200 protein-coding genes, 3 tRNA genes, 3 rRNA genes, 1 other RNA gene and 4 pseudogenes (2 of these 211 only partly in view) are annotated in these 230686 nt (G+C 41.3%); 94 read left to right on the top strand and 117 right to left on the bottom strand.

Annotated features, from left to right (window positions below):
• The 3 genes from AC4CU0_RS11230 to AC4CU0_RS11240 all read right to left on the bottom strand — a co-directional run.
• Nucleotides 1-770 carry the start of a phosphoethanolamine transferase gene (locus tag AC4CU0_RS11230; RefSeq protein WP_490743154.1) on the bottom strand. 901 nt of this gene lie to the left of the window's left edge, so only the first 770 of its 1671 coding nucleotides appear in the window; its start codon is at nucleotides 768-770; its stop codon lies beyond the left edge, outside the window.
• A 140-nt stretch (nucleotides 771-910) separates the two neighbouring features.
• Complete coding sequence (locus tag AC4CU0_RS11235) at nucleotides 911-2017, bottom strand: porin (RefSeq protein ID WP_490743155.1); 1107 nt, start codon at nucleotides 2015-2017, stop codon at nucleotides 911-913.
• A gap of 127 nt (nucleotides 2018-2144) precedes the next feature.
• Nucleotides 2145-3431, bottom strand: a complete 1287-nt coding sequence (locus AC4CU0_RS11240) for an MFS transporter (RefSeq protein WP_490743156.1) — start codon at nucleotides 3429-3431, stop codon at nucleotides 2145-2147.
• A gap of 169 nt (nucleotides 3432-3600) precedes the next feature.
• Here AC4CU0_RS11240 and AC4CU0_RS11245 point away from each other — a divergent pair, with 169 nt between their 5' ends.
• From AC4CU0_RS11245 to putP, 5 genes are all read left to right on the top strand, one after another.
• Complete coding sequence (locus AC4CU0_RS11245; protein WP_490743157.1) at nucleotides 3601-4236, top strand: 1-acyl-sn-glycerol-3-phosphate acyltransferase; 636 nt, start codon at nucleotides 3601-3603, stop codon at nucleotides 4234-4236.
• 61 nt (nucleotides 4237-4297) lie between these two features.
• Entirely contained in the window at nucleotides 4298-5221 is a 924-nt protein-coding gene (locus AC4CU0_RS11250) for a patatin-like phospholipase family protein (RefSeq protein WP_180024072.1), read from the top strand.
• 99 nt (nucleotides 5222-5320) lie between these two features.
• Nucleotides 5321-5800, top strand: a complete 480-nt coding sequence (locus AC4CU0_RS11255) for an NfeD family protein (RefSeq protein ID WP_078189968.1) — start codon at nucleotides 5321-5323, stop codon at nucleotides 5798-5800.
• A 16-nt stretch (nucleotides 5801-5816) separates the two neighbouring features.
• Complete coding sequence (locus AC4CU0_RS11260; protein ID WP_078189969.1) at nucleotides 5817-6671, top strand: SPFH domain-containing protein; 855 nt, start codon at nucleotides 5817-5819, stop codon at nucleotides 6669-6671.
• A gap of 211 nt (nucleotides 6672-6882) precedes the next feature.
• A complete protein-coding gene (gene putP, locus AC4CU0_RS11265; protein WP_490743158.1) occupies nucleotides 6883-8373 on the top strand; it encodes a sodium/proline symporter PutP in 1491 nt (496 codons plus the stop codon).
• Between the two features lie 191 nt (nucleotides 8374-8564).
• Here putP and AC4CU0_RS11270 read toward each other — a convergent pair whose 3' ends face one another.
• Together AC4CU0_RS11270 and AC4CU0_RS11275 are read right to left on the bottom strand one after the other, a co-directional pair.
• Entirely contained in the window at nucleotides 8565-9473 is a 909-nt protein-coding gene (locus AC4CU0_RS11270; protein WP_490743159.1) for a polyprenyl synthetase family protein, read from the bottom strand.
• A 130-nt stretch (nucleotides 9474-9603) separates the two neighbouring features.
• Nucleotides 9604-10566, bottom strand: coding sequence for a GGDEF domain-containing protein (locus tag AC4CU0_RS11275; protein ID WP_490743160.1), 963 nt, complete (start codon nucleotides 10564-10566; stop codon nucleotides 9604-9606).
• Between the two features lie 113 nt (nucleotides 10567-10679).
• Here AC4CU0_RS11275 and AC4CU0_RS11280 point away from each other — a divergent pair, with 113 nt between their 5' ends.
• A complete protein-coding gene (locus tag AC4CU0_RS11280; RefSeq protein WP_490743161.1) occupies nucleotides 10680-11741 on the top strand; it encodes an RNA-guided endonuclease InsQ/TnpB family protein in 1062 nt (353 codons plus the stop codon).
• A gap of 242 nt (nucleotides 11742-11983) precedes the next feature.
• Here AC4CU0_RS11280 and prpF read toward each other — a convergent pair whose 3' ends face one another.
• Nucleotides 11984-13174, bottom strand: a complete 1191-nt coding sequence (prpF, locus tag AC4CU0_RS11285; protein ID WP_490743162.1) for a 2-methylaconitate cis-trans isomerase PrpF — start codon at nucleotides 13172-13174, stop codon at nucleotides 11984-11986.
• A gap of 330 nt (nucleotides 13175-13504) precedes the next feature.
• On the opposite strand from prpF, the gene AC4CU0_RS11290 reads away from it, so the two are divergent.
• The 4 genes from AC4CU0_RS11290 to AC4CU0_RS11305 all read left to right on the top strand — a co-directional run bounded on the left by AC4CU0_RS11290 (nucleotide 13505) and on the right by AC4CU0_RS11305 (nucleotide 18090).
• A complete protein-coding gene (locus AC4CU0_RS11290; RefSeq protein ID WP_490743163.1) occupies nucleotides 13505-14893 on the top strand; it encodes an amino acid permease in 1389 nt (462 codons plus the stop codon).
• A 73-nt stretch (nucleotides 14894-14966) separates the two neighbouring features.
• Nucleotides 14967-15042 (top strand) — tRNA-Arg (locus tag AC4CU0_RS11295).
• Nucleotides 15043-15386: 344 nt separating this feature from the next.
• Nucleotides 15387-16652: an OmpP1/FadL family transporter gene (locus AC4CU0_RS11300; protein WP_490743164.1), complete on the top strand. Its 1266-nt coding sequence runs from the start codon at nucleotides 15387-15389 to the stop codon at nucleotides 16650-16652.
• A 310-nt stretch (nucleotides 16653-16962) separates the two neighbouring features.
• A complete protein-coding gene (locus tag AC4CU0_RS11305; RefSeq protein ID WP_180168397.1) occupies nucleotides 16963-18090 on the top strand; it encodes an OmpP1/FadL family transporter in 1128 nt (375 codons plus the stop codon).
• A 65-nt stretch (nucleotides 18091-18155) separates the two neighbouring features.
• Here the strand turns inward: AC4CU0_RS11305 and thrH are convergent, their stop codons facing one another.
• The gene (gene thrH, locus AC4CU0_RS11310; RefSeq protein WP_180113435.1) at nucleotides 18156-18773 is read right to left on the bottom strand and encodes a bifunctional phosphoserine phosphatase/homoserine phosphotransferase ThrH; all 618 of its coding nucleotides are present in this window, start codon (nucleotides 18771-18773) and stop codon (nucleotides 18156-18158) included.
• 200 nt (nucleotides 18774-18973) lie between these two features.
• Between thrH and AC4CU0_RS11315 the strand changes: the two genes are divergently transcribed.
• Nucleotides 18974-19708, top strand: a complete 735-nt coding sequence (locus AC4CU0_RS11315) for a phosphoadenylyl-sulfate reductase (protein WP_490743165.1) — start codon at nucleotides 18974-18976, stop codon at nucleotides 19706-19708.
• Between the two features lie 167 nt (nucleotides 19709-19875).
• Entirely contained in the window at nucleotides 19876-21255 is a 1380-nt protein-coding gene (locus AC4CU0_RS11320; protein WP_180026498.1) for a WS/DGAT/MGAT family O-acyltransferase, read from the top strand.
• Between the two features lie 311 nt (nucleotides 21256-21566).
• On the opposite strand, the gene AC4CU0_RS11325 is transcribed toward AC4CU0_RS11320, so the two are convergent.
• From AC4CU0_RS11325 to AC4CU0_RS11350, 6 genes are all read right to left on the bottom strand, one after another.
• Nucleotides 21567-21740 carry a PA1571 family protein gene (locus AC4CU0_RS11325; protein WP_168379036.1) on the bottom strand — a complete coding sequence of 58 codons (174 nt, stop codon included), beginning with the start codon at nucleotides 21738-21740 and terminating at the stop codon, nucleotides 21567-21569.
• A 142-nt stretch (nucleotides 21741-21882) separates the two neighbouring features.
• Nucleotides 21883-23337 carry a ribonuclease G gene (gene rng, locus AC4CU0_RS11330; protein ID WP_078189981.1) on the bottom strand — a complete coding sequence of 485 codons (1455 nt, stop codon included), beginning with the start codon at nucleotides 23335-23337 and terminating at the stop codon, nucleotides 21883-21885.
• A gap of 42 nt (nucleotides 23338-23379) precedes the next feature.
• Nucleotides 23380-23946, bottom strand: a complete 567-nt coding sequence (locus tag AC4CU0_RS11335; protein WP_168379037.1) for a Maf-like protein — start codon at nucleotides 23944-23946, stop codon at nucleotides 23380-23382.
• A complete protein-coding gene (gene mreD, locus AC4CU0_RS11340; RefSeq protein WP_168379038.1) occupies nucleotides 23934-24425 on the bottom strand; it encodes a rod shape-determining protein MreD in 492 nt (163 codons plus the stop codon). The genes AC4CU0_RS11335 and mreD overlap by 13 nt, the downstream gene beginning before the upstream one ends.
• On the bottom strand, nucleotides 24412-25269 hold the full coding sequence (mreC, locus tag AC4CU0_RS11345; protein ID WP_078189984.1) for a rod shape-determining protein MreC: 858 nt from the start codon (nucleotides 25267-25269) through the stop codon (nucleotides 24412-24414). Before mreC ends, mreD begins: the two co-directional genes overlap by 14 nt.
• Nucleotides 25270-25285: 16 nt before the next feature.
• Nucleotides 25286-26332: a rod shape-determining protein gene (locus tag AC4CU0_RS11350; protein WP_490743497.1), complete on the bottom strand. Its 1047-nt coding sequence runs from the start codon at nucleotides 26330-26332 to the stop codon at nucleotides 25286-25288.
• A gap of 133 nt (nucleotides 26333-26465) precedes the next feature.
• On the opposite strand from AC4CU0_RS11350, the gene gatC reads away from it, so the two are divergent.
• The 6 genes from gatC to AC4CU0_RS11380 all read left to right on the top strand — a co-directional run bounded on the left by gatC (nucleotide 26466) and on the right by AC4CU0_RS11380 (nucleotide 33228).
• Nucleotides 26466-26780 carry an Asp-tRNA(Asn)/Glu-tRNA(Gln) amidotransferase subunit GatC gene (gene gatC / locus AC4CU0_RS11355; RefSeq protein ID WP_490743166.1) on the top strand — a complete coding sequence of 105 codons (315 nt, stop codon included), beginning with the start codon at nucleotides 26466-26468 and terminating at the stop codon, nucleotides 26778-26780.
• A 51-nt stretch (nucleotides 26781-26831) separates the two neighbouring features.
• Nucleotides 26832-28310 (top strand): Asp-tRNA(Asn)/Glu-tRNA(Gln) amidotransferase subunit GatA, encoded by a 1479-nt coding sequence (gene gatA / locus AC4CU0_RS11360; RefSeq protein ID WP_490743167.1) that lies wholly within the window; start codon nucleotides 26832-26834, stop codon nucleotides 28308-28310.
• Nucleotides 28310-29785, top strand: coding sequence for an Asp-tRNA(Asn)/Glu-tRNA(Gln) amidotransferase subunit GatB (gene gatB, locus AC4CU0_RS11365; RefSeq protein ID WP_490743168.1), 1476 nt, complete (start codon nucleotides 28310-28312; stop codon nucleotides 29783-29785). Before gatA ends, gatB begins: the two co-directional genes overlap by 1 nt.
• Nucleotides 29786-29844: 59 nt before the next feature.
• Nucleotides 29845-31416 (top strand): FRG domain-containing protein, encoded by a 1572-nt coding sequence (locus AC4CU0_RS11370; protein ID WP_490743169.1) that lies wholly within the window; start codon nucleotides 29845-29847, stop codon nucleotides 31414-31416.
• Between the two features lie 263 nt (nucleotides 31417-31679).
• Nucleotides 31680-32285 carry a hypothetical protein gene (locus AC4CU0_RS11375; protein ID WP_490743170.1) on the top strand — a complete coding sequence of 202 codons (606 nt, stop codon included), beginning with the start codon at nucleotides 31680-31682 and terminating at the stop codon, nucleotides 32283-32285.
• Nucleotides 32286-32649: 364 nt separating this feature from the next.
• Nucleotides 32650-33228 (top strand): DJ-1/PfpI family protein, encoded by a 579-nt coding sequence (locus tag AC4CU0_RS11380; protein WP_490743171.1) that lies wholly within the window; start codon nucleotides 32650-32652, stop codon nucleotides 33226-33228.
• Nucleotides 33229-33336: 108 nt separating this feature from the next.
• Here the strand turns inward: AC4CU0_RS11380 and AC4CU0_RS11385 are convergent, their stop codons facing one another.
• The 5 genes from AC4CU0_RS11385 to sbmA all read right to left on the bottom strand — a co-directional run bounded on the left by AC4CU0_RS11385 (nucleotide 33337) and on the right by sbmA (nucleotide 47984).
• Entirely contained in the window at nucleotides 33337-33780 is a 444-nt protein-coding gene (locus AC4CU0_RS11385; RefSeq protein WP_490743498.1) for a hypothetical protein, read from the bottom strand.
• 150 nt (nucleotides 33781-33930) lie between these two features.
• A complete protein-coding gene (locus AC4CU0_RS11390; RefSeq protein ID WP_490743172.1) occupies nucleotides 33931-34776 on the bottom strand; it encodes a hypothetical protein in 846 nt (281 codons plus the stop codon).
• 95 nt (nucleotides 34777-34871) lie between these two features.
• Complete coding sequence (locus AC4CU0_RS11395; protein WP_490743173.1) at nucleotides 34872-35780, bottom strand: hypothetical protein; 909 nt, start codon at nucleotides 35778-35780, stop codon at nucleotides 34872-34874.
• Between the two features lie 314 nt (nucleotides 35781-36094).
• Nucleotides 36095-46288 carry an Ig-like domain-containing protein gene (locus AC4CU0_RS11400; RefSeq protein ID WP_490747083.1) on the bottom strand — a complete coding sequence of 3398 codons (10194 nt, stop codon included), beginning with the start codon at nucleotides 46286-46288 and terminating at the stop codon, nucleotides 36095-36097.
• Between the two features lie 499 nt (nucleotides 46289-46787).
• Entirely contained in the window at nucleotides 46788-47984 is a 1197-nt protein-coding gene (gene sbmA, locus AC4CU0_RS11405; RefSeq protein WP_490743175.1) for a peptide antibiotic transporter SbmA, read from the bottom strand.
• Between the two features lie 459 nt (nucleotides 47985-48443).
• Here sbmA and AC4CU0_RS11410 point away from each other — a divergent pair, with 459 nt between their 5' ends.
• Nucleotides 48444-48638, top strand: coding sequence for a hypothetical protein (locus AC4CU0_RS11410; protein ID WP_180004283.1), 195 nt, complete (start codon nucleotides 48444-48446; stop codon nucleotides 48636-48638).
• 151 nt (nucleotides 48639-48789) lie between these two features.
• On the opposite strand, the gene AC4CU0_RS11415 is transcribed toward AC4CU0_RS11410, so the two are convergent.
• The 5 genes and pseudogenes from AC4CU0_RS11415 to ssrA form a co-directional block, all read right to left on the bottom strand.
• The gene (locus tag AC4CU0_RS11415; protein ID WP_472584966.1) at nucleotides 48790-51753 is read right to left on the bottom strand and encodes a type I restriction endonuclease subunit R; all 2964 of its coding nucleotides are present in this window, start codon (nucleotides 51751-51753) and stop codon (nucleotides 48790-48792) included.
• Nucleotides 51754-51966: 213 nt separating this feature from the next.
• Nucleotides 51967-52731, bottom strand: a pseudogene (locus AC4CU0_RS11420) (restriction endonuclease subunit S); the annotation flags it as partial.
• A pseudogene (locus AC4CU0_RS11425) lies at nucleotides 52708-53217 on the bottom strand (restriction endonuclease subunit S); the annotation flags it as partial. The pseudogenes AC4CU0_RS11425 and AC4CU0_RS11420, both read right to left, overlap by 24 nt.
• Nucleotides 53217-54785, bottom strand: coding sequence for a type I restriction-modification system subunit M (locus AC4CU0_RS11430; protein WP_472584967.1), 1569 nt, complete (start codon nucleotides 54783-54785; stop codon nucleotides 53217-53219). The gene AC4CU0_RS11430 and the pseudogene AC4CU0_RS11425, both read right to left, overlap by 1 nt.
• Before the next feature lie 71 nt (nucleotides 54786-54856).
• Nucleotides 54857-55216: a transfer-messenger RNA gene (ssrA, locus tag AC4CU0_RS11435) on the bottom strand.
• A 128-nt stretch (nucleotides 55217-55344) separates the two neighbouring features.
• On the opposite strand from ssrA, the gene glpK reads away from it, so the two are divergent.
• On the top strand, nucleotides 55345-56829 hold the full coding sequence (gene glpK, locus AC4CU0_RS11440; protein ID WP_472584968.1) for a glycerol kinase GlpK: 1485 nt from the start codon (nucleotides 55345-55347) through the stop codon (nucleotides 56827-56829).
• A gap of 70 nt (nucleotides 56830-56899) precedes the next feature.
• Here the strand turns inward: glpK and AC4CU0_RS11445 are convergent, their stop codons facing one another.
• The 3 genes from AC4CU0_RS11445 to AC4CU0_RS11455 all read right to left on the bottom strand — a co-directional run bounded on the left by AC4CU0_RS11445 (nucleotide 56900) and on the right by AC4CU0_RS11455 (nucleotide 60344).
• Entirely contained in the window at nucleotides 56900-58426 is a 1527-nt protein-coding gene (locus AC4CU0_RS11445; RefSeq protein ID WP_472584969.1) for a DHA2 family efflux MFS transporter permease subunit, read from the bottom strand.
• Between the two features lie 6 nt (nucleotides 58427-58432).
• The gene (locus tag AC4CU0_RS11450) at nucleotides 58433-59584 is read right to left on the bottom strand and encodes an efflux RND transporter periplasmic adaptor subunit (RefSeq protein WP_180134778.1); all 1152 of its coding nucleotides are present in this window, start codon (nucleotides 59582-59584) and stop codon (nucleotides 58433-58435) included.
• A 262-nt stretch (nucleotides 59585-59846) separates the two neighbouring features.
• Nucleotides 59847-60344 carry a thioesterase family protein gene (locus AC4CU0_RS11455; protein WP_180102395.1) on the bottom strand — a complete coding sequence of 166 codons (498 nt, stop codon included), beginning with the start codon at nucleotides 60342-60344 and terminating at the stop codon, nucleotides 59847-59849.
• 107 nt (nucleotides 60345-60451) lie between these two features.
• On the opposite strand from AC4CU0_RS11455, the gene hemB reads away from it, so the two are divergent.
• Nucleotides 60452-61465 carry a porphobilinogen synthase gene (gene hemB / locus AC4CU0_RS11460; RefSeq protein ID WP_472584970.1) on the top strand — a complete coding sequence of 338 codons (1014 nt, stop codon included), beginning with the start codon at nucleotides 60452-60454 and terminating at the stop codon, nucleotides 61463-61465.
• Between the two features lie 137 nt (nucleotides 61466-61602).
• Nucleotides 61603-62727: a glycine oxidase ThiO gene (thiO, locus tag AC4CU0_RS11465; protein WP_180134776.1), complete on the top strand. Its 1125-nt coding sequence runs from the start codon at nucleotides 61603-61605 to the stop codon at nucleotides 62725-62727.
• Nucleotides 62728-62748: 21 nt separating this feature from the next.
• Here the strand turns inward: thiO and AC4CU0_RS11470 are convergent, their stop codons facing one another.
• From AC4CU0_RS11470 to AC4CU0_RS11480, 3 genes are all read right to left on the bottom strand, one after another.
• Nucleotides 62749-63684 carry a TIGR01777 family oxidoreductase gene (locus AC4CU0_RS11470; protein WP_472584971.1) on the bottom strand — a complete coding sequence of 312 codons (936 nt, stop codon included), beginning with the start codon at nucleotides 63682-63684 and terminating at the stop codon, nucleotides 62749-62751.
• 66 nt (nucleotides 63685-63750) lie between these two features.
• Nucleotides 63751-64200 (bottom strand): ABZJ_00895 family protein, encoded by a 450-nt coding sequence (locus AC4CU0_RS11475; protein ID WP_168379056.1) that lies wholly within the window; start codon nucleotides 64198-64200, stop codon nucleotides 63751-63753.
• 394 nt (nucleotides 64201-64594) lie between these two features.
• On the bottom strand, nucleotides 64595-65539 hold the full coding sequence (locus AC4CU0_RS11480; RefSeq protein WP_180010028.1) for a GGDEF domain-containing protein: 945 nt from the start codon (nucleotides 65537-65539) through the stop codon (nucleotides 64595-64597).
• Between the two features lie 169 nt (nucleotides 65540-65708).
• Here AC4CU0_RS11480 and AC4CU0_RS11485 point away from each other — a divergent pair, with 169 nt between their 5' ends.
• The 3 genes from AC4CU0_RS11485 (at nucleotide 65709) to AC4CU0_RS11495 (ending at nucleotide 71076) form a co-directional block, all read left to right on the top strand.
• Nucleotides 65709-66086 carry a VOC family protein gene (locus AC4CU0_RS11485; protein ID WP_180004259.1) on the top strand — a complete coding sequence of 126 codons (378 nt, stop codon included), beginning with the start codon at nucleotides 65709-65711 and terminating at the stop codon, nucleotides 66084-66086.
• 133 nt (nucleotides 66087-66219) lie between these two features.
• Entirely contained in the window at nucleotides 66220-67473 is a 1254-nt protein-coding gene (locus tag AC4CU0_RS11490) for an exonuclease SbcCD subunit D C-terminal domain-containing protein (RefSeq protein ID WP_490743177.1), read from the top strand.
• 9 nt (nucleotides 67474-67482) lie between these two features.
• Nucleotides 67483-71076: an AAA family ATPase gene (locus AC4CU0_RS11495; protein ID WP_490743178.1), complete on the top strand. Its 3594-nt coding sequence runs from the start codon at nucleotides 67483-67485 to the stop codon at nucleotides 71074-71076.
• Nucleotides 71077-71124: 48 nt separating this feature from the next.
• Here AC4CU0_RS11495 and AC4CU0_RS11500 read toward each other — a convergent pair whose 3' ends face one another.
• Nucleotides 71125-71925 (bottom strand): thioesterase family protein, encoded by an 801-nt coding sequence (locus AC4CU0_RS11500; protein WP_078193098.1) that lies wholly within the window; start codon nucleotides 71923-71925, stop codon nucleotides 71125-71127.
• Between the two features lie 193 nt (nucleotides 71926-72118).
• A complete protein-coding gene (locus tag AC4CU0_RS11505) occupies nucleotides 72119-72805 on the bottom strand; it encodes a YggS family pyridoxal phosphate-dependent enzyme (RefSeq protein ID WP_490743179.1) in 687 nt (228 codons plus the stop codon).
• 125 nt (nucleotides 72806-72930) lie between these two features.
• On the opposite strand from AC4CU0_RS11505, the gene AC4CU0_RS11510 reads away from it, so the two are divergent.
• Entirely contained in the window at nucleotides 72931-73968 is a 1038-nt protein-coding gene (locus tag AC4CU0_RS11510) for a type IV pilus twitching motility protein PilT (protein ID WP_078190026.1), read from the top strand.
• Nucleotides 73969-73995: 27 nt separating this feature from the next.
• Nucleotides 73996-75117 (top strand): PilT/PilU family type 4a pilus ATPase, encoded by a 1122-nt coding sequence (locus AC4CU0_RS11515; RefSeq protein WP_168379063.1) that lies wholly within the window; start codon nucleotides 73996-73998, stop codon nucleotides 75115-75117.
• Between the two features lie 78 nt (nucleotides 75118-75195).
• Here AC4CU0_RS11515 and fur read toward each other — a convergent pair whose 3' ends face one another.
• A complete protein-coding gene (fur, locus tag AC4CU0_RS11520) occupies nucleotides 75196-75633 on the bottom strand; it encodes a ferric iron uptake transcriptional regulator (protein ID WP_078193101.1) in 438 nt (145 codons plus the stop codon).
• A gap of 112 nt (nucleotides 75634-75745) precedes the next feature.
• Here fur and AC4CU0_RS11525 point away from each other — a divergent pair, with 112 nt between their 5' ends.
• Nucleotides 75746-76144 (top strand): outer membrane protein assembly factor BamE, encoded by a 399-nt coding sequence (locus AC4CU0_RS11525; protein WP_078193102.1) that lies wholly within the window; start codon nucleotides 75746-75748, stop codon nucleotides 76142-76144.
• A 43-nt stretch (nucleotides 76145-76187) separates the two neighbouring features.
• Here the strand turns inward: AC4CU0_RS11525 and AC4CU0_RS11530 are convergent, their stop codons facing one another.
• The 9 genes from AC4CU0_RS11530 to AC4CU0_RS11570 all read right to left on the bottom strand — a co-directional run bounded on the left by AC4CU0_RS11530 (nucleotide 76188) and on the right by AC4CU0_RS11570 (nucleotide 85746).
• Complete coding sequence (locus AC4CU0_RS11530) at nucleotides 76188-76514, bottom strand: RnfH family protein (RefSeq protein ID WP_490743180.1); 327 nt, start codon at nucleotides 76512-76514, stop codon at nucleotides 76188-76190.
• A complete protein-coding gene (locus tag AC4CU0_RS11535) occupies nucleotides 76514-77596 on the bottom strand; it encodes a hypothetical protein (protein ID WP_180022273.1) in 1083 nt (360 codons plus the stop codon). The genes AC4CU0_RS11530 and AC4CU0_RS11535 overlap by 1 nt, the downstream gene beginning before the upstream one ends.
• Before the next feature lie 142 nt (nucleotides 77597-77738).
• Nucleotides 77739-78194: a bacteriohemerythrin gene (locus AC4CU0_RS11540; RefSeq protein ID WP_078190032.1), complete on the bottom strand. Its 456-nt coding sequence runs from the start codon at nucleotides 78192-78194 to the stop codon at nucleotides 77739-77741.
• A gap of 263 nt (nucleotides 78195-78457) precedes the next feature.
• Nucleotides 78458-79306 carry a class II glutamine amidotransferase gene (locus AC4CU0_RS11545; protein WP_490743499.1) on the bottom strand — a complete coding sequence of 283 codons (849 nt, stop codon included), beginning with the start codon at nucleotides 79304-79306 and terminating at the stop codon, nucleotides 78458-78460.
• Nucleotides 79307-79515: 209 nt separating this feature from the next.
• The gene (gene argB, locus AC4CU0_RS11550) at nucleotides 79516-80424 is read right to left on the bottom strand and encodes an acetylglutamate kinase (protein WP_078190033.1); all 909 of its coding nucleotides are present in this window, start codon (nucleotides 80422-80424) and stop codon (nucleotides 79516-79518) included.
• A 10-nt stretch (nucleotides 80425-80434) separates the two neighbouring features.
• The gene (locus AC4CU0_RS11555; RefSeq protein WP_490743181.1) at nucleotides 80435-81859 is read right to left on the bottom strand and encodes a phosphomannomutase/phosphoglucomutase; all 1425 of its coding nucleotides are present in this window, start codon (nucleotides 81857-81859) and stop codon (nucleotides 80435-80437) included.
• Nucleotides 81860-82419: 560 nt separating this feature from the next.
• On the bottom strand, nucleotides 82420-82872 hold the full coding sequence (gene dut, locus AC4CU0_RS11560) for a dUTP diphosphatase (protein WP_490743182.1): 453 nt from the start codon (nucleotides 82870-82872) through the stop codon (nucleotides 82420-82422).
• A gap of 64 nt (nucleotides 82873-82936) precedes the next feature.
• Nucleotides 82937-84976: a UvrD-helicase domain-containing protein gene (locus tag AC4CU0_RS11565; protein WP_078193107.1), complete on the bottom strand. Its 2040-nt coding sequence runs from the start codon at nucleotides 84974-84976 to the stop codon at nucleotides 82937-82939.
• Nucleotides 84977-85113: 137 nt separating this feature from the next.
• Nucleotides 85114-85746, bottom strand: a complete 633-nt coding sequence (locus tag AC4CU0_RS11570) for a YiaD family glycine zipper/OmpA-like lipoprotein (protein WP_078193108.1) — start codon at nucleotides 85744-85746, stop codon at nucleotides 85114-85116.
• A 247-nt stretch (nucleotides 85747-85993) separates the two neighbouring features.
• Between AC4CU0_RS11570 and yihG the strand changes: the two genes are divergently transcribed.
• The 6 genes from yihG (at nucleotide 85994) to AC4CU0_RS11600 (ending at nucleotide 90570) form a co-directional block, all read left to right on the top strand.
• Nucleotides 85994-86917, top strand: a complete 924-nt coding sequence (gene yihG, locus AC4CU0_RS11575; protein WP_180063877.1) for a 1-acylglycerol-3-phosphate O-acyltransferase, YihG family — start codon at nucleotides 85994-85996, stop codon at nucleotides 86915-86917.
• 15 nt (nucleotides 86918-86932) lie between these two features.
• Nucleotides 86933-87997 (top strand): preprotein translocase subunit SecA, encoded by a 1065-nt coding sequence (locus tag AC4CU0_RS11580; RefSeq protein WP_373683471.1) that lies wholly within the window; start codon nucleotides 86933-86935, stop codon nucleotides 87995-87997.
• Between the two features lie 125 nt (nucleotides 87998-88122).
• Complete coding sequence (minC, locus tag AC4CU0_RS11585) at nucleotides 88123-88842, top strand: septum site-determining protein MinC (RefSeq protein WP_078193110.1); 720 nt, start codon at nucleotides 88123-88125, stop codon at nucleotides 88840-88842.
• Nucleotides 88843-88907: 65 nt separating this feature from the next.
• Entirely contained in the window at nucleotides 88908-89720 is an 813-nt protein-coding gene (minD, locus tag AC4CU0_RS11590; RefSeq protein WP_067670152.1) for a septum site-determining protein MinD, read from the top strand.
• A 2-nt stretch (nucleotides 89721-89722) separates the two neighbouring features.
• Complete coding sequence (gene minE, locus AC4CU0_RS11595) at nucleotides 89723-89995, top strand: cell division topological specificity factor MinE (RefSeq protein ID WP_078190039.1); 273 nt, start codon at nucleotides 89723-89725, stop codon at nucleotides 89993-89995.
• A 287-nt stretch (nucleotides 89996-90282) separates the two neighbouring features.
• Entirely contained in the window at nucleotides 90283-90570 is a 288-nt protein-coding gene (locus AC4CU0_RS11600; protein WP_067766167.1) for a PA4642 family protein, read from the top strand.
• Nucleotides 90571-90650: 80 nt separating this feature from the next.
• Here the strand turns inward: AC4CU0_RS11600 and AC4CU0_RS11605 are convergent, their stop codons facing one another.
• Complete coding sequence (locus AC4CU0_RS11605; protein ID WP_490747084.1) at nucleotides 90651-91382, bottom strand: AEC family transporter; 732 nt, start codon at nucleotides 91380-91382, stop codon at nucleotides 90651-90653.
• Nucleotides 91383-91657: 275 nt separating this feature from the next.
• Here AC4CU0_RS11605 and AC4CU0_RS11610 point away from each other — a divergent pair, with 275 nt between their 5' ends.
• The gene (locus tag AC4CU0_RS11610) at nucleotides 91658-92554 is read left to right on the top strand and encodes a LysR family transcriptional regulator (protein WP_490743500.1); all 897 of its coding nucleotides are present in this window, start codon (nucleotides 91658-91660) and stop codon (nucleotides 92552-92554) included.
• Between the two features lie 41 nt (nucleotides 92555-92595).
• Here the strand turns inward: AC4CU0_RS11610 and AC4CU0_RS11615 are convergent, their stop codons facing one another.
• Nucleotides 92596-95709: a DNA translocase FtsK gene (locus AC4CU0_RS11615; protein WP_490743184.1), complete on the bottom strand. Its 3114-nt coding sequence runs from the start codon at nucleotides 95707-95709 to the stop codon at nucleotides 92596-92598.
• Nucleotides 95710-95962: 253 nt separating this feature from the next.
• Between AC4CU0_RS11615 and trxB the strand changes: the two genes are divergently transcribed.
• From trxB to AC4CU0_RS11630, 3 genes are all read left to right on the top strand, one after another.
• Nucleotides 95963-96916: a thioredoxin-disulfide reductase gene (gene trxB / locus AC4CU0_RS11620; protein ID WP_180026552.1), complete on the top strand. Its 954-nt coding sequence runs from the start codon at nucleotides 95963-95965 to the stop codon at nucleotides 96914-96916.
• Between the two features lie 110 nt (nucleotides 96917-97026).
• Nucleotides 97027-97758: a leucyl/phenylalanyl-tRNA--protein transferase gene (gene aat / locus AC4CU0_RS11625; protein ID WP_490743185.1), complete on the top strand. Its 732-nt coding sequence runs from the start codon at nucleotides 97027-97029 to the stop codon at nucleotides 97756-97758.
• Between the two features lie 21 nt (nucleotides 97759-97779).
• Nucleotides 97780-98595 (top strand): arginyltransferase, encoded by an 816-nt coding sequence (locus AC4CU0_RS11630; RefSeq protein WP_168379088.1) that lies wholly within the window; start codon nucleotides 97780-97782, stop codon nucleotides 98593-98595.
• Between the two features lie 84 nt (nucleotides 98596-98679).
• Here the strand turns inward: AC4CU0_RS11630 and rimI are convergent, their stop codons facing one another.
• From rimI to AC4CU0_RS11665, 7 genes are all read right to left on the bottom strand, one after another.
• Nucleotides 98680-99138, bottom strand: a complete 459-nt coding sequence (gene rimI / locus AC4CU0_RS11635) for a ribosomal protein S18-alanine N-acetyltransferase (RefSeq protein WP_168379089.1) — start codon at nucleotides 99136-99138, stop codon at nucleotides 98680-98682.
• A 117-nt stretch (nucleotides 99139-99255) separates the two neighbouring features.
• Nucleotides 99256-100137, bottom strand: a complete 882-nt coding sequence (locus AC4CU0_RS11640; RefSeq protein ID WP_078193116.1) for a metal-dependent hydrolase — start codon at nucleotides 100135-100137, stop codon at nucleotides 99256-99258.
• A gap of 216 nt (nucleotides 100138-100353) precedes the next feature.
• The gene (gene tuf, locus AC4CU0_RS11645) at nucleotides 100354-101544 is read right to left on the bottom strand and encodes an elongation factor Tu (protein WP_180084375.1); all 1191 of its coding nucleotides are present in this window, start codon (nucleotides 101542-101544) and stop codon (nucleotides 100354-100356) included.
• A 93-nt stretch (nucleotides 101545-101637) separates the two neighbouring features.
• Nucleotides 101638-103773: an elongation factor G gene (gene fusA / locus AC4CU0_RS11650; protein ID WP_111885035.1), complete on the bottom strand. Its 2136-nt coding sequence runs from the start codon at nucleotides 103771-103773 to the stop codon at nucleotides 101638-101640.
• Nucleotides 103774-103904: 131 nt separating this feature from the next.
• Nucleotides 103905-104375, bottom strand: a complete 471-nt coding sequence (rpsG, locus tag AC4CU0_RS11655) for a 30S ribosomal protein S7 (protein WP_005011815.1) — start codon at nucleotides 104373-104375, stop codon at nucleotides 103905-103907.
• A gap of 178 nt (nucleotides 104376-104553) precedes the next feature.
• The gene (gene rpsL, locus AC4CU0_RS11660; RefSeq protein ID WP_000246374.1) at nucleotides 104554-104928 is read right to left on the bottom strand and encodes a 30S ribosomal protein S12; all 375 of its coding nucleotides are present in this window, start codon (nucleotides 104926-104928) and stop codon (nucleotides 104554-104556) included.
• 155 nt (nucleotides 104929-105083) lie between these two features.
• Entirely contained in the window at nucleotides 105084-106544 is a 1461-nt protein-coding gene (locus tag AC4CU0_RS11665) for an EcsC family protein (protein ID WP_490743186.1), read from the bottom strand.
• Between the two features lie 273 nt (nucleotides 106545-106817).
• On the opposite strand from AC4CU0_RS11665, the gene AC4CU0_RS11670 reads away from it, so the two are divergent.
• Both AC4CU0_RS11670 and hemJ read left to right on the top strand, forming a co-directional pair.
• Nucleotides 106818-108047 carry a beta-ketoacyl synthase N-terminal-like domain-containing protein gene (locus AC4CU0_RS11670; protein ID WP_180105703.1) on the top strand — a complete coding sequence of 410 codons (1230 nt, stop codon included), beginning with the start codon at nucleotides 106818-106820 and terminating at the stop codon, nucleotides 108045-108047.
• 68 nt (nucleotides 108048-108115) lie between these two features.
• Nucleotides 108116-108568 (top strand): protoporphyrinogen oxidase HemJ, encoded by a 453-nt coding sequence (hemJ, locus tag AC4CU0_RS11675; RefSeq protein WP_490743187.1) that lies wholly within the window; start codon nucleotides 108116-108118, stop codon nucleotides 108566-108568.
• Between the two features lie 69 nt (nucleotides 108569-108637).
• Here hemJ and AC4CU0_RS11680 read toward each other — a convergent pair whose 3' ends face one another.
• The 7 genes from AC4CU0_RS11680 to AC4CU0_RS11710 form a co-directional block, all read right to left on the bottom strand.
• Nucleotides 108638-109900 carry a hypothetical protein gene (locus tag AC4CU0_RS11680; protein ID WP_490743188.1) on the bottom strand — a complete coding sequence of 421 codons (1263 nt, stop codon included), beginning with the start codon at nucleotides 109898-109900 and terminating at the stop codon, nucleotides 108638-108640.
• Nucleotides 109901-110008: 108 nt separating this feature from the next.
• The gene (gene lysM / locus AC4CU0_RS11685) at nucleotides 110009-110482 is read right to left on the bottom strand and encodes a peptidoglycan-binding protein LysM (protein ID WP_490743189.1); all 474 of its coding nucleotides are present in this window, start codon (nucleotides 110480-110482) and stop codon (nucleotides 110009-110011) included.
• 191 nt (nucleotides 110483-110673) lie between these two features.
• On the bottom strand, nucleotides 110674-110910 hold the full coding sequence (gene acpP, locus AC4CU0_RS11690; RefSeq protein ID WP_078190054.1) for an acyl carrier protein: 237 nt from the start codon (nucleotides 110908-110910) through the stop codon (nucleotides 110674-110676).
• Between the two features lie 85 nt (nucleotides 110911-110995).
• Nucleotides 110996-111730: a 3-oxoacyl-ACP reductase FabG gene (fabG, locus tag AC4CU0_RS11695; protein ID WP_078190055.1), complete on the bottom strand. Its 735-nt coding sequence runs from the start codon at nucleotides 111728-111730 to the stop codon at nucleotides 110996-110998.
• Complete coding sequence (gene fabD, locus AC4CU0_RS11700; RefSeq protein ID WP_180073191.1) at nucleotides 111727-112707, bottom strand: ACP S-malonyltransferase; 981 nt, start codon at nucleotides 112705-112707, stop codon at nucleotides 111727-111729. The genes fabG and fabD overlap by 4 nt, the downstream gene beginning before the upstream one ends.
• Before the next feature lie 205 nt (nucleotides 112708-112912).
• Nucleotides 112913-113095 (bottom strand): 50S ribosomal protein L32, encoded by a 183-nt coding sequence (gene rpmF, locus AC4CU0_RS11705; protein WP_004279227.1) that lies wholly within the window; start codon nucleotides 113093-113095, stop codon nucleotides 112913-112915.
• Between the two features lie 77 nt (nucleotides 113096-113172).
• Nucleotides 113173-113730: a YceD family protein gene (locus AC4CU0_RS11710; protein ID WP_078194223.1), complete on the bottom strand. Its 558-nt coding sequence runs from the start codon at nucleotides 113728-113730 to the stop codon at nucleotides 113173-113175.
• Between the two features lie 97 nt (nucleotides 113731-113827).
• Between AC4CU0_RS11710 and AC4CU0_RS11715 the strand changes: the two genes are divergently transcribed.
• From AC4CU0_RS11715 to AC4CU0_RS11725, 3 genes are all read left to right on the top strand, one after another.
• Nucleotides 113828-114490, top strand: a complete 663-nt coding sequence (locus AC4CU0_RS11715) for an elongation factor P hydroxylase (RefSeq protein ID WP_180026727.1) — start codon at nucleotides 113828-113830, stop codon at nucleotides 114488-114490.
• Nucleotides 114491-114579: 89 nt separating this feature from the next.
• On the top strand, nucleotides 114580-115197 hold the full coding sequence (locus AC4CU0_RS11720) for an L-threonylcarbamoyladenylate synthase (protein WP_078190059.1): 618 nt from the start codon (nucleotides 114580-114582) through the stop codon (nucleotides 115195-115197).
• A 103-nt stretch (nucleotides 115198-115300) separates the two neighbouring features.
• The gene (locus tag AC4CU0_RS11725; protein WP_490743190.1) at nucleotides 115301-115627 is read left to right on the top strand and encodes a hypothetical protein; all 327 of its coding nucleotides are present in this window, start codon (nucleotides 115301-115303) and stop codon (nucleotides 115625-115627) included.
• Nucleotides 115628-115641: 14 nt separating this feature from the next.
• Here AC4CU0_RS11725 and AC4CU0_RS11730 read toward each other — a convergent pair whose 3' ends face one another.
• Nucleotides 115642-116361: a GNAT family N-acetyltransferase gene (locus AC4CU0_RS11730; protein WP_472584980.1), complete on the bottom strand. Its 720-nt coding sequence runs from the start codon at nucleotides 116359-116361 to the stop codon at nucleotides 115642-115644.
• 339 nt (nucleotides 116362-116700) lie between these two features.
• On the opposite strand from AC4CU0_RS11730, the gene AC4CU0_RS11735 reads away from it, so the two are divergent.
• From AC4CU0_RS11735 to rluB, 3 genes are read left to right on the top strand one after another with little or no spacing between them, the layout of a single operon-like run.
• Nucleotides 116701-117495, top strand: coding sequence for a segregation and condensation protein A (locus tag AC4CU0_RS11735; RefSeq protein WP_078190062.1), 795 nt, complete (start codon nucleotides 116701-116703; stop codon nucleotides 117493-117495).
• A complete protein-coding gene (scpB, locus tag AC4CU0_RS11740) occupies nucleotides 117492-118088 on the top strand; it encodes an SMC-Scp complex subunit ScpB (RefSeq protein WP_168379583.1) in 597 nt (198 codons plus the stop codon). Before AC4CU0_RS11735 ends, scpB begins: the two co-directional genes overlap by 4 nt.
• Nucleotides 118089-118129: 41 nt before the next feature.
• The gene (gene rluB, locus AC4CU0_RS11745) at nucleotides 118130-119248 is read left to right on the top strand and encodes a 23S rRNA pseudouridine(2605) synthase RluB (protein WP_180011977.1); all 1119 of its coding nucleotides are present in this window, start codon (nucleotides 118130-118132) and stop codon (nucleotides 119246-119248) included.
• A gap of 50 nt (nucleotides 119249-119298) precedes the next feature.
• Here rluB and AC4CU0_RS11750 read toward each other — a convergent pair whose 3' ends face one another.
• The 6 genes from AC4CU0_RS11750 to AC4CU0_RS11775 form a co-directional block, all read right to left on the bottom strand.
• Nucleotides 119299-121038 (bottom strand): ABC transporter ATP-binding protein, encoded by a 1740-nt coding sequence (locus tag AC4CU0_RS11750; protein ID WP_180085372.1) that lies wholly within the window; start codon nucleotides 121036-121038, stop codon nucleotides 119299-119301.
• Between the two features lie 13 nt (nucleotides 121039-121051).
• Nucleotides 121052-122191, bottom strand: coding sequence for an ABC transporter permease (locus AC4CU0_RS11755; protein ID WP_078194230.1), 1140 nt, complete (start codon nucleotides 122189-122191; stop codon nucleotides 121052-121054).
• Between the two features lie 7 nt (nucleotides 122192-122198).
• The gene (locus AC4CU0_RS11760) at nucleotides 122199-123137 is read right to left on the bottom strand and encodes an ABC transporter permease (protein WP_078190067.1); all 939 of its coding nucleotides are present in this window, start codon (nucleotides 123135-123137) and stop codon (nucleotides 122199-122201) included.
• A gap of 10 nt (nucleotides 123138-123147) precedes the next feature.
• On the bottom strand, nucleotides 123148-125163 hold the full coding sequence (locus AC4CU0_RS11765; RefSeq protein WP_078190068.1) for a M3 family metallopeptidase: 2016 nt from the start codon (nucleotides 125161-125163) through the stop codon (nucleotides 123148-123150).
• 23 nt (nucleotides 125164-125186) lie between these two features.
• On the bottom strand, nucleotides 125187-126950 hold the full coding sequence (locus tag AC4CU0_RS11770; protein ID WP_373684707.1) for an ABC transporter substrate-binding protein: 1764 nt from the start codon (nucleotides 126948-126950) through the stop codon (nucleotides 125187-125189).
• Between the two features lie 67 nt (nucleotides 126951-127017).
• Nucleotides 127018-128745 (bottom strand): ABC transporter substrate-binding protein, encoded by a 1728-nt coding sequence (locus tag AC4CU0_RS11775; RefSeq protein WP_490743501.1) that lies wholly within the window; start codon nucleotides 128743-128745, stop codon nucleotides 127018-127020.
• 774 nt (nucleotides 128746-129519) lie between these two features.
• Here AC4CU0_RS11775 and AC4CU0_RS11780 point away from each other — a divergent pair.
• The 5 genes from AC4CU0_RS11780 to AC4CU0_RS11800 all read left to right on the top strand — a co-directional run bounded on the left by AC4CU0_RS11780 (nucleotide 129520) and on the right by AC4CU0_RS11800 (nucleotide 134797).
• Entirely contained in the window at nucleotides 129520-132186 is a 2667-nt protein-coding gene (locus AC4CU0_RS11780) for a TonB-dependent receptor (protein ID WP_180008182.1), read from the top strand.
• Nucleotides 132187-132334: 148 nt separating this feature from the next.
• Entirely contained in the window at nucleotides 132335-133033 is a 699-nt protein-coding gene (locus AC4CU0_RS11785; protein ID WP_180022671.1) for an energy transducer TonB, read from the top strand.
• A gap of 28 nt (nucleotides 133034-133061) precedes the next feature.
• Nucleotides 133062-133925 carry a MotA/TolQ/ExbB proton channel family protein gene (locus AC4CU0_RS11790; RefSeq protein WP_078194237.1) on the top strand — a complete coding sequence of 288 codons (864 nt, stop codon included), beginning with the start codon at nucleotides 133062-133064 and terminating at the stop codon, nucleotides 133923-133925.
• A gap of 14 nt (nucleotides 133926-133939) precedes the next feature.
• Nucleotides 133940-134365: an ExbD/TolR family protein gene (locus tag AC4CU0_RS11795; RefSeq protein WP_078190074.1), complete on the top strand. Its 426-nt coding sequence runs from the start codon at nucleotides 133940-133942 to the stop codon at nucleotides 134363-134365.
• An 18-nt stretch (nucleotides 134366-134383) separates the two neighbouring features.
• Nucleotides 134384-134797 carry an ExbD/TolR family protein gene (locus AC4CU0_RS11800; RefSeq protein ID WP_078190075.1) on the top strand — a complete coding sequence of 138 codons (414 nt, stop codon included), beginning with the start codon at nucleotides 134384-134386 and terminating at the stop codon, nucleotides 134795-134797.
• Between the two features lie 103 nt (nucleotides 134798-134900).
• Here AC4CU0_RS11800 and AC4CU0_RS11805 read toward each other — a convergent pair whose 3' ends face one another.
• From AC4CU0_RS11805 to AC4CU0_RS11830, 6 genes are all read right to left on the bottom strand, one after another.
• Nucleotides 134901-135359, bottom strand: coding sequence for a nucleoside deaminase (locus AC4CU0_RS11805; RefSeq protein ID WP_490743191.1), 459 nt, complete (start codon nucleotides 135357-135359; stop codon nucleotides 134901-134903).
• Nucleotides 135360-135398: 39 nt separating this feature from the next.
• Nucleotides 135399-136043, bottom strand: a complete 645-nt coding sequence (bioD, locus tag AC4CU0_RS11810) for a dethiobiotin synthase (protein WP_490743192.1) — start codon at nucleotides 136041-136043, stop codon at nucleotides 135399-135401.
• On the bottom strand, nucleotides 136040-136828 hold the full coding sequence (bioC, locus tag AC4CU0_RS11815; RefSeq protein WP_490743193.1) for a malonyl-ACP O-methyltransferase BioC: 789 nt from the start codon (nucleotides 136826-136828) through the stop codon (nucleotides 136040-136042). Before bioC ends, bioD begins: the two co-directional genes overlap by 4 nt.
• Nucleotides 136829-136835: 7 nt before the next feature.
• A complete protein-coding gene (locus tag AC4CU0_RS11820; RefSeq protein WP_490743194.1) occupies nucleotides 136836-137993 on the bottom strand; it encodes an 8-amino-7-oxononanoate synthase in 1158 nt (385 codons plus the stop codon).
• Complete coding sequence (gene bioA, locus AC4CU0_RS11825) at nucleotides 137990-139282, bottom strand: adenosylmethionine--8-amino-7-oxononanoate transaminase (protein ID WP_490743195.1); 1293 nt, start codon at nucleotides 139280-139282, stop codon at nucleotides 137990-137992. Before bioA ends, AC4CU0_RS11820 begins: the two co-directional genes overlap by 4 nt.
• Before the next feature lie 86 nt (nucleotides 139283-139368).
• Nucleotides 139369-140130: an alpha/beta hydrolase family protein gene (locus AC4CU0_RS11830; RefSeq protein ID WP_490743196.1), complete on the bottom strand. Its 762-nt coding sequence runs from the start codon at nucleotides 140128-140130 to the stop codon at nucleotides 139369-139371.
• Between the two features lie 160 nt (nucleotides 140131-140290).
• Between AC4CU0_RS11830 and AC4CU0_RS11835 the strand changes: the two genes are divergently transcribed.
• Nucleotides 140291-140857 (top strand): peroxiredoxin, encoded by a 567-nt coding sequence (locus tag AC4CU0_RS11835; RefSeq protein WP_490743197.1) that lies wholly within the window; start codon nucleotides 140291-140293, stop codon nucleotides 140855-140857.
• Between the two features lie 57 nt (nucleotides 140858-140914).
• Here AC4CU0_RS11835 and ftn read toward each other — a convergent pair whose 3' ends face one another.
• From ftn to AC4CU0_RS11850, 3 genes are all read right to left on the bottom strand, one after another.
• Nucleotides 140915-141379 carry a heteropolymeric bacterioferritin subunit Ftn gene (gene ftn, locus AC4CU0_RS11840; RefSeq protein ID WP_067762676.1) on the bottom strand — a complete coding sequence of 155 codons (465 nt, stop codon included), beginning with the start codon at nucleotides 141377-141379 and terminating at the stop codon, nucleotides 140915-140917.
• A 347-nt stretch (nucleotides 141380-141726) separates the two neighbouring features.
• Entirely contained in the window at nucleotides 141727-142701 is a 975-nt protein-coding gene (gene rlmF / locus AC4CU0_RS11845) for a 23S rRNA (adenine(1618)-N(6))-methyltransferase RlmF (RefSeq protein WP_490743198.1), read from the bottom strand.
• A gap of 353 nt (nucleotides 142702-143054) precedes the next feature.
• The gene (locus tag AC4CU0_RS11850) at nucleotides 143055-143843 is read right to left on the bottom strand and encodes a hypothetical protein (protein WP_180011991.1); all 789 of its coding nucleotides are present in this window, start codon (nucleotides 143841-143843) and stop codon (nucleotides 143055-143057) included.
• 961 nt (nucleotides 143844-144804) lie between these two features.
• Here AC4CU0_RS11850 and AC4CU0_RS11855 point away from each other — a divergent pair.
• Nucleotides 144805-145890 (top strand): SDR family oxidoreductase, encoded by a 1086-nt coding sequence (locus tag AC4CU0_RS11855; RefSeq protein WP_373683928.1) that lies wholly within the window; start codon nucleotides 144805-144807, stop codon nucleotides 145888-145890.
• A gap of 93 nt (nucleotides 145891-145983) precedes the next feature.
• Here the strand turns inward: AC4CU0_RS11855 and AC4CU0_RS11860 are convergent, their stop codons facing one another.
• Nucleotides 145984-148161, bottom strand: a complete 2178-nt coding sequence (locus AC4CU0_RS11860) for a TonB-dependent receptor (protein ID WP_490743199.1) — start codon at nucleotides 148159-148161, stop codon at nucleotides 145984-145986.
• Between the two features lie 430 nt (nucleotides 148162-148591).
• Complete coding sequence (omp38, locus tag AC4CU0_RS11865; RefSeq protein ID WP_490743201.1) at nucleotides 148592-149641, bottom strand: outer membrane protein Omp38; 1050 nt, start codon at nucleotides 149639-149641, stop codon at nucleotides 148592-148594.
• Between the two features lie 378 nt (nucleotides 149642-150019).
• Here omp38 and AC4CU0_RS11870 point away from each other — a divergent pair, with 378 nt between their 5' ends.
• The 3 genes from AC4CU0_RS11870 (at nucleotide 150020) to AC4CU0_RS11880 (ending at nucleotide 152486) form a co-directional block, all read left to right on the top strand.
• Nucleotides 150020-150541, top strand: a complete 522-nt coding sequence (locus AC4CU0_RS11870) for a GspH/FimT family pseudopilin (protein ID WP_490743202.1) — start codon at nucleotides 150020-150022, stop codon at nucleotides 150539-150541.
• A 113-nt stretch (nucleotides 150542-150654) separates the two neighbouring features.
• Nucleotides 150655-151830, top strand: coding sequence for a thiolase family protein (locus AC4CU0_RS11875; protein WP_490743203.1), 1176 nt, complete (start codon nucleotides 150655-150657; stop codon nucleotides 151828-151830).
• A gap of 206 nt (nucleotides 151831-152036) precedes the next feature.
• A complete protein-coding gene (locus AC4CU0_RS11880; protein ID WP_490743204.1) occupies nucleotides 152037-152486 on the top strand; it encodes a VOC family protein in 450 nt (149 codons plus the stop codon).
• Between the two features lie 69 nt (nucleotides 152487-152555).
• Here AC4CU0_RS11880 and AC4CU0_RS11885 read toward each other — a convergent pair whose 3' ends face one another.
• From AC4CU0_RS11885 to AC4CU0_RS11905, 5 genes are all read right to left on the bottom strand, one after another.
• Complete coding sequence (locus AC4CU0_RS11885; protein WP_490743205.1) at nucleotides 152556-153041, bottom strand: DUF934 domain-containing protein; 486 nt, start codon at nucleotides 153039-153041, stop codon at nucleotides 152556-152558.
• A complete protein-coding gene (locus tag AC4CU0_RS11890; protein WP_078190090.1) occupies nucleotides 153034-154677 on the bottom strand; it encodes a nitrite/sulfite reductase in 1644 nt (547 codons plus the stop codon). The genes AC4CU0_RS11885 and AC4CU0_RS11890 overlap by 8 nt, the downstream gene beginning before the upstream one ends.
• Before the next feature lie 265 nt (nucleotides 154678-154942).
• On the bottom strand, nucleotides 154943-157348 hold the full coding sequence (locus AC4CU0_RS11895; RefSeq protein ID WP_180085419.1) for a glucose/quinate/shikimate family membrane-bound PQQ-dependent dehydrogenase: 2406 nt from the start codon (nucleotides 157346-157348) through the stop codon (nucleotides 154943-154945).
• Nucleotides 157349-157519: 171 nt separating this feature from the next.
• Nucleotides 157520-158749 carry a carbohydrate porin gene (locus AC4CU0_RS11900; RefSeq protein ID WP_490743502.1) on the bottom strand — a complete coding sequence of 410 codons (1230 nt, stop codon included), beginning with the start codon at nucleotides 158747-158749 and terminating at the stop codon, nucleotides 157520-157522.
• Nucleotides 158750-158965: 216 nt separating this feature from the next.
• Entirely contained in the window at nucleotides 158966-160087 is a 1122-nt protein-coding gene (locus tag AC4CU0_RS11905; RefSeq protein WP_111885009.1) for a CaiB/BaiF CoA transferase family protein, read from the bottom strand.
• Between the two features lie 210 nt (nucleotides 160088-160297).
• Here AC4CU0_RS11905 and AC4CU0_RS11910 point away from each other — a divergent pair, with 210 nt between their 5' ends.
• Complete coding sequence (locus AC4CU0_RS11910; protein WP_078190094.1) at nucleotides 160298-161308, top strand: AraC family transcriptional regulator; 1011 nt, start codon at nucleotides 160298-160300, stop codon at nucleotides 161306-161308.
• 50 nt (nucleotides 161309-161358) lie between these two features.
• Here AC4CU0_RS11910 and AC4CU0_RS11915 read toward each other — a convergent pair whose 3' ends face one another.
• Nucleotides 161359-161766: a hypothetical protein gene (locus AC4CU0_RS11915; protein ID WP_490747085.1), complete on the bottom strand. Its 408-nt coding sequence runs from the start codon at nucleotides 161764-161766 to the stop codon at nucleotides 161359-161361.
• Nucleotides 161767-161834: 68 nt separating this feature from the next.
• Between AC4CU0_RS11915 and AC4CU0_RS11920 the strand changes: the two genes are divergently transcribed.
• The 3 genes from AC4CU0_RS11920 (at nucleotide 161835) to AC4CU0_RS11930 (ending at nucleotide 165707) form a co-directional block, all read left to right on the top strand.
• Complete coding sequence (locus AC4CU0_RS11920; RefSeq protein ID WP_490743207.1) at nucleotides 161835-163040, top strand: acetyl-CoA C-acetyltransferase; 1206 nt, start codon at nucleotides 161835-161837, stop codon at nucleotides 163038-163040.
• Nucleotides 163041-163051: 11 nt separating this feature from the next.
• A complete protein-coding gene (locus AC4CU0_RS11925; protein ID WP_490743208.1) occupies nucleotides 163052-165184 on the top strand; it encodes a 3-hydroxyacyl-CoA dehydrogenase NAD-binding domain-containing protein in 2133 nt (710 codons plus the stop codon).
• A 184-nt stretch (nucleotides 165185-165368) separates the two neighbouring features.
• Nucleotides 165369-165707 carry a hypothetical protein gene (locus AC4CU0_RS11930; RefSeq protein WP_078190097.1) on the top strand — a complete coding sequence of 113 codons (339 nt, stop codon included), beginning with the start codon at nucleotides 165369-165371 and terminating at the stop codon, nucleotides 165705-165707.
• Nucleotides 165708-165784: 77 nt separating this feature from the next.
• Here the strand turns inward: AC4CU0_RS11930 and AC4CU0_RS11935 are convergent, their stop codons facing one another.
• Together AC4CU0_RS11935 and AC4CU0_RS11940 are read right to left on the bottom strand one after the other, a co-directional pair.
• The gene (locus AC4CU0_RS11935) at nucleotides 165785-166210 is read right to left on the bottom strand and encodes a GNAT family N-acetyltransferase (protein WP_490743209.1); all 426 of its coding nucleotides are present in this window, start codon (nucleotides 166208-166210) and stop codon (nucleotides 165785-165787) included.
• Between the two features lie 11 nt (nucleotides 166211-166221).
• Entirely contained in the window at nucleotides 166222-167445 is a 1224-nt protein-coding gene (locus AC4CU0_RS11940) for a class I SAM-dependent methyltransferase (protein WP_490743210.1), read from the bottom strand.
• 107 nt (nucleotides 167446-167552) lie between these two features.
• Between AC4CU0_RS11940 and trhA the strand changes: the two genes are divergently transcribed.
• Nucleotides 167553-168194 carry a PAQR family membrane homeostasis protein TrhA gene (gene trhA, locus AC4CU0_RS11945; RefSeq protein WP_490743211.1) on the top strand — a complete coding sequence of 214 codons (642 nt, stop codon included), beginning with the start codon at nucleotides 167553-167555 and terminating at the stop codon, nucleotides 168192-168194.
• A 145-nt stretch (nucleotides 168195-168339) separates the two neighbouring features.
• Nucleotides 168340-169653, top strand: coding sequence for an MFS transporter (locus AC4CU0_RS11950; protein ID WP_078194265.1), 1314 nt, complete (start codon nucleotides 168340-168342; stop codon nucleotides 169651-169653).
• A gap of 294 nt (nucleotides 169654-169947) precedes the next feature.
• On the opposite strand, the gene AC4CU0_RS11955 is transcribed toward AC4CU0_RS11950, so the two are convergent.
• Nucleotides 169948-170958 (bottom strand): metallophosphoesterase, encoded by a 1011-nt coding sequence (locus AC4CU0_RS11955; protein ID WP_180050311.1) that lies wholly within the window; start codon nucleotides 170956-170958, stop codon nucleotides 169948-169950.
• 104 nt (nucleotides 170959-171062) lie between these two features.
• Between AC4CU0_RS11955 and AC4CU0_RS11960 the strand changes: the two genes are divergently transcribed.
• Entirely contained in the window at nucleotides 171063-172682 is a 1620-nt protein-coding gene (locus AC4CU0_RS11960) for a phospholipase D family protein (RefSeq protein ID WP_257222637.1), read from the top strand.
• Nucleotides 172683-172727: 45 nt separating this feature from the next.
• Here AC4CU0_RS11960 and AC4CU0_RS11965 read toward each other — a convergent pair whose 3' ends face one another.
• Entirely contained in the window at nucleotides 172728-173552 is an 825-nt protein-coding gene (locus AC4CU0_RS11965) for a lysophospholipid acyltransferase family protein (protein WP_078190142.1), read from the bottom strand.
• Nucleotides 173553-173963: 411 nt separating this feature from the next.
• Here AC4CU0_RS11965 and hflX point away from each other — a divergent pair, with 411 nt between their 5' ends.
• The 6 genes from hflX (at nucleotide 173964) to AC4CU0_RS11995 (ending at nucleotide 178200) form a co-directional block, all read left to right on the top strand.
• A complete protein-coding gene (gene hflX / locus AC4CU0_RS11970) occupies nucleotides 173964-175298 on the top strand; it encodes a ribosome rescue GTPase HflX (protein WP_490743212.1) in 1335 nt (444 codons plus the stop codon).
• A 43-nt stretch (nucleotides 175299-175341) separates the two neighbouring features.
• Nucleotides 175342-175713 carry a hypothetical protein gene (locus tag AC4CU0_RS11975; RefSeq protein WP_180009205.1) on the top strand — a complete coding sequence of 124 codons (372 nt, stop codon included), beginning with the start codon at nucleotides 175342-175344 and terminating at the stop codon, nucleotides 175711-175713.
• A gap of 11 nt (nucleotides 175714-175724) precedes the next feature.
• Nucleotides 175725-176399, top strand: coding sequence for an LrgB family protein (locus AC4CU0_RS11980; protein WP_078190106.1), 675 nt, complete (start codon nucleotides 175725-175727; stop codon nucleotides 176397-176399).
• 248 nt (nucleotides 176400-176647) lie between these two features.
• Nucleotides 176648-177100 carry a DUF2147 domain-containing protein gene (locus AC4CU0_RS11985; RefSeq protein WP_168379557.1) on the top strand — a complete coding sequence of 151 codons (453 nt, stop codon included), beginning with the start codon at nucleotides 176648-176650 and terminating at the stop codon, nucleotides 177098-177100.
• A gap of 60 nt (nucleotides 177101-177160) precedes the next feature.
• Nucleotides 177161-177610: a DUF2147 domain-containing protein gene (locus AC4CU0_RS11990; protein ID WP_490743213.1), complete on the top strand. Its 450-nt coding sequence runs from the start codon at nucleotides 177161-177163 to the stop codon at nucleotides 177608-177610.
• A 143-nt stretch (nucleotides 177611-177753) separates the two neighbouring features.
• Nucleotides 177754-178200, top strand: coding sequence for a DUF2147 domain-containing protein (locus AC4CU0_RS11995; RefSeq protein WP_168379559.1), 447 nt, complete (start codon nucleotides 177754-177756; stop codon nucleotides 178198-178200).
• A 68-nt stretch (nucleotides 178201-178268) separates the two neighbouring features.
• Here AC4CU0_RS11995 and AC4CU0_RS12000 read toward each other — a convergent pair whose 3' ends face one another.
• The 5 genes from AC4CU0_RS12000 to AC4CU0_RS12020 form a co-directional block, all read right to left on the bottom strand.
• Nucleotides 178269-179114 carry a symmetrical bis(5'-nucleosyl)-tetraphosphatase gene (locus AC4CU0_RS12000; RefSeq protein WP_490743214.1) on the bottom strand — a complete coding sequence of 282 codons (846 nt, stop codon included), beginning with the start codon at nucleotides 179112-179114 and terminating at the stop codon, nucleotides 178269-178271.
• A 6-nt stretch (nucleotides 179115-179120) separates the two neighbouring features.
• A complete protein-coding gene (rsmA, locus tag AC4CU0_RS12005; protein WP_168379561.1) occupies nucleotides 179121-179933 on the bottom strand; it encodes a 16S rRNA (adenine(1518)-N(6)/adenine(1519)-N(6))-dimethyltransferase RsmA in 813 nt (270 codons plus the stop codon).
• Between the two features lie 30 nt (nucleotides 179934-179963).
• Nucleotides 179964-180821 carry a pilus assembly protein PilJ gene (locus tag AC4CU0_RS12010; RefSeq protein ID WP_490743215.1) on the bottom strand — a complete coding sequence of 286 codons (858 nt, stop codon included), beginning with the start codon at nucleotides 180819-180821 and terminating at the stop codon, nucleotides 179964-179966.
• Nucleotides 180822-180842: 21 nt separating this feature from the next.
• Nucleotides 180843-181826, bottom strand: coding sequence for a 4-hydroxythreonine-4-phosphate dehydrogenase PdxA (gene pdxA / locus AC4CU0_RS12015; protein WP_180163497.1), 984 nt, complete (start codon nucleotides 181824-181826; stop codon nucleotides 180843-180845).
• A 227-nt stretch (nucleotides 181827-182053) separates the two neighbouring features.
• Entirely contained in the window at nucleotides 182054-182296 is a 243-nt protein-coding gene (locus tag AC4CU0_RS12020; protein WP_180060224.1) for a hypothetical protein, read from the bottom strand.
• A 191-nt stretch (nucleotides 182297-182487) separates the two neighbouring features.
• Between AC4CU0_RS12020 and rplM the strand changes: the two genes are divergently transcribed.
• Both rplM and rpsI read left to right on the top strand, forming a co-directional pair.
• Nucleotides 182488-182916 carry a 50S ribosomal protein L13 gene (gene rplM / locus AC4CU0_RS12025; protein ID WP_004722943.1) on the top strand — a complete coding sequence of 143 codons (429 nt, stop codon included), beginning with the start codon at nucleotides 182488-182490 and terminating at the stop codon, nucleotides 182914-182916.
• Between the two features lie 12 nt (nucleotides 182917-182928).
• On the top strand, nucleotides 182929-183315 hold the full coding sequence (rpsI, locus tag AC4CU0_RS12030; protein WP_078190115.1) for a 30S ribosomal protein S9: 387 nt from the start codon (nucleotides 182929-182931) through the stop codon (nucleotides 183313-183315).
• Nucleotides 183316-183457: 142 nt separating this feature from the next.
• Here rpsI and AC4CU0_RS12035 read toward each other — a convergent pair whose 3' ends face one another.
• On the bottom strand, nucleotides 183458-183622 hold the full coding sequence (locus AC4CU0_RS12035) for a hypothetical protein (protein ID WP_490743216.1): 165 nt from the start codon (nucleotides 183620-183622) through the stop codon (nucleotides 183458-183460).
• A gap of 164 nt (nucleotides 183623-183786) precedes the next feature.
• Between AC4CU0_RS12035 and AC4CU0_RS12040 the strand changes: the two genes are divergently transcribed.
• Genes AC4CU0_RS12040 through AC4CU0_RS12050 form a run of 3 tightly spaced genes read left to right on the top strand, consistent with a single transcriptional unit; the run spans nucleotide 183787 to nucleotide 185556 of the window.
• Nucleotides 183787-184440, top strand: a complete 654-nt coding sequence (locus AC4CU0_RS12040) for a glutathione S-transferase N-terminal domain-containing protein (RefSeq protein WP_180163499.1) — start codon at nucleotides 183787-183789, stop codon at nucleotides 184438-184440.
• Between the two features lie 27 nt (nucleotides 184441-184467).
• Nucleotides 184468-184896 (top strand): ClpXP protease specificity-enhancing factor, encoded by a 429-nt coding sequence (locus AC4CU0_RS12045; RefSeq protein WP_180041717.1) that lies wholly within the window; start codon nucleotides 184468-184470, stop codon nucleotides 184894-184896.
• A gap of 18 nt (nucleotides 184897-184914) precedes the next feature.
• A complete protein-coding gene (locus tag AC4CU0_RS12050; RefSeq protein WP_180041715.1) occupies nucleotides 184915-185556 on the top strand; it encodes a hypothetical protein in 642 nt (213 codons plus the stop codon).
• Nucleotides 185557-185697: 141 nt separating this feature from the next.
• Here AC4CU0_RS12050 and AC4CU0_RS12055 read toward each other — a convergent pair.
• Nucleotides 185698-186038: pseudogene (locus tag AC4CU0_RS12055) on the bottom strand (IS3 family transposase); the annotation flags it as partial.
• 32 nt (nucleotides 186039-186070) lie between these two features.
• On the opposite strand from AC4CU0_RS12055, the pseudogene AC4CU0_RS12060 reads away from it, so the two are divergent.
• A pseudogene (locus AC4CU0_RS12060) lies at nucleotides 186071-186196 on the top strand (hypothetical protein); the annotation flags it as partial.
• Nucleotides 186197-186319: 123 nt separating this feature from the next.
• Here AC4CU0_RS12060 and rrf read toward each other — a convergent pair.
• The 5 genes from rrf to AC4CU0_RS12085 all read right to left on the bottom strand — a co-directional run bounded on the left by rrf (nucleotide 186320) and on the right by AC4CU0_RS12085 (nucleotide 191799).
• Nucleotides 186320-186434 (bottom strand): 5S ribosomal RNA (gene rrf / locus AC4CU0_RS12065).
• 190 nt (nucleotides 186435-186624) lie between these two features.
• A 23S ribosomal RNA gene (locus tag AC4CU0_RS12070) occupies nucleotides 186625-189518 on the bottom strand.
• A gap of 457 nt (nucleotides 189519-189975) precedes the next feature.
• A tRNA-Ala gene (locus tag AC4CU0_RS12075) sits at nucleotides 189976-190051 on the bottom strand.
• 71 nt (nucleotides 190052-190122) lie between these two features.
• A tRNA-Ile gene (locus AC4CU0_RS12080) sits at nucleotides 190123-190199 on the bottom strand.
• Nucleotides 190200-190260: 61 nt separating this feature from the next.
• Nucleotides 190261-191799 (bottom strand): 16S ribosomal RNA (locus AC4CU0_RS12085).
• Together the 16S, 23S and 5S rRNA genes with 2 tRNA genes alongside form the textbook arrangement of a ribosomal RNA operon.
• A 536-nt stretch (nucleotides 191800-192335) precedes the next feature.
• Between AC4CU0_RS12085 and AC4CU0_RS12090 the strand changes: the two genes are divergently transcribed.
• The 7 genes from AC4CU0_RS12090 (at nucleotide 192336) to AC4CU0_RS12120 (ending at nucleotide 197487) form a co-directional block, all read left to right on the top strand.
• Complete coding sequence (locus AC4CU0_RS12090) at nucleotides 192336-193292, top strand: MlaA family lipoprotein (protein ID WP_180011797.1); 957 nt, start codon at nucleotides 192336-192338, stop codon at nucleotides 193290-193292.
• Nucleotides 193293-193390: 98 nt separating this feature from the next.
• Nucleotides 193391-194359 carry an RsbU family protein phosphatase GigA gene (gene gigA / locus AC4CU0_RS12095; protein WP_180005046.1) on the top strand — a complete coding sequence of 323 codons (969 nt, stop codon included), beginning with the start codon at nucleotides 193391-193393 and terminating at the stop codon, nucleotides 194357-194359.
• A 112-nt stretch (nucleotides 194360-194471) separates the two neighbouring features.
• Entirely contained in the window at nucleotides 194472-194990 is a 519-nt protein-coding gene (gigB, locus tag AC4CU0_RS12100; RefSeq protein WP_078189558.1) for an anti-anti-sigma factor GigB, read from the top strand.
• Nucleotides 194991-195022: 32 nt separating this feature from the next.
• Nucleotides 195023-195847 (top strand): carbon-nitrogen hydrolase family protein, encoded by an 825-nt coding sequence (locus tag AC4CU0_RS12105; protein ID WP_490743218.1) that lies wholly within the window; start codon nucleotides 195023-195025, stop codon nucleotides 195845-195847.
• A gap of 95 nt (nucleotides 195848-195942) precedes the next feature.
• The gene (locus tag AC4CU0_RS12110) at nucleotides 195943-196368 is read left to right on the top strand and encodes an organic hydroperoxide resistance protein (protein WP_078189560.1); all 426 of its coding nucleotides are present in this window, start codon (nucleotides 195943-195945) and stop codon (nucleotides 196366-196368) included.
• Nucleotides 196369-196570: 202 nt separating this feature from the next.
• Entirely contained in the window at nucleotides 196571-196963 is a 393-nt protein-coding gene (locus AC4CU0_RS12115; RefSeq protein ID WP_180163147.1) for a DUF4951 domain-containing protein, read from the top strand.
• Nucleotides 196964-197136: 173 nt separating this feature from the next.
• Nucleotides 197137-197487, top strand: a complete 351-nt coding sequence (locus AC4CU0_RS12120; RefSeq protein ID WP_180163142.1) for a putative periplasmic lipoprotein — start codon at nucleotides 197137-197139, stop codon at nucleotides 197485-197487.
• A 56-nt stretch (nucleotides 197488-197543) separates the two neighbouring features.
• On the opposite strand, the gene gspE is transcribed toward AC4CU0_RS12120, so the two are convergent.
• Entirely contained in the window at nucleotides 197544-199031 is a 1488-nt protein-coding gene (gene gspE, locus AC4CU0_RS12125) for a type II secretion system ATPase GspE (RefSeq protein ID WP_180163141.1), read from the bottom strand.
• 100 nt (nucleotides 199032-199131) lie between these two features.
• Here gspE and AC4CU0_RS12130 point away from each other — a divergent pair, with 100 nt between their 5' ends.
• Together AC4CU0_RS12130 and AC4CU0_RS12135 are read left to right on the top strand one after the other, a co-directional pair.
• Entirely contained in the window at nucleotides 199132-199953 is an 822-nt protein-coding gene (locus AC4CU0_RS12130) for a DUF432 domain-containing protein (RefSeq protein WP_111884712.1), read from the top strand.
• Nucleotides 199954-199962: 9 nt separating this feature from the next.
• Complete coding sequence (locus AC4CU0_RS12135) at nucleotides 199963-200886, top strand: mechanosensitive ion channel family protein (protein WP_180024385.1); 924 nt, start codon at nucleotides 199963-199965, stop codon at nucleotides 200884-200886.
• A 121-nt stretch (nucleotides 200887-201007) separates the two neighbouring features.
• On the opposite strand, the gene AC4CU0_RS12140 is transcribed toward AC4CU0_RS12135, so the two are convergent.
• The gene (locus AC4CU0_RS12140; protein ID WP_490747089.1) at nucleotides 201008-203794 is read right to left on the bottom strand and encodes a DUF2339 domain-containing protein; all 2787 of its coding nucleotides are present in this window, start codon (nucleotides 203792-203794) and stop codon (nucleotides 201008-201010) included.
• A 163-nt stretch (nucleotides 203795-203957) separates the two neighbouring features.
• Here AC4CU0_RS12140 and polA point away from each other — a divergent pair, with 163 nt between their 5' ends.
• Nucleotides 203958-206723, top strand: coding sequence for a DNA polymerase I (polA, locus tag AC4CU0_RS12145; protein WP_180163140.1), 2766 nt, complete (start codon nucleotides 203958-203960; stop codon nucleotides 206721-206723).
• A gap of 160 nt (nucleotides 206724-206883) precedes the next feature.
• On the opposite strand, the gene AC4CU0_RS12150 is transcribed toward polA, so the two are convergent.
• The 5 genes from AC4CU0_RS12150 to ppx are packed head-to-tail and all read right to left on the bottom strand — an operon-like array spanning nucleotide 206884 to nucleotide 211992.
• Nucleotides 206884-207447 (bottom strand): YggT family protein, encoded by a 564-nt coding sequence (locus tag AC4CU0_RS12150; RefSeq protein ID WP_078189567.1) that lies wholly within the window; start codon nucleotides 207445-207447, stop codon nucleotides 206884-206886.
• A 27-nt stretch (nucleotides 207448-207474) separates the two neighbouring features.
• A complete protein-coding gene (gene proC, locus AC4CU0_RS12155) occupies nucleotides 207475-208305 on the bottom strand; it encodes a pyrroline-5-carboxylate reductase (RefSeq protein ID WP_490743219.1) in 831 nt (276 codons plus the stop codon).
• Entirely contained in the window at nucleotides 208302-209678 is a 1377-nt protein-coding gene (tilS, locus tag AC4CU0_RS12160; protein ID WP_490743220.1) for a tRNA lysidine(34) synthetase TilS, read from the bottom strand. The genes proC and tilS overlap by 4 nt, the downstream gene beginning before the upstream one ends.
• Nucleotides 209615-210439, bottom strand: coding sequence for an acetyl-CoA carboxylase carboxyltransferase subunit alpha (locus tag AC4CU0_RS12165; protein WP_067763448.1), 825 nt, complete (start codon nucleotides 210437-210439; stop codon nucleotides 209615-209617). The genes tilS and AC4CU0_RS12165 overlap by 64 nt, the downstream gene beginning before the upstream one ends.
• Nucleotides 210440-210471: 32 nt before the next feature.
• A complete protein-coding gene (gene ppx / locus AC4CU0_RS12170) occupies nucleotides 210472-211992 on the bottom strand; it encodes an exopolyphosphatase (protein WP_490743221.1) in 1521 nt (506 codons plus the stop codon).
• Nucleotides 211993-212257: 265 nt separating this feature from the next.
• On the opposite strand from ppx, the gene trxA reads away from it, so the two are divergent.
• From trxA to AC4CU0_RS12185, 3 genes are all read left to right on the top strand, one after another.
• Nucleotides 212258-212584, top strand: a complete 327-nt coding sequence (gene trxA, locus AC4CU0_RS12175) for a thioredoxin (protein ID WP_067763452.1) — start codon at nucleotides 212258-212260, stop codon at nucleotides 212582-212584.
• 324 nt (nucleotides 212585-212908) lie between these two features.
• The gene (rho, locus tag AC4CU0_RS12180) at nucleotides 212909-214177 is read left to right on the top strand and encodes a transcription termination factor Rho (RefSeq protein WP_067731074.1); all 1269 of its coding nucleotides are present in this window, start codon (nucleotides 212909-212911) and stop codon (nucleotides 214175-214177) included.
• Nucleotides 214178-214587: 410 nt separating this feature from the next.
• Nucleotides 214588-214839 (top strand): hypothetical protein, encoded by a 252-nt coding sequence (locus AC4CU0_RS12185; protein ID WP_067763454.1) that lies wholly within the window; start codon nucleotides 214588-214590, stop codon nucleotides 214837-214839.
• 334 nt (nucleotides 214840-215173) lie between these two features.
• Here the strand turns inward: AC4CU0_RS12185 and AC4CU0_RS12190 are convergent, their stop codons facing one another.
• The 3 genes from AC4CU0_RS12190 to pheS all read right to left on the bottom strand — a co-directional run bounded on the left by AC4CU0_RS12190 (nucleotide 215174) and on the right by pheS (nucleotide 218968).
• Nucleotides 215174-215470, bottom strand: a complete 297-nt coding sequence (locus AC4CU0_RS12190) for an integration host factor subunit alpha (RefSeq protein WP_067763456.1) — start codon at nucleotides 215468-215470, stop codon at nucleotides 215174-215176.
• Nucleotides 215467-217848, bottom strand: coding sequence for a phenylalanine--tRNA ligase subunit beta (gene pheT / locus AC4CU0_RS12195; RefSeq protein WP_490743222.1), 2382 nt, complete (start codon nucleotides 217846-217848; stop codon nucleotides 215467-215469). Before pheT ends, AC4CU0_RS12190 begins: the two co-directional genes overlap by 4 nt.
• Before the next feature lie 139 nt (nucleotides 217849-217987).
• Complete coding sequence (pheS, locus tag AC4CU0_RS12200; protein ID WP_067763460.1) at nucleotides 217988-218968, bottom strand: phenylalanine--tRNA ligase subunit alpha; 981 nt, start codon at nucleotides 218966-218968, stop codon at nucleotides 217988-217990.
• 158 nt (nucleotides 218969-219126) lie between these two features.
• Between pheS and AC4CU0_RS12205 the strand changes: the two genes are divergently transcribed.
• On the top strand, nucleotides 219127-220155 hold the full coding sequence (locus tag AC4CU0_RS12205) for a hypothetical protein (protein ID WP_490743504.1): 1029 nt from the start codon (nucleotides 219127-219129) through the stop codon (nucleotides 220153-220155).
• 84 nt (nucleotides 220156-220239) lie between these two features.
• On the opposite strand, the gene AC4CU0_RS12210 is transcribed toward AC4CU0_RS12205, so the two are convergent.
• From AC4CU0_RS12210 to AC4CU0_RS12220, 3 genes are all read right to left on the bottom strand, one after another.
• Nucleotides 220240-220452 carry a KOW domain-containing RNA-binding protein gene (locus AC4CU0_RS12210; protein ID WP_111884721.1) on the bottom strand — a complete coding sequence of 71 codons (213 nt, stop codon included), beginning with the start codon at nucleotides 220450-220452 and terminating at the stop codon, nucleotides 220240-220242.
• 110 nt (nucleotides 220453-220562) lie between these two features.
• The gene (locus AC4CU0_RS12215) at nucleotides 220563-221114 is read right to left on the bottom strand and encodes a P-loop NTPase family protein (RefSeq protein ID WP_168378479.1); all 552 of its coding nucleotides are present in this window, start codon (nucleotides 221112-221114) and stop codon (nucleotides 220563-220565) included.
• Between the two features lie 70 nt (nucleotides 221115-221184).
• Complete coding sequence (locus tag AC4CU0_RS12220) at nucleotides 221185-221565, bottom strand: hypothetical protein (RefSeq protein ID WP_180124069.1); 381 nt, start codon at nucleotides 221563-221565, stop codon at nucleotides 221185-221187.
• A gap of 257 nt (nucleotides 221566-221822) precedes the next feature.
• Here AC4CU0_RS12220 and AC4CU0_RS12225 point away from each other — a divergent pair, with 257 nt between their 5' ends.
• Nucleotides 221823-222788: a hypothetical protein gene (locus tag AC4CU0_RS12225; protein ID WP_490743223.1), complete on the top strand. Its 966-nt coding sequence runs from the start codon at nucleotides 221823-221825 to the stop codon at nucleotides 222786-222788.
• Nucleotides 222789-222855: 67 nt separating this feature from the next.
• On the opposite strand, the gene rplT is transcribed toward AC4CU0_RS12225, so the two are convergent.
• Nucleotides 222856-223215: a 50S ribosomal protein L20 gene (gene rplT / locus AC4CU0_RS12230; protein WP_004647525.1), complete on the bottom strand. Its 360-nt coding sequence runs from the start codon at nucleotides 223213-223215 to the stop codon at nucleotides 222856-222858.
• Between the two features lie 11 nt (nucleotides 223216-223226).
• A complete protein-coding gene (gene rpmI / locus AC4CU0_RS12235) occupies nucleotides 223227-223421 on the bottom strand; it encodes a 50S ribosomal protein L35 (protein WP_065994397.1) in 195 nt (64 codons plus the stop codon).
• 223 nt (nucleotides 223422-223644) lie between these two features.
• On the opposite strand from rpmI, the gene AC4CU0_RS12240 reads away from it, so the two are divergent.
• Complete coding sequence (locus tag AC4CU0_RS12240; protein WP_490743505.1) at nucleotides 223645-224898, top strand: MFS transporter; 1254 nt, start codon at nucleotides 223645-223647, stop codon at nucleotides 224896-224898.
• Between the two features lie 104 nt (nucleotides 224899-225002).
• A complete protein-coding gene (locus AC4CU0_RS12245; RefSeq protein ID WP_180024394.1) occupies nucleotides 225003-225737 on the top strand; it encodes an energy transducer TonB family protein in 735 nt (244 codons plus the stop codon).
• Between the two features lie 55 nt (nucleotides 225738-225792).
• Here the strand turns inward: AC4CU0_RS12245 and AC4CU0_RS12250 are convergent, their stop codons facing one another.
• Nucleotides 225793-226221, bottom strand: coding sequence for a YqaA family protein (locus AC4CU0_RS12250; protein ID WP_078192638.1), 429 nt, complete (start codon nucleotides 226219-226221; stop codon nucleotides 225793-225795).
• Between the two features lie 12 nt (nucleotides 226222-226233).
• Nucleotides 226234-226518, bottom strand: a complete 285-nt coding sequence (locus tag AC4CU0_RS12255; RefSeq protein WP_078192639.1) for a hypothetical protein — start codon at nucleotides 226516-226518, stop codon at nucleotides 226234-226236.
• Between the two features lie 211 nt (nucleotides 226519-226729).
• Between AC4CU0_RS12255 and AC4CU0_RS12260 the strand changes: the two genes are divergently transcribed.
• Nucleotides 226730-227113 (top strand): energy transducer TonB, encoded by a 384-nt coding sequence (locus AC4CU0_RS12260; RefSeq protein ID WP_490743224.1) that lies wholly within the window; start codon nucleotides 226730-226732, stop codon nucleotides 227111-227113.
• 29 nt (nucleotides 227114-227142) lie between these two features.
• Here the strand turns inward: AC4CU0_RS12260 and AC4CU0_RS12265 are convergent, their stop codons facing one another.
• Nucleotides 227143-227760, bottom strand: a complete 618-nt coding sequence (locus AC4CU0_RS12265) for a glutathione S-transferase N-terminal domain-containing protein (RefSeq protein ID WP_490743225.1) — start codon at nucleotides 227758-227760, stop codon at nucleotides 227143-227145.
• 271 nt (nucleotides 227761-228031) lie between these two features.
• Here AC4CU0_RS12265 and AC4CU0_RS12270 point away from each other — a divergent pair, with 271 nt between their 5' ends.
• On the top strand, nucleotides 228032-228427 hold the full coding sequence (locus AC4CU0_RS12270) for a hypothetical protein (RefSeq protein ID WP_180108992.1): 396 nt from the start codon (nucleotides 228032-228034) through the stop codon (nucleotides 228425-228427).
• A gap of 59 nt (nucleotides 228428-228486) precedes the next feature.
• Here the strand turns inward: AC4CU0_RS12270 and infC are convergent, their stop codons facing one another.
• Nucleotides 228487-229035: a translation initiation factor IF-3 gene (infC, locus tag AC4CU0_RS12275; RefSeq protein ID WP_078192643.1), complete on the bottom strand. Its 549-nt coding sequence runs from the start codon at nucleotides 229033-229035 to the stop codon at nucleotides 228487-228489.
• 5 nt (nucleotides 229036-229040) lie between these two features.
• Nucleotides 229041-230686, bottom strand: partial view of a threonine--tRNA ligase gene (gene thrS, locus AC4CU0_RS12280; RefSeq protein WP_490743226.1) — the 3' portion only. The gene runs 277 nt beyond the window's last position; 1646 of the gene's 1923 nt are visible here — the last part of the coding sequence; its start codon lies beyond the right edge, outside the window; the stop codon is at nucleotides 229041-229043.

A 230686-nucleotide genomic window follows, 5' to 3' on the forward strand; every position in this document is an offset into this window, starting at 1 on the left:
AGTGAAAAACTTTCCGCGCGCGCAGTTTCACCAACCACTAAGACCATCAATTTTGGTAAGCTTTTGGCGCTTACGTTTTCAACTATATGTGCATCTTCACCATAGTTCAGCAATGGCAAATTCTGTTTCGGTGCTTTTTTGTGATAATAGGAAAATGTCGAAGCGATACTGTTTTGTGGTGAGAGCATGCCTTTTAAGTCACGATGCTCACGAAAGATCGCAGCATAATCGACAAAATAAACAAACAGCAAAGCACCCATGAGGATGAGCGAAAGCACTATATGTAAACCCTTTTTGGCTACCACCGTGCTTAGGGCTTCTTTATGCAGTGGCAAAAGCCAGATCAATAGCACTGGCAAAATAACCAGTCCAAAGACCCAGATAAAAAATTGTGGCGAGATTAAATCCTGCACTTCCTTTACATCTGTTTGCATCATGTTCTGCACTTGGTCAGATGTAATGGTCACGCCTAAACTATTGACGAAATAAGCACTCAAGCCACCAATGATCAGCAAAACACTCGCCAAAAGTTTTGAATTCCATCGCCATTGCAGGAGTTGCATCAGCACATTATAAAGTGCCACCACCACCAGTACGGTTGCCGCTAAAAATAGTCCGGCCTTCAGCCCCGTATAAGGCGTGAGCTGCTGGATTTGCTGATAAAACGTAAGGTTCAAAACCACCCCAAGCCATAAGGCAAGCACGAGGTTAAATTGACTTAAACTAAGTCTTGGAATTTTTTGCTGTATTTTAGCTATGACCTGAAGCATATTGGCATCAATTATTGATCTTTGATGCCCTAATCTAAAAATTCAAACTTAAAAATCACTTAAAACTGATCAAAACCATGCAAGAAAAATAAAAAAAGGCGATGTAAAACATCGCCTTTTGAACAACTTAAATCAAGGTCTTAGAATTTAAATTCTAGGCCTGTACCCAATACAGGTTGTTCGCTTTCATCTGGACCTTGTTCAAGTGCCAAGTAACCCGCATAACCATAAGCTTTCACTTGTTTGCTAAATGCATAATCCGCACCTGCAATGAATTGCTGAGCTTCGTAATCATCACCCACTTTATAGGTCGTAGTATTTTGACTATATTGTGCTTTTACTGTCCAAGCTTTTGCAGAAGGTAGATTGTATTCTGCACCGACTAACCAACCTTGAGCATCATCAATATTTGCTGCTGCAACATCATTACCTTTAGCAGCCTCAACCTCTGATGTTTGATACAGTGCTTTGAGTGCCAAACCACCCTCAAGATTTACACGACCAATCGCACGAACGGTATTTGCAGCAGCAAATGCTTTTGTACCTGCAACTTCAGGACTTTCAGCATTTAAGATCCCTACACCACCAAAGTTCGATGGAATGGCTTTGTCATAGGCTAAACCTGCAACAACAACGGGGCTGTCATAGACAACAGACGCCGACCAAGCATCGCCAAGACCACGACCTGCAGTTTTTACTACACCTTTATCACTCTTGATTCCTGAAGACTCACCTGTTGCAAGCAATGCATTAACTTTAATTGCACCTTCAGCAATTTTAAATGCTGGTGATTCATAGACAACAACGTTATCTACACGGTTTTCACCCGTCATGATGCCTGTAACATCAGCACGGTTACCCACGTAGTTATTGAATGTATCAACTGGACTAGACAATTGTTTTAATGGTGTATCGTGTGCACCGACTTTCAATGTCCCAAGTTTCGCATCTTTCAAACCAACGAAGCGGTTACGCTTAGACCAGTCATCGCCTTCGCCGTCTGAGTTAAATGCCCATTCAATTGCATAAACTGCGCTTAAACGGTCAGTCAGTTTTTCATCGCCCTTTAAACCCAAGAAAGAACTGTTTGAACTGATTTCAACGACATCTTTATCTGAAACACCCGTTTTATTATCTTCAGGTAAATAATCAACTGACGCATCAATTTCACCGTAGAAGGTTGGTGCTGCAAAGGTTGACCCAGCCAAAAGGCTCAATGCGATAGCCGCTGCTAACTTAGTTTTCATCAAAAATTTTCCTTAAATTATTTTGTAACAGATATTACACACGCGAAACATATTACAAAATTATTAAAATAATATTTGCATTGCTCTTTTAGTGCTTTAGCTGATAAAAAACAACCAAAATCATGATTTAGAAGTGATTTTGGTCATTTTTTGATGCTTTTCCCCAAAATAGAATCGGGACTAAGCTCAATGCAGCCAAACCTGTGATCCAAAATAAATAAGTGCTATAACCCAACTGATCGGCCACTATGCCACTGATGCTATACAGCCCCCCACTCACCGTAGCCATAATGGCAACCTGAAATGTAAAGTCCGTTGCTGCAAATGCTTTACGACTATATTGCATCACCAAAGTCAGCATGATCACGAGCAGCATGGCTGAAATCATGTCTTCGGCAGCATTGATCCCATAGATCAGCCATTCATGGACGGGCCGTTTTGCCTCGAACTGCAAAGCCAGCCATGCATAGGCCGATAAACTGAATATTTTCAATACCGAATAGACAACCAAGGCTTGCGCCCGAGAAATATACTTCAAGCTTAGACCAGCAACCCCCGCCCCAATTAAAGCAGCCACCGCACCTAGCATAGTGACATACAGACCGATTTGACTAAAACTCAATCCTAAATCGACCATCAGCGGCTTAAGTAAAGGACCTGCAAGTCCATCTGCAAGCTTAAAACTCAATAAGATTATGAGCCACAGTGTGAGGGTTTTGGTTTGGGTAAAATAAGTCAAATACTTGCGTATAGCGTAGAACAAGCCTGAATTATGTTTATGGTTGTTATCATTCTCTGGACTAGATTTTATGTTGAGTGGTGGCTTTGAAGGTTCTCGATAGATAAAAATAGGAATCGTATTGATGAACACCAATGCCGCTAAAAACAGAAAGGTGGCTTGCCAATCCAACCAATCCAAGGCCCAAAGGACAGCGCCACCACCCACGATAAAGCCGAGTCTTGAACCAATCACCTGAAAGGTATTGCCCCAGTGCTGTTGGTCAGTTTTTAAAATATTGACAGCCAAGCCATCGGTTGCGACATCTTGAGTTGCACCGACCAAATTCATACTGAGTAAAGCCACAAAAAACAGCAGCAGATACATCGGTTCATTCAAACTTTGGATCGGCAAAAATGACAGGAAGACCAAGACCACCACGGACAACAACTGCATTGGAATAATCCAACTCCGATAATGCCCTTTGGACCTTGAACCATGTCGATCAATCCACGGTGCCCAAAAAACTTTGATCGACCATGGCAGCATGAGTAATCCAAAGCCACCTATATGTGCCAAAGACACACCTTGCGCTCTTAAAATCACTGGTAAAGCATGCGTCATAAAACCGACAGGTAACCCTTGCGCCCAATATAAAGAAAACAGTAAAAGATTGAGCTGACGAAGCTGGATCATAAGTTCCTAAATGTTGAGTGCGCTGAAGTTACATTTAGAGTAGTCAAAATACGGCTATTTTGCCAATGATCTAAAAAAATCATAAACCTAAGATAAAGGTCAATGCTGATGCCGTACTTTTAAATGTGCATCACATCAAAAATGGATTTCACCTATATAAGAATATGCAATGAATAAAAAGACTCAATTATTTCCAGTTTTGCCCGATCAAGTTCCATCACGTGGTTCCACTCTGAGCCGCGCAATTTTTAAAAAACTTTTTTTGGCACAAGGTTGGAAATTTGACGGCGAATTTCCCAACCTTGCCAAAGCTGTGGCGATCATTTCTCCGCATACTTCTAATATAGATGCATGGCATGGTTTTCTCGCCTTGCTTGGAATCGGGATAAAAATAACCATTTTTGGTAAAAACACCCTTTTTGATACCCCCTTAAAACCACTTTTGGATTGGGCCGGCGTGATCCCTGTGCAACGTGAAAATCCACATGGACTGACACGTGAAATTGCTGAGATTGTCCAAGTGACAGATCAAATTTGGATTGGAATGGCACCTGAGGGAACACGAAAAAAAGCCGATAAAATCCGTAGTGGTTTTTACTATATTGCCTATGAAGCACAGATACCTATCGTGATGTTTAGCTTTGATTATGCAAAGAAAACCATTCATTGCTTGGGTGTTTTTGAACCCAGTGGAGATTTTGAAACTGATCTCGAAAAAATTTTGAAGATATATGACGGGAAATTTTCCCCGAAAAATCCCGAATGGTTGGCCTTGCCGTTACAAAAGCACTGGAAAAAGCCCTAGTCAAATGGCTATTTTTTTGATGTGATATGCACTTTGTATATTTAACCATCAGATTTCACCCATGAAACTTTTGCAATACCTGATTCCTAGCCTCTTTGTATTGGCACTCACTGGCTGTGATTCTGCAACCAAAACGCCTGCGACCACGACACCTACACCTGCCAAAGCACGTGAACCGGTGATCGCGATTGCGCTCGGTGGCGGCGGTGCCAAAGGTTTTGCTCATATTGGTGTGCTTAAAGTGCTCGAATCGCACGGTATTAAACCTAAAATTGTGACTGGGACCAGTGCGGGTAGTTTTGTCGGTAGCTTGTACGCCAGCGGTAAAACACCATATCAAATGCAGCAATTGGCCCTGAACTTTAAAGAGTCCGATATTCGTGATTTAACCTTAAATAGCCAAGGCATTATTCAAGGGCAAAAACTGCAAGACTTTGTTAATAAAAACGTCGGCAATAAATCAATTGAACAATTTCCAAAGCGCTTTGCTGCTGTAGCCACCCGTTTAGATAATGGCAGTAAAACTGAATTTAACCGTGGTAATGCCGGCCAAGCGGTACGTGCATCGTGCAGCATTCCGAATGTATTTGTACCTGCAACCATTGCAGGGGTGAAATATGTCGATGGTGGCTTAGTCAGCCCAATTCCAGTCAAAACGGCACGTGATATGGGTGCAGATATCGTGATTGCTGTTGATATTTCTGCGCGTCCTGACGGTAGCAAAGCTGTGAGCATGTTTGGTTTACTCGATCAAACCATTAACATCATGGGACAACAAAGTATTAATGAAGAACTAAAAAATGCCAATTTCGTGATTCAACCGAAAGTGGGACATATTGGCACACTCGATTTGAAGTCGAGCAATGCGACGATTTTAGAAGGTGAAAAAGCCGCACAGCTCAAAGTGAATAGCATTATTAAGGCGATCGATAACTTTAAACAGTCCCCTGCGGCCTTTAAACCAGCACCAAAAGCGAAAATATAATTCAACGATTTTTTTTATATTCATTGAGTTATACATCTGCTACATTGATATAGATACTGGTTCATCTATATCAATTCACCCTTATATAAGAGTAGATGTATGGAATTTATTTTAGAACCTTGGCACTGGTTTGTATTGGGCGTCGCTTTGATGCTTTTTGAACTGATTTTGCCGTCTTTTGCTGCGCTATGGTTTGGCGTTTCTGCAATTTTGGTTGGGATCTTATATTGGATCTTTCCATCCATGGACTTTAATGTCCAAATTGTGGTTTGGATTATTTTTGCCGTGCTTTGCACATTTTTGTGGTTCAAATTTATTAAGCCTTTATCCATTGATAAAACCAAAGCAGGTCTGTCGCGTGAAGCGACAATTGGCCAAGTGGGTATGGTGATTCAAACCCAGCTCAATCATGGCAGCGTTAAAGTTCGCTTCCCAATGCCTGTTTTAGGTTCAGATGAATGGCATTGCCGTACCCAAGATGCACTTCAAGTCGGCGACCGTGTTCGCGTAACCGATATTTTAGGTAATGATTTAGTCGTCCAACTGCACAGCAGCAACCACCCCACTGACAATCCATAAATAAGTGAGAAATGACATGTCTGGTGTTTCTATTGTTTTTTTAGCGCTCTTAGTTTTTGTAGCCGTCACCATTTTTAAAGGTGTCCGTATTGTTCCCCAAGGTTATAAATGGATTGTTCAGCGTTTAGGTAAATACCATACCACGCTCAATCCGGGGCTGAACTTTGTGATTCCGTATGTCGATGAAGTGGCTTATAAAGTCACAACCAAAGATATCGTGTTAGATATTCCCTCTCAGGAAGTGATCACACGTGACAACGCGGTACTGCTGATGAATGCTGTGGCTTATATCAATTTAACCACACCTGAAAAAGCAGTTTACGGTATTGAAAACTACACATGGGCGATTCAAAACTTAGTTCAAACCTCTTTACGTTCAATTGTCGGTGAAATGGACCTCGATGATGCACTTTCATCGCGTGATCATATTAAGGCTAAACTTAAAGCTGCTATTTCTGATGATATCTCTGACTGGGGTATTACGCTTAAAACTGTAGAAATTCAAGACATTAAACCTTCTCATACCATGCAAGCGGCAATGGAAGAGCAAGCAGCAGCGGAACGTCAACGTCGTGCAACCGTGACCAAGGCAGACGGTGAAAAACAAGCGGCTATTTTAGAAGCGGATGGTCGTTTGGAAGCCTCTCGTCGGGATGCAGAAGCTCAAGTGGTACTGGCAGAATCTTCTCAACGTGCAATTGAAATGGTAAGTTCAGCCGTCGGCGATAAAGAAATTCCAGTTGCGTACTTATTGGGTGAACAATACGTCAAAGCCATGCAAGATATGGCTAAATCTAATAATGCCAAAACTGTGGTATTACCTGCGGATGTACTCAACACCATTCGTGGTGTGATGGGACGTAATAACTAAATCTTCACATTAATAAAAATGGGTCGTGACATACGGCCCATTTTTATGCCCAAAACAAAAAAGAAGGCAAAGTTTGTGAATTTATGTTTAAATTTCACGTTATTTTTTTGACGTTTTAGGACTTATCGTTCGATTTCACCTACTTGGCTTAGGCAAATCCCATTGAGTCCCCTGATTAAACGCAATTGTCCAACGCCAAAGCGGATACCGTATGAGCTCCCTGAATCCCACCCTAATTACCTTTCTCTTTTATATTGTCGCCATGGTCGTGATCGGTTTACTTGCATACCGTGCGACCAGTAACTTTTCTGACTACATTTTAGGTGGCCGCCGATTAGGGAGCTTTGTCACTGCCCTTTCTGCAGGTGCATCGGATATGAGCGGTTGGTTGCTCATGGGTCTTCCGGGTGCGATTTACCTTTCAGGTTTATCTGAAATGTGGATTGCAATTGGTCTAATCATCGGTGCTTGGCTCAACTGGCTACTTGTGGCAGGTCGTCTCCGTGTACATACCGAAGTTCAAAATAATGCCCTGACCCTACCTGACTATTTCTCAAATCGTTTTAACGATCAAAAGAAAATCTTACGTATCGTGTCTGCTGTGATTATTTTGATTTTCTTCGCAATTTACTGTGCTTCAGGCATGGTTGCAGGCGCTCGATTATTTGAAAGTATGTTTGGTATGTCGTATAGCACTGCGCTTTGGATCAGTGCCATCGCAACAGTGAGCTATGTGTTTATTGGTGGCTTCCTTGCTGTCAGTTGGACCGATACCATTCAAGCGGGCTTTATGATTTTTGCCTTGCTACTTACCCCTATCGTGGTCATGTTGTCGTTCTCGGATTTAACCCAGTTCACTCTGGCACTGGAAGCGGCACGCCCTCAAGCCATGGATGTATTTGCTGACTTAAGTTTTGTCGCAATCATGTCATTATTGGCATGGGGCTTAGGCTATTTCGGTCAACCACATATATTAGTTCGTTTCATGGCAGCAGATTCTGTTAAATCGATTCCCAATGCACGCCGTATTGGTATGACATGGATGACACTCTGCCTCGGTGGCGCAGTTGCAGCAGGCTTCTTCGGTATTGCTTATTTCCAACAGCATCCAGAACTGGCAGGTGTCGTTACAGCTAACCCTGAAACGGTCTTTATGGAATTGACTAAAATTCTATTTAACCCATGGGTTGCAGGTATCGTATTGGCTGCGATTTTAGCTGCGATCATGAGTACCTTAAGCTGTCAGCTTTTAGTCTGTTCAAGTACCTTAACTGAAGACTTTTATAAATCATTCTTACGTAAAAATGCTTCACAAAAAGAATTGGTTTGGGTCGGCCGTATCATGGTGTTAATGATTGCGTTGCTAGCGATCTATATGGCGGGTAATCCTGACTCTAAAGTCCTTGGTCTCGTAGCATATGCATGGGCAGGCTTTGGTGCTGCATTTGGCCCACTGATTATCATATCATTGTTTTGGAAACGCATGACATTGAACGGTGCTTTAGCAGGTATGGTGGTTGGTGCAGTCATGGTCATTCTATGGAAAAATCTCTGGGGCGATACAGGCGTTTATGAAATTATTCCGGGCTTCATCTGCTCACTACTTGCAATCATCATTGTAAGCTTAATGGGCAAAGCACCATCTGCTGAAGTCACTGAAAAATTTGAAGAAGCAGATCGTATCTATAAAGAAAGTATTTAAGACCAATAGCACTTAAATTTAATTTCTAAGTTTTAATATCTGCAAAAAAGGACGCCTAGCGTCCTTTTTTTATCATGTCATCCATTTAGATATTCCGTAGATGGTTTATTGACTTCTGTTCCAAATGTACAAAATATAAAAAAGCCCACAACATGTTAAATGTTGTGGGCTAATGTCATTACTACGTCATATTAACTTTGACGTTTTAATAAAAACTGCGTGATCTTGTGTAATTCTGCCGCATCTTCTGCAAAATAATCCAAAGCTTGAAGCGCTTGTGCATGTAATTCTTCTGCATAAGCTTGGGCTTGATCGAGACCCATTAACGCAGGGTATGTGGATTTATCCACTTGTTGATCTTTACCCGCTGTTTTACCCAATACTTCAGTGTCAGCAATAATATCTAAAATATCATCTTGAACTTGGAACGCTAAACCAATCGCGAGACCAAATTCACGGAGTTTAGGAATGGCTTGATCTGTGCCATTAAATATCGTCACTGCAGCCATCATGATTGCAGCAGAAATTAAAGCGCCGGTTTTATTTCGATGAATATTTTCTAGTTCATCCTGACTGACATGCTTGCCTTCCGCTTGTAAGTCTAGAACTTGTCCATTGACCATTTTTGAAGTTGCAGTCGCTAAAATTTGCATTTGCTTCAAGATGATCGGCGCTTCAACGGCTGGGCCTTGATCAAAGAGACGGCTGCCTAAAACTTCAAAAGCCATCGATTGTAAAATATCGCCAGCAAGTAAAGCCGTATCTTCACCAAAAGCCACATGACAGGTTGGTTGACCACGACGGAGTAAATCGTTGTCCATACACGGCAAATCATCGTGTGCCAATGAATAGCAATGAATAAATTCAATCGCCACAGCAGCACGGCGTACGGCTGCAAAATTGGTATTGGGTTTTAACGCTGCTGTTGCATAACAAAGTGCCGGTCGAACGCGTTTTCCACCCAACATCACAGCATGATACACCGCCCCTTTTAAGGGTTCTGGAATTGAAAATGCATCAAGCGCTGTCAGTAAATCCTGCTGAATACGCTGCTGCGCTTCTGTCAGGGCATGTGTGGAAACGTCTGTTAAAGAAGACACATTCACCTCAAATACTTTAAATATTTAACTGCTTCGTTCATTAGCAAATCGACTGCCAATGTTTTCTGTCAATTTTGACCTGTTGCATCATACTGCTTTCTCAGATCTTTCTCTATGTTACGGCCTAAATCTATGTGTTTTTCCCACAGTCTGATGGTTTTTTAAATGTCGTTTCCTCAAATAGCGCCACATTTTGTCCATCATTAAAACAAGTACAATTTTTCGAGCCTTTCTTGGCTTGATACAAAGCCTGATCGGCACGTGCCAATGTTTCAAAAAATGACTCCGTACCATCCCACAAGGCCACTCCGCATGAGATACTCAGTTGCAAAGCCTTATCCGCATAATTCATCGAAGAAGCATAGATTTGCTCACAACATTGTTGTGCAATCGAACATGCAGTCGATATAGCCGTGCGTGGCAAAATCATTGCAAACTCTTCCCCACCCATGCGATATATTTGTGCATCTGCGTGTTGACTAATTTGCATCCTTAAAAGCTGCGCACTTTTTCTTAAAACTTCATCGCCAAACGCATGACCGTAGATATCATTGATTTGCTTAAAATTATCTAAGTCGAGCATCATCAAACAAATTTCATCGGCTTGTTCAACCGCGAAGCTTTTTTGCCACTGAGAAAGGTCTAAATCAAAACCTCGTCGATTTTTTATCCCTGTCAGATAATTAAAATAAACTTGTTGTTCGAGTTGTTGGTTATGTTTCAACAGCGATAATTCGAATTGCTTTAAATTTGTAATGTCCGCACAGCACAACAACACATGTTCCAAATCGCCACTTTGTTGAAACTTTGGTTTGAGCGTGAACCAATAATGCCGTTCGTTTTCACTATACATAAAGGGTTCAATGCTATCGTTCTCAAAACAGCGTAAATCAAACTCAGAACTTGTGGCTTTGGTTTTTTGCTGCATCACAGACACGTGATTTAATACGATCTCTTGTAAGTCTGACTGAAATCGATGTTTAAATATTTGATTGGCGCATATCAGCTCAGCTGTCGCAGAAAATAACGCAGCAGGCATAGGCAACGCTTCTAATACAGCCAATTGTTCAGTAGGTAGATCCGATTTTATCAAATGGAGCGTAAAACTCTGTCCTTCAGGTCAGAGATATAAGCGACACGACATGAAGTGTCGTTTGATTTAACTAAGGACTATTTTCCTTGAGTTTTGATTGTTAATATAAGTACATGAAAACCCTTAAATTACGTATAAAAGACAAACATTGCAAGGTGTTAGACCAACTAGCATCAGAAGTGAACTTCGTCTGGAATTATGTCAATGATTTAGGGTTTAGGCATTTGAAGCGGAAAGGTGAATTTCTCTCTGCTTTTGATATTGCCAAATATACGAAAGGCACATCCAAAGAATGTAATTTACATAGTCAAACCATTCAGGCTGTAACTGAAGAATTAGTCACCCGAAGAAAGCAATTTAAAAAGGCAAAGCTGAAATGGCGTGTCAGCAATAAAAAATCAGCGAGGCGCTCTTTGGGATGGGTTCCCTTTAAAAAGGTGGCTATCAAATATGCCAATGGATATGTCCAGTATGGAAAACACCAATTTAAGCTTTGGGATAGCTACGGTTTAAGCAAATACACGTTAAAAACAGGTTCATTTGTAGAGGATAGCCGTGGGCGTTGGTATGTATGTCTTGTTGTTGAATCGCCTAAGCAAGATAAATCGACAGCAACCAAAGCGATTGGTATTGATCTAGGCTTAAAAGATATTGCCACCTGTTCTGATGGCACTGTAATTTCAAATCCAAAATTCTATCGAAAATATGAGCAGAAATTAGGTATTGCTCAGAGAGCCAGGAATAAGAAGCGTGTTCGTGCATTACACGCCAAGATTGCAAATAGTCGAAAAGATCATTTGCATAAAGCAAGCACCAAGCTTGTGAATGAAAATGCATTGATTATTGTAGGTGACTTGAGTGCTAAAAAATTAGTAAAAACCAAAATGGCAAAATCTGTTTTGGATACAGGATTCTCTGCACTAAAAACAATGCTCAAGTATAAATGCGAGAACGCAGGCGTATTGTTTAAAGAAGTCCAAGAAGCCTATACCACCCAAATCTGTTCGTGCTGCGGTGAGATCACCTCAAGTAGTCCAAAAGGTAGGACAGATCTTGGAATAAGAGAATGGGAGTGCATGAGCTGTGGTACAGCTCATGATCGAGATATAAACTCAGCTCTAAACATTCTTGCGCTTGGGCATAAGCGTCTAGCTGTAGGAATCACCCTCTTTTAAGGGGGGGAGGATGTCAATAAGTCTTTTTTAAGCATGGTTTCGCTACTTTTTTTCAGGGTAAAGCTACGCAAAATGCTAACAAAATTAATCTGACATAAATCACAGAAACTTTCTAATATTAAATGCAGTTCATATTATATAAAAATATATACCAATTCATGATTTGCTTATTCATATAAAAGATAAAGGCAAAAAAAAGCCCCTGCAAAGCAGAGGCTGATTTCAAATGAGATGTTAAATACTTAATCTAAACTATCCGCAGGAATACGCACCCAGCCTTCCATTAAGACACGCGCACTTCGGCTCATCACGGCTTTTTTAACGACCCACTGACCATTTTCATAAATTGCTTGCGCACCTACACGTAGCGTCCCAGATGGATGTCCAAAACGCACAGCTTCTCGCTCCCCACCACCCGCGGCTAAGTTCACAAGCGTCCCCGGTATCGCCGCAGCTGTACCAATGGCAACTGCCGCTGTGCCCATCATGGCATGATGCAGTTTCCCCATTGATAAGGCACGAACCAATAAGTCCGTATCGTGTTCTGAAATATGTTTAGAACTCGAAGATGTATAGGCTTTCGGCTTTGAAACAAATGCAATCTTTGGGGTATGTTGACGCTGTTCTGCTTCAGCAATATCTGAAATCAAACCCATTTGCTGCGCACCATAAGCACGGATTTTTTCAAAACGGGCCAATGCCTTAGCATCACCGTTAATCGCATCTTGTAGTTCAGTGCCGACATAACCAATATCTTCTGCATTTAAGAAAATGGTTGGAATGCCTGCATTAATAAATGTTGCAGGGAAACTGCCTTCATCGGGTACGGTTAAGGTATCGACCAAATTCCCTGTAGGGAACATAGCGCCGCCATCTTCACCATCATCTGCTGGGTCTAAAAATTCAATTTGAACTTCGGCTGCTGGGAAGGTCACACCATCTAGTTCAAAATCACCAGTTTCTTGTACTGCACCATCAGTAATAGGTACATGCGCAATAATGGTTTTTTGAATATTGGCTTGCCAAATACGAACCGTACATAAACCATTTTCAGGAATACGTGATGCCTCAACCAAACCATTTGAAATGGCAAATGCACCAACCGCTGCCGTTAAGTTTCCGCAGTTACCACTCCAGTCGACAAATGCTTTATCAATCGACACTTGTCCAAATAGGTAGTCGACATCATGCTCAGGCTGTGAACTTTTTGCCAAAATAACGGTTTTACTGGTACTTGATGTTGCTCCACCCATCCCATCAATTTGTTTGCCATAAGGATCTGGACTGCCAATCACACGTAATAAAAGTTGGTCGCGAACTTTTCCAGCTTGTTGTGCTGCAAGCGGCAAATCATCTAGCTTGAAAAATACACCTTTACTAGTACCACCACGCATATAAGTCGCTGGAATCTTAATTTGGGGAGCAAAACTCATTTTTATTGAATCCTTAATCTTTATCATTGTGTTTTGGCAGAGCGTTCTTTTCTGCGCTTTTGCATCATACAATGTTTAATTGAAGTTTTAACAATCACATGACTTAAGTATAAAAAAACAACATTCGATACCTTTTCCATATAAAGCCAAGTATAAGAATTTCAATTAAAATAAAATTAATCTATTGATTCATAAATTTTTAATTCAGCATTTAAAACGAAAAATAGGTTATTAAACATATAAATATTTTTCATAAATTTTGAGCTACTAGGCTATTCATTCTCTATACATTACAATTACCAAAATTAAACCATTCTCGGGAAGAGTAACTTGACTACCAATTCCTCCGAACTCAAGCGTGGCTTAAAGAATCGTCATATTCAATTGATTGCCATGGGTGGTGCAATTGGTACAGGCTTATTCTTGGGCTCAGCGCATGTGATTCAATCTGCTGGACCATCCATTATTCTCGGCTACGCCATTGGCGGTCTGATCGCCTTTCTAATTATGCGTCAGTTGGGTGAAATGATCGTCCATGAACCTGTAGCGGGTTCATTTAGCCATTTTGCATATAAATATTGGGGGAAATTTCCAGGTTTCTTAACAGGTTGGAACTACTGGATTCTCTATATTTTAGTGGCAATGACAGAACTCACCGCTGTTGCGAAATACATCAACTACTGGTGGCCTCATATTCCAGCGTGGGCATCTGTACTGTTCTTCTTCGTGATCATTACTTTAGTAAACTTAGGTAATGTGAAGTTTTATGGTGAATCTGAGTTTTGGCTGTCGATTATTAAAGTCACTGCGGTTATTTCGATGATCGTATTTGGTTTGTATTTGCTACTGACTGCAGATGCCAATTCAACAGCATCATTTACCAACTTATGGAGTCAGGGCGGCTTCTTCCCAAATGGTTTTGAAGGTTTATTCTTCATGCTGGCTTTCTTGATGTTCGCCTTCGGCGGTATTGAACTGATTGGTATGGCGGCAGCAGAAGCTGAAAATCCAAAAGAAACTATTCCTAAAGCAATTAACCAAGTTGTATTTCGTATTTTGATTTTCTACGTGGGTTCTTTGACTATTCTATTGTCACTTGTGCCATGGAATCAGCTTGAACTTGGTGGTCTAGACAAAAGTCCATTTGTGATGATCTTTAGCCAACTGGGTATTGATTGGGCTGCACATTTACTGAACTTCATTATTTTAACTGCAGCACTGTCTGTTTATAACAGCGGTATGTATGCCAATAGCCGTATGCTTTACAGCTTGGCGAGGCAAGGTAATGCTCCAAAAGTTTTCGCTAAAACCAATAAAAGTGGCGTGCCAATTCCAGCAGTATTACTTTCTGCAGTCCTGATTTTCGGTTGCGTACTTTTAAACTACTTCGTACCTGAAGATGCACTTGGTCACTTAATGTATGTAGTTGTTGGTGCACTTGTCCTGAACTGGGCGATGATTACCATGACTCACTTACAGTTCCGTCGTGCAAAACGTATTTTGAATTTTACAACGTCTTATCCTGCACTTTGGGCACCAGTCAGCAACTACATCGTTCTGATCTTTATTGCTTTAGTTCTCTTTATTATGTGGACTCAGGGCTTTATGGAATCTGTTCTAATGATCCCTGTTTGGATTACAGTCATGTTATTAATGTTTAACTATCTTAATCCCAAAGATTTGAGCGACATTGACCCCAATGAAGTTCATAAAGACTAAGTAATTTAAAAAGTTATTGTTTCGGCAATAACTTTTTTTTTAGCTAAAATAGGAGTACATTAGCCTCCGTCTTGCGCTCTTAGCTTAACTGGATAGAGCAGTTGCCTCCTAAGCGACCGACGTGGGTTCGAGTCCCGCAGGGCGCACCACTCTTTCAAAATGTGATCTATACTTCAAAAAATTAGCGTTAATCTTCATATTTTTAGAATATTTTTTATACAAAAAATCATTTTTTCTCCATTATTTTATTTCTTTTACTTTCAAATACTTATTTCAAAATAAGGCTATTTTTTGGTGCAAAAACTCTATTTTGGTGCTTTTTTAGACTAATTAGTTTTTTCTAGAGCATTTACTCTTATTTTAATTGTGATATTTTTGTCACATGGAGTAACAAATGGTCTCGGTTTGCACAAGTCGAAATCATCCTAAATGAAAGCTTAAAGCATCAACAAAAACTGTCATAAAAGACTTTATAGCCCAAGGGAAATGTATAATGAAATTAAAAGCACTTAGCACAGCAATGATTTTAGCAACTGTACCAATGACAGGTGCTTTTGCTGCAGCAATGGATCGTTCAGGCCAATCTATCGCTGCGTTCTTACAACCGGGTAACTATTTTGAAGCTGGTATCTCTGTATTGGATCCTTCTGTATCAGGTACTACAGCTAATACCCCACTAACGTTAGGCCCTGGTGCAAATCAGGCTACAGGTGACATGGCGAGTGATTATTACTTCCCTCACGCTGCCTTAAAACTACAAGTAACCGATCAGTTTTCTTTCGGTGTAATTTACGATCAACCATTTGGTGCTGAAGCTGAATATTCTGCTCCAAATGCTGGTCTCAATGCTTTTTCATTTGGTGGGGAAGGTACAGCAGCAGAAGTTACTACTGAAAATTTAACTTTCTTATTCGGTTTTCAACCAAATGAAAACTGGAATATCTATGCAGGACCTGTTTACCAAGAAGCTAAAGGTAAGGTTAGCTTACGAGGTACTGCTTATTCTGCATTAGGTGGAGCCCCTGTTGCTTTACTAGGGGGAGCATCACTTCCATATGATGCTGATATGAAAAAAGATAGTGAAATCGGGTGGATTGCAGGTTTAGCATATCAAATTCCAGAAATTGCATTAAAAGCCTCATTGACTTATCGTTCTGAAATTGAACATAAACTAACGGCCACTGAAACTCTAAATAATTTGCCAGCTTCAGTAGTAGTAGGTGGTATTGGATTAACTCTTGACCCTGGTAAAACAGATGTCACAACTCCTCAATCTGTAAATTTAGACCTACAATCAGGTGTGATGGCAGATACGGTCGCATTCTTAAATGTACGCTGGGTAAATTGGGATGGTTTTGCAATCCGTCCAAATGACTTCGGCCAAATTATTGATACGTTGGGTGCAGCGACTGGAAATACTGCTTTAGTAGGCGGAAACCTGGTTGAATACAATAAAGATCAATGGTCAGCTACAACTGGTGTGGGTCGTAAATTCAATGAGCAATGGGCTGGTAATGTTTCAGTAGGATGGGATTCTGGTGCAGGTAATCCTGTTACCACACTTGGTCCAACTGAAGGTTATTGGAACGTTGGTTTAGGTCTACAGTTTAGCCCAACTCCAGCAACCTTTATTGCTGGTGGCGTGAAATACTTCTGGTTGGGTGATGCAAAGACTTTAACAATTGCTAACCCAAATGTTGGTGAGTTCACAGATAACCATGCAATCGGCTATGGTCTAAAAATGGGTTACCGCTTCTAATTCCAATATTTTTCAAAAGAGCCACCCTTCGGAGTGGCTCTTTTTGCACTTAAAACTCCTCTTTTTTATACAAGTGTTAACTAAATGTTCAAATTTAAAGCAATTAAACTCATATTTACCAAAACATCACCCTAAAAAATTATTTAATAAAATTCATTCACTTAAGACCTGAAAATAGTACTTTTACTCTAATCAACTGCTATTTATAACTTATTCAGTTCATTTATTCTGCCAAGTTGAGCATTTACTCTTTTTTCAAATATGTTACTTTTCCTGCACTTTTTGTTACATAAAGCATCAGGGAACGACCATGAAGCTCAATAAAATTTATTCGGCTATTTTACTTAGCACTCTTCCACTTACACCTGCGCTTGCTGCTGGTCTAGACCGTTCTGGTCAATCTATTGCTGCATTTTTACAACCGGGTAATTATGCAGAAGCAGGTATTTCGGTTCTTGATCCGACTGTTAAAGGTAAAGATATCAGCGGTAATAAAGTTGAAGATATGGGAGATGACTACTATTTCCCTTCTGCAGCCATTAAAGTTCAAGCAACGGATAAAATTTCCCTAGGTCTGTTATATGACCAACCTTATGGTGCTGATGCAACCTATCAAGTTGATGGTTCAGATTTCTCTGACGGTACTGAAGGAACAAAAGTTGAAGTCCGTACGCATAATTTAACTGCATTAATTGGTTATCAACCTACTGAAAACTGGAATATTTATGCAGGCCCAGTATGGCAAACTGTAGAAGCTGAAATTAAACTATATGGTGCAGCTTATAAAGCATTAAGTGGATATAATATTAAAATTGAACAGGAAGAAGCTTTTGGCTGGCTGGCAGGATTTGCTTATCAAATTCCTGAAATTGCTTTAAAAGCTTCGATTACATATCGATCAGAAATCAAACATAATGCATCTTCTACTGAAACCTCTAAACTTCCATTTGGTAAAATTGTTAATAGTCCAGTAGAAGCAATTACCCCTCAATCAGTTAACCTTGATTTACAAACTGGTATTGCAAAAAATACATTAGCATTCGCGAACTTACGTTGGGTGCATTGGGATAATTTTGTAGTTAGCCCAGAATTATTATCACATCCATTAATTAGTCAAAACCTAATTGACTATTCTGATGATCAATATTCAGCAACTGTGGGTTTAGGTCACAAATTCAGTAGCAAATGGTCAGGTTCTGCATCTGTAGGTTGGGATTCTGGTGCAGGTAACCCTGTAACTACTTTAGGCCCTGTTGAAGGCTTCTGGAGCGTAGGTTTAGGTGGTCAATACAGCCCTGCTGAAAACTATTTTATTCAAGCTGGCGTAAAATATTTCTGGTTAGGTGATGCCAAAGCAAAACGTGGTACAGATATCGTGGGCGATTTTGAAGATAACCATGCACTCGGTTATGGCATGAAAATAGGTTACCGTTTCTAATTTTTTGATAGATTCCATAAAAGAAAGGGCACTTATTAAAGTGCCCTTTCTTTTAGCTTAAAAACTTAAGCGGGAATATCACGCACTGAAGCATTACGAATCGCTTCTTTTAATGCAGCATAGCCGTGAATTGGTGGGAATTGTGGAAATTCTGCAATCACATTGTCAGGCGCATCAAATAAGAAACCCGCATCTGCTTCACTAAGCATCGTCGTATCGTTATAAGAATCACCTGCTGCAATCACCCGGAAGTTCAAGCCATGTAATGCTTGAACGGCTTTACGCTTTTGATCAGGTTGACGAAGCTTATAAGCTGAGATCATACCATTTTCATCAGTTTCTAATTTGTGGCAGAAAATCGTTGGCCAACCAAGTTGCTGCATTAATGGATGTGCAAACTCATAGAAAGTATCTGAAAGAATAATCAATTGAAAATGAGTACGCACCCACTCTACAAACTCTTTTGCACCTTCAAATGGCCCCATATCTGCGATTACGTCTTGAATATCGTTTAAACCCAAACCGTGTTGTTTTAGGATATTTAAACGCTGAGTCATCAACACATCGTAATCTGGAATGTCACGAGTCGTTGCTTCAAGTTCTTTAATGCCTGTTTTTTTCGCAAAATTAATCCAAATTTCAGGTACTAAAACCCCTTCTAGATCTAAACAAACGACTTCCATGCACTCTACCCTCTGTTATGTGAAAAAAATTTTTCATTATCATAGCGGAAGAATAAAAAAATGCATTGTTCTTTTTTAAATCTATTTTTTTCATAAGTATCTATTTTTTAGTGATAAGTGTGTTTTAGCATTTCCATTAAAATAGTTCTGAAATAAATTAATATAGGTTTTAACGTTCCAAGCCTATAGCCAGGACATTCATGACTACCATCCCTACTATTGACCTTGTCGATGCACTTGCATCTGAATATGCAGATAAATCACCTTCTGAGATTATGAAACTTGCGCTTAGCCAGCAAGGTGAAGTTGCGATTTCCTTTTCTGGTGCAGAAGATGTTGTACTGATTGATCTTGCATCGAACTTAGGGATTCCTTTTCGTGTATTTAGTTTAGATACCGGTCGCTTACACCCTGAAACTTACCAATTTTTAGATACTGTCCGTAAACATTATAAAATTGATATTGAAATCTGTTTCCCAGAAAGTGATGTCGTACAAAAACTGGTAACAGAAAAGGGCTTTTTTAGCTTCTATCAAGATGAACATAAAGAATGCTGTGGTATCCGTAAAGTACAACCTTTGCGTAAAAAACTAGCCACTTTAGATGGCTGGATCACAGGTCAACGTAAAGACCAAAGCCCAGGCACACGTAATGAAATTCCTGTGGTACAAGCAGACCCCGGTTTTTCAGGTCCGGGCAAGCAATTGATTAAATATAATCCTTTGGCAAACTGGTCTAGCGCTGATGTCTGGAACTATATCCGTCTCATGGAAATTCCATATAATCCACTACACGAACGTGGCTTTATCTCGATTGGCTGTGAACCATGTACTCGACCTGTTTTACCGAATCAACACGAACGAGAAGGTCGCTGGTGGTGGGAAGATGCAACCCATAAAGAATGCGGCTTACACGCAGGCAACATGAAAAAATAAAGATCACAAAACCACTGCATAGCAGTGGTTTTTTTCAACGCATAGATACACATAATTCCGTATCATTTCAACGTAAAAACGCTATACTGCAAATGACAATTTAATAATTCTAACAATGCTACTCATACATGAGCAGCTGTAGAAATTGCAGTGAGGCAATCAACGCTATGCGTCCATTACATCCTATTGATTTCATATTCTTAAATTTAGAGAAACGGCAACAACCGATGCACGTAGGTGGTCTATTTTTATTTCAGATCCCTGACAATGCACCAGATACTTTTATTCAAGATTTAGTCGCAGATATTCGTAATTCAAAATCCATTCCTATTCCTCCTTTTAACAATAAACTCAACGGCTTCTTTTGGGATGAAGACGAAGAGTTTGATTTAGATCATCACTTCCGCCATATCGCACTGCCGCATCCCGGTCGTATCCGTGAACTTTTGACTTATATTTCACAGGAACACAGTGCGCTGATTGACCGTGCAAAACCGCTTTGGACCTGCCATATTATTGAAGGCATTGAAGGCAATCGTTTTGCCATGTACTTCAAAATCCACCACGCGATGGTCGATGGCATTGCAGGTATGCGTTTAGTTGAAAAATCGCTTTCGCATGACCCAGATGCTAAAAGTATTGTGCCACCATGGTGTGTAGAAGGCCCTCGTGCAAAACGCCTGAAGCAGCCTAAAGCCAGTCGTATGAAAGGTCTGTTATCGACCATTAAGGGACAACTTGACTCTACTCCACGAGTTTTGTACGAACTGTCACAAACCGTGATGAAAGATATGGGGCGTAACCCAGATTATGTGTCTAGCTTCCAAGCGCCGAGTTCAATATTAAACCAACGGGTCAGTTCTTCACGTCGTTTCGCTGCTCAGTCTTTTGAATTTTCACGTTTGTCACATATTGCCAAGTCACTTGGTGTAACAATTAACGATATTGTGCTCGCAATTTGTTCAGGTGCATTACGTGAGTATTTAATTACACAAAATGCATTACCTAAAAAGCCATTGATTGCCATGGTGCCTGCATCTGTGCGTACCGATGATTCAGATATGTCAAACCGTATTACCATGATTTTGGCCAATCTTGGAACCCATAAAGAAGATCCGCTAGAACGGTTGAAGATTGTGCGTCGTAGTGTGCTCAATGCCAAAGAGCGCTTTAAGCGGATGAACTCGAATCAAATTTTAAACTACAGTGCTTTTGTCTACAGTGCAGCAGGTTTAAATATTGCATCAGGCTTCATGCCAAAACGTCAGGCCTTTAACTTGGTCATTTCGAATGTTCCCGGCCCACAAGAGCCGTTATATTGGAATGGTGCACGTTTAGAAGCGCTCTACCCAGCGTCTATTGTTTTGGATGGTCAAGCGCTTAATATCACCATGACCAGCTATTTAGATAAGCTTGAAGTTGGTTTAACCGCATGTCGTAATGCGCTGCCAAAAATGCAAAATTTACTCACGCATTTGGAAGAAGAAATTCAACGATTTGAAACTATTGTGAACCAAGATTCCCCAAAGTTACAGGCGGTTAGCTAACCGCCTGTTTCTAGATTTTGTATCAATTCATCAGCAGATTGAACCATCCAAAAAATTAAAAACCCGTCTAAATTAAACAATCTAGACGGGTTTTTATCATTTGAACTTTGAGTGATTTTTTGGAGCAATTTATGTGTATAAGCTAAAATTTAGGTGAACAAATCCGTTGTTATTGTTTAATTATGACTTGTAGATACGAACTGATAATTAAGTTTATTTTCCATTATTTATAAAATTTTAGCGCATTAAATATTTTAGAATTGCGCGTTAGCACTTTAACCCTCTGGATTACATTATTTATATTTCAATATTTAAGCTTTGATAGCTCGGCACTGTTTAAGTAACTGATGACAAGCAGAACGAATCATAGACGCTGTAATTTGAACTTCATTACCACGTTCATCCACGATATAACCTGAATGGATCGCTTTTGCTTCAACAACAGTTTTAAGACCACTTTTCATTACTGTTTTACTAACACCCATAGTACACCTCTTTTTGCTAAGCCATTTTCAAGTCCAATGCAGGAAAATGGCTTTGGCTATTTGATGTGTCTAGTATTCAAAATAACAGTTCAAAAGTAAAATCTCAGTTGTAACAAGTGTTTAACGATATTCTGTTACAATTTCAGCTCAGAATGATATCGTATTGCTCTTGCGTATATAAATTTTCCACTTGGAACTTGATCACACGGCTAATAAAGTGCTCTAAATCAGCTACCGCAGGTGCTTCAGCAGTTAACAATCGGTCAATCACCGACGGATGTGCCACCACGGTAAAACCACTTTGTGACTCATAAGCACGTGCATATCTCAAGATTTCACGGAAAATTTCATAGCAAACTGTTTCAGCCGTTTTCACATAACCACGCCCCTGACAGGTCGGGCAAGAATCACAAAGGAGATGCTCTAAAGATTCACGGGTGCGTTTCCGAGTCATTTCCACCAAACCCAGCTCAGACACTTGAGTGATCTTGGTTTTAGCATGATCGCGCTCAAGCATTTTCTCAAACTGGCTCATCACTTCTTCTCGATGATGTGCTTCTTGCATATCAATGAAGTCAATAATGATAATCCCGCCCAAGTTACGTAGTCGAAGCTGACGTGCAATGACCTGTGTGGCTTCCATATTGGTTTTAAACACAGTGTCTTCAAGCGAACGACCACCTACGTAGGAGCCAGTATTGACATCAATCGTGGTCATGGCTTCAGTTTGATCGATCATCAGATAGCCGCCAGACTTAAGTGCGACACGTGTCTGTAAGGCTTTCTGAATATCTTCTTCGACATTGTACAAGTCAAAAATTGGACGCTCACCTGGATAATGCAGTAAGCGATTTTGCATACTCGGTACAAATTCTTGGACAAACTCTTGCAATTTGCCATGCACTTCGCGTGAGTCGACCTGAATTTTAGAAGTATCTTCATTGGCCAAATCACGGATGACGCGTTGAGGTAAAGGTAGCTCTTCAAAAATCAAAGAAGGTACGACAATACTGCGTTGTTTACGTTGAATGTATTCCCACAGTTTTGCTAAATAGGCCATGTCCTGCGCAATTTCACATTCAGGAATACCTTCGGCAGCAGTACGAACGATGACTGAACCCGGTAAGTTGTGTTCCTTTTGAATGCGTTCAATCATGCTACGCAAGCGATCACGTTCTTCTTCAGACTCAATGCGCTGTGAAACACCGGTATGACTGCCATATGGCATTAAAACGAGGTAACGGGAAGGAATAGAAAGATCAGTAGAAAGTCGTGCACCTTTGGTACCCAACATATCTTTCATGACTTGTACAGTGAGTACTTGCCCCGGTTGTAACAGCTCAAAAACGTTCGGGGTCGGTTGATTGCGCTGCCAGACCATATCATTGATATGTAAAAAAGCCGTTCTCGACAATCCAATATCAATAAAAGCAGCCTGCATACCCGGAAGCACGCGAACAACCTTCCCTTTATAAATATTGCCCACTAACCCACGCTTCACAGTGCGTTCAACAAATAATTCATTGACCGTACCGTTTTGAATCAACGCCACACGACATTCCATCGGTGTGACGTTAATCAACAACTCGTCAGACATATCAAAACTCAAAACATTATAAAAATTCTTGTGTTGCAGCAGTTAATTTAATGCCTTAACTGTCTGTAATAACTGTACGGTTTCATGCAAAGGCAGCCCAACGACATTGCTGTAGCTCCCTTCAATACAAGGAATATAGCGCGCAGCAATTCCTTGAATAGCATAGGCTCCCGCCTTGCCGATTGGTTCACCTGTTGCCCAATAGCTTTCCATGTCAGCTAAACTCAGCGTTTGAAATTCAACCTGTGTACGCACTACTATACTGTATATTTGATCTTTTGTACTGACACAAACACCTGAAAACACATCATGTTTTCGTCCAGAGATCATTTCCCACATAGAAAAAGCATGTGCTTTCGACGCTGGTTTTCCTAAAATGTGCTCATCTACGCCTAAACTAGTATCCGCGGCAATAACGATAGCATCAGGGAATTGTTGTTGTACTGCGCAAGCTTTAGCACGTGCTAAACGCTCTACATAATCCGCTACAGGTTCTCCTTCCAACACGGACTCATCAATATCTGGACTGAAAATTTCAAATTCCAGACCTAATTGTTGCAAAAGTTCGCGTCGTCGAGGAGAACTCGAAGCTAAAATTATATGCGCCATTTTCTCAGGAAGTAATACATGATTGGCCAAATGAGTAAGCTAGTAACAATTGGCTGCCAATGGCGAGCAAATGAAAACTGTGCCCCACCCATCACTTGAACAATCCACACAAACAGTAAATGCGCGAAAATTGCCATTGCAGCAATAATCCATAAATTACCAAATGTGAGAATACGACGTTCACGGGTCAAAAAGCGTGTCACAAATGCAATGACCACAAAACTCAGTGCGTTCATGCCAAATGGCGCATCAGTCAATAAGTCGGTAAATAGACCTGTGGCAAATGCAAACCAAACACCGCACCATGTCGGCTGACAGAGTACCCAAAATAGCATGATCATCATCATGAATAATGGGCGCCAACCCGATAGGTCATAAGAAAGCGGGTACACCATCAGCACGGATGCCAAAATGATGGAAAAGATAATCGGAAATAATGGGTCGCGCTCTGTATGACGACTAAGCTTAGCGAGTGACATGCGGTTGCTCCATCGCTAAAGAATCGGAAAATAGCACAACCACATGATGACCACCTGCCAATTGGGCAGCAGGATTGATATCAATTTGGGCAAATTCACCACTATTGTGACGACTGACTTTCGAGACTGTCCCCACCAAATATCCTGCTGGGAAATGTGCCCCTAGCCCTGAGCTATAGACTTTTTCACCGACTTTGATATTCGCACTGGTTGGTACGTATTCCATTTTAAGTCGACCTAAGTCACCTGTACCCGTAACGATTGCACGCATACCGGTATGCTCCATACGCACGGATAAAGAGTGCTCTTTGTCTGAGAGCAACATGACACGGCTACTATGCGGGTAAACATTGATAATTTGCCCCATAATACCCTTGTCATCGAGTACAGTTTGTCCCACTTTAAGCTGACTGCTGGCTCCACGGTTAATCACAATAATATGACGTAAGGGATCAGCATCAGTACCAATGACTTCGGCAATCTCCATACGACCATCAATGATGAGTGGTGTATCGAGTAGTCCACGTAGTCGAGTATTTTCAGCAGAAAGTTCAGAAAGTTTCTGTAAACGGACTTGAGCCTGAATTAACTCTGCTTGCATCGCGGTATTTTCACGACGTAATTGAGCTTCAGACTTGGTTTGTTGATTCAGCCATTCTCGCGATAACACTGGATAGCTTGCAAGTGCATAAATTGGATTATATGCCGCATACAAGACGTCTCTGGCCGGTTGAATTACATGTGGCATGCGCCAATCAAAGAAAAGCACCACCAAGCATGTAATCACCGCAATGATAAATGAGCGAAAAGATGGCGGTTGTCTTGAAAACAGTTGCGTTTGCACCCGCCGAGTCCTTTTCTTAGCCTACAAATAACATGTCATGATTTGGGTTATCGAAGAATTCGAGAACCTTACCGCCACCACGTGTAACACATGATAGTGGATCTTCTGCAACTACGACAGGAAGACCTGTTTCTTTTGCAAGAAGCTTATCAAGATTGCGAAGTAATGCACCGCCACCAGTCAACACAATACCGCGTTCTGCGATGTCTGAAGACAACTCAGGTGGCGTTTGCTCTAGTGCAGATTTAACCGCAGCCACAATGTTTTGCAGTGGATCAGAAATCGCTTGAGTCACTTCATCAGAAGTTACGGTAATCGCACGAGGTACACCTTCAGCCAAGTTCCGACCACGGACTTCGATTTCCAAAGATTTTGCACCTTCTTCTGGAAGCGCCATACCAACTTCTTTTTTGATGTTTTCTGCAGTGGTTTCACCAATCACACAACCATGTGCTTTACGCACGTAGTTTATGATTTGCTCATCAAATACATCACCACCGATACGTAGTGAGTCTGCATAGACACAACCTTGAAGTGAAATGATCGCGATTTCAGTTGTACCACCACCAACATCGACAACCATCGAACCACAGGCTTGCTCAACAGGCATACCTGCACCAATTGCAGCAGCCATTGGCTCTTCAATTAAGCGAACTTCACGTGCACCTGCATTGTATACAGCTTCACGGATTGCACGGCGTTCCACCAACGTCGATTTACATGGCACACACACCACGACACGCGGTGCAGGTGGGAACAAACGTTTTTCGTGCACTTTGCCAATGAATTGATTCAACATCGTTTCAGTGACTTCAAAGTCAGCAATCACCCCATCTTTCATTGGGCGAATCGCAGAAATATTTGCAGGTGTACGACCTAGCATTTGCTTCGCGTCAAGACCTACTGCGGCAACGATTTTTTGTGAACCACTGTGGCGAATTGCCACCACCGTCGGTTCATTTAATATAATGCCTCGTCCTGGCGCATAGATAAGTGTATTTGCAGTGCCTAAATCAATGGCAAGATCCGGCGAAAACAAGCCAATTAGTCGTTTTAGAATCACGGGGACGTTCTCAGTTAAACTTTTATATGGACGCAAGGTGGCAACTTTAACTAAATGTGATGATTTGAACAAGTCAATCGCTTATTATAAGCCACGATATTTTGAATTTTTTTAATACTGATTAGGTAATGTTATGTCTACATCGGATGCACAGCATTCTGCAGATCTAAATGCACAAACAGTTTCAGCGATTGCCCATCTGGCTCGATTGTCGCTAGATGAAGCGCAATCTGCTGACTATGCTCAAAGTTTAAATAAAATTTTACGCATGATGGAAACCCTGAAAGGCATCGATACTGACGGTGTTGAACCACTAAAAAGTCCATTCGACAATCCACAGCCCTTACGTGAAGACGTGGTATCTGAGACCAATCATCGCGAAGCATATCAAGCAGTTGCTCCTGCCGTACAGGATGGCTTGTACCTTGTTCCGCGTGTGATTGAATAATTTTTATTCAGATCAACATTTTTTCAAATTAAACGTAAAGAAATATTTCTCATGACAGATTTACATCACTTATCAATTCGTGAATTGTCTGAAGGTTTGGCTGGCGCTAAATTTTCTTCACGCGAATTGACTGAACACTATTTAAAACGCATTGAAAAAATCGATGCTCAAGTCAAGTCATACGTGACCGTGACAGCTGAACAAGCACTTGCGCAAGCAGATGCGGCTGATGCTGCAATTAAAGCAGGCAATGCAACTGCGTTGACTGGTATACCAATTGCACACAAAGACATTTTTTGTACCCAAGGCATTAAAACCACGGCTGGTTCTAAAATGCTGGACAATTTTATCTCTCCTTACGACGCAACCGTTGTAGCGAAAGGTAAAGCTGCGGGCCTTGTCACTTTAGGTAAAGTGAACATGGATGAATTCGCCATGGGTTCGACTTCTGAAAATTCATTTTATGGCGCAACGGCTAACCCTTGGAACTTAAACCATGTTCCAGGTGGTTCTTCAGGCGGTTCTGCTGCGGCGGTAGCGGCTGATCTTGCGCCTTTCGCAACAGGTACAGATACAGGCGGTTCAATCCGTCAACCAGCGTCTTTCTGTGGTTTGACTGGTCTTAAACCTACGTATGGTCGTGTTTCACGTTTCGGTATGATTGCGTATGCATCATCTTTAGACCAAGGCGGCCCAATGGCGCGTTCGGCTGAAGACTGTGCTTACCTCATGAACGTGATGGCAGGTCATGATGCGAAAGATTCAACTTCGGTTGAAAAAGACGTCGATAACTATGTAGCGAACCTCAACAGCACTTCAGTAAAAGGCTTACGCATTGGTATTCCTAAACAGTACTTTAACGTTGCTGGTTTAGATACAGACGTAAAAGCACGCGTTGAAGAGTCACTGAAAAAGTTAGAAGAAATGGGCGCAATCTTGGTTGAGATTGATTTGACCATGACTGATGCCTATGTTCCAACGTATTACCTGATTGCTCCTGCTGAAGCATCTTCAAACTTACAGCGTTTTGATGGTGTACGTTATGGTTACCGCTGTGAAAATCCTGTGGATTTGATGGACTTGTACAAACGTTCACGTTCTGAAGGTTTTGGTAAAGAAGTGCAGCAACGTATCTTGATTGGTACTTACGCGCTGTCTGCGGGTTACTACGATGCTTATTATGTGAAAGCACAAAAAGTACGTCGTTTAATTCAACAAGACTTCTTAAAAGCATTTGAGTCTGTAGACGTGATTGCTGCTCCTGCTGCACCAACGACTGCATATAAAATTGGTGCAAACCTGTCTCCTGTAGAAATGTACTTAGGCGACATCTACACCATCGCAGTGAACTTGGCAGGTCTGCCTGCGATTAACGCGCCTGTTGGTTTTGACAAAGACAACTTGCCTGTTGGCTTACAGCTGATTGGTAACTACTGGTCAGAATCTCAATTGTTGTCTGTGGTTCATCAGTACCAACAAGCAACGGATTGGCATACACAACGCGCTGCGATTGCTGAGGAGAATGCATAATGGCTAAGAACGCTGCTAAACCAAAATCTAACCTGATTGATGGTTGGGAAGTGGTGATTGGTATTGAGATTCACACTCAGCTTGCGACCAATACCAAAATTTTCTCAGGTTCATCTACTACATTTGGTCAAGACCCAAATACGCAAGCGAGCCTTGTTGACTTGGCAATGCCGGGCGTATTGCCAGTATTGAACAAAGAAGTGGTTGATCTTGCGATCCGCTTTGGTTTGGGTATCGATGCTTACATCGACCAAGCGTCTGTGTTTGCACGTAAAAACTATTTCTACCCTGACTCTCCAAAAGGCTATCAAATTAGCCAAATGGACAACCCGATTGTGGGCTTGGGTCATATCGACATTCAACTTGAAGATGGCACTGTAAAGCGTATTGGCGTGACACGTGCGCACCTTGAAGAAGATGCAGGTAAATCAATCCATGACCAATTTGAAGGTCAATCTGGTATCGATTTAAACCGTGCAGGTACGCCACTGCTTGAAATCGTATCTGAACCTGATATGCGTTCGGTTGAAGAAGCGGTTGCTTATATTAAAGCGATTCACACCCTTGTACGTTGGTTAGGTATTTCTGACGGCAACATGGCAGAAGGTTCGTTCCGTGCAGACTGTAACGTGTCTTTACGTCGTCCGGGTCAACCGTTTGGTACACGCTGCGAGTTGAAAAACCTCAACTCATTCCGCTTCATTGAACAAGCGATTAACGTAGAAATTGAACGTCAAATGGAAATCCTAGAATGGGATGGCACCATTGACCAAGAAACACGTTTATTCGACCCTGTGAAGATGGAAACACGTTCAATGCGTTCTAAAGAAGAAGCGAACGATTACCGCTACTTCCCAGACCCTGACTTGTTGCCTGTGATCATTGCAGACGAGCAAATTGAAGCGGCACGTGCTGCGCTTCCTGAGTTGCCTGCTGCACGTCGTGCACGCTTTGTCGCGGACTTTGGTGTGACTGAGTACGATGCACACGTGCTTACACTAACTCGTGAAATGTCAGAGTTTTATGAAGACGTGGTAAAAGCTGCTGGTGGCGCTGCGCAAGGTAAAGTGGCTGCAAACTGGGTGATGGGCGAATTCTCAGGCGCTTTAAACAAAGCGGGCTTAGAGCTTCATGACTCTCCTGTATCGGCTGAAAAACTTGGCGGCATGATTGCACGTATTGTGGATAACACCATTAATGGCAAAATTGCGAAACAAGTGTTCGGCTTTATGTGGGAAGAAGGCAAAACTGCGGACGAGATTATTGCGGAAAAAGGCTTGAAACAGGAAACTGATACAGGCGCAATTGAAGCGATTATTAAGGAAGTGCTTGCTGCTAACGAGAAGATGGTTGAAGAGTATAAATCTGGTAAAGAGAAAGCTTTCAACGGTCTTGTGGGTCAAGTGATGAAAGCAGCGAAAGGTAAAGCTAACCCTGTTCAAGTCAATGAATTGATGAAGAAATTGATTGGTTAATTTATTCCCTAATCAATTGATTTCATGTTATAAAAACCTCGCTTAATGCGGGGTTTTTTATGTCTTATTTCAATGTTATACAAAATTATAGTGAAGATAGTCTAGAACAAAATCCAGACAATCTAATTCGTGTCAGATTTCATTCTAGTAGATTTACGGAATATTCTGATGAAGATATTCGTACAGCTTTTAAAATACTAGATAATGATAAATTACAATTAGTCAAAAAATTACCATGTGTAATTTGCTTTGAAGATTTCAAAGACTACGTTGCGTTAGGTCGAATAGAAGAAATAAGCTACGACACTTTTGGTCAATTTATCAGTGCAGGAATTAAGTTAATAACGGAAAAAATTTATTTCAAAAATTGCGACCCCGAAATTAAATATGATGACCTCTTTGAAGCATTGAATTTTAATGGTTGGGAAGCTAGTAGAACTCATTGGGCAATAAAAAAAGGAAATATTTTTTATAATTTATATCAAATACATTTCAACAAAGACATTTTAGAAAAAAAGAAATTTTTCCCTGATGTGGAATCACTGATATTCGCATTAAAACCACTACCGCAACAAATAAAACCTCAAAGTATTACTCCCCCCAGTTTTAGCCATAGTATTATTAAGAAAAATAATGAATTAAACTGGCTAAATAAAATCTCAGATGATAAAAACAATAATATCCACTATATTAGTAATGTGCCTGAATTTATCAAAAAGGTTTTTTCTATTAATGAAACAAAACTACCTAAATGTTTTCAAGGTGAAACATTTTACCGTGGACATGGAAATGCAAAAAAATTCAAATTACAACCCTCATTATTTCGAGAGCTTAATACAAAAGGGAAAATTTATCTTGAGGCCGAAAACCTTCTCTATAGAGAATTAATTGCAGCTGAACCACTTTCATTTGACAGAGACATTTCAAGTATAGATGTACTCACACGAATGCAACACTACGGTATGCCAACAAGATTATTGGATGTAACTAGCAATCCTCTCACAGCTTTATATTTTGCTTGTGAAAATATAAATGAGCATGACCTAATACCATCCGTGAAGCCTCCAATTGAAGGTGAATATATAACAAAAATCAAGGATGGGAAAAATCAATATCTTGCAAAAAAATTGGTTGATTCTGAAATTATTATGCTAAGTATTACCAGTAAAATGGTTAAATTCTTCGATTCAGATACAGTTTCTTGTCTCTCTAACTTAGTAAAATTAGATAGTACACAAAAGAATAACTTGCAATTACAAATTCTAGCAGGCTCAACATTGAATCCATCTGATCCTGTTACGACACAATACTTACATTACATTCAACATGAAAAACCTTATTTTTTACAGAACTTCAAAACTTCAGATTTAAAAAAAGTAATTTGTGTTAAAGCCAAAAAAACTCATGAACGCATTATTGCTCAATCAGGTTCATTTTTATTATTTGGTTTAGAAGCAGCAATAGATGAAAAAGGTGATGATAATTTCATAATTAATAGAATCAGAATTAAACCCGAACATAAAAAAGACATATTAAAAGAGCTTGATTTACTTAATATTAATAAACGCACGATTTACCCTAATATTGATAACACGTCTCAATATATAAAAAACAAGCTTGAGAATCGATAATATAATTTCCCAAATTTTCTGTTATCGCCACACTCGAAGACTTAGGACGTATTCAACTGTCTAAGTCTTTCTTTATGCGTGACTTTTAATCACCCTCTTCCCCCCGCCTTCTCCCAAAAGGAGAAGGAGCTTTCATTGCTAATTAAATACCGTTATGGATTCTGTAATAGAAATTCCCTCTCTTTTTTAAAGGAGAGGATTATTATTTAATTTTCAAAATTTTAAACATACAATCAATCCAAACACGTCACACCAAAAACAAAATGACCATCAAAAAAGTATCCTCAATTGCCAAACTCGAAGATTTAGGTCGCGTTCAATTATCAACGTCATTTTTTATGCGTGACTTTCTCTATAGCGAAATCGCCAATTGGTACAGCATAACCAACTTCCCCGACCATCCTGACATTGCGATTCGTATGGGCTCAAAACTCTGCGAAGAACTACTTGAACCACTGCAAGAAAAGTTTGGACGTATTGCCACTCGTTCAGCTTACCGTTCACCAAGCGTGAACCAACTCGGCAATGAAAAAGGACATAATTGCGCAAGTAATGAGAATAACTTTGCCAGTCATATTTGGGACTATCCCGATGCAAAAGGTTATGGGGCAACGGCGTGTATTGTCATTCCATCATTTCTAGAACTTTATGAAAAAGACCAAAGCAATTGGCAACAACTCGCCTATTGGATTCATAACCATCTGAACTATAGTCATTTACAATTTTTCCCAAAACTCTGTGCTTTTAACATTGGCTGGCATGAACAACCCGCACGGGAAATTTATAGTTATATCCAACCGAAAGGCTATTTGCTGCGAGGTGAAGCGGTGAATGAGGGATTTGAGAAATTTTATCCTGATCTGATTTAATTTTTTAAGTTTCCCTCTACCCCCCGCCTTCTCCCAGTGGGAGAAGGTGCTTCCATTGCTAATTTAATACCGTTATGGATTGTTACTTACCTCTCCATTTAGTAGATGAACAGCACTGCTGCACAAGGGAGAGGTAAATATTTAACTTTTTAAAGCTATGTGAAAAACACTAAAGTCATTAATAATTGATAACAGCTAGCCTACTAGACTCATCATAATTTGAACTATAACCATCCATAACTTTTTATAAATCTAAATAAAAATATACAACTAAAGAATTTACAGCCTGCTTAAAACTGTCATTTCAATATGCTAAGGTAAATGAAAAATTGATATAAATCATATTTCAACAGAGGGTTACATCATGTCAAAACAAATTCTTATGCTTGTAGGTGACTATGCTGAAGACTACGAAACCATGGTACCTTTTCAGTTTTTAGTTGGTCTTGGTTATACCGTTCATGCCGTTTGCCCTGACAAAAAAGCCGGTGACAACATTGCCACAGCGATTCATGATTTTGAAGGTGAACAAACCTATAGCGAAAAACGCGGTCATAACTTTACCATTAACTATGACTTTGATGCAGTTAACTCAGATAACTATGTCGGCTTAGTGATTCCGGGTGGTCGTGCACCTGAATATTTACGTATGAATGCACGTGTGATTGAAATCGTACGCGAATTTGACGCAGCGAAAAAACCGATTGCAGCGGTTTGTCATGGTGCGCAAATTTTGGCAGCAGCCAATGTACTGAAAGGCCGTACATGTTCCTCTTATCCTGCATGTGCCGCCGAAGTTAAACTGGCTGGCGGTCAGTATGCAGATATTGCAGTCACGGATGCAGTGACCGACGGTCATTTAGTTACTGCTCCTGCTTGGCCTGCTCACCCTGCGTGGATGGCGCAATTTGTTAAAGCATTAGGCGCGACGATTACCATTTAATGCTTGAGTCAGCAAACTAAAACGCATTGGATCATCATCCATTTAGGGTGAATCCATAAAAAATGCTCCTTGTATAAAAGGAGCATTTTTTATTTACTCAAAATAAAATTAACGAACCACACCTAACTTATTCCAAATTTCTGGGGTTAAAAATTTGGTCACCAATTTATTCAAATCGACATAACGCAGTACGCCTTGTAATTGTTGTTTAATTTCAGGCGTCTTTAATATTTCATCCCCCGTGATACTACCAAGCTCTTGAAAACTTTCGCCTACAGCCTGTAGACCGTCGGCTTTAATCACGGCCTGCGTTTGTGTAGAACATTGCTCCACCAAAATTCGCTGCATCACTTGAGCTAAATTTTTATCGAGTTGCGTTTTTTGCGCATCACTAACATTACTGTATTGTTTTAAATCTGGATGCGCTGCCAAGGCAGAAAAGGTCCATTGCAAAACCGTGGTTTTATCTGCGGCAGTGGTCGATTTCACTAAACATTGACTAAGCTGATCGACCGTCGGACTCGCCAAACTCACCTGAGTCGTCCCAAGCATCGTGAGCGTCAACAAAGCCAAACCTGCTGGTCGTGAAAAACGTAGATGTAATTTTTTAGATAAACCGTAAGCCATAGACCAAACTCCCAAAACTTGAGTCACCTTTGTATCATGAAGTGCTGTGTTTGCTGTTTGGTCTATGTAACTCAACTATTCATTTTTGATAGTCGGTGCATAGATGAGAGGATGAATCGTCGGTCTTCTATTCCAATACCAGTAAAAATGTCCATGGGTATCGAGCAAACTATGGGTAGTCAATGTCGATTTATTGCTGTCACCTCGCCAACAGGCAAGTGCTGTATTACGGTTGTTATGTAGGTCAATAAACTCGGGATTCGAATATTTGGGTTTCGCAGGAATATATAAAGCATCTCCGGGATTGACCCATAAATCTGCCAAGTAAATCTTGCCAAGATTTGGGAAATAACGCCCAACGGAGATGACCAGTGGCAGTTGATCTTGATCGGTCGAGCAAAAAGTATGCGGAAAGTCGTGATGTTCTAAATCAGTAGCCACAAAAGGAAATAAGGTTTTTCCACTACAGTCAGGCTTACCGCCATCTAGATAGGCAAAACAATGACCTGCCATCATGCCGTATTCATAATGAATCTCTGACAGTCGTTTTTGATTTGAATGAATCTGAATCGCTTCATCTGCCTGAACTAAGGTGATACCAAAAGCTGCCGCGGTTTCTTTGCTTGCCACCAATGGCATAAACTCGAAGTGTTGCCCTTCAAATTCAAGCTCCATTTGCTCCCCCCAATTGGTAATTTTAGTCGAAATTTCGGAAGGTACATCGTAGGGATTTCCCATCGTCATTTTCGCATTGGTGGCTGACTCGGTAATTAAATGAATTCCTGCCCCAAGTGATGCTAAATATGTTGGATGCCCACGATCATTCAAAAAGAAGGGTGTTTGCTCGATATTGACTGTAATCTCTGTTAATTCTCGGTCAAATAATGGTGCATTAAAATAAGTTTCATTTACTGAACTCATGGTTTTTCCTTATTATTTTTTAAAATTTTATCTGAGTACATCATTGGATCAGGATAAAAGCTTATTTCCCCAAATGGCTTTTATCCTGTTGAAGTTTATTTCATACGATTCAACATATTTTTTGCCCCTGCGTGATTATAGTTGGTCGCTAAGTTTTGTAGGATGCCTTTGGCTCTTGCATTGGCGTTTGGATAACTTTTGCTATATGCAGGCACTGAGGTTAAGCATTTTGCAACGAGCATACCTGATTCAGCATAGGCTCTATTGGCATTTGCACCATTTAATTTGCCATAGCTATAAGCGCGCTGTGCATTATTACAAGCGGTGACTTGATTTTTTCCGGCATTCAGGTCACGTCGTGCATTCACATATAAGCGCATTTGTATCTGCTGCGATGTTTCTGCTACTGGTTTCACTACAGGTTTTTTTTCAGGCTCTTTGGCTTTGGTTTCTTTTTTAGTCTCTACTTCTTTTTTTGCTTCCTCTTTCGCATTGCTTTTTGTTGTCGTTGCTTTTGCTTTGCTTGATGTTACTTTTTTAGCTACGTTTTCTTCTTGTTTATTGTAATTTTTGCGACGTTCATCGGGTCCAATGATTGCTGTATACAAACTGACTAAGCGGGTTTCAGAACGGTCATTTGATTTACGCTCTGAAACGGGTTCAATAGCAACCATCCAGCGCTGTCCATCTGCCTGACTACACTGAAATACACCTGTGCCCTGTTTTATACTGCTATAGGTCGCTAATAATTTACGACTCCATGCATTTTTGACTTGGTTCAAATTGCTTTTATTCAGTTGAATAAATTTGCCATTTTTGGCTTGGCAGTAACTGCTCATATTTTGCTTGGGTATGAGTGATTCTGCTTCCATATTTTTCTTTTGTGGCCCCCAATCATAGACGTATTCTTTCGCCTTTCCATTTGCGCTATTTAGCCCTTTTTGATTGATCACTTCTTGTGGTGATGCATAATGATTAAATGAATTTGGGTTTAAACTCTGCATGGTTGTACAACCATGTAATGCAAATCCAATACTCCCCACCCATAATATTGCCTTTAAATTCACAGCAAAAATCTCAAAAAATTCACCTCTAAAAAATAGCGTAATTTAGTATCTTTCACAATTTTATAATCTTGATTTTATTTATTATTTTTATAGCTTTAATCACTAAAATCGCATACGTATGAGATGTATACACATGTTGTTCATTTTAATTTGATGAGTTTCACATTTTATTTGGATCTAGTGGTGTTTATGTAGAAAATAAAAAAAAGAGCCTCCGAGGAGGCTCTTTTTACATTATTCTCACTATTTAGTTAGAATAATAATTGCTGATTTTGGATTAAATCTTCTAAAGTAATTTCATTTTGCTGATTTGTTAAAACTAACAATGGCGCTGTTTCAAAATTACTACCATCACCATCTCTATCAACACTTATTATTGCCACTTTATTAGTAGCATCATAAAGCACAGATACATATTGATCTATATTCGCAGACGTCACATCTTGGTCGGCTAACAAACCAGATATATCTATTTTATCAGCCTCTTGATCAGTAGCTACATTTCCAGCATGGAAATCTTCCCACGTATCAGTACCATTTCCGCCAGTCTTATCTGCTGTATTCAACAAATCATAGATTGCGGTATCTGAACCAGCACCGCCATAAAGTTTGTCATTTCCGCCATTGCCTTGGAGTATATCATTACCATCACCTCCTCGAATAATGTCGTTAGCAGAACCGCCGATTAACGTATCATCACCATCAAAACCATACAGACGCTGATTCGTTGTCTCTGCAGACTTATCAATAATATCACTAGAAGCTGAGCCATAAGTGATAAATGTATTTCCTCCATCCAATAATCCAGGCAATACACCTAAATTCAGCAACTGGGATTGATTCGCCGTTCCAGTTAAACCATTTGAATCCGTTGCAGTGATTTGCAATGATCCTAGCAACGATAAATCAACAAGTGATGCCAATCCTCCGCTTTGAATCTGCACTGCTGACAAGAACTCATTCAGTACATCATTACTGATCGTACCGCCAGGAACTGCTGACTCTATCACAAGGTTTGCAGTTGCATTAAGCAGTACGAAAGTATTTGTACTGTCAGTACTAATCTTAAGACCTAACTCCTCTAGCAAAGCTGAACCGATAGAACCATTAGCAGCAGCTTCATAAGGACTTCCCAACAAGCCTGTTGTAGCTGCATAACTGTCTCCACCCCATACAAATTTCAGAGTGCTGGCCAGTGACACCCCATTACTCGCACTAAGTGTTAACTTCGTAATATTATTATTAGCATCAGCTGCTAATAACGGTTGCTGTTCAAATACAATTAATCCCGCAACATCCGCACCAATCAAACCTAATAAGTTTGTATCTTTAATTGCAACTACAGGTGCTACATTAGTTGTTTGTTCCGCATTTACTGTAATTGCAAAGCTATTTGAAAGCCCACTCTCATTATTAGCTTGATCTGCTGCTGTTGCTTGAATTGTATGTGAGCCTATTGACAACGGCGTTGTCAAATTATACACCCACGATCCATCTGCATTTGCAGTCACTGTACCAATAGCAGTTGTACTTCCATCAACATAGATAGACACCACACTGCCTGCTTCAGCTGTTCCATACAATGTCGGAGTCGAATCATCTATCGTACTACCAGAATTTATCAGACCCGTTACAGCCCCTGCGTCATCATAGCCCATTGTAATAACAGGCGCATCTGGCGCTGTAGTGTCTGGCGCTGTGTCCGTCGCTGCAATGGATTCGTTTTCATCCGCATCTGTTGCAGTCACGCTGATTTCTTCACCATTTGCCAATGGCGTAGCCAAGGTCACTGTGTAGTTGCCTATGCTGTCTGCTGTACCGCTACCAATCTCAGTGCCATTTTCGTCATACACCGTGATCGTTGATCCTGCTTCTGCTGTACCACTTACTGTCGTCCCATCGAAGCTATCAATCACTGGTGCATCTGGCGCTGTAGTGTCTGGCGCTGTGTCCGTCGCTGCAATGGATTCGTTTTCATCCGCATCTGTTGCAGTCACGCTGATTTCTTCACCATTTGCCAATGGCGTAGCCAAGGTCACTGTGTAGTTACCTGTGCTGTCTGCTGTACCGCTACCAATCTCAGTGCCATTTTCGTCATACACCGTGATCGTTGATCCTGCTTCTGCTGTACCTTCAACCGTTGTACCGTCAAAGCCATCAATCACTGGTGCATCTGGCGCTGTTAAATCAAGACTGGTATCCGCTACACCTGCAGTTGGATCAGATTCATTGCCTGCAACATCGGTTGCAGTCACGTTGATATTGCCACCATCGGCAACACTTGGCGCTACTGCAACGCTGTAGTTCCCCGCACTGTCTGCTGTACCACTACCAATCTCAGTGCCATTTTCGTCATACACCGTGATCGTTGATCCTGCTTCTGCTGTACCTTCAACCGTTGTACCGTCAAAGCCATCAATCACTGGTGCATCTGGCGCTGTTAAATCAAGACTGGTATCCGCTACACCTGCAGTTGGATCAGATTCATTGCCTGCAACATCGGTTGCAGTCACGTTGATATTGCCACCATCGGCAACACTTGGCGCTACTGCAACGCTGTAGTTCCCCGCACTGTCTGCTGTACCACTACCAATCTCAGTGCCATTTTCGTCATACACCGTGATCGTTGATCCTGCTTCTGCTGTACCTTCAACCGTTGTACCGTCAAAGCCATCAATCACTGGTGCATCTGGCGCTGTTAAATCAAGACTGGTATCCGCTACACCTGCAGTTGGATCAGATTCATTGCCTGCAACATCGGTTGCAGTCACGTTGATATTGCCACCATCGGCAACACTTGGCGCTACTGCAACGCTGTAGTTCCCCGCACTGTCTGCTGTACCACTACCAATCTCAGTGCCATTTTCGTCATACACCGTGATCGTTGATCCTGCTTCTGCTGTACCTTCAACCGTTGTACCGTCAAAGCCATCAATCACTGGTGCATCTGGCGCTGTAGTGTCTGGCGCTGTGTCCGTCGCTGCAATGGATTCGTTTTCATCCGCATCTGTTGCAGTCACGCTGATTTCTTCACCATTTGCCAATGGCGTAGCCAAGGTCACTGTGTAGTTGCCTGTGCTGTCTGCTGTACCGCTACCAATCTCAGTGCCATTTTCGTCATACACCGTGATCGTTGATCCTGCTTCTGCTGTACCTTCAACCGTTGTACCGTCAAAGCCATCAATCACTGGTGCATCTGGCGCTGTAGTGTCTGGCGCTGTGTCCGTCGCTGCAATGGATTCGTTTTCATCCGCATCTGTTGCAGTCACGCTGATTTCTTCACCATTTGCCAATGGCGTAGCCAAGGTCACTGTGTAGTTACCTATGCTGTCTGCTGTACCGCTACCAATCTCAGTGCCATTTTCGTCATACACCGTGATCGTTGATCCTGCTTCTGCTGTACCTTCAACCGTTGTACCGTCAAAGCCATCAATCACTGGTGCATCTGGCGCTGTAGTATCTGGCGCTGTGTCCGTCGCGGCAACGGATTCGTTTTCATCCGCATCTGTTGCAGTCACGCTGATTTCTTCACCATTTGCCAATGGCGTAGCCAAGGTCACTGTGTAGTTGCCTGTGCTGTCTGCTGTACCGCTACCAATCTCAGTGCCATTTTCGTCATACACCGTGATCGTTGATCCTGCTTCTGCTGTACCTTCAACCGTTGTACCGTCAAAGCCATCAATCACTGGTGCATCTGGCGCTGTAGTGTCTGGCGCTGTGTCCGTCGCTGCAATGGATTCGTTTTCATCCGCATCTGTTGCAGTCACGCTGATTTCTTCACCATTTGCCAATGGCGTAGCCAAGATCACTGTGTAGTTGCCTATGCTGTCTGCTGTACCGCTACCAATCTCAGTGCCATTTTCGTCATACACCGTGATCGTTGATCCTGCTTCTGCTGTACCTTCAACCGTTGTACCGTCAAAGCCATCAATCACTGGTGCATCTGGCGCTGTAGTGTCTGGCGCTGTGTCCGTCGCGGCAACGGATTCGTTTTCATCCGCATCTGTTGCAGTCACGCTGATTTCTTCACCATTTGCCAATGGCGTAGCCAAGGTCACTGTGTAGTTGCCTGTGCTGTCTGCTGTACCGCTACCAATCTCAGTGCCATTTTCGTCATACACCGTGATCGTTGATCCTGCTTCTGCTGTACCACTTACTGTCGTCCCATCGAAGCTATCAATCACTGGTGCATCTGGCGCTGTAGTGTCTGGCGCTGTGTCCGTCGCTGCAATGGATTCGTTTTCATCCGCATCTGTTGCAGTCACGCTGATTTCTTCACCATTTGCCAATGGCGTAGCCAAGGTCACTGTGTAGTTGCCTATGCTGTCTGCTGTACCGCTACCAATCTCAGTGCCATTTTCGTCATACACCGTGATCGTTGATCCTGCTTCTGCTGTACCTTCAACCGTTGTACCGTCAAAGCCATCAATCACTGGTGCATCTGGCGCTGTAGTGTCTGGCGCTGTGTCCGTCGCGGCAACGGATTCGTTTTCATCCGCATCTGTTGCAGTCACGCTGATTTCTTCACCATTTGCCAATGGCGTAGCCAAGGTCACTGTGTAGTTGCCTGTGCTGTCTGCTGTACCGCTACCAATCTCAGTGCCATTTTCGTCATACACCGTGATCGTTGATCCTGCTTCTGCTGTACCTTCAACCGTTGTACCGTCAAAGCCATCAATCACTGGTGCATCTGGCGCTGTAGTGTCTGGCGCTGTGTCCGTCGCTGCAATGGATTCGTTTTCATCCGCATCTGTTGCAGTCACGCTGATTTCTTCACCATTTGCCAATGGCGTAGCCAAGGTCACTGTGTAGTTGCCTATGCTGTCTGCTGTACCGCTACCAATCTCAGTGCCATTTTCGTCATACACCGTGATCGTTGATCCTGCTTCTGCTGTACCTTCAACCGTTGTACCGTCAAAGCCATCAATCACTGGTGCATCTGGCGCTGTAGTGTCTGGCGCTGTGTCCGTCGCTGCAATGGATTCGTTTTCATCCGCATCTGTTGCAGTCACGCTGATTTCTTCACCATTTGCCAATGGCGTAGCCAAGGTCACTGTGTAGTTACCTATGCTGTCTGCTGTACCGCTACCAATCTCAGTGCCATTTTCGTCATACACCGTGATCGTTGATCCTGCTTCTGCTGTACCTTCAACCGTTGTACCGTCAAAGCCATCAATCACTGGTGCATCTGGCGCTGTAGTGTCTGGCGCTGTGTCCGTCGCGGCAACGGATTCGTTTTCATCCGCATCTGTTGCAGTCACGCTGATTTCTTCACCATTTGCCAATGGCGTAGCCAAGGTCACTGTGTAGTTGCCTGTGCTGTCTGCTGTACCGCTACCAATCTCAGTGCCATTTTCGTCATACACCGTGATCGTTGATCCTGCTTCTGCTGTACCTTCAACCGTTGTACCGTCAAAGCCATCAATCACTGGTGCATCTGGCGCTGTAGTGTCTGGCGCTGTGTCCGTCGCTGCAATGGATTCGTTTTCATCCGCATCTGTTGCAGTCACGCTGATTTCTTCACCATTTGCCAATGGCGTAGCCAAGGTCACTGTGTAGTTGCCTATGCTGTCTGCTGTACCGCTACCAATCTCAGTGCCATTTTCGTCATACACCGTGATCGTTGATCCTGCTTCTGCTGTACCTTCAACCGTTGTACCGTCAAAGCCATCAATCACTGGTGCATCTGGCGCTGTAGTGTCTGGCGCTGTGTCCGTCGCTGCAATGGATTCGTTTTCATCCGCATCTGTTGCAGTCACGCTGATTTCTTCACCATTTGCCAATGGCGTAGCCAAGGTCACTGTGTAGTTGCCTGTGCTGTCTGCTGTACCGCTACCAATCTCAGTGCCATTTTCGTCATACACCGTGATCGTTGATCCTGCTTCTGCTGTACCTTCAACCGTTGTACCGTCAAAGCCATCAATCACTGGTGCATCTGGCGCTGTAGTGTCTGGCGCTGTGTCCGTCGCTGCAATGGATTCGTTTTCATCCGCATCTGTTGCAGTCACGCTGATTTCTTCACCATTTGCCAATGGCGTAGCCAAGATCACTGTGTAGTTGCCTATGCTGTCTGCTGTACCGCTACCAATCTCAGTGCCATTTTCGTCATACACCGTGATCGTTGATCCTGCTTCTGCTGTACCACTTACTGTCGTCCCATCGAAGCTATCAATCACTGGTGCATCTGGCGCTGTAGTGTCTGGCGCTGTGTCCGTCGCTGCAATGGATTCGTTTTCATCCGCATCTGTTGCAGTCACGCTGATTTCTTCACCATTTGCCAATGGCGTAGCCAAGGTCACTGTGTAGTTGCCTATGCTGTCTGCTGTACCGCTACCAATCTCAGTGCCATTTTCGTCATACACCGTGATCGTTGATCCTGCTTCTGCTGTACCTTCAACCGTTGTACCGTCAAAGCCATCAATCACTGGTGCATCTGGCGCTGTAGTGTCTGGCGCTGTGTCCGTCGCTGCAATGGATTCGTTTTCATCCGCATCTGTTGCAGTCACGCTGATTTCTTCACCATTTGCCAATGGCGTAGCCAAGGTCACTGTGTAGTTGCCTGTGCTGTCTGCTGTACCGCTACCAATCTCAGTGCCATTTTCGTCATACACCGTGATCGTTGATCCTGCTTCTGCTGTACCACTTACTGTCGTCCCATCGAAGCTATCAATCACTGGTGCATCTGGGGCGAGAGTATCGGTCACAGGTGGAATGATGATATCCGTTAAGTTATCGAGACGATCTTGTAAGTCATCTTTGGCTGTACTTTCAGGCAATGCATCAACTGCGTCTTGCGCAAGGTCTTTGGCATCTTGCGCATCTTTCAATGCATCTTCTAAGGTCGCTTGTTCTTCTGGCGTAATCACGCCATCTGCATTCGCGTCTGTAAGTGCATCTTTCGCTGCTTGATCTGCTGCTTCCGCTGCATCAACCAGTTCTGTGGCTAAATCCACTGGATCTTCTGTGCTGTCATCAACGCCGTTTTCATTCGCATCGTTGACTGCTGGAATGGTGATATCCGTTAAGTTATCAATACGCTCTTGGAAACCATCTTTAGCATCTTGAACAGCTGCAGGTGCAGATGGCAAGGCATTTACCGCGTCTTGGGCTGCATCTTTGGCATCTTGTGCCGCTTTGAGTGCATCTTCAAGTTCGGCTTTTTCGGTTGGGGTGATTAAGCCATTTGATTCCGCATCCGCTAATGCATCTTCTGCGGCTTGGTACGCATCTTCTGCCGCTTTCACTGCCGCTTCTGCATCCGCAATTTGCGCATCCACCGCATCATCAATACCATTGCCATCTGCATCGGTGACTGCTGGTGCTGTTAATGGCGTTAAGGCATCTAGGCGACCATTTAAGCCATCTTGGACTGGACCGGCTGCTAAAGCATCAACCAAATCCTCAGCTGTAGCTTTTAAGCCTGCCGCAGTATCAATTACATCTTGTACCGCTTGTTGTTCTGCAGCTGTGATCACGCCATTGCCATCTGTATCTGCATTGCTGATCGCGGTCTGCGCATCTGCATATGCTTCTTCCGCAGCTTTTACTGCCGCTTCGGCTGCATCCACCGCATCATCAATACCATTGCCATCTGCATCGGTCACAGGTGGAATCACGATATCCGTTAAGTTATCAATACGCTCTTGGAAACCATCTTTGGCATCTTGAACAGCTGCAGGTGCAGATGGCAAGGCATTTACCGCGTCTTGTGCTGCAGCTTTGGCATCTTGTGCCGCTTTGAGTGCATCTTCAAGTGCAGCTTTTTCCGTTGGGGTAATTAAGCCATTTGATTCAGCATCCGCTAATGCATCTTCTGCGGCTTGGTACGCATCTTCCGCCGCTTTCACTGCTGCTTCTGCATCCGCAATTTGCGCATCCACCGCATCATCAATGCCATTACCATCTGTATCGGTGACCGCTGGAATCTCGATATCCGTTAAGGCATCAATGCGATCTTGCAGTGCATCTTTGTCCGCGCTGCCTGGCAAGGCATCCACTGCATTTTGTGCTGTCTCTTTGGCATCTTGCGCATTTTTTAAGGCATCTTCTAAAGCAGCTTTTTCTTCAGGTGTGATTAAGCCATCTGTATTCGCATCAGTGAGTGCATCTTCTGCTGCTTGATACGCATCTTCTGCTGCTTCTACCAGATCTGTGGCTAAATCAACTGGATTTTCTGTGCTGTCATCGACTCCGTTTTCATTCGCATCGTTGACCGCTGGAATGGTGATATCCGTCAACGCATCCAAACGATCTTGGAAGCCATCTTTGGCATCTTGCACAGCTACAGGTGCCGACGGTAAAGCATCTACCGCATCTTGCGCTGCTTCTTTGGCGTCTTGTGCCGCTTTGAGTGCATCTTCAAGTTCGGCTTTTTCGGTTGGCGTAATTAAGCCATTTGATTCAGCCTCTGAAAGTGCATCTTCTGCGGCTTGGTACGCATCTTCCGCCGCTTTCACTGCCGCTTCTGCATCGGCAATTTGCGCATCCACCGCATCATCAATGCCATTACCATCTGCATCGGTCACAGGTGGAATCACGATATCCGTTAAGTTATCGAGGCGATCTTGTAAGTCGTCTTTGGCTGTACCCGGATCAAGCGCATCGACCGCATTTTGTGCAAGTTCTTTGGCATCTTGCGCATCTTTCAAGGCATCTTCTAAGGCCGCTTGTTCTTCTGGCGTAATCACGCCATCCGCATTGGCGTCTGTAAGTGCATCTTTCGCTGCTTGATCTGCTGCTTCCGCTGCATCAACCAGTTCTGTGGCTAAATCCACTGGATTTTCTGTGCTGTCATCTACGCCATTTTCATTCGCATCGGTCACAGGTGGAATCACGATATCCGTTAAGTTATCAATACGCTCTTGGAAGCCATCTTTGGCATCTTGAACAGCTGCAGGTGCAGATGGCAAGGCATTTACCGCGTCTTGTGCTGCATCTTTGGCATCTTGTGCCGCTTTGAGTACATCTTCAAGTGCAGCTTTTTCGGTTGGGGTGATTAAGCCATTTGATTCAGCATCCGCTAAGGCATCTTCTGCGGCTTGGTACGCATCTTCTGCCGCTTTCACTGCCGCTTCTGCATCGGCAATTTGCGCATCAACGGTATCATCAATGCCATTACCATCTGCATCAGTAACAGGTGGAATGACGATATCCGTTAAGTTATCGAGACGATCTTGTAAGTCGTCTTTGGCTGTACCCGGATCAAGCGCATCTACCGCATTTTGTGCAAGATCTTTGGCATCTTGTGCATCTTTCAAGGCATCTTCTAAGGCCGCTTGTTCTTCTGGCGTAATCACGCCATCTGCATTGGCATCAGCCAGTGCATCTTTAGCTGCTTGATCTGCTGCTTCCGCTGCATCAACCAGTTCTGTGGCTAAATCCACTGGATTTTCTGTGCTGTCATCGACACCGTTTTCATTCGCATCGTTGACTGCTGGAATGGTGATATCCGTTAAGTTATCAATACGCTCTTGGAAACCATCTTTGGCATCTTGAACAGCTGCTGGTGCAGATGGCAAGGCATTCACCGCATCTTGTGCTGCAGCTTTGGCATCTTGTGCCGCTTTGAGTGCATCTTCAAGTGCAGCTTTTTCGGTTGGGGTGATTAAGCCATTTGATTCAGCATGCGCTAAGGCATCTTCTGCGGCTTGGTACGCATCTTCCGCCGCTTTCACTGCCGCTTCTGCATCGGCAATTTGCGCATCCACCGCATCATCAATACCATTACCATCTGTATCGGTCACAGGTGGAATCACGATATCCGTTAAGTTATCGAGACGATCTTGTAAGTCGTCTTTTTCAGTACTGTCTTTTAATGCGTCAACAGCTTTCTGAGCAGCATCCTCAGCGGCTTTGGCATCGGCAAGTGCTTGCTCAAGCTTGGTCTTTTCTTCAGGGGTAATTAATCCATCCGCTTGTGCATCGGTCAAAGCATCCTTTGCGGCTTTATTTGCATCTTCTGCTGCTTTTACCGCTTTTTCTGCCGCATCGAGTGCTTGATTTGAGTTGCCCGAACCCGATGAACTATCTGAATCATTATTTGCCCAAGCTAAAATGCCTCCAGCAGTAACTAAAGGAACTAACCACGTCCATAAACCAACTGTTGAATCTGAATAGAGTAAAGGATTAATTTCATCGATCGGATTATAGTTAATTTCAAATAATCCAGCTTCATTTGGATTTGTTTCTAATAGGTATAATTTATCATCTTCTTCTAGTACAACATTGTTTTCATTCGCATTATCTGTAAAGTAATTCTCAATTATCAGTTGCTGTCCGTCTTTCATTTTTATAATTAAAGTATTTCCACTTCTCTCCATACTTAAAACATTTTCTTTTGAAGTATGTATAACAACAACAGAAGCCTCCTTTAATGAAATATTACTCGTTTGTATGTTTTCTAAAACAGAATGATGTTCTTTTGATACAACTTGGACTTGTAACATGATAATTACCCTCTGGCTTATTTATAAATATATGTTTTATATAATTTTTTAAATCACAAGCTTTATCTTATTAATCAAAAGGCATGTGAATGGACATATAACAGTTCAGCAAAGTTAAAAAAAATATTAAAGTTTTTTTCTTTATCACATTGTTAAGATGCTTCACGCCAAACAGAAAGAATGAATTTGCAAACAAATACACACCAACACCAAAATATGTGATTTTGTTTGCACTTCAAATGTAAAAAAAAGCAAATAAAATGTGATAAAATTCAACAAAAATGTAATTTTTATAAATTAATCATCAATATAGATACAATATATATACGTAAAATTACCAAAATTACATAATAAGTATTTTTATTTACATTCTTTTTATAAAATCATGAAATAAGATCTAACCTCTTTAATTTATTGATTTTATTTATTTGTAATTCTCATTAATTAAAACCATAAAAAAAACCTGTAATTAATTACAGGTCATTTTTAAGATTAAAAATTAATTATTAATTGTTTTTTCAAATGCTTTTAAACGTTTGTAAATAGAAATCAGTTCAATAATGGTTGTCCATGAGGAAATCAGGTATTGGAAGGAATCACGTACACGCCCAAAGACATTTAAAATTTGCATTAATATACCGAGCGTAATTGTTCCCGCAGCAATACTTGGAAACAAAATAAAATATCCATAAATATTATCCAGTTGCATGTACCAAATACGAACCAGGTTGAAATAAGCATAGTGAAAATATAGTCTAAAATAATTAAATCGGACTTTACCAAATAATTCTTTTAATGTGAAAGGGTCTGCTCGATCTGCATGATCTTCACCATAAACTAACTCTTTACGATATGCCGCTTCGACTTTTTGATTATTAAACTCCAAACCCGGTAGTTTATAACCCACCAGCATTAAAATAACCGTCCCTAAAACCGCCCAAAGGACTGCCGCCCAAACCAATGCATAGGCGATTTCCCCCACGACAGGTAATTTCTTTACATGTGTTGATAAAGTTAGCAGCACAGGTAGAAATGCAATTAAGGTCATCACCGATTCAACTAAGCTAACCCCAAGTCCTTCTGTGGTTTTTGCAAAGCGCATCGTGTCTTCTTGAATACGCTGTGAGGCACCTTCGATGGTTCTCAGTTTTTCCCAATGCGCAGTATAAAAGTCATTCATTGCAGTACGCCAACGAAAAACATAATGACTGACGAAAAACAGGTTCAATACAGCCAGTGTGACATACACCATGGCCACATAGAGAAAAGTCAGTATCTCAGAATATAGCATCGTCACTTCGCCCCCACCACCTGAAAGCATTTTCTGGATCAGGTCATAGAATGGGTTATACCAAGCATTGATCACGACATTACATTCCACACTAAACCAAACATTAAATAGAATAAGTGCGGTTCCCCACACTGACCATCGCTGCCAAGGATTATCTGATTTGATCTTCCAAAAGGCTGCAAAAAGCGCCGTTGCTACAAAAAACCAAACATAGAACCATAAAAATTTGGGACTCCAAAATCGGCTGACAGCAATTGGCAACTCTGCAAGATGATAATTTGCAGGTAAACCGAACATCGTCCCCCAACTATGACCACCGCTATACCATAAGGCGATATTAATTATGAACCATATAAGGAATGATCCAAAAAACCATTTTGGATTTGGAAAAAAAGATTTAAACATTAGTCCTACATTTCCCTGAATCTTTGTTTTTAGTTTGAGTTGCTGATGATAAGTTTTATTTCATTAATTTTCTTGTTCAGATTGAATATTTAACGCTGTTTAATCTGAAATTTAACAATCAAATACAAGACGACACATCATTCTGTTAGCTTAAGCATGAAAACTGAAGTTCACCTTAAATTCATTATTAATCATGCCCTTTTGATGATCTGGTCATTGTTTGTGGAACAAAAGACGCATCTTAGGACATATAATTACAGTTAAAAAGATTGTCATATTTTAAAATTATTTTTGATATCAATAGATTAAAAAACCATAATTTATTTAACCATTATTTAAACTTAAGTTATGGAATTCTCTAAAATATTTTCTGCGATGTAGCTCACGTCATTTACAAAACATGTTTCTTCACCAATAATATGCTAAGTTCAATTAACAACCTATGCTTGGGGAAGTAAAATGGAAAGTGCAATTGTTGAATTACTCAAACCAATTACATTAAATAAAGAAAATTGCAGTCCTTTGGTTTTTGAAACTGGTACCGTTCTAAAAGTGATTATGCAAACGCCAGAAGGCCTTTTGGTAAGTAATGATGACAAATTTAACTTTGTGATTTCATTGAAAGATAAGAATGAAGTTTGGCGCGAAATTTAATTTTCGCCTCACTTTGTGATTTGTTTTTAAATCATATTTATTCTAAGAAATTTAATCATACAATTATTGAATAAACAGGATAAGGTTCTTAAATTCCATAAAAAAAGAATCCTCCTTTTAAGCAAATATTTTTCATAACTTAGCTTAACGTTTAAATCCGTAAATCATATTTTTCTAAAATCGCATTGGTTTTCTGATGCAATCCCTCAAAATAGACTTTACTCACCAGTGCTGAAGGCTTGTTTTTTGGCAATGGACGAATTTCATGTGCGTGCGGAAAACGTTCAGTAAAATCAAAGCGTTGAACAACTTTTTTAAACTCATCCATCACAAGATTTTCATCTTTACAAAAAACATCGTAGGCTTGCTGTTTTTCTGCATCCCAAAACTGCTTAAATGCATCTTGAACACTTTGACCATTCAGCATTCGTGGCATTTGTTCATCAATAAACTTCTGAATCAAATCCATTTTTTTATACATTTTTCGGTCATTACTGAGTAAAGATTGGAGTTGTTGCTGCTGTTTAGCCCTTTGAATCGAGGATGGTGGCGCAGCAGCAATCATATTTAATAATGTATAAATATAATCCTGATTTACATAATCACTAATAATAAAATCTAAAGCAAAATTCACGTCACGTAGCACTGAATCTTTTTCAACTGCTGTACCTTTATTTATTCTGTCATATAAATCTTTATATTTAGATTTATAGTCTTCAAGTTCTTGCGGCACTATAACTGCGTTATCAACATCAAAGTCTGTATACATTTTCAGTTGTGAATGTAGACGAATCACATCACGAAAAGCTTGAATAAACTGCAACTGCTGACTTTCGAGTTTTAGATCATCTACTGACTGACACTCAGGTGTTATTTTTCTTAATTCACTAACACACTTATTAAATTCTGCTAATTGTTGATCCAACGGTGGCACAATCACTTGCTCAAAATTTTGGTCGTCTGCAAAAGTAGAAAGAGCTTTATCTGTTGCCTGCTTTAAATTTCTAAAACACACGACATTGCCAAAAGCTTTTGTTGGCTTATAAATACGGTTTGTACGCGAAAAAGCCTGAATTAAACCGTGATATTTTAAGTTCTTGTCGACATAAATCGTATTAAGTGGCAATGAGTCAAAACCTGTCAGGAACATATTCACCACCAACAGCAAATCAATTGGTGGCCCTTTAAGCTCCCCAACTTCTTTAGGTGGTTTAGGTACTTTGAAGTACTTAACTCGATCACCTAGATTTTTATAATATTCATAAAATCCTTCGTCGCAGTTATAGCTAGTCAGATGGCGTGTATTGAATTCTGCAATGATCCGTTCAAGTTGTGCTTTACGCCCCATATCAACTTGACTCGGCTGTTCTAGTTCTTCTTCAGAAATCGTACCTGTTGTGGAGTCATTGGCGTCGTTTGTCGTGTCCTGCGCTCCAAAAGAAAAAATCGTACCAATCACTAAAGGGGTATAAATTTCTTCCTTCTTGTCCGCTTCTGCAACCAACTCTGCTTGGACTTTGGCAAATATTGCATAATATTGAAGCAGGACATCTACTGAGCTGACACAAAACATTGAACAAAATTCGCGTTTTGCCGTTTTTTTGTCATGATTTTTTAAAATATAACGTACAATTTTTTCTAAGCGCTCAGGGTTGTCATACAGCTCTTTAGTATCGATGCCTTGTATTTTTTCATCACCAGCATTCACCTGATTAGCGGTAAATTGCCCCACATAATCAATTTGAAAAGGTAAAACATTTTTATCTGCTATCGCATCGACAATCACATATTTATGCAGTCGTTTAGGGAATAGATATTCTGTGGTGTATTTCACGCCACCAATGCTTTGACAGTTCACAGGAAAAATAGGCGTACCTGTAAAGCCGAACATTTGTGCCTGCTTAAAGAAGCGCTTGATATTTTGGTGAGTATCACCAAATTGACTGCGGTGGCATTCATCAAAAATAAATACGACTTTTTTATCTGCCAAATCAGCGATCAATTCTCTGAATTTAGGGAGTGTAATTGCGTTATTCAGCTTTTGAATGGTCGTCACGACCAATTTATCTGTGAGTATATTGCTTTCATTTTTTCGTGAGTTCAGCCGTTTACCGATGAGCTGTTCGACCAATGTTTTGGTGTTGGTCGTTTGGTCTACGCAGTCGGGAACAAAGGCATTAAACTCTTTAGTGGTTTGATTATCGAGGTCTTTGCGGTCTACAACAAAAATTACTTTTTCTATTTCTGGCAACTGACGCATGATTTCACTGGCTTTAAATGCCGTGAGGGTTTTACCCGAACCCGTTGTATGCCAAATATAAGCATGATCGGTTGAGGTTTTCACATGCTGAATCATGTTTTCAACTGCATAGACTTGATAAGGTCGTAGCACCATTAAGCATTCATTGGTTTGATGCTGAACGATGTATTTACTGATCATTTTCGTAATATGTGGTGCGTTTAAAAATGCTTCGGTAAATTTACTCAAATCATTAATTGCTTTGTTGTTTTCATCGGCCCATGGAAATGTAAAATCAAACAGTGGCGTACCGTGTGAATAATATAAGCAATTTACGCTGTTGCTAATGACAAAGAGCTGTATATAGCCAAACAAACCTTGTCCAGAGGTATAGGCATTTTTGCTGTAGTTATGCACTTGGTGAAACGCTTGTGCGATTTCTACGCCACTGCGTTTAAGTTCAACTTGTACTAATGGAAAACCGTTGATCAATAACGTTACATCAAAACGGCTGGTTTCTGTGCCACTCTCCCCGTATTGGACCGTCACTTGGTTGGTCACTTGAAAAATATTTTTTTCTGCATCATCACTTAAAAAGCGCAGTGTTTGGGTCGTACCATCATCATATTTAAGCTGGTATGAACCACGCAATAGTTTGGCTTTGCCAAAAATCGTATGTTCACTGCTCAGGTAATTCCACACCTGTCCCCATTGCTCATGTGTGAGTGGTGCAGTCAGTGCATTAAATTTTTCTATTTGATTTTTTAAGTTTGTGAGTAAGGCTGTTTCGTTTCTGTACTGAACACGTTCGTACCCTAACGTTGTTAAGTGCGCTATAAATTGGTTTTCGAGTTCAAGTTCTTTTTGGGTCGACATTTATAATACTGCTCAGTTTTTAACTATTGGTATGTATATCTTTTGATTCTAATAGATTTATTATATTTTTCAATCTTTTAAATTCATCAAATAAACATCTAAACTGATGATACAGATCACTGTTTTTTCTTTTAGGAATCTTTCAGTACTTTCTTAAATAAAAAAATCCCGCATTTGAATAAATGCAGGAATTTTATGAAACTCTATAAACAATCAGACAAACATTTGCTGTAACAAGCCTTTTTTCCACTGTTTGGCTTGTTCTATTTGCAGTGCAACGACTTCAATTTTTTGATCAATGGCTGATAGGAAATTAGCGATTTGGGTTTGTTCTTCTATGCAAGGGACAGGTATTACAACACCAAAGAAGTCCTGATTCCTAATGTGAACTTGTGTACTTCCAACCATGATAGATTGCATAACTAGCCGATACGCTTTTGTATTTGAAAAATGAATTAAGTAATTTTTATTTAATTCTTCCTTAAGCTTAAAACCATACACGCCTTGTGCCAAAATATACTGTTTATTCTCTGAATACCTAACAATGTACCCAATACTAGGACCACTAGGAACTAAGTCACGTAAAACCGTAATTAGATAGGTATGATCTACTGTATTTTTTAAGTTAGCTTTAAAAAAAGATTCTCTACAAAATGTTGGCTTATTTTTATCTAAGTTCAAGTAACCATTTGGAACAATAGCTTTTTTAGGTATGACCTCATATTTACTTTGTTCTACAAAGTCGCCTGGTGTTAAAGATGCGCCTCCTATATGTTTTATAATAAAATTACTTAAAGCTTTATTTTCCCACTCCCCAAACTCACTCCCATCATCCGCTTTAAAACGAATCTGTTGGCTAAACAGTTTTTGCATCATGCCCTGTTTATATTGGCTCAGTAGTTCATATTTCTGAGTTAGTAGGTTAATCTTTTCATCCACAGCGGAAAGAAAAGAAGCGATTTTTGTTTGTTCTTTAATTTTAGGAAGATCAAATGAGAAATCACCAATTTGTTTTAAATTCAAATTTGGTTGTGCGCCTGTAGAAATATTTGAATCAATATATTTTTCCATCAAAGGTGAGTTCAATACCTTTGATACAAATACATTGCTATATTCTTCTTTTAATCGAACTATTGCTAAAGCCTGATTTGTATTCGCAGGTAAAAATTTCTTTTGAACAATGGCATTTTTACCAATCGTAGCTCCGGCAATGGCAAATAATATATCACCTTCTTTAAGGACCGATCTTTTCAATTCTTTATTATGAATTTCACTATTAATCGTCTGACATTTGGATAGATCAAACCCATTTTCAGTAATAGCTTCAATTTTTAAGAAGTTTATATCACCATTTACAAATTGTTTTGGAGTAGTTCCTTTTGTCACCAAACTACTAATTTCTAGTAAACAAACAGAACTCCAATCACCATCAAACTCTTTAAACCGCAATTTAGGCGAAGCCATTACTTCACCTCCGCAAAAGGTGAATCAATGCCGAGTTCTGCACAAAACTTAGAAATTTCTGCATCAGTTTTTAGGCTTTCAACCTCTAAGGCTTGAAGCTGTTTCGCTATTGCATCTAAATCAATTTCAGCTTCCGCTTCAAAAGTATCGACATAACGAGGAATATTCAAATTGAAATCATTGTCAGCAACTTCTTGCAAACTTGCCACATATGCATATTTTTCAATATTCTGACGATTTTCAAATGCACCAACAATATTATCTAAATGCTCAGGCAAGAGCTTGTTTTGATTCTTTTGCTTATCGAACTCGTTGCTCGCATCAATAAATAAAATATTGTCGCTATGCTCACGGTTTTTCTTCAACACCAACACACAAGTCGGAATAGTCGTGCCATAGAAAATATTGGCAGGCAAACCAATAATCGTATCAATCACATTTAACTTTTCAATTAGATGCTTACGAATATGCCCTTCACTCGAACCACGGAACAAAACTCCATGCGGCAGTACAATCGCCAAAGTCCCATTTTCATCTAACTGATAAAGCATGTGCTGTAAAAACGCCATATCTGCCTTAGAACTTGGAGCTAGCTTGCCAAAATCACGAAAACGCGGATCGCTTAAGTATGACTCACTCGCAGACCACTTTGCCGAAAATGGTGGATTCGCTACAATCGCATCAAATTTCAGTTCCATATGCTGTGGACGTTTTAAAGTATCCTCCTGCTTAATTTCAAACTTTGAATAATGCACATCATGCAAAATCATGTTCATACGCGCCAAGTTATAGGTCGTACGATTCATTTCTTGACCGTAAATCGCATCCACATCGCCGACTTCACGCTTTACACGTAGCAATAAAGAGCCTGAACCGCAAGTCGGGTCATATACACTGCGTAGACGCTCTTTACCTAACGTGACAAGTTTTGCAAGCAAAGTCGAAACCATTTGCGGCGTATAAAACTCACCTGCTTTTTTACCAGCACCTGAAGCAAATTCACCAATGAGAAACTCATAAGCATCGCCTAAAATATCAGACTCAGTATTCGACAGATCAAAATTAATATCGTCTAAATGTATGATCACACGGCTAATCAGCTCATTGCGGTCATCAGGCGTATTTCCTAACTTGGTCGAACTTAAATCCATGTCTTCAAACAAATGCGAAAAATCATCTGCCGCATCTGTACGCAGCGTACTTTGCTCAATTGCCTTAAGGGTTTTAATTACATCATCCAAAATGTATTTTTTTGCTCGAGCCAATGTTGCCATACTATGGAACAATTCTTGTGGCGCTAAGAAATAGCCCATACTGGCAAGACATTCTTCACGAACAGCACTCAAATATGCTTGATTAATTTCAGTATCTTCAACCAATTCTGCAAACTTAATTTGATCAGGTGATAAAATTTCGTTGGCATTATTTTGAATTTTTTCAGACAAATATTTGTAGAAGATCAAGCCCAAAATGTAATCACGGAATTCATCTGCCCCCATTTTACCGCGCAAAGTATTGGCAATATTCCAGAGTTGTTTTTGCAGTTCTTGAAGCTGGACTTGAGTCATTGTTGTACCAAAAAATGTTTTTAATTAATCATAAAAAAAGCCGAACCCGAAGGTTCGACTTTTTTGAATTTTGGTGGAGATGGCGGGAGTTGAACCCGCGTCCGCCAGCACTACGCTCGAGAATACTACATGCTTAGATATCGTCTATTGATTTAGCTCTTTGTGACCCGACGAACAGGGTACAAATCGCGATCCTTTAAGATTTAGTATAAGACCCCAAGGCTTGATCTTATACGGACTTGTGTGCGTTCGCTTCAGTCGGGACCCCTAACCACAAGTATTCAGGGATGCGGACAAGCTGCCCTTAGGCAGCTAGAGCGTAAGTTTCGTCGTTTGCGACTAAAATATGCAAATTTGATTTACGAGAGAAAATGCGCTCTCGACATGCATCTATGAGTTTCATCACCAGCGTCGAAGCCAGAAACATCCCCAAAGTAGCGTCATCATAGCATAACTGCAAAAAATTGCGATGCAATTTCGAAACAATTACACATTGATCTGCGCTTAATTACATAATTGCGTTAATATTTTATTTTTCAAGACCGCAAAAGAAAAATATATGAGCTATTTATTGGCACTCGATCAAGGAACGACTTCAAGTCGTGCGATCATTTTTAACGAACATGGACAAGTTCAAGCTACAGCTCAACGGGAAACCCATATTCAAACCCCACATTCGGGTTGGGTGGAGCAAGATGCTCAGGAAATTTGGAGTACCCAAATTGCCGTCGTACAGCAAGCGCTCGCTTCTGCCCGTATCCTCGCCAAAGACATTAAAGCCATTGGCCTGACCAATCAGCGTGAAACCACTGTGGTTTGGGATAAACGCACAGGTCAACCGCTCGCTCCTGCAATTGTCTGGCAAGACCGCCGTGCAACCGAGTGGTGTGGGCAACTAACTCAACAAAACCTCAATGACCTCATTCACAAAAAGACCGGTTTACGTATCGACCCCTATTTTAGTGCTGGGAAATTGGTCTGGTTATTAGAACACACCCAAGGTCTACGTGAACTCGCAGAGCAAGGTCATGTGGCTTTCGGCACGATTGACAGTTGGTTGGTGTGGAACCTGACACAAGGTGCAGAGCATGTGATTGAAGCCAGCAATGCCTCACGAACCATGCTAATGAACTTGCAGCAACAAGCTTGGGATGAAGAACTCTTAGAATTATTTGATATTCCCCTGTCGGTCCTTCCTAAAATCATCAGTTCAGATGAATATATTGCAGATACCGCTACAGGTTTACTTGGCGCAAACATTCCCATTACCGGCATTTTAGGTGATCAACAATCCGCGCTATTTGGACAGTCATGCTTTGAAGCAGGAACAGCAAAAAATACCTATGGTACTGGCTGTTTCATGCTTTTTAACACCGGCACCGAAGTTCAATATAGCCATAATAAATTACTCTCGACCCTTGCATGGCAAGCTCAAGGTCAAACCCTTTATGCACTTGAAGGCAGTGTATTTATGGCTGGCGCTATCGTGCAATGGCTAAGAGATGGTTTAGGGATTATTCAAAAAAGCAGTGATGTTGAAAAACTTGCGTGCCAAGTGGAGCATACCGATGGCGTGGTTCTGGTTCCTGCCTTTACTGGGCTAGGCGCTCCACATTGGGATAGTGATGCCCGCGCCCTCCTCTGTGGAATGTCACGAGGTACCAATAAATCCCACATAGCTCGTGCCGCCTTAGAGGCCATTGCCTTTCAAGTGTCGGATGTATTGACCGCCATGCAGTCAGACCTGTCTAGTCCACTTAAAGAACTCCGTGTCGATGGTGGTGCCAGTAGCAATGATATGCTGATGCAATTTCAGGCCGATATTTTAAATGTGCCTGTACTGCGTCCTAAACTTTTAGAATCAACTGCATGGGGCGCTGCCGCAATGGCCGGACTCAAAGCGGGTGTGTTTTCAAATCTTGATGAAATTGCCGCATCATGGCAATTAGAACGTGCTTTTGAACCAAAAATGAATGCAGATCAACGTGAATTTCATTTGGCTCAGTGGCAATCTGCACTTAAACGGGCGCGCTCGGACCTTTAATTTTTTTCAATCTACACCGTATGCAATAAAAAACCACTCATTCGAGCGGTTTTTTTATACTTGATAATATTTAATGTGCATGAGCACCACCCACACCTGCTTTAGGTCGTGGACAGAGCCAAATGATGAGTGCAGCGAATATAAAGACACCCGCCAGTACTAAAAACACATGATTGGCTGAAAGCGTTAAGGCTTCTTTATCCACCAAACTGGAGATATATCCCAAAGCAGCTTCTGAACTCATTCCATGATTCACCAAGGTATTTTGTACCTCAGTAGCATGTAAATTACTGACCATTTCACTGCGTGCGACTTTGGTTTGATCATCCCAAATGGTAACAGCAATCGATGCGCCAATAGCCCCAGCCATGGTTCTTAAGAAGTTCATCAAACCTGCCGCAGATGCCATGTCTTGTGGCAGTACCGATGCCAAGGCCATATTGGACAAAGGAATAAAGAAAAATGGAACGGCAAAACCTTGTAATATTTGCGGCAAAGCCAAAGCCATAAAGTCTGCATCCGTAGTCCAAAAGGCGCGCATAAGGGTTACACCGCCCAAGATACTTAAACCAAAACTCGCCAAAGCACGTTGGTCGTATTTGGTTGCAAGCTTCGCAACAATTGGCGACATGGTCAGACTACCGACGCCCATCGTTGCAGTGAGATAGCCTGCCCACGTTGCGGTATAGCCCAAGTTGATCTGTAACCACTGCGGAATCAGGACAATACTGCCAAAAAAGGCACCAAAACCAAAGGCCAAAGCCAAGACCGAAATGGTAAAGCTTCGGTACTTAAACAGCAGTATATTCACCACAGGATGCCGCTCAGTCAGCTCCCAAATCGTAAAAACGATCAACCCGACAAATGCCGTCAGTGCCAGTACCACGATAAATGGATGATTAAACCAATCTCGTTCATGACCCAAGTCCAACATCAATTGCAAGGCACCGATCCACAACACCAACAGCAGTAAACCACCGCGGTCAATTTTCAATTTCTGTGTTGGAGTTTCAGCCGTTTTCAGTAAGCGCATCGCTGCGATTGCACAACCGATCCCGACAGGAATATTGATAAAGAAAATCCAATGCCAAGATAAATTATCACTGATCGTACCACCCAAAATTGGACCTAAAATGGGGCCAACTACAGTGGTCATTGCCCACATGCCCATGGCTTGGGATTGCTTTTCAGGAGGGAAAATACGCATTAACAACGTTTGGCTCAGTGGCATAATCGGGCCACCAAACAAACCTTGCCCAATTCGGCAAAACACCAACATTTCCAAACTGGTCGATAAACCACACAGTATCGAAAATACAGTAAAGCCAAACAGGCTGATCACAAAAACCCGTACAGAACCAAAGCGCCCAGCGAGCCAACCGGTTAATGGCACACAAATCGCTTCTGCCACAGCATAAGAGGTAATGACCCATGTCCCTTGGGATGCCGATACTGCAAGGCTACCAGTAATATGCGGCACAGATACATTGGCAATGGTCATGTCGAGCACAACCATAAAGTTCGCCAATGCCAAGACCAAGGCAGCGAGAATCAGACGACCACCTTTCAGGTCAGTCATTTGCATTTGCTGATTCATAGGCAATTACTTCGATTTCAAGTCAATCGTCGCTTCCATAGACAGCCCCACACGTAGTGGGTGTTCTGCCAACTCTTTTGGATCTAAACGAATCCTCACAGGTAAACGCTGAACCACTTTAATCCAGTTTCCTGTGGCATTTTGTGCCGGAATCAAGGCAAATGCTGAACCTGTGCCACCAGAAAAACCAGTGACTATGCCATTAAATTTAACTTTGTCACCATACAGATCAGACGTCAGTTCAACTTTTTGACCCGCTTGCACCCCTGCCAATTGACTTTCTTTAAAGTTAGCATCGACATATAACTGAGAGACTGGCACTACCATCATTAATGACGTTCCCGGTGCAATGCGTTGTCCAACTTGAATATTACGACGTGTCACCACACCATCAAAGGGTGCTTTGATTTGTGTACGTTCTAAGTCCAACTGAGCTTGTTGTAGACGTGCTTGTGCAACTAAAACATCTGGGGTTGAGTTTTCATTGCTGTCTTGAATTAATGCATCATTCGCAGCTTTATTACTTTGTGCCGCTTTTTGACTAGATTTGGCTTGAGCAAGTCCTGCTTGAGCCACATCAAAACTAGCTTTAGCTGTATTCACAGCACTTTGCGCTGTGCTTAATTCTTCTTTAGAAATCGCACCTGAAGCAGCCAATTGTTGACGACGTTGTAATTCATCTTGAGCTTTATTCAGATCGGCTTGTGCCTTGGCGACTTGTGCGCTTGCACTATGAATTGCATCATCACTGACAAAAATTTGTGAGTTTAAAGAGCTGCTATTCGCCGCAGTTTGTTTGTATTGGCGTTTTGCTTTAAGTAATTCAGCCTGTGCCTGAGCTAAGGCAATTTCAGCATCGCGCGCATCAATGCGAACAAGCACATCGCCTTTTTTCACTTGCTGCGTATCACTCACCAAAACATCTGCCACTTGCCCCGTGACCATCGAGGTAATCGACGCTGTTTCTGCACCGACATAGGCATTATCGGTACTGACGGAATGATTTAGAAATATTGACCAAATCAAATACATCACCAAAGCAATCACGATCAATACAGCCACTATACCAAGGCCTTTTTTTCTGCGTGCTTTTAATTCCTGATCGGTGGGCTGCTTTGTAGATGGGGTTTCTGGCAGGTTACTAACGGTATCTGTCATAGATTTGTCCTAAATCTAGCAGACTTGGTCATGGCATCATGAGCTTTGCAAAGCATGTCAACTTTGCTGTCAGATAATGGTGTCGTGAGAAAGTCTATCTTCTTCAATTTTCCGGCATTTTAAAGCTAAAAAATCATATCCTGAGAATAGAAAATGTAACTCGTCAGTCTTTTTTTCGTCGGCAACAGGATAAAATCATGCCCTGCTGCCAATACTGGACTTTATTTTTTCATCATTTTGAATGTGTTAACTTAAAAATGGCTTAATAAGCATACGATGCAATCGCCGTTGCAATCGCTTTACCTTCATCATTAACCATGGTCATACGCATAGTGCAACCCTTACGGCCTAAACGTAAGGTTTCAGCTCGTGCAACGAAATACTGTCCACGTCCTGGCGCCAAATAATCCACACGCATATCGACGGTCGCTAAGCGAGATACCTTTTTACTCGTTTCTGCTAGATCTTCAGCTGTGGCCTTTTTATACAATTCTGCCATTGCAGAGATACCACCGATACTGTCGAGTAAAGTTGCCGCAACACCACCATGTAAAATTTGGAATGCGACATTTCCTATTAGATTACTGGCCATGTCCACACGTGCTTCGATCTGACCATCGATCACCGTCATTTTCATTGCATTGTGTACAAAAAATGGGGAGCTGTTAAATGCTTGAGCAATGTTATTTAATAAAGTATCGATTTCATTCTTCGAGTTTAGGTCAATATTACCGGTCCAACTCTTATTTACATCTGTCATAGCCTACTCGAATCGCTGTCATTGAATAAAAAAATAATACGGGGTGCGCCAAACCCTCATTATGCGTCTACAATAGTCAAAGTTTAATACTGATCAATGAGATTGTTATGACCTATACGTTCAATCGTCCAGCTTTTCCTGCTACCCGCATGCGTCGCATTCGTAAAAATGACCAGCTTCGCGCTATGGTGCGTGAAACTCAACTGACGACTAATCATCTCATTTATCCAGTATTTGTGTTGCCAGGCCAGCAACAAACTCAAGATATTCCAAGCATGCCAAACGTACAGCGTCTATCTGCTGACTTGTTACTAAAAAAGGCAGAACGTTTACTCGAATTGGGTGTTTCAAAATTAGCTTTGTTCCCAGTTACACCACAGGAAGATAAAAGTTTAACGGCTGAAGCAGCTTGGCATGAAGATGGCTTAGTCCAAAGCACCATCCGCTTATTAAAAAAAGAACTACCAGAAATGGTTCTCATCACTGATGGTGCGCTCGACCCATATACCACACATGGTCAAGACGGTATCATTGATGATACCGGCTATGTACTGAATGATGAAACCGTTGAATGCTTAATTAAACAAGCGCTCAGCCATGCCGAAGCGGGTGCAGATGTGGTTGCACCAAGTGACATGATGGATGGTCGTATCGGTGCGATTCGCCAAGCGCTTGAAGCCAATGGCCATATCTATACCAACATCATGGCCTATTCTGCAAAATATGCGTCTAGCTTTTACGGGCCATTCCGTGATGCGGTAGGTTCTTCAAGCAACCTCAAAGGTGGCAATAAATATAACTATCAAATGGACATCGGTAACCGTGCTGAAGCTTTACATGAAATCGCACTCGATATTCAAGAAGGCGCCGACATGGTGATTGTAAAACCGGGTATGCCGTATTTAGATATCGTCCGTGAAGTCAAAGATAACTTCGGTGTTCCAACATTTGTCTATCAAGTGAGTGGCGAATATGCCATGTTGGCAGGTGCCATTCAAAATGGTTGGCTGTCTGAAAACGTGATTATCGAATCGCTTATGAGCTGCCGCCGTGCAGGTGCAGATGGGATCTGGACTTACTTTGCTGAAGATGCAGCACTCATGTTGAAAGACATGAAATAACCTGCAAAGCCTTCCTGAAATGGTAACGTTCAGGAAGGCTTTTTTATATCTGTAAAATTTAAAAAACAGTCTTGGAAGAAAAACTTCGGCGTTGCTGAAGTTAAGATCAAACTCATACATTCATCGGTTAAAAGAACATGAATATTGCCATTATTGGGGCGGGTATTAGTGGTTTACTCAGCGCATTAGAACTGGTTGAACGCGGTTGTACGGTGACGATTTTCGACCAACAACGCACAGGTTCTGCCGCATCATGGGCTGGTGGTGGCATCCTCTCCCCGATGTATCCTTGGCGATATCCCAATGAAGTCAATGCGCTCGCACGTTATGGCAAGCAGAGCTACCAAAAATGGAATGAAAAATTAAAACCTATGACTGGGATTGATTTTGAAATTCATGAAACTGGCATGTTGATTTTTGATGAAGATGATTTTGAAATTGGCTTAGATTATTCCCGTTTGCACCAAGACCCAATGCAACACGCTGATTATTTACAATCCGATCAAATTGAGCAGATTAATCCTCACATTTCAGCACGCTTTGCACATGGAATTTATTTTTCGCAATTAGCCAACATCCGTAATCCACGACTTTTGCAGTCATTAACGGCTTATTTACAGCAGCATCCCAAAGTTCAGATTTATGAACATTGTCTGATCCACCAATTAAACCGTACGGACAATCGTATCCAGTCCATCACCACCGCAGATGGTACACAACATACAGCAGATCAATTCGTTATTGCCACGGGCGCTTGGTCAGCCGCGTGGAGTGAACAACTGGACATTGAGATACCCGTACAACCCGTACAGGGACAAATGCTTCTCTTTAAAACCCCGCAGAACTGGTTGCCGACCATGTGCATGAATAAAGTCATGTACTTGATTCCACGCCAAGACGGTCATGTGGTTTGCGGCTCAAGTATGCGCCAATGTGGCTTTGATACTCAGACAACAAATACAACCTTGCAGCATATTCAAGAATCATGCTTTGACATGGTGCCAGAGCTTGCCAACTTTCCGATTGTGAAATCTTGGGCTGGCCTGCGTCCATCTTCCCCTGAAGGGATTCCGTATATTGGGCAGATGCCAAATTTCGACAATCTATGGGCAAATTTTGGGCATTTTAGAAATGGTTTATGTATGGGACCTGCTTCAGCTCAGTTATTGGCTGAACTGATGACTGGGGAAACGCCTTCATTCAATGCAGACAACTATAGTCCAACTCGCCTGTTTCAAGATGCATTGTTAAGCGTCGAATAATGGTCAATAGGTCAAATTCAACTAAGCCAATAAATCCTGCAAGGCTTCTTTTAACGTCGGAAATTTAAACTCAAAGCCTTGCTGTAATAAAGCAGCTGGCTGAACCAGTTGACCATTTAAAATTAATTGCGATTGCTCACCCAATAAAATTTTAAAAACAATTGCAGGCACATTGAGCCACGGCTTTTTCGCTAATTGACGTGCTGCAATCTGCGCAAATTGAGCCTGTGTCGATTTTTCAGGCGCAACTAAATTAAAAATATGCGGATCGATTGGCGTGGGTTCAAGCAATGCATGTTTTTTCTCTGCTTGTTTCATTAAAAACAGCATACTTCGGATCACATCTTGTATATGTATCCACACAAAAGGCTGCCGACCGGAACCTATTTTGTTGACCAAATTGAGCTGAATCGGTCGCAGCATTTGCGGTAAGATTCCGCCACCTTCAGCCAAGACCACACCTAGTCGTGTGATAATGGTATTTTGTTCAGGAAATTGGCGTGTGACTTGCTCCCAACTTTGGCATAGCTCTGACATAAAAATGGCTTGTGGTGCAGCATTTTCATCGCACACTTTTGTCCATTGTTCTTCAATATCAATACCATAATAGCCAACAGCCGAACCTGAAATAATGCATTTCGGAAAAATTTTACGTTTACGTAAATATTGATACAGCGCTTCTGTGGTTTTGACCCGACTTTCTAATAATTGCTGTTTACGCGTCTCTGTCCAGCGACCTTTGCCGATACTTTCACCTGCAAGATTAATCACATAATCAATTCTGTCATGAGGAATTTGATCGAACTGCTGTACCCAAGTTAAATGTGGTGATTTAGAAATACGCCCAGCCTTACGACTGAGCCCAATCACTTTATAATCCGCAGCTAAAAGTGCCTTGATGAGATGTGTGCCAATAAAACCGCTGCCACCCGTCAGCAGTACTGTGGGCTGATGCATAATTTGTTCTTATCTATATGAAATAATACTGTTATCTATAGAACAAGATCACCAGATGATCAAGCTTTATGCGCCAAACTTTTGAGAAGCCATCCGCTGTGCTTGCGGACCATAAAACCAATAGGTGATTAAATACAAAGGGATAGCCATCAGTAATAACATGATCACCATTAAACTCATAAACTGAGGATGTTGAACATAGAGCATTAAATTTTGCCAAATTTCAGGATCTTTTCTTGAAAAAATTGCGATACCCAAAAGTACAAAACCAAAATTATATAACCAAAAAATCAGGCTAAAACCTAGGGTAAATTTTTTACGTTCTGCCTGTGTCGGTGCTCTCTGATTTTTATTTAAAAACCGAAATAACACCACGATCATGGCAATCAGATAGGGTACGACCGTTAAAATACCACCCACACCCTGTGGCAATAATGCTGCGATCACACCGCAAATACAGGTCATGATTAAACAAATGAAAAAAAACAAGAAAAAATAACGTGTTAAAGACACCATGACCCTAACCCAAGAAGAAGTTGACACCTAGTATAAAAAAAAATGCATTTTTTTTCATTTTCATGTCAACCAATCTGTAATCAGCTACGTTATATAGGGTACAAGGTCTGTAGCAACCGATGATTTGGACGGCATCCACAATGTTTCGGTGACCTTTTTAAAAGCAATAAGTTTCATTTTGAATTTAAGTATGAACAGCAGCCATCACTTAAATTTGAAATCGATTTTTTGACCGACGATTTCATCATCACTCGAATCGTCGGTCTTTTATTTTGTGCCTTATGTATTCAGCATTTAATTTTTATATTCTACACCCAAAAAAATCAGCCGATAAAATATCGACTGACTAAAAACTTGCTGCAACTTTAAAATAAGTCACAACAGCAAAGCCATGTTATGCAGCACAATAGCGATTACGCCCCTGTCTTTTCGCTACATAGAGGTTTTTATCGACCTGATCCAAAAATTGCATTCGATTATCTAGATCTGATGGAATAATGGTTTTTACCCCCATGCTGAGTGTGACGAGTTCAGACACCGCTGAAGCTTTATGCGGTAATCGTGCAGCACGCACGGCCTCCATAATTCTATCGGCCATCACTGCTGCTGCTGCCTCATTGGTTTCTGGTAAAATCCAAGCAAATTCCTCACCACCAAAACGCGCGACTAAATCACGAGGTCGTGTACAACAAGATTCCAAACTTTTCGCAATTTGACGCAGACATGTATCCCCAATCACATGACCATTCAAGTCATTGTATTGTTTAAAATAATCCAAATCGATCAGAATTAAACTCAGCGGCTTTTGCGTGCGGATTGCGTTTAACCATTCACGCTGGTAAAAGTCATCAAACAAACGTCGATTTGCAATACCAGTTAAGCCATCTTTATATGAATATTCTTCGAGCTGACGTTGCAATTTTTGTAGTTGTTCCTCTTGTTTTTTCCGCTCGGAAATATCAAACATAAAGCCGACAAGACAATCTACATCACCATTTGGTTTACGCACGACATGAACAACATCACGTATCCAAAGATATGAACCATCTTCTTTAAGTGCACGATAATCTGCTTCATGATCTATACCAGCCATCGACTGTGAAACACAATAATTCAGTACATAATTACGGTCTTCCTCGTGCATACGTGATGCCCAATCATCTACCGTTTTCCAACTACTTTGTTTCCAACCGAGTAACTTTTCAATTTGCGGTCCAATATAACTAAATGTTTTACTGTCCCAATCAATACACCAAGGAATGGCTAATGTAGACTCTAATAAAGTCTTATACACCATATTATTTGCAAGTTTTTCTTCATCAAAAGGATTATTTGGCATGTTGCATCTCCTGCTACCCCAAATGCAGGTAATACACCTGCTGTACAACAATTGATCTATATACAGGATTAGAACAACATTTTATATTCCTAGTTCTTGGTATTTTTTAGCCTAATTTCAACTCTCTGCTATTTGAAATGTGCAATCCATCAAACAAAGAGTAATAACAATGAACCAGCTCTGCTATTTTGAAATTCAAAGCTCCGATCCAAAGCGTGAAGTTGCCTTTTATTCTGCGGTTTTCGGTTGGTCATTTATCCCAGTTGAAGGGCTACCGATTCAATACTTCCGTATTGAAACTCAAGGCATTCATGGTGGCCTCTTAGAGCGCCCTGCTCAGACTCCACCAACGCACTGCGGCACCAATGCATTTACCTGTAGTTTTGAAGTTGAAGATTTCGACCATATCGCTGAGAAAATTTTGGCGCAGGGTGGTCAAATTGCCATGGAAAAATTTGCGATTCCTGGTCAATGTTGGCAAGGCTATTTCTTAGACCCAGACCACAATACCTTTGGCCTCGTACAAGTCGATTCAAATGCACAGTAACAGCTTAGATTGATGACCTTGTAACTGTCGAGAACGACTTAGTTTGACGTATGAATGATTAATCACCCTCGAAAATGTGAACATCTGTGATACTTTAGACCCCAATCAATTTTTTTGATTTTTGGGGGCTTGCATGACTGTTCGTTTTTTTCATACTTCTGATTGGCATTTAGGACAATTCTTCTATAACCACTCACGTGACTACGAACACGAACAGTTTCTTCATTGGTTACTCGAACAAATAGAACAAAAGCAGCCGCATGCCCTGCTGATAGCTGGCGATATTTTTGATGTCATCAACCCAGCTTCCAAAGCGCAAAAACAGCTCTATCAATTTTTAGCCGATGCGCATGTGCGTGCCCCGCACATGCAAACCCTGATGATCGCAGGCAATCATGACTCAGGTTACCGTATTGAACAAGTTGAGCCATTATTAGAAAAATACCATGCCAAAGCTGTGGGCGTGGTCCATAAAAATACTGAAGGTCAGCTCGATTTAGACCGACTGCTGGTACCTATTTATGATGAACACAAAAATGTAGTGGCATGGTGCCTGACTTTACCTTTTCTACGTGCTGCCGAGATTACCGGTTTTAATGATCAAACCACCAATAGCCAAAACGCCATTGCCTATGTGCATCAGCAATTAATTGCAGAAGCCAAAGCACGTAAAACTTCAGATCAAGCCTTAATTTTAATGTCACATGCCCACATGCAAGGCGGTGAAACGTCGGACTCAGAGCGCCCGATTATTATTGGCAATGAAGAAGCGCTTTCGACTGCCCTATTTGATGATGTAATTGACTATGTCGCACTTGGACATTTGCATAAACCGCAAAAAGTCGGACAGGCTCATATCCGTTATAGCGGCTCACCAATTCCCCTGTCCTTTAGTGAAATCAATTATAAGCATCAAGTGCTTGAGATCAGTATTGACCCGAATCAAAAGGATGAATCACGCTTTCAAATAGAGTCCTTAGCGATTCCGCGCAGCGTGCATTTGCATCGCATCAAAGGCAGCATTACGGAGGTTTTAACGCAGTTATCCGCTTTGGCGAGCGGTGAAATTGAAGATATTGATCAGCGTGAATATGTCGAAATTGAATATCATACCGACACCCCGCCAGCACCTAATTTAAGACAGCAGTTTGAAGAAGCTTTAGCGCCAAACCGTTATCGTTTGGTGCGTATCAGCCGCCGTTATTTAAATTCAGATCAAAATTATCAGCAACAAGCTGCAATCAACCTGGATCCGCCTACGCCTGAAAAATTATTCCAAAACCTTTGGGAAAAACAGGGCTACGGTGCTGATGACACCGTAATGAAAGATTTTTTAAGTTTGGTCGATGAAGCACAAAAATCACTTGAAGATGATGCGAACGCTTAAGGAATTGCCATGAAAATTTTATCTATACGCATTAAAAACTTGGCATCTTTAGCGGGTGAGCATTTTATTGATTTTGAATCTGAGCCATTGGCTAGTGCAGGCTTAGTGGCAATTATTGGTAAAACAGGTGCAGGTAAATCGACTATTTTAGATGCCATGTGTTTGGCGCTGTTTAACCGTGTGCCGCGCTTAAAAGACAGCGATGGCAAACTCATCGATGTAGATGGTTCAGAGCTGCCGACCAACTCACCGCAAACAGTCTTGCGCCGTGGTACAGGCCAAGGCTTTGCCGAGCTCAGTTTTATTGCTCAAGACCAAAAAGTCTATTCTGCACGTTGGGAAATTAAACGTGCCCGTGAAAACCCAAACGGTAAATTGCAAAGCGTACAGCGCTCACTGAAATGTTTAACAGATGGCACTGTTGTTGCGGATAAAACCAAAGCGGTTGAGAGCCAAATTTTACGCATAACTCAACTCAGTTTTGAACAGTTCACCCGTGCCGTTTTACTGGCTCAGTCAGAAGTGACCGCTTTTTTAAAAGCGCGTGATAATGAACGTGGCGAGCTATTGGAGTATCTAACCAATTCCAGTATTTTCGGAAAAATTGGTCAATTGGCCTTTGAAAAAACTAAACAAATTGCCAATCAGCGTAAAGAGCTGGAAAATGTTTTAGGACATATTGAAATATTGTCTGATGAAGATCTAATAACAACCACGAATCAATTCAATACGGTTTCTACAGAATATAAAAAGCTGGAAATAGAAAAATCAGCGTTCGAAAAAAATCAACAGTGGTATGAACAAAAGCAAAAATACGAAACTGATGTGCAAGCACGTCAGCAACAACTACAAAATCAGCAACAACAACTTGATGCACTTGCGCCTGAAAAGCTACAACTGCAACAACTTGAACGCTTTTCATCTATACGCCCAAGTGTAATTCAACAAAAAAATATCAAGCTTGAAATTGCACAATTACAGCCGCAATTGACACATGCACAACAGCATTTTTCAGAGATTGAACAACAATTCAATGCTGAAAAAACCATCTTTGAAAAAATAGATACAGAACAAAAACAACAGCATCAATTTGAGATTCAACATCAAGACAAAATTAAACTGGTGCGTGACCGGATTGCTGAACGTCTTGTATTGGTAGATCAATTACGCAAAGCGCAAGGTGATTTTAAAGAGATTGAAAACCAACTTGTTCCGCATATCAACAATGAAAAACAGATGAAGGAACAGCTTGAGCAACTGCAAACCAATATTGCTCAACACACGGCACAGCTAGAAAGTTCAAATCACTTTGCCTCACTCGATGATGCACTTTCAGCGCATATCACACAGACTCAACGATTTATTCAAAGTTATGCACAATTTGAAAAAAATTATGGCAATGTGCAACAAGCCAATACACAATTACAGACACAACAAAAACAACTTGAAAAATTAACGCAAACATTTGGGCAAGAAGATGCGCTCAATCAGAAAATTTCATCACTACGTTACGAACGTGACCAGCTTTTACAAAAATTAAATCAGCTCAATGTTGTTCAGCAACAATGGCAAAGCTTCCAAAATATTGATGCTGAAAACAACAATCTCATGACGGTGAAACGTACACTAGCTCAGCAAATTAAACAAAGTCATACGCAGCTAAAAACGGCCGAACTTACCTATCAAACGCAGAAAAATGAGCGTGAAAAACTGCAACACATGTTGCAACAACAGCGCTTACTGAATACGGAAAATATTGAAAAATTGCGTGCAGATTTGGTCGATGGCGAAGCGTGTTTAGTCTGTGGAAGTACCCATCATCCTTATTCAGAAAAAGAAGCTTTTTCTGATGAATTACTGAAACTACAAACGCAACAAGAACAACAAGCACTTGCATTGGAAAAAGTGGCTTTCGAAGCTTGGCAAAAATTACAAACCACCTCCACTCAGCAAACCGCGTTAATGGATGCCAATGCGCAACAGCTAGCGACCTTAAAAATACAACTTGATCAGGCAAAAAATGCGCTTCAACAACAATTAAATATTCTAAATATTTCTTTTGATTTTTCACATCAGCATGAAGCCTTGGCGCAACTGATTCAGACAAGAATCAATGAATCACAACAAGCGCAAAAACAAACTGAAGATGCCTTAATTTCACATGAAAATGCTCAAAAACAAAGTCATGCACTCATAACTTCAATTCAACAAACCACACAGCACTTATCCAGTGTGCAACAAGCTGAAATCAATATTCAGCATATTCTCATTGTGTTGAATGACGTAGAAAAAAAATTATGGGAACAGTCGACTTTAAGCGCGGCTGAACAGATTTATCACACACTACAACAACGTCAAAATTACTTAAAGCAACGCCACGAGTTAAATACTCAATATAATCAAACTTCACAACAGCTTGAGCACTATCAGCAACAAATTAAATTTAGTCAGGAAAAAATTCAAACGGCTCAAAATCTAATTGAAAATTTAACAATTGAGGGCAAAAAAAATAGTGATATTGCGATTCAAACTATTTTTGAGATGACCCAAACACAAGTTGAAAAACCACATGATTGGTTAAATGATTTTGACCAAAACAGACAACTGTTACAGACGAGATTCAATCAGGCTCGTCAAACATTCGATCAAGTACGTCAAGCCTTTGAAACCAGTCAAAGTCGCTTAAAAGAATACCTCACCCAGCAAACACAATTAGTCACTCAAATGAGGCATGTTGAAAATACGCTTCAACAATGGATGAGCCAAAATTCAGAATTTAGTGAAACGCTGTTAGCGCAACTTAGTGCAATTTCATATGAACAAGAACAGCAGCTTAAACAGCGTGTTTTAAATGCAGAACGTGCCTATTCAGATGCTCAAGCAGGTATTCAGGCTATTCAAGAAACGTTGAAACAGCATTTAAAAACACAGCCTGAAATACAAATTTTACAAATCGAGCGTGTCATTGCACTAAATCTTAAAGCCCTTGCAGAACAGCAAGAACTTAGAGATCAACTTAAAAGTAAGTTAGATGTTCATTTTTCTAACCTCAGCAAACAAAAACAATTTACCGATCAGATTCAACAGATCCAATCTGAGGAACATCGTTGGAATAAGATTTCGAGCTTAATGGGCGATGCAACGGGCAAGAAATTCCGTGATTTGGCACAGCAATATAACCTCGATATTTTAATTGAATATGCCAATCAGCAATTGGCGATGCTTTCACAGCGCTATACCTTAAAGCGCCTTGAAAACTCATTAAGCCTAGCCATTGTCGATCATGATATGGATGGTGAAACCCGCTCGGTCTCTTCGCTTTCAGGCGGTGAGTCTTTCTTAACCGCGCTCGCTTTATCCTTAGCCATTGCGAGCATGGCATCAGGTACAACAAAAATTGAAAGCCTATTTATTGACGAAGGATTTGGTACGCTAGACGCTTCAAGTCTGCACATGGTGATGAATGCTCTGGATCAGCTACAAAACCAAGGGCGTAAAGTCGTGCTAATTTCTCACATTCAAGAAATGCACGAACGAATCCCTGTGCAAATTCAAGTCAATCCTGTCGGAGCAGGTGCAAGCACCATCCAAATCGTATCTTAAAAAAAGCCTGCTTAAAGCAGGCTTTATAATTTTTGATTCTCTAGATCATTACGTCCCGAGTGGACGTAGCGTTAAAATCTGTTCACTACGCCCAAATGGGCCATGGACATCATGCAATACAGAACTACTCAAACCAACACCATCCGCTCCATACTGCTGCACGGTTTCCAGACCTAACCACTGTCCCTGTGGTAAACGGTGCAAATGGATTTGTAGATCCAGATTTGGAAAGCCCCAGCCAAATGGCCAATCCTGACGCGGAACAATACCATTGGCGGTATCAACCATGCCCATTAAACGGACAAAATCAGCAGTCGGCTCACCTTCAACCATGTCATGCTGTGTTCTCAGCCACACAATGCCTTGACCTGCACGGCGCCCATGGCTTCTTGCTTCAATCGACTGAATATATCCCCCCGGCCACTGACGGATACCGTCCCAAATCGGCGCAGTTTCTGGCCCAGTCACATCAGCATCCTCCAAACCTTTCACGGACTGGCTATTTTGCGTCATCATGCGCCAAGTGCGTGCCACAATGCAGGTTTTTCCCTGAGCCCGCATTTCAGATTCAATCAGTTCAATGGTTTTTCCCGGACGAATCACTTGCGTGATTATTTCAAACTCGCCAGCAGGAATTAAGCCCAAAATATCGAGGCTAATGCGCCCGATACGCATATCATGACGTGGTGAAAAACGGTCTAATTCAGCACAAATAATGCCTGTAGCTGGTGCCATGTGTTGCTCATGTGCATTCCATGCACCTTGTGCTAAATTGGTCGAATGGTAATGTGCCGTGACACAGCCTTGCGCATCTACGTCGCGTTGAATCAACTGATAATATGCCGTCATGAACTTCCCTATTTGTCCAAGTGTGAATTACTTCAATATCAAAAACATCCTGATTATTTTGTACTCAACTTTAATGGAATGTTCAAATTAAAAGGCTCACTTTGAACCCATAGGTTTCATCTATTGTGAAAATTTATCTGCTGTGCTTACACTTTATAAGCCTAGTTTTTGAAAGCAGGCTGAATCTTCTGTCCTATTTTGAATAATCACGTGCGCCAAACAATGCTGTCCCCACGCGAACCATGGTGGATCCGGCAGCAATCGCATCTGTCATATCACCTGACATCCCCATGCTTAAGGTATCCCAATCCTCAGGTTTCGTATGCTGTGCTTTGACATGCTCAAAGAGCACTTTAGCATCAACAAAAGCTTGTGGATTGTTTGGAGCAGGAATTACCATCAGTCCACGTAAGCGTAAATTCGGTAGCGTAGAAATCTGTGCGACCAAATCTGCTACTTCATTCGGCTGACAGCCATCCTTCGTATCTTGCGCGTCAATATTGACTTGTAGGCAAATATTCAAAGGCGCTTGAGTCGCTTCTCGCTGGCCTGATAAACGCTCCGCAATAATCAAACGGTCTACCCCATGCACCCAAGCAAAGTTTGAAGCCAAATGTTTGGTTTTATTACGCTGTACATGACCTATAAAATGCCATTCAATCTCTAAATCTGCCAAAGCCTCTATTTTTTGAAGCGCTTCTTGCAGATAATTTTCACCAAATGAGCGTTGCCCCGTTGTATACATTTCTCTTAGCATTTCAGCAGGATGCGTCTTTGATACAGCCAATAATTCAACCGACTGCTGTGAGCGACCCGCAAGTTGGCAAGCCTGCTCAATTTGCTGCAAAACTTGATTTCGTGCTTCTTGAAGTATATTCATTGACGGGGTTCTCATTTCATTCATCTTTTTTTGCATTGCCCTGCAACTAAGTGTTGGTTAAGCTGTGGGAAAGCCTTATTATTCTATCAAAATAATTAAGATTTAATTTTTATCTCGGGGATTTTATGGACATTACAGAACTATTGGCCTTTGCTGCCAAAAATAACGCTTCGGATTTACATTTATCTTCTGGTATGCCACCAATGATTCGTGTGGATGGTGAAGTTCGTCGTATCAACCTTCCTGCTCTTGAACACAAAGAAGTGCACAAATTGGTTTACGACATCATGAACGATAAACAGCGTCGTGATTACGAAGAAAAATTAGAAACTGACTTTTCATTTGAAGTACCTGGTGTGGCTCGTTTCCGTGTGAACGCATTTAACCAAAACCGTGGTGCTGGTGCCGTATTCCGTACCATTCCTTCAAAAGTATTGACCATTGAAGATCTTGGCATGGGCCAAATCTTTAAAGATATTTGTGAATATCCACGTGGCATCGTACTGGTGACCGGTCCAACAGGTTCGGGTAAATCAACCACGCTTGCTGCGATGGTCGATTACATTAACGACAACCGTTATGACCATATTCTAACGGTCGAAGACCCGATCGAATTTGTACACGAATCTAAAAAATGCTTGGTCAACCAACGTGAAGTACACCGTGATACCCACGGCTTTAACGAAGCACTTCGTTCCGCACTGCGTGAAGACCCGGATATTATCTTAGTCGGTGAGATGCGTGACCTTGAAACCATTCGTTTGGCACTGACAGCCGCTGAAACAGGTCACTTGGTCTTCGGTACTCTACATACCACCTCTGCGGCAAAAACCATTGACCGTGTGATTGACGTATTCCCTGCTGAAGAAAAAGACATGGTTCGTGCCATGTTATCTGAATCACTTCAAGCCGTAATTTCACAAACCCTACTCAAGAAAAATGGCGGTGGTCGTGTAGCTGCGCATGAAATCATGATCGGTATTCCTGCGATCCGTAACTTGATTCGTGAAAACAAAGTTGCGCAAATGTATTCAGCGATTCAAACGGGTGCCAACTACGGTATGACCACACTCGATCAAAGCTTAAAAAACCTTGTCGCAAAAGGCATTATTAGTACGCAAACTGCACGGACTGCAGCAAAACAACCCGAATCTTTCTTGTAATTTTTTTATTTTTCTGGGGCGATCGTTATGGATTTTAACGGCTTACTTGATTATATGGTGGAGAAAAAAGCATCGGATTTGTTTATTACAGCCGATGTTGAACCCTCGATTAAAATCAATGGGCAAATTTTGCCAATTGGCTCGACTAAGTTACCGGGCCCGACTGTCGGTCAAATCTTACATTCGATTATGTCTGACAAACAGCGTAAGGAATTTGCCGATACGCGCGAATGTAACTTTGCCATTAGTAATACCAGTAAATCTGCTCGTTTTCGTGTCAGCGCCTTTCAACAACGTGACCAGCCAGGTATGGTTCTGCGTCGTATCGAAACCGTTATTCCAACGATGGATGAGTTGAAATTACCGCCGATTTTAAAAGAATTAGCGATGACCAAGCGTGGCATTATCATTTTCGTAGGTGCAACGGGTACAGGTAAATCAACCTCTTTGGCATCTTTGATTGGCTATCGTAATGAAAATAGCAAAGGTCATATCATTACAATTGAAGACCCGATTGAATTTGTACACCAACACCGAGGCTGTATCATTACCCAACGTGAAGTGGGTATTGATACCGACTCTTTCGAAGTTGCCTTAAAGAATACGCTACGTCAAGCACCTGACGTGATTCTGATTGGTGAGATTCGTTCACGTGAAACCATGGACTATGCGATTGCCTTTGCTGAAACCGGTCACTTGGTTTTTGCAACACTGCATGCCAACAACGCCAACCAGGCCATCGATCGTATCATTCACTTCTTTGAAGCGGATCGTCATAGTCAACTGTTCATGGACTTGTCTTTGAACTTAAAAGCAATGGTTGCGCAGCAGTTGATTCCAACCATTGATGGTAATTCACGTCGTGCTGCCATTGAGATTTTGATCAACTCACCTTTAATTTCAGACTTAATCCGTAAGGGTGAAGTGCATGAAATTAAAGACCTGATGAAGCGTTCTCGTGAACTAGGTATGCAAACCTTTGACCAAGCCTTATATGACCTTTATAAAGCCAAGCAAATTAGCTACAAAGATGCGCTCAAACATGCCGATTCACCGAACGACCTACGTCTACAAATTAAATTGTCTGAAGAAGGCGGTGAGCATTTACTGCGTGCAAATTCAAATATTACCTTTGATGGTCAACATTAATTTTGCTTAAACGCTTTCGGAAATAAAAAACAGACTTCACATGAAGTCTGTTTTTTATTCATTCTCATCCGTATCGGATTATTTTTTGCGATATGCTTCTTGGCATTCAGGCGCATCACAATAGCCATAAAGATTTAATGAGTGACCTGTAAGTTGGAAACCAAATTTTTCTGCCACTTGATGTTGCTCATGCTCAATCACATCATTAGTAAATTCCACCACTTTATTGCAGTTTTGACACACAATATGGTCATGGTGATCTTCTTGCATAATCTCAAAAACAGAATGATTGTTTTCAAAATGATGGCGTTGAATAATACCTGCAGCTTCAAACTGTGTTAACACGCGATACACAGTTGCTAAACCCACATCTTCACCCTGTTCAAGTAAAGTCTTATAAATATCTTCTGCACTTAAGTGATGTTGTCTTGAATTTTCAAGCAATTCCAATATTTTAATTCGTGGAAGTGTAACTTTAAGTCCAGCTTTACGTAAATCTTGATTTGAAATAGGCATGAAAAAAGGTCTCTCAACAAAATTAAAGTTGGAATATGCAACAAAGTGTAGATGCAGTATGATCTATCCTTGGATCAAATGCATCATAATTAATTTGGGATAGTTTAGCAAAATGCAAAAAATCATGCTGACGTTATTCGTCACTTCATTGCTCGTAGGCTGTTCAACCTTGGGCGTTTATAAAGTTGATATTCCACAAGGTACACCTTTAACTCAAGCACAAGCGGCTAAAATTCAAGTGGGAATGAGCCACCAACAAGTTCGCTTTTTGCTAGGTAGTCCAACTGTTGCCGATCCAATGAATCCGTTACGTTGGGACTACATTTATAAGTATACCCCAGGAACATATGCTAAAAAAGCCAAGATTCCTGCTGCACATGGTCAACACTTAAAAATCTTCTTTGACCAAAACGGTATCGTTCAAAAAATTGAAGGCTTAGAAACCATTCCAGAGTCTCAACCGGGCTTACCAGGTTCTAAAGAAGCGATTTTAACTGCGCCACCACTATAGTCGCTTTAAGATAAAAATAACCCCCTAAATTTAGGGGTTTTTTTTATAAGTACAATTGCTTGAAACGATTGCCTCGACAATAACGGCCGACGGGATTTTTCTTGGCACGATTACGACGAATATCTTTCGGATTAATGGTTAACGCACGATAGATTTCGACGCGATCACCTGCTTCAAGTAACTGAGATGAATCGCTTACACGCGCCCCGAAGATTCCTAGTGTTAATACTTCTGGTAAATCCATTTGTTTTCGAATGCCACTTTGCACAATAGCATCTTCAACCGTCATACCGGGATTAAAGCTCAGCGGAATTAATATCTGCTGTTCAACGCCTGCATAAGCCACCCACACTTGTAACTGAGCAGTCATTAGAATAACTGCCCAATCACAGCCACCAATGCCAATATTATTGACAAGGGCACTACGATACGTACGGCAATACGCCAAATATTATAAAAGGTTTCATGACTGAAGTTCATTGACTTACGTAGATGACTAATCTTCATAATCCACCCTGCGAAAATCGCATAAATCAGACAAATAATTAAGCCCCAAATCAATAAGGCAATATTAAATACTGGAACAACAGTGCTCAGTGCCCATACAAAAACCGCAACCAATAAAATCGCCCATTGCACCACTACGGCCAATTGGCGTTGTTGTAATTGTTCACGTGCCATTTGAATCAGCAATGCTGAAGCTGCGACTAAACCCACAACCAGTGCTAAAGCAGGTACTTGTGCTTTTGCTGCGAAAAAGGCAAAAGCAACCACTGCCAAAAGTTGAGCGATCCAAATTGGAAATACCGTTTTGCTTGCAATCTCTTGTTGCTTCACGGCTGGTAAACTTGACTGCCAGTACAAGCCCATCCCCAAACCACTTGCTACGAGCGCCAAGACAGTTGCATTGCCCCATTCACTAAATTCGAGCGCAGTCATTTTCCACTCTGGTAAGGCAGTTCCCATAACATTCGCTAAGACTACTGCAGCAATCACACCAATAGCGGTCAAAATCACTAAAAATTGGCGTGGTACAAACGACAATGCAAATGCAATGACCGCAAGGACAGCCAAAATCATGCTATAGGCAAAGCCATTAGCTGTAAAAATTGCCACATATTGCGATGCGGCTGAAAGCATGGCACCTGCTAAAAATGGAATAAATACTACGGCAAGCCAACCGACTACACGCCATTTGGGTGAAGCATCCGCATCACGTGTTAGCGAAGACAGTGCTTGAACTGCTGTGGTTTTTGAACGTTTTGCTAAAGCAATTTCCAAATAACATAGCGGTAAAGCTAAAATAAGCATTGTACCTAGCCACAACAGCCAGAAATCTAGCTGACGTTCAATTTGAATACCTGTTACCGGTGCTAAAGTTGCAATAATGATAAAAGATAAACAGAACGCCATCAGTGGCGATAACCATTTCGACATCGCATTGTCCTGCATGACAAATTCCTTTGAAAATTCTAGCGCTATTTTGCCTTGCTGTGCCTTGAAAATCAAAAACAAAAAGCAAATCACCTTAAAGGTGATTTGCTGCGCAAATAATATTATTAGATTTTAATTGTTTTTATTTCATTTTTTGAGGTTATGAAAAGAAACGTGCAAACCAATTTTTGCCTTTTTTCTTTTCTTTTTCTTTGATGATACCCATCATATTTTCTTTAACCGCACCGACATAATCAGCATCATCGTGCTGAATATGGTTAATCAGCCATTTTGAAAGCACTTCATGTAATTCATTTTCAATCGCATGCCCCATTTCAAAACGGTCACGGTAAGATTCAATTTTTTTAATAAATAAATCATGTACGCGTTTATGTGGCACACGATATTTATAACCCGCTTCTTCTTGTAAAGATTCTTCGAAGGTAAAATGTGATTGCGTGTAATCAATAATGTTTTCCAGAATTTGTTTCACACGATCACGATCTGTATTTGCGTCAATGCCATCAATTTCATTGATGTAGTCAAGAATCCGTTTGTGTTGATCGTCAATCACATCGATACCAGTATTGTATTCTGGAACCCATTTCATTTTCATTACGACCACCTATAAATATGAAGGACTTATCACGTAAATTTCATCATATAATTAAAGGACTTAAATAAAAATGAAGTAAAAAGGTTGGTTTTAATTGAAATACTGCCATTTATATTGTAATCAATTGTTTTTATTATGTTAATTTATTTAATCCCGAGCATAAAGCTAAGATATTTTTTAATCAATTCAATATCTTAGAAAATACCCTTAATTCAATAAAGTGTAAGATATTCATTTTTATAATGAATATCTTTCATTCAAAATTAATACTGATCTGCACGCGTGACGCGTTTTAAAGATGGGTCCAGCCGCTCACGTTCTAAACGTTCAACAACCGTCTTTGCAGCACGTATCGGACGGCCATGTTGAAATAAAATCATTTCACCCGGCTCAAATGCTGTCCAAACTTCGTTTTGCGTTAGGGGTTCAGTGGTAATCACGGCAACACGGTCTTCAGACGTGGTGACTTCACTAAAATCGACTTCAACATCAATATCAATCAACTGTGCAGGTTGAAATGGGAACTCTCGAACCAACCAATGCAGCTTGGTAATCGCATAACTAAATAGCGCCTGCCCATTCGACAAACAAAAATTAAAGGTGCCATGTTCTGCAATTTTCGGAGAAATTTCTAATAACAGATCAAACACCTGATCGAGTGTAGGTTCGGTATAACCAAAACGTTTTACCATTTGCTCGAGCAAATAGCAAAAGGCCAATTCACTGTCGGTATTGCCGACGGGGTTGAAGCGCCCCGTGAGCTCAGGCTGAAAGCCATGTAGGTCGCCATTATGTGCAAAAATCCACTGTCTGCCCCACAATTCACGACTAAATGGATGTGAGTTTTCAAGATTAATTTTGCCTTGTGTCGCTTTACGAATGTGTGCAATCACATTGCGAGATTTAATCGGGTAGTTTCGGATCAGCTCAGCAATCGGAGACTCTACAGCAGATTGATTGTCGACAAATAAACGACATGCTTTATCTTCAAAAAAAGCGATACCAAAGCCATCACAATGATCTGAGGTAATTCCTGCTCGCTGCGAAAATCCCCGAAACGAAAAAGTAATATCGGTAGGAGTCGCACAATTCATTCCGAGCAGCTGGCACATATCGATCATTTCAGCAGTAAATCTATGATTTCTCTATTGTGCATGACAGTTTTAGTTGTTGTAAATCTAAAATCGGCGCCATTGTAAGAGTTTTTATAATCCAACAGGGCAAATACATTATTTGATCTTTTCAAATCTCACTTAGCCAACTGATAAATAATAAAAAAGCCTCAAAAGAGGCTTTTTTATATCAAAAAATGCTAAGTATCTTAAGCTTTTTTCACATTGGTTCGATTGGTGATTAAAGTCCCCACACCATGATCTGTAAAGATTTCAAGTAATGTTGCATGAGGTACACGACCATCAACAATATGCGCGCTGATTACGCCACCTTTGACTGCATCTAATGCACAGCCAACTTTCGGAATCATGCCGCCATAGATCACGCCAGTTTCAATCAAACGATCGACTTCTTGGGTGGTTAACCCAGTCAGCAGATTTTTATTTTCGTCTAAAACACCCGTGATATTGGTCAATAAAATTAGCTTTTCCGCACCCAATGCTTCCGCCACTTTACCTGCAACCAAGTCAGCATTGATGTTATAGGTATTGCCGTCTTCGTCTACACCTAATGGTGCAATCACAGGAATAAAATCGCTTTGGGTAAACATTTCAAGTACGTCAGTTTTCACACCAACCACTTCGCCAACTAGACCTAAATCAATCTGTTTTACTGAACCATCTTCGGCAGTTTTTTCCATCAATAATTTTTGCGCACGGATCAAATTACCATCTTTACCGGTTAAACCAATTGCACGGCCACCGTGTTTATTGATTAAGTTCACAATCGATTTGTTCACGCTGCCGCCCAAGACCATCTCGACAACTTCCATCGTTGCAGGATCAGTCACGCGCATACCGTCGATACGATCAGACTCACGGCCTAATTGTTTGAGGAATGAATCCACTTGTGGACCACCGCCATGTACCACAATCGGATTTAGACCAACCGTTTTCAGCAATACGATATCACGTGCAAATGAACTCTCAAGCTCAGGATCGGTCATGGCATTACCACCATACTTCACTACCAGCGTCTTACCCGCAAAACGTTGAATATACGGCAAAGCTTCCGTCAGGATTTGTGCTTTGTCGATGCCAGTATGTTGATGTGGCATTTGCCTCTCCTTATTGAGCATCTGGAATGTCATGAGCAATGTCTGGATAGTGCTCAACTAACATGAAAACAAACAGATCTCGTATTTCTTTTAAGCGTGCTGATGAGTTGGCATCAAAGCGTAAAGTGAAATACTCACCTGTATTCGATGCTCGAATGATGCCAAATCCATCATCAAAATCAAGGCGTATTCCATCAATTTTACTGATTTGTGCCGGAATTCGCGTAGAATTGGCTTCAACCTGCTTTAAAACTTCCGCTGGATCATGCTGATGCGTACTGACATATAAATCTTCGGTACTAAAGCGCTCCGGATATTTCGCCAAAGCTTCTGATAATGTCAGCCCCTGAGTTTGAATATATTCTAAGACCCTTAAGGCAGCATATAGACCATCGTCATAACCGCCGCCGCGGCCGTCATTAAAAACATAATGCCCTGCGTATTCACCACCAAAAACCGCTTTGCCTTTAGATTGGGAAATATATTTTCGCAAGAAACTACTGCCCGTTCGAATCATGACAGGCTGTGCTTCTAGATCACACACAGTATCGCGAATCATCGTTGAACATTTCACATCAAATACCACTTCTGCATGTGGTTTTTGAGTCAAACAAATTTCAGCAAATAAACATAATAATCGATCTGCAGAAACCACTTTGCCAGTTTCATCAATCAGTACTAAACGATCACCATCACCATCTAAAGCAATACCAATATCAGCCTTTTGCAACTGTATGGCTTGGCGAAGGTGAGTTAAATGTTTGAGCTGTGATGGATCTGGAGCATGATCAGGGAAATGTCCATCAGCTTGGCAACGTAATGCCAAAACTTCACAGCCTAATTTATTTAATAATAAGGCTGCACAATGCCCAGCTGAACCATGCATGCCATCGATCACAACTTTAAGTGGTTGCTGTAAATGAATGTCATTTAAAATAAATTTCTGATAGGCCAAACAATATTCAGGCTTGATTTCGTGTGGCTCATGTTCAGTCATCAAATGCACACGTTCCGATGAAAAACAATTTCGTGCTTCGACTGCAACGTGTTGAATCATCTCCGGACAAGGTGGCTCACCTTTGATAATCCACTTGATACCATTATCTGATTTAGGATTATGGCTCGCCGTCACCATAATGCCATTGCCTTGAAATTGTCCCGCAATAAAATACAACATCGGGCTTGAGCAGCAGCCAATAATTTCCGCTTCAAGGCCAGCCTCATGGCAGACTTTTTGAATTATTTTTGCATAGGTTGGACTGGTTAAACGCGCATCATAGCCAATAGCAAGTCTCTTTTGCCCTACATCTAAATATTGTTTGACTAAGCCACAAGCAATTGACTGAACTAAATCAGCATTTAAGAGCGATATTTTCCCGCGAATGTCATATGCACGAAAAATATGTTGCGGAAAGTGACTAAACAGTGAACCCATACTATGTTCTTCTAATTACATCTTTATTAATTAAAAAATCTAAAATTCTATTGAGAATTTAAGTTTTAATTAAAGGATAAAATCCTGAAAAAAAGTGTAGCTTTTTTATAACAAATTTAGTAAACAATCAATTAATAATATTTAAATACTGATCTAAAAATTACACTCGCATTTATCCACTAATTTATTTTTAAAATTAAATCAATATCTTACATTAATAAAAATATCAAATTATCATTTAGTCTTAAATATTTTACTTTTCAAATATTTTTGATTATTTATTCAAATGTGTATAAATATAGTAAATCGATCAAATTTAAACCAATACACAAAATTCTGATTATTCTTTACCCTCACCCCTAAAATATAAACCAAGTAAACTCATCAGAATTAAAAATCCTAATAAGATCCAAAATATTCTAAATATAGATTTGAATTTGAATAAATTAAAATTTAAATAAAATGATATAAATAAAAACCATCACGAGGATGGTTTTTTATTAGCTACTTGATTTTAGGCATTTACTTGTCAACACACTAGAGCAAAAGTCTTGCGCTAATTAGTTTTTACCTGTATGACCAAAACCGCCTGCTCCTCGTTCAGTGGCTTCAAACTCATCTACAATATCAAACTGAGCTTGTATAACTGGCACTAAAACATATTGTGCTAAACGCTCACCCGGCTCTAGGCTAAATGCCGTTTGGCTACGGTTCCAAACAGATACCATCAATTCACCTTGGTAGTCTGAGTCAATCAAACCGACCAAGTTACCCAACACGATTCCGTGTTTATGACCTAAGCCTGAACGTGGCAGAATTAAACCTGCAAAGTTAGTATCTTCGATATAAATCGATAGGCCTGTTTTTACCAGAACAGTTTGACCCGGTTCAATTACGGTGGTTTCTTCTACACATGCACGGAGATCAAGACCTGCCGAACCTGCTGTGGCATAAGTTGGCATTGGCCATTCCGTACCTAAACGTGTGTCGAGAACTTTAACTTGAACTTTCATGGTTCATTCCTGTTTCAATAAAACGAATTTCAAAAAATAAATAAAATATTCTACGCTTTAAGCTTTAACGCTTAATCAGCGCGCGTAAATTTTCTAAATAATGCTGTGCTTGCTGTTTAGGATCGATATCCCCTGCCAGCTTTTTCTTGCGGCCTAACCACTCCAATTCATCTTGTGGCAGTTCGTCCAAGAAACGGCTTGGTGTCATTTGTCGCATTTGACCACCGGCTTTACGTTGCTCTGCTAGAGTCATAGTTAAGCCTTGACGTGCACGAGTAATCCCTACGTACATCAGTCGACGTTCTTCCTCAACCGTGTCGGCAGCAATGGAGTTTTTATGCGGTAGAATTTCTTCTTCCAGACCAATCAAATAAACGAATGGAAATTCCAGACCTTTCGACGCATGAAGTGTTAACAAATTGACTTTATCGGTGTCTTCTTCTTCTTGTTGCTGTTCTAACATATCGAGCAGCACCATTTTACGAATCACACTTTCAATGTTCTTTTCATCTACATCTTCAGCGCGGTTTATCAAACTTTGAATACTGCTATATAGCACTTCAATATTATCCAGTTTGGTTTTTTCCTGCGCAGGTGTAGCTGCAGATTCTTTAACATAGTCGATATAACCTGCTTCAATCATCATGCGACGAATGATCGGAACAGGTTCATCATCTTCTAATAATTCACGAGTAAAGGTCGAAATAAAGTCCGCAAATTCGGCCAATTGGGTTGTGGCTTTTTTCGGAATCGCCATGCTTAAGCGCTGGTCACCTGCTGCACTGAGTAAGGATAAATTACTTTCCTGCGCAAATAAGCCAAGCTTTTCCAAAGTCACAGGACCAATCGCACGTTTTGGCGTATTGATAATTCGTAAAAATGCACTGTCATCTTCAGGGTTGATGATCAAACGTAAGTAGCTCATCAAGTCCTTAATTTCAGCACGAGCGAAGAAAGACTGACCACCCGATAATTTATACGGGATCTGCATTTGGCGTAGCTGTGTCTCCAAAGCACGTGCTTGGAAATTACCACGGTATAAAATGGCGTAGTCTTTCCAATTTTTACCGTTCATCAGCTTGTGCGTAATCAAGTCTTTTACAACGCGTTCTGATTCATCATCGTCATTACGACAAGTAATCACGCGGATCACTTCACCATGGCCTTTATCTGACCAAAGCTTTTTATCGAAAATATGTGGGTTATTGCCAATAACTGTATTGGCAGCTTTTAAAATACGACTGGTCGAGCGATAGTTTTGCTCAAGCTTGATCACTTTCAGATTACGGAAATCTTCCTTCAATAAAGCCATATTCTCAGGCTTAGCACCACGCCATGCATAAATCGATTGGTCATCATCACCTACCGCGGTGAACTGTCCCATGACACCCACGAGTAATTTCACCAAAATATATTGCGCGGTGTTGGTATCTTGATATTCGTCGACCAATAAATAGCGGATTCGATTCTGCCAACGATCACGCACTTCTGCATTTTCTTGTAATAAGCGCGTCGGCATGACAATCAAATCATCAAAATCCACAGCATTGTAGGCACGTAAATTACGCTCATACAGTTGATACAGATGTGCAAACTGAACGTCTTCTGCTGTTTCACAAGTGGTATGCGCTTGCTCAGGTGGAATCAGATCGTTTTTCCAATCTGAAATCATTTTCATGGCTTTGGCAATCAGCTCTTTACTTTCTGCACCGGATAAATTGTCGCGATGCATTAAGTCCATCAAAATGCGTTTGCAGTCATCTGCATCTAAAATAGAAAAGTTATTTTTTAACGGTGTATTTTTTAATTCCAAACGGAGCATGTTTAGCCCGAAGTTATGGAATGTAGAAACCGACAGCCCTTTTGCCTCTTCACGGCTCATCAGCTTCGTCACACGCTCTTTCATTTCACGCGCGGCCTTATTAGTAAAGGTCATCGCGGTGATACGGTGCGCAGGAATACCACAATGCTTCACCAAATAGGCAATTTTACGGGTAATCACCGATGTTTTGCCTGAACCTGCCCCTGCAAGTACTAACAAGGGTCCTTGAGTGTATTTCATTGCTTCAAGTTGCTTGTCGTTCAACTGACTTGCCAGTGACATAGTCTTTCCTCTTATTAATTCGAGGATGATTATAGTCATCTGAAACGATCTTGCCTAATGCAAAATGTATTTTATCGGTCATTAAAAATGCCATAAAAAAAGCCACCCGAGGGTGGCCTTTCGTTTCGAACTAAAACTTATTTAGTTTCGTAAACTGAGATTTCTACGCGACGGTTTTGTTCACGACCTGCAGCAGTTGAGTTATCCGCTACTGGAGAAGTTGAACCGTAACCACGTGCAGTAATACGAGTTGAAGAAATACCTTGAGACGCTAGGTAGTTTTTCACTGAGTTTGCACGGTTTTGAGAAAGTGGGTTGTTGATCGCATCAGTACCAGTGTTATCTGTGTGACCATGTACAACGATTGCAAGTTTGTTTGCAGTACCGTCTTCACGCAATACTTTAGCAACATCATTCAACGCAGATTGGAACTGAGATTGAATAGTTGAAGAGTTAGTTGCGAAAGTTACTGATGGCATAACAAGGTTGATCGAACCATCTGGATTACGACCTACGTCAACACCAGTACCAGCCAATTCTTGTTTAAGACGTTTTTCTTTCTTATCAAGAAGAAGACCTGCACCACCACCAACTACAGCACCAATTGCAGCTGCTTGACCCATTTTGTCTTTATCAGCATTAGAATAAGCAATACCAGCGCCTAAAAGAGCACCTAGACCAGTACCGATTGCTGCTTTGTCATATTCCATGTTTTGACAACCAGTAAGTGCCATTGCCCCAACTACTGCCGAAATTACTAGTGCACGCATTGCATGCCTCCTTCTTTGTGTTTTGTTGTATGGTTGAAATGATGAAGTAAAACAAATGGCTGAACCATTGATTTTTTGTTAATAATAAAACGTTTAGTTACAATTTGTAATATGAATACGAGATTTATTTGTTAATTCCATCACAATTTCTTCACAGTTCTGCAGATGCCCTTTTTTATTTAATCAACTCGAACTATATTTATTAGAATCAATCATTATTTGGACAATTTCCGCTAGGACTTTTTATATGTCATCTCAAACAAATAAGCAACCGACACTAAAAAAAATTAGCAAAGGACTTACCGTCGGTTCAGTTATGACAGGCAGTACTTTTTTCCATGGTCCTCCTGTACTAGCCCTTGGTCTAACCAAACTCTTTAAAAAATCAAAAAAGGTTGATGAAACCAACATAAAAATTACCAACAGTTGGCTCACGGTCAATAACTGGTTAATTGATCACGTTTTACCCAACACAAAATGGGATATCACCATCGATGAAGGCCTCGACTTAAATTTGCATGGTCGCTATCTCATGACCTGTAACCATCAGAGTTGGGTCGATACAACAGTTAACCAATATTTTGGTTTAACCCGTATGCCACTGACGCGTTTCTTTACCAAATGGGAACTCATTTTCATTCCATTTGTTGGACAAGCTTTTAAAATTTTAGGCTTCCCAATGATGAAACGTCATAGCAAAGAACAAATCGCGAAAAATCCTGAACTTAAATATCGAGATATGGAAGAAGCGCGTAAATCTTGTGAACAGTTATTGAGCCAGCCTTTTACCCTGCTGAACTATTTGGAAGGCACTCGCTTCACCCCTGAAAAACATGCGCAACAGCAATCACCGTATCAAAACCTTCTTAAGCCGAAAGCGGGTGGTTTAGCACTGGCACTCAATATTTTAGGGGATCAAGTTGATGCTCTCGTAGATATGACCATCGTCTATCCAAATGGTGCACCAGGTTATGGCGAATTTTGGCTCGGTGAAGTTCCGCGTATCGCCGTGGATTTACGTAAAATTGAAATTCCAACGTGGGTGCATGGCGGCAACTATGAAGATGATGCAGAATTCCGTGAAAAATTTCAGCATTGGGTAGATGAGCTGTGGACGGAGAAAGACCAACTCATTACTCGTATGAAAGCTAAATACTCAGTTACTGAATAATTAAGAAGAAGTTTTATGTCGCAGAACAGCATGCCGCAAAACAAGAAATCTAAATATCATCATGTCAATCCAAACAGTTGGTCATTCAAACTGTTTTTGATTTATGACATATTCATGGTGTTTATTATTGTTTTTAACTTGTTCTGCCTGTGCATGAACTTTTTCCTCATGAGCAATCTTGGCAGTTGGTTCTTTAACAGTATCCACCTGCCCGATGTGCTGAGTTTTTACCGTGAACATTTACATCCATGGGTGATTACTACCGAAGCGTGGTTCATTATCTTTTTGATTGTAGAACTGTTGGTGCGCTGGGCGATTGCCATCATCAACAAGCACCATCAGCGCTGGTTCTTCTTCCCGTTTATACATTGGTACGAAATTTTAGCTATTGTGCCGCATTTACGTTTCCTGCGTTTATTTCGTGCGGGCATTATTGCTTATCGACTGTATGAAATGGGCTATCAAATCGTGCCTTCTGCATGGCAGAAAAAGGCATTGTTCTACTATCGAGTCGTGATGGAAGAACTGTCAGATCGTGTGGTACTTACCGTGTTAGATGGTGTTAAGCATGAGCTCAATACCAGTACAACCCATAAAGACCTAATTAGTAATCTTGTGCAGCATCACCGTGAGATGTTCACCCAAGTTTTAGCTGAGATTTTGCAAGAAAATTTAAGCAAAGAGCTACGTACTGAACGTGAATTGATCGCCAAAAATGTCGGACAAATCGTCAGTCAGGCCATCGAAGACACTCCAGAACTCACGCAGCTATTGCGCTTAGTGCCAATCGTTGGCAGCCGCATTGAACAGCAGATTCAAAGTATCGGGCAACGTTTGGGTGAAAATATTACCCAAGGTTTAATTTCCCCATTGGCTTATCCCAATACATCGACGGCTCAAAAACCCAATCTATATTTAGACATTTCACAGCGTGTTAGCCGTATTGAAATCGAAAATAATGTCCAGCTGGATGAGTTGGTTCGCTCTGCGGTTTTTGAAAGTCTAGAGGCTATTCGTAAGCAAGTGAAAGTAAAACAGTGGCAGCAGATTATGCAGGAACAGGACCAAGCTACAGAATAAACACTTAGTCAAAAATAATTGCGAACTCCGCTAGAGTATTCATGCAAATTGTTCTAGGATTTGCTCTATTTACAACATAACTACTTCGGCACAAAAGTAATAGTTAGAAGTCTCAAGGATTCAATATGGCTGATATACGGATAAAAGGCAAAATGGTCAATGCGATTCGCATTCACCTCGATACCAATGATCATGATGCGATCCGCCAGCAACTTACTCCAATGTTCCAAAAGGCTTTTCCACCCGGAACATTAGCCGTGATTGAAAGTACGGTTGATCAAGAACTAATTGCACTGATTCAACTACTTATTAGTATTGAAATTCAACCGATTGGTGTCACTGAAGGTCCGCTATCGGACCAAGCACGTGCTATCCAATTTCCCGTAGTTCCTGCGGATCGCAAACTACAACAAGTTAAACCGACACGCGAACAAGTGGTTGAAGAACCCGCACCTGCAGAAGAAAAAACCGAAGATAAAATTGCTGCAGTCGAAGTACCGACCATTCGTCATGCTACGTCGTATCACAATGAAATCTTACGTACAGGTCAATGTTTAGTCCAAGACCATGGCGATATCATTATTAATGCTGGGATTAATAGTGGTTCAGAAGTAATTGCTTCAGGAAATATACATATTTATGGTAGTGCTCGTGGTAGAGTCATTGCCGGAGCTGGTGGGAACACGGCTGCACGTATTTTCTGCCATTCATTAGAAGCTGAATTGGTTTCAATAGCAGGGACTTACTGTGTCGCTGATGATATTCCACCTCATGTGGTCAAACAGCCAGTACATATTTATTTGAATGACCAGCAAGAGCTAGTATTTGAAGCTTTGCAATTTTAATGTATAAATAATCACCAAACCCCTAATTAAAAAAGGGGATTTAAACCATAACAGGAGTGGATTCGGTGGCGAAAATTGTTGTCGTAACATCAGGTAAAGGTGGCGTAGGTAAAACAACTACAAGCGCATCTTTTGCAACAGGTTTAGCCCTTCGCGGCCACAAAACTGTTGTGATCGACTTTGATGTGGGTTTACGTAACCTTGACTTGATCATGGGCTGTGAACGCCGCGTTGTATATGACTTTGTAAACGTTTTGAATAACGAAGCTCGATTACAACAAGCGCTTATTCGCGATAAAGATATTGAAAATCTCTACATTCTGCCAGCATCTCAAACACGTGATAAAGACGCGTTAACAGATGAAGGTGTAGCACGTGTAATGGACGAACTTTCTCAAGAGTTCGATTACATTATTTGTGACTCACCTGCGGGTATCGAACGTGGTGCAATTTTAGCAATGTATCATGCTGATGAAGCGATCATTGTGACGAACCCAGAAATTTCTTCGGTACGTGACTCTGACCGTATTATTGGTATGCTCGACAGCAAAACCAAAAAAGTAGAACAAAACGAAGGTCGTATCCGTAAGCATCTATGTATTACACGTTTCAATCCAGAACGTGCGGATAAACAAGAGATGTTGACGATTGATGACATTTCAAAAGATATTTTACGCGTACCGACTTTAGGTGTTATTCCTGAATGTAAAAGCGTTCTACAAGCATCAAACGAAGGTAAACCAGTGATTCTGTTTACAGAAGAAGCGGCTGGCCAAGCGTATGATGACCTTGTTGCACGTTTCCTTGGTGAAGAGCGCCCTTACCGTCACATTACGGTAAAACCTAAGGGTTGGTTAGCACGTCTATTTGGAGCGTAATCATGGCAGGATTTTGGAGCAAACTTTTTAGCAGCGACGAGAAACCGTCAAGCGCACAAACGGCAAAAGACCGTTTAAAAGTCATCGTGGCATCTGAAAATGGTTTAGGTAAACGCCTTAGCCAAGACAAGATTGACATGATGAAAAAAGAAATCATGCAAGTGGTAAACCGCTATGTTCGTGGTGTAGATGAGCAACACATTCAAATGTCTGTTCGTTCTGAAGCGAATATTGAAATGCTTGAAATGAATATCAATTTGCCTGAAGAACGTTAATCTGAATTCTGATTAGCCAAGTAAATTGAATCAAGGCAAAATGTGAGGCTGGATCAGTAAAGCGCTGCTTTACCCAGCCGCAAGACGAGAAGCTTTGCTTCGAGTGGGTTGGATTAGTTTTATTCCTGTGTTAGATCAAAAGCTTTGCTTCGAGTAAACGGGATAAAAAAAATAACTTTTGATCCAACCATAAAATGAGTCGCTTAACTTAGAGATGGCGAATAAAACCATTTTACTTGCGTACTCATTTTTGCCTTTTTGTATTTTAAACCAGCAAGGAGATTGCGATGGCATTATCTCAGCCAGCAACGTTCAACGAAGAATGGTCAGATGAGCGTGTATTTGCCTACCTTACTCAGCTTCCTCCTGAAGGAGTGAATGGCGACTTTCACGTGCTTTACCATGCTTTCAAACATATGCGTCCAAATGACTATGAGCGTCTTTTGACCCAATTCGTTGCCGATGGCCGTGATGTGAACGCAACTAATCCTGAAGGTCAGCGTATTCATGACGTGATTGCTCAATACCCACGTCAAAGCGCAGGTTTCCTCGAAGTATTGGCAAAATTTGCTTAATTTCGAGTAACAAAAAAAAGCCCGCATGATGCGGGCTTTTTTATCTGATTTAAAATCAACGTGATAGTATTTCAGCATGGTTAATGCACGATCAACATGAGCAATGGAAACATCAAGCCAAAACCAATGGTTTGTACACTAATAATGGCCGCCATCAGTTGTGAATCACCTTGATAATAGCGTGTCAAAATATAAGACGATGATGCAGTTGGCAAAGCAAAAAAGACCACTAAAATCATTCGCTCAAAATCAGTCAGACCCATCCAAGTACTCAATAGATAAGCAATACATGGCATTAACATGAGACGCCCTATCGTATTTAAACTTAAACGACGTAGATCGGCGCGCATTTGCTGAAACTGTAATGCTGCCCCAACAGAAAGTAGTCCGAGCGGTAAACTCATGGCTGCCAAGATTTTTAATAGTTCAGGTAAGCCTTCAAACAGACTCAAGCCTGATAAATTAAACAATACCCCTGCAACACAGCCTAAAATTAAGGGATTTTTTGCGATGGACTGACAAGTCTGCCCCAATTGCTTCACACTTAAATTTGAAAACGCCAAGACTGAAATAATATTCACTAAGGGGACGGCAACGGCAATTAACATGGCAAACATCTGCATGCCTGTGGAGCCAAATAAAGCACCCATGAGCGACAAACCAATATAGGTATTAAAACGAATATGACTTTGGATATACACGCCAAAACGCTGCACGGGGATATGCATAAACTGCTTGATCCCCCACAACACGATGCTGATCAAACAGGTGCCCGCAACCAGTACTGTCAACATTCGTGAAACAGTGTTCATATCCAATTGCACGGCTGATACATTCAAAAATAGCAGCACAGGAAATAAAACGTAGTAATTGAGTTTTTCTGAATTTGCCCAAAATTCATCCTAAACAAACTGTGTGTATTTAAGCATATAGCCCATCGCTATTAATGCAACGAGGGGAAACAATGCGACGACGATATTCATGCTGTACGCCTTGAAATAAACAAGCTATTTCATCTTTAACCATTTATGTAGCACAATATAATCCTCATCTAGACTCATAACAAAATGAGTAATTACTCATGGCAATGACATTTTCTCAGCTTGAAATCTTTATTAAAGTCGCAGAACAACAAAGCTTTACTCTCGCTGCTCGACAGCTGGGAATTACTCAGTCAGCTGTCTCTCATGCCCTAAAGTGTTTAGAGCAGCATTGGAATGTCAGCTTATTTAGCCGTGAACAAGGCGAAATTAGCCTGACTCATATTGGTCAGCAGTTATTACTGCATGCTAAAGAAGTCATCAATACCGCACAAATCATGCAACAAGAAGTGCATGCCGCACATGGTATTCAACAAGGAACGCTGAGAATTGGCTCTTTTGGTTCTTCTAGTTCGATTCATCTGCTTCCAGAGCTGCTCAAAGCGTATCGGGAGCGCTATCCGCATATTGAAATCTATGTCGAAGAAGGTACCGATGCAGAAGTGTCACGTTGGATTTCTGAACGTCAGATTGATGTTGGTTTTGCTGTACTCCCTAAGCCGCAGCTGTTCACTTTCCCCCTAATTCAAGACATTTTCATTGCCTTGATTCCAGATAGTTATTCAGTTTCCAAACACAGTCATTTAAATATCCAAGACCTGCAAAACTACCCCTTTATTATGACCCGCGCAGGCAGCCAGTCCCATGTGGAAAAACTGCTTAAACAACACCACATACAACCTAAAATCACCTATCAAATGTCGCAACTGCTAACCATTTTAAACATGGTGAATTTACAGGAAGGGATTGCTATTGTTGCGGATATGGCGATGCCTACTGAGCTGTTGGCGCTACATCCACATGTGGTTAAACGTCCACTCTTTCCAAATACCCAACGGCAGATTGGACTCGCCGTAAAAAATCAAAAACTCATGAGCCCGGCTTGTAAAGCCTTTATCGAACTGGCCCAGTCCATGTTCTACCAAGAAGAGTTCACAATCTAAAAATAAAAAAACCTGCCGAAGCAGGTTTTTTGTTTTAGGACTTAGACCAAAATATCTCGTTTACCATTTGGCCCCATCCCACTGACGATGCCATTTTCTTCCATCTGATCAATAATCCGTGCAGCACGGTTATAGCCGAGACTGAATTTACGCTGTAAAGATGAGGTCGATGCTTTACGTGTTTCCAAAACGAAACTAACACATTGATCATACAGCGCATCACGGTCTGATCCACCATCACCATCTTCAAAACCGCGAGATGTCGGCTCTTCATCATAAGGCGTGAGGATCTCATCGACATAATTCGGTTCACCGCGCTCTCGCCATGCATCACAAATACGGTTCACTTCATCGTCTGAAATAAACGCGCCATGTACTCGTTCAGGTTCAATTTTACCCGGTCCGAGGAACAACATATCACCATGACCCAGTAAGTCTTCCGCACCACCAGCATCTAAGATAGTACGTGAATCCAGTTTACTGTTGACACGTAACGCAGCACGGGTTGGAATATTGGCTTTGATCAAACCCGTCACCACATCTACGGTTGGACGCTGTGTCGCCAACAGCAAATGAATCCCTGCTGCACGTGATTTTTGTGCAAGACGGGTAATCATTTCTTCGGCTTTTTTACCCACTTGCATGATCATGTCAGCAAATTCGTCGGCAACAATTACGATCAACGGCATTGGCTGTAAACGTGGCGCACGACTTTGGGTTGCAGAGTCATCTGGCTTCCAAGTTGGATCAATCAGATCTTCACCATTGGCCATTGCTTCTTCAATTTTACGGTTAAAGTCAGTCAGCTTACGCACTTTCATCAAGGACATCAGCTTATAACGACGCTCCATTTCATTGACACACCAGTTCAATGCACTCACCGCATCTTTCATGTCGGTTACAACAGGCGTTAATAAATGTGGAATATCGTTATAGTTGGCAAGTTCCAACTGTTTCGGGTCAATCATGATGAGTCGCAGTTGCTCAGGTGTGTATTTCAACAACATCGATAGCAACATGGCATTGACTGCGACTGACTTACCAGAACCTGTAGTACCTGCCACCAACATATGCGGCGCTTTCGCCAAATCGGCCAAGACAGGATTACCCGAAATATCTTTACCCATCGCCATACTAAGTAAGGCATTTGGATCACGGTATGCCGGCGTTTCTAACAGCTCAATAAGACGAACCATTTCACGTGAACTATTTGGGACTTCAATCCCGATATACGGTTTACCCGGAATAACTTCCACCACACGTACAGAAGCCATAGACATCGAACGCGCCAAGTCACGTGAAATATTGGTGACTTTAGACGCTTTCACACCAGGTGCCAAGTCAAGTTCAAAACGTGTTACGACTGGTCCCGGCTGTGCCTCTACAACTTTGGCTTTGACATTAAACTCTTGCAGTTTAATTTCTAAAAGTTCAGACAAGCGAGACAATTGCTCTGCAGTGAAATTGACTTTCTTGTTCGGATCTACAGGATCTAAGATTTCCAAGCCCGGCAAAGTCGGTAAATCCAAGCGTTTTTGTGCCACTTGCATCGCACGTGACATTGGACGACCAGAAGCATCAGTTAAAGGCGCATCAAAGTCAAAATCATCTTCGAGATCTAAATCGATGTCTTCAGGTTTACCCGCCGTTTCTTGCCACACTTCACGGAAAGCATCTTTATTCGAGCTGATTAAGGCTTTTTCATCATCAGATACAAAAGTCTGCGGCTGCGTATTAATTTCAGCACGAACCAAAGGCGTAGATTGCGCATAACTACTGGTTGTACGAACTGGCTGTGACTGTTCTATCGCTGGCTCTGCTTCTTCAACCAGCAAATCATCGAGATCATTAAATTCAGTTTCAGCACTGATATTTTTCGGTGTGGTCAGCGGTGTAATCTGTGCAGCAGCTACACCTAAACCTGCAACTGTGGCAGCAGCACCTGTAGCAAATTCATTTGAATGCGTTGCTGGACTTTCATTTTGAGCTGTATTAAATGGGCTATGCACATCCGTCGCTGTTTTACTATTTGGAACAGCCGCAAGTAGCTCATCAAAGATTTCATCATCATCCCAATCAACTGATTTTTTAGCCGCTGGCGCTGCTTCTGTCGGAGAAGTCGAATGCACATCTGCTGTTTTGTTGAAATATTCAGTTTGATTGGCAGGCTGCTCTTCTTCCGCAGCTTTGAGTAAAGCATCAATATCTTGTTTATGACGTTGGTCATCATTGGAATGTAATGCGCGCCAAACTTCACCTGTTGCAACAACACGTTGTTGATCTTGTTCAAGCTGATGCACTTTCGCCAAGGTATGTTCAAAATCTTCATCAGATGGCGTAGCAGTCTCTGCCAAGTCGACTGCAGATGAATGTTGTGCGTTCCATTCTTTGTCTGCCCATTCTTTATCGGCAATATCATCAAATAAACGTTCAGCGACGCGATCACGTACCACAGGATCGACATCGACCGCATGATGTTCATCGGCTGGTGTTACTGGTGCAACCACTTTTGATGCATGCGCAGCAGCACTCTCTTTTTTAGTCGTTGGCACTGTACGGTCAAAAGCGGTATCGCCTTCAGGGACATTACGATAGAACAAATCTTGCAGATAAGCTGGTGTGGATTTCATGGTTGCCCATGTCTTATTCCACTTAATGCCAAAGGCCAAAGTGAACAACATGATCCAAAATGCAATAAGAAATATTGCTGCACCATAGACCGTTAATATTTGTTCAAGACTTTGACCCAGTTCATAGCCAATGATCCCGCCCGATGCATTTTCTAAAGTATCTTCAGGGACATTCCAAAACAGGAAAAGTAAACTTGAAGTTGCCAGTAAAATAAAGAACTGAGCGGCATAGCGAAATGGACGGTTTAGAAAACTACGTGGCCACCACACTTGAATTGCTTCGAGAAATAAATAGACAGGTATCAGCAGACTTGCCCAACCTAAAAATCCATAGAGTAAGTCAGCTATCCATGCACCTGCGACGCCGCTGGCATTTGAAACTTGCTGAGTATCACTGGATAAATGCATCCATCCCGGATCAAATGGCGTATATGTGACTGTTGCAAGGAACAGATATATCCCAAATGAAACAAGGAATAATGTCATTATTAAGCGCTGTGCATATGCACCCGACACCGCTGTCATATACGTTCCTGTAACCAATTCTTCATGAATGTTTTTGTCATTACCCACAACAAAAATGGGCTGAATCTAAACCTGTTATTATGCACCTGTTCAATAAAAAAGATGCAAGATAATTTAAGTATAGTTGTTAACTTTATTCTATATAGCTCAAAACGATTTCGATGATCAATAATATCGACTTTAATCTCACACAATCGTTTCAAACTTTGACGTATAATTCCACAAATTATCATATAAAAAAAGGATTCTACGGATGAGCGCTCGTCACTCACGTCTAATTATTTTAGGTTCTGGTCCTGCAGGTTATAGCGCTGCGGTATACGCTGCCCGTGCAAACCTGAAACCGACACTCATCGCAGGTATTCAATTAGGCGGTCAATTGACTACAACGACAGAAGTAGACAACTGGCCAGGTGGTGCAGAAGGTTTAACAGGCCCTGCCCTAATGGAACAAATGCAAGCGCATGCTGAACGTTTTGGCACAGAAATTGTGTATGACCATATCAACGAAGTAGATCTCAATGTTCGTCCGTTCGTGCTTAAAGGCGATATGGAAGAGTTTACTTGTGATGCATTGATTATTTGTACAGGTGCAACTGCACAATATTTAGGTCTTGAATCAGAAGCTGCTTTCATGGGTCAAGGCGTGAGTGCATGTGCAACATGTGACGGGTTCTTCTACAAAAACCAAAAAGTTATGGTTGTCGGCGGCGGTAATACTGCTGTGGAAGAAGCGCTGTATCTTTCAAACATTGCTTCTCATGTCACTCTTGTACACCGTCGTGACACTTTACGTTCAGAGAAAATTCTGCAAGATCATCTTTTTGCAAAAGAAAAAGAAGGTAAAATCAGTATTATTTGGAATCACCAAGTGGATGAAGTCATTGGCGATAACACCGGTGTGACTTCTGTACGTATTAAATCTACGCTAGATGATTCAACTCAAAATGTTGATGTCACTGGAATGTTTGTGGCGATTGGTCACAAACCAAACAGCGGTATTTTTGATGGTCAATTGAACCTACGTGATGGCTACATCCAAGTTCAAAGCGGAACTGCGGGTAATGCAACACAAACGTCTATTCCGGGTGTATTTGCTGCGGGTGATATTGCCGACAGCATTTACCGTCAAGCCATTACTTCTGCAGGTTCAGGCTGTATGGCTGCACTCGATGCTGAAAAATACCTTGATGCACTCGGTGAATAATCTTTTGCTTAAGTCATTTGCTTAGCTAAACATTTTTAAAAATTAGCCGACCTGATGGTCGGCTTTTTTATGTATGATAAAAATCCGTATACCTCAATAAGAAGCTTGGCATGCCGATACTTCCTCCTTCTGAATTTACTTTCCCCGATCCTGTTGAATGCGATCCCGAAGGTGAAGGCTTAATTTGCATCGGTGCTGACCTCTCCCCTTCCACACTGTTTGAAGCCTATAGTCACGGTCTTTTCCCATGGTTCAGTGAAGGTGATCCAATTTGTTGGTGGTGTCCTGAACCCCGCTGCATTATTCGACCGCATGACTATCATCCGAGTAAATCGTTATTACGCAGCATGAAAAAAATAGACTATAAGATCACCATTAATCATGCGTTTGAAACTGTGATTCGCTCATGTTCTTTGCCGCGTAGTTATGCCAATGAAACATGGATTTCAGAAGATATTATTCAGGGATATTCTGCGCTGTTTGACGCAGGCTATGCTTATAGCATTGAAGTTTGGGAAAACGAGACTGTTGTAGGTGGCCTCTATGGGGTCAATATTGGTCATGGCTGCTTTGGCGAGTCTATGTTTAGTACACGAACAGATGTCTCTAAAATGGCGTTTTACACCTTAATGCTCATCGGGCAAGAGAATCAGTTGCCATGGATTGATTGCCAATTGGTCAACGATCACCTCTTAAGCTTAGGTGCGAGTACACTTTCTCGCCAACAATACCTTAATTCGTTACAAGATGTTGTTAAACAACCCTCTATCGATTGGAAAAAGTATCAGGACAGTGTATTTTCAAGTAAAACAATAGCGCAATGGGCAAGTCTCAGCGCATGACAATAAAAGAGGGATATTACGATGAATTCCTATCAACCGAAGTCCCTGTTGAACGAATTACAGTACTACATCACGCCTCCGCATGATTGTAGCTACTTAGAAAATAAATCTGCCCGGATGGTCTTTCTTGACCCTGTCCATCGTATTGATGTGGTCACGTTATCTGAACTTTCCCGCATGGGTTTTCGTCGTAGTGGTGATTTTGTCTATCGCCCTGAATGTCATCTTTGTCGCCAATGTCTGTCCTCACGTGTGCCTGTTCTTGAATTTCAAATGAACAGCGTGCAAAAAAAAGCGTGGAAACGGAATCAAGATTTAACGGTGAAAATTAGCCGCCCTCAAGATGCCGATGCAAAGCATTATGCCCTGTACGAACGCTATATCAATGAACGGCATGCTGATGGTGATATGTACCCACCCAGCCAAGATCAATTTGAAAAATTTTTAATCAATAGCTGCACTGACAGTTTCTTTTTAGAGCTGTGGTTGGATGAGCAACTGATCAGTGTATCTACCTGTGATCCACTCGATGATGGTATTTCAGCGGTATATACCTTTTTTGATCCTGATGAAAGCCGTCGCTCATTAGGTACTTTTGCCATTCTGAAACAAATCGAGCATGCACAAAAGCTTGGACTGCAATATGTCTACTTGGGCTATTGGGTGCCCGATTCGCAAAAAATGAATTATAAATCTCAGTACATTCCACTGGAACTTCTGCTTGATGGACAATGGCGTCGACTCAACCGACCACTGACCCAAGAAGAAATCAGCCAACTGGGGGATTCCCTGATGACCACCCTGCCTTCTGGTTGGAATAATCCTATTATTAAATAAAAGGGATCAACAAAAGATATTCAATAAAAAAGCATCCGTTTATTCACGAATGCTTTCTTTAAATCTGACTACGCTTCACCACTTTTATTTAAATAAAGCTGCAAAATCATCACTACAAGCCTTCACCATAATAATGGCATGTTCTCGTGTTCCATCGGCATTTGGATAATAATTCTTTCGCAAATCGATTTGATGAAAATCCGCTTTTTCATATAAACGGATCGCAGGTTGATTACCTTCTCGTACTTCTAAGAAGATTTGAATGGGGTTATTTTTGAGTAAAGCAATAGATTCATCGAGCAATTGAAAACCTAAGCCTTTGCCTTGCTGGCCCGGATCGATCGCCATCAGCAATAAATTTGCTTCATCTAAAACGGGTTGTAAAATGCAAAAACCTACAACTTTTCCTTGTCGCTCAATCACCGTACTTTGATAGGCAGCAATCGATTCTTGAAATTGTTTTATGGTCCAAGGATGGCTTTGTACGCGGCGCTCGATATCGTAAACCTGCTGGACATCAGCGTCTTGCATCAAACGAATCATCTTCGTTTATCTTTCTATAGCTAGGGTATGCGCATTATAAAAAGTTTGTCTATAAAGTTGAATAAAAAAAAGAGCGATTTACATCGCCCTTCTGAAAAAGTCACCACAGCGCTGTGATTAGAGACCCAAATATGCTTTCCACGTTTTTAACAAACCAGAAGTATCTAAATCATTCGGGTGAAAACCTGGTTTAAAATACATCAGCATTTCTTTACCCATACCAGTGATGATGCCTTTTGAAGGGCTATAACCATAGGTATAAATATCTTTTAATGCTTCAAAATTAAGCTTGTTATCTTCTTTTAATAAACGAGCGACAAAATAACTTTGTACGAAGAATAAAGTCACCATTGCGCCAATCAATGAACCTGTACGGAGTGCGTAGGCCTTTATTCCCTGACCAAAGACACCTTCAAATACATCATAAGCCACGGCTTTATGCTCATTTTCTTCAATCGCATGCCATAACCACATATTTTTCATGGTTTCATCAGTCATCAAGGCTTGAATATGTGGGTTTACCAATAACTGTGAAGCAATCGTTGCAGTGAAATGCTCAAGTGCCGTAGTTGCAGTAAGATCCACCATTTCTTGAGTAATACCAACAGGTTTACCAATACGTGCAAAGACTTTACGTACACCTTGGATAACACGACCCGTTGCCTTATCAAGTGTTTCGACATCATGACCGTATTTTTGTGCAGAAGCATTAAAACCCTCATGCTCTTGCGTATGCATCGCTTCCTGACCAATGAAAGCACTAATTTCTTTTTGTAGGGCTTCATTATTTGCGATCGCGGGGTGTTTACGTACTGCACGCACACTATCAATAAAGAACATTTCACCCGCGGGAAATAAAGCAGACAATGCGGTCATAAAATGTGTCAAACCTGCTGAGCCATTCATCCAGTACTCTGGTACCGCATCAAAATCAAAATTCATGCGACGTACAGGGAAACTTGCACCTGCGCGATTAGTAATCTTTACTTTAGCGTTCATGCCTAACTCCTTTTTGAGTTATGAAATACTCAAACTTTTATTGGTTTTCTTGAGTTCATATTACGGTTTTATTGAAGCGTAATTATTTCAGTTAAGGACAGTGAATTATCACTAAAGGACAGCTTTAAAAAATATTGTCAGACAATTCCCCTATCACATTGAATAAGCATAAAAAAAAGCGCCTCAAAGAGGCGCTTTTTTACACACATTTAGTGATTATGCAGTTACTTTAGAAACTACACCCGCACCAACTGTACGACCACCTTCACGGATCGCGAAGCGTAAGCCAGCGTCCATTGCGATTGGGTGGATTAATTCTACTGACATTTCTACGTTGTCACCAGGCATAACCATTTCAACGCCTTCTTTAAGCGCGATCGCACCAGTTACGTCAGTTGTACGGAAGTAGAACTGTGGACGGTAACCGTTAAGGAATGGAGTATGACGACCACCTTCGTCTTTAGAAAGTACGTATACTTCTGCGTCGAATTTAGTATGCGGTTTGATTGTACCTGGTTTAGCAAGTACTTGACCACGTTGAACGTCTTCACGTTTAGTACCACGTAGAAGAACACCACAGTTCTCGCCCGCACGACCTTCGTCAAGAAGTTTACGGAACATTTCTACGCCAGTTACAGTTGTTTTAACTGTATCTTTAATACCAACGATTTCAACTTCTTCGCCTACTTTCACGATACCAGTTTCAACACGGCCAGTTACTACTGTACCACGACCTGAAATTGAGAATACGTCTTCGATTGGCATAAGGAATGCTTGGTCGATAGCACGTTCTGGTTCTGGGATGTAAGAGTCAAGAGCTTCAACAAGAGCAACTACAGCATCTTCGCCGTATTGACCAGCTTCACCATTAAGCGCTGCAAGAGCAGAACCACGGATTACTGGAGTGTCGTCGCCTGGGAAGTCATAAGTAGAAAGAAGTTCACGAACTTCCATTTCTACTAGTTCAATTAGCTCTTCATCATCAACGATGTCACATTTGTTCAAGAACACAACGATGTAAGGTACACCTACCTGACGAGAAAGAAGGATGTGTTCACGAGTTTGTGGCATTGGACCATCAGTCGCCGAACAAACAAGGATCGCACCATCCATTTGCGCAGCACCAGTAATCATGTTTTTAACATAATCGGCGTGACCTGGGCAGTCTACGTGAGCGTAGTGACGGATTGGAGAATCGTATTCTACGTGTGAAGTATTAATTGTAATACCACGTGCTTTTTCTTCTGGTGCAGAGTCGATTGCAGCGTAATCTTTCGCTTCACCACCGAATTTTTTTGCACATACAGTTGCAATTGCAGCTGTTAAAGTAGTTTTACCGTGGTCGACGTGACCAATTGTACCCACGTTAACGTGTGGCTTATTACGTTCGAACTTAGCCTTAGCCATGAGATCTTCCTTTTTAAACTACTCATGCAGGGATACTGCATGAGCATTTGGTTTTTAACTATGAATTAGTTTGGGCTTATAGTAATCGAAAGATTACTCGTCGTCACCTTTTTTACCGCCAGATTGGAACTTAGCGATGATGCCTTCAGCCACGTTACGTGGTGTTTCAGCGTATTTAGCGAATTCCATAGAATAAGTCGCACGACCTTGAGACATAGAGCGCATATGTGTTGCGTAACCAAACATCTCAGAAAGTGGAACTTCTGCACGGATAGCTTTAGTACCACCAGGTAAATCGTCCATACCTTGAACAAGACCACGACGACGGTTTAAGTCACCCATGATATCGCCCATGTAGTCTTCTGGAGTTTCTACTTCAACTTTCATGATAGGCTCAAGAAGAACAGGATCTGCTTTCATGAAACCGTCACGGAATGCGTAAGAACCAGCCATTTTGAACGATAATTCGTCAGAATCGACATCATGGTAAGAACCATCGAACAATGTCGCTTTGATGCCAACAACTGGATAACCAGCTAGGACACCATTCTTCATACGTTCTTGGATACCTTTGTCAACCGCACCGAAGAATTCTTTAGGTACTACACCACCTACAACTTCTTCAGCGAACTCGTAGTCTTTACCAGCATCTTCAGCAAGTGGTTCTAAACGTACGTATACGTGACCAAACTTACCTTTACCACCAGTTTGACGTACGAACTTACCTTCTTGTTCAACTGACTTTTTAATAGTTTCACGATACGCAACCATTGGTTTACCAATGTTCGCTTCAACGTTGAATTCACGCTTCATACGGTCAACAATAATGTCAAGGTGAAGCTCACCCATACCAGCAATAATTGTTTGACCAGATTCTTCGTCAGTACGTACGCGGAATGAAGGGTCTTCTTTCGCCAAACGACCTAAAGCAACTGACATTTTTTCTTGGTCTGCTTTAGTTTTAGGCTCAACCGCAAGCGCAATTACTGGCTCTGGGAATTCCATACGCTCTAGTGTAATTACATTATTTTCATCACATAATGTATCACCAGTAGTAGTATCTTTAAGACCTACACATGCTGCGATATCACCCGCACGAATTTCTTCAATATCGTGACGGTCATTTGCGTGCATCTGTACGATACGGCCAACACGTTCGCGCTTCATTTTAACTGGGTTATAGCAAGGGCTACCTGCTTTAAGCACACCAGAGTAAACACGTACGAAGGTTAAGTTACCTACAAATTTGTCGTTCATGATTTTGAACGCAAGCGCAGAGAACGGAGCATCATCAGACGCTTCACGAGAACCTTCAGTTTCGTCTTTGTCGTCAAGGATACCTTTAATCGCCTCGACATCAGTCGGCGCAGGTAAGAATTCAATTACAGCATCCAACATACGTTGAACACCTTTGTTTTTGAACGCTGAACCACAAAGCATTGGTTGAATTTCATTCAACAATGTACGCGCACGTAAACCTGAAACGATTTCTTCTTTAGTTAACTCACCTTCTTCAAGGTACTTGTCCATGAGTTCTTCTGATGCTTCCGCAGCAGCTTCAACCATGTTAGTACGCCATTCGTTAGCAGTATCAACTAATTCAGCAGGGATTTCGCCATATTCAAACTTCATACCTTGAGATGCTTCATCCCAGATAATCGCTTTCATTTCGATTAGGTCAACAACACCCTGGAAGTTTTCTTCTGCACCGATTGGAACAACGATTGGCACTGGATTACCACCAAGACGTGTTTTAACTTGTTCAACAGCACGGAAGAAGTTCGCACCAGTACGGTCCATTTTGTTCACGAATGCAATACGTGGAACTTTATATTTATTTGCTTGACGCCATACAGTTTCAGACTGAGGTTGTACACCACCTACAGCACAGTAAACCATGCATGCACCGTCAAGAACACGCATAGAACGTTCAACTTCAATAGTGAAGTCTACGTGTCCTGGGGTATCAATTACGTTAATACGGTGCTGTTCGAATTGGTTACCCATCCCTTTCCAGAAGCATGTTACTGCCGCTGAGGTAATAGTAATACCACGTTCTTGCTCTTGTTCCATCCAGTCTGTAGTTGCAGAACCTTCGTGAGTTTCACCAAGTTTGTGACTCTCACCTGTGTAGAACAAAATACGTTCTGAAGTGGTAGTTTTACCAGCATCAATGTGCGCAGAGATACCAATGTTACGATAACGAGAAATTGGGGTTTGACGAGCCATGATTTCTAGCATTCCTAAATTTTGTTGTTTAAAACAGGACGCTTTAAGCTGCATAGCAACTTAAAGCGATTCGATGACAAAACAGTGACAACTGATTTGTCACCCTCCTGAATAGGGGCTGTTTTATCCGCTTAGAAACGGTAATGAGAGAAGGCTTTGTTGGCTTCAGCCATACGATGCACATCTTCACGTTTTTTGATCGCTGCGCCTTTACCTTCAGCTGCATCAAGCAACTCACCAGCAAGACGTAAAGCCATAGTTTTTTCAGAACGCTTAGCAGCAGCATCTACTAACCAACGCATAGCCAAGGCAGTACGACGGGATGGGCGTACTTCCATAGGCACTTGGTATGTAGCACCACCAACACGGCGTGCTTTTACTTCGACCATAGGACGAACTTTTTCAAGAGTAGTCTCGAAAAATTCAACTGGGTCTACTTTAGATTTTTCTTGAACGCGGTCTAAAGCACCGTAAACGATACTTTCAGCAATAGATTTTTTACCATCTTGCATTACGTGGTTCATGAATTTAGCGATTGTTTGGCTGCTGAACTTAGGATCCGGAAGGATTTCACGGGCAGCAACTACGCGACGTCTTGGCATTTTAATACACCTAATAAATATGACACTTCAGGCTACTCCAGCAGGTGCACAAAGTGTCATGTGCTTTCGCTGGCCTTACTATACGTCGCTTGGAATTTTCACAAAAAATGCAGAAATCAGACAAGCGAGACGATAAAGGATTGCAGTTCTAACGAACTAAGAAGTTAATCTTTTCAGATTATTTCTTAGGACGTTTAGCACCGTATTTAGAACGAGACTGGTTACGATCTTTAACACCAGCACAGTCTAAAGAACCACGAACGGTATGGTAACGTACACCTGGTAAATCTTTAACACGACCACCACGGATAAGAACAACACTGTGCTCTTGTAGGTTATGGCCTTCACCACCGATGTAGCTAGAAACTTCGAAACCTGAAGTTAAGCGAACACGGCAAACTTTACGCATTGCTGAGTTAGGTTTTTTAGGTGTAGTTGTGTAAACACGTGTACAAACACCACGACGTTGTGGACAAGCCTTCAACGCAGGAACTTTAGATTTTTCAACTAAAGTTGTACGACCCTTACGGATCAACTGATTTGTTGTTGCCATTTGGCAATTCTCCCGTTAATAAAAAGCCCCAAAAAATACTACTTTTTGAGGGCATGCAATTGTAAGCGAAGACTTAAAATTGGTCAACAATATACGATCATCGAAAACATTTATTCATCGTGAGTTGCGCAAATTTCCACCCACAAATAAATAGGTTATTTTTCCGAGGAATCTGCTGATTTTTTTGTAACTTTATCTATAGCTGCTGTTTTGGCTTTACGCGGCTTAGCTTTGGGTGCAGCTTTAGCCACGGGGACATCATCATCCTGTACAGCTTCCAACACATCAAACTCATCCGTTTCAGCTAAAGCAGGTTTTTGCGCAGCCACGGGTGCATGAGGTTCAACAACTTTTTCTGCGAGTGCCTCCAAACCTTCTGAGACTTTTTGTTCCTGCGCTACCGCCACTTCGGCTGCATCAGCGGTTTTAGCTTGTGCTTTTTTAGTGACTTTTACTGCGCGGATACTCTCGTGACCTGCAACATCTATGGTCTGATCCAATACTGGTTCAGCCAAATCGATATCTTTCGCCTTAATGCCTTCTAGTAATTTAGGTGTTGCTTGAGCAAGCAACTCAAGAGAGCGCTCATAGGCATGCAATGGTGACAAGGTGATATCTTGATGCTGCAAAATATATTGGCGCGCATTGGAAAAGACTTGCTGTGCCTTCTGATTCACTTCATCCACCAAACGGCGACTATACACCACACTTACACCAGCACTCGCCACAGGAGATAATCGTGATAGCTGATTTAACAATGAAACTTTTGGCATTTGATTGAGCCATGCCCACTTAAACTGACCATTTTCATCTAGTACATATTTTTTCAATGCTGCTGCATCAGTATCTGAACCCATCAATTGCTGCAATTGATGTAAATCACTATTTTGTAGCGTACTACTCAGAGCTTTTATTGCCATAAGCAAAGTTTGTTTTTCTGCAATTAAACTGAGATCGACCTGTTTAAAAATAAACTGAACGATATCTTGATCACTTTCTTTACTTAAGTCGAAACCATAAGAACGTCCAACTTGATAAATCACTCGCAAAGTCATAATCAGTGACGCAGGGATATCAATACTTGAACCGATGACACCTGTCGCACCTGTTAAAGCCCCTTGAATTGAAGCAATCCATTTATTTTGCTCGCCCAAGGCCTGACTAATGCGACGTGAACGATCGACATCTTGTGTCAACTCTTCTAAATCACGCACCCCAGCTTCATCAAGCACCGCATCTACAGATGAAATATCCGAACTAAAATGATTCAATCGATCAAAAAGATAGTCCGAAATCTTGTCGCTAAATTGAGGGGCAACAAAATTGGCTACATTATTTACGGTATTAAAATGTCGACCGAATAATTGTCTAGAAACATTCGGAACGTGTTCACGCAGGATTTGCTGTGGATTATCATATTTTTTCACATCAAATACGCTCGTCTGACGTGACTGACCTTCCAAGGTTTGACCATTTTTTTGTGGTTGAATGACCTTAGTTACAGATTCGGGTGCAACATGATTGATAATAGACACCCCTGTAGAACTGAGCTTTTTAGCCACTCCAAAGGCGTTTGAGAGCAGACCAGCCGTTGGTTTATTATTCGTTTTCGCCATTCCCTACCCCATTCAGACTATTCTTGAAATTCTTGATAAATACTAGGTGTAGTCAAACTTTATCACAACTTGAATATGTATCTTTAAGTTAAGTTTTTTGCTGCATCGTTGCAAATTAGCTCAGTCAAAAATAGGCATAGGATTTGCCATAAGAATTCAAAAAGCTTTCTGCTATCATTATTCCAATCAAATTATATGAGTTCGTCTATTTAGAAAGTTTCCTTCGTATACTTTCAATAGCTTGCTCACACACTACCTATAAAGGATCTGTAGATGAAACGTGTTGTAATCACTGGTATGGGCATCAACTCATGCATTGGTAATACATTAGAAGATGTCACTCATTCTTTGCAAAACGGGATTTCTGGAACACGTTTCAACCCAAGTTATGCTGAACTTAATTTCAAAAGTCATGTCAGTGCGGCTGCAGAACAAAACTTTGACGGTATTGACCGTCGCTTAAAACGTTTTATGGGCGTATGCGCAATGTATGCATACAACTCAGCTTTGGCTGCGGTAGAAAATGCAGGCTTAACAGCAGAACAAATTGGCGGTAATCCACGCTATGGTATTGCTGGTGGTTCAGGTGGTGGTTCAACTGCATCTGTTGTAGAAATGAAAGAACTTCTAGACACCAAAGGTGCACGTAAAGTTGGTCCATTCTTTGTACCACGTAACATGACCAACACCATTACTGCAAACGTAGGTGTTGCATTTAAAATGCAAGGTATTGCACACACGATTACTAGCGCATGTGCAACATCTGCAGATGCCATTGGTTATGCATACAACCTGATTCAATTGGGCAAACAAGACTTAATGCTTGCCGGTGGTGGTGAAGAAGACCATTGGTCACAAAGTCTTTTATTTGATGCAATGGGCGCACTTTGTTCAAAATATAATGACACACCAGCGACTGCTTCACGCCCTTACTCTGCTGACCGTGACGGTTTCGTGATCGCAGGTGGTGGTGGCTTCGTTGTACTAGAATCTCTTGAACATGCTCAAGCACGTGGCGCAAACATTTTGGCTGAAGTTGTCGGTTATGCAGCAAACTCAGATGGCGCAGACATGGTTGCACCATCAGGTGAAGGTGCGACTCGTTGTGTCCTGATGGCGCTTGAAGAAGCAAAACAACACGGCGTAGACAAAATTGACTATGTAAATACACACGGTACATCTACTCCGGCTGGTGATGTTACTGAACTTAAAGCGATGGAACGTGCTTTCGGCGAAGGACAAGTTCCTCCGCTCAGCTCGACTAAATCAATGACAGGTCACAGCCTCGGTGCTGCAGGTGTACAAGAAGCGATTTACTCTATTTTGATGATGCAAAATGACTTTATTGCACCAAACATCAACGTGACTGAACTTGATGAAGGTGCAAAACCTTTTGATATCGTACTTGAAAAACGTGATGCAAAATTGAATACTGTGATGAGTAACAGTTTTGGTTTTGGCGGTGTAAACGCTTGCCTCGTTTTCAAAAAATGGGAAGCTTAATATAAAGTTTGCTGCTTTGGCGCTTCGGTGCCAAAGCACACACCCACCGCCCTTTTAAGGGTCAATATATGGATGCTCCATCAGATGCTTTCCTCTGGGTCAAAGCATTACATATTATCGCAGTTGTTTGCTGGTTCGCAGCGCTATTTTATCTCCCTCGCCTTTATGTCTACCATGCCATGAGTGATGATGCTACGAGTCATCAGCGCTTTCAAATCATGGAACGCAAGCTATACCGCGGCATTATGTGGCCTGCAATGATTACTACACTGATCACGGCGCACTTCCTCGTCGATTGGGGTGATGCAACTCGACACTACCATGAAGCGCTTTGGTTCTACCTAAAAGTTGGATTAGTTGGACTATTGGTGATTTATCATTTTGTATGTGGTTATTACCGTAAAAAGCTTATCGAAAATGCACATTATAAATCGCATAAGTTCTGGCGTTATTTTAATGAAATGCCAACTTTGATTTTATTTGCAGTGATCATTTTAGTGGTCGTGAAGCCAAGCTTCTAAACGACTGTAAAAAAGCCCCTACTCATTGGGGCTTTTTTATTTCTATACCAAAATGTTTATATACAAAAACTACAACTGCACACAGCTATCTAAAATATTCCAATTGTGTGCTCTAAATTGCTCACGCGGATACGGCACCTCAGCACACAGCATACCCTCCTTCTTAAAGAAACGTCGGCCGTGGCTATTTTGATTCAACTGCGTTAAATCAGTCGCACCCTGATTCAACAAATTAAAAATCATAATTCGATCATTCAAAATGTGCCCTGCAAGCACATAGCGCTCCCAAGGCACCCCCTCTATATTGGACAAAGTATTGCCCAAATAGTTTTTGATATGCCAAGATGAATACTGTCCCTGTTTTTGACCAGCCTGCATCCTAAACGAATCATAAGAAAGCTCAGATAGCTGTGCCGCCTCTTCATATTGCTTAAACAATTGATTTGCAGTTTGATTTGGCAAATACAACCAATACATCAACGAGGTATTCCAGTCCGATAATTGCTGCACCTGCTTCAACACCGCATATACGCCATAGGCTTCCAATTGCGCTGCTGAGCGCAAACTTAACTGACTGGCACTTAAAGGCTCTAAATAAACAACTTGTCCAGTCTTTAATTGCTCATTACGTATAATTCGAACATAACGTGCCAGCCAGCTTTGAATCAGCATCCTTTCAACCAATGAGATCGGGCGCTCAAGCATCTGCTGCAATCTTTGATATTCAGCCATATATGCATCCAGCTTATCCTCTTTATTTAACGCAATATTGATCTGATAAAGGATCGCCAACTGATTTAAATACTTAAAGTCTGGATATGCGGAATTGCTCGGCATACTTAAACTGCGGTATTGGTCTGCATGCTGCAACCATGCGTTAAAGCGCTGCAACGGCACCTTTTCTTGCTGTATCAGCGCACCGAGCACCTGATGATACCCAACAACAAATGCGCTAGCCGCCTTAGGATCATCGATCAGCAATTGCTGAAACTCCGCAACTAAATTCGTCTGTTCTTCTGACCACTTTTCACGTGTTAGTTTCGCATTCAATGGCTGGCCCAATACATTCTGATGCTCTTGCCCCAACAAACTAAATGCCCAATCTTGATGATAACGATAGCGCCCAACATTCAATGCCGAAAACCGATCTGCGGCATTCAGCCCAAGCAAGTTAAAATACGGCTCTTGTGTGTAATTTGAATGATAAGAAATTTCAGACTGCTGCCACTTGAGCACCCGAGGATCAATACGCTCATCCCACCGCAGCCAAAGACAAAAACACACAACAACTGCAAGCAACAGCAAGAAAATAAAGATGATTTTTTGTTTCATTGATTTCTTATTTTGAATTATTTCAGCCGCATTATATTCAACTTCACCATTCACGCATACAAAAAAAAGCCATCACAAGATGGCTTTTTTTACTTTAAACACAAATATTTATGCAGGAATACGCAGCACTTGCCCAGGGAAAATATCATCGGCATTTTTTAACAAAGGACGGTTTGCTTCAAAAATTTTATTGTATTGATTTGCATCACCATAAAATTCTTTAGAAATCTTAGAAAGATTATCGCCTGATTTAACTGTATAAAATTTACTTTCTGGTTCTGGCGTTGCTACAGTCAACTGATCATCCACTTGCGCCACATGATCAATATTCCCTACCGCCAAGATAATCTTTTCACGATCTGCTTGGCTTTGCACCTGACCTTTCACTGTTGCTAGATCTGAAGTCCCGTTATAACTCACAGACAAGCCAGTTACAGGTAAGCCCAGTGCTTTGATATGACCCAATAACTTATTGGCAATTTCTTGTGCAGATGGTTCAGAAGGTGTTGCTGGCGCTGCCTGAGGTTCTGCAGGCGCTGTATTTTTTCTACCAATTCCTTTTACAAAATCAAAAAGACCCATTTTTTTCTCCGTTGTTTTTACTGTTTTAAATAATTTAACTATTATTCAAACTCTATTTTTATAGCTAAAAAATAACCGCTTTTGAGTTGTTGTTGGTGACAGAAACGTAAGCCAATGTAAAAACAAAATATTCAGCATAAAAAAAGCCACCGAATGGTGGCTTTTTAAATCAGCATCGCTGAAATCTAAAATTAACCTAGTTTCTTAGAAACATAGTCAATTGCAGATTGTACAGTAGTGATTTCGTTTGAATCTTCATCAGGAATAGTGATGTCGAAATCGTTTTCGAAAGACATAACTAATTCAACTAGGTCTAGAGAATCTGCACCTAAGTCATCCATGAAAGAAGCTTCGTTTTTGATCTCGTCTGCTTTAAGACCAAGTTGTTCAGCTACTGCTTGTTTTACGCGTTGTTCGATATCGCTCACAGGAATTCTCCTCATTGCTTGTGGCGTTTTTAATGCCGTTAGTTTAATTGAATCTAAATCGTTTTGAAAGTTTATACTTGAGCGCTTAGCTCATGTATAAACCACCATTTACATGTAATACAGTTCCGGTAATGTAACTTGCCTTTTCAGAAGCAAGAAAACTTACGGCATTTGCGATATCTTGCGGCTCACCTAAACGGTTTAAAGCCACTTGATCACTCATCTTTTTACGAATTTCTTCGCTTAACTGTTCTGTCATTTCTGTTGCAATAAAGCCCGGAGCCACTGCATTTACAGTGATTTGGCGGCTTCCCATCTCTTTTGCAAGGCTGCGACCAAAGGCCTCAATCCCTGCTTTTGCAGCAGAATAGTTTGCTTGTCCTGGGTTAGCAAAATGTGCAACCACAGAACTAATATTAATAATTCGTCCAAAACGTGCTTTGGTCATGCCCTTTAAAACACGTTTAGAAAGTCGATAAACGGCTTTCAAATGAATGTTGAGAATGTCATCCCAATCATCTTCTGACATACGAAGTAACAAATTATCTTTGGTAATACCAGCATTGTTCACCAAAACCAATACAGAACCAAAGTTTTGCTCAATGTCTGATACCAATGCATCGATTGCAGTTGCATCACGTACATCTAGAACTTTACCCGCACCATTTTCAGCAAAAGCAGCAGATAATTTTTCCGCACCCGCTTCTGAAGTTGCAGTACCTACAACAAAATAACCGTCTTGAATCAATTGCTGAGCAATTGCTGCTCCAATCCCTCGGCTCGCACCTGTTACTAAAGCAACTTTGCGTTCTTGTGTCATGCAATTTTCCCTTCTGCCACTAAAATGGCATTCAGTGCATCTTCCATACGACCTTTCGTGTCGAGTGGGAATGCTTTTTCAATATTTGGCAAACGTTTTGCGAGATTCGCAAGGACATTACCCGGACCACATTCAGCAATGTACTGAATACCTTGGTCTTGCAAATACTGCATGGTCTTTGTCCACTGTACAGATTGGTATAACTGTGCAGTTAACGCCTGACGTAATTGCGCTACATCAGTCGCGATTTCAGCGCCTACATTTTGTATTACAGGTATAGTAGGCAGCTCAATGGCAGTTTGTTCCAATGCTGTCGCAAACTGTTCAGCAGCAGGTTTCATCAATGCACAATGCGATGGCACAGAAACCGGAAGTGCAATTGCCTTACCGCCATTTTCCTTAGCAGCAGCCATAACCGCTTCAACCATGGCTTTATCACCCGCAATGACAACTTGACCTTGTGCATTGTAGTTTGCAGCATCTACTGAACCTGGGCCTTCTGCTTGAGCACAAAGTTCAATGACTTTGACATCATCTAGACCCAAAATTGCCGCCATTGCACCTTGACCTTCAGGTACAGCACTTTGCATCAACTGACCACGTAGGTTCACCAGTTTAACGGCATCACCTAGGCTCATCGCTCCCGCAGCAACCAAGGCGCTGTATTCACCTAATGAATGACCTGCAAGGTATTTCGGTGCAACACCACCTAACTCTAACCACACACGCCATAAAGCAATACTGGCAGTCAGTAGTACAGGTTGAGTAAATTCTGTTTGGTTTAACCCTTCACCACTTTGCGCAATTTGCCAAAGATCAAAGCCAGCCGCTTCTGATGCTTCTGCAAATGTTGCTTGCACACTACTAAACTGTTCTGCAAGTTCAGCGAGCATGCCGACTTTCTGTGACCCTTGACCCGGGAACACGAATGCAGTTTTAGTAGCTTGAGCTGCTTGCTCGAGTTGTTTAGCAGACATAAAAAAATCCTTTATCAAGACTGGTGAATTTATGCTATTTGGACATTTATTCAACACAATCCCATGTAAGCTTGTTTCAGGGACGGAAATTTAACACTTAATTTTTGTCTTGGTAATTGCCAAATGCAACAAAAAATCGGTACAAAAAAAGGGAGCTTAACGCTCCCATTTTTTCTACTAAGCTTGACGCTTAATACATCACCAATTATTCAGCAGATGCTTTAGCGAATAATTGACGACCACGGTAGATACCATCTTTAGATACGTGGTGACGACGGTGAGTCTCGCCAGTAGCTTGGTCTACAGTTAATGCATTCTCGGTTAAAGCGTCATGTGAACGGCGCATGTCACGGCGAGAGCGACTTTTACGGTTTTGCTGAACGGCCATGATGGCTCCTTACAAAGATCGAAAAAATGGATCAGAACAAATTCGATTGTCTTATACTCAAGAGTATAACACAAAAATTAGTTAAGTTTACCCTTCAAACCTGCCAAAACATCAAACGGGTTGTCCCGTTTTTCTTCAACAAGCTCTTCAGCGGCAGGTTGATGCTTATGTTCACAAGCGTCATGCTTAGGTGACAAAGGCATCAACAATAACAATTCATCCTCTATCAGTGAGAGTAAATCAGCAGTCGCAGGCGCATCATATGAACCTTTGGTTGTTGCTTCACTTTCACCTAAAACGATGAAATCAGCATCCTCATCCAAGCGCTCTATCAGTGACTCGTCATCTACAAGAGCTAGATGAAAACTTGAAACAAGCGGGATCTCAACAGTATCCAGACAACGCTGGCATTCCATTGGAACATTTGTTTCAACATGACCATCTAGCCATACAATGCGATGATAAGCATCCATTGATAGCTTACAGTCTATGTTAATCAATTGATCATCAATTGATCCAACAGCTTCACGAGCAATACGAACAAAGCGAGATAATGGCAGTGTTCCTGACCATTTAAAGCCCTGTTCAGCCCATTTAAACGGCTCAATCTGTGCCGGAAAGGTATTTGCTGACATAATTAAGGCGGCAATTCTACAAATTCATCAGTACTCTGTCAAAGATTAAGATACAATTTTGTACTTATTTAGACAGACCATTTGGGTAACTTAAGTTATGCATCTGTTGCAGCCGCAAACAGAAGTGAATATTTCATCACTTATGAGCACAATTTCAACGCTTGATTCTGACATTTCAACCGACCAAGTGCAACTCTCGGCTTGGGAGAAACTTTCCACAGAAACAGAACACGTCGATTGGCTCATCTTACACTTTAATCATTGGTTTTCCCACCTGAATGTGAGCTTAGTGAAAGGTGACTTTGAGCCCGAGTACTTTCCTGCTGATTCAAACGGCCCTGCCCGTATTCAATTTGCTCATGGTTATTTCAATAGCGCTTTGCATGAAATTAGCCATTGGACTATTGCTGGCGAGCAACGCCGTTTACTTCCCGATTTAGGCTATTGGTATGCACCTGATGGTCGTAGTAAAGAGCAACAAGCCCTCTTTGAACAGGTAGAAATTAAGCCCCAAGCGATCGAATGGTTATTTGCCAAAGCCTTTGGACGTAAGTTTCGTGTATCACTCGATAACCTCACTGGTGAAGGAGGAGATGGCAGCAGCTTTAAAGATAATGTCTATGCACAATTACAGGCTTATTTTAAAGGTGAAGCCAAACTTCCACGCGATGCTTGGCGCTTTATCCAATGCATTTGCCACTGTACACGTGCTGGCAAAATGTTACAGGCGAATGAATTTCAACGTGAAATGCTTGATTAAATTATACAATTTGACTGCATTTCACGTTGCACAAAGCGAATAGACCGCGACATAATGTCTAGAGCTTTTAATAATAAGAGGAAAACGACATGTTGCATTTAAGAATACATCCGGAAAATCCTCAACCCCGTTTAATTACGCAAGCCGTTGAACGGATTCGTGCCGGCGATGTGGTGGTTTATCCCACAGATGCCGCCTATGCCATCGGTTGCCAGATTGGGAACAAAAATGCCATGGAACGCATTGCCCAAATTCGTCAGCTCGATGCTAAACATCAATATGCGATTATTTGTGCAGATTTATCTGACATTGCCACGTATGCCAAAGTCGACAATGCCATGTATCGTTTATTGAAAAATAACACCCCTGCGGTCACCACCTTTATTTTGCCTGCGACCAGTGAAGTTCCTCGCCGTTTAATGCATCCTAAAAAGAAAACCATTGGACTGCGTATTCCGAGCAACCCGATTTGCCAATTGTTACTCAAAGAACTCGGTGAACCTTTATTAACATCGACCTTAATTTTACCGGGCCAAAAAGAACCGATTGATGATCCTTACGAAATTGAACTGCAAATCGGCAAAAGAATAGATGTATTAATTGATGGCGGTTTAGGTACTTTAAATACCACTAGCGTTGTAAACCTTGCAGGTGAATACCCTGAAGTGATTCGCCGTGGTGTCGGTGATGTCAGTGCCTTTGAATAGCATGTACTGTTAAATACATGCTGTTACCGATCAGAGGCACAGCATGTAAAAGTCCTCTGCTCAAAACGCGGTTAAAGCACCTTTCGATAAAGGAATCGACCTGATGACTTTATTTCAAATGTTACTCAAGCTGCAAAATGCGACAGACCTCAGTGTCTCCGAGCAAAGCAGTCTCAATCATTTTGCTATATATGCCACTGAGCCTTGGACTTTAGAATCCAAGGCTCAACTAAGGGCAATAGATAAAAATTTAATTTCACCAATAGCGACAACACCGCCGCAGGTTTTTCGTTATTTTCTGCATGCATCAACGGTCAAATCACTGTTTAAACGTAAAGCTAATCAAAATCTCTGCTCGCAAGCGCAGTGCCAACTCATCATCGAATTTGCACTTGAGCAGAGAGTCTTACCAACAGGCTCAAAACCTTGATAGTGCGCTTTTCCTCAAGCGCTATAAAGCTGCATAAATTCTTTTAAATGAATTTTTTGTTGCCCTTGCTCATCAAAATTATTTGTATCGAGCCATGCTGCATAAGCTTGAGACAACATTGGCCAATCCTGATCCAACATCGCAAACCAAGCGGTATTACGATTACGACCTTTCACAATCACATGTTGACGAAACAACCCTTCAAATTGAAAGCCAAAACGCAAAGCAGCATTTTTCGAAGGCGTGTTCAAGTCATCACACTTCCACTCCACCCGTCGATAACCTGCTGCAAAGCACGCTTTTAACAATAGATAAATGGTTTCTGTTGCTGCGGCTGATTGCTTCATTAAACTTGAAAAATAGACATTGCCAATTTCGATGACAGCATGTGCTGGGCGTACATTGAGCAAACCAACCCATCCTACAATGGCATCACCAACTTCAATGACATAATGCATCGAACCTGCTAGATGAAAGGATTGCTGAAAATAATCACGCAATTGCTGCATGCTTTGAATTTGAGAATAAGGCAAATACGTCCAACAGCGTTCATCGGGTTCTTGTTGTACTGTCTGCCATAGCCGCTGTAAAAGACTATCATCAAGCTGATCGGGCAACATCGGAATAAGTCGAACAGATTGCCCCACTTCGGTTTTACATCTGAACTGGCATAGTTCAAACTGCGCCAACGTCATCCCTACGGCCTGACCCCATTGATTATATTGTTGTGGCATAGCAAATATACTTTTAGTCAATTCATTCAAATCATTTCATGCTGGACGCCCATCATCCAGATATCACAGCTTAAATGAGTTCATGGATTGATGAGTGTATTTTTTACAATTAACACAAGATGTGATCGATATCACAGCTTTAAAATTTTACATGTGTATAAATAAAGCCTATTCCCTATAAATTTTAAGTTTTTTACCCAATTCAACCGTTCAGTAATTTCTTTAAACGCATTTTTCCATTACACTATTCCCTATAACTTTTGTGCTTTTACTTTCGATGTGAGATCGAAGCGAAAGCTGTCTGCATGCCTTTGAAAATTCGCGTGGCCTATAATTGCAATGAACCAAACTGTCCATAATTCTATGGAAGATGCTCCACACATTCGTGTTTTGGATGAGTGGCAAGAAGCTATTCCAGAAGATTTGTACATTCCACCCGCTGCATTTGAAATTCTATTAGAGCATTTCGAAGGACCACTCGACTTTCTGATTTACCTGATTCAAAAAAATGGCTTCGACTTATTACAAGTCGATATTGCCCCGATTGCATCCCAATATTTGTCCTATATGGATGCAATGAAATCTCTAGATATTGAATTAACCGCAGACTATATGGTGATGGCAGCCCTATTGGCCGATTTAAAATCGCGTCTATTATTGCCAAAACCTAAATCGACCGCAGCACATGAACAAGATCCTAAACAAGAATTGATTGACCGTTTAGAAACCTATTTGCGCATCAAACAAGCTGCGGAAAGATTAGGTCAAATGTCGGTATTGGATCGAGATACTTTCGATACCAATGTCAGTTTAGGAACTATTGTCGAAACCAATGATGGCTATGACATTCAATTACTTCGTGATGCCATACTCTGTGTTTTTAATCGACCAGAACCAGTTACCCACCAAATTTTGCAAGAGCCTGTCTTACTCGAAGAACGTATTGCTTATATTGAAACTAAGCTTGAGTCAGGTGAAGTATTAGACTTTGCGGACTTACTCAAACCAAGCCAAGGCCGCATGGGTGTTGTCGTGACATTTATGGCCGTATTGGAACTGACACGCCAACAAAAAGTTCAAATTGTCGCATCAGGTGTAGAAGCACCGCTTGCAATTCAGGGAGCACGTGCATGAACACTGAACTTAAACAAATGACTGCGGTGACTTCAGAAGATAATCTGCATGAAATTTTGATGCAGCTTGAAGCCATTATTTTTGCCAGTGAAGCGGCAGTGAGTATTGCCCGTTTAAAAGAGGCTTTCCAAGACCGTTTCAGTAAAACTGAATTACGCCAATATTTGCAGCAACTTTCAATGCTGCAACACGGCAGATCAATTGAACTTGTTGAAACCGCTCAAGGTTTCCGTTTTCAAGTACGTGCAAAATATCGTAATATTATTGCACAGACCTGGCCTGAACGACCAACTCGTTTATCGCCATCCTTGCTCGAAACTCTTTCTGTCATTGCTTACCATCAACCGGTAACCCGCGCAGATATTGAGCAAATCCGTGGGGTGACCAACAATAGTCAAATTTTACGTACGTTATTTGACTGGAACTGGATTAAAGAATCTGGTTTTCGTGAACTCCCAGGACGACCCGCGTTGTTAGTTACAACGCCTCAATTTTTAAATGCTTTTGGTCTAACCTCTTTGGGCCAATTGCCTCCCCTGCAGGATGCCAAGGAAGCTTTTATGGCCCTCGATGCGAATGCACCGAAGTCATAAATAGGTGAACTGTTGATGATAATTTCTAAGGTTATGCTGTCATGAGTGAAAAATTGCAAAAGGTGCTCGCACGCGTTGGTTTGGGTTCTCGCCGTTATATGGAAGAAGTCATTGCCGCTGGTCGTGTGAGCGTAAATGGGCAAGTTGCCCAAGTGGGTGAACGTATTGAACCGGGTGATGAGCTTCGCATCGATGGTCGTAAAGTTCAGTTCCAAATTGAAGACGAAATTCGTCGCCGTGTGTTGATTTACTACAAACCAGAAGGCGAAATTTGCTCACGCAATGACCCTGAAAACCGTCCAACGGTATTTGAACAATTACCTCAAATTACAGGTGATCGTTGGGTGATGGTGGGTCGTCTAGATATCAACTCTACAGGTCTATTGCTGTTCACGAATGACGGTGAACTGGCGAACCGTTTAATGCACCCTTCTAGCGAAATCGAACGTGAATATGCCGTTCGTGTCATGGGTGAAGTCACTCCTCAGTTAAAAAACAACATGTTACAAGGCGTTGTTTTAGATGATGGCCCTGCAAAATTTGAGTCATTCTCTGAAATTGGTGGTGACGGTATTAACCGTTGGTATCAAGTGGTCGTAAAAGAAGGTCGTAACCGCGAAGTTCGTCGTATTTTCGAATCTCAAGGCTTAAAAGTGAGCCGTCTTTTACGCACACGTTATGGTTCAGTAATTCTGCCACGCGAACTACGTACTGGTCGCTGGATCGAGCTAGATAAACAAGATATCGACAACTTGACCAAGTCGGTTGAGCTTAAACCACGTCAAGGTACTGGCCTGTTTGGTATGGCTAAACGTCGTACTGAACGTATGCAAGACAAACCAATGGCAGCACGTCGTGGTGGTTACTTACGCCAACAACGTCGTGACAGTGACGAAAACCAGCCACAACAAAGCAATGGTTATCAAGACAACCGTGGCGAACGTCGTACTGGTCGTACTGAAGGTGGTTTCCAAGGCAATGGATTTAACCGTTCAGAGCGTCGCAACGAAGGTTTCAACAATAACCGTAATGATCGCAACAGTGAAAACTTCGGTAACCGTGAACGTCGTAACGACAATTTTGGCAATCGTGAGCGTCGCAATGACTCTGTGCCAAGTCGTGCATTTAGCGGAAACAACAAAGGCTTTAAGAAATTTTAATTTCTTAAGTATAAAAAAACCGCTCATTTGAGCGGTTTTTTATACCAACACTAAACAAATTGTTCAGTGGTTTGTGGAATCGCACTCAGCAAGCGTTTGGTATATTCATGCTGTGGCGATCGATACAACTCATCCGAGTTTGCAATTTCAACGATATCACCATGGTTCATCACCATGATTTGGTCAGAAATATATTTCACCACAGATAAATCATGTGAAATAAAGATATAGCTCAAACCAAATTCATCTTGTAAATCTTGCAATAAATTTAGAACTTGGGCTTGAACCGAAACATCTAGGGCAGAGACAGACTCATCACAGATCAAAATTTCTGGCTTTAAGGTCAAGCATCGTGCAATGGCAATACGTTGACGCTGACCACCAGAAAACTCATGTGGATAGCGATAAAATGCTTGGGCAGGCAAACTGACACGTTCAAGCAAATCAAACGCCATTTGCTCGCGTTCAGCATCATCCTTCCCTATCTGATGCACTTGCATCGGCTCCATCAAAATTTGACCCACAGTAAATCGTGGATTGAGCGAAGCATATGGGTTTTGGAAAATGATCTGTATTTTGCGCTGATATTGAGTAAATTCTTTGTCACTCATCGCCAAAATATCATGACCTTCAAACAGCGCCTGACCACCTGTCGCTTCCTGTAGACGCATCAGTAAAAGGCCAATTGTGGTTTTACCTGAGCCAGACTCTCCAACCAACCCGAGCGTTTTACCTTTCGCCAGTTGAAACGAGACACCTTTGACCGCCTGATACTCATCCTTACCAAATAAACCCTTGCGGCTATAGAACGATTTTTTCAGGTCTTTGACATCTAAAATAATCTGTTCGTTACCCGTAAGACCACGCGTTCGTTGTCTACGGGTTTCCTCAGATAAATGCACATCCTCAATCAGCTCATCACCATTTTGACGCATAAAATCACTGATCATCGGTAATTTATAAGGACGCTCTGACATCTGTGGACGACACTTAAGCAAAGCTCGAGTGTAGATATCTTTAGGATGATCCAGCACTTCATTGACCAAGCCTTGTTCACGGATTTCTCCATGACGCATGACAATCACCTGATCGGCAATTTCGCTTACCAAGGCTAAATCATGCGTAATGAACAGCATCGACATCTCACGTTTCTTTTGCAAGGCTTCGAGTAAATCTAAAATTTGCTTTTGAATCGTCACATCAAGTGCCGTGGTTGGCTCATCGGCAATCAATAACTTCGGCTCACATGCAATCGCCATAGCAATCATGACACGTTGCTGTTGGCCACCTGACATCTGGCTAGGATAGGCATCGATTTTCGTTTCAGGAGAAGGAATACCCACTTCCTTCAGTAATTCCAAAGTCCGTGCTCTTGCCTGCTTACGTCCCATACCTAGATGAAGTCGTAATACTTCGGCAATTTGATCACCCACCGTAAAGACGGGATTGAGTGACGACATCGGTTCCTGAAAAATCATCGCAATATCTTTACCACAGATATTACGCATTTCTCTTGGAGACAGACTCAGTAAATCCTGCCCTTCAAAAACTATTTTACTGCTTGCATCTATACGGCTTTGATCACGTGGCAGCAGCCCCATGGTTGCCAACGAGGTCACCGACTTGCCACTGCCAGATTCTCCCACAAGCGCCACAGTTGTATTGGCAGGAATGTCAAAAGATATTCCTTTGACCGTTTCGATATAGCTTTTATCTTCGGCTTTAAAGCTCACTTTCAGGTTTTGAACACTGAGGAGCGTTGGTTTAACAGTTTGATTTTGTTCCGTCATCCTTTACTCCTCCTTATTTCAATTTTGGATCTAATGCATCACGCAGTGCATCAGTAAACATCGAAAATGCCGTAACTAAAACCGCCATTGCTACAGATGCTGCGATAAGCTGCCACCATTTACCTAAAATCAATTCACTTTGTGCTTCATTAAGCATGCTACCCCATGACACAACCCCAACAGGAACACCAAATCCCAAGAAGCTCAAAATCACTTCTGACTTAATAAAGGCCACCACTAAAATCGAGATTTGCACCAATGCAATATGACTGACGTTCGGAAAGATATGCACAAAGATGCGTCGGAAATGACTCACCCCTATCGCTTTGGCAGCGAGCACATATTCACGCGAAGTATGTTTCATATACTCTGCACGAATCAGACGATACACCCCCGTCCACCCAGTAAGTCCTAGAATGAGGACAATCGATAAGATCCCCTTTTGCTGTAGTACAGCTGCAATCGCAAGAACCAAGAGCAAATACGGAATCGAGGTAAAAATGTTATAGAACCAGTTTAAAATATCATCGACCCAACCACCGAAATACCCAGAAATTGCCCCTAAAATTGTCCCAATCACGACAGCAAGTAATGCAGCTACCACGCCAACAATAATAGATGTTTCAGCACCTTTAATGGTTTTTTGCAGGACATCCTGCCCCCATTTATCCGCACCAAACGGTAAAGTTTGTTTTAGCTCGCTTTGTTGATCTAACAAATGGCCACCCAATTGCTGATCAATCGCTTTCATATCTTCTGCTAGTGGATCGACAACTCCATAGTAGTCAATTGCATTGGCACCACCTTGCTCAGTCGCAATCTCTGCATTCAGTTCAGCAATTACATCTTTTAAAGGATCAACAGGATTTTCAGGCAATGCCATATCTTCTGCTGATGCTTTGGTTTTGGCTGTTTCATTGAGTTCCGCCCCAATAAAACTTGGAGGTGCATAACTAACAGCCACTTCTTTATTCCAATTGGATGCAACCATGCCTGTCATCGACAATAACAACACCACGAAATAGCACAGTACAACGAACAACGACACCATCGCTAATTTATCGGCCTTTAGGCGTCGCATCGCCAACTTCCACAAGCCAGTCGATGCAGGTGTTGATGCCGTTGCTTTGGTCTTATTGAATATTCCTAGCATAGGCCACCTACTTCAACTGAACGCGAGGATCGACAAGTTTATAAATCAAATCCGCGATTAAGTTAAAAATCATTGTAGCCGCTGCAACGTAGACTGTAATCGCCTTAATGACAGGGAAGTCACTGCGTTCAACAGCAATAATGACTTCACGACCAATACCCGGAATACCAAAGAATCGTTCAATCAGGAAAGCGCCTATCAGCAGTGCCGGTAGACTCGACATGACATCGGTAATAATTGGAATTGAGGCGTTACGCAGTACATGTACACCTAAAATACGGCTTTCACCCACACCTTTTGCGCGCGCAGTTCGAACATAGTCTTGATTGACTTCATCCAATACAAAACTGCGGTATAAGCGCAAAGTTGGCGCAATACTCACCACCAACATAATTAAGATAGGCAGTAAACCGTATTTAAATAAGTTTTCGCTAAAGTGATCACTCCAGCCTTGAACAGGGAACCAACTCAACTGATATGCAAAAACGTATTGAAAAACAATAATATAAACCAAAATACTAATCGACATACCAATCGTACAAAGCATCATAATCATACGATCGGTTAATGTGCCACGAACTGAAGCCACAGCAAGTGCCAAACCAATTGAAATGATCGTTTGCAAAATGGTTAAAGGAATTAAAATCGTCAGTGACGGTCCTAGACGGGTCAAAATAATATCTGACACCGACTCACCTGTACTCCAACTCATTCCATAATCAAAAGTTAAAATCTGCTTAATGAAAATCCACAATTGGACATAGTAGGGTTGATCAACCCCCAACTGTTGTCGGATGTTTTCAATTTGCTCTGGGTTCGACATTTTGCCTGCTAGAATATAAGCAGGGTCCCCACCTACCCAGTTAAATAAGAAGAATATGAGCAGAACAACCCCCAACATCGTTGGGATCATCTGCCATATACGCCGTATGATATATGCCAGCATAAAGTTGTCCTTACTTCACTCGTTGTCCAGTAATTTCATCAAAGAAAGCTTTGTTATCAGGTTTACGACCTAAGAAATCATGCACCAATTTTTCTGCTTCATATTGACCACCTTGCGACAAGATCGTTTTACGGTAGCGTTGTCCCACTTCTGGGTTATTTAGGTTATCTCCGAAAGCAGACAACATATCGAGTGCCATCACTTCAGACCACATATAGCCATAATAGCCAACTTGGTAACCGCCCATGATATGGTTGAATTGTCCTGGGAATTCAGTGCTTGGGACATAGCCTAAAGCTGTCTCGCCTTCCATTTTCTTCCAAACATCTAAAGGTTTAACACTCAAAGCATCTGATGAGTGAAGTGCCATATCATATTTTGCATACAAGGCTTGACGTGCATAATGCAAACCACGTCCATAGCTATGAACTGCTTTTAATTTATTAATCAGTGCATCATCTACAGGTGGACACGCTGGATTACAGTAATTTGCAAGCGTAGATAAAGTTTCTTTACGACGTGCCCACTCTTCATACATTTGTGAAGGCGCTTCTACAAAGTCGCGCTCTACTGAAGTCCCCGATTGAGATGCATAGCGTGTATTGGACAAAATACCGTGTAAAGCATGACCAAACTCATGAACAAAGGTTTCAAGTTCATCACTATTTAAACCTTTACGGTTAAAGTTGGTCACTAAAGCAGAAATCGGTTTACGCTTAGTCAAGGTACTACCACCTTTTACGCCCCAAACAGCTGCATGACCGTACTTCCCTTCACGTGGGTATTTATCGATATATAAACCACCAAGCAGCTCACCGGTCTTTTTATCTTTTACATCATAATATTCAACTTCTGACTGCCAAACATCGACTTTCGCAGGCTTAAATTCAATGCCATAAAGGTCAGATGAAATGGCAAAAATCCATTCTTGAGATGCTTGGGTTGGGAAATAGTCACGCAATTTTTCTTGATCGATTTGATACTTTTCTTTGCGAAGTTTTTCACTCCAATAACTCTCACTCCAGCGATTGATTTCAGCTTTTTCGAGTGGAATTTTCAGGCTTTTCGCTTTGAACTCACGTAAAGTCTCAACTTCTTTTTTCTCTAAAGGTGCCACCGTTTGATGAACATCGGCTAAGAACTTATTCACTGTTTCAGGGTCTTTTGCCATACGGTGTTGCAACACCCATTCGGCATAGCTTTTTTTGCCAAAGAGCTGCGCAATTTCATAACGTAAATCCATTGCTTGCTTTAACAATACTAAGTTTTTCTCAGTACCACGACGCGTGAATGCAGTTTGGTAACGCTTACGCGCATCATCACTTTCTGCTAGTTCCATAAATGGACGGTATTCTGGGTATTCAAAACCGAGCAAATAATTGCCCTTTTCATTTTTCTTTAAGCCCGAAATATAGCTGTCTGGCAAGCCTTTCAACTCCGCCGGTGTAAACTCCAGTTTTTCTTTATTATCTCGTACATTACGCGCATATTCTTGTTCAATTTTTGCCAATTCATCAAAGATAGCTTTCAAACGTGCACGTTTTTCAGGTGTAAATTGCACCCCTGTATTTTCAAAACCATCCAAGATGTCTTGACGCATTTTTTTATCAATTTCGTCATTGGTTTTGAGTTTTTTAATTTGCTCATAAAGTTTTGGATTTTGATAAACCGAAGTTTGAAACTCCATAATTTTAATTTCACAATCTTCCGCAGCCTTACGTAAAGCCTCATCAGGATCGACGTTGCTATATAGTCCGATTGGTCCATAAAAATCTTCAAATTTGGCAAAAATTTGATCCCACTCCGCCAAAACAGGTGCTGCTTTTGCATTATTTTTTATCTTTTTTTGCTCAAATGCCGCTAAATCTGTTTTCACTTGCTGAATTTTGGCATCACACAGCGCAGGTATTTCTTTGGCTTGGAACTTTGGCAAAGTACTCCGTATTGAATCTTCGGCTTGAACGAATTGGCTAGCGCCGATCATCAACATACTGAGGGTGGTGAGTTTCAAAGCTTTATTTTTCATAATTTCTCCAGTTTTGTTCCATTTTATTTTTTCGGGTCAATATCGATGTACATCCATTCTGTTGCCAAAATTGGATGCTTTTTATAACCAATCACGCGTGGTTGCGACAACACACTACGGTAACGTGCATAATTAATTTGGACAGGCATATACACTTCTAATATGCGTGACATTTTCCGATAGACTGCATCCCGCTCTGGTCCCGGTTTCATACGCTGTGTTTGTTCATATAAACGGTCGTATTCAGGTATTTTTGAACAGCCGTTGTTGGTGACATTGATATTTTTGCCATAGAACAATTGCATAAAATTGTCTGCATCTGGATAGTCTGCGATCCATGCAGATGCTTTAAACATGGTTTTACACTGTTTTTCGGCTTTTAAAGCTTCTGCAAATGGCATCGACTTTGTTGTCATTTTAATTTTGATGCTATCTAAAGTTTTCTTCCAAAATTCGCCCAACTGCTGACTACGGCTACTATTGCCCGATATCGTCATTTCAATCGTAAGCGGTTTACCATTCGGTTGAGTACGCCAGCCATCTGCGCCGACTTTATAGTTATAACGATCGAGCAATAAATTTGCCGCTTTAACTGAGTATGGAATACTCGACTTATAATTCGGGTCATAGCCGACAACGCCGAGTGGAATTGGGCTTTGTAATTTTTGTGCATCACCATTCATCAAAATTTTGATTTGATTATCTGCTGAATAAGCCATCGCCATTGCACGACGTAATGCAATTTTTTCTTTACTAAAACCTCCAACCACAGGGTTTTGCATATTCCAATAGTGATAGTCGATAGAGGGGTCAGAAATCCGCGACATTTGGATGCCTTTTTTAGCCAACTCAGGCTTTAGCTCTCCATCTTTTAAGGCTTGTACCGACAAATCTCCATCTAGTACCAACAAATCCGCTTCATTTTTTGCAAATGTCAACCAACGTGATTGTGATTCTTCCATCACCTGAATATCAATCACGCCAATTTGCGGCATTTTTTTGCCTTGCATGGCTTTTACAATCTTTTCATCTTTGGCATCTGATGCCTTGAAGTCCCAGACAAAGCCACGATAGTTGGGATTGGCCTTTAAAATAATTCGTGAACCAGGTGTCCAGCGTGTCAAAATATATGGCCCTGTGCCCACAGGTTTACCCATCACAAAACCCGCTTTGTCTCGATATTTTTCGACCACTTCACGTGCCATGGCCGATGCAGGTTGATGAGCCAATAACATTGGAAAGTTTTGATCTGGAGAATTTAAACGAATGATAAGGGTATAACGATCAGGAGTTTGTATGCCATCAATGGGCGCATCATAATCAAACTTACCTGTTTTTTTCGCCTTTTCTAAAACCTTCTCCATGCCTAAAATGCGGCCATCGAGTAGCCAACTGTTTGGTGAACGAAGTTGTGGATCGACTAACCGTCTAAAGGTATATGCATAATCAGCCGAGGTTAACTCTCTTTTCTTGCCCTTAAATACAGGATCATCAGCAAAATAAATGCCTTTTTGCAGGCGAATGGTATAAGTCAAACCATCAGCACTGATTTCTGGCATCGCAGCCGCCGTTTTAGGAACCAACTTTGCCGGCGATGCTAAATAGTCATAGGTATATAAGGTTTCAAAGATTGATGTATTCACATGTGCAGAATACAGATCATGCACGCCAACTGGGTCAAAACCTGTTTCTGCGACAGGGAAAATATGACGTAAAACTTTATTTGGATCTGCTGGATTCTTTGCCGATGCTAATGTCGGCATCGCATTGAACAACACTCCCCCCATCAAACACGCTGTAGCAAATTTGGTTAGCGTAAAATTCGAATTTCGCTTCATTGTAATCCTGACTCAATTATTTTTTACTAGGCTGAATATCGAGATATTGCCAACTGATGTTCATCATTGGATGTGTTTTATACCCCTGAATTTCAGGGTGAATTAACCAATTACGAATCCGTGTAGAATGGATAATCCAAGGGTTATCCGCTTCAATTTGACGGTTCATTTTTTCATAAAAAGGTTCACGATCTTTAGGTTTCAACACAATTGCTTGTTTATATAATGCGTCATAAGCTTTAGATTGATAACAACTTAAATTCCCTTGTCCTGAATTTGGCCCATATAGTAATTGAGCAAAGTTCTCCCCTTCAGGATAATCTGCAATCCACGCTCCAGACCACATCATATATTTACATTGCATTGCTTCTTTTAAGTTATCGGCAAAGTTACTGACCTTAAACTGTACCCGTATCCCAATGGCATCGAGATTTTTTTTCCACAACTCAGATTGAATCACCGATTGAGAGCTATTTTCAGTATTTATTTTTAAGGTCAACGCTTTACCATCGGGCAAGGTTCGATAGCCATCAGCACCTTTCTTATAACCAAATTGATCCAGTAATTTATTGGCCAGCAATGGGTTATATCCCAAACTGCTGCGATATTTTGGATTAAAGCCACTCACCCCTTCTGGCAAAAACATTTCAGCCTTTACGGCCTGCCCTTGATATAACTGTTTAATCGATTCAGCTTGATTGTATGACATGCTGATCGCACGGCGTAAAGCAATCTTTTCAAGGCTTTGACCACCGACAAGCGGGTCTTGCATATTGAACATGCTGTAGGTGATTTCAGCATCTTTATTTGGATAATGCTTAATGCCGAGCTTTTGCATATCCGGCTTAAGTTTATTTTGCGAATCTAAGGCTTGCGGTACTGCATTTGAGGTCAATTTGTCAAAATTCAGCTGCCCTGTTTTAAATGCTAACCACCGTGACTGTTCTTCTTCAATAATACTGACGGAAACTTTGCCGATTTGCGGCATTTTCTTCCCGTTCATTTCTTTGACTAATTGATTATCCCAAGCTGTGCCTGTCGATTTAAAATTCCAGACAAAACCACGATAATTCGGGTTTGCAACCAATTCGATCTTGCTACGTGGCACATATTTACTGAGCTGATACGGTCCTGTTCCCACAGGATGCTGTGCAATTTTATTGCCATAAAATTCAACAACTTCTTTTGAAATTGCACCAAACGTAACATAGGCCAAAATATATTGGAAATTATAGTCAGGGCGCGTCAAAGTAATTTGCAAAGTATAAGGATCTATCGCTTTTAGGCCGGCAATTGCTGCATTGTAATTAAATTTTCCTGACTTTTTTGCATCCGCAACGACCGCATCCCCCCCTAAGATCTTGCCATCAATAAATGAATAAGTCGGAGAACGGTTAGCTGGATCTAAAATTCGCTGAATTGCGTAAATGTAATCTTGCGCAACTAGCTCGCGTTTTTTTCCCTTAAAGGCTGGATCATCTGAAAAATGGATGCCTCGTTTGATTTTGAAGGTATAGACTTTTCCTTCTTGTTCAATCTTTGGCATCGTTTCAATAGTATTTGGAACAAGAACAACAGGACGTGCTAGATAGTCATATTTCAATAAGGGTTCAAAAATGGCTTCCGCAATATTGCCACTATAATAATTATAGGTTTTGACCATATCAAAACCATCATCCGGTGCTTCAAATGCAATATTTAAAACTTTATTCGATTGTGCAGAAGCTTGAACCTCGGCCATCATCCCTGTTGAAATTAATAATGCAAGGAGCGCTATTTTAAATTTTCTAGTTTCCAAACCTTTTCCTTTCTGATGATTTTTTAATAATACAAAGCCGCAAGCAGACTTTAAATAAAGCCACCTTTACTAAAATAAAATGAACCAGTTTAAATTAAGTTTTAAACGTAGAACTTAATACAGTAATTAATATAAAGCGAAATTCATGCCACCACTCCTTGGTTGAAAGTTATCTGAATTAAATATCCTTTTAAATTCATTTTTTAAGATAAATTTATACTAATAGCGACTTTCCGAGTAAAGCTCGTTTTTATCAAAAATTCAACTCTTGGATGTGTACTCATCCATGCACATTCTGCACAAATATAATACATTCCTGATTCATAATGGATCACGATCAGATGAAATGACAGATAAAAGACAACTAAACCACTGAATTTATAATTTTTTATTTTTTATTTATTTATCTTATTAGCCTTATAAATCAAACACATAAATATGAATTAAATCACACTTTTTGAGGTTTAATTTGCACCCAATCATGTTTTTAAATTTTTTTTTGATCAAAAGTTAAATTCCTAATAAAACCTAATTAAAAGGATAACTTTAAAAAAATATACTTACCGTTCATCTTAAAGTTCTCCACTTTAAAACCAACAATGTAGATATTTATCAGTATTTTATATTTGAAAATAAAATTTAAATATAAATTTGGCACTTGAATTGCTTAAAAAGAATCAAGCAATATCGCTAACTACAACAAAAAGGAATACTTTTACTATGAAAGAGAAAAAAAATGCTAAATCTGTGGGGGGCACACCATTTAGCAAAACAATACTTAAATTAAGTACTCTTAGTTTAAGTATGCTGTGTTTATCTTTAGCGCATGCAGCAGATAATACGGACGAAGAAGAGAAAGCTCAGCCAAAAGTAGCTAAAGTGACCGTAACAGGCTCTTCAATTAAAGGGGTAGCAGCACAGAGTGCATCACCAATTACGGTGATTAAAGCTGAAGAATTAATTAAACAGGGTGTTACCACTGTTGAAGAAGCGATGAATAAAGTCAGTGCTAACCAGGCTGGCTTTGTGACTTCCCAGAATATTGGTAAAAGTAATACCTCTGGTTCTTCAGCAAATTTACGTGGTATTGGTACCGATAAAACACTTGTCCTTTTAAATGGTCGCCGTCTGGCAAATAGTCCATTCAGTACTTCAGAAGTCAATTTGAATATCATTCCATTGGCAATGGTAGACCGCGTCGAAGTCCTACGTGATGGTGCATCTGCCGTTTATGGTGCAGATGCAATCGCAGGTGTAATCAACTTTATCACTAAAAAACAATATACAGGCGCTGGTATTAGCGGAGGTATATTTGCACCTGAAGAAGCTGGAGGCGATAAAAAGGACGTCTCTATTTTTGGTGGTTATGGCGATTTAGATGAACAAGGTTTTAATGTCTATGGTGTTATCGATTATCGTAAAACCGACCCAATCTGGGCTAAAGATCGTAAAGTCAGTAAACGTGGCGGTTTAATTCCTGAACTCGGTATGGCAATTGGATCGACAGCTGGATTCCCTGCAAATATCGGTGATTCAGGCGTTGGTATTGTTAACCCGTATATCAACGATAACTGTAATAATGCACCAAATACATTTGTCTCTGGTACACGCTGTTTACTTAATACCCAAGCATTGATTGGTATTATTCCGGAAGAAGAAACACTATCTGCTCTTGGTAAAGCTACAATTAAAATCAATGACAATATCAATGCTGTTGCTGAATACATCTATACAAAAAGCGAAGTCACCACTTCTATTGCTCCAGATGTTTGGGGTGGTAGCCTAACTATTCCGAATACAAGTAAATACTACCCTGGAAATGGCATAACTCCAGGTATAACTGGTTTAAAAGATGATGAAGCTGCCCTTTATCTTCGTTCTCAAGCTGGTAATCGTGTATCACACACCATTAATGAATCGAATCGTGTCTTTGCCGGAATTGAAGGTGAAGCTTTAGGTTGGGATGTGAACGCCGGGGTGACATATGCCAAAGGTGAATCAAGTGACAGCTTCAAGAGCGGCTATCTCAACATGGAGAAAGTACAAGATGCGCTGAATGATGGAACACTTAATCCATTTGGTGCACAAGCACCTGAAGATGCAGGGAAATGGTCGACTTTTGATGTTAGAGGTAAAACAAACGTCGCGAGTTTAGAATCAACTTCTGTTGACTTCACAATTAGCCGACCAATTTTCGAACTACCTGCGGGTGAAGTTGGTTTTGCATTCGGTGGTAGTTTCACTAAGCAAGATTGGGAGGCTAAAGTAAACTCACCGATTGTCGCTTTAGTTCCTGGTAGTGGTATAGACCCTGATAAACCAATCAGTAAAGGTGATCGTGAAAATACAGCATTCTTTACAGAATTCCACATTCCGATTTTACCAACCTTAGAAGCTCAACTTGCAGCGCGTTATGATGATTTCAGTGATTTCGGCGATACATTCAACCCGAAAGTTTCATTACGTTGGGAACCGACAAAGCAATTGATGTTCCGTTCGTCATATAGCACTGGTTTCCGTGCCCCAAGCCTTTGGGAAATCAACGCTCCACAAAGCGAAACATACACTAGTGCCAGCTTCGACAATCCAAGATTTTGTGATGCTGAGGGCAAGCCAAATGATGTTAACTACGCCGACCAATGTGGTATGCAATTCAAACGCAAGCAAGGTGGTAACCCAGATCTTCAACCTGAAGAATCAACATCATATACAGCTGGTTTCGTCTTTGAACCAATCAAAAACTTAGTCTTTACTGCTGATTACTACAATATTGAAATTGAAGATCTTGTTGGTTCAATTACACCTGACATGATTTTCGACAATCTTAGTCAATACGGTAACTTAATTGTATATGCACCAGATGGCCGAATTCAGTATTTAAATACAACACTGCAAAACATGGGTGGTTTAAAAACTTCTGGTGTTGATTTAAGTCTAAATTATCAAACTCCAAATACACCTACAGGACGTTGGGGCTTCGGTATTGATGGTACTTATGTCATCAAAATGGATTACCAAACTGAAAAAGGCGGTGAATGGGAAGGCTTAGTCGGTGTTTATGATGACCCTGCAGTTGTCCGCTGGAAACATACGGCCAACCTAAATTGGGCATATGAAAACTGGGGATTGCGTTTCGAACAACAATTCACCCGCGGTTATGAAGACGCATCTGAAACTCGTGATGTTGCTGACTACACCTTGTATAACGTTGCAGGTACTTACAAAGGCTTTAAAAATCTAGAGCTTACAGCAGGTATCAAAAATATGTTTGATGCCGAGCCAGCTGCATCTGACGCAACAAACAATGCACAGTATGGTTATGACCCTCGCTACAGCGATCCAACAGGACGTACTTACTTTGTACGTGGTACATATAAATTCTTCTAAAACATAACTTTGCTAACACGGTTACTCGTCTAACCGTGTTAGTAGCGTTAATTTATTTAATTAGTCAAACATAAAAAATGCAAAAAACACTTATATCTCAAGTGCCAATTTCACTATTGATTGTTTGTCTCACATTTCAGGAGTAGTAATGGGCAAAAGCTTTTCCGAATTAGAAAATAATTCCGGCAAACGCCTGATCGGAATTGGGGCAGTCATTCTTCTGCATCTCATTGTACTCTACGGATTAATTACTGGCCTGTCCAAAAAAGGTGAGAAAACTGTAGAAGAACCTGTTGAATTAATCATTATTCAAGATAAAAAACCTGAGCCAGAAAAACCGAAACCAATTGAAAAACCACCTGAACTACCAAAACTCGTTAAGGAAGTGCTCAAAACACCAGACCCTCAACCTGAACAAAAGGTTGTTGAAAAAGCTGCACCAACACAAACAGTTAAAGCCGTTTCAACACCTACGCCTACAACCTCTCCATCTCCTAGCCCTGTTGCAGCACCTGCACCAGTCGCTGCGGCAGCACCCGCTCCTGCCCCTGCTCCAAAACCAGCTGGGGAAACACGTGGTGCATCTGAGGGAAGCGTTGGATGTAAAGAACCAGATTACCCTCGTGAAGCTGCAATGGCAGAAGAAGTAGGAACTGTCCGCATCTCTGTATTGGTTGGGCCTGACGGCAGTGCGAAACAAGTGAAGGTCAAAAAATCGAGTGGTACTAAATCTCTAGATAAGGCTGCTAGCAAAGCATTCAGCTTATGTACATTTAAGCCTGCACTCAAAAATGGTGAGCCAGTTGAAGATTGGTTTGATATTGAATACGAATTTAAACTTGATTAATGAATCTACAAAAATTTGGAGAATATAAATGAATAAAATGATGAAATCTGCGCGTATTTTTGCATCTGCTACAGTTTTAGTAACAAGTACATTACTCCCACTGCAAGCAGCATTTGCTGAAGAATCTGCAAATACTGCAACAACACAAGTAGAAACTACGAATACAACAAATACACCTGCACCGCCACCAATGCCTACAGCAACCAAAGAAGTCTATAACCCGTATGGCTTAGAAGCACTATGGCGTGAAGGTGACATCGTTGCTAAATCGACACTCTTTATCTTGGTCCTGATGTCGATTGGAACTTGGTACATCATGGTCACTAAATTTATTCAACAAGCTAAAATTAAACGTCAAGGCAAAGAAGCCGAAGCTAAATTTTGGGATGCTGCTTCAATTGATAGCGCAGCAGAAACCTTAGACGAATCGAGTGCATACCGCTTTATTGCAGAAAAAGGCATTAATTCAACCAAAAAACATGGCGGTAATCTGCTGGAACGTATCGACTTCAACACATGGGTGACTATTTCAATCCAGCGTGCTATCGATAAAATTCAAAGCCATTTAAGTGGTGGATTGGCTTTTCTCGCAACTGTCGGTTCGACTGCACCATTTGTGGGTTTGTTCGGTACAGTTTGGGGTATTTACCATGCTTTAACGGCAATTGGTATTTCAGGTCAAGCATCTATTGATAAAGTTGCAGGCCCAGTCGGTGAAGCCCTAATTATGACGGCAATTGGTTTGGCTGTAGCAGTACCTGCGGTTCTTGGCTATAACTGGTTAACGCGTCGTAATAAAGCAGTTCTAGATAATGTTCGTACCTTTGGTTCAGATCTACACACCGTACTTTTAAGCGGTGAGATCAAAAACAATAATAACGACACAAAATAAGAGAGGCATCAGCCATGGGAATGATGGTCAATTCAGATGGTGACGAAGATGATGTAATTTCAGCCATTAATACAACACCTTTGGTTGATATTATGTTGGTGCTGCTCATTATTTTCTTAATTACAGTACCTGTTGCAATCCATACAGTTCCGGTGAAGTTGCCTGAGGAAAAGAACACGCCTTATGAAACTAAACCGATCAATATTCAGATTGCTGTCAATAAAAATGGCGATATCTTCTGGAATGAAAAATACATTGCAGATAAAGATACGCTGATCAGTCGACTACAAGCGGAAGCTAAAAAGCGTCCGCAACCTGAAGTTCATATCCGTGGCGATCAGGTGACAAAATATGAAGCGATTGATGAAGTCATTAGTGCAACACAAGCAGCAGGAATTGGCAAAATTGCTTTTGTCACGACTCCTGTTGCCGCACCATAATCGGATGAGGGACAAGGTATGGGAATGAATGTCGGTTCCGATAAAGACGATGATGTTATGTTGGACGTCAACATGACGCCATTGATCGATGTGATGTTGGTTTTGCTCATTATGTTTATTATCACAATTCCAATTCCAAATAACTCGATCAATATTGATTTACCAAACGGTACGCCACCGCCAACCAATGAAAAGCCGCCTGAGCCAGTCACTTTACGGATTGATGCGCAGGGTAAATTATTTTGGAATGGTCAACCCGTTGCCAATAAACAAGCTTTAGAAACACTTTTTGCTGGTGTTGCACAACAAGCAGATCAAGATACGATAAAAGTGCAACCTGACAAAATGACAGAATATAAAGATGTCGCTATGGTGATGGCAGCAGCACAACGTTTGAATGTCAAAAAAATTGGGGTCTCAGCAAATCAATAATTGCTCCCCAACAATAAAGCCAACTGATCACCTCAGTTGGCTTTTTTAATTATTCACAGAAATCTATCCAGTTAGTGACTCAGAAATAAACACATAGTATTTATTAAGTATTTTTCTGCTTCCAAAAATCATATAGCTCATGATCACAGTTTGGCTTTAACTGACTAAAACTCAACCCTTGCTGTTCATGTGGTTCAAGTCTTAATTTTTCGGCAATCTCTGCTGTAGATAAACCATAGGCTTCTGCATCAGCATTTGAATAAGCATATACAATTTTTTCAACTCCAGCCATTCGCAGAGCCGCCAAACACATTGGACATGGTTGTCCGCTCGCATAAACGACACAGTCCTTCAAAGACGTCGTATTTAAATTTTGGGCGGCTTGTCTTAATGCATTTAACTCGGCATGAGATGTCGGATCGCCTGAGATTAATATTTGATTCACCCCTGTACTCACCACAGCACCATGCTTAACGATCACAGCACCAAATGGTCGCCCACCTTGCTCAATATTTTCTTTCGCAAGTTGAATCGCAAGTTCTATAAACGCATGATCCGTCATAAATACGCCCAATTATTGTCAATATAAAGAGTTAGCCCATTATGCCAATACAGGAACATCAATCCATAACGCCTCTGGAAAGTGTTTCGCTAAATATGCTTTTAAATATTCAGCAGTATCTTTAGAAATCAATGCATCTTGCGATTCATCATTTAAATTATAAGCCAGTGCATAAAGCACTAAGCCACGACTTTTTAGTGCTTCCAAACTTAAAATCGTATGGTTAATGCTGCCCAAACGACCTGATGTCACCAAAATAACGGGATATTGTTTCTCTACAACATAGTCGATGGTTAAAAGATCCGTGGTTAATGGCACCATCAACCCACCCGCACCTTCGAGTAAAACGTTGTCATATTTTTCAGTTAAACGTTTTGTAGCGTATTCGATTTTAGCAAAATCAATGTCACGTCCATCGATTTTGGTGGCGAGATGTGGCGATGCAGGATAACTAAATATTTCAGGCATCGTGAGTTTGGTTTCATCTTCGACCAACAACCCTGTACCCATAATTTGACGATGTTGTTCTATATCCTCAGAAATATCGACATTGCCTGTTTGGATCAACTTTTGCGTGATCGTTCGCGCCCCTTGTTCATTCCATATTTTAGCCAAATAGCCTGTGGTATATGTTTTACCGATGCCTGTATCGATCCCACTAATGAAATAAACTTGCCCTGTCATGGCATTCTCCGTGCAATACAAAAAATCGGATGATAGGTCAGTGTATAACGCATCTGCCCAGTTTCATCACGCAAAGAAAACTGTTGATATGCTGAATAAAAATCAAAGAGCGATTGTTTCGTCCAACGAAAATGTGAGGCTGTCGCAGTCACACCTGTCGCTTTTAAATGCTGCAAAACCTGCTTTGGATGATCAAAATATAATGCCGCTGTCTGCTCTGAAAGATGCAGAATTTCAAAACCTTTTTGACTTAATATGACTTGAAGCATATCAACATCGAGGTAGTCCAAACCCTGCCCAGTCAAAGCTTTTATTTCCTGTAAATTCTGCTGTCCAAAGGTCGAAAAACAAAAATATGCCTCTGGATTTAAACTTTGAAAGGCTTTTTCGACAATGCCCGCAAAGTTCCCTACCCATTGCAAAGCCGAACTCGATGCGATCAAGTCGATATGCTGTGGAAATTCAAGTTGTTCGATATCTCCAAGTCTGTACTGAATCTGCGGACTTGACTGAAAATGCTGTTGAATTTCTGCATATAGATCATTTAAAACCAAACGATTGATTTGCATATTTTCCAGCATTAAATGGCTTAAATTCCCCGAGCCACATCCAATTTCAAAAAGCGTTTCCACAGGATGATTTTGCAACTTTGGACAATACTGCTGCATCAACTCAAATAAATGTTGAGCAATCTCTTTTTGTGCTACGGCATGTTCAGCATAGCTGTGCCCTGCCTGAGCAAAGCGTAACGCCACTTGGGATTTATCAATCTCAAAATTATTCACAAGTCACTCACAACAATTGAGTCAACTGATCCAAATCAGTTTGTGTAATCTGAGCAGTGAGTGAAATGCGTAAGCGCGAACTATGCTGCGGCACAGTGGGTGGACGTACAGGCATGATATAAAAACCTGCCGCTTGCAAAGCTTGAGCCTTGGCAACAGTTTTATTCGACTCGCCAATAATGACCGGCACAATATGTGATGTAGATGGACAATCAAAACCTTTGGCTTCCACACTTTGCTGCAAATTTTGACTGATTTGCTGTAAATGGTGACGCTCTGCTTTTAAATTTAAAACGTTCTTGAAAATAAAATCTGTCCACGCCATACAGATCGGGGGCTGTGCGGTACTAAAAATCAACGGTCGCATCGAGTTAATCAAATAGTCACGAATAATCGCATGACAGATGAGATACCCCCCTATTGAAGCCAGTGCTTTACCAAATGTCCCGACTAAAAGATCAATATCATCCATCACCTGATATTGTTCAGCACAGCCTAAACCTCGCTCACCGCGCACACCGATTGCATGTGCCTCATCGACATACAACATCACTTTGGGAAATTGTTTTTTTATCCGTACCAATTCAGCCAAATCGGTTTCATCACCATCCATACTGAAAATCGATTCAGTCACCACAATGATCCGCTCAAAAGCCTCATCTTCATGATATTTGCATAAAAGCTGAAATAGATGCGCCAAATCATTATGGCGATAACGTACATATTTCGCACTCGATAATCGGATGCCATCAATCATACTGGCATGAATCAGCTTATCCGCCAATATCAAGGTTTTACTGTCTGCGAGCGAAGGTAAAATACCGATATTCATGTGGTAACCGCTATTAAAGAGCAGCGCTGCACGACCATGAAAGGCATCACTTAATGTTGATTCAAGTTGCTCATATTCTGGAAAATTCCCCGTCAGCAACCGCGAAGAGGATGAACTCATCCAACGTAGTGCGTTCGGGGTTTCATCAAAAAACTGTTCACGTAGATGTAGGTTTGAAGCCAAACCTAAATAGTCATTTGACGCTAAATTCAACATGTTGTGATCGTGAATACTAATGTAACGATCGTGCTGATGATTTGAAGTGAACTGACGTAAGTTGCCTTGCTGTTTTAGTTGATCAAGTTGATCTGAAAAATGGTTTAGCAGATTCATGCTGGCTGCTCCATGTTTTTCACCACCTCAACCATGTGTTCTAGCAAGGTTTTTAATGCATGCTCAGAAATAATATATGGTGGCATCACATAAACTAGCTTACCGAATGGACGAATCCAAATGCCACGACGGACAAACTCCTGTTGTAGCGTTTTCATATCGACATTGAAGGTCAATTCCACCACACCAATAGCACCAAGTATTCGCACATCTTTGACATGTTCAAGCGATGAAAGTGCTGGTAAATGAAACTTCAATTGAGCTTCGATACGTCGAATATTGGCTTGCCAATCTTGAGAAAGCAGCAGTTCGGTACTTTTTACAGCCACAGCGCAAGCCAAAGGATTTGCCATAAAGGTTGGGCCATGCATAAACACGCCGGCTTCGCCTTGGCTAATCGTATTCGCGACTTTCTGCGTAGTCAGGGTTGCAGACAAGGTCATATAACCGCCTGTCAGTCCTTTACCAATACACATAATATCTGGCTCAACTGCGGCCCATTCCCAAGCAAAGAGCTTTCCTGTTCGCCCAAAGCCTGTCGCAATCTCATCAAAGATCAGTAAGATATTATATTTTTCGCAGAGTAATTTAGCTTGACGCAAATATTCAGGATGGTAGAAACGCATGCCTCCTGCACCTTGCACAATCGGCTCTAGAATCAATCCCGCAATATTTTCATGCTGTTCAGCAAGTGTCTTTTCTAGTTCAGCAATATCCGTAGGATTCCACACTTGGTCAAAGCCAATTTGCGGCGCGGGAACAAAAATTCGATTGGGCAAACTGGAACCAAATATCTGATGCATCCCTGTCACGGGATCACACACAGACATCGCATTCCAAGTGTCGCCATGATAGCCAGAACGTGGAGTGACAAAATTGGTTTTATTCGGTTGATGCAAAGACGCCCAATACTGCACTGCCATTTTTAAGGCCACTTCGACAGCTACAGAACCTGAATCGGCAAAGAAGATTTTATCTAAGCTGGGCGGGGTGATTTTTAACAGTAACTTAGCCAATTGAATCGCGGGATCATGTGTCAATCCACCGAACATGATATGTGACATCTGTTGCAGTTGATCGGTCACTGCCTGATTTAGCTCGGGATGGTTATAACCATGAATTGCACACCACCATGAAGACATACCATCAATCAATTGATGCCCATCTTCAAGCTCAATCATCGCCCCTTGCGCACGTTTCACTTTAAACGTTGGAAGGGGCTGAGTCATCGATGTATAGGGATGCCAAATATGCTGCTGATCAAATTGTAGATCGGTTAAATTGGCCATCCCTCACTCCATGTATCAGGCTTAAACATCAATGAGGCAAGATGTTAAACCCACGGCAAGGAAAAATAAATTGCCATAAAGCCCAGCTATTCAGAGATTTGTTCTATTTTCTTTAAATATTGGCAGATTTTGCAACTTATGACTTCAGATTGAAACAATGGAAAGCCATGTGAGCCAGAAACCAATTCAGTCTCCAAAAACTTTACAGCTAAATTACGCAGTAAGCGTTCAACTTTGTAACTAACTAAAAAATCTTGCTTAGCAAACAAATGGTATTGATGACCAGTGTAATTTTTCAAGATACTGACATTATTAAGCTTCTCCAAACAGTTCAATCCTGCTCGAAGCACATCTAAATTTTGCGCTTGAATCAAACTTTGCAAGGTGATGAAATCTTGCTTGCTGCTATCAGTACCCTGACAAACCATATAACCAAACTTCTTTAGGGTCGAAATTGCATCTTGCTCGAAAGATTGTTTAAAGCTTTGAAAACTGGTTTGATCCATCGCAGCAGGCCACTGTTCATCAGCCACAAAACTTGGATTTGAGCCAAGTGTGATCAGCACTCTCTGTTGTTGATATTTTTTTTGAATTTCATCTACCAAAATCGTCGCCAATTGACCACCAAGTGACCAGCCAATAATCACATCAAATTGCTGCGCCAATTCAACTTTCTGTTCGAGCACTGCTAGATTTAAGGCATCAAAAATATTCCATAATTCGACCTGATAACCTTGTGTGATCAATGCCTGCTGTAAAGGAGCAAGTAATTTACTACCGCCGCCCCAGCCAGTAATAAGTAAAATATGTTGATTCAATACAAACTCTAAAATTAAACGATTCCACATAGTATAAAAGTTCAAAGCACGTTTGATAGTGGCATTTCAGCACAACAACCGATTTGCCAAAAGACATTCGCAATCGACTTTGATAAATATAAAATCAGCCTGCCTACAGTGCTTTAAAATTTGCTAAGATCGGATAAAGAACAATATAAACTGATGCTCTATGAAAGTTTCTTCATTGCTTAAAATCTGTTTAATGACATGTGCTTTAATAGCAACTACCCAAATTACAGTTGCCGAAACATCTATACTCAGCACCAGTCAAAACAAACAAAAACAATGGGTAGGCACACCGGCACCCAACTTTAAATTGCAAGATCAACATGGAAAATGGCACGAACTGAAGCAATATCAAGGGAAATGGCTTGTTCTGTACTTTTATCCCAAAGACAACTCACCCGGTTGTACAGAAGAAGCCAATCAATTTAAAACCCTGTATCCACAATTTTTAAAAACTAATGCGGTTGTTTTGGGCGCAAGCTTAGATGATGTTGCATCACATCAAAAGTTCTCTAAAGCACTCGGACTTCCCTTTCCAATTCTTGCCGACCAACAGCATAAGCTGGCGACTCAGCTAGGTATTGTACGAAACTTAGGGATTTTGAAAGTTGCCAAACGTGAAACCTTTCTCATTGATCCGAAAGGTATTATTGTTTATCATTATACCAGTGTGAATACACAGACACATGCTGCGCAAGTCTTGGCAGATATTAAAAGACTACAACAATAGTTTTCATGCCCCAATAAAAAACCCAGCAGAAGCTGGGTTTTTTGGATATTTTTTAAATTACATTTGAGACTGAATATAATTTGGTAGACCAATGAGTTCGATCAAACGCATTTGCTTTTCAAGCCAGTAAGTATGATCTTCTTCAGTATCTGACATTTGCTGACGGAGCATATCACGGGTCACATAGTCACCCTTTTCTTCACACAATTTTACACCTTGTGCAAGTTTCTCACGAACATGATATTCAAGCGCCAAATCCGCTTTTAAACAGGTCACAACGTCTGTACCGACTTCAATATCATCACGATTCATATTCGGCGTTCCTTCAAGGAACAATACGCGACGAATCAATGCATCTGCATGTGAGCCTTCTTCTTGGCTTTCATGATCGATACGTTCAAAGATTTTACTTAAGCCCCAATCTTCATACATACGGGAATGAATTAAGTATTGATCACGAGCAGCCAGTTCGCCACCGATCAGCATATTTAAGTAGTCTACGACTTCTGGATTGCCACGCATTTTCTTCACTCCATACCCTTTTCAAATATTATGGACAAGTTTCAAAATGAATGCAAAATATAATTTTTGTAAGTTTATGATTTATATAAAATTTAAATGATAAACATACGCATTTGCAGTTCAATTCCGCGCATTTTTCACATATAAAAGAAGCCCTTGCAGAATATTCCATGCATTTAGAACACGAAATAATAAAAAATCGCTAGATGCTGTTTTTTGTAACAATTAACAATGCGTCTTGTTTAGCAAAAAAATCGCCGGATTGATCCAAGACGCCATACTTGCACTGCCTCGCCTCTATTCATGGAATAGTACACCGATGACCCAAATTTCCAAAGAAGACAGACTTAAGCTGAAGTCCAACGTGCATTATTCCATGCTTGCTGCTGCTTTGAATCTAAAAAAGTCCAAGCGACAAAACGGCTTTCTTTTTGTCCTTGCGTCATTTTAATAGTTTTCACATCCACTGCGCCGCTCTTCGCTAAGGCCTTTAAAAGCACTGGCAATGTTGTTTTCTTGGAAACCAGCGTACTAAACCAAAGGCATTGCTCAGCAAAATTAATACTCTCTTGCACCATTTGGCAGACAAATCGTTCTTCGCCTCCATCACACCAGAGTTCGTTTTTTTGACCGCCAAAGTTTAACACCACCTTAGTCCTATCAACTGGCTTGCCTAGTTTTCTTAATTTTTGCGTTGCGGTCGCATTGGCTTCATTTTGCGAGGCATGAAATGGCGGATTACACATGGTCAAATCAAAACGATCTGAGGGTTTAATCACACCATTGAAAATATTGCTCGCTGCTTTCTGCAATCGAATCTGAATGCCTTTACGCAGATTCGGATTGGCCTCCACAATAAATTGAGCACTTTTAACCGATGCAGCATGTATGTCTGAACCGACAAATTTCCAGCCATAACTCCGATGACCAATAATCGGATAAATACAGTTCGCGCCAACCCCAATATCTAATACTTGAACATTGTGTCCAGTTGGAATCTGACCTTTATTGTTAGCACTCAACAAGTCAGCCAAATAGTGGATATAGTCAGCCCTGCCCGGAATAGGCGGGCAAAGAAAATCTTTGGGAATATCCCAATATTGAATGCCATAAAAATGCTTGAGCAATGCTTTATTCAACATTTTCACAGCGTGCGGATCAGAAAAATCTACCGATAAATCGTTATATTTATTTGGGCTGACAAAAGGCGCAAGTTCCGGACAGCTCTGGATTAGCTGAGGAAAATCGTAACGACTACGGTGCAGATTTCGTGCATGTAATTCCGATTTTTGCTGCGGAAAAGATTTCTTTGCTTGCGCCATATGTATGCCAATATTCAACGGGAGAACAGAATCATCTGATAAGGCAGGATATCTACCTGCAAATTAGTTGATATTGTACGTGAATTTACCCCCCAATTGCTCCCCCAACCTGTTATTTGTCTTTCTGCAAATCAATAACCACGTGGACATCTATTCTTATTTAATCTGTACATTTTTGGTTGCTATAGCATTAGATTTCATTAAAATAACCGTGGAAGATGAAGAATCAACAAAAAAGCCCAATCTGTGATGATAGGGCTTTTCATATCAGCATAAAATAATGATTTATATGAAATAAAAGTTAGTATTCGTATAGCGTGTATTATGTTAATTTTAGGGGAAATTAATATTCATTATCCATCTAAATCAAATATATCTAGAGAATCAACATACGGTAAGATCATATAATTATGATCTGATAAATGTCGTTTCAACCTACTACTAGTTTCTTGATTATAAGAATAAATGTTATCTAATTCTTCGAAGAGAGAATCCAGTTTCTCTAAGGTAAAGCTTGGCTTCTTGATAAAAAATAATAAACTCGCACCTAAGCCAACATATTCTAGATCAAAATTCTTATCCAAATATTGGATTAAACTGAAAGATTCAAAAGGAGATAGATCACAACTAAAATATCCATTGAGCTGTGCTGCAAATTTTTCATGATCATTTTCAGAATTAACTAATTTAATTTGAATAACTTCATCTAAAATTTTTTCAGGCTGCTCATTAATTTTTAATAAAACAGATAGGTCTTGATCACTATAATTAAATTTTCCATGTAGATCATGAATGTTCACCTTATTTTCAGATCTTAATAATTGATCAATATGATACTTAACCTGAAATGGCAGAGTGTTGTCATAGCTTATATCTTCATCTTCACCCTCTTCAATAATTTCCGATGTATCAAAATAAAGTCCATCTCCCATCGAAGCATGCATAGACGTATATTCACACTGTCCTATATCTTCTAAAAGCATTAACACTTTCTTAGGAGCATTTTTTGCTTTAATTTCTAAATACAAATTGAGAACATCTTTCCAAGATTTAGATTCACTAATTGTTGCAAAACACAACAATTCTTGAGCCTCATCACTTAAAAGGGGATTTGCTTTCTTTTCGATATTAAGTGTAGTCATAAGATTTTTAGAAAGTTAACTGAAGCCAAGAATTATGTCAGATCTCCTCCATTTAACATAATGGCTGTTATACGAAATGAAAAAACCTAGGCACTGGTCTAGGTCTTAAATTTTAAAAAATACATAAAAATTAATATAATAGTCTCAACATTTGCCTATTGTGACTTGTTTTAACTCTAATGAATCATCAAATTCAAAATGTAAATAGTTATCAAATATTCTGTATTTAAGCCAACTGTCACCTTCTCTTTCGGGGGGGCCAAATAGATTGGCTACAGATTGCTTCGTACTTTTATGATTAATACCTATAATCAGATCTTCTAAAAACGGGTATAAGTAATATTCTTCATTCTCTTTGACTTAGATAAAAATGGTATCTAGTATTTGATGTTCATTAAACCTGAACGTAACCCCTCTCTTAAAAATTGCCAATAGAATAGCTTTTCTCCACCGAAATTAGTCTCTAATGAGTCAAACTCACTTGCAACAAGAATAACTGCTTTCAAAATATCTGAACTTGACTCTTTAGTTCCAAGACAGGATACAAAAATCTCTACATCACCTGAAAAATTCACTTATTACATACCAATCAAAATCTTCTTTATTCTTTGGTTTTATCATATTTAAAGTGAAATCTCTGATTCAAAATTAAAATTTTCAAAAGCTGCATCTATTACGAAATGAAGAAGCCTAGACCTAAGATCTAGGCTTTAAATTAAAGCTCACAAGTTGGATATGACTCTTTGTCCATTTATTTATGAGATTTTGCGCCCATAATCATAAGAATATGCATCTATCCAACACTCATCCCATCTGAGCATTTTTAAGATCAATAAAAAATCACTTTTGTAGCGCTCTCATGAGATTTCTGCTGAATTTAGAGCACATTAAACTCAATAATAAAAATATATTTTTTCAAATTAATCAAAGACAAAACTAAATATTCTCAATATGATAAAAAATGCGTCAATTAAAGTTGAAGAACATGAATACCAAGACAACACCGATACTCGTTACAGGCGCCACAGGCTATATTGCCAGCTGGGTCATTAAAAATCTGCTTGAACAAGGACATACAGTTCACGCCACCGTACGCGATCTGAATAAGAAAAAAAGCTTTGCTCACTTAGAGAATATCGCAAACCAAAGTACTGGCACATTCAAACTGTTTGAAGCCAATTTACTTACACCGCATGCCTTTGATGAAGCCATGCAAGGCTGTGAAATTGTGATCCATATGGCATCCCCTTTTGTAGTGACCAATTATAAAGATGCAGTAAAAGATATTATTGAGCCTGCGGTAATAGGCACAGAAAATGTATTAAACAGCGTCAACCAAACAGAATCTGTAAAACGCGTGGTGGTGACATCCAGTATTGCTTCAACTTATGGCGATGCGATCGACATTAAGCAAACAGCAAATAACCAATTTGATGAGTCTCACTGGAACACCACCAGCTCTGAAACCCATCAGCCCTATCCATATTCAAAAGTCATGGCGGAGCGCAAAGCTTGGGATATGCAAAAAGCACAAAACCGCTGGGAACTGGTTTGTGTCAACCCAGCGCTGGTTCTTGGCCCTTCACTAACTGCGATGACCAAGTCTGGCAGCGTTGAAGTGCTTGAGCAGTTTGCTAACGGTATGACCCTCGCAGGTGTACCGCCGATGTGGAATGGCATTGTAGATGTCCGTGATGTTGCGGATGCACACTTGCAAGCAGCCTTTAACCCAAATGCAAAAGGCCGTTATATTATCAGCGGCGGCACGCTCAGCCTGCTGGAAATGGGCAAAATTCTGCGCCAGCACTTTGGTCCAAAATTCCCCTTCCCGCGCAACCAGTTGCCTAAAGCCGCATTTAAATTGTTTGGCCCGCTGGCAGGTTTTTCCAAGTCTTTTGTTGAGCTGAATATGGGTTTTCCAATCTACTTCAATGCCGACAAAAGTAAGTCCGAGCTAGGCATCAGCTACCGCAATATTGAAACCAGTCTTGTTGAGCATTTTCAGCAGCTGCTGGATGATGGTGTGGTGAAGCAATATATTCCCTAAATTAGACATTCATTAAGCTAATAACTTGCTCAATTAGTTTGAAAAAAAGCCACCTTAAATAGGTGGTTTTTTGAATTGACGTGTATTGGTTATTTAAAAGTCGAATGTTAAGCCAACTTTATAGGTACGTGGACCACCCACTAAGGCATAGCCTGAGTTAAATGTACCTTCCCAATATTTTTCATCAGTCACGTTATCAATATTCGCTAAGAACGTTGTGTTCACACCACCTAATTGAGTTTTATAGCGCGCACCAAGATCTAAAATTGTGTAGTCTGGCAGTTTAAGTGTATTGGTTTCATTTAAGTACTGTTCACTCACGTAGTTTGCACGTGCATTGACATTCAAACCATCCACATACGGCACTGCATAATCCAAGCTGAGTGTTGCGGTAAAGTCAGGAATACCATATACCGTATTACCTTGATTAGTTACGCCACTTTTCACCGCTGCTTTGGTATATTCAGCATCAATATACGCCAAACTACCCATCAGATTTAGTCCTGTATAAATCTCTCCAGAAAATGCCCATTCGACGCCACGTGAACGTGTTTCTGCATCATCTGTTGTGATTTGATTAACACTAATGCCGGTAATTCCATCAGAATAATCAGAAGACATCGTCGATGGTTTTTCAATTTGATAAAGGGCAAATGTATTCAACCAAGAACCTGCTTGATATTTTGCACCCAATTCATATTGTTTGGTTTGGAATGGCGCAAAGGTGACATTATTGTTGGCATCTGCAACGTTATTCACCGTTACACCTTCAGAAAGACCTTCAACATAGTTTGCATAAATAGAAAGATTCTCACCAAATGGTTTAACCACAACACCTAAGCTTGGCGAAATTTTATCATCTTGATAGCCAGTCTTTCTTTGTAAATTCTTGGTATCGATATCCTGATAGCGTGCACCAACAATAAATTGCAACTTATCATCCAACATTGAAATCTGATCAGATACCGTATAGCTAGTATATTTATTATCTAAATTCGGTTTAACCACTGGGTACGCAGAAGGCATCCCTACAGTCGTATCAGGATCATACAAATTAGTTGAATTAATTTTCTCTTGTGTTGCCGCAACATGCTGATCTGTTTCTTTGGTCAAATAATCAGCTCGAACATTTACAGCATGTTTTACAGCACCTGTATTAAACTTATATTGAATACCTGTATTGGCTGATGTAATCGACTCAGATGACCCTGTACGATAGTACTGTGAAGTAGCATGACCATCAGCTTGCCCTACGATAAGACGCGTACCAAAAATGTGTCCGCTATAGGCCTTTTCAATATGCCCTACACCTGCATACACATTTAAATCAGGTGTAAATGCATATTCACCACTTAATCCTACAAACTCACTATCTGTATGACCTTCTAAATTACTAAAATAATTGGTATCGCCTTTAGGTGCAGCAAGCACGCCATTATAGGTATGGCCATGAGCATCTTTGACACCAAATGCCACCATCGCAGGCGAACCACCATTACGGTCATCACGTACAGCATACGCATCAAAATTCAGTTTTAACTTATCCGTTGTATAGTCTGCAGCAATTGCACCTGAAGCATGTTTATCATCCATGCCTTCTATGATGTGCTCACCTTGACCATAAGCCCCATTCACACGTAAGCCAAATTCTTTTTCAGCACCAAAGCGACGTGAAACATCAAAGCCTGATTGATAAAAGCCACCATCTTCCATTGACGCTGAAACTTGGGTCTTCTGCTGATCTGCACGCTTAGTTTTGGCAATGACAACACCACCCACTCCACCTGCTGGTGACATCCCAGCAACTAAAGCATTTGGGCCTTTCAATACAGTAACCGAATCTAAAAATTCAGTTGGTACACGCCCATAAGGTGCCATACCATAGATACCATTGAGTGCAATATCATCATGATTGACATCAAAGCCACGAATATTAAAGTTTTCGTTTAAATGGCCTTGGTTTGTTGTGATACGAACACTCGCATCATTTCTCAGCACTTCACCCACGGTGGTCGCTTGCTGTTCTTCAATTAACTTTTCACTATATGCAGCAACGCTAAATGGCGTATCAACAATTTTTTTACTTCCCAAAGCACCAAGGTCTGTCTGCGCCTTCAATTTTCCATTTGCAAGCTGCTTTTCTGCAGGTACCTCAACTTCAATTGTTTCAAGCACGGTTCGCTCTGCTGCATTTACTACTGCAGATGTGCCCACCCCTAAGATCGCGATTGAAATCGCACGGACTAAATGAGTTTTTGGAAAATTGATCATTGTTGAACGCTTAATTTATTTGAATAAGAATCATTATTATATTTAGAATAATTCTCAACTTCATCATGAATCCCGATGATTATATTTTTTTAATGAGAAATATAAATATTAATTTTTTGTAAATTGTAGATAAGACAAATGTAAATAATTGTTTTTAATTACTTTTATAAAAAAATAAATACAATCTGTGTATGTTCAATTAAAGCTCTTAGGCGAACAAATGATTAATTAACATACAAATAATTTGAATTTTTACATGCTTTATTGCCTTTGAATAGATGTATCCATTTACATCCTACGATTATTCAAAAGTTAATAAGGCATTTTGGTTAGTGCCTTTTAGCCAAATTTAAGTCTCTTTTTTAATTTTTTGACATAAAAAAAAGCGACTCAAAAGAGCCGCTTTTTTCTAACCGAAGTTAAACTCAAATTATTGAGCTTGACCAGGTTGAGCCACTACAGTACGGCTACCAGAAATCGTAGCGAATACGCGACGGTTCATAGCACGGCCTTCTTTAGTGTTATTGTCAGCGATCGGTTGATCCCACGCGAAACCTTGAGTAGATAAACGAGCTGGGTCAACGTTGTATTCGTTAACAAGTGAAGATTTAACAGAGTTAGCACGAGCTAGTGATAAACGTTCGTTTAGAGCACGTGGACCAGTGTTATCTGTGTGACCTTCGATGTTAGCTGTAGCATTAGGGTATTCACCTAATTTTTCAGCAACTTTAGCGATTTCAGGTTTGTATTGATCTTTGATGTTAGATTTGTTTGTATCAAAGAACACACGAAGTTCCATGTTAAGATCTTCAGTCAACTCTTGAGGAGCTGGAGCAACTGGAGCAACTGGAGTTACAGGAGCAACTTCAACTACAGGAGCAGCAGGTTTCAAGTGACCGCCAAGAACTACGTTAAGACCAGCTAAAGCTGTGTAGTTCCAGAAATCTTCATCGATGTTGTAAGTAGCACGAGCTTCAGTACGTAGAGATAAAGCATCGTTTAAGCGCCAGAAAGCACCTAGACCAGCGTTACCTAAAGTACCTTCTTCAGTAGTACCACGATCAGCACCTAAACCACGAGCAGCAGCGTCGTCAAATTTGTATTTATAGTGACCAGCACCTAACAATACATATGGCTTAACTTTGCTGTCATAGTTTTTAGTAATCAAATCAGAAGTAGCATAGAAGTTACCGTTGATTTGAGTTTGTTTGTATTCGCCGTGATCAACGTCTACATCACCTTTAACTTGGTTATATTCAGCTTCGAAACCTAACCATGGAGTTAATTCAACACCAAGTGCTGCACCAACAAACAAGTCGTCTTGTAGCTCTGGACCTTCAGTAAGGTTGCCACGGCTGTTGTTGTGTTGAGAATCTTGGAAAGTGTAACCAAGCATTAATGGAGTAACAGTTACGCCTGCGTTTGCAGCTGCTAAAGGAGCAGCTACGAGCATTGCTAATGCAATACGACTCATTTTCATGGATTTATCCTCCAGAGATAACAATTGTTGTTCAAGCTCAAGCCGAAAAATTGGCTATCCTGAGATAGGCTTTCTTAATACCCCAGTTTTTTTTTAAGCTATTTACGCTGAATCATACAAACACTTTATTCTTTTTCCAAGTGCTTGATTAATCTAATCAAGTAAATTATTGACAAAATTACTTACAATTTCCGTTGTAATTCGGTAAATTTTTACTCAATTTTGAGCAGTGAATCGCCTATTGTCACTTGCTATTTTCATTTTAACAGCTTTATCTAAAATTGAGTAATAAAATTCTATACTCAAAATTAATATCGCCATTAAAAACACATATAACATTAGACATATAAAAATAATATTAAATTTTGGATTAAATCAATGCTTTACAATAAAGAAACCGGCTTTACTCTATTTGAACTTTTGGTCTCAATCGCGATTATGGTCATTATCGTGACGATAGCTTTACCACATTTCAACAATTTAATGGCGCAGCGAGAAGCGAATAACATCAAATCGACTATTCAAAATCACAATGCATTCGCACGGGCTCAGGCCACTATTTATCATTCCAATATTGTGATATGTCCTAGTATTGACTTTAAACTTTGCCAACCTAACAACTGGAACAGTGGTCTGATCATATTTATTGACAGTAATAAAAACCGTCAAGTTGATGCAAATGAAAAAATATTACTGCAAGACAAACTCAACTTAAAATATGGCGATCTGTCTTGGCGTGGGACTTTACACATTCCGAGCCTAACCTTTCAGGCTAGCTCCGGTTTACCCAATGGTTCAAATGGTAGTTTCTACTACTGTTCGAAATCAACGCTTCAACCGATCCGAGCAGTCTTAAGTCGAATGGGACATTTACGATTTGAAAACCCAACCAGTTGCTAATTTGAGAACCGGTGAGTCCAAAGCAGCCTTTTAAATTTGCTTTATTCCTGTTCAATTTTACTTATACTGCTGACGTATTCAAAAATTAATGTATAAGAAAATGGAGACATGTAATGACTGATATCGTCATCGTGAATGGTGCCCGTACAGCAATGGGTGGTTTTCAAGGGAGTTTAGCCGCTGTCACTGCACCAGAATTAGGCGCAGTTACGATTAAAGCAGCCATCGAACGCGCGGGTTTACAACCGACAGATGTTGAAGAAGTCATTATGGGCTGTGTGCTTCCGGCTGGCCTGAAACAAGGTCCTGCCCGTCAAGCGATGCGTAAAGCTGGTCTTCCAGATTCAACTGGTGCCGTAACCATCAACAAGCTGTGTGGTTCAGGTATGAAGGCCGTGATGCAAGCGGCAGATATGATTAAGGCAGGTTCGGCTCAAGTCGTGGTTGCAGGTGGTATGGAGTCAATGACCAATGCCCCTTATGTTTTGACCAAAGCACGAGCTGGCTACCGTATGGGCCACGGTGACGTTAAAGATCATATGTTCTTAGATGGCCTAGAAGATGCAGAAACGGGCCGACTCATGGGTTCTTTTGCGCAGGATATGGCAAACACAAAAGGCTATACACGTGAACAAATGGATGACTTCGCCATTCGCTCGCTTAAACGTGCACAAACTGCAATTACTGAGGGTTATTTTGCTGACGAAATCGTGCCTGTCACTGTTTCGAGTCGTAAAGGCGATGTGATTATCGATAAAGACGAACAGCCTTTTAACGCCAATATCGAAAAAATTCCAACGCTGCGCCCTGCTTTTGCTAAAGATGGAACGATTACCGCTGCCAATGCAAGTTCTATTTCTGATGGTGCGTCTGCTTTAGTTTTAACTTCAGCAGATCAAGCTTCAGCAAAAGGTTTAAATCCGCTCGCAAAAATTGTGGCTTATGCATCAAATTCTCAGCATCCATCCGAGTTTACCATTGCACCTGTAGGCGCAATTCAAAAAGTTCTAGATAAATCGGGTTGGAATGTTGCTGACGTAGATTTATGGGAAATCAATGAAGCTTTTGCCATGGTCACGATGTGCCCAATTGATGAATTTAAATTAAATGCTGAAAAAGTAAATATCAACGGGGGTGCTTGTGCACTTGGACATCCAGTTGGTTCTACTGGTTCACGCATTATTTTAACGTTGATCCATGCATTAAAACGTACAGGTGGTAAGCGTGGTATTGCAGCGCTATGTATCGGTGGTGGTGAAGCGACTGCTGTGGCGATTGAATTGATTTAATGCTCTGTAGACTCCTTTCGCAAAGAGTGATTTAGAGGAAATATTCTTTAATCCTCCCCTAACCCCTCCTTTAATAAAGGAGGGGGACTGAAAACCCCTCTGTAAGAGGGGTTTTTTATGCTTACATTTTAGACATAAATTATTCACATACAGCTCAGCAAAGGCTCTTAAAATAAATGTCGACATAATAAAAATGGATGACCTTTATGCAGCTCAATCACTACTTGAATTTTCAAGGCAATACCGAGGCAGCCTTTAATTTTTATCGTTCTGTATTTGGTGGAGAGTTCCTCAATGTGATGCGTTATGGTGATATGCCTGCTGAGGAAGGCATATCACTGTCCGATGCAGATCAGGAAAAGATTATGCATATTTCCCTACCGATCAACGAATTTACCGTGCTGATGGCCTCAGATATCAATGAACAATTCTGTGCACAAACCAACCAACCCTTTACCGTAGGCAGCAATCACTATATTTCGATTAATTTAGACAGTAGTGAACAAGCTGAAGCTAAACGACTGTTTGATGGCTTATCCAAAGGCGGCTCTATAGAAATGCCTCTCGAAAAGACCTTTTGGGGTGCGCTGTATGGCGCATTTACCGATCAGTTCGGTATTAAATGGATGGTCAATTGCCAGCTTAAAAATGAATAATCACTCATTAAAAGTATTTCGATCAATAAAAAAGCCTCCGAATGGAGGCTTTTTTATTGATCGAGGCACTTAAGCACCAGTTTGATAATGCGCTTGCGGCACTGCAGTTGAAGCTTGATATGGATTGGTAAAATCACCTAAGCCAGCAGCAGCTTCAGCAATATCTTTACCTTCTTTCACCACAAAAGTATCGAAACCTGAACGCTTCATGTAGTTCAACACGTCTTTGAATACATCACCTGTCGCACGTAGTTCGCCTTGGAAACCTTGGCGACGTAACAATGCAGCAAATGAGTAACCTCGACCATCGTTAAAACCAGCAAATTCGATGAAAATGGCATCTAACTGGTCAAGCGGGAATGCATTGGTTTCAGGTGAAGCATCAACCGTTACGAAAAGTGCTTTTTTACCAGTTACATTCGCAAGTTGATCTAACTGTTCAACCGTTAGAACCACGTCACCTTGTGGCAACACACCATCTTCACCAATGACTTGGTAAGTATTGTCTGCAATCGAGCCATCTTTAGAGAGGACTTGTAGTGCTGTATTAAGCATATGCACGCTCCTTAAATGGTTGGATGCCAACACGGCGGTAAGTATCAATAAACTCTTCGCCTTCAGCACGAAGATCTAGATACGTATTTAAGATTTCTTCGATAATGTCTGGTACAACTTCGGCTGCAAATGATGGGCCTAAGATGTCACCAATCGATGCATCATGGTCAGCATTACCACCCAAAGTGATTTGATAAAACTCAGCACCCTTTTTGTCTACACCTAAAATACCGATGTTACCCACATGGTGGTGACCACACGCATTCATACAGCCAGAGATGTTTAGATCCAATTTACCCAAATTGTAAATGGTGTCTAAGTCATCAAAACGACGAGAGATCGCTTCAGAAATTGGAATCGATTTCGCATTTGCCAATGAACAGAAATCACCACCTGGGCAGCAAATGATGTCGGTTAAGAACCCAATATGCGCACGTGCAAGATTATGTTGATCAAGGATTTTCCATAGATCAAACAAATCTTTTTGTGGTACATCCACAAGCGCAATATTTTGCTCATGCGTCGTACGGAACTCACCAAAGGTATATTTGTCAGCCAAATCAGCAATCAGGTTCATTTCTTCAACAGTCATATCGCCCGGTGCAATACCCGCACGTTTCAGAGAAATCGTAACGATGCGGTAACCTTTGACTTTATGTGCATTGGTGTTGATGTTGAACCATTGTTTAAATTTCGGCTCTGCGGCAAATTGCTCTGCGAAATCTTCATCCGCATAATCTTGGTAATCAAATGGTGTGAAGTTCTCATCCATTTTCGCCAAGGTATCAGCATCAATTTTTAACGTTTTGATGGTATGTGCAAATTCAGCTTCAACTTTCTCTGCAAATACTTCTGGTGTTAATGCTTTCACCAAAATTTTGATACGCGCTTTATATTTGTTATCACGACGACCGTGTAAGTTGTATACACGAAGTACCGCTTCTAAATAAGCAATCAAATCTTCACGTGGCAAGAAGTCACGAATAAAGCTACCAATCACTGGGGTACGGCCTAAACCACCACCAACTTTGATTTTATAGCCAATCTCGCCTGCTTCATTTTTCACGATATACACACCGATATCATGGAAAGACGTTGCCGCACGATCAGTTTCTTCCAGTGCTGAAACTGCAATTTTGAACTTACGTGGCAAGAAAGCGAATTCTGGGTGGAAAGTTGACCATTGACGAATCAATTCACACGTTGGGCGTGGGTCAGCAATTTCACCTGCAACCACACCTGCATATTGGTCAGTGGTTGTGTTACGAATACAGTTACCCGAAGTTTGAATCGCATGCATTTGAACAGATGCGAGCTCTTGTAACATATCAGGCACATTTTCTAGTGCAGGCCAGTTAAACTGAATGTTTTGACGAGTAGATACGTGCGCATAACCACGGTCATAGTCCTGAGCCAATGACGCAATTTTACGTAATTGTTTAGAATTCATCAGGCCATAAGGTACTGCAATACGTAGCATCGGTGCATAACGTTGTACATAAAGGCCGTTTTGAAGACGCAGTGGACGGTATTCATCTTCCGTCAATTTACCTGCTAAATAACGTTCCGTTTGATCACGGAACTGTGCAACACGTTCATTAACCAGTTGCTGGTCAAAATCAGTATATAAATACATGGCGTACAGCTAGTAATTTCTATTATAACAATGCACAGCATAACGAGATTTTATCTATCAAGAAAATGCGTTTTTTACATATTTAATAGCGATTTTATTGATAAGACTGTCGCAATTTCACTGATATAGCGGATTCCGGTCATTTACTTTTTATTTATTAATATATTGAATTATTTCTCCATTACTTAGCATAAATTTACATAAAGAATTTCAGCCAATAAAAAGCCCGATAAATCGGGCTTTTTATTTAGCGATGTAAAATCACTTATTTTTTATCTGGTAACGCATACGCAACAAGGTAATCACCAAGTTTTGTACCAAATGAACCATGACCACCAGCCATGATCACAACATATTGTTTACCATTTGCTTCATAAGTCATTGGAGTCGCTTGACCACCTGCTGGTAGACGACCTTCCCACAAAGTATCACCATTCGTTACATTGATTGCACGGATATAGTTATCTTGTGTTGCGCCTACAAACATGACATTACCAGCAGTCGAGATTGATCCACCAAGACCCGGTACACCAATTTTCACAGCAGGTAATTGGAACAATTTCGGTAAACTATCACGAATTGTACCTATACGTTTTTTCCAGACCACTTCATGTGTATTTAAATCTACACCGGCAGTAAAGCCCCATGAAGGTTGTTTACAAGGTAAGCCAAGTGGTGACAAGAAGGCTTTGATTTCCACACCATAAGGTACGCCATACATCGGTTGCACGCCTTGTTCAGTACCCGCACCTTTCGCAGTTTGCTCACGGTTTGGATCTGTAGGAATCAACTTAGTGACAAATGGCAAGCCAATTGGGTTCATCACAGCAACTTGACGGTCTTGGTTCACCGACATACCACCCCATTCAAATACCCCAAGGTTACCTGGGAATACCAATGTGCCATTTTCAGATGGTGGTGTATAAATACCGTCGTAGTTTAATGATTTGAAATACACACGACACATCAACTGGTCAAACATAGTGGCACCCCACATTTGTTTATCAGTCAATTTATCTTTTGGTGCTAAATCAAAATCAGAGAACGGTTGAGTTGCAGAATAATGCTCACCTTTAGTTTGTGGACCACGTTTTACAGTTTGTGGAACTGCTTTTTCGGTGATTGGCACAATCGCTTTACCGGTACGACGGTCAAGGACGAATGCATTACCTGTTTTGGTTAAGACATAGATCGCAGGAACAGTATTACCTGATTTATCTTTGATATCTGCCAATGAAGGTTGTGATGGTACATCCATATCCCACAAATCATGATGTGTGGTTTGGAAATTCCAAATTAATTTACCTGTTGATGCATTTAATGCCAACATTGAGTTTGCATAGCGTTCATCTAATGGCGTACGGTGACCACCAAAAATGTCTGGTGTGCCTACACCTGTTGGCACATAAACGATGTCAAGTTTTTCGTCATATGCTAAAGGTGCCCATGCATTCGGTGAGGCTACAGAGTATTTTTGACCTTCGCCTGGCATGGCATTTGGATCTTCCGCCCCTGTATCAAAGATCCACAATAATTCACCAGTATTAACATCATAACCACGGATGACACCAGATGGCTCTTTAGTCGAGAAGTTATCAGTTGTTGAACCGCCAATCACAATGGTTGTGCCAGTAACCACTGGAGGTGAAGTTGGGATATAACCGCCCGGATACGGATAAGGCATATCTTTTTGTAGATCGACTTCGCCGTTATGACCAAAATCACTACATGCTTTACCTGTGTCAGCATTGACTGCAACCAAACGACCATCATTTACAGGCAAGATCACTTTGCGCGGACATTCAGTAGAAGTCGAGCGTTTGTTCTCTAAGCTTTTTGCAAACTGAGTGGTATTTGCTGCGTCAAAATAAGACACACCACGACATGTTAAATGTTGATAGGTATTGTCCGCTTTAAGTTTAGGATCGAATGCCCATTTTTGTTTACCTGTCGCAGGATCAAGTGCAATTAAACGTTGGTGAGTTGTACACATAAACATGTCATTGCCGACTTTAATCGGAGTGACTTGGTTTGTGGTTTCACCTGAGTCATTTTCTGTTGGTAACTCACCTGTACGGAAAGTCCACGCTACTTCTAAATCTTTAACGTTGTCGCTATTGATTTGGGTGAGTGGAGAATAACGTACACCACCTTGTGTACGACCATAGGCAGGCCAATCTTCAGGAGCAATACCCTCAATCGCTTTGGCTGTTTGAGGTTGTGCATTTTTAATTTCACCGTGAATTTCTTGCGGATCATTAAAAATTGAATAGATCATCACGATAATCGCAATCACCAGTGTGCCTGATAATGTAATTTTCGCAGTTTTGCCATTTTCCATACCGCGTGTCACGGCAGGAATCAGTAACCAAAGGCCCAATAAGCCTAAAATATCAAAACGCGGTGCAAGTGCCCAAAAGTCAGAACCTGCCTCCCAAAGTCCCCAAATCACTGTACCCAGCATCAACGCTGCATAAATGTATAAAGAACTGTTTTGAATTTTTCTTAAGTATATTGCTGAAGCCAGCATTAACAGGCCGGCGATAATGTAGTACCAAGAACCGCCAAGGACTGCCAGCCAGATACCACCAATCAATAGAACCAAGGCGAAAATTGCCATCACAACGACGGTAAATGTTCGCATCCCAGTCCCAGTAGATGGGTTGCTCATGTTGACCACCTCTATTGTCGAATGTTGTATTTAGTGCGTGAAATACATTCAACGCACCACCGTTTTTATGTCGCAAAGAGAAGTTGTTACAAAAACAATTCAAGGGGGAAATATCGTAATTTTTCTCAGAATTACCGAATTGCTTTTATAAGAACCCTAATCGGACATCAATTAAAATGCTGTTTGAAATTTGATACCGCCGACCCACGCATTCTCACCATTTTTGTAAGCACCGACGTGACGGATATATTGAATATTTGGACGAATAGTCAGCCAGTTTGCCGCATGAATACCGTAGTAAATTTCTGCGTCATACTCTTCACTTTGTAGACCACGTGCATCATTGGCAATATTGGCGTCATTCACATCATCATTAATGCTGATACGACCTAAGCCAATCGCGATTTCATCTTGAGGACGTGCATCGAATGCGCCTTTGTATACCAAGCCAATGTTTTGCATATCACTCACATTGTTGGTGTCTGAGTCATGCACAGTGACATTCACAAAACCACTTAAGCCACGTGAGGTATCGTCTTTATGTACTGTCAGTTGTTGTTTCGCCACAATCCAACCACCTTGATGGTGATCTTTTTCATGTACTGCGCTATCAATGACATCGGCATCAGCGGTACTGTAGTAGTAACCTGCACGGTATTCACCCGGAAGCTTTTGTGTCCCTACTTTTGGCGTCCACACCACTTCAGCAGGAATAATCGCACCTTTAGAACCATCGGCACTCAAGTTCCAACCTTTACCACGTTTTAGATTTTCAGGGTTGTATTCATAAACCCCAACTTGTGCGTAGAGTTCAGGCTGAATGTTATATTTCACGCGAACAGCCCATTGGCTGACTGGCCAGTTGTACCATTGGTCACCGACCCAGTTACCCACTTGTGAGCCACAAAGTGCTAAGTTTTGAAAGTCACAGTCAAAGCTGTTGAAATCTTCACCTTCACCAAAACGACCGACTTTAATATCTAATTTTTGGTCTAAGAATTTTTTCTTGATCCAAAAATCAGTCAAACGCCAAGTTTGACCACGACCCCACACTTCTTGTGTTGCACTTAAATGACCATTTAATGCATCTGAAGTTTGAGACAATGAACGACCATTACGTTCAGTGATATTGATTTGTGCTTCGGTATCTTTCCAACCCGCAATTTTTTCTAAATCGAGATGTGCCCCGATCGCGAATTGGTCCGCATATTCAGTGCCATGACTTGAAGCATGCTTCGCATCTAACAAAGTGGCTAATTCGCCACCATAACTAAAACTAAAATCGTAACCTTTCTGTTGAAGCGCTGTTCGTTGACCGTTCCAATCACCGAACATCCATGGGCTTTCAGAACTGAAAGCATCTGCAGTAGTTGCCGCTTGGGTTGCTGAACCCGCAAGCATTATTCCGAGGCTAAGATATAAAGATCCAAGTTTACTCACAGCTATTTTCATTTGGAGACCTATACACCAATTGTGTTAATAGCTCATATAATACTCTCACATTTGTATAATTTATTTATTTTTTTGTTAACAACACCCAATATTTACATTGATATTTATCTAATTAAGAGATTTTAAAGGTTTTATTGTTCAACTTATCACCTTTTTTTATACCATTCATAACCAATTATCCGCACCTAAAGTTTTACCCACATGGGTATAAATCAATGCTGATCTAGAAAATTTAATCGGACATGCCAGTTGAGTTTGTGTCATTGTGTCGCCTTCTTGTAGCGGAACTTCAACACACCAATGCCGCTCTTGGGCCAATTGTGAATTTAGAGCTTCATCCAAACTTAAAACTGGCTCCACACACACATCTTGAGAGGCAAAAATCTTTTTCCACTCAGCCCATGTTTTGGTTAGTATTTTTCGGGCAATTGCATGCTTAATTTCAGTCTGATCTTGTGGATCAAATGACATGCCTTGCGTCGCTAAAGCGGGTAAATCTAGAATTTGCGCCAATCCATGTAAAAACTGTGGCTCCAAACCACCTATAGACAGATAACGACCATCTTGGGTTCGATAATAGTCATAGAAACTTCCGCCATTCAGATGTGCAGTTTCTGCGGCGGTTACCGCATTGGCAGCCAATACGCCAGCTGCAGCCATATTATTCAATGCGACGGCACAATCGGTCATGGAAATATCAATATATTGTCCTAAACCGCTACGGTAACGCTCAATCACCGCAGCTAAGATGCCAGTAATTGCATGCATTGATCCACCTGCTACATCGGCGATTTGAATCCCCATCGGTGGCGGGCCACTGTCTTGGCGTCCGCTATGACCTGAAATGCCCGATAAAGCCAAGTAATTGATGTCATGCCCTGCACGGTCTTTGTAATGTCCGGTTTGACCATAACCCGTAATCGAGCAATAAATCAGTCGCGGATTAATTTCGGCCAAAACTGCATAATCCAAACCCAAGCGTTGCATGACACCTGGACGAAATTGTTCTACCACGATATCAAAATCTGAAATTTTGGCTTTGATCAATTCAATACTTTTCGGATCTTTTAAATCTAATGCGATGGATTGTTTATTGCGATTTAAATAACTATGCGCTGTGGCTTGCCCATTGGCATAAGGTGGCATCAAACGAACCAGATCGGGACGCGTCGGTGACTCAATATGCACAACTTCCGCACCCATGTCAGCCAAATACAAGGTCGCAAATGGCCCTGGGAGTAATGTCGAAAAGTCGAGTACTTTCAATCCTTTTAAAGCAGCTTCCATGGATATTTTTCTCTAATTGTGTAGATTTTTTATCCATGGTAGAAATATAAAATGATTAAAACAATGTCATGTTCAGCCATTTACCTTGATAGTTTCGGCAATTTACCATGTAAAAATGGCAAAACCGCTGTTGTAAATTGCCATGATTTCTTTTTTTAGCGTCATTTAGGTCAAACATTTGTGAACATTAAAGAGACTGAAGGATTAAACATGAGTCGTGATACGATCAGTATCCATTTCGTCAACGCAGCCTTAACTGGTGTGAAACGTCTCGGCATGGATGTCGAAACTTTATTGTCTCATGTTGGCATTGAGGCTGAACTTCTACGCCAACCCAAAGCCCGTATTTCACCTGAACAATACACACGTTTTATTAAAATGTTGTGGATGGTGACTCAAGACGAACATGTCGGTTTTGATATTCAACCGCGCCGCTTGGGTACTTTTGCCATTATGTGCCAATTGATTATTCATGCAAAAACCCTCGGTGATGCACTCGAATTGTCTTCGCAGTTCTACAAACTGTTTGGTGATGAATGGTCAGTGACACTAGAACGTGATAAGCACGAAGCACGTTTAGTTCCTCAAATTCCAAAATCTATGGACCCAGACCATTTCATTACAGAAAGTATGCTGATGATTTGGCATGGTCTCGCTTCTTGGTTGATTGAACGTCGTCTGCCTTTAGAGCGTGTTCACTTCGGTTATGAACGTCCTGAACATGCTGACGAATATGATGCCTTGTTTTTTGCACCTGTCATGCAGTTTGATACACCACGAACTGAAATTACATTTGCAGCGGATTATTTAGATTTACCTATTCGTCAAAACGAAGAAACGCTTGAAGAATTCTTAAAAGCGGCTCCTGCACAGTTATTGGTTAAATTTAAAAATACCAATTCATTAACATCTCGTATCCGTGATGTGCTGAAGAGTCAAATTGGCGAAGAAATGCCAACCTTGAACGATGTTGCTTCAATGCTGTATCTATCGCCGCAAACACTACGTCGTCGTTTAGCCGCTGAAGGTAAGAGCTACCAAGGTGTGAAAGATGCCTTACGTCGTGATGCTGCAATTCACTTATTGCTTAATCCAGACTTAACGCTTGAAGATGTTGCACAGCAAGTCGGTTTTAGTGAAACCAGTACTTTCCACCGTGCATTTAAAAAGTGGACCGGTGTAACACCAGGCCTATATCGCCAATTACATGGTTATCACTAAGCAATATTCAAAAATAGCATTCTCTAAAACCTGATCTCGATCAGGTTTTTTTATTTCGGAAAATCTGCACGTTGTTTTTGACAAAGCAATGGATCGACGGGCGTGATCACGCGTTGGCCATCCTGTATCCGATACATTTCTGCCTTGGTCACATGATCATTTCGATCATACTCACAGGCTAAACCGCCCGTCCCCTCATCTGAGGGATGAATGCCATAGATCATATAAATATAAAAACCGATCAAGCATACAAAACCTAAGCAGCCTACTAGTACTAGCCAAGCCAGACCTTTCAACACTCGCTTCACATTTTTATGCATAAGCAGATCTTCAATATGTACTGAATCGATAGCAACTGATCTTAACCGATCCTCGCTTTCAATATGCAGGTTGATTTTTATCTTATTCAGCGGCAAGCGTTGACCAAAAATATCAAACGACTCGCCCGTTCTCATCATTGCACTAGGTTGATTAATCCGTACACTCAAAAAACCAATAAAAATTTATAGATCATAGGGACAGGATTATGAGCGAGGCTTACATCATTGATGCCATTCGCACACCGCGCGGTAAAGGAAAAAAAGACGGTTCACTACATGCCGTTAAACCGATTAGCCTACTGACCGGTTTATTGAACGAATTACAAAAGCGACATCAATTTGACACCGCTGCAGTTGACGACATTGTACTGGGCTGTGTAACCCCCATTGGTGACCAAGGCGCAGACATTGCCAAAACCGCAGCCATAGCAGCTGGTTGGGATAATGATGTGGCAGGCGTTCAAATCAACCGTTTTTGTGCATCAGGTTTAGAAGCTGTAAATATGGCAGCGCAAAAGGTGCGTTCTGGCTGGGAAGACCTTGTGGTGGCTGGCGGTGTAGAGTCGATGTCTCGTGTGCCGATGGGCTCAGATGGCGGTCCTTGGGCGCTTGACCCTGAAACCAATATGGCCTGTGATTTTATACCACAAGGCATTGGGGCAGATTTAATTGCCACCATTGACGGTTATAGCCGAGCAGATGTGGATGCCTTTGCAGCCAACTCTCAGCAAAAAGCCGCAGCAGCTCAAGCCAATGGTTATTTTGACCAATCTGTCGTTCCTGTTAAAGACAAAGCAGGCGTGACAGTTTTAGCCAAAGATGAATTTATTAAACCAACGACCACAGCAGAAGGCTTAGGCAAGCTCAACCCAAGTTTTGCCATGATGGGGCAAATGGGCTTTGATGCCATTGCCTTGCAAAAATATCCTGAAGTCGGCGCAGTCAACCATGTACACCATGCAGGGAACTCATCGGGCATCGTTGATGGTGCTGCCGTAGTATTGCTTGCCTCTGAAAAAGCGATCAAAGAACAAGGCCTAAAACCGCGTGCCAAAGTGCTTGCCACTGCATTGGTGGGTGCAGACCCCACCATTATGCTGACTGGTCCTGCACCTGCTGCACGTAAAGCCTTAGCTAAAGCTGGCTTAACCATTGATGATATTGACCTATTTGAAGTGAACGAAGCTTTTGCAGCAGTTGTAATGCGTTTTATTACCGAACTCAAGGTGGACCCTGCCAAAGTCAATGTGAATGGCGGCGCGATTGCATTAGGACATCCGCTGGGTGCAACAGGCGCCATGATTTTAGGAACCCTGATGGATGAACTGGAACGCCAAGGTAAAAAGCGCGGCTTAGCAACACTTTGCGTGGGTGGTGGTATGGGCATCGCAACGATTATTGAGTTGGTATAAGGAGACTAAAAATGAGCGCAATTCAATTTGAAAAAAATGCCGATAATATCGTCATTTTAACTTTAGATTCTCCAAACCAATCCGCAAACACCATGAATGCAGACTTCCGTACGGCACTGGCTGAAACGGTAGACAAACTGCAAGCAGATGAAAATATTGCAGGGATTATTTTCCGTTCCGCAAAAAAAACCTTCTTTGCCGGCGGCGACTTAGACGAACTGATTCAAGCTACACCTGAGCATGCAACTGAATTCTTCAATATGATTGAAGAGATGAAAGCCAAACTGCGTTATATCGAAACCCGTGGCATTCCTGTTGTTGCAGCTTTAAATGGCACGGCGCTTGGCGGTGGTTGGGAGTTAGCTCTTGGCTGTCATTATCGAATCGCACTGAATGATGCTAAGGCAAAATTTGGCTTACCTGAAGTAACTTTAGGCTTACTGCCAGGCGGTGGCGGTATTGTACGTATGGTCCGTTTATTGGGTCTGCAAAATGCATTTCCACTCTTAATGGAAGGCAAGCAAATTGGTGTCGAAAAAGCCAAATCATTGGGGCTGATTCAAGACACTGCAGATAGCCTTGAAGACCTGATGGACAAAGCCATTGCGTGGGTCAAAGCCAATCCAAAATCACAGCAGCCCTTTGATGTAAAAGGCTATAAAATTCCGGGCGGTACGCCATCGACTCCTGCTGTGGCGCAAATGCTCGCCATTGCCCCCGCTATGCTACGTGACAAAACCAAGGGCTGTTACCCTGCGCCTGAAGCCATTATGTCGGCTGCTGTTGAAGGCGCTCAGGTCGATGTTGATACGGCGCTCACGATTGAATCACGTTACTTTACTTACCTTGCAACCGGTCAAATTTCTAAAAATATGATCGGCACCTTCTGGCATGGTCTCAACGCTATTAAGTCTGGTGCAAGTCGTCCAAAAGACGTCGCGAAATGGCAAGCCACCAAAGTTGGTATTTTAGGCGCAGGCATGATGGGTGCAGGCATCGCTTATGCCACAGCATCAAAAGGCATTGCAGTTGTACTTAAAGATATCTCTGTAGAAGCTGCTGAAAAAGGCAAAGCCTATAGCCAAAAACTGCTGGATAAAAAAGTAACTCAAGGCCGTTTAAGTGCAGAAAAACGAGATCAAGTTTTAGGCCTGATTCAGGCCACTGCAAATGTGGCAGATTTACAAGGCTGCGACTTGATCATTGAAGCTGTATTTGAAAATGTCGAATTGAAAGCCAAAGTGACTCAAGAAGCAGAAAGTTACTTGGCAGCCAATGGCGTAATGGCATCCAATACTTCAACCTTGCCAATTTCAGGCTTAGCCAATGCATCTCAAGATCAAGCTAAATTTATCGGTCTACATTTCTTTAGTCCTGTCGATAAAATGCAATTGGTCGAAATCATTAAAGGCAAAAACACATCGGCTGAAACCTTAGCCAAAGCCTTTGACTTTGTGCAGCAAATTGGCAAAACGCCAATTGTAGTCAATGACAGCCGCGGCTTCTTTACCAGCCGTGTCTTTGGCACCTTTGTGCAAGAAGGTTTACGTCTATTGGCTGAAGGCGTACACCCTGCCCGCATTGAAATGGCAGCTCTGAAAGCTGGCATGCCTGTGGGCCCATTGGCCATTCAAGATGAAGTGTCTTTAATACTCTCTGAGCATGTTGCGGCCGAGACACGTAAAGCCCTACAAGCTGAAGGCAACGACTTGCCTCGCTCAGGTGCGGATGACGTTATTCAAACCATGATTCATGAGTTCGGACGTAAAGGTAAAGCTGCCGGCGCAGGTTTTTATGAATACCCTGAAGGCGGTAAAAAGCACCTTTGGGATGGCTTGAGCAAATGGCAGAAAGATAATGCTATTTCTGAACAGGAAATGATTGACCGCTTCCTGTTTGTACAGTCACTCGATACCTTACGCTGCCTAGAAGAAGGTGTTTTGGAATCGACTGTTGATGGCAATGTCGGATCAATCTTCGGGATTGGTTTTGCCCCTTGGACAGGTGGTGCACTTCAATTTTTAAATCAATATGGTTTGGAAAAAGCGCTATTACGTGCCAATACACTAGAAGCAAAATATGGCGAACGCTTCAAAGCACCGCAATTGCTGAAAGACAAAGTGGCGAAAGCTGAGCAGATTTAATTATTCATTTTGAGCATGCAAATTTTGCTGTTCAATCACATCAAAAGGAGCTTCGGCTCCTTTTTATTTTCCTTCTCAGTCGCGTGTTTGCAAACAAGCCTAGAATTTACGCGAACTCTCATCAGTTTTATGTTATAAAGTAACAAGTTTTTTGATTTCTTTTTATCCGATTGAGTAGCTTGTTATGACTGATCATACTTCTCCTGAAAAATCACCGTGGGGCTGGAAAGCACTGATTATCTTCTGTATTTTAGGTGCGCTATTCATGGGTATTTTCTGGCTTGCTGTGACCAATGAACCAGACTATATGCCGAGCCAACAGAAAAAAGACAATACTCAACAGCATGCATTTAAAAATGCCCCTGTGATGTCAGAAGAAGCGTTGAAAAAGGCGCAAGCTGATCAAGCAGCTCGTGAAGCTTCTGCGCCGACTGCAGCAGATATGCATATGACTGAAGAACAACATGCACATATGGATGACATGAGCCCTGAACCTACTGCATCGAATGATCATGGCCACTAAGCTTTGACCCAATCTATGCAAAAAAACGCTTAAAATTTTAAGCGTTTTTTTATTTATAGCTGTCCAATTTTAAGTATTTAAGCCAAAGCCATATACATATCTTGATGCGGAATACCACAATCTAAATATTCATCACCTTCAACAACAAAACCTAAAGCTGCATAAAACGGTATGGCATGCACTTGTGAAGATAGTTTTAAATATTCACGTTGCTCTAATTTCGCTTGTTCGATGATAGCTTGCATCAAGATTTTACCAATACCCTGACTGCGATAGGCCTTTAAAACAGCAACACGACCTATACTGTTATTTTTCAACAAACGAGCAGTTGCAACGGCTTTCATCCCATCATGAACAATAAAATGCAGTGAAATCGCATCTTCTGCATCCCATTCATCTTCGGGCGAAATCTGCTGTTCTAAAATAAAGACCTGTTCACGTATCGGCCGAGCTGCAGATGCCAGTTGCTCCCACAGACCAAATTGAATATTTAACTGCGGCATCCCGTCATCCTTTAGCATTTACAGCCAATATCTTGTTGGTCCCATTGATCATTCAACAATAATTCTAACGAATGCTTTTGAATGCCATACATCTGTTTTAAAGCTTGAATCTGTGCCAATACCGCTTGATCAGGTTCGACATAGTCTGCACGTTTGGTTGCCAAGATCATTTTATTTTTACTGGTATGCTCAAGCGCCACAAATTCGAAAACTTTGGTTTCATAACCATATGCTTTCAATAAAAGTGCACGAATCGTGTCGGTGAGCATTTCTGCTTGCTGACCTGCATGAATGCCAAATTGCAACATCGGTGCAAGTACTTGTGGCGCTTTCAATTGCGGACGCAGTTCTTTATGACAACACGGCGCACACATGATCATTTGCGCATTTAATCGAATGCCGGTATGAATCGCAAAGTCCGTTGCCACATCACAGGCGTGCAGCGCAATCATGACATCTAAACGCTCAGGCGCATAGGTACGAACATCGCCTTGGAAAAAATCCAGTTGGCTGAAATTCGACTGCTGCGCAACGCTTTGGCAAAATTCCACCATTTTCGGATTTAGCTCAACCCCTGTCACTTTAGGCACTTGCTGGTGTTTTGCTAAATAATCATATAATGCAAAAGTCAGATAGCCTTTACCTGAACCAAAATCTACAACATGCAGAGATTGATCGGTTTCTTTGATCTGGCTTAAAGCACCTGAAAAAATTTCTACAAATTTATTAATTTGTTTCCATTTACGTGCCATGCTCGGAATAATTTGTGCTTTTGCATCCGTAATACCGAGTGGCTGTAAGAAATAACTGTTTTGATCGACATAGCGATGTTTTGCTCGATCATGCCCTTGCTGCTCCGTAGGATTTTTCCCAAAAGCAGGCTGCTTTTTGCTAATGCTTAGCATCACTTTCTTTTTATTTTTTTTGAGCTGAATTTCTTCATCCAAGGTCATCAGGTTGGCTTGCTTACAACAGCTTAATAAACTTTCGACTTGTTGATACGCAGATGCAATTGGATAATTTTTGGTGATGTCTTGGGTTTTATAACGATATAAACAGCTAAGAAATGACTCACCTTGCAGCGAAATGACTCGTAAGGTCATTTTTTCTAATTGGTCTAATTCACCTTTATACTGACTCAAGATCATGCGATCAAAACGCTGTGTTTCAATGGCTTGCTGAAAGGCTGCTAAAAATTGCTGCTCTTGCGTAGAGGAAGAAGCCAATGATGACATAATATAAACCTAGATAAATTTGCAAAACAATTTTAAATCTTCTTACACCAAAAGCAAAATTGAATTATTATACACTTGTATATTTAAATTATTATAAAAGATACGTTATGAATGCTCCCCACCTTTTAGCTTATGACCCAGCTGAAGAAAGACTGAATTTCTATACCCATGCTTTCGGTGCAGCGTTGTCTGCCATCGCAGGTATCCTACTGATATTAAAAGGTGCATACCTTCCAACTGGACAATGGCTTGCACTTTGGGTGTATGCATTCAGCATGCTGTTATTATTTTCGGCTTCGAGTCTATATCACTTCGCAGAATCTCCTGAGCGCCGTGGTTGGTACAAAAAGCTCGACCATACCGCAATCTATTATTTGATTGCAGGTACTTACACCCCGTTTCTGGCAATCGCACTGCCTACTGCAAAAGCGCATTATTTACTCATTGCACTGTGGGTCATTGCCGCAATTGGAACACTATTCAAATTAATATTCATTCATCGTTTTCAAAAGATTTCGTTGATTGCCTATTTGGTGATGGGATGGCTTGCAGTACTGGTAATGGATGATATGCAACGCTTTTTATCTGATCAAGCTTTAACCTACCTGATCATTGGCGGGCTATCTTATACAATCGGTGCATTGTTTTATGCCTTAAAAAAGGTAAGATATACACACGCTATCTGGCATATTTTTGTATTGATAGGTGCAGGATCACATTTCCTGTCGATTTATCTCTACGTGATATAACCCACTGACACTGCATTCTTTAGTGACCCTAATTCCGCAGTCCGTAAGTTGGTATTTCGTATTTTTTTAAGAAATTACGCCTTTTTTAAAAAGATTACGCTTTTAAAACTAAGTTCAATTATTTTTAGTAAGTGTAAGGTCCACCATGGCGTCTTCAAGTGCTGCTGCCACTGAACAGCAACCAACAAATTCAAAATTCCGCGTACTTACAGCAAGTCTTGTAGGTACCACAATCGAGTTCTTCGATTTCTACATCTATGCAACTGCGGCTGTAATTATCTTCCCGCATCTGTTCTTCCCTGCAAGTACAGATCCAACAACCGCAACAATTCAATCTTTAGCAACGTTTGCGATTGCCTTTATTGCTCGCCCGATTGGTGCAACATTCTTTGGCCATTTAGGTGACCGTATCGGTCGTAAAGCCACATTAGTTGCCGCTCTCCTCACCATGGGGATTTCTACAGTATGTATCGGCTTGCTTCCAACCTATGCTCAAATTGGTATCGCTGCTCCGCTCATGCTTGCACTTTGTCGCTTAGGTCAAGGTCTTGGTTTAGGTGGTGAATGGTCAGGTGCCGTGCTGCTTGCAACTGAAAATGCGCCAGAAGGCAAACGTGCTTGGTATGGTATGTTCCCTCAATTGGGCGCGCCAATCGGCTTTATTCTTGCAACAGGCTCATTCTTGACCTTAGGTCACTTCATGTCTGAAGCTGAGTTTATGCAATGGGGTTGGCGTATTCCATTCATTGCAAGTGCGCTATTGGTTATTGTCGGTCTGTGGATTCGTTTAAAATTACATGAAACACCAGCGTTCCAAAAAGTTTTGGATAAGCAAAAAGAAGTAAATATTCCGTTCAAAGAAGTGATCACTAAGCACTGGGGGATGTTAATTCTCGGTACGATTGCTGCGATTTGTACATTCGTTGTGTTCTACTTAACCACAGTATTCGCTTTACAATGGGGTACAACCCAGCTTGGTTACACACGTGAAGAATTTTTAAAACTTCAACTGGTTGCCACACTTTGTTTCGCTGCCTTCATTCCACTTTCTGCTGTATTTGCTGAAAAATTTGGTCGTAAAACGACTTCGATTGCGGTATGTGTTGTATCTGCATTGTTTGGCTTAGTCTTCTCAAGCATGCTTGAGTCTGGCAGTACTGCGATGGTGTTCTTATTCCTATGTATCGGTCTTGCGATCATGGGTTTAACCTATGGTCCAATTGGTACGGTATTGTCTGAAATCTTCCCAACGTCTGTACGTTACACAGGTTCAGCTTTAACCTTTAACATGGCTGGTATTTTTGGTGCATCTTTCGCGCCACTGATCGCAACTAAACTTGCAACTGGCTATGGTTTATATGCAGTAGGTTACTATCTCACTGCAGCATCAATCCTTTCATTGATCGCGTTCTTAATGATTCGCGAAACTAAAAATGATGATGTGAATAATCAGGTTTAATCTGCACATAATAAAAAAGCCAGCACCTATTGCTGGCTTTTTTATGTCTCAAATTGAGTCAATGACCTGATTAGCTACTCTCTTGTTGACATCATTTTGATATAAGTCATGAATGCAGCTTAGATCCCACTGAGTAGCAATACACATCATCTGTTCCAAGACACGGTCATTCACTTAATTTCAAACAGCAAATGAATGGCACGATTCAATTTTATTAACCAAACAAGGCCTGTAGCTCTACATCAAGAAGAACATTCACCAAACCGTTTAGCGATAATGAACGGTAGTTTTTGATTAAACCAACTCGATAATATCAATGGTCGGTGGCACAAGAAAACGGAAAGGCACCCCAACCATGCCCGTACCAACAGTGACAAAGACATCTGCATTGTCATGCTGATATAGCCCTTTTTTATGGCCTAAAATCGACACTTTTTTCATTACATAATCGGTCAACCAAGGCAGTTGTACCTGCCCGCCATGGGTATGACCCGACAACATCAATGGTCGTCCGGGAAGTTTAGGTACCATATCTACGGTATCAGGATTATGCGACAAAATGATCCAAGGTTTATCTTGTGGCAATTCTGGCAAATAGCGCATATCGGCTTTACCAGCCCATAAGTCCCCAACACCTAATAAACGAAACTCATTAAACTCAACCACCTGCCCTTCGATATCCACCACATGGTTACTTTCTAATGCATGTTTTAACAGCGCTTGAATAGGCGGACCGGGATATTGCTCATCATGATTACCATTCACCGAATAAATCGGAGCAATAATTTTTTTTAGTACGGCCAGTTCTTCAGCTAACTTATTTTCTGGCTCATAAGTCCAATCCCCTGCAACCACGACCAAATCAGGATTTTGTGCATTGATTTTATCGACGATCATTTTTAACTGACGTTCATGGCCCGAAAATAAACCAATGTGTAAATCACCAATTAAAGCAATGCGAACTGGCTTTAATAATTGTCGTGTTTCATGCAATTGATATTGACATTTTTTCACCTGAATCATGTGCGGCTCGATAAACCGGGCATAGCATAAAAGCCCTGTAACAGCGCCGACAAAAATCGCTTCATGTAGTGAATAATAGCCACTCCAGCCTGCATAAAAGCTAAAGAAGAATAAAGGGATAAGTAAATACGAGAGATAAAATGCCAACAAATGTACGAAGGCTTTAAACGGATGAATCGTTTCCGTGCGCGACTGACTTAACCAAGCTTGGGAAATTGCCCAAACACCTAGCACAGCCAACCCGATATAAAAATACATCACTACGGAATCTAATTCCCACATACATTTGCTCTACAATTTGCCTAACGAGAAAACTCGGTCACTATATTTATCTTTTCACAGCTGACACTTATACTCAAATCAAATTTTTTAGTATGTCTAACAGTATGAACTCAGCTACACCGAAACAGCAAAATTTGCCCTTCATACACAACCACACTAAGGCGGTTTTGCTGAGTTGTAGCCTTGTTTTGACTTTATCTGCATGTAGTACCTTGCCTAAACAGCAAACTCAACCTGTGGAATATGCCTTTAATACTCCCACTGACGATACTAGCCTTGCGAAAATTGTGCTGCCGCTACGGGAACAAAATCCAAACTTAACCGGTTACCACGTTCTGTATGACCCATTAGAAGCCTTAGCGGCTCGAATCGAGCTAATCAATAAGGCCGAAAAAAGTTTAGATCTACAATACTATATTTGGGATAACGACAAAATTGGTGCTTTGGCCCTACATGCCATGATCAAAGCTGCAGATCGTGGGGTGAAAATTCGTTTATTGGTCGATGACAATAATGCAAAAAAAATGGAAGGCATTTATATGGCACTCGACCAACATACTAATATTGATGTCAAACTGTATAACCCGTACCGCTTCCGACATTTCCGCCCTGTCGATATGGTGTTGGATCTAAAACGCATCAACCGTCGTATGCACAACAAAAGCTTTATTGCAGACAATCAAATCGCATTGATTGGTGGTCGCAATATGAGTAACCAATACTATAACGTCAGTGATAATTATCAATTTTCCGATGTCGACGTCATGTTGGTCGGTGCGGCATCCGATGAAATCATCCATTCTTTTGACGAATATTGGAATGATGATTATGCCTTTCCAGTACGTCAATTGGTCAATCCACGCCACTATAGTTTGCGCTTTGACAGTCTCAAACAACAACTCGATGACTATAACCAAGAAGCCACTGTGGTCAATTATTTGGACTTAGCTAACCGTTCACATGCCTTTGATGACTGGCTCAACAATAAAATCCAATTTGACTGGGTCAAAGCCGAAGTGGTCAAAGATTCCCCGAGCAAAATCAAATCTAAAGCCAAAAAAGAAGAGCACCTCAACTTTCAGCTCCTCAACCGTTTAGATAAACCGGAACAAAGTGTCGATATCGTTTCAGCCTACTTTGTCCCCGAAAAAAAAGGGGCGGAACGCCTGAAAAACCTCAGTGCTGATGGCGTGAAAGTCAGAGTTTTGACCAACTCATTCCAGGCCAATGACGTGCCATTGGTTCATGCTTTTTATAGTAAATATCGTCAAGATCTCTTGGAGCATGACGTTCAACTCTATGAGTTTCTGTCTAGACCTGATGCAGAAAACCTCAACACCAATACAAAAGAGTTGGCGGAAAAAGCTAAAGTTAGTCTAAAAGGTTTAAGCCGTTCGAGTCTGCATGCCAAACTGATGGCAATTGATGAAAAACAAGTTTTTATTGGTTCATTTAACTTTGACCCTCGCTCAGCATATTTAAATACTGAAATTGGGGTATTACTGAATAGCCCACGTTTAGCCAAAGCCGTCCACTACACCATGGATGAAAATTTGAGTAAATATGCCTATAAGTTGGTGCTCAATGCAGACCAGCAAATCAATTGGAAAATTAAGCTATCAAATGGTCAAACGCGTATTTATCCACGTGAACCGAAAATCAAGTGGTGGCAAAAAGCAGGGGTGAAATTTATCTCTTGGTTGCCGCTCGAAGGCTTTATGTAAGCATCGTGCTGCAAAGGCATCCCCCTTGCAGCCTGTATCATTAAATTATTTAGCTTCAACTGGAACTGGCGCTTTAAGAACTTTGGCTTGAAGCTCTGCTAATCCCTGATTCATTTTTTGCTGCACTTCTTGCGTCAAGCTTTCAACAGTATGACCTGCCGAATCAATTGCGGGCAATGTCATCAGATGCGCAGTGACATTCGGCATTTCTAAGACATTTTTGACATGTCGATCAAAGCTAATGTCTCCGACGTAGGGTGCAATATTATCGAGTTCACCGTCCTGATTCACATAGCAAATTAAGCAAATTTGGACTGGACGTTCGGCTTCAATCGCCGCACCTAAAATACGACCATGAATTTTTTTAATTTTGCTGCCATCTGAAGTGGTGGCTTCTGGGAAAAAGAGTACCGGCGTATCTTGTTTTAAGAAGCCTGTAATTTGTTCTTTAATTTTAATCGAGTCGCCAGAGCCACGCTTAATAAATAAGGTGCCACCGCCTTTCGCCAAATTACCCAGCACTGGCCATTTTTCAATTTCAGCTTTTGCCAAAAAGAAAACACGTGCGCCAGAACCCAAAACTGCCACATCTAACCATGAAATATGATTACTTACCCAAAGGGCTGGTTGACGTGGAATTTCGCCATGCACTTTGACTTCAAGGTTGAATACTTTGCATAACTTGCGACAAAAATACTGCACATAGCGAGTATTTTGCGGGTTATTCGGGTCTTTATACAATTGATGACGATAAACCAAATAAAAACCCTGCGTCACGGCAACAGCTGCTGCACCGACTTTTTTACAATACAAATAAAATTTTGAAAACACATTAATTTGCGGTGTATTGACGATTTGAGGTTGATTCATAAACGGTTCACTAAAAGGACACGGTGCCACAATTTGGCGTAAATTTTCATCATCATATACCGAAGACAGTTTTTTTGCATTGATCATAAAAACCGAAGTCGAAGATAATATTTTCCTATTTTAATCGTTTTTAAAAATCAAATATTATTTTTATATCGGTTTTAAAGGTTATGTATTATGAATCACTCACATTCGGACAATCCCCCTATTTCTTCATGGCAAGCGTTAAAAGCCATTGCTTGTTTTTCATTGATATATGTGAGTGTGCTTTTCTTATTGGCGCTGAGCTTTCGAAGCTTTCTCTAATTGAATAGCACTACATACAGAACTTAGCCATTAATCCCTCACTTAGATTAACCCTCGCACTGCATTTTCGCCTAAAATGAATCTTTAAACAGGAGTGTGTGCTGAGTGGAAAATTTAAATCAACATCAAGCGAGCGGTGAACGCGTAATTTTAGTCAGTGTGGCAGTACAAATGCTTGCAGACCTTGATGCCGAAGAATTCCACTTACTTGCTCAATCTGCAGGTGCCAATATTCTGCAACATGTGCATGCTCAGCGTATTAAGCCTGATGCCAAATTATTTATCGGCTCAGGGAAAGCTGAAGAAATTGCAGAAGTAGTCGCAGAATATGAAGCCGAATTGGTCATCTTTGACCATGCTCTCACCCCTGCCCAAGCACGTAATCTTGAACGCATCATGCGTTGTCGTGTGGTCGATCGTACAGAATTAATTTTAGATATTTTTGCCCAACGCGCACGTACCTATGAAGGTAAATTGCAAGTTGAATTGGCCCAATTACAACATATGGCTTCACGACTGATTCGTAGTCGTGGCGATCTCGATAGCCAAAAAGGTGGGATTGGCTTACGTGGACCGGGTGAAACGCTACTGGAAACCGACCGACGTCTACTCAAGCTGCGTATGGGACAACTCAAAGCGAAACTTGAGAAAGTCCGCCAAACACGTATGCAAGGTCGTGTGGCACGTCAAAAAGCTGCTGTTCCAACCGTGTCATTGGTGGGTTATACCAATGCGGGTAAATCGACCTTATTTAATAATTTAGCGAAAAGCGATGTCTATGCAGCTGACCAACTGTTTGCGACACTTGATCCAACCTTACGCCGTCTACATTGGGATGGCATCGGCAACTTAGTGCTCGCAGATACTGTAGGTTTTGTGCGTAATTTGTCGCACTCATTGGTCGAGTCCTTTAAAGCCACCTTAGAAGAAACCTTGGAGGCGACCTTATTGTTACATGTCATTGACTCCAGCAGTCCAGACATGATGGAACAAATCGAGGCTGTCGAAAAAGTACTGAAAGAAATTGGTGTCGATGTTCCGATTCTGCGCGTTTATAACAAAATTGATGTCAGTGGTGAAGATCCTAAAATCATCTATGGCAAGCCTCATCAGCCGGAACGTGTTTATGTCTCAGCGCATAGTGGTAAAGGTCTACCCTTATTACGCCAAGCGGTTCAAGAATGCTTAATGGGTCAAATTCAAAGCTTTGAAGTCCATCTAAAACCGGCTTATGGTAAATTAAGAACACAACTTTATGCGCTCAATGTGATCCAAAATGAAAGTTATGATGAACAAGGCAACTTAATTTTGCATGTCATCATTGCCCCACATAAGTTAGAACAACTGATTAAACAGGCGCATTTACCCATTGATGAAATTTTGGGAACACGTGCGCAACAATTCCAACATCCTCTTGAAGAATTTGAAATTAAAGATTAAATCGGTTAAAACTTGATTTGTATAATTTTAACGAAAGACAAAAATGGACTGGATCAAGCGCATCGACTGGAAAGCCTGGATAGGCACTATTGCATTAATTATTCTTTTCCGTGAAGGCGCGGTCTGGGTCATGAAGCAATTCAATCACCCCGAATTAGGCAATCTCGTCGGACTGATTAGCTTACTGATCGTGCTTTCATTTTGGAGAAAATTCAACAAAATTCCGGCCAGTTTGGTCGATACCAATAATAAAATCATGAAAGAAAGCGCCTTTGCCTTCTTACCCATTAGTGCAGGCTCATTGCTGATGATGATGCATTTAGGCGATGAAATTCCAATGTTTTTGATTGTTCTCTTTGTCAGTACCCTCATACCGCTGTGGGTCTACGCAAAAATGTCAAAGAAATGGCTATAAGGAGAATCAACATGCTTTCAATCATCTCTGGATTCATCATTACCCTGATCGCCTATCTTGTCGCAAAACCCATTAATAAAAAATTACCGCAAATCCCCGTGATTGTGATTGGGATGTTTTTCGTCATTGGTATGCTCTATCTGTTTGGCATTTCCTATGAAAGTTATATGGCGCAGGTGAATCCACTATTCAATAACTTACTCGGCTATGTCACGGTGGCTCTAGCCATTCCTTTAGCAGCGATGCGTTACGATGACTTACCATTAAAAGCCGTGGGCGGGATTTTAGTCTTTGCCAGTATCAGTGCCGTTGCCCTCCCTATGGGGCTGGCTTATTTGCTGCATTTGTCAGATCCAACCATTATGGCTTTTGCTACACGGGCAGTGACCACCCCTATTGCCATCAACATTGCCACGCTGTTGCATTCCCCGATTCCTTTGGTGATTTTGATTGTGATTTTATCAGGGGTGATTGGTGCAGCATTTTCACCCATCATACTTAAAAATATTCATGATGAACGTGCATCAGGACTCGCCTTAGGACTTGCTGCACATGCGATTGGCACAGCTCAAGCTTGGCAGCGCGGCAGCATTGCTGGGCGCTATGCGGCATTTGGCATGGCGGTAAATGCAGTATTCACAGCAATCTGGTTGCCAACTTTCATACTCTATCTACAAAATATGTGACTGAGCAATCACTTTTAAATGATTGTTTTGTATAAAAAATAAACTTAATATAAATTCAAGGGTACGCCACAACACATTGAACGATGTGCTGTGGATGTTACATTTTTGGTAAAGTCACTTTTGTGCAACATGTCAACTTTCCCGAATAAAATGTAAATATTTATGCTTAGAGTAGTTGCTCTAAGTTCAAATATTACCTAGTATGATCAATAAACCCTCACAAAGTGTATTGATAAAGGATTATTAATATGATCGAAAAAAGTTTGAAATGGGCTGCATTATTCGGTGCCGTAGTCACAAGCTCTGCACTTTATGCTCAAGATCTTACAGGGACTTGGCAACAAATTGACGATAAAACCGGTTCGCCTAAAGCACTGATCGAAATTCGAAAAGATGCCAAAGACACCTATACCGGCAAAATTGTCAAAGTGACGCCACGTCCGGGTTATACACCAAAGGAAAAATGTGTGAATTGCCCTGCACCTTATACCAACCAGCCTATTTTAGGGATGGATGTATTTAAGGGGCTGAAACTTGAAAGGGAAAATACCTACTCTCAAGGGAAAATTATTGATCCTTTGGCAGGCAAAATTTACAGCTTAAAAGGCAAAATTTCTGCCAATGGTAAGCGCTTACATTTACGTGGATATCTGGGGATTTCCGCGATTGGTCGTACACAGACATGGATTCGCGCTGAATAAATTTTAAATTTATTCAGTAAATTGATTTGACATAGGTGAACCACCTACAGGGAATATCTGATGAAAAAATTAAAAGTGAGCCTCTTATTCTTAGCTGCTGTAATGAGTGGTTCAGCTTTTGCTCAAGACCTTTCAGGGACTTGGCAACAAATTGATGATAAAACAGGTTCACAAAAAGCCATTATTGAAATCCGTAAAGAAAGTAATGGCACATTCGTGGGTAAAATCATCAAAGTGACGCCGCGTCCGGGCTATACACCACGCGACACCTGCGTAAACTGCCCTGCACCCTACAAAAACAAGCCAATCTTAGGCCTTGATATCTTAACAGGTTTAAAACATATTGAAGGCACTAATAACTACGAGAAAGGCCGTATTATTGACCCTCTTTCAGGCAAAGTTTACGACACAAAAATCCGTTTAAATGCCAGTGGGAAACGCCTAACTTTACGGGGTTATATGGGTGTTTCTGCACTTGGTCGTAGCCAAACTTGGATTCGCCAAGAGTAACCTCAAACAAGTAAAAAAACCGCCGACATGGCGGTTTTTCTTATTCCGAATATCTTCAAATTATTTTTAAATTAAAGTTGACTATTTTCATAAACTTTCTAACATACGTGCTCATAAATCATGCTTCTCGGGGAAAAGCGATTATGTTTAAAAAAATATTATTCAGCCTATGCACATTCGGTTTGATGAATGTCGCATTTGCAAATGACATTGCCGGCACGTGGCAACAAATTGACGATAAAACAGGAGCTGCCAAAGCGATTATTTCGATTCACAAAGAATCAAATAATACCTATACCGGTAAAATTATTAAAATTACACCACGTCCGGGCTATACACCGCAAAAAAACTGTAATAAGTGCCCTGCGCCTTATACCAACCAACCAATTCTCGGTATGGAGATTATTAAAGGTTTAAAACAAGTTAATGACACAAATAATTATGAAAAAGGCCGTGTTATCGACCCATTGGCAGGTAAACTTTACGATGCAAAAATTCGTTTGAATAGCACGGGGAAACGTCTCACTTTACGTGCAAGTATTGGTGTTTCAGTACTTGGCCGTAACCAAACATGGATTCGCGTTGATTAATTCATACGGATCAATAAAAAAGGCCACATCGATGTGGCCTTTTTTATATCTTAGATTACATTTAATCATTACATCACTGGGTTATCGACTGTAAACATGGTTTGATCTTCCAGACGATAGGCCATCAACTGATTACCCCAGACACATCCACCATCCACATTTTGGATTTTTGCTGAGATTCTTTTTCCTTGTAAAGCGGCCCAATGACCAAAAAGAATTTGATGGGTCTGCGCTGCTTGTGACTCAAACTCAAACCATGGCTTAAAACCCTTAGGCATAGGGTCATCGAGTGAATCTTTAAAACTAAACTCTAAACGGCCTTCTGCATCGGTTAAGCGCATGCGGGTCAAATAGTTGGTAATACAGCGTAAGCGCGCATGACCAGACAAATCATCCGACCATAGGTTCGGCTCTTTACCGTACATCACTTGAAGAAACGCATCGACCACATCAAAGTCGTCATGACCAATCACCGCTTCCACTTCCTTTGCCAAGTCTGCGGTTTGCTGCGCAGTCCAATTCAAAGGAATACCCGCATGAGTCAAAATGGTTTGCTCATTCGGAAATAGACACAGCGGCTGCTTGCGTAACCAATCAATCAAATCATCACTTTCTAAAGCGTGAATCACATCATCGATATTGTCTTTAGGATTGATATCCTTAATACCGCGAGCGCATGCCAGCAAAGTCAGATCATGATTGCCCAGTACCGTCGCCGCAACTTCACTATCCACTAATTTTTTGATGAACCGCAAAGCGCCTACCGAGTTTTCACCCCGTGCGACGAGATCACCGGCAAACCATATAAAATCTTGGTCTGCATCAAACTTGATCTCTTTCAGTAAAGCTTTTAATGCTTCAAAACAGCCTTGAACATCACCAATGACATAGTTATAGCGAATAGTGCGAGTCATAATTATTTAAGCCACCATTTGATCTGCTAATGCGACAAATTCTGCAAGTGTTAGGGTTTCTGGACGCGCCATTGGATCAACCCCTGCATTTTCAAAACCATCTTCAACCAACATGCCTTTTAAGCTGTTACGCAAGGTCTTACGGCGCTGAGTAAAGACATGTGAAACCAAACGCGCAAGCGCTTTTTCATCTTTCGCCACAATCGGTTTAATAGCATAAGGCTCTAAACGGAATACCGCAGAGGTTACTTTTGGCGGTGGATTAAATGAACCCGGCGGCACTTCAAATAAAAACGTCGGTTTACAGAAGTATTGGATCATCACCGATAAACGGCCATATTCTTTAGTATTCGGTGAAGCAGTAATACGGTCCACAACTTCTTTTTGCAGCATGAAGTGCATGTCTTTGACTTTGTCGCCAAACTCCAAGAGATGGAACAGCAGCGGTGTCGAGATGTTATACGGTAAGTTACCAACCACACGCAGTGGACGGCCTTCTTGGAATAATTCAGTAAAGTCGTATTTTAACGCGTCAGTTTCAACAATGGTTAAACGTTCAGGATGTGGCACACGGCCCGGCAAACCTGCGGCTAAGTCACGGTCCAGCTCAACCACAGTTAAAGCATCGCATTCACCAATTAAAGGCGATGTAAGCGCAGCAAGGCCGGGACCAATTTCGACAATATTGTCACCAGTACGCGGATTTACCGAACGTACAATTTTGGCAATAACACGTTGATCATGTAAGAAATTCTGTCCAAACCGCTTACGCGTGTGATGCCCTTCATCTTTTGGGTTTAGGGCATTAATTTGATACATAAAATTCTCCGCATAGGTTTATTACAACGATTACTGACTTGATTCAAATTCACTCAAGCGAGCAAAAATTTCTTCGGACTTGGTCACATTATCCCGAGCCGCTTTAATTACACTAAGGAATGGCTCTCTTTGTTTCAACAAAGCCATTGTTTCAGATTTCATCATTTCTTCAGTTTCAGCCTGAATGGAGAGCAAACTTTCACGCATTTCAGCATTGTTTACGCGCTCTACACCGAGTTCGGGATTACCATTCAGTTGAGCCTTCAAATAAATATTGAAAGTTTCAAAATCTGCTAAAAAGTCATCTAAATCGTCTGGATGAATAGAATTCACATCAGTTAAATTCAGCAAAGAATCCAACAGCCGTCCCGCAATAAAGACTTGATTTTTAGCAATAATCGCTTGCATTGCTGAATTTTTTGCTCTAGCCATCATATCAGCCAGAAGGTTATATTCAGCTTGAATACCTGGAATGGTTTCACTTACAAGAATTTGATATTCATATAGCACATTCAGGCTATTTTGATGCTGTACAAGCAGATCAATATTAGCATTGATTGCCTGCCCATCTTGAAGCATTTTATCAGCACCGCCACGATTCGCATATTTTTTATGCATCGCGGTCAGCGCTTGATTAAATTTTTGCTGATTATGTTTAAAGCCATCCACGGCAGCCGGTGATGCAAAACGTATAAATCCTTCCGTCTGTTTTGGAATTTGCAGCGATAATACTTTTAAGTCACAAGAATGATGATCTGTAGCGAGCGTTGAGCATGCTGACAGCATCAACGCTAACGCAATCCCAAAAAATGGGCGAATGATCGATTTCGCCCTAAGCATCTTGTTATTTTCCTGTTTTATTTTTGATAATTTTTTACTATTATTCATATAAAATTCAAACCTTTATTATTAAGTTTCGTTATTTTTCGCACTTGCTAATTCTAAAGCCAAATCAACCGCCACCTGTAAACTCGAACTTTTAGCAAGACCAGTTCCAGCCAGTGACAGTGCTGTGCCGTGATCCACTGAAGTCCGAATAAACGGTAAGCCCAAAGTGATATTGATGGCTTCGCCAAAGCCCTGCGACTTTAACACAGGTAAGCCCTGATCGTGATACATCGCCAAAACCGCATCGGCATCTTTTAAATTTTCAGGGGTAAATAAGGTATCAGCAGGTAAGCTCAGGCTCATATTCACCCCTTGAGCGCGATAACGCTCTAGCACCGGATTGATCACTTCAATCTCCTCCATGCCCAAATAGCCATCTTCACCCGCATGCGGATTTAAACCGCAGACTAAAATATGCGGATGATCTTTTTTAAATTTGGTTTTTAAATCATGAATTACAATATCAATGACTTGATGCAAACGTTCTTGAGTAATGGCATCGGCTACATCACGAAGCGGTAAATGTGTAGTTGCCAATGCGACACGGAGCGTTTTGGTCGCAAGCATCATCACGACACGATCAACGCCTGCAAATTCTTGATAAAACTCCGTATGTCCGCTGAAATGGATACCGGCATCATTAATAATCGACTTTTGCACAGGTGCAGTTGCAACACCTACACTTTTGCCAGACATCGCATAATCTGCAGAACGACGTAATTGTTCCAACACATAGGCTGCATTATTCACATCTAACTGACCTGCAATAACAGGTGTAGTTACAGGTACATGTTCCACATAAAGCTGACCTAGAGCTGCCGAACCCTCCTGCCCAACATAGTCAATCAGTTCAACTTCGAGCTTTAACTGTTGAGCACGCTTGAGCAGCAAATCTTTATCAATAAGAACCACAAGTGGCCTTTCATCTATTCGATTGGCTAAGCTCAAACAAATATCAGGTCCGATACCTGCGGGTTCACCGCTCGTGATATATAAAGGCAGCATGGGTCTATCCTGTGTGTGCAATAGCATTATTATACTGTGTGATGCACATGACAGACCTAATTTTATTGACTAAAAATATCGGACTAAAACTCAAAAATAACCGCGTTGTGCGACATTGTATGGAATGAAATCGAAAGCAAAACCTGAAATGCCAATGATCCAAATCAGTGCAATAAGAATTACAATGCCGCGCTGAACGGTCGGTACATGCTGCGGGTAGTTCGTTATCAGCCAAAAAACATACCGCCCACAAGCAATAATCCAATCAACAGATAAACCAATAAATAACTAAGGAAAAATAAAGTGAGCATCATTAACAAAACGATGATTGCGCCATCCGCCCCATGCAAAGACACCAAATACAAAAAAGTTGGGCTTAAAATCAAGGTGCTACATAAGCCCATTAAATACCACCAATGTCGCCAAAATAAGGGGTCAGGTGTGGTTTTTAACAGATTAGAATTCGACATGATTTACATTCACCCGCATTTTTTATAATTTCTGGATTATCTGCTGTTTATTGCTGAAGAAATATACTACAATACAGCGCTTGAAATTTTATATTTTCATTTGTGATTCTTCACGTATTCGTATAGAATCGCGTCTCCTTTTGTTTGGACAGCTTCCATAGTCCAAACCAACTATAATAGGTAGTGGTTTAATGAAAACTCTCAGCGCTAAGCCAGCTGAAGTTCAACACGACTGGTACGTTGTTGATGCTTCTGGCAAAACTTTAGGTCGCCTTGCGACTGAAATCGCTCGTCGTTTACGCGGTAAGCACAAAACTTCTTATACTCCTCACGTTGACACTGGTGACTACATCGTTGTTATCAATGCTGAGCAAGTTCAAGTGACTGGTAAAAAATCACTTGATAAGAAATATTATCGCCACACTGGTTTCCCTGGTGGTATTCGTGAAACTAATTTCGAAAAATTAGTTGCTCACAAACCAGAAGAAATCTTCGAACGTGCTGTAAAAGGCATGTTGCCAAAAGGTCCTCTTGGTTATGCAATGATCAAGAAAATGAAAGTGTACGCTGGTACTGAGCATCCACATACTGCTCAACAGCCACAAGTTTTGGACATCTAAGGGATACAGCACATGGCTACTAACTATGGTACAGGTCGCCGTAAGACCGCAACTGCACGTGTTTTCCTATCAGCTGGTACTGGTAAACTCGTAATCAACAACCGTTCTTTAGAACAATATTTCGGTCGTGAAACTGCTCGTATGGTTGTTAACCAACCACTTGAGCTTTTAGAAGCTACTGAGAAATATGACCTTTACATCACTGTTGCTGGTGGTGGTATCGGTGGTCAAGCAGGCGCTATCCGTCACGGTATTACTCGTGCATTGATCGCTTCTGACGAAACTCTTAAACCTGCTCTTCGTCAAGCTGGTTTCGTTACTCGTGATGCTCGTGAAGTTGAACGTAAGAAACTTGGTTTACGTAAAGCTCGTAAACGTCCTCAATTCTCTAAACGTTAATTCGTTTACCGAATCGGACAAAAAACCTTGGCTTATGCCAAGGTTTTTTTATATCTTGATTTTTATGAAGATGATGCAAATATAACAACGAACCGATAAACCAAGAGACTCAAACTCGCAATTAAGCATATAACCGACAGTGTTAGTGTAATTGTACAGATGGTGATTTTGTTTTTTGTTCAGGGCTATCATCCTCTGCTCCATAATCAGAGGCATAACCTCCAGCGAGTGCCGTATAAAAGCCAATGCCCATAAAAATAACAGCAGCTAAAAATAATAATTTTTGTACAAGTGCAATGGTCATCATGCGGTGACGATCAGGTAAATGAATGACATGAAAAGCTATCAGATAAAATCAAATAAAACAAAACTGTAATTTTCACTGTAGCTGCATTGATATTGCTAAAGTCCCCGTGATTTTACTGTCTAATTTTAGTATCCTATCTTATTCATTTCTCATCGTCTCGGATTATGTCAGTCGAAAATGCACCTCTTCAAGGGATTACGCTTTACAGTCATGCGGATGACTTTCGCTCACACTGGATACGCTATGTACTTGCAGAGAAGCAAATCAAACATAATTTAATTATTGCTGATGATGAAGACGAAGATCTTGCAAGTTTAAATCCCTACAATCAACTTCCGATGATGATTGAAAATGGCCTAAAACTCTATAAAAGCAGTATTATTGCCGAATATCTGGATGACCGATATCGTCAAAATAAACTGTATGCAGATGCACCCATGCCTCGTGCAGAGCAACGTCAATATGTATGGCGCTTCGAACAAGATTGGTTAAGACTGGCTGATATTATGCTTCGCCATCCCGATACCCTCGATGAAAAAGCCAAGCAAAACGCACAAAAACAATTACGTGATACACTCATTTCACTAACCCCCTTGTTTCAGCATTATCCTTATTTTATGTCTGAACAATTTAGCATGTTAGACTGTATGCTCGCGCCTATATTTCTGCGCCTAAAAGCCATGGGTATTGAGCTTCCCAAACAGCAATGCCGCCCTATATTTCTCTATTGCCAACGCATCTTTAGCCGTCCAGCATTTATCAAATCAATGACATTGCAGGAAAAAAATCGCTATAGCGAGCTTTTAGTAAAAAATTAATTTTCCATAAATATTCGAGTAAGCATTATGTCTGAACAGGAACTACAACTCACTCCAACACGTCCATACTTAACACGGGCACTTTATGAATGGATTTGTGAAAACCAACTTACCCCCTACCTACTTGTCGATGCGACACAGAATGGTACGATGGTGCCAGTTCAATATATTCAAGATGGCCAAATTGTCCTGAATATCGCACCTCATGCAACGCATGCGCTACACATGAGTAATGAGACGATTACTTTCTCTGCACGCTTTGGTGGCGTTTCGCAAAACCTCTATATCCCCTTTTCTGCTGTTCTAGGCATCTATGCACGTGAAAATGGTCAAGGCATGTTCTTCGATCCTCAAGAATATGAAGGTATTCAGAATGATCAAAATGCTTTAAAATCAAACGACCAAGAACAACAAGAGCAACCGAAGAAAAAACCGGGTTTAAGGTTGCTCGATTAAAGAATAAGGAAGCGAATAATGGCTTTTGATTTAGTACAATATTTTGTCGAACAAATAGAATCTCAAAAGCCTACGCTTTTAAGTCATTTAAATCGTGAAGAAAAACGACAACATTTACGTGAAATTAATGCTTTAACCTTAGGTGAATTGATTCATCAGCTACGCATTAATGGTGAAAAGGTTTATCAAGAAATTACTCAGCCTGATGAACTCTATATTCAGGAAGTTTCACGTCATCTCACCACCAACCCTTCAAATGCATCAACATTAGAACGCTCTGAACTCGAAAACCTAACTACAGAAGTTTTTCATTTACAATTAAATGAATTAAAACAACTTCATGATACAGGCTCACATTCACCGCAAAGTATTCGAGAATTACTCAACGGACAAATTGAACATCTTTCTGGTCAAGCGGATGATTGGGTTTGGTCAACAAACAACCTAACAGAGCTCCTTGGTTCTAAACCAAATCTTCAAGAAGAGATATCATTAGAGGCATCAATGAAGGAGTTCAATCAAATGGTTAATCAACAACATACACAAGAAGACGTAACAACTGAAGTACAAGTACCGACTTGGTCAAAAATTGTAGAGCCAGTAGTTGCAGTGGTGATTCTATGGATTTTGGCATCTGCAGCATGTAATATTTTTGCTTAATTGACTTCATTTCTCTAAATCTATGACCTGCTTTTTAAGCAGGTTTTTTTTAATCGAATATTTAGGATATTGATATTTTAAATATAAAATTTACCCGATAAAGGTAGCCAAATAATGATCCCAGGCAGTATCGTGGACAACCTATCCCTCTAAATTCTTAAAATATTTCTGCTCAAAGGCTTCTGGGCTTAACCAACCATTTGCAGAGTGCCTTCTCACTCGATTGTAGTAAATCTCAATATAGTCAAACAAGACAACATTGGCTTCTTTTCGGGTCAAAAATACACTGCCATGTACCACATGACCTTTAAATGTGTGAAAGAAGCTTTCTGTTACTGCATTATCCCATGAGCAATATACTGCGCAAGGCCTCGTCTAGACATGCTTTGGATGCAGTTATTCATCAATAATAGCGCTCTAAAATCACGACTACAGTGCTGTGAGCCTTGGTCAGAATGGACCATGATATTCGTTGGATACCCGCCCACAATTCAAATTATGCAGTCATTGGCTTATGTTAGCCTGGATGATTTCAGAAGAACGAACCATTCATGAAATTTTAAATAAACCCTTTTATCATCCAACTTTAGAAGAAGGGTTAAGAACTGCATTAAAGCATGCACGACGTCAGTTAAGATAATTTTATCGTTTTAGGTCGATTTATAGCGTTGGATTTCCAACGCTTTATTATCGCCCCTTTTTATCTTTTTTCCACACATAAAAAAACACCCCCTGCACTAGTCAGAGGGTGTTTCGAATAATGAGCTGGCGATGACTTACTCTCACATGGGTAACCCCACACTACCATCAGCGCTAAGAGGTTTCACTTCTGAGTTCGGGAAGGGATCAGGTGGTTCACTCTTGCTATTGTCGCCAGCACAACTGTTATGGATACTTGCTTAGTCTAATCTCAGAGCAGTGCTCTTCGTGCTAAGTTTTCTACCAAATGAGTTATTAACAGATCATATCTGAGTTGCAGTATTTTGTTCTTAAGCGTTAACTAAATCAAGTTATTTTGCTTAATATCGAATCAATTGAGCTTTTATACAACAACTGTTTGGGTGTTGTATAGTCAAGCCTCACGAGCAATTAGTATTGGTCAGCTTCATGCGTCACCGCACTTCCACATCCAACCTATCAACGTCGTAGTCTTCAACGGCTCTTTAGTGGACATAAAGTCCAAGGGAAATCTTATCTTGAGGTAGGCTTCCCGCTTAGATGCTTTCAGCGGTTATCCCTTCCGAACATAGCTACCCGGCGATGCGACTGGCGTCACAACCGGTACACCAGAGGTTCGTCCACTCTGGTCCTCTCGTACTAGGAGCAGATCCTCTCAAATTTCCAGCGCCCACGGTAGATAGGGACCGAACTGTCTCACGACGTTCTAAACCCAGCTCGCGTACCTCTTTAAATGGCGAACAGCCATACCCTTGGGACCTGCTTCAGCCCCAGGATGAGATGAGCCGACATCGAGGTGCCAAACACCGCCGTCGATATGAACTCTTGGGCGGTATCAGCCTGTTATCCCCAGAGTACCTTTTATCCGTTGAGCGATGGCCCTTCCATACAGAACCACCGGATCACTAAGACCTACTTTCGTACCTGCTCGACTTGTGGGTCTCGCAGTTAAGCGCGCTTTTGCCTTTATACTCTACGCGTGATTTCCGACCACGCTGAGCGCACCTTCGTACTCCTCCGTTACTCTTTAGGAGGAGACCGCCCCAGTCAAACTACCCACCAGACATGGTCCTCGCTCCAGATCATGGAGCAGAGTTAGAACCTCAATATTACCAGGGTGGTATTTCAAGATTGGCTCCACCGAAACTAGCGTCTCGGTTTCAAAGCCTCCCACCTATCCTACACAAGTAAGATCAAAGTTCAATGTCAAGCTGCAGTAAAGGTTCACGGGGTCTTTCCGTCTAGCCGCGGGTACACCGCATCTTCACGGCGATTTCGATTTCACTGAGCCTCTGCTGGAGACAGCGCCCCCATCATTATGCCATTCGTGCAGGTCGGAACTTACCCGACAAGGAATTTCGCTACCTTAGGACCGTTATAGTTACGGCCGCCGTTTACTGGGGCTTCGATCAAGAGCTTCGCTTACGCTAACCCCATCAATTAACCTTCCAGCACCGGGCAGGCATCACACCCTATACGTCCACTTTCGTGTTTGCAGAGTGCTATGTTTTTAATAAACAGTTGCAGGGGCCTGGTTTCTGTGGCTGCTCTCAGCTCAGGAAGCAAGTTCCATCACCAAAAGCAGCGTACCTTCTCCCGAAGTTACGGTACCATTTTGCCTAGTTCCTTCAGCAGAGTTCTCTCAAGCGCTTTGGTCTACTCGACCTGACCACCTGTGTCGGTTTCGGGTACGATTCCAGTGTAACTGAAGCTTAGAGACTTTTCCTGGAAGTATGGTATCAGCCACTTCACTGTACAAGTACAGCTTGCTGTCAGATCTCAGCATAGAGTACCCCGGATTTGCCTAAGATACATGCCTACTTCCTTTCACCTGGACAACCAACGCCAGGCTGACTTAACCTTCTCCGTCCTCTCATCGCATTACACTGAAGTATTGGAATATTAACCAATTTCCCATCGACTACGCCTCTCGGCCTCGCCTTAGGGGTCGACTCACCCAGCCCCGATTAACGTTGGACTGGAACCCTTGGTCTTTCAGCGAACGGGTTTTTCACCCGTTTTGTCGTTACTCACGTCAGCATTCGCACTTCTGATACCTCCAGCAGACTTCTCAATCCACCTTCATCGGCTTACAGAACGCTCCCCTACCACTTACACTAATGTGTAAATCCGCAGCTTCGGCATATAGTTTTAGCCCCGTTACATCTTCCGCGCAGGCCGACTCGACTAGTGAGCTATTACGCTTTCTTTAAAGGGTGGCTGCTTCTAAGCCAACCTCCTAGCTGTCTATGCCTTCCCACATCGTTTCCCACTTAACTATAATTTTGGGGCCTTAGCTGGCGGTCTGGATTGTTTTCCTCTTGACTACGGACGTTAGCACCCGCAGTCTGTCTCCCGGATAGTACTCATTGGTATTCGGAGTTTGCATCGGTTTGGTAAGTCGGGATGACCCCCTAGCCGAAACAGTGCTCTACCCCCAATGGTATTCGTCCGAGGCGCTACCTAAATAGCTTTCGGGGAGAACCAGCTATCACCGAGTTTGATTAGCCTTTCACCCCTATCCACAAGTCATCCCCTGGCTTTTCAACGACAGTGGGTTCGGTCCTCCAGTTAGTGTTACCCAACCTTCAACCTGCTCATGGATAGATCACCCGGTTTCGGGTCTACACCCAGCAACTAAACGCCCTATTAAGACTCGATTTCTCTACGGCTCCCCTAATCGGTTAACCTTGCTACTGAATGTAAGTCGCTGACCCATTATACAAAAGGTACGCAGTCACCAAACAAGTTGGCTCCCACTGCTTGTATGCATGCGGTTTCAGGATCTATTTCACTCCCCTCACAGGGGTTCTTTTCGCCTTTCCCTCACGGTACTGGTTCACTATCGGTCAGTCAGGAGTATTTAGCCTTGGAGGATGGTCCCCCCATATTCAGACAAGGTTTCACGTGCCTCGCCCTACTCGACATCATTATCTAAGCCCTTTCGCGTACAGGACTATCACCTACTATGGTCGCACTTCCCAGAGCGTTCCACTAAAGCTTAGATAACTTAATGGGCTTTTCCCCGTTCGCTCGCCGCTACTGAGGGAATCTCAATTGATTTCTTTTCCTAAGGGTACTGAGATGTTTCACTTCCCCTCGTTCGCCTCATAAACCTATGTATTCAGTTTATGATACCCGCCTTATAGCGGGTGGGTTTCCCCATTCAGAAATCTCCGGATCACAGGATATTTGCCGCCTCCCCGGAGCTTATCGCAGGCTATTACGTCTTTCATCGCCTCTGACTGCCAAGGCATCCACCACATGCACTTAATTACTTGACTATACAACCCCAAACAGTCGCTAATACATACAAGTTGTATTTCGCGTCGCAAACTTAATTGCCACAGTTAGAGTCTCGTGAACTTAATCACTGTACAGCTTCAATTAGATTCATATACCAAAACGCTTGATTCAGTTAATTTCGCTAGTAACTCATTTCATTCAACTTTCACAATTGCTTGTTAGGTTAAATCAAACGAGTATGAACAAATTATTTCAACTCAAATATATTCTGTTAATGATTTTTCCAGCCTTCGTCAGGTCAGGAAACTGTGATAAATCACAGAGCTTAATAACAATGAAGCGAATCATACGCCACTTTGTTGCTAAGCTCTATAACCTAAACACTTGATCGCTTAAGGACTAAACAACTTCAACACTGCATGATCACATACTGCGCGAAGCGTAGCTTCTTGCTTAAATTTCAAGTAAAAGCGTTGCTTTTATAATCTTGAAATTTGGTGGAGACTAGGAGAGTCGAACTCCTGACCTCCTGCGTGCAAAGCAGGCGCTCTACCAACTAAGCTAAGTCCCCAGCTTATCAATAAGTCAATGTTTCTGATTCTCTGTTTGCTTCCGTATTTTATTCAAATACTTCGTCAGTAGTGGTGGGTCTGACAAGACTTGAACTTGTGACCCCACGCTTATCAAGCGTGTGCTCTAACCAACTGAGCTACAGACCCTCAGATACATCGTCATGAAGAACAACTTGTTGTGGATTCTTACCAATCGTCAATCTTTCGTTAAGGAGGTGATCCAGCCGCAGGTTCCCCTACGGCTACCTTGTTACGACTTCACCCCAGTCATCGGCCACACCGTGGTAAGCGTCCTCCTTACGGTTAGACTACCTACTTCTGGTGCAACAAACTCCCATGGTGTGACGGGCGGTGTGTACAAGGCCCGGGAACGTATTCACCGCGGCATTCTGATCCGCGATTACTAGCGATTCCGACTTCATGGAGTCGAGTTGCAGACTCCAATCCGGACTACGATCGGCTTTTTGAGATTAGCATCTCCTCGCGGAGTAGCAACCCTTTGTACCGACCATTGTAGCACGTGTGTAGCCCTGGTCGTAAGGGCCATGATGACTTGACGTCGTCCCCGCCTTCCTCCAGTTTGTCACTGGCAGTATCCTTAAAGTTCCCGGCTTAACCCGATGGCAAATAAGGAAAAGGGTTGCGCTCGTTGCGGGACTTAACCCAACATCTCACGACACGAGCTGACGACAGCCATGCAGCACCTGTATGTAAGTTCCCGAAGGCACCAATCCATCTCTGGAAAGTTCTTACTATGTCAAGACCAGGTAAGGTTCTTCGCGTTGCATCGAATTAAACCACATGCTCCACCGCTTGTGCGGGCCCCCGTCAATTCATTTGAGTTTTAGTCTTGCGACCGTACTCCCCAGGCGGTCTACTTATCGCGTTAGCTGCGCCACTAAAGCCTCAAAGGCCCCAACGGCTAGTAGACATCGTTTACGGCATGGACTACCAGGGTATCTAATCCTGTTTGCTCCCCATGCTTTCGTGCCTCAGCGTCAGTATTAGGCCAGATGGCTGCCTTCGCCATCGGTATTCCTCCAGATCTCTACGCATTTCACCGCTACACCTGGAATTCTACCATCCTCTCCCATACTCTAGCTTCCCAGTATCGAATGCAATTCCCAAGTTAAGCTCGGGGATTTCACATCCGACTTAAAAAGCCGCCTACGCACGCTTTACGCCCAGTAAATCCGATTAACGCTCGCACCCTCTGTATTACCGCGGCTGCTGGCACAGAGTTAGCCGGTGCTTATTCTGCGAGTAACGTCCACTATCTCTAGGTATTAACCAAAGTAGCCTCCTCCTCGCTTAAAGTGCTTTACAACCAAAAGGCCTTCTTCACACACGCGGCATGGCTGGATCAGGGTTCCCCCCATTGTCCAATATTCCCCACTGCTGCCTCCCGTAGGAGTCTGGGCCGTGTCTCAGTCCCAGTGTGGCGGATCATCCTCTCAGACCCGCTACAGATCGTCGCCTTGGTAGGCCTTTACCCCACCAACTAGCTAATCCGACTTAGGCTCATCTATTAGCGCAAGGTCCGAAGATCCCCTGCTTTCTCCCGTAGGACGTATGCGGTATTAGCATCCCTTTCGAAATGTTGTCCCCCACTAATAGGCAGATTCCTAAGCATTACTCACCCGTCCGCCGCTAGAAATCGGTAGCAAGCTACCTATTCCCGCTCGACTTGCATGTGTTAAGCCTGCCGCCAGCGTTCAATCTGAGCCATGATCAAACTCTTCAGTTTAAAATCAATAGTACATATAGTGTACCAATCTTGGCTCATCAATTACTGACAAAAATTTGCTCAAATAAACTTCGAGTAATTTCTACCATCAATCAATGAAAATAATTTCGATTGATCAATCAGTAAAAATCCACACAAGTTGTTCTTCATAATCTCTTAATGATCTTCTTGTTGGTTCGTCACCAGCAAGCTAGGTCGGCTATATTACTCTTTATTTCTAAAGAGTCAACCAGTAATTCAAATTATTTTTAAACTTATCAAATAAAACCCAACTCAATCAATTCAACCAAGTCATTGTTTTATCAGAAGTTTTAATCTTCATCACCGCCGATGGATGTGCATTCTACAGCATTTCACATCCAACGCAACACCTTTTTTTAAATAATTATTTTGAGCGCACATTTTTCGCTCAAATTACATTTTTTCATTCATATTTTGATCAAATTTGGTTTAATAGTAATAAATCAGGATTATTTGAACGTTTTTACTTATTATACGGCAAACATTTTGCCGCGCTAAAAGCGTCAGGACTATATATGCGCCAAACTTCTTTTTTATATGCAGGATTATTGTCACTTGTCGTAACAACACCTGTATTTGCAAATGACGAGGCTTCAGCACCTGTTGCTCAAGACTCAGAAGCTGCCAATAAATCAAAAACACAACAACTTGCGCATGCTGCGATGGTCAAGTCATCTGAAGTTGCAAAAAAATTATCTGTAAATGCCAATGCAGCACAATCAGAAGAAGATAAAGACCCTTTCCAACCGATCAACCGGAAAGTTTACGCATTTAATGATTATTTAGATGTCCATATTGCCCGCCCTGCTGCTGTGCAATATGTAGCAAAAACTCCAAAGGATATTCGTGAATCTTATCGTTTATTCCGTAAAAATTTAGGCGAACCTTGGAATGCGTTTAACCAACTCATCCAAGGACGACCGACACGTGCCGCAAAAAGTCTAGGTCGCTTTACTGTTAATACACTGACAACTTTAGGCTTTGCTGACCCTGCGAGTCGCCTAGGCCTAGAAACCGAAGATGAAAATTTTGGTGCAACTTTAGGATATTACGGTATTCCTTCTGGTCCTTATATTGTTTTACCTGTGCTTGGTCCAAGCACATTGCGCCAAACCGTCGGTCTAGCTGTAGATAGTCAAGGACGTCCACAGAAATATATGCTTGATGGTCATGATGTGGCGTATTGGTCTGAGCAAACTTTACGTGGAATCGATACTCGCGCTCAATTACTGGATATTGAAGGTGTATTGCAAGGCGATAAATACGCTCAAATTCGCGACATCTATTTACAACGCCTGAATTATTCAATTTCTGAGAAAAAAGGTATCGCTGAAGAAAACTTATTTATTGATGAAGAAGATGACGATATTGATGAATCTGAAGATAATTCAACAGATGTTTCTTCTGATGATTCTACCGATTTCATTGATGATAGCAGTTCAGATGATACCGACACGGTAACAACTGAATAAATAAAATTTTTCAATTGGCTGGTGTGGTTTTTCCCTCCAGCCATCATTAGCTTGCTATAGTACACTTATTGTCTATCGAAGGATTCATCTAATTCTTTATGTATTTCATTCAACCTACTCGTGATATTCCATATTTAGATCAGGTACTTGATGCGCTTCCTAGCGTACAAATGATTAACATTGAAGATCTAGACTTGTATGATCCAACGATCATTGCAATTGCTGATGTTGCCGACTTTTTAAATCACCAATGGACACTTCCCACCATTGTGCTCGCTTTTGAGCATGAAGGTGCTGCATTAGCTCAAGCTTGGCAACAAGGCGCTTTAGCAGGATGGGTTTGGGATCATATTCCAACTAACCTCCAAGCAGCACTCACTAAAATTGATGCGCAATACAAACGCAATCAAGACAGCCGCGACCTCCCTTCTGCTGCAGATTTGCAAAAACGCTTACTGCCAAATCCAATCGAACTCCACAACTATAAAGTTGAAACATTCTTCCAACCTTCAGCCTATTTATCCGGTGATTGGTACGATTACTGGAAAATCAGCGATAAAGAAATCATGTTTTATCTCGCAGATGTATCTGGTCATGGGGTGACGAGTAGTTTACTGACCTCTTGGATGGCTGCTTTCCACGGTCGTTCAAAAACCCCGAGAGAACTCATCAAAAAGCTCAATGGCATGTTGGTTCAAGAAAATATTGAAAAGCACATTACCATGATTGCGGGAATACTTAATCTCGATACGCATGTCTTGAAATGGTCTAGTGCAGGCCATTATCCGCCGGCCATTTTATTTGAACCCGGTCTTCCCGCACGAATTTTAAATACCAGTAGTTTCCCACTCGGGTTAACTGAAGACCTAGAAGTTGAAGAGTTTGAATTCACCTTAAATCGTTATTCACGCTTTGTAATTTGCTCGGATGGCGCACTTGAACCTTTTGATGGTGGATTGAATGAACAGCTAGGTCAATTGGTTTATCACTTGCAAAATCAATCATTTCAAGCACCAGACCATGTTGCTGATGATATTGCCATCCTAAGTTTACGTCGAATCAATTAATCATGAAATCAATCACTTAAACCGAATACGACTTTCTGATCATACTCGGCTACTTGAGTAAGCTGTGCCCCTATGGGATAATTTACTATCCTTCTCTGCAAATGGCATTTATATGTCAACAGGTCATGTTGAATATGCAAGCTTGAACGGAACGCATATTTTTAAGCTTATTGGCGAAGTGCGTGCCCAATCTTGTATTAGTCTAGACAAGTTATTAAACAAAATTGAACAGCAACAAAATGTCGTCGGTGCAATCGTTGATTTAACCCAAACGACATTTATCGATAGTACTGTCCTTGGCATTTTGGCGAAACTGGGTTTGAAGCTCAAACAAGTTCACCATATCCAAGCGGTAATGTTGTCTACAAACTCTGATATCACAACGCTTGCCAATAGCATGGGTTTAGGTCAGGTGTTTGTTATTTTGAATTATTGTGGTGATCCAAGTGTATGCACTCGCGCACTTATGGAAGAACACATTACCCATAGCAATATGCTGAATACGGTTTTAGATGCACACAAAACGCTGATGAAACTAAATGATAGCAACCAAAATATGTTTGAGCCTTTGGTCAAACAACTGCAAAAAGAGCAGGACAATCTAGAGCAACCCAAGCAGCAAAATGTCTAATTTAGGTTAATCACAGCAGAGACCCTCTTCGCATGACTTTACTTTCCGTTGCACAAATGAATTCTCAAAATGACATTGAAGATAACTTCAAAGTGATCGAATCATTGATGCAACTAAGTCAGGCTCAAGGTGCGAGTCTCATTGTATTTCCTGAAAATTTTGTCTGCTTTGCCGCAGGTAAACAACGTGAAACCGCGGCGCAATTTGAAAGTATTCAGCAGCGATTAGAACAACTCGCACATCGTTATCAACTTTGGATTATTGCGGGCACACTCCCATGCCCTTATCGTCCAGATGGTTCAATCATTCAAGATGGCCGTGTCCGTACTGTCAGCCTGTGTATCAGCCCTGAACGTACCGAAGCACGTTATGACAAAATTCATTTATTTGACGTGCAAGTTGGTGACGCTGTCGGTGGCTATCAAGAATCAAAATTTTTTGAACCTGGTACTGAAACTGTGGTCGCAAAAACACCTTTTGGCAATATTGGCCTGATGGTGTGCTATGACTTGCGCTTTCCTGAACTTGCTTTAAAACTTCGTACCCAAGGTGCAAACATTTTAACTGCGCCTGCGGCTTTTACTTATACCACGGGTGAACTGCACTGGCAGCTCTTACTGCAAGCCCGTGCTATGGATAGTCAATGTGCTGTATTAGGTGCCGCACAACAAGGTTGGCATGGTGCAAAACGTCAAACTTGGGGGCATGCTGGAGCTACCAATAGCCGTGGTCAAATTTTAGCAATCACCGCAGAAGAAGGCGCTCAACTACTTACGGTTCCTTTCGACTTAGACGAGCAGCAACAGATTCGCTCATCAATGCCACTGATGCAGCACCGTGTTTTGCTTCAATATTGATTTTCACTCTGTATAAAATTACAAAAAAACTGAATATTATTTAAACAAAATCCCCCACGATATGAATTTGAACCATCATCTGAAGGATTAGAAAAATGACTTTAGAAAAAGCAGTTTATACAGCCCATGCAAAAGCCACTGGTGGTCGTGATGGTCGTGCAACGACGTCCGATGGTCATTTAGATGTTCAATTGGCTGTACCGAAAATTATGGGGGGTACAGGTAATGGTACAAATCCCGAACAACTCTTCGCCGCTGGTTATTCAGCCTGTTTTTTAGGTGCAATGAAATTTGTGTCAAACCGAGATAAAATTTCGATCGCCCCTGCTGCCTACGTCGAGGGTGATGTGGGTATCGGCCCTATTCCAACAGGATTTGGTATCGAAGTGACGCTTAATATTCATCTTGAAGGTATGGATGCAAGCGAGGCACAGAAATTGGTCGATGCCGCACATATTGTTTGCCCCTATTCAAATGCGACCCGAAACAATATTAATGTCACTTTAAATGTTTTGACTTAAATCCATTTGTACCTATCTATACAAAGCACTGTTTTAATTCCTTATAAAATAGTGCTTTGAACTTTTTTGACTTCTACAAATCTACAGCTGAGCTCAAAATAAACCTTATCCATTTCCAATACATTTAAATATTAATATTCAGTTGCCAAAACCTTGCTAAAATATATAACGATTCTTATTTACATTCATTTGTTGATCTATGATGCTTAAACCTCTCCTTATCAGTACGTTGCTACTCAGCGCATCCACACTCAGTTTTGCCGAATTAACCCTGTCTGAAAAAGTCCATCCTCAAATTAAATCCTTGGTCAATCCAGATATTCAACGTCTTGCGCTACCGCCAACACCGAACAACATGTCTTTACCTGCCTATGGTCAAGGCATCATTGGTTGGGGTACAGGCTCAGAAGGTGCTGCAGCGCGCCTAGCCAATATCACCAAAGCCGACGTTGAAAAGCTTAAAACTCAAGATGTCACTTTAGAGATGGTTCAAACTTGGCAAAAGTTTTATGAAAATGAAACGCAGCGCAATGCAGGTAACCCAACCGCGCCTATTCGTGCTGAATTGATGAAGAAAGTTGTCAGCTTGTGGTAAGTGAAAGACTGTACAGCCCATATTTTTGGGCTGTTTTTAGTTCAAATTAGAAATAAAAAATCATGAGACATTCGATAGAAAGATTAATGAATAAAATTAAAAAATGTTTAATATTCAAACTATAATTAACTATACATCCATAAAAAAATTAAAATCATTTTCAGGACTTTACAATGAAAACATACTTTTCGATGCTTTTTCTAAGCTTGGCCTTAACCGCATGTAGCCAAACACCTGCGCCTGATTTTTCAGGGGAATGGAAACAAACACCTGACACGGAGAGCCTTCGCAAACTTTCAATCAGCAAACAAGGCGATGACTATCAAATTAAAGACGAATTTTGGCTCGATAAAAATAATACTGAGCGCATTTCTAGTGCTTCATCCGGTATGGCCGAAGTGAATAATGATGTTTTGAAATATAAAGAGAGCAATAGCATTGAAATGAAACTCAGTGATGCAACTCACCTCACTCTGACAGATAAAGCATACGATGCTGTTATTCATTTTGAAAAGATTAACTAAAGCAAAGCCCCGAGTCCTTGCACAGGCTTCGGGGCTTTTTTTATAATTCACACCGACTATTCAGCCGCTTCATTGGTTACACGTAAAACCTCTTCTATCGTGGTTTTACCTGCCAAAACTTTACGCAATCCATCATCACGAATTGAACCCGCATTTGCACGTACATGATTTTCTAACTCAAACTCAGCAGCATTACCATGGATGAGGCGACGTGTTTGCTCATCAATCGGGACGATTTCATAAATTGCGGTACGCCCTGTAAATCCAGTATGCGAGCATTGTTCACAGCCTTTAGGTTGAGGCAATTTTAATTCAGCCGATGCATCGAGATGCCTAAATAAGTCTTTTTCAAAATCATCGGCATCATGCCAAGTCGCACAATTACGGCACAAGGTTCGAACCAAACGCTGTGCCACAACACCGATCAGTGAGCTTGAAAGTAGAAAGGGTTCAATCCCCATGTCTTTAAGACGGGTCACAGCACCAATTGCTGTATTGGTATGCAGCGTTGAAAGTACCAAGTGGCCTGTTAATGACGCTTGTACTGCAATTTCAGCAGTTTCTAAATCACGAATCTCCCCGACCATCACCACATCTGGGTCTTGGCGGAGCATGGCTTTTAATGCACGAGCAAAGGTCATATCCACTTTGGTATTGACCTGTGTCTGCCCGATCCCTTCAAGTTGATATTCAATTGGATCTTCAGCGGTCAAAATATTTTTTGAGCCATCATTTAGATCAGACAATGCCGCATATAAGGTCGTGGTTTTACCTGAACCAGTCGGCCCTGTAACCAAAATAATGCCATGCGGACGATGCACCAGTTGTTTCAGTCGATCATAGTCATGTTGCATCAAGCCCAAATGGGTCATATTTAAACGCCCAGCTTGCTTATCGAGTAAACGCATCACCACACGCTCACCATACGAAGACGGTAAGGTTGATACACGAACATCGACTTCACGGCCCGCCAAACGCAGAGAAATACGACCATCTTGTGGAATTCGCTTTTCCGCAATATCGAGTTTGGCCATGACTTTGATACGTGACACCAACAATGGCGCAAGTTCACGACGAGGCTGGACAATTTCACGTAATTGACCATCAACACGTAAGCGGACAGACAGCTTTTTTTCAAAAGATTCGATATGAATATCTGAAGCTCCAACACGAATTGCTTCCGACAATAAAGCATTGATTAAGCGTACAATCGGCGCATCATCTTCCTGATCCATCAAATCTTCAGCTTCTGGCACAGAGTCCGCAAGGCTAAGTAAATCAGGATGATCTTCCAGACCCGCTGCCACTTGTTGAGACTCACCGGTGTCTCCGGCAAAGCTTGCACTGAGTAATTGATTAAACTCTTGCTCACTACATAATTGATATTGTGCAGGATGCCCTAAATAGCGACGTGCTTCCTGTAAAGCCAACAGTGGCGTGCTGTCACGACGTACAATAAAAGCTTGATCACCCTCATATCGAAGCAATACGCCATGACGTTTGGCAAAACTATATGGTATTTGTAATTGTTTAAGTACTTGCATCACGCATTATAATGATGAAAAAAGTTGTTTTGAGTGTACTCTAAGCATCTGACAGCGTGAAGTCTGTTTTTAGGATTTATCAGGACAAGGGATATACGCATTGCCATTAGAAAATGATTTGACTGAAAAGGAATCCCCAAAACGTAAATGGTGGGGGGAATATCAATTTGAACTGAATCACCCGCGCAGTTGGCAGTTTGGGTCTTTATTGTTTCGTGTGACGCGCGGCATGCAAGAGTGGCGTATGGAATATCATCGCCCGACCTTTCAGTTTGACTATGAGCAGCAATGGCATCCGATACAAGACCCCGAATTTGGTTTTCCACAACCCATTAAAATGGAACGTTATATGTTCCGCCAGACGCATGACAAAATTCAAATCATGCCACGTTTGGCAGATCGGTCTGTGGTGATTAAACCGGTCGATCCAATTTATATTCCAGCCGGACAGCGCGGAACGCTATATATCAGCACACCGCTTTGGATTGCTGGTTTTGTCGAAGGTCTTAGAGAACCTTTGTTTGATATACCTGTGATTCTACCAAAAGATACCTGGTTTGGTCCGAACCATCGAATGGGTGAAATTTGCTATGCCACAGCAGTGGATGGTCGTACAGAACTTAAACAACTCAAACCTCGTGCTTTTCGTGCAGTAACCCCTATTGAGTTTCATAACGTGAGTAATCAACAGATTCGCTTTGACCGTATGAATGTCCCTGTACCGGCTTTGCCATTATTTTATAGTGAAAGTACAGGACGTTTATGGACTTCACAAATTCGGGTCGTGCATGAAGGTCATGACAAACCGCCGCGGGTCAAAATTGAAAACCGTACACCACCACAAGCGGGTGACGTTGTTTATCTACATCCGCCACGCGAGTCAGCCAATGTGCTGTTCAATATGTTCGATTCATTTTTCTAAGGGCGAGCCATGGCAGATTTAAATATTTCGACAGAAATCACCAGCAGCCTAAAAGGAATGGTCGCCAATCTCAATACCGATCGGCTGACAGAATTATTGGTGGCTGTTTTATTGGCAGTCATCGGCTTTCTGATTGCCCGTTTTATATCGAATACCTTTATTCGTACTGTGGGTATGCGTTTCAATGCCCATCAGCAGTTGGTTTGGCGTCGCGGGATTTTCTATTTCATCTTTTTAATCTTTGTAATGGCAAGTTTAAAAGAAGCCGGCTTTAAACTCAGCGTCTTCTTGGGTGCAGCGGGTATTTTAACGGTCGCACTGGGTTTTGCCTCGCAAACGTCCGCATCCAACCTGATCAGCGGGATGTTCTTGATCGGTGAAGGGTCTTTTGAGGTTGGTGATACCATTCAATTGACACTGATTCGCGGGCATACCATTGAAGGTGAAGTAATCTCGATTGATTTACTGTCGGTCAAATTACTCACGCAGGACAATGTCTATGTCCGTTTGCCGAATGAACAACTGATTCGGGCACCTGTACATAACCTGTCTAAGTTTCCAATACGGCGAATTCCAATTACCCTTGCAATTAACTTTCATGAAGACATCATCAAAGTCCGTGAAGTTTTATTAGATGCCGTTAGTAAATATCCATTGGTCTTGGCCGATCCTAAACCTGCCGTGACCGTCACTGCCTTTCGTGAATCTTCCATTGAATTGCTTTTTGCCATTTGGTGTCAAAGAGAAAATTTCCTGAAAGTCCGTGATGAAATGCAGGAACGGATTCGTAATGCCTTTGTCGAAAATAAAATTGAAATTCCTGTACCTAAAATGGGTTTTGTTGACCACCCGCTTTCTACACAAGCAAGCGATGCCGACGTCGATCAATATGCCAATGCACAAGAGATTCAACGAGAGCCTCAACTCAAATAATGGTCTATCGACTTGATATGAAAAGCCCTGTATGTCATCAAATATGTAGGGCTTTTTTATCATCTACTATTATAGTCATCGACCTGTACAGCTTAGTGATCTCGTACCTTTAAGAATTTCATCATGGTTCAACCTTGTCATTCGGCATAGGGGCAATATAGGCAATCAAAAGCATGGCAAAACCTGCGGCCATAAACGAAATCACTCGCATGAGGGTGCCGACATGAGATAAATCCAGCAAGACCAATTTCAAAGTGACCAAGACCAAAATACTGCCGCCGAGCAGCCAAACTGAACGTAATTGGCGCTGAGTGGCAAAGCGCATACTCACCAAAGCCAATAACACCCACAGCACAGTAAAACTCAGTTGAACGGTCGCATCGCTCCAAATGTCTAAACTGTTATAAGGCGTATCCAGATACCTATGTAAGGCACGAAGCACGACATAGCTACTTAACCAAAGTAGCCCAAGGACACTCAACACGGCAGCCAAGCTACGATCTAAACCAGCTTTTAACTGTTGATTCAACATCCATAAAAAAGCCGCTAACAACAGCAAACTCACTGCATCAAAAGGATTCAGTATCGGCAAGATATATCCCACAAAGGCCTGCTGACTAAATAATTGCGAACTGATGATCCAACTTAGAGCCAAAAACAAACTGCTACGCGCTTGCCAAAACATTTTCCAGACCGGTTGCTGCGCTTGCCAATAACACCATGCACAAAATATCAGCGGCAAAATTACCACACTGATATACGGCATACTGGGTATCAGCGTCAGACTGGTCCACGCCAAGCTACTCAAAATTCCGAGACTGACCCATTCTTTTTCTTCACGCACACCGAGTAATGGTCGTATCCAAAGCAGCGTCAAGCTCAGCCCAGCGAATGCAAAATAAATCTGCTCCATCGTTGAATGCCAAATTAACTGACCGTTCTCACTCACTGAAATAACTTGGTACAGCCCCATCACATAAACAGGCACTAGACCGGTCCACTTAATGATGGACCAACTCCACGAAGCTTTTCGTTTTAACAAGCCTTCATTCACCAACAGATAGGCCACACTGACAATCAATAAACTCAAGGCCAATTGATGACTACTCTGCAGCCAATCTAAGAGCAACATGGTGAACATAGTAGTTGCTGAGAGCATTTGCACACATTGAAAGGCAATACTCGAACTTGAAAGCTGTTTATGAAATGCAGGAACAGCGTGCGTCACGATAATGGCCGCCAAATAGCTCAAACACACGCCCCAATACATCTGTGCAGGGAAATGTGGCAGTTGAACCAAATAATACAGACTTGAACAACCCGCCATCACCAAGAGCGCCATGCCTAAATAACGGCTGATATTGGACTGCTTGTATAAGGCATATATAAATATCAACGCACCTTCAACTGCCCAACCAACCACACTCCACTGCTCTTTCAATACTATCGGTGGAATCAATGCCAAGAAAATTAAGGTCAAACTCAAATAACTTTGTGCAATCAGTGGAATCACCGCACTGCGTTTACTGATGCTATACAGTACGGCAAAAAGCGCTGCGAATAGCAAGCTATACCCCGCCTGCCATACCGTTTCCTCAAAATACATCAAATACAATGCCAGATAAGCAAGCACTGGTGCGGCAAATATCAGTGCAATATCCAAGGCAGGTTTAAGCTGAAAATGCGCAAGATCCTGTTTCGCCAATAACTGGCTAAAACGAAAACCCAGCCAGATAAAAATCGCAGCGTGGGCTAAAACCAGCACGCTCATCATCTGACGTTCGGTGCTGTATCCGTGGTAAAAAGCATATCCACCACCCATGATCACCGTCATCAAAAATGCGATTTGATTCAGATATTTCCACGGTCTTAAAGTACTCATGACCGCAACAGCCAGATTAATTACAAGATAATAGGCAATAAATTCCGTTGCAGTTGCATCACGAACAGGCAAGGTAAATGGAGCAAGATAGGCGATCAGCATTGCCATAATTGCCAGTTCTACCGACTGCTGTTTCAAACTGAGCCAAATCGTCAATGCCATAAGCGCTGCATACAGTACACAGGCCATGCCAAAGCCCGCAATCACCACATTGTAATAGGCAAAAAATAAAGTCAAAAACAGCGCTGCAAGACCTAGACCTTCTAGCGCTAAGGCAAAACTTCGATTTTTGGTTTGCAGCCAAAAACCCAGTCCGACAACACCAGCACTGATCAAACTCACGATCAGCAGTTTCATGGCCAAGCTAAGTTGCCAATGCTCTGTGGCAAATCTAAGTAATAACACCACGCCAATCACCAAGACCAGTACCGCCACTTTTAACACGGGATTACCTTGGAAAAGCCATTGCTGAATTTGACTAGATAGATTTGGTGCAGACTTGGATGATGTATTAGAAGGCGTTGAATTGAATGTTGCCTGATGTCTAGCTGTACCAATTGCAGTCGCGGGATGTACAGATGGTGTATCGTCAGAATCAAAATTTTCAGGACGATCTATTGTCGACGCTGATATTGAAGTAGCTGCATGAATCGATTGCGAGTGAAGCGCACGTCCTTGCAATAGATGCAGCTGACGTTCTAATCGTTTCAGCCAGCGCAGAAAAAAATAAACCCACAGGCCAATCCCGATCGCAACCAAATATCCTAATTCTGTTAACAGTCCAACGACCGTTAATAACGATGCAATATATAACGGAACCTTTGATGTCACTTGAAATGGTTGTTTTGATGAGCTCAGTGCATCAGCGCCGTGCTGTAAATCATCGACATAATTCATCACACTGAGCATAAAACCGATGCCACTGATATAACTCAGGATTCGGACATCTAAATACCAAGCCCCGATCCCTACCAAGATCAGCGTCATCAACCAAATCATCTTGAGTTCATTATTCTGTTTCAGCATACCTGCTTCGTCATTTTCCTGAATGTTTTGATGATACATGAGCCTGACGGATGGATTAAAACTATTCATCAGTGATTCGGTAAGTTACATATACAATCTAGACTCAGCGTACGGGCAAAAAATCACGTACAATAAAACCGTTTTTAGGATTAGGAAATTATCAATGCCACCATTTGTCTTGGTCGATGGCTCATACTTTTTATTTCGTGCTTACCATGCACTGCCACCATTAACCACTTCAACCGGTTTGCATACCAATGCAATCCGAGGTGCCATTTCTGCCATCCAAAAATTAATGCGTCGCATCCAACCAACGCACATGGCCGTTATTTTCGATACACCTGAACCAACCTTCCGTCATGAATTGTCCCCGATTTATAAAGGTGACCGTCCAAGCATGCCTGAAGAATTATCACAACAAATTCCATATCTTCATGCATTAATTCGTGCTCTAGGGATTCCGCTGCATATGTTGCCGGGTGCTGAAGCCGATGACATTATCGGAACTTTAGCCAAACGCGCTGAAGCAGCCGGTCATCAAGTTTTAATTTCCACCGGTGACAAGGACATGGCACAGCTCGTTACTGAGCGTGTCACTTTAGAAGACAGCTTCAAAGACAAACCGATGGACGTTCAAGGTGTTTTTGAAAAATTTGGGGTGTGGCCGAATCAAATCATTGACTACCTCACGCTGATGGGCGATGCCTCTGATGGTATCCGTGGTGTACCCGGTGTTGGCGCAAAAACGGCAGCGAAACTTTTAACCGAGTACGGCTCGATTGGCGGCATTTTAGAAAATGTCGACAGTATTAAAGGTAAAGTCGGTCAAAACATTAAAGACAATATCGAAGGGATTGCTCTTGATCACCAACTGGCGAGTATTGTTTGTGACCTCGACATGGGTCTTAAATACGAAGATTTGAAACTTGCCGATCCAAATATTCCAGCACTGCGTGATTTATATACGGAACTAGAATTCCGTAACCAACTGCAGTCTTTAGATCATCCGAACAACCCCAATGGCGCAACCTACAAACAAGCAGCCAAAGCCATTAACACCACGGCGACTGTAGCCAATGCACCTGAAGTGGAAGATCAAGCGGACAAAACCAGTGTTGATGACTTACTTGGTGAAGCACGTTATCACACGGTATTGACTCAAGAAGATTGGGATGTGTTATTTAAACGTCTAAGCACTGAAAAGCGTTTTGCCTTTGATACTGAAACCACTAGCCTCGATTACCGCGTGGCACAGATTGTGGGTTTCTCAGTAGCTTTAGATGCACAGGATGCCTATTACGTGCCGCTTGCGCATGATTATGAAGGTGCGCCGCAACAACTTGATCGCGACACGATCCTGAATCAACTCAAACCTTTACTTGAAAATAATGACGTACAAAAAATTGGTCATCATCTCAAATATGATGCACATGTCTTAGAAAATCATGGCATTCATTTGGCAGGTTGGTATTTCGATACCATGTTGGCCTCTTATGTCCTTAACTCTGTGGCTACACGTCATGGGATGGATGACGTCGCACGTTTGTATTTAAGTCATCTCACAACGACGTTCGAACAAGTGGCGGGCAAAGGTGCAAAACAAAAAACCTTTAACCAAATTGAGCTTGAAACGGCAGCCCATTATGCCGCAGAAGATGCCCATGTGACCTATCGTCTATATGAAGTACTCGATAAGAAGTTACAAGCTCACCCGGAGCTGATCAATATTTTGCACAATATTGAAATGCCTGTTGCTCGTGTTCTAACCTCTATGGAAGAAAACGGCATTGAATTGGATATGAACTTCCTCGACCAACTCGGTGTGGAATTTGCCAATACCATTCAAAATTTAGAAACAGAAATTACCGATCTTGCGGGTCAAAGCTTCAATGTCAGCTCACCAAAACAAGTTGGTGAGATTCTGTTTGATAAATTAGGTTTAAAAGGCGGTAAGAAGACCTCTACAGGTCAGTACAGTACCAGTGAAAGTGTCTTAGAAAAAATCGACCACCCGATTACCGACTTAATTTTGGAATATCGTGGTCTCTCTAAACTCAAAAGCACCTATACCGATGGTCTGTTAAAGCAAGTGAATAATGACACACATCGTGTGCATACCAGTTATCACCAAGCGTTAACAGCTACAGGTCGTTTATCATCCACAGATCCCAACTTACAAAACATTCCTGTCCGTGAAGATATTGGACGTCAAATCCGTAAAGCCTTTATTGCACCTGAAGGTCGCATTTTACTGGCAGCCGATTACTCGCAAATCGAATTACGTTTAATGGCGCACTTCTCGCAAGATCATGCCTTGGTCGATGCCTTCAATCATGGACAAGACGTACATAAACGGACTGCGGCAGAAGTTTTGGGTATTCCACTCGACGAAGTGACTAGCAACCAACGTCGTCAAGCCAAAGCGGTGAACTTCGGTCTGCTCTATGGCATGTCAGAATTCGGTTTGATTCGTCAGTTGGGTTTCACTCGTGAAGAGTCGCGTAACTATATTGGTAAATACTTCCAACGCTACCCTGGTGTTTTGGAATATATGGAACGTACTCGCCAAGTTGCACGTGAACAAGGTTTTGTGGAAACCATTTTAGGTCGTCGTCTGTATACACCAGACATTATGGCGAGCAACAAAATGGTGAAACAAGGCGCTGAACGTGCAGCGATCAATGCACCACTACAAGGTTCTGCGGCAGATATTATTAAATTGGCTATGATTGCAGTCGATAAAATCTTACCAAAAGATCAAGCCAAAATGTTACTGCAAGTACACGATGAATTGGTATTTGAAGTTGATGCTGCAATTGCCGATGAACTCTCTGCCCAACTGGCTGAAGTCATGCAGTCTGTGTTGAAAATTTCCGTTCCACTGATTGTGGAAGTCGGTCAAGGTAATAACTGGGACGAAGCACACTAATTCATTCACGTTCATTCACGCCTTTCTCCCTCTAGGAGGAAGGTTGGATGGAGGTGAGATATTGCTACTAAATAAGAAATTTCTTGTTTTAGACCTCAATTTAAATCCACAAAAAAGGACGCCTCGGCGTCCTTTTTTATTCAACTCGTCTTAGCTCAGATTAAAGACCAGTCAATAATGCAATTGCGACTTGCTTCATAATGGTTTCCGCAACCAACAATGCCAAAATCGCAAAAATTGGCGACAAGTCAATCATCCCCATATTTGGAAGAATACGACGGAATGGTGCAAGTAGCGGTTCTGCCAATTCTTGAACCACTTCAATATAAGGCGAACGTGACTGACTAAACATCACGACCCAACTCAAAATAATCGATGCAAAAATTAAGTAACGACAGAAACGGATTAAATCCTGAATCATGGTCACAAAGGTCATAATGATCAGATGGAATGGACTATTCACTGCCACGCCAGACAAATACATCAAACCAAACATTTTTAACAAATACAGAATCACCACCAACACCAATGCTGCGGTATTCACTCGACCTTTGGCCAAAGTTGGGAAAATTCGGCTAAAGATATCGACAATTTTTGTTGCTTTTGCTGTTGCCAAAACCACAGGGTTATATGGACTCACGGCAGCAAGCTGCATTAAAAAACGGAAAAATACGAGCAAAATTGCAACGTTAATAATGATTCCAAAAATTTGAGCAGAGCCCATACTTGAACTTTCCTAAATCAAATCGAATTATTTGGTGCTTTCGCTTAACTCTTGTGCCAACTCTTGGCTACGCTTTTGCGCTGCGGCTAAAGCGGCCTGAATATTTTGTGAAATTTGAGCACGATCAAATACTTCAATCGCGGCTTGTGTTGTACCGTTTGGAGAGGTTACATTTTTACGTAACTCCGCAGGACTGTTAGCACTGGTAATTGCCATTTGTGCGGCACCTAATGCAGTTTGCAAGGTTAGTGCTGTAGCCACTTTTTCATCCAAGCCCATGTTTTTACCTGCACGGATCATACTTTCCATCATATAGAAAAAGTATGCAGGACCTGAGCCAGAAACTGCTGTTACCGCATCAATTTGCGCTTCTGAGTTTACCCAAAGTGTTAAACCCGTTGAAGCCAAAACTTGACTTGCAAGATCACGATCTTCAGCCGAAACCGCTTCACCTGCATATAAACCATGCGCACCGGTTTGAACTAAAGCCGGTGTATTTGGCATGACACGAACAATACGCTCCGTGCCTAATAATTTTGAAATTGTTGCAATTTCCGCACCAGCAACAATTGAAATCACCAACTTACCTGCGAGTAGACCTTTTAATGGCGCTAAAACACTCGCCAACACTTGAGGCTTTACAGCAAACAAAACGATGTCAGCATCACGAATCGCAGCAAGATTGTTATCTGTTACATGCAAATCTTTTTCAGCCAAAAGTGCACGTACTTTTTCTACCGGATCTGAAACTGTAATACGTGTTGTCGGGACACCACGCGCAATCAGGCCACCAATTAATGCCTGTGCCATGTTGCCGCCACCAATGAAACTGATATTACAATTTAAAATTGCGCTCATGATTGAAGATCCGATATTGCAGATTTAGCGTTAAGAGATAATGTTGGTTGCCAGCCAGCTTGAGTACAAAATTCAGACTGCGCTAACCAAAAGCCCTGAGGCGTAAAGACACCTAGCATAACATTATCTCGGCTTAATATTTGAATAGTATGACGCTGCCACGGAAAAATTTGCGCCTGCTGTATGGCTTTTTTCAGTGGCCAACTTCCGACACGACCATATAAATGAATTTTTTCGCCGCCAAGGCGTGGGCGAATCTGCAGTTGCTGCCCCAATAATTCAGGTGATAAGCCAAGCTCTGAGGGTTGAATCACAAAATGGCCTGTAGGCAACTTGAGGGACTGACCTGCAACACAAGTTATAACCTCAACCTCTTGAATGGGGTCAGTTTGAAGATAATCCGCTTTGGCCACACGATGAAGTTGCTGCTGAAAACGTACATAGTAAAAACCATTCCAGTGTAATGCTGCCTGCGAATCTTTTCGTGAAGCAATCACTTCCGTCATCAGTCGCTGTACCATATCAAAACTCGGGCGATACTGACTTCGGCCTTTCATCCAACTCGATAAAAGCTGACGTTGTCTTGGCGCTGTGAGTTGCTGTAAAGTATCTAGATTTAAAAGTTCTACCGAACCACATTGTTTTAAATCATCATTTAAGACTTGCTGCAAAATTTCATCTGCATCTTGCATCAAATAACTGGTACGGCTCAGTGCCTGTTGCATTTTAGGAAAACGAGAACTGAGTACTGGCCACAATATTTCACGACTCCATGCACGGTCATATTCGGTGTCAAAGTTAGTGCTGTCTTGAATATTTTGCACATCAAGCTGCCCTGCCCATTGGCAAATTTGCTCATGAGACAGATCTAATAATGGCCGCCAAATGGTTAAATCATCACGTCTATCAAGCTTTTTCATGGCAGATAGACCCTGCACGCCAGCACCAGAAAGCAGGCGCAACATTAATGTTTCGGCTTGATCTTGCTGATGATGTGCCAAGACTAAAATATCTTGAGGATTCAAATGCTGCTGAAAAGCTTGATAGCGTGCAGCTCTGGCTTGATTTTCAAGATTACCATCTTCAACCTGAACCTTTTGAATAATGCATGGAATATTCAGCAGTTGGCATTGCTTCTGAACAAAGCCGCCCCATGCTGAACTCACATCTTGAAGTTGATGATCAATATAGACTGCCCTAATTTTATCGGGGCATAAAAACGACATAAGATGCAGTAGCAACATGGAATCCATGCCACCACTACATCCTATTAAAAACGTGCTGTGTTCAGGCAGTGCCTGAATTTGACTTAAGCAGTCAGCCCTAAATTGTCGCTGCCAAACTTCATTAAACGCTGATAACGCGCTTCGCATCGTTCGTTTGCATCCATTGGTTGCAATTCTTCCAGAGCCTGCTTCAACACGACTTTTAAATCCTGCATGACTTTTTCAGGGTTTAAATGCGCGCCTTCAGCTTCGTCCACCACATATTCCACAATACCGATTTTTTGCAATTTGTCGGCAGTTAACGCTAATGCTTCACTTGCTTGTTCTGCTTTTTCAGCAGTTTTCCACAAAATAGAGGCACAGCCTTCAGGTGAAATCACAGAATAAATACTATGAGATAGCATGATTACACGGTCAGCCACACCAATACCCAATGCACCACCTGAACCACCTTCACCCAATACCGTTGCAACAACAGGTACTTTTAAAGATGAAAGTTGTGCCAAACTGGTCGCAATCGCTTCTGCTTGACCACGCTCTTCTGCACCTACACCTGGGTATGCGCCCATAGTATCAATAAAAGTAAACACCGGTAGATTAAAACGTTCCGCCATATCCATTAAGCGCTGCGCTTTACGGTAGCCTTCAGGATTACTCATACCGAAGTTGTGCTGTAATTTTTCACGGGTACTGCGACCACGGTGCTGACCTACGATCATGACTGGTTGACCATCTAGACGAGCCAAACCGCCTATCATCGCACCATCATCACCAAAGAGGCGATCACCATGCAAAGCATCGAACTCTGTAAAAATTTCGCCAACATAATCCAAAAACTGCGGACGTTCAGGATGACGTGCGATCTGAACCGTAGTCCAGGCTTTAGATTGAGCTGCTTTATTTTTCATAGGTCGATCATTATCCCTAACTTAACTATCTGTTAATTGATAAATTGTTCCGACTGAATATTCAATTCAATATCCCAATGTTTAAATTGCAGCTGCTCATCATGCAAGTCCGCAACCAACAAAGGCCACTGTTTGGCATCACCAGAAACACTTAGTTGCCATTGTTGCGCATTGTCCACGCTCAATTCAATGGCAGGAAGCATCTCATCGCTACGACTATGATTCAGTAAAACTGCTAAACGAAGCAATAGACATAAGTACACAAGTTTGTTACCACCGACTTTCATCACATCGACACGTGCATCACCACGTAACTTACGGCGATGGTGTGCAACCAAATGTGACAAATGGTTTTGATCAATTTGTGAAAAACCTGGAATGTCTGAATGCTGTAACAAATATGCACCATGACGATGATAGCCACTATGACTAATCGCCAAACCAATCTCATGTAAATAAGCTGCGCGGCGCAGTAAATCACTGTCATCACTGGTTAAGTTCAAAGCAGTAGCGACACCATTAAACAGTTGCTGTGCCGTATTCACCACGCGTTCAGCTTGTTTAGTATCTGCATTATAGCGACCCATTAATGCATGCACAGAACGATCACGAATATCTTCATGTTGGAAGCGCCCCAAAAGGTCATACATCACACCTTCACGTAATGCACCATCGGAGTAAACCAATTTATCAATACCCAATACATCAAACACTGCATACAAAATGGCAATCCCTGCTGGCAAAACTGCTCGACGATCTTCTTTTAGACCTTCGAACTCCATTTCACTGACATGTTTGTATTTGAGTAATTTATCTTTGAGTTTAAATAAGCCGTCGCGGGTCAATTCTTCTTGGTCATTGCTCCAACCCATGTTGACACAAATCTGACGACAAGCCTTAATAGTACCGCTTGAACCCACAACGGTATCCCAACCTGCTGCCTTGTAGGTATTGGCAATACCTGCAATTTCTTTACGCGCTGCATTCACAGCACGATCAAAGCTTTTCAGGCTAATTTCACCATCCAGAAAGAATGCTTTAGTAAATGCTACACAGCCCATCTGAACAGATTCAGTGTGAATCGGCTCAAATTCCTCACCGATAATCAGTTCAGTTGAACCACCACCAATATCAATTACCAATCGACGACCACTATTGGCCATCGTGTGAGAAACACCTAAATAAATCAGACGTGCTTCTTCACGTCCAGCAATAATTTCAATTGGTTTTGGTAAGATTTCAGCGGCTTTTTGAATAAATTCATGACCATTCTTGGCTTGTCGCAAAGCATTGGTGGCCACAATACGTAAACGATTGGCTTGAACAGGACTCAAACGCCCAACAAATCGTGCTAAACATGCCAAACCACGTTGCTGAGCTGCCTCTGTTAAATTCTTATTTTCATCGAGACCAGCTGCAAGTTGAACTTTTTCTGACATTGATGCAACTTTTTTAACTTCCCCATGATCGACACGTGCAATGGCTAAGTGGAAGCTGTTCGACCCCATATCGATGGCAGCAAGTAATTCTTCATCAATTAAAAAATCAGACATTATTTGAAAAGACCTGTTCAGAATTGCACTTAGATTAATTCACATACATGCAATTTAAAAGCCATTTGTGCGATTCAACATCGGATCTTCATAATTTTTCGCGTATCACGCCATAGCAATACACGATCATCGGCATCGTGATCATCCATTAGACAAACTCACCATTCAGGTTGAAAATTTACATAACCCCCTACATTGTTATAGTTGGCTATGTAATACTTATAAGTATAGAGTCAACTTAAAAATTAATTCCGGAGCAAAATCCATGTCTGGCAATATCGTAAACACGACTGATGCAAACTTCCAAACTGACGTATTAGAGTCAGATACTCCTGTTCTTGTAGACTTCTGGGCTGGATGGTGTGCTCCTTGTAAAGCTATCGCGCCTGTACTTGAAGTACTTTCTACAGAATTTGAAGGCAAAGTAAAAATCGTAAAAGTGGATGTAACTTCTTGCGAACAAACAGCCGTGAACTACAACATCCGTAACATTCCGGCTTTATTGATGTTCAAAAATGGTGAAGTTGTTGCGACTCAAGTGGGTGCTGCGCCAAAATCAAAATTAACAGCTTTCATTGAAGAAAATATCTAATATTTTCTCTAAGATAAAGCATAAAAATACGCTGTCTGATGCAGCGTATTTTTTTTTGTCGATAAATTGACAAATCCTTGATTCTCTCTTATATTGCTTAGTCAAGAAATAAAGGATCTCAAATCCTGTCATTTTCTTACAACACACAACACATAAAATGCCGCTCGGCAACAGAATTGTTTTTCACATATCTCTTCAAATAACGAATCAGATCTCTGAATTGTTTTGTGCAAATCAATTGCTATCGTTTATTGCGTGATTGCGGCAAATTGTTGCTCCCTTTTCCAACTGTACCTCAGAATTTTAGATTCTATCTGATCACCTATGAACTTAACCGAACTCAAGAAAAAACCGATTGGCGAACTCATCAAGATTGCCGAGTTTATGGGCCTCGAAGGAATGGCTCGTAACCGTAAGCAAGACATTATTTTTGCCATCTTAAAGCGCCATGCGATGAACGGCGAAGAGATTTTTGGTGATGGCGTTCTAGAAATTCTGTCGGACGGCTTTGGTTTCTTACGCTCTGCAGCGGGTTCTTACCTAGCCGGCCCTGACGATATCTATGTGAGTCCATCACAAATCCGTCGCTTTAACTTACGCACAGGTGACACAATTACTGGTACGATTCGCCCACCAAAAGAAGGCGAACGTTATTTTGCATTATTAAAAGTTAATCAAATTAACTACGACACACCTGAAAACTCACGCAACAAGATCCTTTTCGAAAACTTAACGCCTTTATTCCCGACTGAACAATTGGTTATGGAATTAGGTAATGGTACGACTGAGGATTTAACTGCTCGTGTAGTTGACTTGGTTGCTCCGATTGGTAAAGGCCAACGTTCAATTATTGTTGCACCGCCAAAAGCGGGTAAAACAATGTTGCTGCAAAACATTGCGCAATCGATTGTTCGTAACAACCCTGAATGTTTCTTGATCGTCCTTCTTATTGACGAACGTCCTGAAGAAGTGACTGAAATGGAACGTACTGTTCGCGGCGAAGTCGTTGCATCAACATTTGATGAATCTCCAGCGCGCCACGTTCAAGTCGCTGAAATGGTGATTGAAAAGGCAAAACGTCTGGTTGAACACAAGAAAGATGTTGTGATTCTACTTGACTCAATTACCCGTCTTGCACGTGCTTACAACACTGTGATCCCATCATCAGGTAAAGTATTAACAGGTGGTGTGGATGCTCATGCCTTAGAACGTCCAAAACGTTTCTTCGGTGCTGCACGTAATATCGAAGAAGGCGGTTCACTGACTATTATTTCAACTGCTTTAATCGAAACTGGCAGTAAAATGGATGAAGTGATTTACGAAGAATTCAAAGGTACAGGTAACCAAGAGATTACGCTTGACCGTCGCATTGCAGAAAAACGTGTGTTCCCTGCGATGAACATCAAGAAATCTGGTACTCGTCGTGAAGAACGCCTAATGTCTGAAGACAATCTACGTAAAGTGTGGATCTTACGTAAACTCCTTCATACTCAAGATGAACTTGCGGCAATGGAATTCTTGCTTGATCGCATGAAAGAAACCAAAACCAATGATGATTTCTTTGATCAAATGAAACGCAAAGCATCAAACTAAGTTTGATTCTTTAAAAAGAAGGCCATCTATAACGATGGCCTTTTTGTTTGGTTGACTTTATTTACACAATGAAACAATCGAATTGCAATCATGTAAACTTATTTTCAAGTTGATGATTTTGAAAATATTATGAGAGAAAACCCTAGTATTTTTAGGGTGTTATTTAGCATTTCTCCAATATAAATCTTTTTTTTGATTGTTATTTTCTGTTAAAAACTCCACGAATTTCATGCTTTTTTGACTGATTTTTCAAACTTCCCAGTAGCATTTAAAAAGGTGCAGTGATAGCATACTCGCAGACCAGTTAGGCTGCTCTGCATTGTTCATACCTAATAAAAATTAGGCATAATAAAAGCACATAACAGACTAACGCAGGTTATTTTTTAATCTCAAATTTAGAGAGTGATGCCATGTTATTCAAAAAAATCGCTATTGCTGCTGCAGTTGCTACTACTTTAGCTTTCGTTGGTTGTGCTAAAAAAACTGAAGAAGCTGCTCCTGCTGCTGCATCTGAAGCTGCTGCTTCTGAAGTAGTTGCTGCATCTGACGCTGCTGTAGTAGAAGCTGAAGCTGCTGCTTCTGAAGCTACTGTTGCTGCTTCTGAAGCTACTGTTGCTGCTTCTGAAGCTACTGCTGCTGCTTCTGAAGTTGCTGCTCAATAATCTATACGATTATTCAGTACAAAAAGAGAGCCCTTTGGCTCTCTTTTTTATTGCCTATACTATTGTTAAAAATATCAAATCACAGAATAACGAAGCCTAGATATTTACTCGCATTGCTCACAAAATTTATTTTTTCTTTCTGTGTTTCTTAAAGAGAGTGCTAGATTTTATAACGTTAAACAATCTCAGACATAATCCTTAAGCAGAGTTTTATAACACCTATCTGTAACGCTTATCTGATATCGTTGCAACATAAAAATAATGAACTCATCATAAAACCATGCGCTATCGACTTGGGTTAATCATCCCATAATTTTAGGCAAAAAAAAGCAGATCAATCGATCTGCTCTGTTCCTACGCGTTGACGGAATTTTTGTCCCGCACGGAAGGTAACTACACGACGGGCAGAAATCGGAATTTCTTCACCCGTTTTCGGGTTACGGCCTGGGCGTTGACGTTTGTCACGCAACTCGAAGTTACCGAAACCAGAGAGTTTAACTTGTTCCCCAGAGATTAGCGCTTGGCTAATCTCATCGAAGAATAACTCGACCATTTGTTTTGCTTCACGACGGTTTAAACTCGTGAGCTCACTTAAATGATCAGCCATTTCTGCTTTTGTTAATGCTGTCATGAAGCCCTCAATGTCGCATGGTAAGTGTTTTCCAACACCTGAAGTATGTTATCCATACCGGATTTAATTTCAGCATCTTCAAGTGTACGTGTTGGATGTTGCCATTGAATTGCAAACGCTAGAGAACGCTTACCTTCCTCGACGCCTTGACCAGTGTACACATCGAACAACCAAACTGCGTCTAAAAGCTCGCCGCCCGTTTTTTCGATAAGTTGCTGAATTTCACTAACATTAATCTTATCACTAATTAAAAGCGCAATATCACGTCGAACCGACGGAAAACGTGATAATTCTGTAAAATTAGATACATAAGTTTGCAAAACAGCCGATTGATCAAACTCAGCAACCCAAGTTGTCGCTAAATCTAACTCATCTTCTAAAGATGGATGTAAACGACCGAAGTAACCAATAGACTGACCATCAACCAAAATTTCAGCAGATTGACCTGGATGCAACCAAGCACGTTCTGAACGTATATACTCAACATTTAAACGTGCTGAATTTAAAATTTCTTCAACATCACCTTTGAAGTCAAAGAAATCCATTGCTTGTGCTTTACCATGCCAAGATTCAGTGGTACGTGAACCCGTTGCAATTAAAGCAAACGTTGGAATTTGTTTAAGATCATGGATGCTGCTTGCACCTTGATAATCAAAACGTAAACCTAACTCATAAAAACGTACACGACTTTGTTGACGATTTACGTTGTACTGAACGCAAGGAATCAAGCTTGATAACAAAGTCGAACGCATGACCGCAAGATCGCTAGAAATTGGGTTTGCAAGTGCCAATGGCTGACCTTGTGGATTCAATTGCTTTTCAAGTTTTGCATCAGCAAAGCTAAAGCTGATCGCTTCTTGATAACCCAAAGCGACCGCTGTTTGACGAAGTTGTACCAATTCAAATTGATCTTGGTATTTGGCTAATTTCACATCAATCACAGGTAAGCTGATTTGAATATTGTCATAACCGTGAATACGCGCCACTTCTTCAATCAAGTCTTGGTAAATTGTCATGTCAAAACGATGTGATGGTGGCACTACAGTCCACTCACCTTCGGCTTTAACGGTCACATTACAACCTAACCGAGTTAAAGCATCCGTAATAAATGCACTTTCAACACTATAACCAAGTAATTGATCAACTTGTGCTTGATTCAATTCAATCGCTTCACGTTTTGGCAATAATTCTGCTTTTTCTGCAACGGTAATTGGACCAAATTCACCACCTGCAAGCTCAGCAATTAACTGAGATGCACGATGCATTGCAGTCATCGGCAACTCAAAATCTACACCACGTTCATAACGTTGAGATGCATCGGTATGTAAGCCAAAGCTACGTGCACGACCCGCAACATACAGTTGATCAAAGAAAGCTGATTCTAAGAAAATCTCAGTGGTATTGTCAGAGACTGCAGAAGACAAGCCACCCATAATACCCGCAATGGCTAGTGCTTTTTGATCATCCGCAATCACCATCACGTTTTCAGAAAGCTCAACTTCTTGTTCATTTAACAAGGTCAGTTTTTCTGCAGCTGTCGCTTGGCGTACACGAACCGCACCATCAACTTTACCACCATCAAATGCATGTAAAGGCTGACCGAGTTCCATCAATACATAGTTGGTAATATCGACCAAAATACTGTGTTGACGGATACCTGAACGTGCTAATGCACGTTCCATCCATTCAGGAGTTGGTGCTTTGGTATTGACGTTTTTGATGACACGACCTAAGTAACGTGGGCAACCATCAGTTTCAACAACAACTTTCTTCTCATCAGTAATTGTTGCAGCAACTTCTTTAATTTCAGGGGCAGTTACAGGAAGTTGATTGATCACTCCAATTTCACGTGCAATACCCCGAATGCTGAAACAGTCTCCACGGTTTGGTGTAATACTGATATCAATGACATTGTCATCAAGATCTAAATATTCACGGATATTTACACCAACAGGCGCATCAGCAGGAAGCTCTAATAGACCATCGATTTTGTCTTCAAGATCGATTTCTGACGCACCGCACAGCATACCTTGTGATTCAATACCACGAAGTTTGCCTTTTTTGATTTTGAAATCACCCGGAAGTACTGCACCAATCGTTGCAACCGGTGCTTTCATGCCTGCACGAACATTTGGTGCACCACATACAATTTGTAAAGGTTCAGCTGTACCAATATTTACTGTCGTTACACGTAAACGGTCAGCATCAGGATGCTGTTCTACAGTCAAAACCTCACCAACAACAACACCAGTAAATGCTTTTGCTGCTGGTGCAAGTTCATCTACTTCTAGACCTAACATGGTCAATTGGTCAGATAAAGTATCGCTATCAATGGCTGGATTCACCCACGTGCGTAACCAATTTTCGCTAATTTTCATTGATATAAAACCTGTAATTCAAATCTCTAGAATCCCCCTCTGACCCCCCTTTTTTTTCAAAGTGGGGAGAACTCCATTCATTTCGCGGAGTCCCTCTCCTTTCTTAAAGGAGAGGTTAGGAGAGGATTATTAAAAAGTCTTAAGCAAATTGGCGTAAGAAACGCACATCGTTTTGGTAGAACATACGTAAGTCATTAATGCCATAACGTAACATTGCAAAACGTTCTACACCTAAACCAAAGGCAAAGCCTTTATATTTGTCAGGATCGATACCCGCTGAACGCAATACATTAGGATGCACCATACCGCAGCCCAATACTTCTAACCATTTACCGCGCTCATCCATAATATCCACTTCAGCACTTGGCTCAGTGAATGGGAAATAAGATGGACGAAAACGTACTTTAAGATCTTTTTCAAAGAATTCGTTAAGCAGGTTCACTAACAAACCTTTTAACTCAGCAAAGCTCGTATTCTCTGCAACGTATAAACCTTCAATTTGGTGGAACATTGGTGAATGCGTTTGGTCTGAGTCACAGCGGTATACACGGCCTGGGCAGACAATACGAATTGGAGGCTGCTGAGTTTCCATTGTACGGATCTGCACACCTGAAGTATGCGTACGTAACAAATGGTTCACATCAAAATAGAAAGTATCGTGCATAGCACGTGCAGGATGGTGGCCTGGAATATTCAATGCTTCAAAGTTGTGATAATCATCTTCAACTTCAGGGCCAGTCGCAACGGTAAAACCTGATTTCGTAAAGAATTGGCAAATACGTTCTTGTACTTGAGTGACAGGGTGAATGCTACCCACCGTTTGACCACGGCCAGGTAATGAAATATCAATCGTTTCGCTAGCAAGCTTTTGTTCTAATGCAGCTTTTTGTAATTCAGCTTGACGAGCAGTCAGTGCGCCTGTAATCGCTTCACGAACGGCATGAATTTGAGCCCCAAAAACTTTACGTTCGTCCGGGTCCATTTTACCGAGCGACTTCGATTGTTCCGCGAGCTGGCTTTTCTTCCCTGTAAATTGCACTCGCACTTGGTCGAGTGTAGCAAGGTCCTCTGCTGCTGCAATCGCAGCGAGCGCTTCAGTGGTCAGGGCTTCCAGTGACATAGTAACTCTCAAAGCAACAATTTAAAAAAATATATAAACCCCTTATTCTAACAGTTTTTAGCCGTTATGATGAAGCGCATTCGCAAGTTAAAATTGCAATAGCATCAAGATTTAAAAAAAGTATAAAATAAATGCAATTTCAACGGGATCCTATCTCTATGGCACTTGATCCAATCTGGAAACAACAACTCACTTTAGTGACGTACGGCAATGAATTCCTAAATCAGGATTTAAGTTTCCAGCGCTGGCTGCAGCACAGTATTTTTGATCAGCACAGTTTCCATTTTCGTGATCTACTTTCGCAGCATTTGTTGGCGCAACATTTTCAAGTTTGGCTCGAAGGCTTAAAAAAACAAGGGGTACAACGCTTAAGTTTACATAGCTCCAGCTTGCTGAATGATGAACAAAATCCGAATGCTAACGTTGAACTTCTTCCCTTTGCCCATTTTATTGTGAGCCACGAAAAAAATAAAAAGCAGGCATGGATTTTTGGTAAAGAACTTGCCGAGTGGTATAACGCAGAAAATGACTATGAAGCACCGGCATCCCAACAACTGCAAATTCGTCGAGAAACCTTTTGGCGCTATGAGCTGAACCATAAACTCATTAAACGCATCGAAGCAGATATGCAGTTACCAAAATGGGATGATATTCATAACTTCACTGAAGCAGAATTATTTTTGCAAAAACCGGCGGAAGGTTTTATTGAGCCGGAGGTGTTAGGCACACCTTATTATGGTACGCAGCCTGATCTAAGCAGCGAATCGAATGAATCTACAAAACTTGCACTCTTGCCAACGGATGCACAAGCGGATTTTGCACATGACAGCTTGCATCGCTTAGATGCATTAAACCGCCACATTCAGTCTAAAATTCAGCATCCCTATCATGCAGATGGCAGCATCTATACACCTGAAGAACAGTTAAATTTGCGCCATTTTGCTCAAAAAACTGAAGATTTAACGGCTAAATTTATCGTAAAAGTCGCCAATCACTATAAAACTGCACGTTTAACTCCTGTGGTCGAAAGCTCTCCTCTGGATGGATTTAAAACTGAGCAAAGAAAATCAAATCCTCAGCATGCACACACGCCAAATCCAACCCATAAACCCGGTGCAGGTGGAGTGATTACCTTAATTATTATTACGGTAGTGATTTGCTTATTGGCTTATTACTTCGGACTTTAACTGTATAAATGTGATCAACACTAAAAAACCCTTCTCATGGAAGGGCTTTTTTATGAACATGCTTATGTATGAATGACCTCAAAATTATGAGGTCGTTAAATAATTAAACGGACGAATTTCTAATCGAACGCGATGCTGATCGGCATGTTGATTAATATAATGACTGACAGAGACTACTTCCCCCTCAAGCTCTGCGTCTGCACCATACATGATTTTGACTGCCTCACCTTTGCGGGGAATCATTTCGAGCTCTACAGTAATGCTACCTTGACCCATACCAACTATTTCAGCCAACATTTTATTTTCCTTTTGTTCTTTTCTATCCATACATTAGGCATGTCGCAAAGCGCGGTATAAAGATTATTTCTGTAACTTAACTGCACTTTTTATTGATAAAACATCAAAACTTAAATATCAAAAACATAAGAGTCCAATTGTTCTAAAAATGCATCAACTGCATTTGCAGACTTTAAACGAATCCATTGAATATGTTGATATTCAGGTGCATTCATCATCTGTAGATATTTTTCACGATTCTTTTTATGGGTCTTAATCATCCACCAGACAATGGAATCTCGACCAAACATCCGCCACAAACTTTCCTGATTATTTGAATCTGGCCAAAGATCTTGTTTGGACTTAGCCCGAGAAAATGCGCGCTTTACAGAGCGGTATAAATTGACTGGAAACGGAAGGTCTAACCATATCACCGTATCTATTTCCGACCATTTCACCGGAATCGCCCGAGTATAGTTGCCATCAATAACATAACCATTTTTTGCTTTGGCAATTTCAGCTTCGATACGTGCAAAAAAGATTTCGTCAGGACACTCCTGCCAATCATCCAGCCAAAATAGGTTATCCAGTTCAATATAATGTAACCTTAATTTTTCCGCCAAAGCTCTGGAAAAGGTTGATTTTCCAGTGGCTGATGTACCGACTACGTTTATTCTTTTCATTGTCATGATGATCTACTTGAGTCTGGTGAATCTACTCCAAGATAACAGCATTGGATCTGTAGGTTAACTTTTATTCTTTACGATAATCCAAAAGATCTGCATCGATATTGATAAAATCAGGCTTTGGGGTTTGTTCAAATTGAACGGCTAATATATGTGACTGATTAGAAATACAGGCTTTCGCGACTCGATGCATCCCATCCATCACTCGACCACTGGCACATAAAATAATGGGATAACTTAAGTCTGCATCATTTACCAATTGCAGATGTTCAATAATTTGCTGTGTGGTCGGTACAGATTTTGGAAACCAATATGCTTCATTTAACTCTTGAATGTCATTTACAGGGATTTGCTGAATCTTAAAATTTTGACTGAGTTTTACTAAACGATGTACATCCCAAATATACGTATCATCACCTACTTGGCGGAAGTGATACTGTTTGCGCATCAAGCAGTTACCTTTTAAGTCAAATTAAAGCTAAGATAGCTTACAATTGAAAAATAAAAAAATGCTTCATTATGATAGATCATTACGAGCAATTTATTCTTGGTTTGCAATATAACGCTCAACGCTTTTTTAACCAGAAAATTTACTATGACGAGATTTTGCACCCATGGTGCGGCCAAGCTTGCGACATTTTCTTGATTCGCGATTTTAAAACCAATGCATTACTACATGACTCAGTTGATCATTTGATTATGTATATGGCTGAAAAGCGGATTAGAACATGCTCACTTTATCCATTTGATCTTCTTTTTGAGCATGCAAAACTTAATCAACATCCTCATTTTGACTTTGTAAAAACCAACTACCCTCTTGCTGTTTTCCACAACAATTTAAATCAAGCCTTTGCACTGGTTCAAATCCAATCTGAAACGAAAATTTTAGATATCAGCCCTATTGGTGATCCTCGGGAGTTTTGGGGTGCAAGTTCCACACAATTTCATGACGCATTCGGACTGTTTACATTAATTGAGCTCAATCAACAACAGCGGAACGATTGCTTTTGCTTTGATAAAAAATCGAGTTGGAGCAGTTTAGTAAATAGCATTCAACTGGATTTATTTGAACATCCGTTTTCTACCCACATTCAGCCTCAATTTAAACTAATCCATAATTTGTATTATTATGGCCTTCTGGATGACTCACTCCCTCTTTTGGAGAATCCTCAAGCTTCACCTCAAGTTGGATTAAGTCTGCTTGAAATGCTCAATTCAATCGAAGCTGCTATCCAAAATTTAAAACATGTAAAAAACGAAAGCTCACCGATCCATTTATTTACAACCGAAGAATATGCACAACTATTGGATTATGAGTACAAACTGTCAGAACACCATGCAGATGTCACGTGCTATACAGCCAATCATTTCAACCGCGAAAATTTAGTCAATGATGAAGAGAAAGCTTTACTCAAACAACTACAGAAAAAATACCCCAAAGTTAATTATTTCAACGCAACATCCGATCAAGCTCTTTCCGCCACCAACACTTCAACAGATAAAGAGCCTGAAAAACCATGGGTTGCATTTTTTTCTTTAGTTTTAATTTTTGCCATGCTATTCGCTTTACTTTATGGCTTTTATTTACTTTTTAAACAATTTGAGTTTATAAAATTTGCCGCAATCACAATTGGCATCATTGTGTTTTTAGCCATATGGTCGAAAAAATAAGATGTCTAATCAAATTCGTCCATAAAAAAAGACCGCTAAAAGCGGTCCCTTTTTAAGTCATAAAGACTTATGCAGCTAATGCATCTTTAGCTTTAGAAGCTAAAGCAGCAAACGCAACTGCGTCATGCATAGCGATGTCAGCAAGTACGCGACGGTCGATAATCACTTGAGCTTTTTTCAAGCCAGCGATCATACGGCTGTACGACAAACCATTTTGACGAGCACCGGCATTGATACGCGCAATCCATAGAGCACGGAATTGACGTTTCTTTTGACGACGGTCACGGTAAGCATATTGACCTGCTTTGATTACTGCTTGGAACGCTACGCGATATACGCGTGAACGAGCGCCGTAGTAACCTTTAGCACGAGCAAGAATTTTTTTATGACGGCGATGAGCCTGTACACCACGTTTAACACGAGCCATTTATAATCTCCTTAGATGTATGGGCACATACGGCGAACTGAAGCAACGTCACTTACGTGAACCATTACACAGCCGCGTAATTGACGGATACGCTTAGCAGATTTTTTGGTCAAAATGTGTCGTTTGAACGCTTGGTGACGTTTAAAACCGTTTGCAGTTGGCTTGAAGCGTTTAGCTGCACCACGGCGAGTTTTCATCTTAGGCATAAGAACCTCTTTTGAACACCTGTTCGGCACGTCTGCACCATTGCAAAGACGCCCTGCAGGTAAGGGAGCGAGTATTCTAAAGCATCTTTGCTCAAAACAAAAGCGAATCTTTCTACCGAATATCGATCTTAATTAATTTTCTGATATAGATTTTCCGATGATTTTATAAGCGATGTCCAATAGGGCTTATATAATCTCGGCACGCCAACTATTAATGTCCATTATGAAACCTGCACAGGATGCTTTTGCAGCCCTACGTTATCGGGATTTCTCGATTGTTACGCTCAATCAATTTTGTCTGACCTTAGCCATTTTGATTCAAGAAATTATTGTTGCTTATTCACTGTATCAAATCACCAAAGACCCGCTAACACTGGGCTTAATTGGTTTAGCCGAAGCAATTCCTTTTATTGCTCTCTCTTTGTGGGGAGGATACTTTGCAGATCGTTTCAATAAACAGACCATTATGAAAATTTGTCTGTTTGTTTCTGTACCGATGCCACTTATTCTTTGGGGGTTATTTCACCAATATGGTCTCGGCCAAATTGATGTCACCCAACTGTCTTGGGGTATTTATGCGGTCATTTTTGGGCTTGGAACGATCCGAGGTTTCTATAATCCCTCGGCAACGTCGCTTAAACCTTTTTTAATCCCGCGGGAGCTCTATGCCAATGGTGCAACATGGACAACGATTGGTTGGCAAAGTGGGGTGATTATTGGGCCAATGCTTGGCGGTTTTATGTTGGCATTTTTAGGCCGTGAAACCAGCTTACTCAGTGTTTCGGCGCTACTAACTGTCTGCTTCGTTCTCATTAACCTACTCAATAAACGCAGTTTTCCTAAAATTGAATCTGACAATTTAAAAGATAGTTTAAGTGAAGGTTTTCGATTTATCTGGAAAACCAAAATTGTCCTTTGGGCGATTTCACTCGATTTAGTTTCTGTGCTTTTTGGTGGCGTGATTGCCCTCTTACCGATTTTTGCCGAAGATATTTTAAAAGTGGGGCCTGAAGGTTTAGGCTACTTACGGGCAGCACCGTCTATTGGCGCCCTGATCACTATGATTGCATTGACCAAATTCCCTCCAACTCATCATGCATGGCGTAATATGTTATTGGCTGTAGCGGGTTTTGGTGTATTTACCATTTTATTCGCATTTTCAAGCAATCTTTGGTTATCACTCTTTGCACTGGCAATGACTGGTGCATGTGACAGTGTTTCTGTCGTCGTGCGTCAAACTATTTTACAGCTCTATCCGCCGGAAAATATGCGTGGGCGTGTTGCCGCGGTCAATGGCATGTTTGTCTCCAGTAGTAATGAACTCGGTGCATTTGAATCTGGATTGGCTGCAAAATATATGGGCACGATCATGGCGACAATCTTTGGTGGCTGTATGACCATGGCTGTAGTTGCAATCAGTTGGGCAAAAACCCGTGACTTATTTGGAATCGACATTACCCGTCAGTCAAAAAAATAATGGCATATTTTCCATTTAAACCTTGCCAGTATTTCCAATACAGGAAATACTGCGCAGCAATATCGACGCATTCATCACTCACTTTGTGATCTTAGAATAGACTTATGAAACAATATCTGTGCTTAACCCTTTTGGCCTGCGCTCCATTTTCTACAACGTTTAGTGCTTCAACCAAAACCCATCAACTTCCGGCACAGAATATTGAAGTTGCTCCTGCGCATTTAACCACGCGTTTAAATTGGTCGGTTTTCCCAAAACCATTATATGCCAATGAAGACCTCAAGCAACGTGACCGCGCGGCCATTATTCGTGTTACAGCAAATGCAAAAGGCACCATTACCGATGCAAGTATTGAAGAAAGTACAGGTGTCGATCAACTCGACCGAATCTTAATTTCTGCTGTCAAAAAAGCTAAAGTCAAACCACATTTAGAAAATGGTGAAGCCAAAGCCATTATTGGCTATCAAGCGTTTAATTTGAGAGTTAAAGGCAATACGCCTGAATGTGATTTCAACTTTGATTCAAAAGTTTGGAATGCACAAAGTGCAGATAAGAAAACGCCATTCCAATATGTATCTCAACCAAAATTAGATCTCACTAGTCATGAGTTGAAACAGCACGATCGTAAAGTCAAATTTAACTTTAAAGTGGATAAACACGGACAAGTAAAAAAGGTCAAGATCAAGCAAGGCTCTGGCATTTATACACTCGATCAGAAAGTCGTTGAAGCACTAAGAAATAGTCAGATCTCGGTTAAACGTACTGCGAGCACCCTTTGGATCTATAAAAAGTCGAACTTTAAAGATGAAATTCAATTTAAAGTAAATGGCTGTAAATAAGTAATAGATTCAACATTTCAAGCAGGGATTGAATGTTTCAATGCCCTGTTTTATCTCAGAAGAAACCTAAAAATATAAGATAAATACAGAGATAACGCCCGGTTTTCGCTACGGTCACCATGAACACAAAGCGCCAGAAGTTTTCTTTCATTAAACCCGCAATTAAAGTAATAGGGTCTCCAATCATCGGCAGCCAACTCAGTAGCAAAGACCAATAACCATATTTGTGATAAATACCCTGTGCCTGCTGCATTTTCAGCTCTGACACGGGAAACCATGTTTTATTTTTATAATGTTCTACTTTTAAACCGAGCCACCAATTCACACAAGAACCGAGAATATTACCAATACTGGCCACCACAATCAGTAGCCATGGATTGTGTTGACCATAGCTCAACAAGCCGAGCAATACGGCTTCGGACTGTAAAGGAAGTAAGGTCGCAGCCCCAAATGCCGCGAAGAATAAAACTAAAAACGACCACATCGAAACGAATGCTTAGAGACCTAATTTTTTCTTCGACTTCAAATATTCAAAATTTGACCAAAGCACTGCTGCAACAATTACAACGATTCTCGACCATTTATATTGTGAAGAAATCGGTTCAATCGCAGCCCGCATCAAGTTTTGATCTTTGGTATGTAAATCTGCAAGAATATTTTGAACATGCACAATTTCAGCGACAAATAGCACTAAGCAGCCTGCAATACCAAAAATAATACTCCAATAGATTCTTGGGTTATTTTCAACAATACGGGTAAAATTTAAGAAAAAGTCTTTCATCGCAAAATCGTCCAACTAAGCCGTCAACAACGCGTTCTTTTCGGCAGCGCCGCATTCTAACACAGCGTTAGAATTTTCTTCCGTCCTATCTAAAATCTTAAGGTGAGTCTTTCCGCACTTTACTTTTATACATGAGACTTCTAATCTGCCACGCAAATATTGAATAATTTTAACTCACTTTATGAAAAAAATTCTTTGCTTAAGTTTTATCGTGTTATTACAAATTTTGACCGCTTTATATGCACAAAGTCCTTCTGAAGTTGCCAAACAACACCTGATTACACAAGATCAAATGATTTGGCAAAAGCGACCTATCTTTAACTTCAACAATGACGATCTGGGCAATCAAAATCGTGACCTTAGTTTTAAATTGTATGTTTTAGCCACCGGCGAAGTTCAAAAAGCTGAATTAATCAAAAGCTCTGGACTTACACACATTGATAAGCGGGTTGAGCAGTCACTTTTACGTGCCAAGTTCAAACCTTATATCGAAAATGGTGTAGCCTCCCCCTTTGTTGCCTTACAACCCTTCTCACTCAAGACCCTGAAAGAAAACCAAAGACCTTGGTGGAAAAAGCTTCTATTCATTCCATAAAAAAAAGAGCATGTTTCCATGCTCTTTTTTTAAACGTGTATTGCTAAGGCTTTTTGTACCGCTGGACGGGCCGTCAGTCGATCGATATAGTCTTTCACGTATGGATAATCTTCCAGCTGAATTTGCTGCCATTCATGACGCAGTGCCCAAGGCAGAATAGCCATATCTGCAATCGAATACTCTCCAGCCACAAATTTTTGACCAATCAACTGATGGTTCAAAACTTTATATAAGCGTTTAGATTCATTTACATAACGTTCAGTTGCATACGGAATACGTTCAGGTGCAAAACGACTAAAATGATGATTTTGTCCTAACATGGGCCCAAAACCACCCATTTGCCACATCAACCATTGTTCAACTTCAACGCGCTCAAACTCATCTTCTGGATAAAACAAACCTGTTTTACGTCCAAGATATTGCAGAATCGCACCAGACTCAAAAACTGAAATTGACTCTCCTTGTGGGCCATTCTGATCCACGATTGCAGGGATTTTATTGTTCGGAGAAATTCTCAAAAAGTCTGGCTGAAATTGATCATTTTCCAAGATATTAATCGGAAAAATTTGGTATTCCAAACCCATTTCTTCTAAAGCGATGGTAATTTTATGTCCATTGGGTGTACCCCAATAGTAGAGGTCAATCATATATTTTTCCTATGAATATTCTCGTTTTTAGTTCAGGTTATGCAATTTTATCTGCATTTTATAACATGAATTTAATACAAAAGCCTTAAGCCTAACTGAATTTTTCAGCGACATTTATGCACTTTATTTATTTAGTATTCTCTAAAATTTTGGCTTTACAGTATTTATAATTTAGCTCATATTTTATGCTAAGAAATGATTTTTCCAATATATTCCAAACAAGACAAATCCAATAATCTCAAATAAAAAATCAACTTATACAGGTTCAATTATGAGCTATATGCGACAAAACACACTCAATCCCCTCGGTATTTTTGTGGTTTTATTCTTTTTATTGGTTGTACTGCTGCTCCTGATGTTTGCTTGGCCACATTATAAAGTCTGGAAACAAGGCATGGACGGTCAGGCTGCTCTAGCAGAAGCTGAACAATCGAAAATGATTCAGGTCCAAGTGGCAAAAGCTGAACTTGAAAGTGCCAAACTGCGCGCCCAAGCCATTAAACTCGTGGGACAAGCCGCCAAAGAATATCCCGAATATCGAAAGCAAGAATTTATTGGTGCCTTTGGTGAGGCACTAAGAGATGGTCGTATTCAACAAATTATTTATGTCCCAACTGAAGCCAATATTCCTATTGTTGAAGCAAGCCAGCAACGACTAGCTGAATAATTCAAAATTCAGACATAAAAAAGCCCTGCATCCGCAGGGCTTTTTTCATCAAGAGATACTTACTTTTTCTTTTTAGGACCAAGCAGCATACCCATTTGACGGCCTTCCATTTTCGGGGTTTGTTCAACAACACCATAGTCAACCACGTCAGCTTCAATTTTTTGCAATTGAGCCAAACCTAACTGTTGGTGTGCCATTTCACGACCACGGAAACGAAGCGTGATTTTTACCTTATTGCCTTCTTCAAGGAACTTGATAATGGCACGTAGTTTAACGTTGTAGTCACCAACATCAGTACCAGGGCGTAGCTTGATTTCTTTCACCTGTACTTGATGTTGTTTTTTCTTCGCTTCTTTTTGCTTTTGTTTTAGATCAAACAAATGCTTGTTAAAATCCATGATTTTGCAGACTGGTGGCTCAGCATTAGCAACAATCTCAACAAGGTCAAGATCTACTGCTTCTGCAGCACGCAAAGCGTCAGCAAGAGATACAATCCCTTTTTGCTCGCCATTTTCGTCTACTAGACGGACTTCTTTTGCACGAATTTCATCATTCAAGGCAGGACGGTTTGATTTTCCGCCCTGTTGATTACGGTCAGGCTGTTTAATCGCTTTTACTCCACAATGTACCGGCCGCGTTCGGCTACGGCTGCTTTTACTAGGTCAACGAATGCATCAATTGACATAGTACCCAAATTTTTTCCAGAGCGAGTACGGACGTTTACAGTACCTTCCTCAACTTCACGGTCTCCAAGAACCAATAAGTAAGGAATACGCTCTAAAGTACGTTCACGAATCTTAAAGCCGATTTTCTCATTTCTCAAGTCTGAAATCGCGCGGATACCGCTTTCTTTAAGTTTAGCGACGACTGACTCACATGCTTCAGCTTGTGAATCGGTAATGTTCATCACACATGCTTGAATTGGAGACAACCAAGGTGGCATGAAACCAGCATAGTGTTCAATAAGTATACCAATAAAACGCTCGAAACTGCCAAGAATTGCACGGTGCAACATTACAGGCTGATCACGGTCGTTATCTTCAGTCACATAAGACGCATCTAAACGTTCTGGTAAGTTAAAGTCACATTGAATTGTACCGCACTGCCATACACGACCTAAGCAGTCTTTCAATGAGAATTCAATTTTCGGACCGTAGAATGCACCTTCACCCGGTTGAAGTTCCCACTCTAGGCCTGCAGCATCTAAAGCATCTGCTAAAGATTTTTCTGCCATGTCCCAAAGTTTGTCATCACCTACACGTTTTTCTGGACGTGTCGACAACTTCATTTGTACTTCTTCAAAGCCGAAGTCTTTATATACATCTAAAGTCAATTTAATGAAGTCTGCAACTTCACTACCGATTTGTTCTTTCGTACAGAAGATATGCGCATCATCTTGTGTAAAGCCACGTACACGCATAATGCCGTGTAATGAACCCGATGGTTCGTTACGGTGACATGAACCAAACTCAGCCAAACGAATTGGAAGATCACGGTAAGATTTCAAACCTTGGTTGAAGACTTGCACGTGACATGGGCAGTTCATTGGTTTTACAGCATAGTTACGGTTCTCTGAGTGAGTCGTAAACATGTTTTCAGCATAGTTTGCTGCGTGACCTGATTTTTCCCAAAGCGTGAAATCAACCACTTGCGGTGTACGGATTTCTTGGTAACCGTTGGCTTGTTGAACTTTACGCATGTATTGTTCAAGCACTTGGTAAATAGTCCAACCGTTTGGATGCCAGAACACCATACCCGGCGCTTCTTCTTGCATATGGAACAAGTCTAACGCTTTACCAATTTTACGATGATCGCGTTTTTCAGCTTCTTCAATACGTTTGATGTAGGCAGCTAACTGTTTTTTGTCCGCCCAAGCTGTACCGTAAATACGTTGTAGCTGTTCGTTTTTCGCATCACCGCGCCAGTAAGCACCAGAGATTTTAGTCAACTTGAACGATTTTAAGAATTTGGTATTTGGAACGTGCGGACCACGGCACATATCCAAGTAATCTTGATGGTAGTACAAGCCCATTTCAGTTTCTTCAGGCATGTCTTCGATCAGACGCAGTTTGTATTCTTCGCCACGTGCAGTGAACTCTTTAATCACTTCATCACGTGGAGTCATTTTTTTGATGACATCGTAGTCTTGGTCGATGAGCTTTTTCATGCGCTCTTCGATTGCTGCCATGTCGTCTAAAGTAAACGGACGTGGCATCCAGATGTCATAGTAGAAACCTTCTTCAATGACAGGACCAATGA

This window comes from Acinetobacter sp. LipI_15, assembly GCF_058242865.1.

Excerpts from the sequence above, each read along its gene's own strand:
- AC4CU0_RS11875 (WP_490743203.1), top strand. The coding sequence starts at position 150,655 with ATGACTGATATCGTCATCGTGAATGGTGCCCGTACAGCAATGGGTGGT.
- gatB (WP_490743168.1), top strand. The coding sequence starts at position 28,310 with ATGGCTAAGAACGCTGCTAAACCAAAATCTAACCTGATTGATGGTTGG.
- AC4CU0_RS11370 (WP_490743169.1), top strand. The coding sequence starts at position 29,845 with ATGTCTTATTTCAATGTTATACAAAATTATAGTGAAGATAGTCTAGAA.
- AC4CU0_RS11530 (WP_490743180.1), bottom strand. The coding sequence starts at position 76,514 with ATGACTGCTCAGTTACAAGTGTGGGTGGCTTATGCAGGCGTTGAACAG.
- AC4CU0_RS11580 (WP_373683471.1), top strand. The coding sequence starts at position 86,933 with ATGTCGCAGAACAGCATGCCGCAAAACAAGAAATCTAAATATCATCAT.
- AC4CU0_RS11610 (WP_490743500.1), top strand. The coding sequence starts at position 91,658 with ATGACATTTTCTCAGCTTGAAATCTTTATTAAAGTCGCAGAACAACAA.
- AC4CU0_RS11245 (WP_490743157.1), top strand. The coding sequence starts at position 3,601 with ATGAATAAAAAGACTCAATTATTTCCAGTTTTGCCCGATCAAGTTCCA.
- AC4CU0_RS12210 (WP_111884721.1), bottom strand. The coding sequence starts at position 220,452 with ATGTTGGCTGAAATAGTTGGTATGGGTCAAGGTAGCATTACTGTAGAG.
- AC4CU0_RS11485 (WP_180004259.1), top strand. The coding sequence starts at position 65,709 with ATGAACCAGCTCTGCTATTTTGAAATTCAAAGCTCCGATCCAAAGCGT.
- AC4CU0_RS11235 (WP_490743155.1), bottom strand. The coding sequence starts at position 2,017 with ATGAAAACTAAGTTAGCAGCGGCTATCGCATTGAGCCTTTTGGCTGGG.
- AC4CU0_RS11725 (WP_490743190.1), top strand. The coding sequence starts at position 115,301 with ATGACTTTATTTCAAATGTTACTCAAGCTGCAAAATGCGACAGACCTC.
- AC4CU0_RS11480 (WP_180010028.1), bottom strand. The coding sequence starts at position 65,539 with ATGCCAAATAATCCTTTTGATGAAGAAAAACTTGCAAATAATATGGTG.
- rpmI (WP_065994397.1), bottom strand. The coding sequence starts at position 223,421 with ATGCCTAAGATGAAAACTCGCCGTGGTGCAGCTAAACGCTTCAAGCCA.
- AC4CU0_RS11900 (WP_490743502.1), bottom strand. The coding sequence starts at position 158,749 with ATGCTTGCGGGTTCAGCAACCCAAGCGGCAACTACTGCAGATGCTTTC.
- AC4CU0_RS11260 (WP_078189969.1), top strand. The coding sequence starts at position 5,817 with ATGTCTGGTGTTTCTATTGTTTTTTTAGCGCTCTTAGTTTTTGTAGCC.
- tuf (WP_180084375.1), bottom strand. The coding sequence starts at position 101,544 with ATGGCTAAGGCTAAGTTCGAACGTAATAAGCCACACGTTAACGTGGGT.
- AC4CU0_RS11415 (WP_472584966.1), bottom strand. The coding sequence starts at position 51,753 with ATGTCGACCCAAAAAGAACTTGAACTCGAAAACCAATTTATAGCGCAC.
- AC4CU0_RS11775 (WP_490743501.1), bottom strand. The coding sequence starts at position 128,745 with ATGATGGCCGAGGTTCAAGCTTCTGCACAATCGAATAAAGTTTTAAAT.
- AC4CU0_RS12115 (WP_180163147.1), top strand. The coding sequence starts at position 196,571 with ATGCTTAAACCTCTCCTTATCAGTACGTTGCTACTCAGCGCATCCACA.
- AC4CU0_RS11715 (WP_180026727.1), top strand. The coding sequence starts at position 113,828 with ATGCATCTGTTGCAGCCGCAAACAGAAGTGAATATTTCATCACTTATG.
- AC4CU0_RS11250 (WP_180024072.1), top strand. The coding sequence starts at position 4,298 with ATGAAACTTTTGCAATACCTGATTCCTAGCCTCTTTGTATTGGCACTC.
- prpF (WP_490743162.1), bottom strand. The coding sequence starts at position 13,174 with ATGAGTTTTGCTCCCCAAATTAAGATTCCAGCGACTTATATGCGTGGT.
- AC4CU0_RS11975 (WP_180009205.1), top strand. The coding sequence starts at position 175,342 with ATGGACTGGATCAAGCGCATCGACTGGAAAGCCTGGATAGGCACTATT.
- AC4CU0_RS11640 (WP_078193116.1), bottom strand. The coding sequence starts at position 100,137 with ATGAACGCTAAAGTAAAGATTACTAATCGCGCAGGTGCAAGTTTCCCT.
- AC4CU0_RS12020 (WP_180060224.1), bottom strand. The coding sequence starts at position 182,296 with ATGTCGAATTCTAATCTGTTAAAAACCACACCTGACCCCTTATTTTGG.
- gatC (WP_490743166.1), top strand. The coding sequence starts at position 26,466 with ATGTCTACATCGGATGCACAGCATTCTGCAGATCTAAATGCACAAACA.
- AC4CU0_RS11450 (WP_180134778.1), bottom strand. The coding sequence starts at position 59,584 with ATGACAGATACCGTTAGTAACCTGCCAGAAACCCCATCTACAAAGCAG.
- glpK (WP_472584968.1), top strand. The coding sequence starts at position 55,345 with ATGAGCTATTTATTGGCACTCGATCAAGGAACGACTTCAAGTCGTGCG.
- AC4CU0_RS11375 (WP_490743170.1), top strand. The coding sequence starts at position 31,680 with ATGACCATCAAAAAAGTATCCTCAATTGCCAAACTCGAAGATTTAGGT.
- AC4CU0_RS11615 (WP_490743184.1), bottom strand. The coding sequence starts at position 95,709 with ATGACAGCGGTGTCGGGTGCATATGCACAGCGCTTAATAATGACATTA.
- tilS (WP_490743220.1), bottom strand. The coding sequence starts at position 209,678 with ATGCGAAGCGCGTTATCAGCGTTTAATGAAGTTTGGCAGCGACAATTT.
- omp38 (WP_490743201.1), bottom strand. The coding sequence starts at position 149,641 with ATGAAAATGAGTCGTATTGCATTAGCAATGCTCGTAGCTGCTCCTTTA.
- AC4CU0_RS11760 (WP_078190067.1), bottom strand. The coding sequence starts at position 123,137 with ATGCTGGCATATATCATACGGCGTATATGGCAGATGATCCCAACGATG.
- trhA (WP_490743211.1), top strand. The coding sequence starts at position 167,553 with ATGAATGCTCCCCACCTTTTAGCTTATGACCCAGCTGAAGAAAGACTG.
- pheT (WP_490743222.1), bottom strand. The coding sequence starts at position 217,848 with ATGAAAATTAGCGAAAATTGGTTACGCACGTGGGTGAATCCAGCCATT.
- AC4CU0_RS11880 (WP_490743204.1), top strand. The coding sequence starts at position 152,037 with ATGCAGCTCAATCACTACTTGAATTTTCAAGGCAATACCGAGGCAGCC.
- AC4CU0_RS11805 (WP_490743191.1), bottom strand. The coding sequence starts at position 135,359 with ATGACGGATCATGCGTTTATAGAACTTGCGATTCAACTTGCGAAAGAA.
- rng (WP_078189981.1), bottom strand. The coding sequence starts at position 23,337 with ATGTCTGACGAGTTGTTGATTAACGTCACACCGATGGAATGTCGTGTG.
- AC4CU0_RS11720 (WP_078190059.1), top strand. The coding sequence starts at position 114,580 with ATGTTGCATTTAAGAATACATCCGGAAAATCCTCAACCCCGTTTAATT.
- AC4CU0_RS11960 (WP_257222637.1), top strand. The coding sequence starts at position 171,063 with ATGAACTCAGCTACACCGAAACAGCAAAATTTGCCCTTCATACACAAC.
- AC4CU0_RS11600 (WP_067766167.1), top strand. The coding sequence starts at position 90,283 with ATGGCATTATCTCAGCCAGCAACGTTCAACGAAGAATGGTCAGATGAG.
- AC4CU0_RS11410 (WP_180004283.1), top strand. The coding sequence starts at position 48,444 with ATGGAAAGTGCAATTGTTGAATTACTCAAACCAATTACATTAAATAAA.
- AC4CU0_RS12165 (WP_067763448.1), bottom strand. The coding sequence starts at position 210,439 with ATGAAAAATAAAGCAGCTCAATCTAAAGCCTGGACTACGGTTCAGATC.
- AC4CU0_RS11735 (WP_078190062.1), top strand. The coding sequence starts at position 116,701 with ATGAACCAAACTGTCCATAATTCTATGGAAGATGCTCCACACATTCGT.
- rpmF (WP_004279227.1), bottom strand. The coding sequence starts at position 113,095 with ATGGCCGTTCAGCAAAACCGTAAAAGTCGCTCTCGCCGTGACATGCGC.
- gigA (WP_180005046.1), top strand. The coding sequence starts at position 193,391 with ATGTATTTCATTCAACCTACTCGTGATATTCCATATTTAGATCAGGTA.
- AC4CU0_RS12220 (WP_180124069.1), bottom strand. The coding sequence starts at position 221,565 with ATGCGCAAACAGTATCACTTCCGCCAAGTAGGTGATGATACGTATATT.
- AC4CU0_RS12205 (WP_490743504.1), top strand. The coding sequence starts at position 219,127 with ATGGCACTTGATCCAATCTGGAAACAACAACTCACTTTAGTGACGTAC.
- AC4CU0_RS11525 (WP_078193102.1), top strand. The coding sequence starts at position 75,746 with ATGCAAAAAATCATGCTGACGTTATTCGTCACTTCATTGCTCGTAGGC.
- AC4CU0_RS11665 (WP_490743186.1), bottom strand. The coding sequence starts at position 106,544 with ATGGCGAAAACGAATAATAAACCAACGGCTGGTCTGCTCTCAAACGCC.
- AC4CU0_RS11300 (WP_490743164.1), top strand. The coding sequence starts at position 15,387 with ATGAAATTAAAAGCACTTAGCACAGCAATGATTTTAGCAACTGTACCA.
- AC4CU0_RS11325 (WP_168379036.1), bottom strand. The coding sequence starts at position 21,740 with ATGGGTGTTAGTAAAACAGTAATGAAAAGTGGTCTTAAAACTGTTGTT.
- AC4CU0_RS11820 (WP_490743194.1), bottom strand. The coding sequence starts at position 137,993 with ATGAATCTGCTAAACCATTTTTCAGATCAACTTGATCAACTAAAACAG.
- AC4CU0_RS11495 (WP_490743178.1), top strand. The coding sequence starts at position 67,483 with ATGAAAATTTTATCTATACGCATTAAAAACTTGGCATCTTTAGCGGGT.
- scpB (WP_168379583.1), top strand. The coding sequence starts at position 117,492 with ATGAACACTGAACTTAAACAAATGACTGCGGTGACTTCAGAAGATAAT.
- ftn (WP_067762676.1), bottom strand. The coding sequence starts at position 141,379 with ATGCGTGGCAATCCAGAAGTCGTAGACTACTTAAATATGCTGATCGGT.
- trxA (WP_067763452.1), top strand. The coding sequence starts at position 212,258 with ATGTCTGGCAATATCGTAAACACGACTGATGCAAACTTCCAAACTGAC.
- AC4CU0_RS11940 (WP_490743210.1), bottom strand. The coding sequence starts at position 167,445 with ATGTCATCATTGGCTTCTTCCTCTACGCAAGAGCAGCAATTTTTAGCA.
- rplT (WP_004647525.1), bottom strand. The coding sequence starts at position 223,215 with ATGGCTCGTGTTAAACGTGGTGTACAGGCTCATCGCCGTCATAAAAAA.
- AC4CU0_RS11915 (WP_490747085.1), bottom strand. The coding sequence starts at position 161,766 with ATGATGAGAACGGGCGAGTCGTTTGATATTTTTGGTCAACGCTTGCCG.
- polA (WP_180163140.1), top strand. The coding sequence starts at position 203,958 with ATGCCACCATTTGTCTTGGTCGATGGCTCATACTTTTTATTTCGTGCT.
- argB (WP_078190033.1), bottom strand. The coding sequence starts at position 80,424 with ATGCCACATCAACATACTGGCATCGACAAAGCACAAATCCTGACGGAA.
- AC4CU0_RS11335 (WP_168379037.1), bottom strand. The coding sequence starts at position 23,946 with ATGGCGCATATAATTTTAGCTTCGAGTTCTCCTCGACGACGCGAACTT.
- AC4CU0_RS11920 (WP_490743207.1), top strand. The coding sequence starts at position 161,835 with ATGAGCGAGGCTTACATCATTGATGCCATTCGCACACCGCGCGGTAAA.
- AC4CU0_RS11515 (WP_168379063.1), top strand. The coding sequence starts at position 73,996 with ATGGATTTTAACGGCTTACTTGATTATATGGTGGAGAAAAAAGCATCG.
- minC (WP_078193110.1), top strand. The coding sequence starts at position 88,123 with ATGGCTGATATACGGATAAAAGGCAAAATGGTCAATGCGATTCGCATT.
- hemB (WP_472584970.1), top strand. The coding sequence starts at position 60,452 with ATGACCTATACGTTCAATCGTCCAGCTTTTCCTGCTACCCGCATGCGT.
- AC4CU0_RS12045 (WP_180041717.1), top strand. The coding sequence starts at position 184,468 with ATGTCTGAACAGGAACTACAACTCACTCCAACACGTCCATACTTAACA.
- AC4CU0_RS11870 (WP_490743202.1), top strand. The coding sequence starts at position 150,020 with ATGCTTTACAATAAAGAAACCGGCTTTACTCTATTTGAACTTTTGGTC.
- AC4CU0_RS11930 (WP_078190097.1), top strand. The coding sequence starts at position 165,369 with ATGACTGATCATACTTCTCCTGAAAAATCACCGTGGGGCTGGAAAGCA.
- AC4CU0_RS11555 (WP_490743181.1), bottom strand. The coding sequence starts at position 81,859 with ATGGGTTCACTGTTTAGTCACTTTCCGCAACATATTTTTCGTGCATAT.
- AC4CU0_RS11885 (WP_490743205.1), bottom strand. The coding sequence starts at position 153,041 with ATGCTTAATACAGCACTACAAGTCCTCTCTAAAGATGGCTCGATTGCA.
- dut (WP_490743182.1), bottom strand. The coding sequence starts at position 82,872 with ATGAAAGTTCAAGTTAAAGTTCTCGACACACGTTTAGGTACGGAATGG.
- gigB (WP_078189558.1), top strand. The coding sequence starts at position 194,472 with ATGTCAACAGGTCATGTTGAATATGCAAGCTTGAACGGAACGCATATT.
- AC4CU0_RS12240 (WP_490743505.1), top strand. The coding sequence starts at position 223,645 with ATGAAACCTGCACAGGATGCTTTTGCAGCCCTACGTTATCGGGATTTC.
- AC4CU0_RS12265 (WP_490743225.1), bottom strand. The coding sequence starts at position 227,760 with ATGATTGACCTCTACTATTGGGGTACACCCAATGGACATAAAATTACC.
- AC4CU0_RS11800 (WP_078190075.1), top strand. The coding sequence starts at position 134,384 with ATGGGAATGAATGTCGGTTCCGATAAAGACGATGATGTTATGTTGGAC.
- rlmF (WP_490743198.1), bottom strand. The coding sequence starts at position 142,701 with ATGGCGCAAGCAAAGAAATCTTTTCCGCAGCAAAAATCGGAATTACAT.
- AC4CU0_RS11670 (WP_180105703.1), top strand. The coding sequence starts at position 106,818 with ATGAAACGTGTTGTAATCACTGGTATGGGCATCAACTCATGCATTGGT.
- rho (WP_067731074.1), top strand. The coding sequence starts at position 212,909 with ATGAACTTAACCGAACTCAAGAAAAAACCGATTGGCGAACTCATCAAG.
- rpsG (WP_005011815.1), bottom strand. The coding sequence starts at position 104,375 with ATGCCAAGACGTCGCGTAGTTGCTGCCCGTGAAATCCTTCCGGATCCT.
- AC4CU0_RS11505 (WP_490743179.1), bottom strand. The coding sequence starts at position 72,805 with ATGAATATACTTCAAGAAGCACGAAATCAAGTTTTGCAGCAAATTGAG.
- AC4CU0_RS12035 (WP_490743216.1), bottom strand. The coding sequence starts at position 183,622 with ATGATGACCATTGCACTTGTACAAAAATTATTATTTTTAGCTGCTGTT.
- AC4CU0_RS11790 (WP_078194237.1), top strand. The coding sequence starts at position 133,062 with ATGAATAAAATGATGAAATCTGCGCGTATTTTTGCATCTGCTACAGTT.
- AC4CU0_RS12105 (WP_490743218.1), top strand. The coding sequence starts at position 195,023 with ATGACTTTACTTTCCGTTGCACAAATGAATTCTCAAAATGACATTGAA.
- AC4CU0_RS11710 (WP_078194223.1), bottom strand. The coding sequence starts at position 113,730 with ATGTCAGCAAATACCTTTCCGGCACAGATTGAGCCGTTTAAATGGGCT.
- AC4CU0_RS12090 (WP_180011797.1), top strand. The coding sequence starts at position 192,336 with ATGCGCCAAACTTCTTTTTTATATGCAGGATTATTGTCACTTGTCGTA.
- AC4CU0_RS11470 (WP_472584971.1), bottom strand. The coding sequence starts at position 63,684 with ATGCATCAGCCCACAGTACTGCTGACGGGTGGCAGCGGTTTTATTGGC.
- AC4CU0_RS11780 (WP_180008182.1), top strand. The coding sequence starts at position 129,520 with ATGAAAGAGAAAAAAAATGCTAAATCTGTGGGGGGCACACCATTTAGC.
- AC4CU0_RS11860 (WP_490743199.1), bottom strand. The coding sequence starts at position 148,161 with ATGATCAATTTTCCAAAAACTCATTTAGTCCGTGCGATTTCAATCGCG.
- AC4CU0_RS11255 (WP_078189968.1), top strand. The coding sequence starts at position 5,321 with ATGGAATTTATTTTAGAACCTTGGCACTGGTTTGTATTGGGCGTCGCT.
- AC4CU0_RS11770 (WP_373684707.1), bottom strand. The coding sequence starts at position 126,950 with ATGGGGGGAGTGTTGTTCAATGCGATGCCGACATTAGCATCGGCAAAG.
- ppx (WP_490743221.1), bottom strand. The coding sequence starts at position 211,992 with ATGTCTGATTTTTTAATTGATGAAGAATTACTTGCTGCCATCGATATG.
- thrH (WP_180113435.1), bottom strand. The coding sequence starts at position 18,773 with ATGGAAGTCGTTTGTTTAGATCTAGAAGGGGTTTTAGTACCTGAAATT.
- AC4CU0_RS11240 (WP_490743156.1), bottom strand. The coding sequence starts at position 3,431 with ATGATCCAGCTTCGTCAGCTCAATCTTTTACTGTTTTCTTTATATTGG.
- AC4CU0_RS11990 (WP_490743213.1), top strand. The coding sequence starts at position 177,161 with ATGAAAAAATTAAAAGTGAGCCTCTTATTCTTAGCTGCTGTAATGAGT.
- AC4CU0_RS11570 (WP_078193108.1), bottom strand. The coding sequence starts at position 85,746 with ATGCGTGCACTAGTAATTTCGGCAGTAGTTGGGGCAATGGCACTTACT.
- AC4CU0_RS11535 (WP_180022273.1), bottom strand. The coding sequence starts at position 77,596 with ATGCAGGACAATGCGATGTCGAAATGGTTATCGCCACTGATGGCGTTC.
- AC4CU0_RS12190 (WP_067763456.1), bottom strand. The coding sequence starts at position 215,470 with ATGACAGCATTAACAAAAGCAGAAATGGCTGATCATTTAAGTGAGCTC.
- AC4CU0_RS12270 (WP_180108992.1), top strand. The coding sequence starts at position 228,032 with ATGAGCTATATGCGACAAAACACACTCAATCCCCTCGGTATTTTTGTG.
- AC4CU0_RS12110 (WP_078189560.1), top strand. The coding sequence starts at position 195,943 with ATGACTTTAGAAAAAGCAGTTTATACAGCCCATGCAAAAGCCACTGGT.
- AC4CU0_RS11985 (WP_168379557.1), top strand. The coding sequence starts at position 176,648 with ATGATCGAAAAAAGTTTGAAATGGGCTGCATTATTCGGTGCCGTAGTC.
- AC4CU0_RS12245 (WP_180024394.1), top strand. The coding sequence starts at position 225,003 with ATGAAACAATATCTGTGCTTAACCCTTTTGGCCTGCGCTCCATTTTCT.
- AC4CU0_RS11605 (WP_490747084.1), bottom strand. The coding sequence starts at position 91,382 with ATGAACACTGTTTCACGAATGTTGACAGTACTGGTTGCGGGCACCTGT.
- AC4CU0_RS11540 (WP_078190032.1), bottom strand. The coding sequence starts at position 78,194 with ATGAAAATGAAATGGGTTCCAGAATACAATACTGGTATCGATGTGATT.
- AC4CU0_RS11455 (WP_180102395.1), bottom strand. The coding sequence starts at position 60,344 with ATGACAGATGTAAATAAGAGTTGGACCGGTAATATTGACCTAAACTCG.
- AC4CU0_RS11950 (WP_078194265.1), top strand. The coding sequence starts at position 168,340 with ATGGCGTCTTCAAGTGCTGCTGCCACTGAACAGCAACCAACAAATTCA.
- AC4CU0_RS11500 (WP_078193098.1), bottom strand. The coding sequence starts at position 71,925 with ATGACGGCATATTATCAGTTGATTCAACGCGACGTAGATGCGCAAGGC.
- sbmA (WP_490743175.1), bottom strand. The coding sequence starts at position 47,984 with ATGTTTAAATCTTTTTTTCCAAATCCAAAATGGTTTTTTGGATCATTC.
- rsmA (WP_168379561.1), bottom strand. The coding sequence starts at position 179,933 with ATGTATCAAATTAATGCCCTAAACCCAAAAGATGAAGGGCATCACACG.
- AC4CU0_RS11510 (WP_078190026.1), top strand. The coding sequence starts at position 72,931 with ATGGACATTACAGAACTATTGGCCTTTGCTGCCAAAAATAACGCTTCG.
- rpsL (WP_000246374.1), bottom strand. The coding sequence starts at position 104,928 with ATGGCAACAACAAATCAGTTGATCCGTAAGGGTCGTACAACTTTAGTT.
- AC4CU0_RS11315 (WP_490743165.1), top strand. The coding sequence starts at position 18,974 with ATGACTACCATCCCTACTATTGACCTTGTCGATGCACTTGCATCTGAA.
- AC4CU0_RS11935 (WP_490743209.1), bottom strand. The coding sequence starts at position 166,210 with ATGCCGCAGTTAAATATTCAATTTGGTCTGTGGGAGCAACTGGCATCT.
- trxB (WP_180026552.1), top strand. The coding sequence starts at position 95,963 with ATGAGCGCTCGTCACTCACGTCTAATTATTTTAGGTTCTGGTCCTGCA.
- yihG (WP_180063877.1), top strand. The coding sequence starts at position 85,994 with ATGTCATCTCAAACAAATAAGCAACCGACACTAAAAAAAATTAGCAAA.
- rplM (WP_004722943.1), top strand. The coding sequence starts at position 182,488 with ATGAAAACTCTCAGCGCTAAGCCAGCTGAAGTTCAACACGACTGGTAC.
- AC4CU0_RS11630 (WP_168379088.1), top strand. The coding sequence starts at position 97,780 with ATGAATTCCTATCAACCGAAGTCCCTGTTGAACGAATTACAGTACTAC.
- fabG (WP_078190055.1), bottom strand. The coding sequence starts at position 111,730 with ATGACACAAGAACGCAAAGTTGCTTTAGTAACAGGTGCGAGCCGAGGG.
- AC4CU0_RS11795 (WP_078190074.1), top strand. The coding sequence starts at position 133,940 with ATGGGAATGATGGTCAATTCAGATGGTGACGAAGATGATGTAATTTCA.
- AC4CU0_RS11910 (WP_078190094.1), top strand. The coding sequence starts at position 160,298 with ATGAGTCGTGATACGATCAGTATCCATTTCGTCAACGCAGCCTTAACT.
- pheS (WP_067763460.1), bottom strand. The coding sequence starts at position 218,968 with ATGTCACTGGAAGCCCTGACCACTGAAGCGCTCGCTGCGATTGCAGCA.
- AC4CU0_RS11490 (WP_490743177.1), top strand. The coding sequence starts at position 66,220 with ATGACTGTTCGTTTTTTTCATACTTCTGATTGGCATTTAGGACAATTC.
- AC4CU0_RS11850 (WP_180011991.1), bottom strand. The coding sequence starts at position 143,843 with ATGACTACACTTAATATCGAAAAGAAAGCAAATCCCCTTTTAAGTGAT.
- aat (WP_490743185.1), top strand. The coding sequence starts at position 97,027 with ATGCCGATACTTCCTCCTTCTGAATTTACTTTCCCCGATCCTGTTGAA.
- AC4CU0_RS12225 (WP_490743223.1), top strand. The coding sequence starts at position 221,823 with ATGGCTGAAAAGCGGATTAGAACATGCTCACTTTATCCATTTGATCTT.
- AC4CU0_RS11680 (WP_490743188.1), bottom strand. The coding sequence starts at position 109,900 with ATGAAACAAAAAATCATCTTTATTTTCTTGCTGTTGCTTGCAGTTGTT.
- AC4CU0_RS12050 (WP_180041715.1), top strand. The coding sequence starts at position 184,915 with ATGGCTTTTGATTTAGTACAATATTTTGTCGAACAAATAGAATCTCAA.
- AC4CU0_RS11385 (WP_490743498.1), bottom strand. The coding sequence starts at position 33,780 with ATGCTTGGGACGACTCAGGTGAGTTTGGCGAGTCCGACGGTCGATCAG.
- bioD (WP_490743192.1), bottom strand. The coding sequence starts at position 136,043 with ATGACAGGGCAAGTTTATTTCATTAGTGGGATCGATACAGGCATCGGT.
- mreD (WP_168379038.1), bottom strand. The coding sequence starts at position 24,425 with ATGTCACTCGCTAAGCTTAGTCGTCATACAGAGCGCGACCCATTATTT.
- AC4CU0_RS11395 (WP_490743173.1), bottom strand. The coding sequence starts at position 35,780 with ATGCAGAGTTTAAACCCAAATTCATTTAATCATTATGCATCACCACAA.
- AC4CU0_RS11765 (WP_078190068.1), bottom strand. The coding sequence starts at position 125,163 with ATGAAAAATAAAGCTTTGAAACTCACCACCCTCAGTATGTTGATGATC.
- AC4CU0_RS11565 (WP_078193107.1), bottom strand. The coding sequence starts at position 84,976 with ATGTCACTGGCAAGTCAGTTGAACGACAAGCAACTTGAAGCAATGAAA.
- AC4CU0_RS12000 (WP_490743214.1), bottom strand. The coding sequence starts at position 179,114 with ATGACTCGCACTATTCGCTATAACTATGTCATTGGTGATGTTCAAGGC.
- AC4CU0_RS11305 (WP_180168397.1), top strand. The coding sequence starts at position 16,963 with ATGAAGCTCAATAAAATTTATTCGGCTATTTTACTTAGCACTCTTCCA.
- AC4CU0_RS11895 (WP_180085419.1), bottom strand. The coding sequence starts at position 157,348 with ATGAGCAACCCATCTACTGGGACTGGGATGCGAACATTTACCGTCGTT.
- minE (WP_078190039.1), top strand. The coding sequence starts at position 89,723 with ATGGCAGGATTTTGGAGCAAACTTTTTAGCAGCGACGAGAAACCGTCA.
- AC4CU0_RS11905 (WP_111885009.1), bottom strand. The coding sequence starts at position 160,087 with ATGGAAGCTGCTTTAAAAGGATTGAAAGTACTCGACTTTTCGACATTA.
- AC4CU0_RS11980 (WP_078190106.1), top strand. The coding sequence starts at position 175,725 with ATGCTTTCAATCATCTCTGGATTCATCATTACCCTGATCGCCTATCTT.
- fusA (WP_111885035.1), bottom strand. The coding sequence starts at position 103,773 with ATGGCTCGTCAAACCCCAATTTCTCGTTATCGTAACATTGGTATCTCT.
- lysM (WP_490743189.1), bottom strand. The coding sequence starts at position 110,482 with ATGGGTCTTTTTGATTTTGTAAAAGGAATTGGTAGAAAAAATACAGCG.
- AC4CU0_RS12140 (WP_490747089.1), bottom strand. The coding sequence starts at position 203,794 with ATGCTGAAACAGAATAATGAACTCAAGATGATTTGGTTGATGACGCTG.
- rimI (WP_168379089.1), bottom strand. The coding sequence starts at position 99,138 with ATGATTCGTTTGATGCAAGACGCTGATGTCCAGCAGGTTTACGATATC.
- AC4CU0_RS11320 (WP_180026498.1), top strand. The coding sequence starts at position 19,876 with ATGCGTCCATTACATCCTATTGATTTCATATTCTTAAATTTAGAGAAA.
- AC4CU0_RS11965 (WP_078190142.1), bottom strand. The coding sequence starts at position 173,552 with ATGAATCAACCTCAAATCGTCAATACACCGCAAATTAATGTGTTTTCA.
- AC4CU0_RS12120 (WP_180163142.1), top strand. The coding sequence starts at position 197,137 with ATGAAAACATACTTTTCGATGCTTTTTCTAAGCTTGGCCTTAACCGCA.
- rluB (WP_180011977.1), top strand. The coding sequence starts at position 118,130 with ATGAGTGAAAAATTGCAAAAGGTGCTCGCACGCGTTGGTTTGGGTTCT.
- proC (WP_490743219.1), bottom strand. The coding sequence starts at position 208,305 with ATGAGCGCAATTTTAAATTGTAATATCAGTTTCATTGGTGGCGGCAAC.
- AC4CU0_RS11855 (WP_373683928.1), top strand. The coding sequence starts at position 144,805 with ATGCGTCAATTAAAGTTGAAGAACATGAATACCAAGACAACACCGATA.
- AC4CU0_RS12010 (WP_490743215.1), bottom strand. The coding sequence starts at position 180,821 with ATGAATAATAGTAAAAAATTATCAAAAATAAAACAGGAAAATAACAAG.
- AC4CU0_RS12150 (WP_078189567.1), bottom strand. The coding sequence starts at position 207,447 with ATGGGCTCTGCTCAAATTTTTGGAATCATTATTAACGTTGCAATTTTG.
- AC4CU0_RS11545 (WP_490743499.1), bottom strand. The coding sequence starts at position 79,306 with ATGTGCCAGCTGCTCGGAATGAATTGTGCGACTCCTACCGATATTACT.
- AC4CU0_RS11445 (WP_472584969.1), bottom strand. The coding sequence starts at position 58,426 with ATGAATCAGCAAATGCAAATGACTGACCTGAAAGGTGGTCGTCTGATT.
- AC4CU0_RS11390 (WP_490743172.1), bottom strand. The coding sequence starts at position 34,776 with ATGAGTTCAGTAAATGAAACTTATTTTAATGCACCATTATTTGACCGA.
- AC4CU0_RS12135 (WP_180024385.1), top strand. The coding sequence starts at position 199,963 with ATGGCAGATTTAAATATTTCGACAGAAATCACCAGCAGCCTAAAAGGA.
- AC4CU0_RS11730 (WP_472584980.1), bottom strand. The coding sequence starts at position 116,361 with ATGCCACAACAATATAATCAATGGGGTCAGGCCGTAGGGATGACGTTG.
- AC4CU0_RS11955 (WP_180050311.1), bottom strand. The coding sequence starts at position 170,958 with ATGTGGGAATTAGATTCCGTAGTGATGTATTTTTATATCGGGTTGGCT.
- AC4CU0_RS12255 (WP_078192639.1), bottom strand. The coding sequence starts at position 226,518 with ATGAAAGACTTTTTCTTAAATTTTACCCGTATTGTTGAAAATAACCCA.
- AC4CU0_RS12040 (WP_180163499.1), top strand. The coding sequence starts at position 183,787 with ATGTCAGTCGAAAATGCACCTCTTCAAGGGATTACGCTTTACAGTCAT.
- hemJ (WP_490743187.1), top strand. The coding sequence starts at position 108,116 with ATGGATGCTCCATCAGATGCTTTCCTCTGGGTCAAAGCATTACATATT.
- bioA (WP_490743195.1), bottom strand. The coding sequence starts at position 139,282 with ATGGCCAATTTAACCGATCTACAATTTGATCAGCAGCATATTTGGCAT.
- AC4CU0_RS11995 (WP_168379559.1), top strand. The coding sequence starts at position 177,754 with ATGTTTAAAAAAATATTATTCAGCCTATGCACATTCGGTTTGATGAAT.
- AC4CU0_RS11430 (WP_472584967.1), bottom strand. The coding sequence starts at position 54,785 with ATGACTCAAGTCCAGCTTCAAGAACTGCAAAAACAACTCTGGAATATT.
- AC4CU0_RS11785 (WP_180022671.1), top strand. The coding sequence starts at position 132,335 with ATGGGCAAAAGCTTTTCCGAATTAGAAAATAATTCCGGCAAACGCCTG.
- AC4CU0_RS11755 (WP_078194230.1), bottom strand. The coding sequence starts at position 122,191 with ATGCTAGGAATATTCAATAAGACCAAAGCAACGGCATCAACACCTGCA.
- AC4CU0_RS12185 (WP_067763454.1), top strand. The coding sequence starts at position 214,588 with ATGTTATTCAAAAAAATCGCTATTGCTGCTGCAGTTGCTACTACTTTA.
- thiO (WP_180134776.1), top strand. The coding sequence starts at position 61,603 with ATGAATATTGCCATTATTGGGGCGGGTATTAGTGGTTTACTCAGCGCA.
- AC4CU0_RS11890 (WP_078190090.1), bottom strand. The coding sequence starts at position 154,677 with ATGTATTTATATACTGATTTTGACCAGCAACTGGTTAATGAACGTGTT.
- fur (WP_078193101.1), bottom strand. The coding sequence starts at position 75,633 with ATGCCTATTTCAAATCAAGATTTACGTAAAGCTGGACTTAAAGTTACA.
- gspE (WP_180163141.1), bottom strand. The coding sequence starts at position 199,031 with ATGCAAGTACTTAAACAATTACAAATACCATATAGTTTTGCCAAACGT.
- pdxA (WP_180163497.1), bottom strand. The coding sequence starts at position 181,826 with ATGCTGCCTTTATATATCACGAGCGGTGAACCCGCAGGTATCGGACCT.
- AC4CU0_RS11835 (WP_490743197.1), top strand. The coding sequence starts at position 140,291 with ATGAAAGTTTCTTCATTGCTTAAAATCTGTTTAATGACATGTGCTTTA.
- AC4CU0_RS11475 (WP_168379056.1), bottom strand. The coding sequence starts at position 64,200 with ATGGTGTCTTTAACACGTTATTTTTTCTTGTTTTTTTTCATTTGTTTA.
- AC4CU0_RS12250 (WP_078192638.1), bottom strand. The coding sequence starts at position 226,221 with ATGTGGTCGTTTTTAGTTTTATTCTTCGCGGCATTTGGGGCTGCGACC.
- AC4CU0_RS11400 (WP_490747083.1), bottom strand. The coding sequence starts at position 46,288 with ATGTTACAAGTCCAAGTTGTATCAAAAGAACATCATTCTGTTTTAGAA.
- AC4CU0_RS11925 (WP_490743208.1), top strand. The coding sequence starts at position 163,052 with ATGAGCGCAATTCAATTTGAAAAAAATGCCGATAATATCGTCATTTTA.
- AC4CU0_RS11750 (WP_180085372.1), bottom strand. The coding sequence starts at position 121,038 with ATGACGGAACAAAATCAAACTGTTAAACCAACGCTCCTCAGTGTTCAA.
- AC4CU0_RS11830 (WP_490743196.1), bottom strand. The coding sequence starts at position 140,130 with ATGTGGAATCGTTTAATTTTAGAGTTTGTATTGAATCAACATATTTTA.
- AC4CU0_RS12215 (WP_168378479.1), bottom strand. The coding sequence starts at position 221,114 with ATGAAAAGAATAAACGTAGTCGGTACATCAGCCACTGGAAAATCAACC.
- AC4CU0_RS11280 (WP_490743161.1), top strand. The coding sequence starts at position 10,680 with ATGAAAACCCTTAAATTACGTATAAAAGACAAACATTGCAAGGTGTTA.
- rpsI (WP_078190115.1), top strand. The coding sequence starts at position 182,929 with ATGGCTACTAACTATGGTACAGGTCGCCGTAAGACCGCAACTGCACGT.
- fabD (WP_180073191.1), bottom strand. The coding sequence starts at position 112,707 with ATGTCTGCTAAACAACTCGAGCAAGCAGCTCAAGCTACTAAAACTGCA.
- putP (WP_490743158.1), top strand. The coding sequence starts at position 6,883 with ATGAGCTCCCTGAATCCCACCCTAATTACCTTTCTCTTTTATATTGTC.
- gatA (WP_490743167.1), top strand. The coding sequence starts at position 26,832 with ATGACAGATTTACATCACTTATCAATTCGTGAATTGTCTGAAGGTTTG.
- AC4CU0_RS11380 (WP_490743171.1), top strand. The coding sequence starts at position 32,650 with ATGTCAAAACAAATTCTTATGCTTGTAGGTGACTATGCTGAAGACTAC.